Source organism: Qipengyuania algicida (genome assembly GCF_009828025.1).
GTDB lineage: Bacteria > Pseudomonadota > Alphaproteobacteria > Sphingomonadales > Sphingomonadaceae > Qipengyuania > Qipengyuania algicida.
In genome coordinates this window covers 1-162,329 of the sequence record NZ_WTYA01000009.1, presented here as the reverse complement: position 1 = coordinate 162,329, position 162,329 = coordinate 1, and the positions used below count along the sequence as shown (strand labels likewise).

The following is a 162,329-nucleotide window of genomic DNA, read 5'->3' as shown; positions in this document are numbered from 1 at the left end:
GAAATTAGCCTTCCTCATCGTCGCCTCCTGTCCTCAAATTTAGGAAAGAAGACGTCCACAAATCTAGGGGCTATTCAATCCAGCACTCACTGGCTCTGAGCTTGGCGCCTCTATTTCGGATGAATTCGCTTTGGGTTGGACTGATGCTTCGAAGACGCGGACTGGTAACGCACTCAAGCAATGGTCCAATTGGATCATCGAAGGGAGCAAGGGCAATAAGATTCCTGATCCACCGGGCCGGAAAAAGAAATCTCCCCCGATCCACGAGCCCATGGCCTAGTCCTGTGATTTTAGTTGCCCCAAGCTGCAACCAAGATCAGCCCAGCGGCCATCAGGCAAAGATATCCTTCCTAAGTCAGATGACCCCAGAAATGTAGAGGCCCATTCCCTCGAGGCGCTATATTTCCGAAAGTATTAAATAGACGGAGTGGCAGCTTTCAACGGTCCAGTGCCTCCAAGCAGACAGTCCGCAATCGACCCTATTCTGTTCAAAAAAGTCGGGGGTGCCGAATTGAAGCCTGACTCCTGGCAACAATGATTCAGAGTGAGCTCGCTGCTTGAATCATTGTTACGCAGAGCGATGCATCCAATCTATACTATTGCTGACCAAAAATGACGATGGAGTTTTCAACACAATAGGCCCAATTCCAGCCTTTCAGCTTGCCGCTAAACGCCCATCGAAGCTGAAGTGGGATTAGCGTGGGTCGCGCCAAATTTTCTACCCAAAGCGACCCAAGCGGGACCCAAAGCGCACGACCAGCCGAAAGGCCTTTCGCCCTAGAGCGCTGAACTTCCCTACTGAAAGTGGTGGTGCCGCTTACAGGACTCGAACCTGTGGCCCCATCATTACGAATGATGTGCTCTACCAACTGAGCTAAAGCGGCGCCCTGGCAGCGCATTTAGCCACCTTGCGGGTCTACCGCAATCGGCTGGCTGCGTACCAATATGGAGGCCCGAGCCGGAATCGAACCGGCGTGCAAGGATTTGCAGTCCTCTGCGTAACCACTCCGCCATCGGGCCTCACCCCACCGACGATCACGCCTGCGGGAAGCGCCCCCTAGCGAATGCCTCGCCACGGCGCAATCGGCTTCTTGCGCGTTTGCGCTCCGCGTCCGGGCTGGCGCGACGCAAAACTATCCGTATGAATGTTCGGCATGACCATCGCTTCGCTGATCGATCCCATCCCCGCTGGCAATGGCTCCGTCCACCTCACCCATGCGCAAAGCTGGATGCAGGGACGCACGCTCTATGGCGGCGCGTCCGCACTCATCGCCTACACCGCCGCGATCCGCGCCTTTGCCGACCTTCCCCCGCTACGGGCCGGGCAGATCGGCTTCGTGGCGCCTGTCGGGGAGAGTTTCGCGGTGGCGACGACAATGATTCGCCAGGGTCGCAACGTCACCCAACTGCGCAGCGAATTGCTGAGCGAGGGGCGGGTGGCGCTGACCGCCTTTTGGCTGTTCGGTGCTGGACGCGAGCCCAATGCTATCCATGCTGCCTCCCCGCCCGAGGACTGGGCCGGACCGCCCGAGGATGCCGAACCGGTAATGGCTGACAAGGGACCAGCGTTCATTCGCGAGAACTTCGAACTGCGCCGCGCGCAGGACCAGCGCGGACCGGGTGCACCCGTGGTCCGTCGTTGGGCGCGGCTAACAGACCGCAATATCCTCGATCCGGTCAGCGAGTGCATCCTTATGGGCGATGTCATGCCGCCGGGAGCGATACGCGCGATGGTGCGGCAAGGCCCGATCAGTTCGATCAACTGGTCGTTCAACCTGCTCGAGCCGCAACCGTCGACCGCGGACGGTTGGTGGATGAGCGAGAACTCCAGCACCCATGCCGATCATGGTTATTCGAGCGAGCGACTGCGGCTGTGGAATAGCGACGGAAGGCAAGTACTCGATGGCCTGCAATGCGCCGCAATCTTCGGCTGATGGCCGCCCTCAAACGTCGGTGAAGCTCGGCGAGCGGCGCTCCATCCCTGCCATGACCGCTTCCACCTGATTGGGGCGGCGGATGATGCCCGCCTGCTCCTCGCTTTCCGCCATCAGGATCGCTGCGGTATCGCCGTCGATCATCGTGTCGAACAGGCGTTTCGCACCGCGGATAGCTTCGGGATTGCGATTGGCGATGGTACGAGCAATGTCCTGCGCATGCGGCAGGGGCTTGGCCTCGCAATGGGTTGCAAAGCCGAGCGATAGCGCTTTTTCGCCGGTGAATTCGCGGTTGGTGTAGGTCAGCTCGCGCAGCACATCGTCGCGCACCAGCCCGCGCCAAAGCGCATAGCCGCCCATGTCGGGGACCAGCCCCCATTTCATTTCCATCACCGCCATGCGCGTGTCGGGCGCGACGATCCGGATATCGGCACCGCTCGCGATCTGGAGCCCGCCGCCAAAGCATACGCCGTGCACCGCAGCGATGACCGGCACCGGGCATTTGCGCCAGGTCATCGCCACTTCCTGGAACCTGTTGGCATTGCCATGGGTGCGATCGGTCAAGGGCTGTGCGCCACCTCCGGCAGCGGCGAAACTGGCGGTATCAAGTCCGGCGCAAAACGCCCGTCCCTCGCCTGCGATCACAACCGCCCGCAGCCCTTTCATCGTCCGTAGAGATTCCCCGACCTCGATCAACGCATCGAACATCGCCGGGTCTAGCGCGTTCATCTTGTCAGCACGGATCATCCTGACCTGCGCCACGCCATCGTCCTGCAATTCGACTGTTACCCGATCATTCGACATGGTTTCCGCTCACGCTGCCTGCATCTTCGCAAGCATCGTGAGCGTTTGGTTGGGCGCTGTCCAGAGCATGGTGACGGTCCTGGAACGCGAAGAAGGATTTGCTGCTGCGCTGCCCCAAGCGATAGCCGCCTTGCGGAACGGTCTCGTTCAGCCATGCCGCATGGTCTATGCCAAGCTTGGCGCGCAGGCGCGAGACGTGGACTTTGAGCGAATTGGTTTCCGGTATGTGTTCGAGACGCCAGACGTCCGACAACAGCTCACCGAAATCAACCGGCATGTCGGGCGTTTCCGCCAACCGCCAGAAAAGCGCAAACTCTCGCGGGTGGAGGCTCAACCAGCGCCCACCGATCCGCGCATCGCGATGGAACAGGTCGAGCAGCGCCGGGTCGGCGCGGCGGAAGCGCGGCATCACATCGACCTGTTCCGCCAGCCGGGTGAGTCGCAAAGCCAATTCCGACAGCGCCACCCGCGTGGACAGCACTTCGCCGAAATCGGCGGCCAGCATGGCCACCCGCTCTTCCTGCCCATCCGCGCCGAACGCGGCGATCAATTTGGCAGGGTTCATGTCCTGCCACCGGCGGGCCATCGACTGGAGGCGGCAGTCGAACAACCAGACCGGTTCGCCAGCGGTCGGCGGGGCGGCGTTGGGGATCGTCATGCGCCAGCCGAGCAGCCGCAGATCCCACCGTGCAGGTGGATCCGCCTTCAGAAACCCAGGCGAATGCTCCACTCATGGAAACAGGCAACATCTTTCCCAAGCCCTGTCTATGAGCGCGTGGGGCCGGGCTTGCTATCCGATGTTACTACCTAGATAGAGCCGGAAGATGCAAGGAAGCGTTTGATGTTGCGCGCAGCCTGTCGCAACCGCTGTTCGTTCTCGACCATGGCGATGCGCACGTAACCCTCGCCCTCCTCGCCGTAGCCGACGCCTGCAGCCACCGCGACGCCTGCATGTTCGAGCAATTGCTTCGAAAATTCCAGACTGCCGACATTGTGGAATGCCTTGGGGATCGGCGCCCAGGCGAACATGCTGGCCGGAGGAGTGGGAATGTCCCACCCAGCGCGGGAGAAGCTTTCGACCATCACGTCACGGCGACGCTGGTAACGCTGGCGGTTCTCCTCGACGATGTCCTGCTGCCCGTTGAGCGCCGCGCAGGCCGCTGCCTGAATCGGGGTGAAGGCCCCGTAGTCGAGGTAGCTCTTCACTCGTGTGAGCGCAGAAATCAGCTGCGGATTGCCGACCGCAAAGCCCATCCGCCAGCCCGCCATCGAATAGGTCTTCGACATCGAGGTGAATTCGACCGCGACATCCTTCGCCCCCGGCACTTCCAGGATCGAGCGGGTCGGCTTGCCGTCGTAATAGAGTTCGGAATAGGCCAGGTCCGAGAGCACCCAGACCTTGTTCTCGCGCGCCCACGCGACCAGCCTTTCGTAAAATTCGAGATCGACCGTCTCGGCGGTCGGATTGCTGGGATAGTTGACCACCAGCACCGTGGGCCGGGGCACGGTATATGCCATCGCATTGTCGAGCGCCTTCCAATAGTGCTCGTCCGGCGTGGTCGGGACACTGCGGATAGTAGCCCCGGCGATGATGAAGCCGAAGGTGTGGATCGGATAGGACGGGCTCGGCGCGAGCACCACGTCGCCCGGCGCGATGATCGCGGTCGCCATCGACGACAGGCCTTCCTTAGAGCCCATGGTGACGACCACTTCACGCTCGGGATCGAGATCGACGTTGAAGCGGCGGCCATAGTAATTCGCCTGCGCCTTTCGCAGCCCCGGAATACCCTTCGACTGCGAATAGCCGTGCGCATTGGGTTTCTGCGCGACCTCGCACAGCTTGTCGATCACATGCTGGGGCGGCGGATGATCGGGATTGCCCATGCCCAGATCGATGATATCCCTGCCCGCCTGACGCGCCGCATGCCTCATATTGTTCACTTCGGCGATCACATAAGGCGGCAATCGCCTGATACGGTAGAATTCGTCTGACATCGGGATCCCTGGCCCACACTTCGGTTTCATGACATTGTCCTATTCGTGCGGCAGGCGCAATTGTGCAGGCAATGCTTGACGCAAGCATTTCATGGATGGATGAAACTTGCCATTCGGCACGCCAACAGCAGGCCCTATAACGCTAAGGGAGCCAAAGATGCCCGGTGACGACGACACGCCAGACCCGTTCACCAACCTTTATGAAGGCCCGGCCAAGATGGTGCAGGCCTTCTTCGCGCCGATGGCCGCCATGCCCGGTCGCGATGCATTGGCGCCGGAAGACGTGCAGCATTGGGCCGAAGTCGGCACGCGGCTGCAAGCCATGTGGCTGGAATTCATGACCGAACAGAACAGCCAGCCGGATGCGGCGCTGTCCTATCTCGATCCGGCGCGCTGGATGGCGCTGGCGCAGGGCTGGTACAAGCAGATGCCGCTGGTCGATCCCCAGCGGCAGAAGGCATTGTGGGACGAAAGTTTTGCCCTGTGGCAGCAGGTACTCGGCGGGTTCAGTGCAGCCGGAACGAGCGACAATACGCCCGAGCTACCCTACAAGGATCGCCGCTTTGCCGACGATCGCTGGCGCAGCCATCCCGCCTTTGCCTTGATCCACCAGACCTATCTGTTCGTCGCCGAGAGGTTGAACGCGATGGTCGATGACATCCACGGCCTGCCCGAGGACCAGCGCGAGAAACTGCGCTTCACGACGAAGGCGCTGGTAGAAGCGGCCAGCCCGGCCAATTTCCCCTTTACCAACCCGGTGGTGATGGAGCGGACTTTGGAGACCCGCGGCGAAAACCTCGTCAGCGGGATGGAGCACATGCTGGCGGATATGAAGCGCGGGCAGCTCACCCACACCAAGCTCGGCGCTTTTTCGCTGGGTGAGAACATCGCCACCACACCGGGCAAGGTGGTGTTCGAGACCGAGCTGTTCCAGCTGATCCAGTACAGTCCCACGACCGAGAAAGTGCTGGAGACGCCGCTGGTGATCTTCCCGCCATGGATCAACCGGTTCTACATCCTCGACCTCAATCCGAAGAAGAGCTTCGTCGCCTGGGCGGTCGATCAGGGGATCACCGTGTTCATGGTGAGCTGGAAGTCGGCCGACGCAAGCATGAAGGACGTGGTGTGGGACGATTATATCCGCGCGCAGATCACCGCGATCGATCACATCCGCGCAAGGCTCGACGTCGATAATGTCCACGCCATCGGTTACTGCGTTGCAGGCACCACGCTGGCCGCAACGCTCGCCATCCTCGCGCGCCGGGGCGAGGCGGACAAGGTCGCCAGCGCCACCTTCTTCACTGCACAGGTCGATTTCGAGAAGGCGGGCGATTTGCTCCACTTTGTCGACGACCAGCAGCTTGCGACGATCGAGTCCTTGTCGCCCGAAGGCTATCTCGACGGGCGGTATATGGCCGCCACCTTCAACCTGCTGCGCGGAACCGACCTCATCTGGAATTACGTCGTCAGCAATTATTTGCTGGGCGAAGATTACCCGGAATTCGACCTGCTTTACTGGAACGGCGACACCACCAATCTGCCCGCCAAGTGGCATCAGGCCTATTTGCGCGAGCTTTATCGCGACAACCGGCTCGTCCAGCCCGATTCGCTCGAAGCAGACGGCACGCCTATCGACCTGACCCGGATCGAAACGCCGACCTATGTTCAGGCCGGGCGCGAGGATCATATTGCGCCAGCGGAAAGTGTCTGGCGGATTACCGACCACTTGCGTGGGCCGGTACGCTTCGTGCTCGCCGGTTCGGGCCATATCGCCGGCGTGATCAATCCGCCCGATGCTCAAAAATACCAGTATTGGATCAACGACGGCGCCCCCCGCAGTCTGGAGGAGTTCCAATCGGGGGCGACCGAGCACAAGGGCAGCTGGTGGCCCGACTGGATCGATTGGATCAAGGGACAATCGAGTGATCAAGTGCCGGCCAAGGGCAAACGCAAGCCGGGCAGCAAGAGCGACAACGTGATCGAGGACGCTCCCGGCCGCTACGTCAAATCGCGCTGACGGATCAGCTTTTCGGAGTAAATCCGGCAGAATGCTTGCGTAATCGGGCAATTATTGTGCAGTGCACAAAAAGTGCTTGACCTTACGGTGCGGATGCCTATTTTGTGCACTGCAACAAAACCCGTGAGGAATCGCATGGCCGATACCCATTCAAAGATCGATGCCGCTGCCGAAAAGGCGTTTGCCGAGGCTGCGGAGAAGAAAACGGCTCAGGCCGCCAAGGCGCCTCAGCCGGTGCCCGCCGAGCAGCCAGAGGCTGCCGCGAACACCAAGCCCGCCCCGGTCGATAAGATTGTGGCGAGCCCAAAGAAAGCGAGCGCGCCCAAGCCTGCCGCCAAGAAGGCCGTGGCACGCAAGCCAAAGACCAAGAAGGCTGCAGCAGCGAAACCCGCCGCCAAGCGCGCCCCCGCCAAACCGCTTACCGATACCCCGATCAGTCAACTCAAGGAAAAGATCATGGCTACCGCCAAGACCACTGATTTCAGCAAGACTTTCAAGGACGCTGCCGCCGAAGTGCAGACCCGCGTCAAGGCCGCTTATGAAAAGGGCACCGAAATGACCGGCGAATTCACCGAATTCCACAAGGGCAACGTCGACGCTTTCGTCGAATCCGGCAAGGTCCTCGCCAGCGGAATGCAGGACATGGGCCGCACCGCGATGGAAGAGCTCAAGACCGCTGCCGAGACCGCGACCGCCGACGTCAAGAAGATGGCCGCCGTCAAGTCGCCGACCGAGCTGTTCCAGCTTCAGGGCGAAATCGCACGTCGCAACTTCGACGCTGCCATGGCGCAGGGTTCGAAGAATGCCGAGCTGTTCATGAAGCTTGCCAATGACGTATTCGCGCCGCTTTCGAGCCGCGCCAGCGTCGCTGCCGAAAAGCTGACCAAGGCAGCTTGAGCCTTGCGGATGCCGTGAGGCGCTGATCGCGTCTGTTGCGGCAATTCGATCACGAACCAAGGGCTGGATGGCGCAAGCTGTCCGGCCCTTTTTCGTGAGTGGGTTAACCAACAAACAATACCGACCCGTCGCCAAATCCTTGCGCAGCGGCTTTGCCATACGATATTGGGGCGATGATGAAGCCAATAAGTCCCGCCTTGCCCAGCTTTGACGACGCGCCGCGATGCGCGAATGACCAGAACGGTGACAGCGATACCGACAACCGGGTGGGCGTCGCCACCAAGACACGTGCAAAGCCCAAGAAGCCAAGCCAGTACAAGGTGCTGCTACTCAACGACGATTACACGCCGATGGAATTCGTCGTGATGGTGCTCAAGCGGTTTTTCCGGATGGACCTGGAAGAAGCGACGCGGGTCATGCTCCACGTTCACCAGCGTGGTGTCGGCGTTTGCGGGATATTCCCTTATGAAGTCGCCGAAACCAAGGTGAATCAGGTGATGGATTTCGCCCGACAAAATCAGCATCCATTGCAGTGCACGCTGGAGAAAGCGTGATTGTTGCGATGCAAAATTGAGGGCATGACCGGCGGATGATTCCGCGCTAGGGCTACCCAAGGTTTCCACAATTAACCACAGGCGCCCTTGTTCCGATTGCTCCCCAGTATCGACCGCTATGTCGCCCGGCTGGTGATCTGGCCGATGCTGGGCGTGTTCGCGCTGGCCGCCAGTCTCCTGACGCTCGACAAGATGCTGCGCCTGTTCCAGTTCGTGGCGGTCCAGGGCGGCCCGATCGGCGTGACCTTCAAGATGCTGGGCACGCTCATCCCCGAATATGCCAGTCTGGCCATTCCGCTGGGGCTGATGCTCGGCGTACTGCTGGCGTTCCGGCGTATGGCCGTGAACAGCGAACTCGACGTGATGCGCGCCGTGGGCATGTCCTACGGGCGGCTGCTGCGCGTTCCCTATATCATCACCGCAGTGCTGATGATGATCAATCTGGGGATCGTCTATTACGTCCAGCCGGTCAGCCGTTACGTCTACGAACAGCTCAATTACGAATTGCAGTCCGGCGCGCTGGGCGCGTCGATCCAGGTGGGCGAATTCACGACTCTCGCCGACAAGATGGCGCTCAGGATCGACAAGAGCGAGGATCAGGGGCGCAAGCTCTACGGCATTTTCGCAAGGGTGAACGACGGCAAGGGCCAGGTGCTTTCGGTGTCCGCGCGTGAAGGCACGTTTCTGGCCACCAGCGACAATCCGAACACCATCATCCTGCGCCTGGTCGATGGCACCATCATCCAGAACACCGGCGATACGACGCCGCGCGTGCTGACCTTCGCAAGGCAGGATTTGCCGATCGACCTTCCGCAAGTGGCCGCGTTCCGCAAGCGCGGCAGTGCGGAGCGCGAATATATCCTGCCCGAATTGCTACGGATCGGGTGGAGCAGCAGCACGCCCGAGGTGAAGCGCGATGCAAGCCAGGCCAGTTTCAACTTCCGCCTTGTCGAGGTGATGATGATGGCATTGATGCCGCTGCTGGGCGTAGCGTTGGGCATCCCGCCCAAACGATCGACCAGCGCACTGGGCGTGTTCGTTTCGGTCGTCCTTGTGGTCGCCTATCACAAGGTCAATGAATACGGCGAAGGCCTCGCCGCGCTGGGGCGTTTCAATCCCTTCATTGCGCTGTGGGGGCCGTTCGTGATCTTCGGCCTGTTGATCGTGTGGATGTACTGGCGCGTGGCACACGTACCGGGCGGACAGGCGATCGGCGCGCTGGAAGTGTGGTTCGCCAAACTCGCCCGCGTCCTGAAAAAGCTTTTCCGTCGCCGCCATCGTGCCGCAACGACGACCGATCTGGCGACAGCGGAATAGGGTAACCTCGGCAATATGCAGCTCGACTTCTTTCCCTCTCGCACGCTGACGCTCTACCTCATGCGGCTGTTCGTCACCCGCATCCTTGCGGTGCTGGTGATGCTGGTGCTGGTGCTCACCATGCTCGACCTGCTCTCCGAAAGCGGGACGATCCTACAGGTGTCGGGGAACGGACAGGCGCAGCTGCTCGCCTATGCGTCATTGCGGGCGCCGCAACTTGCCAAGACTTTCCTGCCCTATTCGGTGTTGCTGGCAACGCTGATCACGCTCGTCACGCTGAACCAGAACAGCGAAGTGGTCTCGATGAAGGCCGCGGGGCTGTCAGCCCATCAGATCCTTGCCCCGCTCGTGCTCGCCGCGGTGGTGGTCGCCGGGTTCAGTTTTGCCTTCAACGAGCGCGTGGTCACGCGGGCAACGGCCACCCTCAAGGCCTGGCAATCGGTGAATTACGGCCCGATGCCGAAGGACTCTGCAATCAAGTCCAACATCTACACCAGCGACGGCACCAACATCCTGTCAGCGGCCACCGTTCTGGGCACCGGCAACGCCATGCACATGCAGAACGTGACATGGTACAAGCGCAGCCCCGATGGTATGATCCAGCAACAGATCCGGGCGCCCGGAGCGCGCTATGCGGCCCCCGGTTGGCTGTTGACCAATGCGACGAGTTTCGAGGTGCAAAGCGCCGCCACTACAGAAATACCCTCGATCGTGGTCGGCACCGATATTACGCCGCAGCAGGTCGACCTCGCCCGCATCGATCCGGACAGCGAAAGCTTCTGGCATCTCACCCAGTCGATCTCGCGTTATGAGGCGGCGGGCCGACGCACTTCCGAACTGAAGGCGGTGTGGTGGCACAAGCTGTCCGGCCCGCTCTCCTCGGTCCTCATGCCCCTGCTCGGTTCGGTCGCAGCTTTCGGGCTGGCGCGGTCAGGCCAGGTGTTCATGCGCGCATTGATCGGAATGGCGCTGGGCTTCGGCTTCTTCGTGATCGACACCGCCGCGCTGGCGATGGGCGATTTCGGGGGCTATCCGCCGTTTCTCGCCGCTTGGGGACCGTTCCTGCTGTTCCTGATGATCGGCGAGACCGTGCTCATCCGCACCGAGGAATAGGAACGGCGCGTCAAGGCTGGCGTGGCCGCATGGTGCTGCGCGCGATCCGTGCAACCAGCGTCGCCATGCCGGGATGGTTGGCGCCGAAATAGGTCGAGCCATCGCCCAGTTCACGCGCGAGCCGGCGATGCGCCTCGGGCAAGTCATGATAGGGCATACTCGGCATAAGATGATGCAGCGCATGATAGCGCAGGCCCACCGGAGCCCAAATCTCCGCCACCACACCGGGCGGCGGGACATTGACGGAATCGAGGAATTGCGCGGTGACCGTCATCGGTTCGCCCTCGTTCTCCCACAAATGCGCCACGAGTGTGCGCAGCTGGTTGAGAACGGCCGTGACCGAGACAACTGCAAGTGCGATCAGAAGCGGACGCCAGCCGATCATCTGCGTGCTTGCCAGCAGCAACCACGCCCAGATCATTCCCAGCGCCTCCTGGTAGAGCACGCGGGGCTTGAGCTCCCCTTCCGCCGGTCGGCGGCGGAAATCGGGATTGATCGAGAGCGCAGAAAAACGCGTCCATGTCAGCCGACGGACCGCCGGGATGATCGCCCCCAACGGCACGAGCACCGCGAAGCGGAACAGCAAAGCAATCGGTGCCAGCAGCGCGATCGCCACGAACAGCGGCAACGACCATGGCTTCATCAGTGCGAGCGGGAGATATTCCGGATCCTCGCGCGTGCCATAGCGCGTGCGCGCGTGATGCAGCGTGTGAACCCCTTCATACATGAAAGACGGGGTCAGCAGCGGAATGCCGACCAGCAGGTTCCATCCGAGCCGGAAGCCCGGCAGCGCGTCGCGGTGGATGTGGGAAATCTCGTGGATGAACAGCAATGCGCGATAAAGCGCCAGCGCCGCGACCAGTCCGAGCGCGACGACCAGAAGCGGCTGGTGCAGCAGTATGGCACCTGCCAGCGCCGCATATCCGATGATGGCGGATGCCAGCATATCGGTCCAGTAGATCGCGCCGCGTGCTGCGCCAAGGTCACGCGTCAGGTCGCGTGCGGCGCGCAACATCGCCTTGTCGTCGGCGATCGACGCAAGCGTAGGCTTGCCCTTGTTCTGGTCGGTCGACCCGGCGGTTATGGTCTGTTGCATCGTCATGGCAGAAGCTTCCGGTTCGAAACCTATAGCAGATTGCTGGGGTTGCAAGGAACACGAAGATCGCGCCGTGCTTGGCGCTTGACAAAATCTTGTATGGGCACGCAGGGCTGGCTCCAAACTGAATGAGGTCCCCTTCGTGACATGCGATCAAATAGTCATCCGTCCCGTTTCCGGCAAGTCTGGGCGCGGTGCATTCGTCGATCTAGGCCGTGCCTTTGCCGCGCGCGAGCCGCATTCGGTGCCGCAATTGCGCTCCGAACAGCTCGAGCTGATCGATCCGGGCAAGAACCCTTTCTTCGGCCATGCCACGGTGGACCTGCTGATCGCTTATCGGGGGGATACGCCGGTTGGGCGGATTTCCGCGCAGATCGACCATCTCGCGCTGGAGATGCCCGCCGATCAGGGGTTCGGCCCCGGAACCGGCCTGTTCGGCTATTTCGATGCGGAAGACGAGGAAGTCGCCCATGCACTGCTTGCCGAGGCTGAGCGGCGCCTGCGCGAACGCGGGATGACGCGTGTGTTGGGACCGATTTCGATGTCGGTGTGGGAAGAGCCGGGTCTGCTGGTGCGCGGGCAGAACCATGCACCGACGATCATGATGGGCCATCACCCGGCGCACTATCGCGCATGGATCGAATCCGCTGGATATACGCTCGCCAAGACGCTGCTGACCTATGAACTCGACATCACCAGAGATTTCCCGCCGCTGATCCAGCGCATCGTCGCCTCTGGCGATCGCAACAAGCGCATCACGATTCGCCCGATCGACAAGTCGCGCTGGGCCGAGGAGGTGAGGACCGTGCTCACCATCCTCAACGATGCATGGTCGGACAACTGGGGTTTCGTCCCATTCACGCCCGAAGAAATCGCTTATGCGGGCAAGAAGATGAAGCCGATCATCCATCCCGACCTCAATATGCTTGCCGAACTCGATGGGCGTCCCGTGGCTTTCATGATGACGCTGCCTGACATGAACGGGCTGCTGCGCCGCATCGATGGAAAGCTGCTGCCATTCGGCTGGGTCAAACTGCTCAGCTGGCTGCGCAAACCCAAGGGCACCGACATGCGCGTGCCGCTGATGGGCGTGCTCAAGGAATTGCACAATTCACGGCTCGCCAGCCAGCTCGCCTTCATGATGATCAGCCAGATCCGCCGCAACGCTAGCGAGCGTTACAGCAGTAAGCGCGGGGAGATCGGCTGGATTCTCGATGACAATCAGGGAATGGTCGCCATTGCCGATGCGATCCAAAGCACGGTCAACCGCGAATATGTGATATTCGAAAAACCCCTGTAATCTGCTGCCGCGTAAATTCCTATCGCGATACGGCGGCGTTACAGCGCGCGACTGGAACAGAGTGACCGGATAGGGATTGGATTTGGTGCGGGCCTGCGCCGAAGCAGCTCTCGCGCGATCGAGGGCAAGATGAACAAGGAAACGACAGCTTCGAGCAAGGCGTTTGACCTGCCGAACCATGTACTGGTTATCGAGGACGATCCGGTGCTGGTGATGGCCATAGAAGACAGTCTTCGCGACGCCGGTGTAGCCAGGATCGATTTCAGCCCGACAACCGATGGCGCTCTCGAAGCGATGAAGCGCGCACAGCCCGACGCCATCGTGCTCGACGTTCATCTGGCGGATCGGGCGGATGGCTGGGCAATCGCGGAACTTGTACAGGATCTCGGCCCGAATCGTCCGCGGATCATTTTCTCAACCGGCGCACCGGAAGATATACCGGAACACATTGCTGCGCTCGGCGATGTGCTGGAAAAGCCCTACCAGACCGACGCGCTGGTCAAGCTGTTGCGCACGCCGAAACGTCGCGGGATCGTCGGTCGACTGCGTGGCGCGCTGGGCTAAGGTCGCAAGCCGGAAAGGCTGCGCAACTCATTCGATGAGCATTGCAAACTGACGGGGCATCAAGCCGTCATCCTGCATTGGCTGCCCCACTCCAAAAGAAAAAAGGCCTCCGTTCTCTTGAACGGAGGCCCTTCGGGATCGTATCACCAGCCGCTTGGACGGGAGGGGGGGTCTCGGCGGTGACAATGGCATAATGACCGGCCAAGAAGCTGGTTCCCCAGCAGTCGAAAAAATGCAATTTTTTTTGCTCGTCGCCATTTCTGCCGCGGGAAAACAGGTCAGATAAACGGCCTGGGGGGCATCTTCGTACGCTCGAATTGGGCAAAGTCTACGGCGGCATCCAAGTTGGGCACCTGGATTTCACCTTGCCGCCAATTCACCAGCCCGTCGCGTTCGAGCGCTTTGATCGTACGATTGGTGTGGACCAGCGACAAACCAAGCATATCGGCGATCTGCGTCTGGGTGATCGGAACCTTTAGCGTGTCCTCGTGCTCGGCCATGCAGGTGCCGATCGCACGCTCCAGCAGCCATACCGCGAGATAGGCCACGCGCTCCTTGGCCGAACGCCGCCCGAGCGCCACGATGTGCTCTTCAAGCGCGGTTTCTTCCTTCGCGCCCAGCCAGGTGATGTCATAGCCCAGCCGTGGCTGATTGACGATCAGATCGAAGAACTGGTTGTGATCGAACACGCACAGGCGCGCCGGCAGCAGGGCTTCCACCGTGTGACTGGCCGGCTCGTCGAACATGCCCTGCAAACCGACGAGATCCCCAGGAAACATGAAATTGACGATCTGCCGGCGCCCATCCTCGAGCGAGCGATAGCGGATCAATATTCCCTCCAGAACAGTGTAGAGCGTCTTGCGCTCGCTGCCCTGACGCACGATGGTTTCACCCCGATCGGCGATCACCTCCCCCTTCTTGAAGGTGTCGATATATTCCAGTTCTTGCTGGCTGTGCTTGCGCAAGCCGGGGCACGCCAGCAACGGGCATGACGTGCATGGAAACGGATGACCCACGTTCAGCATGATTGCTCTCTGTTTCCCCTAACCCAGCTACAAACAGAAACAATCGAACGTCGGTTGTCAATTACATGTGCGTATCGCAAGGTGCAATGGAACTATCGCGGCAAAGCCGCGTTGAGGCTGCGCATTACCAGAAGGGGTCTTCATGTCGCTTGGTGAACAGATTGCCAAAAACCTGCCTTACTTGCGCCGCTATGCCCGCGCCCTGACCGGGTCGCAGGCAACCGGCGATGCCTTTGTCCGTGCCACGCTGGAGGCGGCGCTGGCCGACGACCAGTTGAAAGCATCGCTCGATGGCGGACGCGTTCCGCTCTATCGCGCGTTCAACAAGGTCTGGAGCAGCGCGTATCTCGAGGTGTCCGACGTCCAGAGCGGTTCTGGTGCGCATGAGGATGCGGCCAACGGTCGGTTGAAATCGATTACTCCGCTCAACCGTCAGGCGCTGCTGCTGACCACGCTGGAGGATTTCTCCATCGCCGAGACTGGCGAAATAATGGAGTTGGATGCCGAAAAGGTCGAGGCGCTCGTGCAAGAAGCCGTTTCCGAAATCGACCGCGAAACCGCGACCAGCGTGCTCATCATCGAGGACGAGCCGCTGATTTCGATGCAGTTGGAAGATCTCGTCCAGTCACTCGGCCATGAAATTTGCGGTACCGCTGCAACGCGCACGCAGGCACAGCAAGTCGTCGCCGAAAAAACACCCGGGCTTGTGCTCGCCGATATCCAGCTTGCAGACGGATCCTCCGGACTCGATGCAGTGGACGATATCCTTGCGATCGGCTCGGTCCCAGTGATCTTCATCACCGCTTACCCCGAGCGTTTGCTGACCGGCGATCGTCCCGAGCCGACCTATCTCGTGACCAAGCCGTTTCAGGAGCAGACCGTTCGCGCGGCAATCAGCCAGGCATTGTTCTTCGGATCGAGCCGTCCGCTCGACTGAAACGGCAAACGCAACCGTCAGGAAATCCGAGCCGCCGGAAGCAGTTTGTTTCCGGCGGCTTTTCCTTTGCGCGTCAGGAACGCGCCCGGATTGCAAACTGGCTGGGCTGGCGCACCGGCACCAGTAATGTGCAGCGCACGCCTTCGGGTGCGAACACCAAATTGACCGGATGGCGCAATTCATGCGCTACGATCTTTTCGATCAAGTCGGTGCCGAAGCCGCGCGAACGCTCACGCGGGACGCTTGGGCCACCGCTTTCGACCCAATCGATTCGTGCAAGCCCGTCTTCGGTTGTCTCCCAGGTGATCGAGACCTTGCCCCCCGCCTGGCTGAGCGCGCCATACTTCGACGCGTTGGTGGCGAGTTCGTGCAGTGCCAACCCCAGCGACAACGCATCGTTGGGGGCCAGCTCGACGTCCGGGCCGCTGGTCTCGAGTGTGCCGTCCATCCCCTGTGCATAGGGCGCCAGTTCGGCCCTCGCGACCGCGGCGACGGGAGTGGTGCCCCATTCGGACTGGGTCAGCAGGTCGTGGGTGGCAGACAATGCCCGTATTCGTCCGTCCAGCCCATCGGCATATTCGTCCAACGTGGTGGCCCGGCGGCGCGTCAAGGTGGCAATTGACAGCACGTTGGCTAGCGTGTTCTTGACCCGGTGGTTGAGTTCCCGGGTGAGCGAATTACGGATCGAGTTCTGCTCCGCGAACCAGTCGAGCGCGCGCTGATCCTCCAGCGCCTGCTGGGTCAGAAGGCGCGACACGATCATCAGCAGGCTGGCGACAGCAAGGCCGAACAGCAGCGTAATCATAGACAACAGCGACAGCGAACCGTCACGCGACGAGGTGATGACCAAAGTCATCGGGCGGTAAGCAATGGAAAAATGCTGGATTACTCTGGCCTCGCCTTTCCCAGGGCCGGCAATCTCGGCCAGCAAACGGCGCTTGCCACGGTTATCGTCATACAGCGCTGCTCCCATTCCGTTCAAATCGACCTGTTCAGTCGCCGACGCGAGAAACCCGGGCGCGTTATACGGGCTATATATGAAGCCCTTCAGAGTGGTTCTGCCTCCCGCGCTACTGAACACCGGCATGTACACGATGAACCCGGCATCTGTAGCTGAGCCCTCCTGAACCAATGTAATCGGCCCGCTGGCTGTCGGGCGCTGGCCTTCCTCGGCAGCGTCTATCGCCGCCCGTCGAACCGATTCGGAATACATATCGAATCCCAATGCCCGGCGATTTCGGGCAGTCTCAGGTTCCAGATAGAAAACCGGGACAATCTTTGTGCGCGATCCGGAACCCGGTGCGGGATGAAGGTTGATGTCAGTGCCGTAAAGCGCTTGCAACTGCTGATCGAAGGCTGCCGCCTGGCCGGGTTCGACAACCGGTGCCCAGCCCAGGCCCTCTGCTCCGCGATAATCGGAATCGAACCGCATTTCCGAAACGAACCGGCGGAAAATTCCGACGCTCACCCCATTCTGCATCGAAAACAACGCTGCGCCCGCCCGCAAATAGGACGAGTTGACCGAAGCGCGTCGCTCGAGCGCGGAGCTCAATGCCAGCGCGGTCCGGCCCATCATCGCCTGATCGCGCTGGCGTTCACCGCGTTCGATCGAAAACACACCCAGAATCGTAATCGCGAGCACAAGCAGGAATATGACCAGAGGCAGCGAGCGCGGATGTTTGACCAACCATCTGCGCGATACCGAATTCCTGGTAGAGCGTTCTCCCGGCAGCGTATCTTCCCCGTTTTATTTCGCGCCGCCCCTCTGACGGACAATCACGACCTGATTTCACCCGCCCCGCGCGAGAAGACTATATCTGTGCGGGAACAAAGCGCGAGCTGCATCGTTCCCAAAAACTCATCGGGACGGTATAAGATGTTTCCCCGGCTTCAAGGCCGGTGGCGGCATGAGGGACTATTGGTCACTAAATGACATCAAAAAACGAAAAGGACGGCAAATCCGTGCAGCCGGAGCAAACCACCACTGCCCCCAAGCCTGCGGAGATGCCCGGATGGGCAGCAGGGTTGCGGCGTCTGTATGATTCGGTCGTCGACGAGGATATTCCAGACAATTTCCGCGATCTGATTTCCAAGTTGGACAAAGAAGGCTGATGTCCGGCGAAACCCGAACGGCCTCGGAAAAGGCCGATTTCAAGCGCGAACTCACAGAAGTCGTGCCGCATCTGCGCGCCTTTGCGCGCGGCCTTTGCGGCCGGGCCGACATGGCCGACGATCTGGTGCAGGAAGCGTTGCTCAAGGCATGGGCGGCGCAGGAACGGTTCGAGCCGGGCACGTCGATGCGCGCATGGACCTTCGTGATCCTGCGCAATGCCTATCTCACCGATATGCGGCGCAATCGCTTCCGCGGCGAATATGACGAGAACGTCGCCGAGCGGATCCTTACCGCGCCCGCATCTCAGGAAGAGCCGATCCACCTGTCCGACCTGCATCGCGCGCTGCTGACGCTTCCGCCCGAACGGCGCGAGGCGCTGTTGCTGGTCGGCGCGGGCGGGTTCTCCTACGAGGAAGCGGCCAATATCTGCGGTTGTGCCGTGGGCACGATCAAAAGCCGGGTTGGCCGTGCGCGTGCGGCGCTCAACTCCATGCTGGCGGAAGGCGCGATTCCACAGCGTTCGCTCAACGACGATGGCGCGCATCGTGCCATCCTCGAAGAGCTCGAGGATGTGGCCGCAGGCAATGGTTCGTCTGCCAGACCCTAGGCCGGGACCATGATGGCGTCCGGCCCCACCAACGAGGAGAAGCCGGAGCTGGTCCCCCCAGCTGAGGTGACGACGCGCCATGGTTTGGCCGAGCAGGAATTGCGCCTGATCTCGGCGCTTGCGGTCATCCTCGGTCTGGGGCTGTTCTTCGCCCTGCCCTTCGTTCTGTCGATCGGGTCGGTGGTGTTCCTTCCGGTTACGGCCGCGCTGGTGCTGACCGTCATCCTGTCCCCGTTGGCGGACAAATTGGCGGGCCTTGGCTTGCCAAATGCACTGGCAAGTTTCATCGCCATCCTGATCTTGATCGCGATCATCCTGTTCGGTCTCGCGCTGATCCTGCAACCCGCGATCGCCCTGTTCGATCAGGTGCCCGAACTCATCAGCCACGTCGGGCACAGGTTCAACGAATTACAGGACAAGTTTGCGTGGCTGTCGCGGATCAATACCCAGCTCAGCGATCTTCTGAGCCATCGCAGCCATCGTGAGGTCGTGCTGGCGAGTCCCACGCCGCTCGAATCCATCGCCATCGCCACGCCAAGCGTCGTGATCGAAATCGTGCTGACGCTGCTTATGGCCTTCTTCATGGTCGAAGCGCGGGTGCGGATGCGCCAGAAGCTGCTGCTGGGTCGCTCGTCCTTCGGGTCGAGCATCAAGGCGGCCCGCGTGATCCGCGAAATTCAGGATCGCGTGGCGTCCTACATCCTGACCGTGGCGTTGATCAATATTGGCATCGGAATCATCGTCGCGACCGGTGCGTGGCTGTTCGGGCTGGAAGCACCGATCATGTGGGGCGGTCTCGCCGCCCTGCTGAATTTCATCCCCTATGTCGGACCTGCGGCGATGATCGGGGTCCTCGGCGTATTCGGCATCGGCTCGACCGAAACCCTGCTGCCCGGACTGGTCCCGGCGCTGGCCTACCTCTGCCTGCACGCGGTAGAGGCCAATTTCATCACTCCCTCGATCCTCGGCGCGCGGTTCACCGTCAATCCGCTGCTGATCCTGATCGCGCTGAGTTATTTCTCATGGATCTGGGGTGTGATCGGCGCGCTTCTCTCGGTGCCGATCCTGCTGATCCTGACGGCGCTGTTCGACCATATCGGCCACCCCAATCTGATCGGTTTTGTGTTCGGTGAGCCGCTGTTCGCCAGCAATCCATTCGATGCCGCCGACACGGGCGAGGAAACGCCCCCTCAATAGCAAACGGCCCGTCCCACATATGCGGAACGGGCCGAGATGCTTTGCCACGGCGCGACATTGCGCCGTCTGTCCCGATCAGGCGGGATATTGCCAGGTGGTGCCGCGCGCCAGGTTCTGCGATGCGAAAGCCCAGTTGAGCTTGCCGTTAATCACCGCATCGAGATATTTCGGACGCGCGTTCTGGTGATCGAGGTAATAGGCGTGTTCCCACACGTCGATGGTGAGCAGCGGATTGAAATCCTTGTCCGCGAGCGTATCGCCATCGTGCGTTTCCTCGATCGACAGCTTGCCGCCCTTTTCCGCCAGCCACACCCAGCCGCTGGCAAAGTGACCCGCACCGCGCTCGGCCAGCTTCTTCTTGAGTTCATCGGCCGATCCGAAAGCATCGTCGATCATCGCCTTGAGTTCCTCCGACGCGCTGGTTTCTTCGCCCGCCAGCGAATGCCAGTAGAAGCCGTGGTTCCAGCTCTGCGCAGCATTGTTGAACAGACCCTGGTTCGAGCCGCGCGCAGAAGCGATAATATCTTCCAGCGATTTGTCGGCCATTTCACCGCCTTCGATCGCGGAGTTGGTCTTGTCGATATAGGCCTGATGGTGTTTGCCATGATGGAAGCTCAGGGTTTCGGCAGAGATCGCCGGGGCAAGAGCGCTATCGTCGTAAGGCAGTTCGATCAGTTTGAAGGCCATGATATGGAATCCCTTTTGCTGAAGTGAAATTTGATACTCAAGACACCAACGCCCTGTCGCCGCATGAGTTGCATGGCAAGCAGCGAATGGTTTGCTGCAACGGACAAAGCGTGCCTTTCCCCCTTCCCATTTCTGCCCGCCGCAGTCAAAACGCCAGCGACAAACGAGGACAACCAAGCCATGGATCGCAAATTCTTCGGCACCGACGGTATTCGCGGTCGGACCAACACCGAAAAGCTCACCGCCGCTACCGCCATGTGTGTAGGCCAGGCTGCGGGGACTCATTTCCTGCGCGGCGCGCATCGGCACCGGGTGGTGATCGGCAAGGACACGCGCCTGTCGGGCTATATGATGGAAAGTGCGCTGGTGGCCGGCTTTACCAGCGTCGGCATGGACGTGATCATGACCGGACCGTTGCCGACACCGGCCATCGCCATGCTCACCCGCGAAATGCGCGCCGATCTGGGCGTGATGATTTCCGCCAGCCACAATCCTTACGAAGACAATGGCATCAAGCTGTTCGGGCCGGACGGTTTCAAGCTGTCGGACGAGGACGAGTTGGCGATCGAGGCCCTGATGGTGACCGATCCGAAACTGGTCGACGCCTCACGTGTGGGCCGCGCCCGCCGGATCGAGGATTCGCGCGGACGCTATATCCATGCGGTCAAGCAATCGGTCGGTAGCGATATCCGCTTCGACGGGCTGAAGGTGGTGGTGGATTGCGCAAACGGTGCGGCCTATCAGGTTGCGCCCGAGGCAATCTGGGAGCTGGGCGCGGAAGTCATCGCGATCGGGGACGAGCCCAACGGCACCAATATCAACGCCGGGGTCGGCTCGACCTCGCTCGATGCAGTCAAGGCCAAGGTTGTCGAAACCGGCGCGCATATCGGGCTCGCGCTGGATGGCGATGCCGACCGGCTGATCGTGGTCGACGAGAATGGCGAGACCGTAGACGGCGACCAGCTTATGGCGCTGATCGCCACGAGGATGCTCGAGAAGGGGCAATTGCGCGGCGGTGGCGTCGTCGCGACGGTCATGTCCAATCTCGGCCTCGAGCGCTATCTCGGCGGGATCGGGCTGTCGCTCGAGCGCACCAAGGTTGGCGATCGCTACGTGCTCGAACGGATGCGCGAGGGCGGCTTCAACGTCGGCGGCGAGCAATCGGGCCATATGATCCTGCTCGACTATGGCACCACCGGCGACGGACTGGTCGCCGCCTTGCGCGTGCTTGCCAGTCTCGTTCGTTCTAACAAGCGTGCGAGCGAGTTGCTGCACCTTTTCGACCGCGTACCGCAGGTGCTCAAGAACGTGCGCTACGAAGGCGGCAAGCCGCTCGAGGAAGCCAGCGTCAAGGCTGTCATCGCCGAAGCCGAAGCCAGCCTTGCCGGATCGGGCCGCTTGGTCCTTCGCCCATCCGGCACCGAGCCGGTAATCCGGGTCATGGCCGAAGGCGATGATGCGAAGCGGGTCGAGGCCGCCGTCGATGCGATCTGCCAGGCGGTAAAGGCGGTCGCCTGATGCTGGAGATGCGACCCGACTGCGAACGCTGCGGCGTGGACCTTCCGGCCGAAGCGCCGGGGGCATTCATCTGCAGCTTCGAATGCACGTTCTGCGCGCAATGCAGCGAGGCGCTTGACGATCTGTGCCCCAATTGCGCGGGCGAGCTGGTCGACCGTCCGACCCGCGCGGTTCACCTGCACGAGAAATCGCCGCCTTCGCGCGAAAGGCATTATAAATCATGAGCAAATCGCCACCGCGTGTTCTTTCCATCGCCGGGTCCGACAGCTCGGGCGGCGCCGGCATTCAGGCCGATATCAAGACCATCACCATGCTGTCTGGCTACGCGATGACCGCGATAACCGCAGTGACGGCGCAGAACAGCGTCGGGGTGCAGGCCATCGCCCCGCTCTCACCCGATATGGTCGCCAGCCAGATCGAGAGTTGCGTTGCCGATATCGGCGTCGATGCAATCAAGATCGGGATGCTGCACGATGCGGGGATCGTTGCCGCGGTGGCGGAAACGCTGGCGGCGCTCGATCCGGACGTGCCGATCGTGCTCGATCCGGTGATGATATCGACCAGCGGCGCGACGCTGATCGCTGCCGATGCAATCGCGGCTCTGCGCGAAAGATTGTTCGCCCGTGCGACGCTGATCACCCCCAATTTGCCCGAGCTGGAGCATCTCGTCGCACGCAAGCTGGAAAACACCGATCAGGTGCGCGAGGCGGCAGCCGAGCTGTCGCAAGCCCACGGCTGCGCAGTGCTGGCCAAGGGCGGGCACACTGCCGATGCGCGGATCATCGATATCCTCATGCCCGCGACCGGCCGCGCAGTGCAGTTCGACAATCCTCGCATCGATACGCCGCACACCCACGGCACGGGCTGCACACTGTCCTCGGCGATCGCCACGCTGATCGGACATGGCCAGCCGCTCGAACATTCGGTCGAACTGGCGGGCAATTTCGTACGCCGCGCCATTCGCGAGGCTCCCGGCTTCGGCGCGGGCAACGGCCCGATGGGGCATCAGGCCGTGCGCGGCTGAAAGAGCGTTACCCTCCTTGCGCGGTTTTCGCGATAGCCACCGCCTTGTCGAGCCGGTCGGCATAATCGTTGAGCACCGCCGCGGTCTTCGCCACATAGGTCCGCGCATCGTTCCAGCGTCGCTGCTCGATCGCCTCGCGCACGCCCGGCAGCGTCTTCGCCCCATATCCGGTCAGCGTTCCCGGCGCATAGACGAGGTTCTTGAACCAGGGCCGCCCCGGCAGCCCATCGGGATCGATCAACGACTGGTCGATCGAACGCAATTGCGCATCCACTTTCGCCCGCACCGCTGCGGGGAGCGAATCATAGCTCCCCAACATCGCATCGGCCGCACCTGCCGAACGCTCCAGTCGGTCGGCGGCATCCTGCAACGGCAGCAGATCTATCAGCGGGGTGATGCCTTTGTCCGGCGGCGCGGTGGTCGGATCGTCATGCAAGGAAGCAAGCTTGAACACACCCTCCCCGGTCAGTTCCTTGAGCTCGCGATCACGCTTGCGCTGATCGGCAGCAAGATCGCCCAATTCCCCAACATAACGCTCGACGGTTCGGGCAAAGCTCGAATAGATCGCCGGCACTCTCTCGGCATCGGCGGCGGCAAGCACCATATGCCCGACCACTTTCGATACCGCAGCGCCATATTGCATTCCCGGATCGTCGAATTCCATTACATGATGGAAGCTGTCGTACACCGAGTGATAGGACCCGCCTTGCATGTCCTCGCCACCGAATCCGGTGTCGATCGTCGCGATGCCAAGATGCTGGAAGAACGCCGAATAGTCCGACCCGGAACCCAAAGCATACAGCGGCAGGTCGCCGTCCGACTTCGCCGCTGAATACAGCCAAGGCTCGACGCTTCCCGGCGTCTCGTAATGGTCAGCCAGAATTCTCGCACGCGAGCGCTCGACCACCGACACGCCGGTCTGCGGGTCAGTCACATCGCGGGCAGCGGCATTGGCGAAATGCTGCAATTCGTGGCTACCGCCCGCATACCAGAATCCGCGCCCCGGGTTGTCGGTGTTGATGTAGAGGATGGCCTTGTCCTTAAGCTCGGCGGCGTGTTCCTCGACCCATTCGGTCGAACCGATCAGCCCCGGCTCCTCGGCATCCCAGCTGGCGTAGACGATCGTGCGCTTGGGCCGCCAACCGGATTTGTACAGCGCGCCCAATGCCTTGGCCTCGCTCATCAGCGCGACTTGCCCGGCGAGCGGATCGGCAGCGCCGAACACCCAGCCATCATGGTGGTTGCCACGAATTATCCATTGGTCGGGCCAGACGGACCCCGGCAATTTGGCGATCACGTCATACACCGGCTTCAGCGACCAGTCGGATTTCACCGCCAGATGGACCTTTACCGCATCGGTACCGCCCCAGTGATAGGCCATGCCGAGCCCACCGCGATCCTTGCCGGTCACCACCGGACCTTCCATTTTGGCAAGGATCTTCGCAGCGTCAGCATAGGAAATCGGCAGCGCCGGTATCTTCAGGATCACCTTCGATTCCGCACGCGTCAGCCGTTTCGCGTCTGCGGTCGCGCCCACACCCGGCGTCAATGGATCGCCGGGATATGTGGTCATATCTTCGACCGAGCCACGCTGCACGCCATGCTCCGGCCGAGCGCCGCCGCGCGGATAGGAATCGCCCGTGGCATAGCCATCGTTCGCAGGGTCCGAATAGATCAGGCAACCGACCGCGCCATGTTCCTGCGCCAGTTTCGGCTTGAGCCCGCGCCAGCCTCCGCCGTAACGCGCCAGCACGATCTTGCCCTTCACGTCGATCCCGCGCCGGGCCAGCGCTTCGTAATCCTCGGGCATTCCATAGTTCACGTAAACCACTGGCGCAGTGACATCGCCATCGCCCTGATAGATCAGGTAGGGAGGCAGCGCGGCTGCGGTGTTCCCGGACGTATCGTCCCCCGCGACCGAGGGCTCCTGCCCGCCCAGCGTCACACGTTCCGGCGTGACCATTTCGACTTTGGTTGAGATCGGGGTCGGATAGAGCGCCTGAAACGTCTCTATATGCGCGTTCCAGCCCCATTTCTTGAACAGGGCGAGTTGCATCTCCGCATTGGCCTTGTCGTGCGGGCTACCCACCTGATTGGGAGCGGAGGACATCTCCCTGAGCCACGCCACCTGATCGGCGGGATCGATCATCGCATCGAAGCGCGCCTCGGTCGAAGCATTGTCAGACGCACCATGAGGCGCCGCATTGAGCGGTAGCGCCGTACCTGCGGCCAAAGCCGTACTGGCGACGACCGCCGCCCACAATCCTGTCCTTTTCATCTGCCCCGAACCTTCCCTGTTACCCCTCCACTCCAACTTTAGGCGTGCTCGGAAGCAGCTGTCAAAGCGTGTCGTATCGGTCGGTACAGCTCAGGTCAGGACAGAAGACGATGCTTCAGAGATTATAGAAAGCCGCGACGTGTTCCCACGCTTCTTCGGCCGTTTCGCACCAGTGGAACAGGTCCAGGTCCTTGCGGTTGATCGTTCCTTCGTCTGCCAGCGCATCGAAATCCACGACCCGGGTCCAGAACTCCTTGCCGAACAGCAGGATCGGCATCGGTTTCATCTTGCCGGTCTGGACCAGCGTCAACAGCTCGAAGAATTCGTCGAAAGTGCCGAAACCGCCCGGGAACACCGCCACCGCCTTGGCGCGGAGGAGAAAATGCATCTTGCGCAGGGCGAAATAGTGGAACTGGAAGCTGAGATAAGGCGTCACATACGGGTTTGGCGCTTGCTCATGCGGGAGCACGATATTGAGCCCGAGGGATTCAGACCCCGCGTCGCTTGCGCCCTTGTTGGCCGCTTCCATGATCGAGGGGCCACCACCGGAGCAGATAACGAACTGGCGCTTGCCGTCCTGAACGATCGCCTTCTCGCTAGCGATCCGCGCAAGATTATAGGCTTCGGTATAATACTTCGACTTTGCGGCGAGGTTTTCGACCACGCGTCGATCTTCCTCCGGCAGCTCCTTCGCTCCAGCGAGAGCTTTATCGACCGCATCTGGCGACGGGATGCGCGCGGAACCATAGATGACCAGCGTCGATCCGACACCCGCTTCTTCCAGCAGCATTTCCGGCTTGAGCAATTCGAGCTGGAAGCGCACCGGGCGCAATTCGTCACGCAGCAGGAAGTCCGTGTCGCGATAGGCGAGCCGATAGGCCGGATGCATCGTCTGCGGGGTGTGGGGCGATTTCTTTTCGACGAAATCTGCTTCTTCGCTCGCGGGATAGAACTTTCGCGCCGCAAGCTCGCTCTTTTCTTCTTCAGTCATTCAGGCGTCGATAGGAGCGGGATTCGCAGCCTGCAAGCGGGAAACTGGCGCTTCTCGAAAGCATGAAAGAACATCACGGGAGAGACCCGCCGCAGCGCAGGCCTTTTGTATCGCCTATCATTCTGTTGTAGCGAGAAAAATTGGATGCCCCGTGAGGATTCGAACCTCAATTGACGGAGTCAGAGTCCCATTCAAACGGATATGGCATCCGTGGGAAACCGCGGAAAATCGGGCGAGATACGCCGCCTTGTCGCAGATTTGCTGCATTAAGGTATTTGTCGTGATCAGGGACGATCCTAGTCAGAATAACAATCGTCGCTATGAGGACCATTCTTGAGCACCCAATCATCGACTGAACGCATCATGTCGGCCGCACTTTCTTTCAGATCAAAGAGGTGCCCATAGAGGTCAAACGTAATTTGAATGGATGAGTGCCCAATGAGGGTCTGGACACGCTTGGCAGAGAACCCCATTTCAATCCAAATAGAAGCGGTAGTATGCCTCGTGGCATGCAAGCTCCGAAGATGCCGTAGTTTCCCCTTGACCGTTTTCGTCAGGCCAGACTCGAACATTATCGGATCATACAGCTGACTAATTTGCTGAAAGTACGACATGGGCCTCCCTTCCCTATCCGGAAATACGAGGTCGTCAGGAGCGGGTTTTACCTCCGATTTCCAAGCCGTTAAGGCTTTTACGCAGCTGGGCGTCATAGGAATGGTGCGAAAGCTCGTCTCCGATTTCGGCGGCCCGATAGTGCGCCAACGATCAGCCCGTTGTGAGATGATAACCGTTCCCTTCTCTAAGTTTACCGATTCCCAAGGCAATCCACGCCCTTCGGAGGACCGTAAGCCATGGAGCCAAAAAAGGTGCGCAAAAGCTCTGTATCTCGGGCCAAGCTTAAGTGACGCGGATAGCGCGGAATTTACTTCCTCCATCTGGAAAAACTCAGGACGGCTACGATGCCGTTTCGAGGTCTTGATTTTGACCTTCTCCGCTACATTCACAGATACTTTATCCTTATCGTCTGCTAATTTCATAATAATTTTGAAATAGGAAAAGACCCGCTCCGCGGTCCTAGGGCCCAACTCCTTTAGTAGTTGGTCTCTGAAGTTCTCTACGAATGCGCGATTAAGCTGAGAAAGCTTAACTTCACCAATTCGAGGAATGATATGGAGGCGCAAAACTCGGCGATACTCCTCGTATGTCGATCTCTCTAAACCTTCGGAGACAGCCCGCTCGATCCAAAGTTCCCCAGCTTGGGCGACTGTTATGCTTTCCGCCATACTGACGTGTGATCCACGGTCGAGTTCGGCTGAAATCTCGAGCCATCGACGCTCGGCCTCGCGTTTAGTGGAGAATGTAACCTGTGTTCGTTTTCCATTAATATTAGAATATACCAACACCCACGCTGTTTTCTGTTTTCCTCCAGAAACCCAAGTTCGTTTTCGAATACTCATGCCACCCTCCCATTTATCGAGGATTGCGAACCAGTTTTGCTAGGGCCACCCCTTTGGAACGCCCCCGCGAACGTTTGGTCGAGTTCGCTCTTCCGGAAGAAAAGTCGATGCCCGAGCCGCACGTAAGGAATCTCATCCTGCTGGCACAACCGATAAATCGTTCCCTGATCCAAGCCGGTGTAGTTTGCGGCGGCGGCGGCTCCACGAATTAGATCATTCTTTAACATTGATATACTCCAAGTTCTGCTTCGAGTCGTATCAATAATAACACAGTTTTTAAAAACTTTGAGTCCGTAAATTGCATGATAAGTTTAATATATTTATCCAGGAACTTTGTGGATCTTTCAATTCATATTTCTATTTCAGTAATAGCATATGGATTTATGCTAACAATATCCTGAATCATCCCAAATTATCCTGAAATATACTTCATCTCACGCAAACGTGAGGGTAAAGAGTTCCAGCCGGTCCCTGGAAAATTACTGGTTGAGATCTGGAAAATGAAGCGCCAAGCGTATGGCATTTTCATGTCCTGTTCCCCGGTCAGCGAGGTCAGACAAAGCGATGGCTCGAGTGTTTCATGGGCTGCGATAGACCAGCCAAAGGATTACGAAGATTGGAGCCGTTTGGTGAGAGTGTGTCTGCGAGCGGATTGATGCGCATGCATCCCGCGTCTGCCGCGGTCACGCTCTGTAGAAGGCATCATCCTCAAAGCGTCTTGGCGAATGATTACTTAGCGCCCCATTCCGGTCATTACGGCTCGCCTCGCCATTGCCTCGAAGCGGACAAGGTTATCAGCTTGGTCGAATGGCTTGGTTTGGGACATATCTGCCGTTGACCACGTGCTAGATAAATGACGGCAATTTCCAGAAGCGGTCGGTGGGCTACCGCACGACGCTCTCCCAACCACCACATCGACAATGCAATCGGGCGTCGTGATCTACGAATAGTTCATGCAGTGAACGAAGCAACGGCGGTGAGCCGGGATCTTGTTTGCCTTGCCACCGCAGGCGCATCGGGCAATTGACGCTTAATGCGCTTGTCCGACGATACTGCCGATATTCCGGATCGACTGATTGCCCTCCAAGAGAAGGGCGAGGTTGTATTCCTGTGCGGCGCTGGCATCTCGCAGCGGTACGGCCTTCCATCATTCTACGAGCTCACCACAGACATTTACGCTGACCTTGGTGAGAGCTGGGAAGGATACGCTGCCGAAGAAGATGCGATGGGCCTCGACAAAGACGGCAAGGAGAGGGGACCCGCGGCACTTGATCGCGCTCTGTTTGCTCTTTCCAAACGTCTACGGGGAACTGACACCGCCTCTCGGATCCGAGCCGAGGGGCTGCTGACGACGGCGATCGAGAAAAACTTGCAGCCGCCGCTTGGCCCCTTTCCGGCCCATCAGGACGTCTGGACCCTCTCGCGCGATCCCGAGATGCGCCAACGCATCGTCACGACCAACTTCGACACCCTTTTCGAGAGGGCGGGTCCTACGAAAGTCGCGAGCCGGGCGTGCGCCGATCTGCCTCCCCCACTTGGCACTGACTTTACCGGTGTTCTTCATCTGCATGGCCGAATTGCCGACGGCGATCTGGGCCTCTCGCGCACCTCATTGGTGCTGAACAGTGCTGAGTTCGGTGAAGCCTATCTCCGATCCGGCTGGGCAGCGCGATATGTCTATGACCTCGCACGCGCAACGACCATCGTGATTCTTGGCTACGGGGCCGACGATCCGCCGATGCGCTACATCCTTGAGGTGCTTACGGCGGACAGGGAGCGTTACCCCGACATCCGCGAAATCTTCGCGTTTGTTCCCTCGGCGCCAGACGGTCCATCCAGAAATCGTATTGCCGCGATCTGGGAAGCCAAGGGCGCGACGGCGATCACGTACGACTCTCGCGATTCCAAAGATCACGACACGCTTTACGAGACGATATCGACGTGGGCCGGGTTCGCGGCAGATCCAACCGGATGGCGCCGGGGGCACGCCAGCCGGATACTGGGGCAGGATCCAGACGAGGTCAGCGAGGGTGATTGGCAGCGACTCCGCTGGCTGCTGAGCGGCGGCGATGCAGGAGAGCTCCTTGGCGAGGTTAACCCGGATCCGAAATGGGCAGCGCCGCTCGTTAAGGCAGACGTCTTTCGAATGAACACCATCTCGCCGTACCGTTGGATCGTTGCGCGATTGAACGATCGTAACATGCCGGCTGCGACGGCCGAGAATCTTCCCCTCTCGCCAGAGACCTTGGGCGCCATCGAACGGATCTTGGGATGGCGAAATCGAAAGTCGGGCGAACTCCATCCCGTCCTCCTTCGCGCCTGGCAGCTGATCGTTCGCGTTGCGGCGCGACGCTATGCCTCCAACAGCGATGTGGGTCTCCGCTGGTTTCGAGCGAAGGCGGCCATAAACGAGGGCGATTTCTCGTTAAGCACAAAGCGCGACGTTCTGTCGTGCCTTCGACCACAGGTCAGGATTGGGCACGTCTTTCGATGGCCGGGCCTGGAGGACGATCCTACCCCAGAAACGTTGGCTCTGCGTCACGTCCTGCGGGTCGATTGGGGCCCCGGACCTCTCGACAAGATTGAGGATCTGGTTGCGCAGTGGCCCAATGATGGTCGCTCGAGCCTGATCCGTGCGCTCATGCGCGAGCTGGAAGATGCGCTCGAAGAGGCGGCAGATACCGACACCCTCTATACAACCAGCAGCGACGTCAAATCGGTTTCACGCCATTTCCAGGATCAACATCCTGACGGATTCTATTCGATCGTTCGCGCGGTGATCGACCTTTGGGATACGGAGGCCGCTGTTCGACCGATTGCAGCAAAAGCTCTGGCAATCGAGTGGCTGACATCGTCGTATCTATTGCTCCGAAGAATGGGGCTTCATGCCTTAAGACAAACATTCTTCTCAACGTCGGAAGTTGCCGAGCATCTCCTGACATTGTCGGACGAGGACTTTTGGCTCAGCGATGCCCGGCGCGAAACCATGCAGCTCTTCGTCCATCGTTGGTCCAGTGTGGTCGCTGAGGATCGGGCGAGGGTCGAGAAACGGATCTGCGTCGGCTTGCCACGCGAGCTCCTGTTATCCGACGGCGACCCCGATCAGATCGCATCAGTGCGAGACAATGCGGTGTTTATCCGCCTAGCTCGGATCGAGGGTGCGGATGTTAGCTTGTCGCCGCTTGCGGCAGACACATTGGCCCTACTCAGAGCGAGGCATCCTGCCTGGAAGTCAGACGGCGAGGAGGACGACTTCCGGGTCTGGTCTTCCGGTGTTCGCACAGTAGGTCACCAAGGAGACGTAAGTATCCTCGCCGAAACGCCGGTCGATGAGGTGCTTGGTCGGGTCGAAGAGGTCATCGGTCGCGATCCGTTTGCACAGGGCGATCTATGGCGGCTCTACTGCGACGCAGAACCTCAGCGTGCCCTGTCGGCTCTCCTCGCTGACGATCCGTCGAGCAGCAGTCGCGCTGGCGCATGGCAGTCTTTCTTCTGGTCCATCACCGCAACTGAGAAAGAAGACATCCAGCATCTCGCACTGGACGCGATCAGCCGGCCGGATTTTCAGTTCAAGCCGTACACTGCGATCGCGGATTGGTTTCTTCGGAAACGCGACACCCTGTCGATCTCGACAGCGTCTTTTTTGTCGGTCTGGGATCGACTGTTTGCGGCGGTCCTGGACCATGCCGGGCCGGTCGATGAGCAATCTCGAACGGATGTCGTCTTCAGCATGCTGAATAGCGCGGAGGGCAAAATTGGAACGCTGCTGCTCGATGAATACGAAAAGGTGCGAGGAAGCGAACGAGCCGGTGACCAGCATGCAATCCTTACGCGGCTTGAGCGCCTAGTTTCCGCCGAGGGCGAGCTGGGATTCCTTGGAACGGCCGCGGCGATGGGTGGCATGAGGGCTCTGTTCGCTGAACATCCGGCTTGGACGACGCAATGGTTGCTACCATTGACGGTCTGGACGTCGCCCTATGCGCCGGCAGCTTGGTCAGTATTGCTGCGTGGGCAGATTCCCCAGCCTGATCTTTATGCAGCCCTGAAGGCTGGTCTGCTCGAAGCCGGCAGCCATTCGGATCTCGATCGCTCGATAGGTTCCGTCGCCCAGTGGATGGTCGCACCGCTGCTATGGGCGCAGGTCGCAACAGCGCCCGTTCCCGAGATCTCCAGCGTCGAGGTCAGACGCGCGTTGGCTCGATCGACAGAAGAGGTTCGCAGCAGTGCCGCATATTGGCTCTCCGAGGCGATCGAGAAGATGGACGGTAGCGCTGCAGATCTTTGGCGGGAGCGGATTGGCCCGCTCTTCAAACAGATATGGCCGCTTGATCCCGCCAGCCGTTCGGCTGGCGCCAGTCTGCATCTTGTGAGGTTGGCGCTCCATACGGCCGGGGCTTTTCCCGAGGCTGCCGATGCCATAGCGCCGGCCTTGGCCCCCCTCGATACATGGGAGATCGAAAGCTACCTCGGTCGCGACGAAGATGCGAAGACGTTTTATGAAACCGCGCCGCGCGCCGTGCTGACCCTTCTTGACGCCGTTGTGGCCGAAGACAGAGTGCCGAGTTCGCTTCTATCCATGTTGAAGAGTCTCGCGGAGAGCGACGCGGCGTTGGAAACCGATCCGCGTTTCATGAAGTTGATGGGTTGGGCGCGCCGGCAGGCGGCCGCGTAGAGTGGGTTTCGGCCGCGCGGTGACGGAGTCCACCGCGCGGATTTGCCCGCGGGTGGCGAGCTGGTCCTGGTAATCTAGATCACGCCGGCGCACGAACCGGCCTATTGTCCTCTACGAGGAGGCCTTGTGCATATCTTCATCGATGAGTCAGGGACGTTTACTGGGGTGGGGGCCGACGCGCCGGCGGTCTCGACGCTCGGCGCGCTCATCATGCCGTCCCACCGCCTGCCCAAGCTGTTCAAGAAATATGGGCGGCTCCGCTTAAACCTGCCGACGCGAAAGGGCGAGGTGAAAGGTAGCCTGCTCGACGAGCGCCAAGTTGCCGCGGTGATCGAGCTCCTGCGTATCAATGGCGCGCTGTTCTGCGCCTCGATGATCGACCTCGCCGACCACAGCCCCGAGGACATCGCCAAGCACCGCGAGAGACGCAGCGCGGGTCTCGCTGCCAACCTTACCCATGGTCATACCCAAGAACTACGAGATAGCGTCGCTGCGCTGCAGGAGCGCATGGCTGGGTTTTCCGACCAGCTCTATGTTCAGGGCGCGGTGACGATTGACCTCCTCTACAACGTCATGCAGGACATGATCGTCTACCACTGCCAGCGCTTTCCGAAGGAACTCGGAGAATTCAACTGGGTCATCGACGCCAAGAATCCCGGTGCCGTCACCAACTGGGAGGACTGGTGGTCCAAAACGCTGGTGATCTGGCTGCAGGCGATGTCGCTGGTGAAACCCGGCGCGATGATCCCCGGCGGCGATTACCGCCATTTTCGTCGCTTCATTTTTGACGACCTTCCCGAATATCTCCGCGACGTCGCGCCGCCCGCCGATCACAGCAGGGGCGCCGGCATCGACCTGCAGAAGATGTTTGGTGAGAGCTTTCGCTTCTCGAGCGAACCGGAGCCCGGCCTCGAGTTGGTCGATATCGTGACAAACGCTCTACGCCGCGGCTTGATCGGCAATCTCGGCGAGGCCGGGTGGCTGCCGCTGCGCGGTCTCATGATCCACCGCAGCGAGGTCTATGTGAGCCCCGTTGGGCTGCTTCCGCCCGATCGCAAGCTGGCCCGCGCGCTGCTACCTACAATGAACAAATTCCGCCTGGGCGGTCGGATCATGGCGACGCCCAGCCTTGCCTGGCCCGAGGACGAACCGGCCGCCGCCAAATAAGCCGAGATCTCGCCGACCAATCGGGGTAATGTTGCCGCATGAACGGTTCCGACTCCTCCTTCTCCGATCGCTTCGGCTACCAGGCTCCAGAAGCCGAAATCACGACCCGCGAAGACGCTCCGACTTCGGTTCGTGATGGTATCCTGATGGCGGGATACGGTGCTGACCTTGGCCCCGGCGTGATGCGCGACGTTCTGTGCCAGGTCCTGCTGCGGCGGCCCGACCAGAACAACTGGTCGGCGAGCAATGTCGAGCGCGAGGTGTCGGGGCTTATCGACGAAGCGCCATGGTATCGCGTGTATGACTTTGCCGAGCGCCTCTTCACCGAAATCGGCGCGCGCGACTTCACCGGCAGGCAGCAGGCCCGTTTCGAAGCGCAGCTCAACCAGCTTTTCCGCGAGCGGGGTGTGGGCTGGGAGATGAAGCAGGGGACGTTGAACGCGCGTGGATCTGAGGCCTTCGCGCTCGCCACCGGACATGCGACCGAGGTTATGCGGCAGAACGGCGCGCCGACGGCCGCGAACGAGGTCCATGAAGCTTTGCGCGATATCTCGCGTCGCCCCCATGCCGATGTCACTGGGGCGATCCAGCACGCCATGGCGGCGCTGGAATGCGTGGCGCGCGAGGTGGGCGAGACGACTGACACGCTCGGGCCGGCCATCAGGCGACTGAACCTGCCAGCGCCGCTCGATCAGGCGGTCGAGAAGCTCTGGGGGTTCACGTCGCAGCAGGGGCGCCACATTCTCGAAGGGCGCCAACCGCAATTCGAGGAGGCCGAGCTCGTGGTTACCACTGCCAGCGCGCTCAGCGTCTATCTTCTGCGGCGGCGGGCTGGGTGATCCTGCCCTTCAGCCGACTTCGACACCGTGCCGGCGGAGCAGCGGGACAATGACCGAGGCGATCTTCTCCTCCGCCCACGCAGGGTGTTCGATTTGAACCCGGCTAATTTGGGAAAGCGCATTCCGCTTAGAATGCATCGGCATATACAATCGATGACAATGGAAAGGGCCAACCGCGATGATAGGCGTTGATGACAGGTCGCAGACGCTTGCCAGCTCGCCGAGCAACTATAAGCGCGACATTCTATTTTTCGATGGAATGCTACTGATGCATTCGACCGCAGCGATCAACGAGTGGCGGTACGGAGCGCATAATCGCGCGAAATATCAAGCTTTCGCTGACGAGATGGAATTCTTGCTAGAGAGCCCATACTTTCTCTCTTCCGATCGCTTGGCAGGTGTTCCGATATCTGGCCCGACGGTCGAAGAAATAGGACCGGCTCTGCGTGAGGTCGACGAGCGGCTTCAGGGCGCGCTGCCACCGAACTCCGGATTGACGGTGTCGATTGAAGAATTCAGTCAGTTACAGGGATTGCGAGCCAGCCTTTCAACTAGGCTCGCTGCGGCGTCTTTGACCAATCACGGCACACACGCGGTGTCGGCGCATACCATGCCGTTGATCGCGCAGGGCGCACCAGTGCAGTCACTGAGTGTGGGCAGTGTGCTCCACCTAGCGATAAAGCGTGTTCTGATCCCTGAAGAACGGACAAGCTGGGAAGACATCTTCGCCCTTAAGCAGGACAGAAACCTCCAGGAGCGAGCGCGGAAACTCCGACTCTGGGCGAGCAAAACCGCCAAGAGCGAAACGTCATTGGCTCTGGTGGAAGAGCACCTTGCGGATCTGCTATCTGATTACGAGACGTACCTTCGCGCTCATAAGCTTAAATACACAACGATGACGCTTGGTGCTGTCGTGGGACAGGGTGCCGAACTGATCGAAGACGTAGTCAAGCTGCGTCTAGGAAAGTTAGCAGGGAAGCTATTCTCAGCCACAAAGACCAAAGCTGACATGACCCTGTCCGAGATGAAGGCGCCAGGTCGCGAGCTGTCAATAGTGACACATCTCAATGAAAGACTCGGCTGAATGGCGGAATTAGGACAGTAGCCGACCGGACGGTTCGCGCGACCCGAATGGCCTGTTTCAGCAAGAGCTGACGCTTACGTCAAAAACGCTGGATGTCTTGATTTGGTCGGCAGCCGCCCTTTCTGAGGCGCTTATCGAACGGCGGCTTTCCACCTCTCAGCGCCCAGAACCAGCCATTCAGCAACCGGCCCACTTTCCCGCCTCCAATTAGAATGTGAACGAACGACCGTTTCCAGGATGTGCTCAACCCGTCGCAATGTCTACCTTTCGGTCTTACGGTGCTACGGTCGCTGCTGCGTTGCGATCGAAGTTCAGGCCAATCCGGGGCATTTTTTCAACGATCGCGCGAACAGGTACTCGCGAGACTTCGAGGCCAGGCACCAGTTGACGTGAATCAGGTCCTCAAAGCCCATGACGCCAGACCTCGTGCTGTGCAACGCCACCGTCGGCGTGAGCGGAATGATGCCATGGGCAGGCACGTCGGGTACACAGAACTCGCCGGCATTCGTTGTCACGGTTCGCCAGGTCCTTCCGTCCAAACCGTCTATGATGCGGAACATCGCGAGCCGGATGACAGGACCCATCAGGTGCCGCATCGAGATCGTTCCATCGCCACGAAAGGCCGATATTCCGGCCTTTTCCAACTTTTCCAAGTCGTCTTCGGTGTAGTCTAAGCGTGTGCCGAGCACGCCCTCGGCGGCGGGAACGCGCTGTGACGGCAGCCGCCGGCGCTCGGCTCGCGCCTGCCATAGGGCGTAGAAGTCGCTTATAGTCGCGGACTGCTTTTCGTCGAAAACGTCCAACAAACCGGCAAGCAGCTTCTCAACAAGGTCTTGGAACGCGTCTTCTATGTCCTTCATCCATCCGGCCTCAGGACCATGCCCCCACGCCCGGTCAGCACAGAACATAGGGTCATCTGGCTTGGCGCGCCTGAGCAAGTGCTGCTTTAGATCGTACAGGTCCACGCCACCGGCATCGACAAACCGATCGATGCTCGCCCGCGGGTACACGTGCTGACGAATGGTTAGCTGGTGGGGATTTCCCTTCTGCGTCCTTTCCGATCGTGTGCTCATGATCTTCAGATAGGTGAGCACCTTTACTAGCGCCATGGCCGTAAGGTGTCCGCGGAGCTGTCCCGCCCCCGAAGGGCACGACCATCGCCGCAATGGCATCGGCCGCGGCCGTCGCCTACGAGGCACCCATTTGCTATCCTCCCGAGGCGCGCGGGCTCGACGAGGGGGCAGGCGCCGAGAAGGAGCAACGGACGACACCGACATTGCTTCGGATGGGCGTTCGCCGGGACGATGGCCATGCCGGAAGAGGCGGCGACCGGTGCCGCGATTCGTGGGAGCGTAGCCGAAGACGAGGCGAATAGTTTGGTCAGCTAAATGATCGTCCGCTTCGCTCATTGACGATCTGAAAGCCGCCTGACTGCAATCGGCCCAACGAAGGACGTTACAATGGGGCCGCAAGCACTGCGTCAGCTCTCGTCTTGCTAATCGCCCAATTGTAGCTTTATTCCGGTGCCGCGGTGCTCGTTGCAGCCAGTATCACGCGAACGGTCTCGTCTGGCCGATCCCACATCGGGAAGTGTCCGCTACGTTCGAACCAGTGCAGCGTTGCTTGAGGGAAGGCTTTCATCGCGCGGTCCGCCTGCTGCGGTAAACACAGCCGATCCTTGCGTCCCCAGCCGATGACAACGGGCGCATCCGTCGCCGCAGGGCCCTCTTGCATTGCGCCATTGGCGAGGTCCTTCACAAGCGAATTGACGGTGCGCGTATTCGCCAACGACTTCAGTTCACGTGCGACGAATGCCGGATCGAGCGCCCACGGCCTTGCAGAAAGCTGGGCCATGAGTGCGGTCCGTCCTGCGACATTTCCGGTGATGGCAGAAAGCGCCGGTCGCAGTGCGCGAACCAGTGCAACCGAAGGCGTTATCGTGGTCTTGAAGAAAGTCCGCTCCCACCCCTGCCAAAAACCGCCCGGGTCCAGTGCGACAACCGCGCCCGAGTGGCCGCGCCGCGCCATTTCGAGCACCAGGCGAGCTCCCAAGGAGCTTCCAACCATGTCGATACCTGTGAGACTTTCCGCGCTAAGCCAGTCATCCAGACTGCGCGCGAGTCCTGCAAACGTGCCGCTGTCGTTCTCTTCGGGCGTCTGCCCATGACCAGGCAGATCTACGGCAATAACCTCCCTGGCTTGAGAAAGCGCAGGCGAGATCGTGTCCCACGAACGAAAGGTAGCCCCCAGCCCGTGGACAAGGAGAAGGGGTTTTCCGCGCCCCGTGCGCGTATGGTGCATGGTCATATTATAGCAACGCCTCGCACCGGCTTATGGCCCCGCGAATGTCTATTTTGCCGAAGGTGAATTCAAGAGCGGACAGCCCGCTTCCGGCCCAAAATCGGCCAGTCAGCAAAGCGCCCTAGTTTCCGTCATTTAGTGCGGCCGTCATTGCCCCCGAAAGCGGTCGTTGCCATTTAGCATGAATTACAACAGAAGTGGCGATAGCCACCTGTCCGAAGCGACACGGCAGGACGTCAACCTCTCTTTCATAGTGATTGATTGCGACAGCATGATCGGCTTGACCGCGCAACAGATTGGCTAATTTGCTGGAATAGTGGGCCTCCAAGTTCGAGCTAGCTTATTTGAAGGCGCTTTACGGTGGCGCCAAGAATCTGACTTCGATGTAGGGATCGAAGTCCCTGGTAATCTCGATCCTGCAGAACTTTGGCGGACTACACCACTGATCCGCCACGTGCAGCCTTTCGCCTGATCTAGGGACGCCACAAGCATAGCCGAGCCATCGATCACAAAAAGGGCCGCTATCCGGGAAGACATCTCATCAAGGACGCCTGCTTCCGAATCATGAACCTCCGCCGCGTCGACACTCGCTACGACAAACTCGCCATCAACTTTCTTTCAGGCCTCGCCATTGCAACCGTACTGGCCTTCTGGTTCTGATTGAGGCTCAGCCGGAGAAAGCGTCACAGAAGCGCCCGTTGAGCAATCACTCGCTTCTCAACGCGCTGGATTGCAGATCGGCTGAGATTGTACTCCTTGGCGAGCAGCTACTCGCAAGTATTCCTTCAATTGTGATTTTCCGCTGTGTTGACACAAGGCAGCTTTTGGGTCGTGTTCCACGCGGCTTCCTGCAAGGCTGTTGCCGTCTTGGGGGAAATTCCCAATTCCTCGGCTGCGCGTTCATGCGGGCCTAGAATGCGTGGATCCTTTCCTGTAAGGTCGGCGAACACCGTCAGCGCTTCGAGGTAATAGCCGAAGCGGCTGGCGTGATAATGGTCGTAGGCCCACAGATCGACTTTGCCGAAACCGATGCCGTCATAGGGATCGGGATCGGCCGCCCCCATTGCGATGGCGCAATTGAATGCCTGCCCCACAGGGTTGATCATCGTGACTTCAGGCGAGGCTGCAGCCGCCTGGTCGAGGCCGTGCCGGATATCGAGTGCCATTGCGGTGATCGGCTGCCCGAACCAGTGGCCGGTCTTCAGATAGGTCTGGTCCGGGCGCGACCAAGTAGCGGTGAGGCTGATTTGGACCTTTGGGTTGCGCGCTGCGAACAGATGCGCGAAACGGCCGACATCCGCGATCGTCTCGGTCGGATTTCCGGGCTTTTCGGGATTGAGGACGCTGTATTGTTGCATCACCACCTTGTCCCACGCGCGATCCACGACTGCGCGCTTGTTCGCCCAGTGCCATGCCAGGGTCTTGCCGCCCGATGTTTCCAGGCTGACCTGATAGTCGAGTCCGGCTTCTTGAGTGAACAGCTTGAACAGCGCCGGGACGCCGCCCACCCCATCGCCGTTCAGATCGGTGACGGTGTCGGCGCGATATTTCCAGACCGGCGAGTGCGCTCCGTAGGTAAAGCTGTTCCCAATGAACAGGACCGTCGTCGGTGCCGGTTGCGTTTGCGCAGAAACGGATGGTGCCACAAACGCGATGAGTGCGGCAGCACAGACGCCGAGGGAGCGGATTGTCATTGAAGTCTCCTGCAAATCTTCGGTTCGGACGCCGATAGTGCTCCGGCGCTATCGCCCGTTGGCACCAATGGGCGACAAAGGCCATATATGGCTGGTCAACGATGTCGCGAACGGACATCTCATTGGCGATAATCGCGTGGTTTAATACCGTATTTCGACATTTTGTCGTAAAGTGTCTTGCGCGGAATATCGAGGCGGACCTGCACATCGCCGATCCTGCCGTCGGCCTGCTTCAAGGCATCCTCGATGACTGTCTTTTCGAAGCTTGAAACCAGTTGTCGTAGGCTGCTGCTGGAGACACTCGCTGGCGTCGCAGCAAGAACGTCGGTCAATCTCAGAACGAAATTGCGAGCGAACTGGCGCAGCTCACGCACGTTTCCGGGCCAGTCGCTCTTGAGAAGATGGTACCATTCCCTGTCTCCGATGGGGCCGGCAATGGTGCGTGTTTCGCTTTCGAATTCCTGCACGAAGGCACGAAACATTTCGGGGATGTCTTCGCGTCTTTCTGCAAGCGGCGGCAGGGAAATCCCCACGCCGCTCAGCCGTTCGAAGAGCGCGCGATCGCCGACAATGGCCGATGGTGGCGCAATCGAGCCATCGGTGCCAATCGTTCCGATCACGCGCAGATCGATCGCGGTGGGGCGTTCCGCCCCGATTGCGAAAAAGCGCCGTGTGTCGAGGAGGCTTGCAAGCCGCTTGCTGAACGCTTCGGGTATCCTGTCGATGTCTTCGAGAACCAGCGTGCCGCCATTGGCGCGTTCGATCAGCCCCGAACGCGACAGGGCGACCGATGGATCGCGGCCATAAAGGATTAGTTCGGCTTCCTTGTTCAGCAGGATCGCTGCATCTATGACTACGAAAGGACGTCCCTGTCGCGCACTTGCGTCATGGATCAGTCGGCTGACGAAGCTCTTGCCCGAGCCTGTGGGCCCGGAAATAAGCAGGTCGGTATCGAACTGCGCCACACCCGAGATCGTCCGACGCAGGCGTTCGGCCTGCGCCGAGCTACCGGTAATTTCCGGTTGTCCAGTTCCCCGCAGCTCCTCACGCAGCCTGCGATTTTCGATCATCAGCGCGCGTTTTTCGGACGCATTCCTGATTGCGCGGGTGAGCCTGCCGATCGAATACGGCTTGGTGAAGAAATCCGCCGCCCCGTCCTGAAGCGCGCGCACCGCCATGTCGACGTCGCCGTGTGCGGTCGTGAAAATCACCTGAAGACCGGCATCGACCTGCTGGAGACGGTCGAAGAATTCGATCCCGTCCATCACTGGCAACCTAACGTCGCTCACGATGACTCCCGTATAATCTGGCGCAATTGTCTCCAATGCGGAAACCGCGTCGGCAAATGCGGTGACGTTGAACCCTTCGAGGGACAGCGCCTGCGCGGTGGCTTCGCGGAGCATCTCATCGTCTTCGACGAATACGATCTCGATACCGGAATTGCTCATCCGGCTCTCGGTACCGTCATGGTGAAGCAGGTACCTTGCGAGCCGGGCGCATAGGCCAGCTCGCCACCAAGATCGCGCATGATATCGCGCGAAATGACAAGACCGATACCCAGCCCGTCAGCCTTGGTGGTTGCGAAAGGCTGGAACAATTGCCCTTCGCGATCTGAAGAGATGCCTGGCCCATTGTCGCATACACTCAACAAGGCAATTGTTTCCTCGAGTTCGAGAACGAGTGCGATCTCGCCGCCATCTCCGGTCGCATCGAGGGCATTCTGGAGCAGGTTCACCAGCACCTGCTCCAACCGCACGGGCTCGGCAGTCACCCGCACTGCAAGATCGGCAGCGGGTGGCAAGCTGACCTGCACGGCGGAGGACTGAATGCGATCGCGCAGGAGCAGCAGTGCGCCATCGACCGCAGCGCCGAGTGGGATATCCATGCGCTCCCCAACCTGACGCTTGCTGAACTTGCGCAATTCCCCGGTGATCTCGCCAATACGCTCGGTCAGGCTGACGATCCGGGCGAAGTTGTCGCTCGCTTTCCCCGTTTCGCCGGTTGCGATCAGTCGCTGCCCGCTTTCCGCGAATACGCGGGCGGCGGCCACCGGCTGGCCGATTTCATGACCGACACCGGCAGATATCTGTCCGAGCGTGGCGAGGCGATTTGCCTGCGAGAGCTGTTCCCGCAAGGTTCGCGTACGTTCGGCGAGAACTATCTCGGCCTGCGCTTCCCGTCGCCGTCGCATCAGCACCGCACCAGCTGCCAGCACGATCGCAATTGTGATCAGCACGACAATGGCCAGACGTCCGTTGGCGACCGCATTGGCCACACGCGGCCCCGGATCAACAAGCAGGTGCAAGCTCCAGCCATTGGGCGAAATCGGTTGCTGTGCATCGAGCAACGGTGCCTTGACCGAACTGGTACTTTTATCCGGGCCATCGAATACCAACGGCGCGAGTTTTGCGACCCCGAATTGGCGCAAATCCGCCGTTGCATCGCGGGCAATCGCGGGAGCGGACGAGGCGACATGAAACCGCCATGCCGGATCGCTGGTGAGTAACACCACGCCCTGCGCATCGGTCACATAGACGCCATCCGTCGCGTCGTGCCAATTGGCTTCCAGCGCGTCGAATTCGATCTTGACCGCAACGACACCGAGCGGCGAGGACGCTGTGCCGACGCGCCGCGCAACATAGAGGCCGGGTTGGCGGCTGACCGTCCCGAGAGCGAACTGCGTGGTCGAGCCATCCTTGATCGCATCGCGGAAATAGCGCCGGAATGCATAGTTCGAACCGACGAAGCTGCTCGGCTGGTCGGCATTGCTCGCGGCCAGCGTCATTCCTTGCGCATCCATGACATAGATCGCTGCAGCATTCGATTGCCGGGCCAAGTCTGCCAGTCGCTGGTCGAGTGCCGATTTCAGCCGGGCGTCTCCGCCAAGCAGCGCCTGCACCTGTGCATCGTCGGACAGTACCAGCGGCATAAGGCTGAACTTGTCGAGCTCGCTGCGCAGCCCGGTCGCAAGCAATTTCGCATCGGCTTGGGCGATGCCCTGCTGCTCGCGATAGGCGCTTTCGCGCATGATCCGATCCGTGGCGAGCATTGCCAGAACCGCAAGCGCGATCAAGGCTATGCCCAACATCATGTGCCAGCGCCGCGGAAGGTGGGATGACTTCGCCATCTGAATATCTGATGTGCAGAAATCCGCACAAAATGCAATTTTTATGTGCGACATACCACACATAATTGCGCACAAAGTTGTATAAACTTCTGAAAAATAGTAGAAATAAATATGCTCTCTGAGCCTTTGCTCCCTTGCATACACTAAATAATCTCGATGGCAGCCGACCGAGAGCGGTGCGAGGGAGTGACAGGAATGACATCGAGGGAGTTGGGTGGTACGGCGAATGCGCCGGAACGGCGCGTACCGTTTTACCGCCTGCTATACGTTCAAGTGCTGGCAGCCATCGCATTGGGCGCATTGGTTGGTCATTTCTTCCCGCATATAGGAGCATCGCTCAAGCCGCTTGGCGATGGGTTCATTGCGCTGGTCAAGATGATCATAGCGCCGGTGATATTCCTAACCGTGGCCACCGGCATCGCGAGCATGAAGGACATGTCCTCGGTCGGCAAAGTGGCTGGCAAGGCGATCATCTATTTTCTCTTTTTTTCGACGCTTGCGCTCATCATCGGCCTTGCTGTCGCCAACATCGTACATCCCGGATCGGGCCTCAACATCGATCCGGCAACCCTCGATGCTTCGTCCGTCTCAAGCTATGCCACGACGGCCGAAGAACAAACCGTATCGGGCTTCCTGCTAGCGATCATCCCGACCACTTTCTTCAGTGCACTGACCCATGGCAGTATCCTGCAGGTCCTGCTCGTCGCGATCCTGACAGGCGTGGCGATCGCCGCCACACGGCCGCAAAGCGACCTTGCGCTCGACCTGCTCAACTCGGTCAACGAAGTTATCTTCAAGCTCGTCCACATGCTGATGAAGCTGGCGCCGATCGGCGCTTTCGGCGCGATCGCCTTCACCATCGGCGAGTTCGGCATCGGGTCGCTGGTCAACCTCGCCGCGCTGGTGGGCACGTTCTATGCCACCTCCCTGCTGTTTGTGCTGGTGGTGCTTGGAGCGGTAGCGCGCTTCACCGGTTTCTCCATTCTCAAGCTCATCCGCTATTTGCGCGCCGAATTGCTGCTCGTCCTGGGCACATCTTCGTCCGAGGCGGCCCTGCCGAGCCTGATGGAAAAGCTCGAAATCGCCGGTTGCCGCAAGACGGTGGTCGGGCTGGTGGTGCCGACCGGCTATTCGTTCAATCTGGACGGCACCAATATCTACATGACCCTTGCCGCGCTGTTCATCGCGCAGGCGCTGGGGATCGAGCTGTCGCTGGGGGAACAGTTCGCCCTGGTGCTGGTCGCGATGATCAGCTCGAAGGGAGCGGCGGGGGTCACCGGGGCGGGGTTCGTGATCCTCGCTGCCACGCTATCGGTGGTTCCATCGGTCCCGGTCGCGGGCATGGCGCTGATCCTTGGCATCGACCGCTTCATGAGCGAGTGCCGCGCTCTGACCAATTTCGTCGGCAATGCCGTGGCGACCATCGTCGTCGCGCGGTGGGAGAACGCTCTCGACAAGGAACGGCTGGCCGCCGCCCTTGCCGGTTATCCCATGCCCTTGCCTGAAGAGGACACCGAGCGACACGAGCGGAGCGGCCCATTTTCGGAAGCGCTGGCACAGGCGAGGGAGCCAGCGGAATGATTACGCGGCGGGGCATTGTGCTGAACGGATGTGCCGTTGGCGCGCTTGCGGGCGTTGCGCAAGCCGTGCCGCTAAAGGCGCAAACGCCGGAGGAGATTCCCCTGTGGCCCGGCAAGCCGCCTGGCGAGGGTGGACCCAGCGGCCCTGAAAAGATCGGTGGCCCCGGCAAAGGCTATGGCGCGGTATCGAACATCTCTACTCCGCGCCTCAGGGTTCACCGCCCGAACCATCCCAATGGCAAGGCTGTGATAATTTGCGGTGGCGGCGGCTACTTCCGTATCCAGCTGTGGAAGGAAAGCGCGCCCGCCGCGCGCTGGTTGCAGAACCGTGGCTACACCGCGTTCGAACTGATCTATCGCCTGCCCAATGATGGTTGGAACGTCGGTGCGCCATTTGCCGATGCGCAAAGGGCGATGAAAATCGTACGCATGCGTGCCGCCGAATTCGGTATCCAGCCCGACCGGATCGGCATCATGGGAATGTCGGCCGGGGGGCATTTGGCGGGCTATACCGCGCTCCAGCCGACCCATGCTTTCTACAGCGGCAATGATCGTTACGAGCAGGTCAGCGCGCGTCCCGATTTCGCCGCACTGCTGTTCCCGGTCGTGGTGCTGCGCAAGCCTTACGATACCACCAGAACCCGCCGCGAGCTCGTCGGGTCGCACCCGAGCCGCGCAGCGGAAAACGCCTGGTCGCTCGACAAGCTTGCACACAGGGGTGCCCCGCCGACGATCCTATTTTCAGCCTCCGACGATCCAATCGCCCCGCCGGGCCACAATCTCGCGCTGTATCAGGCGCTGCATGAAGCAGGTGCGCCTGCCGAGCTGCATATTTTCGAGAAGGGCGGCCACGGCTGGGGGCTGGGCCGACCCAATGAAATCCTGAGCCAGTGGCCGGAGATATTCGATGCCTGGATCACCAGGCGAAACTTCAAACAATAACCGAATCGATAAGCACAGGAGAGGGAACCCATGAGAACCACCAGCATCGGCAAGCTCATGCTGCTCGCCAGCGGCAGCATGCTCGCATTCGCCGGAAGCGCACAGGCGCAGGATACGGCAACTCCGGCTGACAGCGACAATAGCCAGGCGGAAGCCGCTTCATCCGATGTCGCGACCAACAATGTGATCGTCGTCACCGGTACCCAGATCAAGGGCGCGCATATCGACGATGTGCTGCCGGTCACGGTGGTGAGCCAGCAAGATATCGATGCGATCAACCCGTCATCGGGCGATGAGCTATTTCGTGCGATCCCGCAGGCGGGCGCGGTCGCCTTCAATGAACAGAACACCACCGGCGGCATCAACAGCTCGCGCGGGGATGTGGCCTCGATCAATTTGCGAGAACTCGGCACAGGCAACACCTTGCTGCTGCTTAACGGCCGCCGGATGGTCAACGATCCGGGCTTCCAGACCGAACTGCTGGTTCCGGTGGTTTCGCCCGACACCAACACTATCCCTCCCGGAAGCGTGCGCCGGATCGAAGTGCTGCGCGATGGCGCATCGGCAATCTACGGTGCGGATGCGGTTGCGGGCGTGGTCAACACGGTCCTCAAGAGCAATCTCAACGGCGGCTATGCCGATGCCAAATATCGTGTTTCCGATGGGACAGGGCTGTTCAACACCAGCCTTCGCGGAGCCTATGGCTTCGATTTCAACGGCGGGCGCAGCAATTTGACCGTCTATGGCGGCTATTTCTACGAAAACGGCGCGCCGAGCAGCATCAGGGACTATGCGCGTAGCAGCGACCGGGAATTCGATCCCAGGCTCGAAGGCACGCCGTACTATGGCGACACCAATTTCCGCAACACATCGACATATACGCCGTGGGGCCAGTTCGACATCCAAGGTTCGAAACCCAGCAGCGCAACCGATATCGGAGACGACGATTTCCAGATCCAGCCGGACAGCTTTTCGGGCTGCCGACTGGATCTCGGCAATGGGATTTGTGCAGACAATGGGACATCGGTCGATGTGCCCTTGCGCTACGACCTCGACGCTGCGCGCTCGCTCTATTCGGAAAAGAACCGCTACAATGCGATGGTCCTGTTCAATCACCAGTTCAGCGACGCAGCCGAATTCTATGTCGAGGGTTCTTTCTATCGCACCAAGTCGAGCCGCCTGGGACAACCTAGCGCGCTGCTGAGCGCCGTGCCGATCGGCATTTCGCGTGATGCCTATTACAATCCTTTCGGCGCCGAGAATTTTCCTGACGGTTCGACCAACCCGAATCGCCTGACCAGCGGGATCGACGGTGTGGACGCCGATGGGCGCGACGTGATCCTCGAACGCTATCGCGTGGTCGATGCCGGACCGCGCCAGACCATTGTGACCAAGAACGATTATCGCATCGTCGCCGGCCTGCGCGGTGACATTGGCGGGTGGGATTACGATACCGGTTTCGTATACGAGCAGGCGAACAAGACCGACCTGACGAAGAATCGCATTTCCAACACAGCCTTCCAGAACCAGATCAATCTCAGCACGCCGGATGCCTACAACCCCTTCAATGGCGGCTGCTACGATCCCAGCCGCGCCTACGCGCCTGCCAATGGCGATTGCACGCCCAGCAGCCAGGCGGCGCTCGATGCGATCCGGATCGACGTCTATCGTAAGGGCGAGACCACGCTCGCTCTGGCGGATTTCAAGGTCTCTAAATCGAATCTGCTTGCCCTGCCTGGTGGCGATCTGGGGCTCGCGGCCGGGGTCGAATGGCGGCGCGAGACATTCAGCGACGATCGCGATCCGCGGCTCGACGGAACGATCACCTTTACCGATTCCGTCACTGGGGACTTCTTCGGCAGCGACGTGATGAATTCCAGCCCATCGCCCGATACGAGCGGGCGACGGGACGTGTATTCGGCCTTCGCCGAAGCTTTCGTGCCCATCGTGTCCGAGGACATGCATGTGCCGCTGGTGAAGCGTTTCGAAGTCCAGTTTGCCGGGCGGATGGAGCATTTCACGGATATCGATGAAACCACGGTCGTCCCGCGCGTCGCCGCATCATGGACGATGCTGGACGGGCTGATGCTGCGTGGTGCCTGGTCACAGGGTTTCCGTGCGCCGAATCTTGTGCAGGTCAATGATGTCGGGACAACGCGTGTCAACACTCGCGACGATTACGTCCAGTGCTATGCGCAGATCCTTAAGGGAGAGATCTCCACTTTCGACGACTGCACGGGCACGGGTACTGTATCGCAGAGGACGGGCACCAATGTGCTCAAGCCGGAAACCACTGAGAGCATCAATCTGGGCGTCGTACTCAAGCCGTCGTTCATTCCCGGCCTCACCATTACCGCCGATTACTGGCGGGTCGAGCAGAAGGGGATCGTCGGCGTCTTCGGGGACGACAACGCGCTGGCGCTCGACCTGCTTCGCCGACTTGAAGGATCGACCAATCCCAACGTCATCCGCAATGCTCCCGACGCCGACCAGGTTGCGCTGTTCGATGGCACCGGGCTGGCCCCGGTCGGTTCGGTGGTGCAGGTGCTCGACCCGTACAAAAACCTCGATAGCCGCCGGGTGAAAGGCTGGGATTTTGCAGTCAATTACCGAGTTCCCGAGTTCGGTCTCGGCCGGTTCGATCTGTCGTTCAACGCAGCGCTGCTGGAAAGTTTCTACCAGTCGCCGGGACCGGACGGGGAAGAACTGCTGAATGCGGTGGCGGACGGCACGCTGCCCGACAGCATTGTCATTAGCGATATCGGCGAACAGCGCGGGATCAACGGACGCCCGAAATGGCGCTGGACCGCAACGATGAACTGGCGCTCAGGCCCGGTTCGCGCTTCCCTGTTCGGGCGGTACGTTGGCAGCGTTCTGGATGACAGCGTCACGCAGGATGCGACCGATTTCGATGGCAATCCCAATCCCGATCCCGGTGCACTCTATCCGGTGGACAACTGGTTCACGCTCAATGCGACCGTCAGCTACACGATCCGCAGCGACACGGCGATCGACGGGACGCGGCTGATGTTCGGGATCAACAATCTCTTCAACGAGGCACCGCCGCTTGCCGATGAGAGCTTCGGCTTTTTCAGCGCACTTGCCAACGCGCGTGGTCGGCAGTTCACGTTCGGCATTCGCAAGTCGTTCTAGGAGGGAAAGCTGCGCAAACCCTGGCGCCTTGCCGGTCTCGGACTGGCTCTGACATTGACGGCGGCGTGCGCTGGCGCGCCGCCGATCGTATCCGCGCGAGCCGAGGCGTCGCGGACCAAATCGCAAATTGGATGTTCCACCGCGGCTGCTTCGATCTCGTTCGATTTCGACGGAGCCGCTGTATCCCGTTGCGCAATCTTGGGAGAGCGCGAATTTGCTCTGGCGATCGGTCCGGAACATGCTCCGCCGATCAATCCCAGCCCGTGGTATGCTTTCCGTTATCGCACGGTGGGGGATCAAAACATTACCGTTAGGCTCGACTATATCGATGCGAAACATCGGTACCGGCCCAAGCTGAGCAAAAACGGTACGGTGAGTGTACTCGGCGCGCAGGTCAGTGAAGCCGGGCGCCATGCCCGACTGACACTGCCTGCAGGTGGTGGCATCGTCAGCGGACAGGAGATTTTCGGACAGGCGCGTTACGACAGATTGCTCGATCGGCTGGCGAAATTGCAGGGTAGCACGCGCCTGACGCTGGGCAGGTCGCTTGACGGGCGCCCGCTCAAGGCGCTCCTTTTAGGCAGCGCGAAAGCCCCCTATCTCGTCGTCCTGATCGGGCGCCAGCATCCCCCCGAAGTAACCGGGGCATTGGCGATGGAAGCCTTCTTGCACGAACTGGCCGCGCAGATTGCAGTAGGAGAAGTCGACCTTGATCGCTATCGCTTTCTTATCGTCCCCATGCTCAATCCCGACGGTGTGTATCATGGGCATTGGCGCGCCAATCGCGGCGGGCAGGACCTCAATCGCGACTGGGGCCACTTCACCCAGCCTGAAACCCAAGCGGTGCGCAACTGGCTGAATGATTTGTCGGTGGACGTCTGTCCCATCGCGATGGTGGATTTCCATTCTACCGGGCGCAACCTGTTCTACGTACAGGGCAAGGCTGAAACCGATGCAGCGCAAGAAGCCTTTCTCTCGTCATGGCTCGGCCGAGCAGGGCCGATACCCGGCTATGATTTCACGATCGAACGTCGCAATGCGAATCCCGGTTCGGGAACATCGAAGAACTGGTTTCATCAACGCTATGGCATCCCCGCCTATACCTATGAAGTCGGCGACGAAACCGACCGGACAGCCATAGCGCGATCCGCATCACTCCTTGCAAGACGCTTCATTCCAGCCCTCGTCGGGCTGCCCGGTGATACAGCATCGCGATGCAATACGACCGACTGACCCGTTCGCAATCAGAGCCGTTCATTCAAACGCAAGCAATCGGCGTGACATAGGGCGCCTGTCATATCGTTGTATTTGCAGGTCCACCCATGCGCATTCTGCTCGTCGACGATTTGCCAGAACTGGCGCAGGCGTTGAGCTTGGCGCTGCGAGATTTCGGGCTGTCGTGCGACATTGTGGGCTGTGCCCAGAATGCCGGGCTGATACTGGGCCAATCGGATTATGCGATGGTGGTGCTGGACCTTGGGCTGCCGGACGAGGTCGGTCTGACATCGCTACGGACATGGCGGGCGTGCTCCACCATGAACCCGGTCATCGTCCTGATCGCACGCACCGATGTCGACATGCTCATCATGGCGCTGCGGACCGGCGCGGAAGACTATCTGGCCAAGTCGTTCGATGTGGAAGAACTGCACGCGCGCATGGAAGCGGTGTTGCGTCGCATATCCGTCTACTTCAGGGCGATGACTCGCTATCGTCACATCCGCCGCGACGTGCGACCGCAGGCGTGGGACGCCGTCCGCGAACAGCTCGACAGATGTCGCCGTCAACTCCGCGCAATAGTTACTGCGGGCTGGCGGGTTTCCGAGGAGGGCGGCCATCCCTTGGTCAAGGAGGAAGTAGCTGCCGAGAAAGAGGCCCTGGCGCGCATGCTTCCACGCGCGCATCGTCTCTTGGTACTGCTTCATGAGCAACTTGATTTGCCGGTATTTCTAGAACAATATCTCGCCCTGTTTCGCGTGATCGAGAGTGGCCTCGGGGGCATGGAGCACGCCGAGTGGGATCCCGATCGCAGGTGAGCGAGCCCCTTAACTTTTGGTCCGTACACTTGTGGACGTCGAGGCCAGTCTCGGGCCGTTTGCAGCGTCGACGGGCATCGATGCTGTGGCTCAGATGGGCGGCATCCTCCGGTTGGCTCCAACGATCCTAGCTCGTGCCGGCATCGTTCCTACGTCGGAGAAGCATGCCGAGAAGGCGCTCTTTGAATTGATCAGGCTGGTCCACCCAAGCGCGCGCTAGCAGGTCGAGGTGTCGCAGGTGATCAAACCTTTAAAGGGGGATATCGGGATCGGTTCCTTTGGCGTGCTCATCGAGGTGAAGTTGGGCACGTCCGAAAGGGAAACTTGTTCGGAGACGCCGGGGATTTTCTAAGACATGTTCGGCTACCGGGACGATTCAGCTTGGAAACATCATTTTGCACTGAATTACTGTTCCGATCATTCCATCACGCAATGTGAACTTGAAGCGCAATTCGACCGGTCGGAATGTCCGTTCGACTGGCCGCCGGTTGTGGTGTGTGGAGCCGGCAGTCGCCGTGCGAAGACTGTCGGATCGGCCAAGGGTAGTCGTTCTCTCAAGGCTACTGGATCGGCGCGATGACGGGTCACAATTAGTCACGCCGTTATCGCGCGACTTCGCAGACGTCCGCCTTTTCGGCATTAAGTTGGCAGCGTCATCCCTTCGGACCCTTTGAGCGACTGCTTTCCGCGATTTGTTGCTGAATCCTGCCGGTCCGCTTCCGGCCCACTAGCCGCCAAGTTGCGACCGTTCTCATCATGGCCAATCAAGGCCGAGGAGAACGACAATGGGCTACTCAAGATTTGACCCCGCCATACAGGCGCGCGCGGCATGGAATGCCGGCAAGACCGTTGGCACAAAGCGACCACTGACGCAGAAGCATAGCTGGGCAATAGGCTTTCATCTCGATCGAAAGGGTTGGCTGCGAGACAAGGCGCTTTTCGATCTCGCGATCGACAGCAAGCTGCGCGGCTGTGACCTGGTCAAGATCAAGATCGGCGACGTCGTAGCCGGGGCAGACGTCCGCACCCGAGCGATCGTGATCCAGCAGAAGACAAGTCGCCCGGTCCAGTTTGAATTGACCGCAGATGTTCGTGCAACGCTGCTTTCGTGGCTGGAGCGTCGGTGCGGGTCGATCACCGACTATCTATTTCCAAGCAGGATCGATCATGCCGGTCACATGAGCACGCGCCAGTACGCACGTCTGGTAGATGAGTGGGTCACAGCGATAGGCCTGCGCAAATCCGAGTACGGCACGCACTCGCTCCGCCGGACGAAAGCCGCCATGATTTACCGGGCGACAGGCAACATTCGTGCGATCCAGATTTTGCTGGGTCACACCAAGATCGAGAATACTGTTCGCTATCTAGGGGTCGACGTTGAAGATGCCCTGCTGCTGGCGGAGCGCACCGAAATCTAATTCATCACGCGGTCGACCGGCCACTTCGGTCGACCGCTTTCGGGCTAGCACTAAGGTGCGCCGAATGACCGATTTGTTGGGGAAAGCGGACATCGCGAATCATTTTCTCATCGGCCGGAAGTGGTCGGTTGCTGACTGGCACCTGGGTGGTTCAGGTTGTCAAAAACGATCTGGCGTTCGATCTCACCGCAGCCACGAACGAACGGCAGCGCACCCACTTCACCGACCAAGCGCCTTGCGATAGGCGGCGATCGCTTCGTCAGTCCAGCCCAAATGATCGAGCGCAAACGCATCCTGAAACCAGCTCATTTCAGCATGCTCACGGTCGACGGGCATCCCCTGCTTCGCCGAGCATCGCAGTCAACGTACTAGTCGGGACGACCTGGTGCAGGATACGGGTCGTGGCCGCCAGACACCCGGGCTTGAGCCACCCCATGCTCTGCGTCGTTCCGATCTGACGCAACATGAGGTTGAGCTGAACTGGCGACTGCAGCTGGTGCACCAGATCGTCTGCACAGATGGTGTCGCCCGCCCAGAGCCGCCGCGTTGGGACACTCGCGAAGAACGGATTACTCTCGCTTCGGACGGTGTTCATCATCAGCGCTGGGCTATGGAACAGGCGCGTGAGCGCGGAGGCGTCGGTAAAATAGACGCCGTCGATCGGGTGCGGAACGCTCATCGGCAGCACGTTCAGCACGGACGGGATCAGCTCGAGTTCGCTGGCCCCTGGGCCGAACAGACCATCGAGAATGTCCGGGTGCAGCTTCAGGCCGTCGACCAGTCGAGTGACCTGCCCGACCTGGCTGTCCAGCTCCAGCGCGTCATAATAAGACGCGACCAGATTGTTGCCCGACAGGGATCGGCTCTTGCACTCGAAGAGGAAGATGCGCTCGTCCCAGCGGACCAGCAAATCATAGTCATACTCTTCCCGGCCGCGCCGGACGGTGATGGTGCGCGCATCGAGCCCTTCCCCTTCCATGAAGGCGAGCATCGCCTTTTCGAAAGCCTTGCCGCGGGCTTCCAGCGATTGTTTCAGGCAGGCGAGGCGCGAGAGCGTGGTCTGCGCCGGTATTCCCCCGACGAGCGCGGGGCCGTAAAGGAGCATTGTCGTCGACCCACAGCATAAGATGGGTGTATCAAAGAGATCGCGCGTTCCCTTGTCAAAAGAGACCAAGTTAATGAAGCTGTTGGCCTTCGCGCCGGCGAGCCCGACGCGCTGCAGACGCTTGATCAGGTCCACTCGCTCGAACTCGACGAGCAGCAGTTCGGGGCGATGGTCGCCCGCCTCATACGGTGCCGCAACCAGTTCCTGAAGCGTGGCATAGCCACGGAGCCACTCGACCAACCGGAGCCCGCGATATTGTGTCGTGTCGGTGGCGACGCTGGTGCTCAGCGCATGGTCAAGAGTATGCGCCGACTGCAGTTCCTCAATGCTGACGAACGCATCCGGGAGGAGCGGGGTCTTGTCCGAGACGCCCTTGACCAGCTTGGCGGCGTTCGAACCGAACGCCATCTGCGCTGCCTCTTGCTTGATCCGCAGGTGGAGCCGCTCGTTCGCGGCGAGGTCGATCACATGCCATCCTGCGCTTCCCGGCACATGGCGCAGAAATCGGGTTACGCCCGCGTCGTGATACTCCTGCGGAAATTCCGAAGGCGGAACATCCGTCAAGGTTCCGTCAAAATATCGGGTCTCTTCCTGGATCCATGTCCAGTGCCGCCAGGCTTGGGCCGCTATCAGTAGAGGTCGCACGGCCTCGCGCTCGTCGGTCGTGGTTTCGACGCGTTTCGGCAGAACAAGCTGATCGGACGCGTTGAACCATCCTTGCTGAAACGCCTCCATCTTGAGCGCCATCGTCAATGTCACCACATCGACGTCGATCGGGACGTCGGGCGATACGACATTGCCATGCCCATCGGCGACACCGAGCCCGATCGGGTCGATCATCCCGTCGACGGTGATCGCATCCATGGATGCCGTACGGACGCCATCGCGGCGTTGGGCGCAAAGGTCGAAAAGCGCCGAGATACGGCACTCGGGCGTGAGGCTCGCCGACGGCAGTCCCGCAAGATCCTCCAGGATGGCGCGGTAGCCGGACTCGATGAGCTTGAAGAGCGCGAGGACGGCTTTGATGTCGTCGGCGGCGCCGATCGGCGCCCTGGCCTCGATGATCGCGACGATCTGAGCGATGGCATCCTCGCGTGCCGCCTCGGCCTTCGCATTCGGATATTCAAAGAGTGGTAGGCAGCCGCGCTTCAGCAGCGACGCCAGCGTGTCGATTTCGTCGGATCCCAGTGAGATAGCTCTGAGATGCGACAGCAGTGGTTTGACGTCCTTCTTGGCAAACGCCTCGCGGACGATCTTCTCTCGCAGCTCCATCGAACGTACCTTCACTCCGCAGGGCGCAGCGCATCGCGCATCTGTGCAACCTTGTCGCCGAGCGCGGGCTGACCGACGCGCCGCAATCCGGCAGCCAGACCGTCGATAAAGTTCTTCTTCGACAGGATGTGATGGAAGAGTGCGTAGCGCTCCTTCGCGAGACGGTGCGCCGCCAGCGTTGTCTCGAGCAAACGAGGATATTCTTCCCCGAACCGCCGGTCGCGGCCCACATAGTAGATCGCCTGCAGGTCCGCGAATTCTTCGACAGTCAGCTGCTTCATCACGGCTCTGTTCAGCGCGCTCATTTTGTCGCCGTAGCGCATGACGTCGTCGAAGCTTATACTGGAGGCGTTGACCACGCGCGGCGGCGTATTGGCAGGCTTCGGCGGATTGGCGTCCAGCCACAGCGCGACGATTTCTACGATCTTCGCTTCTGACAGATGCAGCAGATCACTCTCGACCTCGATTATGTTCTTCAGCTCGCGCGACGCCTTGACGGCATCGAGCGCCTTCGAGAAGCCTTTGCTGGAAAGCCCGAATTGAGCCATAGCATCGGCCTTGCGATCCAAGAAGGCATCTTCGGTCCAGCTTTGTTTTGGGCCGACGATCCGAGCGATCGCGATGAGGTCCGATCGAGAGCATTCCGCAGTCCTCGTGCCGGAGATATGCTCTTGGGCAAGGCAGGCCACGCGCTCCATTAGCCGCTCCAGAATGTACAGTAGCTCCCGCACCGCGGCCTGAATGAGCGGGAGGTTGACAACAGCCTGCTCGCCGAGGCTTTGTTTGCCGTCGCGATTTTCGAAATATCGCAGCTCCTGTCCGTCGATATCTTGCTTCATGAAGCTCTCGACGAACGGCTTGAGCTCCGCCAGCTGCTCGCGACACGCCCGGTCGCCGATGTGCTGCTCGCTGAGATGCACCCAGTAGGCATGGAGATCATGGTCCACCGGGCCCTCCCGCGTGCGCGCCATGCCGAGCGCGCTAAACTCGCGAAGGACATATTTCAGGGCCAGTTCCAGGCCGTGTCGGGCATTGAAGAGGATTGGCATGGCAAGCGTGTCGCGGCTGCCGAACATTTCCTTTTCCAACAGCGTATCGACTAGCAGTTGCGCCGCCTGGAGATAGCCTTCGACGTAGTTGATCTCGTCGCCCTGCTTTCCGATGCAGGCATTCCAGTCGCCGTCGTACAGCACCTCGAAAAAAGGATCTGTGACACTGCCCTCCCGCAAGAGGTCGCCCATCTCCGGCATATCTCTATCGCTCCCGATCACGCGACTTGGTTCGGTAGCGATCCGGCCACGTCTCGTCTTCTGCACCCCGCTCGCGCGTTTGTACTTCGCGCACGGTAGGCTCGACAATATGATCTCGCGGGGAGCTGTCAAAGCGTCCGGCTTGAACAGCACTTGAGTGAGTTTTGCCCGATTGCGTAGTTCTCGGCAGCGTTGCATCTTAAAGAGGTCGGGTTTTGGCACAAGCTGACGTTTCTCGTTTCATTCGGGAGCGACCGCTTTGTCCCAAACTCAGTCGTCGATCTGGCGTTGAGCGTATGTCTGCTTTTGGGAGAACGGTATCCTGTCTCCAACTACCGACATTGGGGCGCAAAGCGGAATTCGGACTGATTCTTGCTCAATGTCTGGAATTGGGTCGTTTCCGGAAATTCTGCTTTGGGTTTGGAAAACTTCCGAAGCGGACATTCGAGACCGTTGTGAACCTTAATGCTTTTGGAGGGCAGCTATGGCGCTATTTCACCCTAATTCCTGCCTGTCAGAATACGACCCAGGATCTGCCGCAATTCGCCATGTGAATAAGTGTCCGGTTTCAGCGCTGTGGCGAGGCGTCGTGAACGTCATCTAATTCAGCGTCTGCTGAAATTCAATCTGGATCGCAGGAATGATCGCTTATCCCACATTGGATGATGAAAACGGATAAGCATGAGACGGCCCAAGATTAGTCGATATGTTTAACTTTCTTGAATCTTTATATGCGCCGCCCTCCATGCGAATAGGCCAACTGCCAAATATGCACCTGCAGGCACGATGAATGCGCTGGAAAGGCTGGTAGAATCTGCGATCAAACCCACGACAAGCGGAACGACGGCACCTCCTATAATCGCAAGGCACAACAGTCCTGACGTTGAAGAATTCGACGCGCCGGAACGCTCAAGTGTTAGCGAGAAGATGGTCGGGAACATGATCGAATTAAACAGACCGATTGCGAGAGCGGCATAGCCAGTCATCGGACCTGTAAGCAGGCATACAATTGCACAAAGAGCAGCTGAAATCGCCGCACAAAGCCCCAGTAGCCGAGTGGCAGGTATCTTCGTCAGCAGGATGGTGCCGATCAACCGTCCCACCAGGGCGCCGCCCCAGTAGATATTGGCCAAATAGCGGCCACCATCTTCAAATGTCATCCCGAGAGTGTCTGAGCGATGCAGGAAGACAATCATTATGCTGCCAATCGCAACTTCTGCGCCGACGTAGAGTCCTATCGCAAGTGCTCCAAACAATGCCCATTTCGATTTGAGTGCATCGAGCACCGATGCCTTCGGCTCAGGTCGTGCGGCGACAGCAATCTGGCTAATTCGCTTGCGCTGTAGCCATATGAAGAGAGCCAGAGCAGCGATCGCCAAGGCCATCACACCATATGCAGTCTCTATTGATGCAAGAGCAATGCGGCGCTCTACCAAATTGTCCAGCCGACCGCGGTTCACCAAATATATTTGTCCCCCCAGCATAGCCATAGTGCCGAAATGAACGCCGATGACCACCCCTAACGAGTTGAAAGACTGCGCGAAGTTGAGACGAAAATGACTGCTTTCATTTGGCCCCATTGCGGCTGCGAGCGGATTAGCGGCTACCTGAAGCGAAGTGATTCCAGCAGCCATGACGAACAAAGCGCAGAGGATCAGTTCATAGCTTGCAAGGCTTGCCGCCATGCGAACCAGGAGACAACCGATTGCAATCCCGGCCAAGGATACAATGATCGATGGGACCTGCCCAAACCTGTTGCCCAGCGATGCCGCTGGCAGGGAAATTAGGCCGCTCGCCAAGAAGAAAACAAGCTGGGTGCTCAACGCTTCAGTATAGTTCAAACCGAATATCGCTCGAAGAGCGACGATCAGTGGATCGTTGTTTGATGAGATAAAACCCCAAGCAAAAAACAGCACTGTCACCGAGACAAATGCGCCGGAAATCCCCAACTCGCGCACTCGGCTAATCATGTACCGACCTAACGCCCTCCCCAGACATAAGTCGCGATCTCACCTGCTGGCAGTTTAGTGCTGAAGTAGCGCGGCCCGATACTGACGGTGAAAGACTGAGGCTTCTTCGCCTGATTGTGCACTATCAAAACTATGGAGCCATCACGATTGCGGAAAGCGACATCAACAAGGTCTTTGGCTTCAGTGCTTTCGATCCGCTTTGCCCCCACGTCGACAAAGCGACTTGCCTGCCCGAGAACGTAATATTCCAGGTTGCGGGTAATGGCGCCGGATTTGCGGTTAATCGTCACCACTCCACGGCAGGTCCCGCAACCTCCGTCATGTGGTCCATTGTTCTCGTCGAGCGCGAGATTCCACAAAATGGTTCCCCTTGAACCATAGCGTGTCGCGGCAATGATCAGCTTGTCGGTCATCCACCCCAGGGTGGAGGCCCAATCCGGTGCCCAGGTCCCGCCAGAACACTCGGTAATGAACGCATCCTTTTTGGGATAGGCGCGCTTGACCGGCTCCATGGCAGAAACATTGCCCGCGTAGCAATGCCAGGCAATACCGCTGACATATTTGCGAGCAGAAGCGTCGGCGAGCACCGCAAGAGGTTCTTCGGGATGGTCCCAGTTGTGGTCCCAGTCGAGCAAGCGCGTCGATTGTCCGCGCTTGGCCAGCAGGGGCCCGAGAAATTTGCCGTCGAAAGCTGCGCGATCCTTTGCGTTCATCCACATGCCCGGATAATCCTTGGGCTCGAAATGCGGCTCATTCTGAATAGTGAGATAGGCAATCGGCACGCCGCGTTCGGCCATCGCGTCAAGATAGTTCGAAAGATAGTGAGCATAGGGCCCATATGCATCTGGGCGCAGGTGACCGGTGACGAGGCTGTCGCTCGTCTTCATCCAGGCCGGAGCCGACCAAGGGCTGGCGACCAAAGTAACTTCGGGATTTATTCGTCGTACCGCACGTAGGGCAGGGACCTGCGCTTGATCCGGGATAGCCATGGAAAAATGTGTCAGAGCGGGGTCACGTTCACCGGTAGGCACATCATCCAGGCTGTAATGACTGGTCGAGAAATCGGAAGCACCGATCGGCACGCGCAGGAACGACAACCCGATCCCTCCGTCCTTGCGACCGAAAAGTTCGCTGAACAATTGGTCCCGTGCAGGCCTCGACAATGTCTGTTCGAAGAGGATGGCCGACGCATCGGTCATTGCCGCTCCGAAGCCGACCATGCTCTGGAAGCTCTTACTGGGATCTACGACCAGTAGAGTTTGTGCCGGTTCAGCCGAAGCACCCGAGCGTTCGAGTGTGCTATCGGCACCCCTGGCGAGGCGACGAGCCCCATCAGCGCTGGTGCTCCACATGGCGACCTTATGGGACCATACACCGGATGAGTTTGGTTGAATGCTGGTGGCGGCGCAGGCCGCAACCAGCATCGAACAACATCCGGCGATCACTTTGCAAAGTTGGCGTGCGACGATCATGGTGCAGGAGCCGGACATGTTTTCGCGACGTAGTCTTCATGCGTTGGCATCACATTCACGCATTTACCAATCACCATGGCTATATCGTCGAGGTATCGCGTCACATCGTCGTCCTTCTTCATATCGACCATTGGGTCATAGCCGCGCGGGATCAGTCCCTGGCCAATGAAGACCTGGATCCAGCTTTCCTCCGCAAACAGCTCGTCATCCTCCCGGAAGATGCGCCCATTGCCCATCCAGAGATCTATCTTTCGTTGCAGCGTATCTGGCAGATCCATGGTTCGGCAGTAATTCCAGAACTCGGTATCGTTACGCTGCGTTGCGGCATAGTGAAGGACGATGAAGTCGCGGATACGTTCATATTCGAAATCGCTCTGACGATTGAATTCGGCTATGGTTGCGGGATCGAAATTGCGGTCCGGGAGCAGTTTGACCAGTCGGATGATCGCCGACTGGACCAAGTGCAGGCTGGTCGATTCAAGCGGCTCAAGAAAGCCCCCGGCCAGTCCGATAGCAATGCAATTCTTTCGCCACAGCTCTTTCCGCTTTCCAGCTTTGAACGCAATTCTACGCGGGTCGGTCCGCGGTGCGCTATCGAGGTTGGATAGCAAAAGGTTTTCAGCGTCTTCGTCTGCTATATGCCGACTGGAATAGACGAGGCCATTGCCAGTGCGGTGCTGCAATGGGATACGCCATTGCCAACCAGCGCCATGCGCTGTCGCACGCGTATAAGGTGTGAAGTTTACCGCCCTGTCGCTTGGTACGGCGATGGCCCGATCGCATGGTAGCCAGTGCGACCAATCATCGAATGGTACACTCAGGGCCTGTCCGAGAAGCAGCGAGCGAAAGCCAGAGCAATCGATAAACAGGTCAGCAGCGACGGTTTCTCCGTCCTCCAGCGTGACAGACTCGATGTATCCGTCGCTGCGCAAATTCACATCGACGATGCGACCTTCACGGCGATGCACACCGCGCTGTTGAGCAAAATTTGAGAGGAAACGCGCAAATAGCGATGCATCGAAATGGAATGCGTGGACGATGTGGCTGAGTGGGCTTTCACCCATTTGCGTTTGGGCGCGAAGGAATTTGTTCTGGAGCGCCGCCGCAGTGTTGATCGAATAATCGGCGAAATAGCGCACATGACCTGTGGCACGCGCCTTCAACCAATATTGATGGCATCCAAGCCATTCCAGATTTTGGCCAATGACACCGAACCCATGAATATAGCTTTCGCCTTTGCGCCACCAATCGACGAACTGGATACCCATCTTGAACGAGGCTTGGGTGGAGGCCATGAACGCGTTTTCATCGAGGCCCAGCAACTCGTTGTACTTCTTGATCGCGGGGATAGTGGCTTCGCCTACCCCGATCGTACCAATCGCGTCGGATTCAACTAGCACGATCTCGTAGAGGCCCTGAAACAGCTTGGACAGCAATGCGGCCGTCATCCATCCCGACGACCCTCCTCCGGCAATCAGAATGCGTTTAATTGGGACCATACTGCCTATTGCTCGTTCCGGGCGTTGCGACAATCTCTACCGGTTTAGGGGCAAGATCGAGGTACTGACAATTCTGCCAGATGATGGACAGTGCCGCCATGGTGATAGCTCAGGCCGTAGTCGCGTTTGAACAGTGTTTCGCTGGCAAGTTCACCACCTGTGGGACAGGCAGTATTAGGCCATGCAAATGAGAGTCGACCGCTGAAGTCCAGACCTTTTCTTCCGGCGAGAAGGTCAGCAAGCGCTCCGGCTTCACTGCCGGGAAGGAACCCGGCGACAAAGGCTGTAGAGCGATTGATTATATCGCTAGTGTATGTCGGGCGCCCCGAATAGAGCACAGTCACCACCGGAACTCCCTTGCCTGATACTCGCTTCAGCAGCTTGAGCTGTTCAGGATAGCTTGCGGATTCGGCAAGCGGAGCAGGCCATCGCACGTCACCCTTGTATTCAGCATGGGGTGTTTCGCCAATTACTGCGATCACGGCATCGTACTGCGCCTTTGCGAGAGCCGTGCCATCGGGTGAATAGGTAACGTTGGCAGCGCCATAGACCCGCCTCAGCCCTGCCAGCAACGTTTCACCAGTGGTGAAATCGGCATTGACGTTATCGTCACCTTGCCAGGTAAGCGACCAGCCCCCGGTCTGTTCGGCAAAGCTGTCAGCTCCGCCGCCTACGACCAGAATGCGCTTGCCAACGCGCAGAGGCAAGATCGGCGATGCGCTGGTCTTGAACGAATTGTTCTTCAGCAGAACCACGGATTTACGCGCTGCTTCGCGGGCCAAGGGGCGATCAGTCAGGGCGGCTTGATCGCCAGTGAGCGGGCTGGATGCAACCGGGTGATCGAAGAGGCCAGCACGCATTTTGACCCTCAGGATGCGGGTCACGGCATTATTTATTCGGCTCATGGGAATTCTTCCCGCGCGCACATCCGCTACGGTGTTGGCGATGAATTCCTTCCATTTCTCGGACACCATGAATACGTCGATTCCCGCATTCACGGCTTGCGGGCAATGATCCACCGTACAGCCTGGGACCTGCTCGATCGCATTCCAGTCGGACACGACTAACCCGTCAAAATGAAGCCTGTCCTTCAGCACCCCGGTGACCAGCGTTCTGTCACCGTGCATTTTGCCAAACGGAATTTTGCCACCATCGGTCCAACTCGAATAGGACACCATGACGGTCTGGACGCCCGCGTCGAGCGCGGCATAATATCCTGCCCCATCGACACGGGCGAGTGCATTCGCAGTGGCCAGGTTGTCCCCTTGGTCCTGACCTCGAGCCGTGCCGCCATCGCCGACAAAATGCTTGGCCGTTGCCAGTACGTCGTCAGGTCCGGAAATCGATCCCTGCAGTCCGCGGACGACAGCCGCACCGTCTTTTGCAACCTCAACGGGATCGCTTGAAAAACTTTCGTAAGCCCGTCCCCACCGTGCATCACGCGAGACGGCGACGGTAGGGGCGAACGCCCAGCTTGCACCGATTGCACGAACCGCCCGCGCTGTCGCCCGACCAATGCGGAACAGGAGTTCAGGATCATGCGCTGCTCCCAACCCGATATTGTGGGGATAAAGCGTCGAACCCATCACATTGTTGTTGCCGTGTACCGCATCGATTCCCCAAAGTAGCGGTATATGCGTGGGCATATCGGTTTCCATCGCCGCGGTAGCATACGATTTTGTCAGTCTGGTCCAGTCGGAGAGCGACGCATGCTTATTCATTTCAGGCCAAGACCCACCACCATTAAGCACTGAGCCGATATAATATTGGCGCACCTGATCCGGTGTAATCCAGCGAATTTCGGGTTGGGTCATCTGCCCAATCTTCTGTTCGAGGGTCATCCCGGCAACAATCTTGGCGATCCGCTCCTCGTCGGCAGTACTCAACCGACTTTTAGTCGTAGTGGTAGAGCGCGGAGGCCATGCCGCTATCACGGATCGTTGCGCTGCGGTCCACTCAGGAACCGAAGCCAGACTGGCAGGTGTAGAGCCCAATACCAGCAGCGCGAGTGGAAGAAGGGAAACACGCAGCCTTGAGTTTCGCACGACGGGCAAGTTCAGACCTTTCGCTGGATTGCGGGCAATATCTAAGACAATTTTGGGACCCGATTTGAACCGCCCGATAAGCAACGGATCGGGTCCCTTTAAGAAGAGATCAGAATTTGTAGCTCAGTCCGAGCAGCCATTCCCGTCCATACTCTTCATAGGTTTCCAGCATCTGTGTGCCATTTACTGTATAGCTGGTGCGATAAGGTGAATTGAGCACATTGCTCACTTGAAGCTGGACGCCAAGGCCTGCCAGATTTGAATTGTCCGGGAACGTGTATCCGATTTGAGCATCAAGCTGCTTGTCGGCGAGGATATAAGGATAACCCAGATTTGTGAACAAGGAGACAACTTCTCCCTTGAACCCAGAGCGATAACGATAACTAGCCCGCGCCTGAAAACCGTTCTTTTCGTAATAGCCGGTCAGGTTATAGACCCAGTCAGAAAGGCCTGGCAGGTTGCCGACCTGCGATGCAGCAGCCTTATCGAGCGACGCATCAGTATAGGCTACACTACCAGTGAAGCCAAACCCATCAAGCAGTCGGGTTAGCTTGCCGAACTCCAACGAGGCCGACATTTCGATTCCTCTGGCATAACCACCCTGTCCATTTGCAGGCGCGGTCAGTGTACCTTCCGGGCTAACGATTACGTTGGACGGGATAGATGATGCAGTTGCGGGTTCAGGAAGACCGGTAAAGTCGTAGGGCAGCGCCTGCGTATAGATGTAGTTGTCGAGCCAGACATAGAAGCTCGTGACGCTAATATAGGTCGCCTTGCCGCCATACCAATCGAGTGCGAGGTTAATTTCCTTCGCCCGCCAAGGTTGGAGGTAGGGATTGCCGCCACTCGCTGACCAGGGATGAACCTCCTGGCCTGGCGTACAACCAGGAGAGCCTGCACAGACCGAACTGTTGAAGCTGGGTAGCAGATTGGCTCGCATGTCGTCCATATTGGGGCGAGCCATGACCTTGGCAGCGGCAAAGCGCAGACGCATCGCGCTGTTGAGGTCGTAGATCAGGTTCAGGCTGGGTAAGACATCGGTGTAACGATCGCTGATTTGAACTGGCGAGATTGTTGGTGGCGACGTCGTATCGAAAATTCGCAAGCCGTCAGACGACTGATTTTCGATCACCGCCTGCACCCCGACGTTCCCATGCAGTTTGCCCGCTCTGATATTGGCCTTGGCCCTGAGCGTGACGAGATCCTCCGTAATGCCCCAGGCCTTGTCGAAATGATTGATGTCCTGGAGTTGGACTTCGTCGTAATAGTTGCTGAACGCCGCCGGCAGGTTGAAAGCCAGAACACTGCCCATACCAGCGAAGTCAAGTGATGTCGGCGACACAAGGTATTGCGGATCGATGGGAACTTGCTCGCGGTCGTTCTTCAGGAACAGGTCGAGTTCCGTCACAGTCTTGGTCTTACGGCGATGGGTGTAATTGATACCAATATCGATATCGCTGATGACGCCGCCGAATTCGCGCTTCAGCCCCAGATCGATCGCGCCGACCGATTCCTTGACATGCGGCGATTTGAGCAATCCGTCATGGCCCCACCCGCCCCAAGGCGCACGATCGCCCAGCGTCACCTGGCTGGCGTCAGCATAATCGAGCCCGAAGCCGGTGAACTGAGGAAAGCCATTCTGTGGGATCGAGAAATCATACCCGTCGGTAGTGCGCGTCTGATACGGTCCGGCGCCGTAACCCTGGTAGGTTTCGAGATAGGTCTCGTCGCGCTTGTTAGACGAATAGCTCAGATCGGCGACGAACGTCGTGCGATCGTCCATTTTGAATTCGCCGTTCCAGCCGATCGCAAATAGCTCGTCATCGCGGCGGTTGTTGTCATTGCGAATGATCGGGACGGCGTTGTCAAAATGACCCGAGACACCAAAGTCCGTCCCGCCGATAGTTTGGCTCTGGACGTTGCTGAAGGTTCCGTCATCGACATATTGGTCGGAATACCATTGCGCGCCGCGATTGATGGTGCGCTGCTTGAAACGCGAGTAATAGAGATCGAGGGTACTGTGGACCGTGTCGCTCGGCTGCCATTCCAACGTCGCCATTACGCCATCGCGGATATCGCGGTTGTTGGTCGCGAAGACTTCCTGCCCGGACAGCAGATTGGTGGTGCCGCCGTAGGTATCATAGAACCAATTCTTGGTATGGTCGGTATGGCTGGGCGCATCGAGATGGGCATAGCCGATCACCCAGCCCAGCGTGCCGTCCTTGTTCTGATCAATATAGCTGATACTGCCGCGACCGCCCCATTTTGGCATGTCGGCGTTGCGACCGCCGCCCTCGTCATACTGACCGCGAATGTTCACCGCGATCGTGCGCTTGCCATAGGCAAGCGGGCGGATGGTTCGAAGGTCGACCGTTCCGGCAAGTCCCATGCTGGAAATATCGGCATCTGGCGTTTTGTAGACCACCACCGAGGACAGAAGTTCGGACGGGTATTGATCGAATTCTACAGCCCGGTTGTAGTTGGAACTGGCTTGAACGCGTCCATTCAGCAACACGTTCGTGAACGCGGGCGGGAACCCGCGCACTGAAATAATTTCGGCCCGTCCACCAACGCGCTGCGCAGCAATGCCCGGCAGACGCGCGATAGATTCTGCGATCGAAGCGTCGGGCAGCTTGCCGATTTCTTCTGCCGTTACTGCCTCGACAATGCTGTCGTTGGAACGTTTTAGATCGATTGCGTTGGCGATTGACTGCCGGAATCCGGTCACCACAATTTCATTGCTGGGTTCGGTCGGAGCAGAGCTTTGCTCATTGCCATCAGCAGTGGTCGTTTTGGCCTTCGCAGCGATACGGGCATCGGTGGATTGGGAGTGATCGCCAGGCGACTTTGCGCTGCCGGCCTCCTGAGCGACCGCCGACGTTGGGAGAATTGCAGCGAAGGCAAAGACTGACGCTGCAGTCAGCCCGAAAGGGCAACGCCGCGCAGCCCGTTTGACGCTCAAAACAGATTTGACCTCGGTCGACATCAGATTTCCTCCCTGATCGCTGGCTTGTTTCCTGCCCGCCGGCGAACTGCCGGCGTCCACTATTGGAAGCGCTTCCAATTCCGAATGCTACAATTCAATTTGGTGGTCAAGTGACCTTGTACTGATGCATCAAGTGTGTGGCTGAATTGCCTCACTCACGCTGGATTCCCGAGCGATCAAATGATGCTCACATAGCTCTCTTGCAGGTTCGTCCAACGTCTCTTCCGTGGAGGTAGATAATCGTTCAACTGCGCGTTCGCCCATTGCGCGTAAGGGCTGGTGTATGGTGGTAAGTGGCGGCCAAACGATCTGTGATACAGGCGTGTCATCGAAACCTGTGATTGCCACATCGGACGGAATTTGAAGTCCAAGCTTGTGTGCCGCCAGCAATGCTCCGGCAGCCATATCGTCATTAGCGCAAACAAGAGCGGTTATGCCATGAGCGGCGGAAAGTAGCCGCTGCCCGCATTCTATGCCGGACCGGAAAGTAAAATTACCTCTTTCCTTGACCACCGCATCCGGGCTGATGTCGGAGCACGCAAGCGCCCGAAGAAATCCTTCATATCGGCTTTCAGCGGAAATGTGGCCTTCAAGCCCGCCGACATATCCAAATTTGCGATGCCCACGAGATACAAGGTGAAGGCCGATATCGTATCCTGCTCGCTCATCGTCTATTCCCAGTGTCATCGCCAGATCAGCAGTGTCAGGAGCCGCAGCGACGCAAAGCACGCGTCGTCCAGCGCCGGCGAGAGACCTAAGCAAGCTCTCATCGTCGGCGAAGGGGGGCGTCAAGATCACTGCGTCGCAATCATCACTGATAACCCGTGAAATAATTTGCTTGGCTGCTTCGCAATCATTTTGATTCACGACATGGATGAGCAACTGTACACCGAGACGAGCAGCCGCCCTAGTGGCACCCAGCTCTAGGGCTGAACTAAAGTAAGAATTTGGCTCGTTTTCGAAATCTGACGCATGGACCAGGCAAATTCTGATGTCATTGCGCCCTGCCAGGTTGCGCGCTTGTAGATTTACCTGAAACCCGAGCGTTTCTACCGCTTGTAGTACCTTACGTCGCATAGTTTCGCGAACATTTGGTTGATTGTTGAGCACTCGCGAGACAGTTGTCCGGGCCACGCCGGCTAAGGATGCCACATCGTCAATTGTCGGTTTTTTCACGACCGCTAACTTTCCGATCGCTCGCCGTTTTACAAGCCCAACTCTACATTTGATGAGGTTATCATCGCTAGGAGACGCATTTTTCACTGCTATTGAAGCGACGAATCTATCTTCTTCTAGTGCCAATCCAGCTTCATCGATATCCATGGATTGACAATTTGAAAGAAGTTGGACTTTAGGCGTACTCAATCGATTCTGTCGTTTGCCGGCAAGCTGGATGGTTGTCACGTTGATAGTCTGCCTTGCCCCTTTGGCACACTGAAGCGGACTGACCGTAAACGGCGCAGGAGGGGCAGTAATCTATCGCATGAACGAACGACCGGTCTTGATGACCATGCAAGGTGTCGCGAATGTCGGCTTTGTTGGCGATTGCGAATCCACCCGTTGTTTCGCCTGTATGTTGGCTTTCCCAGTATCGATAACACGCAATCAGAAGGCAGCTTGCGGCCCAGGACAGGCAATATTCCGCTGCGTGATTGAAGGGCCGGTTTCGACGGCCAAGTTGGCGTTCTTGGACGTTTGCTTTGTTGGCAACTTCGGGCCCGCCCACTATTCCCTTCGAATTTTTGCGCCCCAGTTCCGGAGCCTTGAACCAGACAGATAGAAGACGGCCTAACTATTGGCCTCGATATGGTTCGCAGCCAATGCCATCGCCGTCTCCATCTAAGCGATCGGAAAAGCCCGGTTCCGAGCTGAAAAGCGGCGCAACACCAGCAGCACGGACTTCATCGCAACCAGAGTACTTATAGCCTGGTGGTAATGCCTCAAGGATGGCATTACGCTTTTAAGCATTGTCCCAGGCATTCGCGCCGAATGCGATGGCGAGGCCTGATACGCAGGCAACAAACCCGTATCGCTTCGCAGTCTCGAAGGTCGTCTCAGTCTCCTTCGGCCGCCGTTGCCGGCTAGGGCCGGAATTGCCGAGGAGAATGACGTCGAGACATCCGGCCTATCTACCATGCAATTGTAAAGGCCCGCTTACTGCGCCTATCTTGAAGAGGATTTGGATGCACAACCAAGGTTAGGATCGGCTCCATTACCAGCGGCAGAAAACTCGAAATCGGCCCATGAAGCGCTGAAATCCGCAACCTGAACGAACGACCGGTTTTGACGATGAAACAAGCCGTCGCGAATGACGTTTGTTTAGGGAAGCGGACATCACGCTTAAGCTCACGCAGCAAGGCGATGGTGTTGGGACGTCGGCTGGCAAAGGATCTTCTCATCTGTAGCGTTCGCCCAGCAAGTACCGAGCGACATCTTCCAGATCCTTGCGATTTCCGGATGTCATTAGGGACATCGCGCACTTACCTTGAAATAGTGGTGCTCGATTAGCCGCACGCACCCAATCTCTCGATCGCTCATGGTTAAGCAGGATCACCAGCGATGCATAGATCGAGAGGGCACAGCCTATGCCTTCCAAAACGTTGTTAGAGAGCGAGACTTGATGCCCAGCTCGAGCATGATCCATCCACTCCTGCAGGACCTCTTCGTCGACTCCTAGCAGTAAGCGTTGCTCTGAAACGCTCATGTTCCAATGCGCTGCAATTCTGCCGAATGCACGTAGGCAGATGCTATCTCTGCTCGCACTTTCGGACTCAACTTTAGGCTTGCCCATCAGATGTAAACTCCAGCCTCAATATCACCAGTCATATCGATTACGAACGCAAGACCTTCATCCGACAGCGCGGCACGTTCGAGAGGTGTTTGGCCATCCAGCCAGCGATGGTATTTTTTTATAAAGAAGATGCTGACCTAAAGGTCCCCGGCCCATATGCGCATTGCTACTTCCAAGGCAGCGCGATTGGATCGTTCTCCGGCGGCCCCGACCAAATGCACTGCTTCGCACAGCGAAACTCCCACATCAGAAATCCGGCCCACATCCCTGAGGTTCAACAAGCTTGGATTGCTAGGCATCGCAAGTACGGGAGGCTTGACCTAGTTCCTCCTGACGACGAAATTAGGACCGGTTTGAGCGGCAGGACATATCGAACTGTCAATCATCTAAACCGAAGACCGTAGCCAGTCCGGTATCGTCGAGATCATCGGGTCTTTCGCGTATAGTTATCGGTTCGTACCGCACATTGGGCGGCAAGGGCTCGTAGCGTTCATCTCCAGGCTGAAGCGTAATCGTGAACGGGCGAATTTTCCCGTCCTCGTTCACAGCCTGCAGTCTTTTGGAGCCACGCCAAGGATAACAGCGGATCTCAAGGTTCGTCAGGCAGTCAACACCGTGTTGCTCGAAAAAGTCGATTATCTTTTGAAGGTCCTTCGCAATATAAGGACGCTGCGGAGAGTAGCTGTAACAAATGTGCATGACCGTTCCTCCAAATTATAATGGTGGGCGGCTAAGTTACATGCTGTAAAAGTGAGCCCTCACCGAGGCATCGCCACCTTTGAGCACAGCCTTTAGCATGCGAGTCGCCGACCCGTCCGCGAACTCTCCGGCCGAGCGAGAACAACTAAGATTAACCAGCCCGCCGTTGGGGCTCACCAGCGATGATTAGTGCATCACTGCACTAGTGAGTCTCTATACCACCAATGAATGAGATATAAAAGCCGTGGCGTATTAGCCCGTAGACGTTTCCGCGACCTGTTGTCAGCTAAGCAACGTGACTAAGCGCGCTGTTCAAATCGTTGGGGCCAAGATCCGTAGGATGCGCGAAGACGCGGGCTTCTCGCAGGAAAAGTTCGCGCAAAAAATTCAAATTGATCGATCATACTACGGGCGTATCGAGCGGGGCGCACAAAACATAAGTATTACGACCATTTGTGCGATTGCGTCAGGCCTAGGGGTCAGTCCGGCAGTCCTTCTTGCAGACTTAACGATATCGGATTGTTCAGAGGCTACGCCGCATTCGACCTGAGCGATTTTGTCGCATCCATGTCGCGCGGAAGAATCCGCATTAACGCGCAAAGTCACGAAAGCCGCGGAAATCTGCGGAAAAATTCGGTAAATGCGATTGGTGCTTAAATCCCGTGGGAATTTATTACCCAAATTCTTGCTTTTCTTAGGAAAAGCAGTGGATGCCCCGTGAGGATTCGAACCTCAATTGACGGAGTCAGAGTCCGTAGTCTTACCATTAGACGACGGGGCATCGCGACCGGCGATGGACAGCCGGGAAGGCGCGGCACTTAGTCGCGCGGTCGGGCAAGGTCAAGAGAAGCCAGTTCCGATCAGAGGCGAAACCCTTGCCCTGCACGTCACGCCGCACTAGCATCGTTGTCAGGTCTTCGCGCTGCATGTTTGTGGCGCGGCAAGGAAAACAAGAAAGTACCCCGCATGGCGGATGTTTCTCCGCCGGACATCAAAAGGGGGGCTGAACGAAAGAAGGGCGGCACGTCCGGCACTGTAGCCGATTTCCGCTACAAGCGTCCTTCCCAGCCCGAAAAGCGCAAGCAGTCCACGCTAAGGCGGTCGGGCTCGCATGGCGCGCACAATGCCAAACCTGTACGGACAGGCGAAAGGCGGCAGGCGTTCGCCGCGCTTGATCTTGGCACCAACAATTGCCGCCTGCTGATCGCCCGGCCCTCGGGCGAGAACTTCACCGTGATCGATGCCTTCAGCCGGGTCGTGCGCTTGGGCGAAGGTCTGGCCGCAAGCGGCAAACTGTCCGACGCTGCGATGGAACGCACACTTGCTGCGCTGCATGTCTGCGCGGAGAAGCTCAAGCGGCGCAACGTCCATCTGGCGCGTTCGGTCGCGACCGAAGCCTGCCGCCGGGCGACCAATGGCGCCGATTTCATCGCCCGGGTGCGCGAGGAAACCGGTATCGCGCTCGACATAATTTCCGCACAGGAGGAGGCCCGACTTGCGGTGCTCGGTTGCCATATCCTGCTCGAAGACGGTGAAGGCCCGGCGGTGGTGTTCGACATCGGTGGCGGTTCGACCGAGCTGGTATTGATCGAACCGGGCGGCCCGGTACCGCGCATCCTCGACTGGCTGAGTGTGCCATGGGGCGTTGTGTCGCTGACCGACAGCGTTGCGCCTCCCGGTGGCAGCGACGAAGACCGGCGGGCACGCTATGCTTCGATGCGCAAGCTGGTCGATGACAGCTTCGCGCCCTTCGTAGAGCGTGTGGCCCCGGTTGCCAGACAGGCCAAACATGTTCGGCTGCTCGGCACCAGCGGGACCGTCACCACGCTCGCCAGCCTGCATCTCGAACTCCCGCATTACGACCGTCAGGCCGTGGACGGATTGATCGTGCCGAGCGACAGTATGCGGGATATTTGCCGTCGGCTTGCGACGATGAGCGCCGCCGAACGCAAGACGGTGCCGTGCATCGGCGAAGATCGAGCGCGGATGGTGGTGGCGGGTTGCGCTATTCTCGAATCTATCCTCGATATCTGGCCGGCACGTGATCTGGCCGTCGCCGATCGCGGCATTCGCGAGGGTATCCTGCGCAGCCTGATCGCCGCCAATTCGCAAGGCCAGCAATCCCGGTCGGAAATCCAGAGCCAGCGAGACGACCTGTGAGTCGCGCCGGTCGCAACCCGGACAAACGCGTCAAGACGGCGCGCGGCAGGACGGCGTCTTCGGTGCGTTGGCTGGAGCGGCAGCTCAACGATCCCTACGTCAAGCAGGCGAAGGCCGATGGGCTGCGTAGCCGCGCGGCCTACAAGTTGATCGAGCTGGACGAAAAATTCGCGATCCTCAAAGGGGTCACGCGTGTCGTCGACCTCGGGATCGCTCCGGGTGGATGGAGTCAGGTTATCCGTCGGCGTCTGCCCAAGGCTGGCGTGGTCGGGATCGATCTTCTGCCGACCGAGCCGATCGAGGGCGTGACGATCTTCGAGATGGATTTCATGGCCGACGACGCGCCCGCCAGGCTTCAGGAAGCGCTCGATGGGCCACCCGACTTGGTCATGAGCGACATGGCGGCCAACACTGTCGGCCACAAACAGACCGACCACCTTCGCACAATGGGACTGGTGGAAGCTGCTTCATGGTTCGCGATCGAGACATTGGCGGAAGGCGGCACGTTCCTCGCCAAGGTTTTGGCTGGCGGGACCGATACCGAGCTTCTCGCGCTGCTCAAGAAGCACTTCCGAACCGTTAAGCACGCCAAGCCACCCGCGAGCCGCAAGGGCTCGTCGGAATGGTACGTGATTGCACAGGGGTTTAAAGGCCGCGCCGAAGACATCCCCGGCTAACGACCGTAAAGGCGCTGGAAGAAATCAGGCCTTGGGCGCTGCGTCCTTGGTCTCTGCCGCGGGCGTATCACTGGATTTCTCAGCCGGTGCTGCGCTGCCATCTGCCGCAGGCGTAGCATCGCCCTTTGCATCAGTTGCCTTGGCGTCCTTCGATGCATCCGCTGCCGGGGCGGCTGGCGGCGGATATGCCGGACCTCCGCCATTGGCCTTGAGATAAGCAATGACATCGGCGCGATCCTGCGGATTTGAAAGACCGGCAAAGCTCATCTTTGTGCCCGGCGCAAAGCTGCGCGGACTGGTCAACCAATGGTCGAGGTTCTCGTAGGTCCAGTTGCCGCCATGGCCGGAGAGTGCACTTGAGAACGCATAGCCGTTCTTGCCCTCACCCATCGGCACCCCGATCGTACCATACAAATTGGGCCCGATCCCGTTGGGGCCGCCCTGGTTGATCGTGTGGCACGAAGTGCACTTGGCGAAAACCTTCTCGCCCTTCGACACGTCGGCATTTGCCAGCACGGTGCCCAGATCGTAGGTCGGCTTGTCCGAATCGCCGCCTTCTGCGGCACCTTCAATGAAATAGCCCATCTTTTCAGGCGATTCCGGCTTGTCGGCATGGAAATAAAGCCCGCTGAAAATCGAGGCGCCCAACGCGACGATTCCAGAAAACAAGACCCAACCGGCGGCAGTGTTAAAGCGATCGTCCATGCGTGATTGCCCGCAAGAATGCGTCCCCCATTAAATTCGAGCATTCCTCTAATGGGGCTTGCGCATGGTGGCAAGAGGGGCGCTGGGTGCTTGCCCAGCTTGCGTCCTGCGGATAGCAGCGGCGTACTATGCGCAAATTTCCCAAGCCCGCCGCCGCACTGGTCGATACCATGCGTTCTGCCGCCGGAGCAGCTCCTGCGGGCGCTGTCGCTTTTGGTGGTGCACCGGGATCGAATTCGCATCAGGCAACCATGGCTCATCAGCCCGATTGCTTGCCATTGCCCTGCTACAGCTTCGACGATGCAATCGATGCGGTGCGCTCCGGCGCTGCTGGCGCGGCGATGATCCCGATCGACAATTCGCAGGCAGGTCGCGTCGCCGATATCCATTTCCTGCTGCCTGAAAGCGGGCTGTTCATCGTGGCCGAATATTTCATGCCCATCACTCACGCGCTGATGGGGTTGAGCAGGGGGCCTTTCGAAGCCGCCTACAGCCATCCGCATGCGCTCGCCCAATCACGCAAGTTCCTCGCCGAGCGAGGCCTGGTCGCGATGAGCTACGCTGATACGGCTGGTGCCGCTGCGCTGGTCGCTGATCGGGGCGACCCCAGCTTTGCAGCCATTGCACCGCCGCTAGCTGCCGAGCTCTATGGCCTCACCATCGTAGAGGACAAAGTCGAGGACACGCATGACAACACCACCCGCTTCGTGGTGCTGGCGGCTCATGCTCTCGACCCGCACACGCTGGAAGGGAAGTCAGCGATGACAAGCTTCCTGTTCGAAGTGCGCAATGTGCCGGCCGCTCTCTACAAGGCGCTGGGGTGCTTCGCGACGGCAGGGGTAAATATGACCAAGCTCGAAAGCTATCAGGTCGGCACGAGTTTTGCCGCCACACGCTTTTATGCCGAGATCGAAGGCATGCCGGGCGACCGGCGTGTGGACAGCGCGCTTGAGGAACTGACCTTCCATTGCCAGGGGGATGTCCAGATGCTTGGCAGTTACGCACAGGCCAGGAAGCGCGGCTGAGTTTCGTTCTCAACGTCAGCTTGCCCTGTGGTCGATCGGTTCCGATATTGCAGCCAACGACAAGGAGAGCGATGATGAGCGAATTCGGCTTTGAGAGCACCGCAGACGAAGTCCTGGCCGACAAGGATCTGAGCACCAGGGTGGTATTTATCACCGGCGCTTATTCCGGGCTCGGCCGCGAGACCGCGCGTGCGATGGGAGCAAAGGGCGCGCATCTGATCCTTTCCGGGCGAGATGCCGCAAAACTGGAATCGGCAGCCAGGGAAATTTCTCAAGAGACAGGTGCCGAGGTCGAGACGCTGGTGTGCGATCTCGCTTCGCTCGATTCGATCAGGACTGCAGCCAAGGATGCCACCGAACGGTTCGAACGGATCGATATTCTCATCAACAATGCCGGCGTGATGGCCGCCCCGCTCGGGCGTACGGCCGACGGGTTCGAAACCCAGTTCGGCACCAATCACCTCGGCCATTTCCTGCTCACCAACCTGCTGATGCCATTGGTCGAGAATGGCAGCGCACAGCGGATCGTCAACCTGTCGAGCCGCGGCCATCACTTCGACCAGGTCCATTTCGACGATCCGAATTTCGAACACCGGGACTATGACAAATGGCAGGCCTATGGTCAGTCCAAGACGGCCAATATCCTGTTCTCGGTCGGTCTTGAAAAGCGCCTGAAGAGCAAGGGGATCCACGCCTATGCAGTGCATCCGGGAGGCATCATGACCAATCTTGGGAGGCACATGAGCGAACAGGACATCCAGTTCATGATGGCTCGTATGCGCAAGCTGGCGGAGGAAAGCGGAAGCTCGGGCGAAGGCTTCAAGTCGATCCCACAGGGCGCGGCAACGACGTGCTGGGTCGCGACCGCTTCCGAACTGGCGGACCGCGGCGGCCTTTATGCCGAAAACTGTCACGTTGCCGAAATCGACGATGACAGCACAACAGAAGGCGTTCGTTCCTATGCGATCGAGCCGAAAAAGGCCGAGCAGCTTTGGAAATTGTCGGAAGAACTGGTGGGCGAAACTTTCGCCTACTGATCCTTCACAGCCAGCGCAGCCGCTTGAACAGCACCACCAGGCCGACCAGCACGAGACCGCAGATACCGGCCACGGTCCAGAACGCTTCCGGGTTGTCGACCCCCGGCATACCGCCGACGTTGATACCCAGCAGGCCAGTGAGAAAGGACAGTGGCAGGAACACCCCCGCGACCACGGTCAGCATATAGGTGGCGTTCTCGTTCGAGGACAGGCTGCGTGCGCGCAATTCGTCCTGCAACACCAGCGCGCTTTCCTTGCTGATGTCGACATCGTCGATGTAGCGGCGCAAGCGCGCAATCGATTCAGCGATTTCCCGGCGGTCATCGGATTCGAACCAAGATGGCGCTTCGCGGCTGATGTGCTCGAGCGCCTCATGCTGGGGTGACATGTGGCGTTTGAGCGCCAGGCAATTGCGGCGGATCGTCGAAATGCGCTTGAGCATCCCCTCGGGATCACGCTCAGGGTCTTCATCCTCAAGCTGGTCGATCACTTCGTTCATATCGACGATCGACTGGTTCATGCGGGTAATCAGAAGCTCGGCCAGCAGGCTGATGGTTGCCCCGGCATCGACTGGGCCAGATCCGCTGTCGAGCCGCGCCATCACCTCGCGCGGGGTTTGCAGGGGTGAACTGCGCAAGGTCACCAGCCGCCGACCATCGCTCCACAATTGCAGCGAGACCATATCCTCGGGCTCGGCTCCGGGATTGAAGTTGATCCCGCGCAGCGTTGCCACAAGCGCCAGCCCTTCGCGAAAAGCGCGCGGCCTCGTGCCCTGCGAGGTGAGCAGTTCCGCAGTCGGTTCGGGAATACCGAATTGCGATTCGAGCCATTGCTGAACACCGGGCGCATCGCGACGGATATGCAGCCACAGGACATCCTGCTGACCACTTGGCGTCCAACCGTGCGCCTCCTCCCATGAAATCGGCCGTCCGCCACCTTCGCCATCGAGCACACGCCCGAACAGCAATGCGTCATTTCCGGCGGCTTCATCGGTCAAATCGTCATGTTCGCGCATCGCATTCATCTGCCGCAGAATTTTAACGCTGTCACGGGCCGAGCGTGTCATTGCCCCTTCATCATCCGGGGTCTATATTGCGTGTCATGTCAGCAATACGTCCATGGCGCACGATCGAGCGCCGCAAAAGCCGCCAAATCATGGTCGGCAATGTCCCCGTCGGCGGCGACGCGCCGATCACGGTACAGACCATGACCAATACCCCGACCGAGGACGTCGGCGCGACGATCGACCAGATCCGCCGCTGCGAAGATGCAGGTGCGGACATCATCCGCGTGTCCTGCCCCACCGCCGATTCGACTGCGCATTTCGACAAGATCACACGCGCCGCCAATATCCCGATCGTTGCCGACATACATTTCCATTACAAACGCGCACTCGAAGCGGCAGACAAGGGCGCGGCCTGCCTGCGCATCAATCCGGGCAATATCGGCTCGTCGGAGCGCGTGGCCGAAGTCGTCCGCGCAGCGAAAGCCAATGGTTGCGCAATCCGCATCGGCGTGAACGCCGGGAGCCTTGAGAAAGACCTGCTCGAAAAATACGGCGAGCCCTGCCCCGAAGCCCTGATCGAAAGCGCGCTCGATCATATCAAGCTGCTACAGGACCACGATTTCCACGAGTACAAGGTGGCTGTGAAGGCGAGCGACGTTTTCCTCGCGGTGGCAGCCTATCACGGCCTTGCGGAAACGGTCGATTGCCCGCTCCATCTTGGCATTACCGAGGCAGGCGGATTGATCGGCGGCACGGTCAAGAGCTCGATCGGGATGGGTAGCCTGCTGTGGGCGGGGATCGGCGATACCATCCGGGTTTCGCTTTCTGCCGAACCGGAGCAGGAAGTGCGCGTGGGGTTCGAAATTCTCAAGTCGCTGGGCCTTCGGACGCGCGGCGTGCGCGTCGTGTCATGCCCGAGTTGCGCGCGGCAGGGCTTCGACGTCATTCGCACCGTTCAGGCGCTGGAGGAACGGCTCCAGCATATAAAGACACCGCTCTCGCTTTCGGTATTGGGCTGCGTGGTCAATGGTCCGGGCGAAGCGCGTGAAACCGATATCGGCATCACCGGCGGCGGTGCGGGCAAGCATATGGTCTATCTGTCTGGCGTCACCGATCACCACGTACAGGACGCCGATATGCTCGACCATATCGTTTCGTTGGTCGAGACACGGGCTGCCGAGATAGAGGCAGCGGCAGACGCAGAAATATCTGGCAAAGATGCGCTTGAGATAGCGGAATAGCGTCTGCATTACAGGCGATGGAATTTACGCGGTTTTAAAGCCCTTGCCCACATGATCGAGCGATGCGCAACGCACTGCTCATCGCCCTTGGAACGATCATCGCCGTCGGATGGCTCGCTTCGCCACAGAAGCCAGTAGCCGAAGCTTCTTCGAAGGAGGCAGCGCTCACGGCGAGCAAGCAGGTCACCGAAGCGGAGAAGCAGCGCAAGCTGGACAATTACTTCGCCGGTACAGCTGAATTGTCGCGCTCTGCGGACGGCCATTTTTACAGCGATGTCTCGGTCAACCGCACGAGGATTCACGCTTTGGTCGATACAGGCGCAAGCGTCGTCGCGCTTACCGGGGCGGACGCCAGCGCGATCGGACTGCGTTGGAATCAGGCGGACGTTCGCGTCGTGGGCAGCGGAGCCAGCGGCCCTGTGGAGGGTGTGCCAGTCACGCTCGACAGCGTCGAACTCGGTCGCCACGAGGCACGACAGGTTCAGGCGGTAATCATTCCCAAGGGCCTCGACGTGTCATTGTTGGGCCAATCCTATCTCACCACAGTGGATCCGGTGCGAATCGAGGGCGATCGAATGCTGCTTGGCGGGTGACCCAACCGTCCGGGCGCTTTGCACTTGGCGGCAGATAGGATGCTCTGTTACGGTGTTGCAACGATGGATAGACGCACACTCATCAAGACCGGTATTCTTGCAGGAGCCGCCTTCAGTGCCGCTCCGCGCGTCTTCGCACAGCCTGCCTCTCCCACTGCCGCTCGCGACCTTCAACTTGCTGAATTGGCACAACGCGAGATTGCGCTTGCGGGCTCGGCTCTGTGGCACCGCGATCTGGTGGCTATTGCCGATTTCGGCCTGCATTCGGCGAGCAAACGTTTTCACTTCGTCGATATGGACGGCGGACGGGTAGACAGCTTCCTCGTTACGCACGGCTATGGGTCCGACAAGGAACACGACGGCTGGCTAAAACGATATTCGAATATCGAAGAATCGCTGTGCACCTGCCGCGGCTCTTTCAGGACGCGCAGCTGGTACGACGGCAAATACGGCACGTCGATGCGTATCGATGGGATGGACCCGACCAATTCCAACGCCCTGCCCCGCGCCATCGTGATGCATCCGGCCGACTATGCAACAGAGGAACATGTTCAGCGCTGGGGCAAGCTGGGCCGGTCCGACGGATGCTTTGCCATGGACCCGGCCAAATTCCACGAAGCCCTGATCCGCCTGAGCGGCGGGCGTCTGCTGTTTGCCGGGAGCCTTGGCCTCGCGGAAGACGGCTCTGTCGTAACCCCGCCCGACCCCCAGACCGATATGCTTCCCCAGACGGCCACCGGCGGCACCATCGAACGCGATATTCAGCGCATTACCGTCTGAGGCACCGGCCCAGCGCCGGTCAGGTCTGTAGATCGTCTATGATCGGTACCACCTTCTCGCTCGTCTTGCGCGCGCGGTTGGCCTCACGCGGCTTGCTGAATGAGGCGATCACAGGGGCGTCGCGATCGTAGATATCGTCGAAGGTCCTGAGCTTGCCGTCGACGTCGGATGCCATGGTGAAATAGGTCAGATAAACCGGCCATGGATTGGTCAGCGGGTAGCGCGTGTATTTTCCGCTGGTCGAGATGTCCTGCACCTCGGCCTGGATTGTCGGAATGTCCTCTTTGCTGGTCATGTTGCCGAGCATCGCCATGGTCATGCCCAGTTCGCGCGCGTCCTGCACCCGCACGCAGCCATGTGACAGATCGCGATCCGTCTTGTTGAACAGATAACGCTGCGGCGTGTCGTGGATGAAGATCGCATGTGGGTTGGGCATGTCGAGCTTCATCAGCCCAAGTGAATTGTTCGCCCCGGGTTGCTGGACCACATAGGTGACACCATCCGCCCCCTTGGTCGCTTTGTAGCCGGCAGACTTGGCCCAGGCGGGATTGTTGAGCACTTTTGCACCCAATCCTTCACCCTGAACGATCGACTGCGGGACCGTCCAGGTCGGATTGAACACCACCGCCTCCACGCTTTCGGCGAGTTGCGGCGTCGCGGTGCGGCCCGGTTTGCCGACAATTGCCCGGTAGCTTTTGATGATGCGGTTATGGACCACAAGCCGCAGCTTATATTCAGGGATGTTGGTGAGCAGGTAATGCGTGCCGAGATCCTGCGGCAGCCACCGCCAGCGATCCATATTGGCGCGAATCAACAGGCGCTTCTGGGGATCGGTAGTCTTCGCCAGCTCTGCCTTCAACTTGGCATAGTCGGGATTGACCGGGTCGAGCCCATGCAGGGTCGCGGCAATCTTGCCCGTCTTGACCGCTTGGGCGAGCAGCTTGCCCGTCGGCATCCGGTCCGGATCGGGATCGACCACGAACCATTGCAGGCGGTCTTCCATCGGCGTGCGTCCGTCGCGCAAATCCTCGACCAGCCAGTCAAAGGTCTGGCTGGCGGCCTGATTGAGCGCATCGCCCGGTCCCTGCGCTATCGCCGCAGCCAACGCGTCCAGCTGGTAATCCTTGGGGTCCAGGCCTTCCGTGCCGATCCCTTCGGCGTATTTCACGAGTGCCTTGGCCTGCAGTACGGTCCAGTTCGCGACCATAGCATAGGTCGGCTGCACGACCTCATGCTGCTCGAACTCGGTGAAGCTTTGTTCAACGGTAGGATGGTCGGCCTGCGCCTCCGTATCCTGCCCCGTTGCGGTCATTGGCGATGCCGATGGCACCGGTGATGGCTTGGCATGTGCTGCCGGGTCGGGTGGCAGCAGATCTTGCGGCGCGTTCTGCGCCAGCACCGGATTGGCCACGATAGCTATAGCCGCCGCACCGAAAAGGAATGTCTTCGCGTTCATATCAAAACCCCAAAGCCCCTGCCGGAGCACGGCGGGACCATAGCAATATCAATGCCGTCATTCCAGCAACGCGCCTGAAGCAGGCGTGAATCGTCACCGGACAGGTGACCTGTCTGCGACGAAGCGTTACGTCACCTGCGATATGGCCCGATCATACGCAGCCTTGCCGATCCTCGCCGCACTTTTCGGCATCGCCTGCCTTTCGCTGATGGACGCCTTCATGAAGGGCGCGTCGCTCGCCATCGGCGCATACAGTGCCGCCTGGCTACGCTCGACCATGGGAGCCGCATTGGCAACGCCGCTATGGCTCCTGCGCGGCGGTCGCTGGCCACACAGGCCTGTACTGGAACTGCACGTCCAGCGAGGCGTGGTATCCACCTTCATGGCGATCACTTTTTTCTATGCCCTGACCAAGCTCGCGATTGCCGAAGCAATCGCCATCAGTTTCGTGGCTCCGATCCTCGCGCTGTACCTTGCCCACACATTGCTGGGCGAATCGATCCACCGGGCCGCCATCCTTGCCGCCATCCTTGGATTGGCCGGCACGCTGGTCATAGTCGGTGGCAAGATCTCGCGCAGCACATTCGATAACGATACGATGCTTGGGCTCGCGGCGATCCTCACCTCGGCGGCATTATACGCCTATAATTTCATCCTGATCCGCCGTCAGTCGCAGGCCGCTGGTCCGCTTGAGATCGCCGCGTTCCACTCGGGCGTTTCCGCAATGGTTCTGGGCATTGCCGCCCCATTCCTGTTCACCGCACCAGCCATCGGAAATCTATGGGGGATTGCCTGCGCGGCGGCGCTCACCGTCATCGGCGCTATCGCAATCGCTTGGGCCTATGCGCGCGAAGAGGCGCAGGCGCTGGTGCCGATGGAATATAGCGGATTTCTGTGGGCCAGTCTGTTCGGCTGGCTGTTTTTTCGCGAAAAGCTCGCGGTCACGACAATCATCGGCGCCGGATTGATCGTCCTGGGCTGCTGGATCGCGGCGCGACGCAAGCGCACGGAGCAAGCGGCGATCTAGCGGATTTGCTGAGCCTGTTCGGCAGCTGCGGGCACACCTGCAAGAGAGATGGCCACACCGAAACAGGCGGCCACCGCCAATATCGTGCCGACCACAGCAATGCGAAGCGAACGTGACCTGGCTGAAGGTTTGCCCGTACCATTATCTCGCAAAACTGCCATTTTTTACTCCCTGACTACCGTTCCTAGCCTTTGCCTTGTTTCTGCCATATTAATGACGCGCACCTTTCAGCGGTTCCCCGCGCCGTCTGCCCCTAGGCTCGCCCCTTGATTTTCTGGCCCGCACAGCGCAGGTGCGCGGCACATACAGCCGCCTTGTCCATTGATGAGGTGACGGCTCCAGAAAGAAAGGATTGGCACAGGCATGACCGAGGTCGGCAAGGACACGCTCGCAACCCGCTCGAAACTCACCGTGAACGGAAAGGATTATACCTATTATTCCTTTGCCAAAGCGGCGGCGAAGATCGGGGACGTTTCCCGGTTGCCCTTCAGCCTTAAGGTTCTGCTGGAGAACATGCTGCGGTTCGAGGACGAAGGCTTCACCGTCGGCGAAGATCATATCCGTGCAATCGCCAACTGGCAGAAGAATCCCAAGACCGGCCAGGAAATCCAGTATCGCCCTGCCCGCGTGCTGCTGCAGGATTTCACCGGCGTTCCCTGTGTCGTCGACCTGGCCGCCATGCGCGATGCCATCGGCAAGCTCGGCGGCGATACCGCCAAGATCAATCCGCAGGTTCCCGTAAACCTCGTCATCGATCACTCGGTGATGGTGGACGAGTTCGGCACGCCCAAGGCTTTTGCCCAGAACGTCGAGCTTGAATATCACCGCAATGCCGAACGCTATGACTTCCTCAAATGGGGATCAAAAAGCTTCCAGAATTTCTCCGCCGTTCCTCCGGGCACCGGCATCTGCCACCAGGTAAACCTCGAACATATCGCGCGCTGCGTATGGGCGAGCGAGAACCCCGATGGCGAATTGGTTGCCTATCCCGATACTTGTGTTGGCACTGACAGCCACACCACCATGGTCAATGGCCTGGGCGTGCTGGGCTGGGGCGTCGGCGGGATCGAGGCGGAGGCCGCGATGCTCGGCCAGCCGGTTTCGATGCTGATCCCCGAAGTGGTCGGTTTCAAGCTGACGGGCGAGATGGCCGAGGGCATTACCGCCACCGATCTCGTGCTGACCTGCGTGCAGATGCTGCGCGAAGTTGGCGTGGTCGGACGGTTCGTCGAATTCTACGGCCCGGGCGTTGCGACGCTGAGCGTGGCCGACCGTGCAACCATCGCCAATATGGCACCTGAATATGGCGCGACTTGCGGCTTTTTCGGCATCGATCAGAAGACCATCGATTATCTGCGCCTTACCGGCCGCCCGGAAGACCAGATCGCCCTCGTCGAAGCCTATTCCCGCGAACAGGGCCTGTGGTTCGAACCCGATCACGAGCCGATCTTCACCAACACGCTGGAGCTGGACATGGGCAAGGTCGTGCCCAGCCTCGCCGGTCCGAAGCGCCCGCAGGACAAGGTCGCGCTGCCGGAGGTGGACGAGCTGTTCAATGGCCAGCTCAAGAGCCTTTACAAAAAGGATGCGCCGGTGCGCGTGCCGGTCGACGAGAAAGGCCACGACATCGGCGATGGCGACGTGGTGATCGCCGCGATCACCAGCTGCACCAACACCTCCAACCCCGACGTGCTGATCGCCGCGGGCCTCGTCGCCAAGAAAGCGAATGAGAAGGGCCTGAAGCCCAAGCCGTGGGTCAAGACCAGCCTCGCGCCGGGATCGCAGGTTGTCACCGACTACCTCATCAAGGCAGGCTTGCAGGACCATCTCAACGCTATCGGCTTCGATCTGGTCGGTTACGGCTGCACCACCTGCATCGGCAATTCCGGGCCACTCGCCCCGCCGATCAGCAAAGCGATCAACGGCAACGATATCGTCGCCGCCAGCGTGCTGTCGGGCAACCGCAATTTTGAAGGCCGCGTCAGCCCCGATGTTCGCGCGAACTTCCTCGCCAGCCCGCCGCTGGTGGTTGCCTATGCGCTCAAGGGGACGGTGACCGAGGATATCACAACCACCCCGATCGGGCAGGACCAGAACGGTGACGACGTGATGCTGGCCGATATCTGGCCGAGCAACGAGGAGATCATCCGGGTGCGTTCGGGCGCGATCGATCGCAAGATGTTCGAGAGCCGCTATGCCGACGTCTACAAGGGCGACGAGCACTGGCAGGCGATCAAGGTCGAACCTTCCGATACCTATCGCTGGAAGCCGGGTTCGACCTATGTCGCCAACCCGCCGTTCTTCGACGGGATGGAGATGACTCCGGCTCCGGTGACCGACATCGTCGAAGCCCAGCCGCTCGCAATCCTCGGCGACAGCGTGACCACCGACCACATCAGCCCGGCAGGATCGATCAAGGAAGACAGCCCCGCAGGCAAGTATCTGATGGAGAACCAGGTCGCCAAGGCGGACTTCAACTCCTACGGCAGCCGCCGCGGCAATCACGAGGTGATGATGCGCGGCACCTTTGCCAATATCCGCATCCGCAACGAGATGGTTCCGGGCGTCGAGGGCGGCGTCACCACCTACAAGGGTGAGCAGATGCCGATCTATGACGCGGCGATGAAGCACAAGGCCGACGGTACACCGCTGGTCGTCGTGGCGGGCAAGGAATATGGCACCGGGTCGAGCCGCGACTGGGCGGCCAAGGGCACCGTCCTGCTCGGCGTTCGTGCCGTGATCGTCGAAAGTTTCGAGCGTATCCACCGGTCCAACCTCATCGGGATGGGCGTGCTGCCCCTCCAGTTCAAGAACGGCGACACGCGTGAGACGCTGGGCCTCAAGAGTGACGACAGCTTCACGATCCGTGGACTGGCCAACCTCACCCCGTCTCAGGACGTCGAAGTCGAAGTGACCCGTGCCGATGGCTCGACACTGTCCTTCACCGCCCAGTGCCGCATCGATACCGCCAACGAGATGGAGTATTACCGCAACGGCGGCATCCTCCAGTACGTGTTGCGTAACCTCGCAGCCTGACAATGATCGGGAGGGCTACTCGCCCTCCCCGAACAACCCCGCCTGGCCGCTCGCGGCGGGCGGGGTCATTTCCAGATGCGCCCATCCGCCATCGTTGAGGCACCGCCCGCGCGCCGTGCGCGCAATCAGGCCGAGCTGGATGAGATAGGGCTCGATCACCTCCTCCACCGTATCGCGTGGTTCGGACAGACCGGCGGCAAGCGTTTCGACCCCGACCGGACCGCCCTTGTATGTGGTCGCGATCATGGTGAGGTAACGCCGATCCATCGCATCGAGGCCGAGCGAATCGACCTCCAGCCGGGTCAGCGCATCGTCCGCCACAGCGCGGGTGATCCTCTCGGTCCCGGCGACATGGGCGAAATCGCGCACCCGGCGCAGCAATCGCCCGGCGACGCGCGGCGTTCCGCGGCTGCGTCGGGCGATCTCGCGCGCGCCGCCCTCGTCCACGCCCATGCCGAGCAAACCCGCGCCGCGCGTCACGACGCGCAGCAATTCGTCCTCGGTGTAGAAATTGAGCCGCACCGGGATGCCGAACCGATCGCGCAGCGGCGTGGTCAGCAGCCCCTGCCGCGTGGTCGCGCCGACCAGCGTGAACGGCGGCAGATCGATCCGCACGCTGCGCGCCGATGGCCCCTCGCCGATAATCAGGTCGAGCGCGCGGTCCTCCATCGCCGGATACAGAACCTCCTCGACCACCGGATTGAGCCGGTGGATCTCGTCGATGAACAGCACGTCATGCGGTTCGAGATTGGTCAGCAGCGCAGCCAGATCGCCTGCCTTGGCGATCACCGGGCCGCTGGTGGCGCGGAAACCCACGCCCAGCTCCTTGGCGACGATCTGCGCCAGCGTGGTCTTGCCGAGGCCGGGCGGGCCGAAGAATAGCACATGGTCCATCGCCTCGCCCCGCCCGCGCGCGGCCTCGATAAACACGCGCAGATTCTCGCGCGCCGCCGCCTGCCCGACGAACTCGCCGAGCGACTTGGGCCTGAGCGCAGCATCCGGATCTTCCGACTGGCGCTGGGCGGAGTGGAGGGGTTCAGTAGCGTTCAAAGTGGAACCGCGTGATCCAAAGTTGATGTAGCTTCGTGCCAGATTTTATTTCAACCATCTCTTGCCAGTCAGCGGAGGCAAAAGCTCTTCGAATTGCGCCTTCGACTCGATCTTTATGGGCGAGAGCATCTGACTTCGGCTCCTGCTCTCTTGTTCCTAGCCCATCTTCTAGAACCTCCTCGGGTAGCACGACGATGTGAGAGGGTTTGCCGTCGCGGAAACGCAAAGTGAGATTGCCGCCTTCACTTCGGAGCGTGCTCCAATCGACCGCTGGACTGTCAGGTCTCTTTAACATTGGGACTCACCTCACGGATTGACCGTATAGCCCTGCTGCTGGAGCAGCGCGAAGGCGTCCATGGCCGACAGGGCTGTCTCCACGCCAGGGATCAGCTCGCCATCCTTGACGCCGAGTGCCGCCTTGCTCTGGCCGCAGATGATGATCCGCACCCCGTGATCGAGAAGCGCCTGCACCATCGCGGCCGACGGGTTGTCGCCGCTCTTGTCATGCGCCGCCCAGCCTGCGGGGTTGAGCAGATCGAACAGCGCCTTGCCGTGAGCGACGATGGCGATGTGGATGTTGTCCTCGGGCACGCCATGCGCGACGTTCATGTTGATGAAACGCGCCGCGCTCTCGATGCCCTCGTTGCGCTTGCCGTCCTTGGCTTCGGTATCGACGTTGAAGACGACCTTGAATTCGGTCGTCGCGGGCAGCTTCTCGATCCCCTGCACCGGCGCGTGCGGGCCGAAATCGGTGAACACCGGGCCGGTCTTGAACGCGCTCATATCCTGCGCGGTGGCGGGCATGGCGAAAGCAAGCAGGGGCAACAACAGCAATCGTTTCATCGGATTGGCTCCTTTGCGCTTCGGGCGTGCGCGGTCAGTCATAATGTTCGATCCCCTCGCCCACCACAGCGACCCATGGGTGGCGGCGAACCTCGTACACCGAGTATTCGGGCGGCGGAAATTCAGGATCGGCGAAACGACCCACCGGGATCGCCATCATTTCGAGAAAAGGCCGCGCGACATACCACACCTCCGATCCGCATTCGGGGCAGAAGTGGTGCTCCGACGTGTTGCCGCTCTCGGCGGTCCGCTCCCACACCTTGTCCGTGCCCGAAACCGTCACCTGCTCCGCCGGAAACCGCGCCTGCGCCGCGAAAGGCGCACCGCTGCGCTTCTGGCAATCGAGGCAATGGCAAACCGAAACGCGGGCGGGTTCCCCATCGCACGCCAGGGAAAGCTGGCCGCATTGGCAGGTGGCGATGCGGGTCACTTCCCGCTCCCGACGCGGCCCATCACCATCAACCCGACGAGCACGATCATCGCCGCGACCCATTGCAGCGCGGGTACGACCGCGAACACCAGCGCCGATTGCGCATCGGGCGCGGCGCGATAGAGCGTATCGACAATCACCCATAATCCGCTCAGCCCAAGGACGATGGCGGCCACGCCCTTGGCCGTGCGATGCGAGCGGGTGAGGCAGAGCAGCGCCAGCGGCGCCAGCGCAAACACCATGAAAAAGGCAGCAAAACCGAACCACTCCGCGCTGTCCGGCCGTCCCGCATCGACCATCAGATAGGCGATCGCGACCGCATAAACCGCCAGCACCACAAGACGCCAATCCTTTACCATCACCCCGCCGCCTTCTTCAACGCCACGCGGATCAGGTCGCTCTCGCTCGCACCCTCGCCGAGTTCTCCCGTCGCTTCCGCCACGGCGCGCGCGGCAACGGCGGGTTTGAAGCCAAGATTTTCCAGCGCGCTCACTGCGTCGGCGCTGGCCGCGCCCGCCGGGGTGGCAGCGAAGGTTTGCCCCGCACCGCCGCCGCCGGGCAAGGCGCCTGCCTTGTCCTTCAGCTCGTTGACGATCCGCCCGGCAAGTTTCGGCCCCACGCCCTGCGCGCGCGCCACGCTGGCGGCATCGCCGCGCGAGCAGGCATCGCGCAATTCGCCGGGGCTGAGGGCGGAAAGGATCGCCAGGCCGACCTTGCTCCCCACGCCCTGCACACCCGTCAGCAGGCGGAACCAGTCACGCTCCCCCGCATCGGCAAAGCCGAGCAGGCGCATGTCGTTCTCGCTCACCTGCAAATCGGTATAGACGGTGCAGGCTTCGCCCTTTTCGCCCAGCGAGGCGAGGGTGCGGTTCGAACAATGGACCAGATAGCCAACACCCGACACATCGATCACCGCCCAATCGGTGCCGGTCTCGTCAAGCAGGCCGCGCAGTTTCGCAATCATGCTTTGTTCCTGCCCCAAACACGGCGCGTTTGCCAGTGTTGGAGCAAAGTTGTGAACCGCCCGGGTGCGTCCAACGATATGGAACACATGGAACACGGTCCTGAAGCAAAAAACACAAGTGCGTGTGGCTTTTGCTCAAGAGGCATCGTTTCAGCGGTGGAAGAAGGCGTGACCATGTCCGCCGCGATGCCAGCTTTGCGCGGGGTAGGAAAATCTTCGTATGGCCCCGCTCGACAGCGGGCACTCTTGCGCTAAGACTGCGTGCATGAGCTGGAACACATTCGGACGCGTGCTGCGCTTTACCACCTGGGGCGAAAGTCACGGGCCTGCGCTGGGCGCGGTGGTCGATGGCTGCCCTCCCGGACTGACGCTGGCCGAGCACGACATCCAGCCGTTCCTCGACGCGCGCCGTCCGGGGCAGAGCAAGTTCACCACCCAGCGGCAGGAGCCCGACGCGGTGCGCATCCTGTCGGGCGTGTTCGAAGGGCAGACGACCGGCACGCCGATCAGCCTGATGATCGAGAACACCGATCAGCGGTCCAAGGATTATTCCGAGATCGCGCAAAGCTATCGCCCCGGCCATGCCGACTATGCCTATGACGCCAAATACGGCCTGCGCGATTATCGCGGCGGCGGGCGCAGTTCGGCGCGCGAAACGGCGGCGCGCGTGGCGGCAGGCGCGGTGGCGCGGCTGGTCGTGCCCGAGGTGACGATTACCGCCTATGTCTGCGAAATCGGCGGCGATGCTATCGATCCTGCAAATTTCGATGCGGACGAGATTGCGCGCAATCCCTTCTGGTGCCCCGATGCCGGAGCGGCGGTGCGCTGGGAGAGGCTGGTGGACGAAGCGCGCAAAGCCGGATCGTCGCTCGGCGCGGTGGTCGAATGCGTGGCCGAGGGGGTTCCGGCAGGCTGGGGCGCGCCGATCTATGCCAAGCTCGACGCCGACCTTGCCGCCGCCATGATGGGGATCAACGCGGTCAAGGGGGTGGAGATCGGCGATGGCTTCGGCGCGGCCAGGCTGACCGGCGAACAGAACGCCGACCCGATGCATCCCGCCGCCGGCGGGCCGAAGTTCGATGCGAACCACGCCGGTGGGATCGCAGGCGGAATTTCCACTGGACAGCCGGTGGTGTGCCGCGTGGCGTTCAAGCCGACCAGCTCGATCCTGACACCCGTGGACAGCATCACCAGCGATGGCGAGGCGGTACAGGTCCGGACGAAGGGCCGCCATGACCCTTGCGTCGGCATTCGCGGCACGCCGGTCGTCGCGGCGATGATGGCGCTGGTGCTGGCCGATCACAAGCTGCTCAACCGCGCGCAGTGCGGGTGAGGCTGCGCCGCGATCAGGGTTCCAGAGCGTAAGCCTTCGCGCGGTCGGCGACCGAAGTATCCAGGACGACAGCATCCTTGCGGTCCTTTGCGCCCTGTGCCGCCTGCCCGAGCTTGGTCTCGGTCATCCCGCGCATATAGAGCGACCAGGCCTCTTTCGGCTGCGCGGCCAGCACCTTGTTGTAATTGTCCAGCGCGTCGTCAAACTTGCCCTGCCGATAGAGCACGAGCGCAAGGCTGTCGCGCACGGCGGGGGCATCGTTCGACAGCTTCAAGGCGCGCTTGCAATCGCGCAGCGCGTCATCGGTAGCGACATTGCCGAGCCCGCTGCTCCAGCATAGACCGTTGTAGAGCGCGCCGAGATTGTGGTCTTCGCGATGCGTGCGGATCACCGGATCGTAAAGCGGCACTGCATCGGCAGCGTGGCCGAGTTCGATATAGAGATCGGCCAACGCGGTGACTTGCAGCGATTGCGGGGCGATCAACGCCTTGGCCTTCTGTGCCGCCGACCAGGCCTGCGCCGGCTCGTCATGCGCGTGATATGCGAAGGCGAGGTCGAGCATGATGTCGGGATCGTCAGGCTTGAGCGCGGCGGCTTTCTGCAAATCGGTCAGAGCGGCTTTGTAGTCCCCCGTTCGACGCTCGGCGAGGCTCAACTGGTGGTAGTATTCGCCGTTTTCGGGTTCGAGCTTCACTGCGTGGGAATAGGCAGCCACAGCGCCTTTCGAATCATTGCGAGCAAGCAGCACCGCACCCTGACGAGCGAATTCGCCTGCATTCTTGGGCGTTGCATCGGCCCCGACCGCCTTAACCAGATGCTTTCCTTCGGGAATAGTGGACACCGCAGCGGCTGTGCTGACGCCATTCTGGTTCGGCGAGCTCAGGTCGATGAATGGCTTGCCGCCACTGTAGGTAAAATAAATGAGATGCTGATCGCGCGAGACATAAAGATGGTGCGACAGCAGATATCCGATACCGAGCAACATGTCGGGAGCATTCGGCCCATCCACGATCGGACCATCTATGACGGTGAGGCGCGGGTTGAGAATGGTTTCATCCCCGATCGAAACGCTTTTGAGCCTGACGGACCACCCCTTCTCAAAGTGTCTCCCGAAACCGGAAAGCCGCTCGATCGGTATGGCGTCCGGCCCATCGAGATCGATGCCGGCTCGCTCGGCGGCACGGCGACTGATCAGCGTGATGGCACCGCTGTCGATCTCTGCCTCAACCTCCTTACCGTTCAGCATCACCGGCAGGGCGAAATCGTTGATCTTGCCATTGCCTTCGCCGCGCAGCAACTTGACCGTGAACGGCAACTGACTCTTCGACCAATAGCCAAAATTGACATGTTTGCAGTCACCTTCGGGGCGAACGATTGATACGCTTCCATGCGCGATGTCGAATTCGGTATCGAAGTTGGCAAGCAAATTGCGCCCGATCAGACCCGACCCGGCGTCACTACCGCCGACGATGAAATCGACTCTGTGCAACACCGAACCATTGATCGCAAAGTCGCTGATCGTAGTGACCTCTGGGCGAAATGATCCGCCAATTCCCGACATCATAAGCCCTCGAGGGGCTTGATCGATGCGCAGTCCGAGTTCCTGTGCCTTGGCGTTGGACATGATGGAGAACCACGCACCGGAATCGAGCCAGAATGTCGTCTTGTGGCCATTGACGGTAACCGGGACGCTCGCGCTCAGCCCATCCATCGTTACAGGCAGCTGAAACGCCGGAAGTCGGCATTGCTCGGAATGTGCCAGCACCGGGAAGACGCTGACCGCCGAGGCAATGCCCGACGCCAGAATTCGCTATTTCGAAACACAACCCATTAATAGCCCCCGCTTTTCTGGGAAGCTGCGCTGAGAAACGTGACGGAGCAAATGAATTTTCGGTCATATTTCGGCGCTTGTTCGCTTCCGCGACACTGCCAACACAGAACCGCCAGATTGCGCGTTACGCAACAGAAAAGACGCAATTGTTGCGCTTTGCGAAAGTTCCCGCTGCGTGAACGATTATTTCGATCTTCGCAATCGCAACAAATCGCTTTTTTGCATCGCAGCAATACCTATGTTGAGAGCGACTGGTTTTCACTCAACACATCAGGAGCATCCAACAATGGGTATCATCGGCAGCACCATCAAACCATTCCAGGCAACCGCCTTTCAGGCCGGCAAGGACTTCTTCGACGTCACCGAAAAGGACATCGAGGGCAAGTGGGCGGTGTTCTTCTTCTATCCGGCGGATTTCACATTCGTGTGCCCGACCGAACTGGAAGATCTCGGCGAGAAGTACGACATGCTGCAGAGCATGGGCGTGGAAGTGTTCGGCGTTTCGACCGACACGCATTTCAGCCACAAGGCATGGCACGACACCTCCGAGAAGATCGGCAAGCTGAAGTTCGCCTTCCTCGGCGACCAGATGCACACGCTGGCCAACAATTTCGGCGTGCTGCGTGACGGCGTCGGTCTCGCCGACCGTGCGACCTTCGTGGTCGATCCCGACGGCGTGATCCAGATCATGGAGATCACCTGCGAGGGCGTGGGCCGCAACGCCAACGAGCTGACCCGCAAGATCAAGGCCGCGCAATATGTTCGCAACAACCCCGGCCAGGTCTGTCCCGCCGCATGGGAAGAAGGCAGCGACACGCTGGCCCCCTCGCTCGACCTCGTCGGCAAGCTCTAAGCGACCATTGCGGACCCGGGCGTGAAAGTCCGGGTCCGCACGAAGGCCCGGGGCCTGTCCCCCCTCCCCCCGCTCCGGGCTTTTACCTCTCCCCAATCCAACAGGACTTTATCCATGCTCGACCAGGCCATGCAGACCCAGCTCAAGACCTATCTCGCCAATCTGCGCGAGCCGATCGAGCTCGTCGCGTCGCTGGGCGAGGATGAAAAATCCGCCCAGACCCGCGAATTGCTGACCGAGATCGCCGCGCTGCACGACATGGTCAGCGCGCATTTCGACGGGACCGACCAGCGCAAGCCCAGCTTCGTCATCCGCCGCGCATCGGATGCGGAAAAGTGGGTGCGCTTTGCAGGCCTGCCGATGGGGCACGAGTTCACCTCGCTCGTCCTTGCGCTTCTGTGGGCGGGCGGCCATCCCCCCAAGGTCGACGCCGATCTGCTCGAGCAGGTGCGCGGGCTGGAGGGCGATTTCGCATTCGAGATGTATTTCTCGCTGTCTTGCCACAATTGCCCCGACGTGGTGCAGGCGCTGACGCTGATGGCACTGGAGAACCCGCGCATCACCGCTACGCTGATCGAAGGCGGCGCGTATCAGGACGAAGTCGATGCGCGAGAGGTGATGGCCGTGCCCGCGACCTTCCTCAATGGCGAACCATTCTACAACGGCAAGCTGGAGCTGGCCGAAATCCTCAGCCGACTGGACAGCAATGCCGATGCGAAGGCGGCAGAAAAGCTGGCGGCGAAAGATCCGTTCGAAGTGCTCGTCATTGGCGGCGGTCCGGCGGGCGCGACCAGCGCAATCTATACCGCGCGCAAGGGCTTTCGCACCGGCATCGCCGCAGAACGCTTCGGCGGGCAGCTGCACGACACGCTGGGGATCGAGAACCTGCCCGGCACCCCCTATACCGAAGGGCCGAAGCTGGCAGGCGATCTGGAGCGCCATGTCGGCGAATACGATATCGACCTGATGAACCTCGCGCGCGCGATCGAGCTCGTCCCCGCCAAGCAGGCGGGCGGCCTGCACGAAGTGAAGCTGGCCAATGGCGCCAGCCTCAAGGCGCGCAGCCTGATCCTGTCGACCGGCGCGCGCTGGCGCAATCTCGGCGTGCCGGGCGAGGCGGACTATCGCAACAAGGGCGTTGCCTATTGCCCGCATTGCGACGGGCCGCTGTTCAAGGGCAAGCGTATCGCGGTGATCGGCGGCGGCAATTCGGGCGTCGAGGCGGCGATCGACCTGGCCAAGATCGTCGGCCATGTCACGCTCATCGAATATGACGACAAGCTGCGCGCCGATGCGGTGTTGCAGGCCAAGCTCAACAGCATGGACAATGTCGCCATCATCACCGGCGGCCAAACGACCGAGATCACCGGCGCGGACGGCAAGGTCAATGGGTTGATCGTCAAGGATCGCAAGACCGCGGAAGAACGCAAGATCGAGCTGGAAGGCGTGTTCATCCAGATTGGCCTCGTCCCCAACACCGAATGGTTGCAGGACAGCGGGCTCGAGCTGTCGAAGCACGGCGAGATCGTGACCGATGGCGAAGGCAGGACCAACCTGCCCGGCGTGTTCGGTGCGGGCGATGTCACCACCGTGTCCTACAAGCAGATCGTTGTTGCCATGGGCGAAGGTTCACGTGCGGGCCTTTCTGCGTTCGATTATTTGATCCGGACCGAACCGGCCGAGGATATCGCGCAAGCGGCCTGATCGCATTGGCAGCATGGGAACAAGGGGCGGCGCGTCTTGCGCCGCCCTTTTTCGTATACGGCGCAGGGTCGCTTCGGCGAACGGTTGTTTTAGGCGCAAACTAAGATCGTTTTAGCCAATCAATAATACCCAGTTAATCGATTGGACGGATTACCGCCAAACAGTCATCTTCCTCTTCGATACCGACACAACCCCCCGATTCCCTTTGGAGAGGAGATTACCGATGGACGCCAAGACTGGATCAATCGAAGGCGGCTGCCCCGTGCCCCATGACGGTGGCGTGCGCAGCCTGCTCGGCCGCACCAACAAGGACTGGTGGCCGGATATGCTGGCAACCGAAATCCTCACCCCCAATGGTCCGTCGAATCCGCTGGGCGCGGACTTCGATTATGCCGAAGCCTTCAACACCATCGATTACAAGGCGCTGAAGGCCGATCTCACCGCGCTGATGACCGACAGCCAACCTTGGTGGCCGGCCGATTATGGCCACTATGGCCCGTTCTTCATCCGCATGGCATGGCACGCGGCCGGCACCTATCGCACCGCCGACGGACGCGGCGGCGCCAACAGCGGGCAACAGCGTTTTGCTCCGCTCGACAGCTGGCCGGACAATGGCAACCTCGACAAGGCGCGCCGCCTGCTGTGGCCGATCAAGCAGAAATACGGCACCGCGATCAGCTGGGCCGACCTGTTCATCCTGGCCGGCAATGTCGCGATCGAATCGATGGGCGGGCCGACCTTCGGCTTCGGCGGCGGACGGGCCGACGTGTTCGAGCCGGAACGCGACATCTACTGGGGCAGCGAGGACAAGTGGGTCAACGAAGGTGTCCAGACCCGCATCGATCCCGAGCATGGTTTCGAACAGATCGAAGGCCCGCTGGCCGCGATCCAGATGGGGCTGATCTACGTCAATCCCGAAGGTCCGCAGGGCAATCCGCACAATGACGAGGGCATGGCTCGCGACATGAAGGAAACCTTCCGCCGCATGGCGATGAACGACGAGGAAACCGTCGCGCTGACCGCCGGGGGTCACACTTTCGGCAAGGCCCATGGCAATGGCGATGCCTCGACGCTGGGCGCAGCTCCTTCTGGCGGCGACATCACCGCGATGGGATTTGGCTGGGTGTCGAACCAGGACCATGGCGGGATCGGCGAACACACGATCACCAGCGGCATCGAAGGCGCCTGGACCAACACCCCCTTCGAATGGAGCGAGAACTACTTCCGCCTGCTGCTCGACTATGACTACGAGCTGGTCCAATCGCCCGCGGGCGCCAACCAGTGGCAACCTATCGACCAGAAGGAAGAAGACATGGCGCCGGCGGCCTGGGACCCCTCGATCAAGGTCCCGACCATGATGACCACGGCGGACATGCAGCTGAAGCGCGATCCGGAATATCGCAGGATCAGCGAGAAATTCCGCAACGATCCCAAGGCTTTTGCCGACGCTTTCGCGCGTGCCTGGTTCAAGCTGACCCATCGCGACATGGGGCCGAAGACACGCTATCTCGGGCCCGAAGTGCCTGCCGAAGACCTGATCTGGCAGGATCCGGTTCCGGCTGGAACCATGCCGTCGGACGCGCTCGTCTCAGAGGTGAAGCAAAAGATCGCTGACAGTGGCCTGACCGTCGCCCAGCTGGTCAAGACGGCCTGGGCGTCGGCCTCGACCTATCGCAAGACCGACTATCGTGGCGGTGCCAATGGTGCGCGCATTGCGCTCGCCCCGCAAAAGGACTGGGAGGTCAACGAACCGGCGGAACTCAAGAAGGTGCTCGATACGCTCGATGGCCTGCGCGGCGACATGAGCCTTGCCGATGCCATCGTGCTGGGCGGCGTGGTCGGCCTCGAACAGGCAGGCGCCGGCAAAGTGCCCTTTACCGGCGGGCGCGGCGATGCGACGCAGGACCAGACCGACGTCGAAAGCTTCGACTGGCTCGAACCCGAAGCGGATGCCTTCCGCAACTATCTCGGCAAGAAAAAGCTCGCGGTGAAGACCGAGGAGATGATGCTCGACCGCGCGTCGCTGCTCGGCCTCTCGGTACCGGAGATGACCGCGCTGATCGGCGGGTTGCGTGTGCTGGGCGCCAATCACGGCGACAGCGGGCATGGCCATTTCACCGAGCAGTCGGGCAAGCTCACCAACGACTATTTCGTCAATCTGCTCGACATGACCAATGTCTGGAAGGCGACCGACGACAGCCAGCAGGATTTCGTCGCGACCGACCGCAAGGATGGCGGAGAGAAGTGGAAAGCAACCCGTGCCGACCTGATTTTCGGCTCCAATTCCGAACTGCGCGCAGTGGCCGAAGTCTATGCCCAGAAGGGCGGCGAGGAAAAGCTGAAGGCGGACTTCGTCAAGGCCTGGACCAAGGTCATGGACGCTGACCGTTTCGACCTGACCATGGCGAAATACCACAAGGGCTGAAAGCCACCCTTTCGGATCTCAAGAAACGGGGCTCCGGCAGCGATGCCGGGGCCCTTTCTCATTTGCGATGGCGTGTGGGACCGGGCTATGCGCGGGCGATGACAACTCAGAGCAGCAGGCTGGCGCGAACCAGCGCAGGGCTGATTGCCTTCATCGCCACGATTGCGCTGGCGGTGCAGGTCACAGTCGACACCACGCGCGACGGATCGGTCCTGCTGGCGGCGGTCAACATGCTGCGGTTCTTCACTATCTGGAGCAATTGCGCGGTCGCGGTGATCCTGGGGCTGATTGCCGCAAGCCGTCCGGTCGGCGCGCGTGTATTGCTGGCACTGGCCACCGCAATCGCGATCGTCGCGCTGGTCTACCATGCCTTGCTCGCGGCACTGGTCCACCCCCAAGGCATCAACTGGTGGACCGACCAGACCTTCCACAGCCTGATACCGGCACTCACGGTCGTCTGGTGGCTCGGCTTCAGTGCGACCGGTCCGGGCCAGTTTCGCAATTTGCCCTGGGTAGTGATCGCGCCGATCCTTTATTCGATCGTCATCCTGACGGCAGCTCGCTGGACGGATTTCTATCCCTATTTCTTTCTCAACGTGGACCGTTTCGGATGGCCTGCCGTAATCCTCAATATGGTGGGACTTGGCGCCGGTTTCGTGATCATGGGCGCATTGCTACTTGCAGCTCGCACGGGGGTCCGCCGACTGGCGTGATGAGAGGATACGATTTCGGGGCGAGTGCCGGTTGCGTTCGGAACTTGCAGGCCAAACGGACCGTTGACGGGATGTACCCCCAAATCGAGGAATATCCCCATGGCCGACAAGCGCAGCACCCCCGTAACGACCACCGATGCCGGCATCCCGGTGCACAGCGAGGAACATTCGCTGACTGTGGGACCGGACGGGCCGATCGTACTCAACGATCACTACCTCATCGAACAGATGGCCAATTTCAACCGTGAGCGGATTCCCGAACGCCAGCCCCACGCAAAAGGATCGGGGGCTTTCGGCTATTTCAAGGTGACGCAGGACGTCACGAAATATACCAAGGCCAAAGTCTTCCAGCCAGGTACGCGCACGTACATTGCGGCGCGCTTTTCAACCGTCGCGGGCGAGCGCGGCAGCCCCGATACCTGGCGTGACCCGCGCGGCTTTTCGGTGAAGTTCTACACCGAAGAAGGAAATTTTGACATGGTCGGCAACAACACGCCGATCTTCTTCATCCGCGACCCGATCAAGTTCCAGCAGTTCATCCGCAGCCAGAAGCGCCGTGCCGATAACGGCCTGCGCGATCACGACATGCAGTGGGATTTCTGGACGCTCAGCCCCGAAAGCGCGCATCAGGTGACCTATTTGATGGGCGATCGCGGGGTGCCAAAGAACTGGCGTGAGATGAACGGCTATTCCAGCCATACTTATATGCTGATCAACGAGGCGGGCGAGAAGTTCTGGGTCAAGTTCCACTTCCACACCGATCAGGGCGACGGCAACGCCTATCTCAGCCAGGACGAAGCCGACAAGATGGCCGGGCAGGACGGCGATTATCACCGCCGCGACCTGTTCGATCACATCGCCAAGGGCGAAGCGCCGAGCTGGACGCTCAAATGGCAGATCATGCCGTATGAAGACGCCAAGACATATCGCTATAACCCCTTCGATCTGACCAAGGTCTGGCCGCATGAGGATTATCCGCTGATCGAGGTCGGCAAGATGGTGCTCGACAAGAACCCGGTCGATTGGGACGCGCAGATCGAACAGCTGGCGTTCGAGCCCAACAATATGGTCCCCGGCATTGGCCTGTCGCCCGACAAGATGCTGCTCGCGCGCGGGTTCTCCTATGCCGATGCGCACCGCGCCCGGCTGGGGGTCAATTACAAGCAAATCCCGGTGAACCGCCCGCAGAGCGAGGTCCATTCCTATTCGCGCGCAGGCGATATGCGCATCGATCTGGCGACTGACCCGGTCTATGCACCCAACAGCTATGGCGGCCCGTCCGCACTCGGCGACCAAGCCGATAACGCGGGTGAGTGGTTCGCCGATGGCGATATGGTCCGCCAGGCCTACACCTTGCGCGAATGCGACGACGACTGGAGCCAGGCGCGCATGTTGGTCAATGATGTGATGGACGATGCCCAGCGCGATCGCTTCGTCGGCAACGTCGCCGGACATCTGGCCGATGGCGTCAGCGAAAAGGTGCTGGTGCGCGCCTTCAAATACTGGCGCAATGTCGATGAAAAGATCGGCGACCGGATCGAGAAGAAGGTCCGCGACATGATCGGCGGCAAGTCCACCACGCCGGGAATGGGCAGCGCCGAATCCATCAAAAAGGCGATGGGCAGCGATGGCGCGGACGCCAAGCAGCAGCATATGGAACCTGCCGAATAAGGCAGCAACGGGCGGACCCGACCTGCCCGCCCTCTTACCGATGGAAGCCGCGCGATTAGGTTGGTCGCGCGGCTTTTTCATGCGCGGATGGAAAGAAACGCCGCGTCATACGCTGAGTGCGCACAGGCAAGGGGGCACGCATGTTCTTCGACAACCAGATTATCAACGCCGTGGCTCAGGGGCTGATCCTTGCGGTCGCAGCACTTCTGTGGGTCATCCTGCTGGTGCGCGTCGTGGGCCTGCGATCTTTTTCCAAGATGACCAGCTTCGATTTCGTGATGACGGTTGCGATGGGCTCGCTGGTCGCCACGGCCAGCCAGGCGACGCAGTGGAGCGGCTTCATCCAGGTGCTTGCCGCGATGACCGGACTGTTCGCCATCCAATATGTGCTGGCGCGCGGACGCAAGGCCAGCGATCTGGTTGAAAGCGCCCTTGGCAACACGCCGGTGTTGCTGATGCGCGATGGCGAGGTGATCGAAAGCGCATTGGTGGATAGCCGGGTGTCGATGAACGATCTGCGCGCCAAGCTCAGGGAAGCCAATGTGCTCGATTTCAGCCAGGTTCGCGCCGCGGTGCTGGAGACCACCGGCGATGTCAGCATCCTCCACGGCGACCATCTCGACGACAGCCTGCTTGAGAACGTCAGAAGCGCCTAGCGCGGCTTTTTGAGGATCACATAGAGCGCGCCTTCGCCGCCATGACGCCGGTGCGCCTTGCGGATCGCGGCAATGGCGGAGGAATGGCGGCTGGCGGCCAGCCAGTCGAGCAGCTTGGCTCGGATCGCGCCGCGCCGTTCCGCCCGGTCGGCAGATGCCACCGGGCGTTCGCGGCCCGCGATCACCAGCACCACCCGCGCGCCCTGCTCGCGTGCGAGATCCAGCCCGCCCAACAACCTTTGATAGGCCGCGTCGAGCGAGTGCTCGTGCAGGTCGAGTGTAAAGTCGGGTGCCAGCGTACCGCTGCGCAAGCGGCGCTCCCAATGCGAATCGAGTCCCGCAGGGGCCGATGGCTGTGGTGCCGGTGGCGACGGCTGACGCACCGGCGCAGCTGGGCGGACGCGAAGCGGGGCGGATGGCATTGCCGGCGGGGCAAGCGCTGCTTTCGGTGTCGGCTGCAAAGCCTTCGCCGGTTTCGCCTTGGGCCTTGCCGGATGCAGCGGGCGTACAGTCGCGGCCAGCCGTTCCCACGCCGTCGCTTCTTCCTCGCTCAATCCGCGTGGGTGGCTCATCGCCCGGTCAGGCGTTCGACCACGCCCTTGGGCAGCAGCACCAGCGCCGTTCCACGTGCGCTCATTCCGCCTGCGATCTCGCGCGCCTGTTCGCCATTGCCCCAGAATGTATCGAAGCGATTGGCGCCCTTGATGGCACCGCCGGTGTCTTGCGCCACCCATAGTCCGTCCGCTTCGCTGCGATCGACATCGAGCCATACCGGAGCACCCAGCGGCGTGTAGGCAGGATCGGCAGCAACCGACGCGCGCCCACGCACCGGGACGCCCATCGCGCCGAGCGGGCCATCCGTGTTGAGCACGCGGAAGAAGATATAGCTGGGGTTCTGGCGCATCAGCGCCTCGCCTTCAGCGGGATGCTCATGAATATAGGCGAGGATACCCTGCATCGTCGGCGGGTACTGGCCCGGCCCATCGCCCAACAGCCCCTGTTGGCGCATGACCCGCCCGATGGCGACATAGCCATGGCCGTTCTGACCGGCATAGCCGATCCGCATCAGCGATTGATCGGGCAGGCGCAACAGGCCCGACCCCTGCACCTGAAGGAAGAAGAATTCCGCAGGATCGGCGGCCCAGGCAATCTCCAGCCCCTTGCCCGCCAGCGCTCCGTCATCGATCTGGGCGCGGGTGTAATAAGGCACGAAATTCCCGCTTGCGTCATAGCGCCCGAGCGGCGGTTTGCCGGTTTGCTGCTCTGGCGGAGTATCGGCAGGCCAGGCCCGCACCAGATCGGGCGGGAGTTTGTAGATCGGGGTCTGGTAACCGGGTGCCTCGGTCAGGCTGGCATGGATCTCGGGCTCGAAATAGCCGGTGACGAAGCTGGTGCCGTCACCCATCTTCACCGTATCGAAATAGGTCGTAAAGAAACGGCTGGCATCATTGGCTGGCCAGGTCGCTGCGGCGCTGCATACGGGGCGCCAGTCGTCCGCGGTGGTGAGGTGGCTGGCGTCGGTCTGCGCCAGCATTGCTGGACATGATTCGACAAAGGATGCGAGCACGGCACGCGCTTTCGCAGGGGTTATCGCCAGCGAGGCGACCGATGGTCCCTGGACTATTTGCGGTCGGGCGGGCGGCGGCGCGGGTTCAGTGCCGGGACCATGCCCAGCCGGAACCCCTTGAGCACATCCCGCCAGCAGCGCAACCGCCGTCAGCGCAGAAACCAGCCGTCCAAAACCCAGTTGCACGGCCTTTGCCCCCGCCGGTTGTAAATCAGCCCTCGTCGGTCTCGTCGAGCTTCCAGTCGGGGCTGGACGCATCCACATGTCGCATGAAGGTCCACACGTCGCGACTTTCGATCGCATCGACCAGCGACCCGGCGATCACCTTGTCCTCACGGTCACGGGTGACGGTGGCAATGTCGGCAACGAAAAGCAGGCTCACGCGCGCCATACGGCCGTCGAGTTCAGCCGATTTGATCGTCACGTCCTCGATCCGGATCAGGCGATTATCGAGCTTCTCGCCCGCCTTCTCGCGCGCATCGATGGCGGCGGCGAAGCTCTCGTAGACGTCCTCGTCGCACATTTCGCGCAAGGTCTGCTTGTCGCCTACCCAGAAGGCTTCGAGCACCATGCGATAGGCACCCTTGGCCCCTTCGATAAATGCCAGCACGTCGAAGTGCGGATCGGCGGCGGCAATGGCGCGCACCCCACCCTCGGTACCGGCAGGAAGGTCGCGCTTCAACAACGCCGCGCCGGGCAACGACGAGCGGCGAGTCGTGGGCTCGGCATCCGGCAACGGTTCGTCCGGGCGATCGAAATGGCGCGGGATCGGCTCCTCTTCATGCTCCGCCCTGCGTCCGAGCACCGAATAGAGCCTGAGGCCGAGAAAAACAGCCACCATGGCGAGAATGACGATTTCGACAATCACCTTTGAAATCTTCTCCTTCGACGCTGATACAGACGCGCCGCACGACTAAGCGTTCCTTGTGCACTAGATAGGGTGCAAATTCAATTGAACAACAGCATTACCGCTCGCTTGCGGGCGAACCGGACACCGCTGGTCGCATTGCGCCAACCCATTGCCCAGATGTTGCTTGCCTGCTACGCGCGCACCGCGAGGGCGGGCCATGCGGGCCTGACGCTCTTCCAAGGCAACGCAGTTTACGAAAGTTCACACCCCATGGCCGAACAAGGCGACATTCTCACCGATCTCAATCTCGATCCCGCACCCGGCGCGAATGGTGCCGACAATCAGCCGGTCGCCAGCGTGATCGCACAATATGTGAAGGATCTGTCGGTAGAAAATCCCAATGCGCCGACTTGCTTCCAGTGGACCGACCAGCCCAATGTCGACATCCAGTTCAACATCGCGGCGCAGCAGATCAATGACGAGATCCACGAGGTCGAGCTGAAGATCACCGCCACGGCGAAGATGGAACAGGGCAATCTCTACCTGATCGAGCTGTCCTATTGCGGCCTCGTCGGCGTGCGCAATCTGCCCGACGAGCACGTCCATGCCTTCCTTTACGCCGAAGCGCCCCGGCAGCTGTTCCCCTTTGCCCGCCGCGTCGTGTCCGACGCCACCCGCGATGCCGGTTTCGCGCCGCTGATGATGGACCCGATCGATTTCGGCAGCCTGTACCAGCAGCAACTTGCCGCGCGCGCGCAGGAGCAGGCTGCAGCAGGCACCGCGCCGGGCGGAGAGGCCTGAGCGACGCGCATAGGGCGGGTGCGCAGGGCGTGACCGCATGAGTTCGCTGGTCCGCAACGTCGGCACCATTGGCGGGCTGACCGCGGTCAGCCGCGTGTTCGGCTTCGTCCGCGACATGCTGCTCGCCCGCGTGCTCGGGGCCGGACTGGCGGCCGACGCCTGGCAGCTCGCCTTCACCCTGCCCAACACGTTTCGCCGCCTGTTCGCGGAAGGTGCGTTCAGCGTGGCCTTCGTGCCGATGTATACGCGGCGGCTGAATGCGGAGACGGACGGCGGCGAGGAAGCCGCCGACCGCTTCGCCAGCGATGTGCTGAGCGTGTTCGTCTGGGTCCTGCTGGGCTTTTCCGCGCTGTGCATGATCGCCATGCCGGGGATCGTCTGGCTGCTGGCGCGCGACTATCAGGCCGTGCCGGGCAAGTTCGAATTGTCGGTAACGCTGAGCCGGATCACCTTCCCCTATCTCGGCCTAGTCAGCCTCGTGGCGATGCTGTCGGGCGTGCTCAACGCGCGCAGCCGATTTGCGCCGGGGGCTTTTGTGCCGGTGCTGCTCAATATCGTGCTCATCGGCGGTATCGTGACGGGGTATGTCCTGCGCAAGAATGATGGCGGGGGCGATGCCACGGTCGCCTATGCGCAAGCGGTGGCGCTGTTCCTCGCGGGGGTCGCGCAACTTGCCTATATGTGGTGGGCGATGCGCAAGGCGGGCGTTCGTCTCGCGATCCGCGCGCCGCGCTTCACGCCGGAAGTGAAGCGGCTTGGGATGCTGATCCTGCCCGCCACTTTCGGCGCCGGGATCTACCAGATCAGTCAGCTGGTCGATACTTTCTTCGCCACCTCCCTGCCACAGGGCTCGCTGGCGCTGCTCAAATACGCCGATCGTCTGAACCAGATGCCGCTGGGGATCTTCGGCATTGCGCTGGGCACGGCCATCCTGCCGATGCTGGCGCGACATATCCAGACCGGGGACACGAAAGAGGCGCAACGCCTCCAGACAAACGCGATAGAAATCGCCATGCTGCTGTGCCTGCCCTGCGCGGTGGCTCTGGCGATCTGTTCGCAGGCCTTCACCGCCGGAATCTTCCGCGGGGGCAAGATGACCGCTGCAGACACCGCGATCATGGGCCATATCGTCACAGCGCTGGTTGCCGGGCTGCCCGCCTATGTGTTGATCAAGGTATTCCAGCCCGCCTTTTTCAGCCGCGAGGACACCAAGACGCCAACCTTCGTTGCGGCTGGCGCGCTGGCGATCAACATCGGTCTGAATTTCTACGTCGTGCCGCGCTATGGCATCGTCGGCCTTGCCGCTGCGACTGCGACCACGGCGACGCTCAATGTGCTGACACTTTACACCATCCTGCAAATACGCGGCTGGTTCCATTTCACCGCCAAGCTTGCCGGCCGGATTGCCCGGCAAATCGCCGCGACCGCATTGATGGGCTTGGCGCTTTGGTATCTGACGCCTGCGCTCGAACCATATTGGCTGGGCGGCGCATTGTCGCGAATCGTCTCGCTCGCCGCGCTGGTCCTGGTGGGCGCGTCGGTGTTCTTCGGCGCGGCCTATCTGCTGGGCGCACTCGACAAGGACCTGATCGCCCAGCTGACCCGCAAGCGCCGGGCCAAGCCGGTCGATCTTGCCGAATGACGCGCCTGTGCTAAAACGCGCAGCGATGAAACCGATGATGTTCTTCGCCAACGCTGCCCCGCGCCGCTTTGCGGTTCGCGGGCGGGCGGCCTGGCGATGGCTGGGACGAGCCTGACCCATTATTTGCGTCCGGCATCGACCGGGCGCCCCCGAGTCTTTCGTTTTCAAGCTATTTCAGGACAAGTGAATCATGCGCGTCGTTTCCGGCATCCAGCCCACCGGCAATCTCCACCTCGGCAATTATCTCGGCGCGATCCGCAACTGGGTGCGGATGCAGGACGAGATGGATGATGACAGCCAATGCCTGTTCTTCCTCGCCGATCTTCATGCCATCAGCCAACCGCACGTCCCTGCCGAACTGCGCGCAGGGACGCTGGAGATGGCCGCTGCGCTGGTCGCTTGCGGGATCGACCCGCAACGCTCGATCCTGTTCAACCAGGCGCAAGTGCCCCAGCATGCCGAACTGCAATGGCTTCTGAACGGCACCGCGCGGATGGGCTGGCTGAACCGCATGACGCAGTGGAAGGACAAGGCGGGCAAAAATCGCGAGGGCCAGTCTGTCGCACTGTTCGCTTATCCGGTGCTGCAGGCCGCCGACGTGTTGCTCTATCAGGCGACGCATGTGCCGGTAGGCGAGGATCAGAAACAGCATCTCGAGCTGGCCCGCGACATCGCGCAGAAGTTCAACAACGACTTTGCTTCGGACGATGCGCCGGTGTTCACCCTGCCCGACCCGATCGTGCCACCACAGGCCGCACGGATCATGAGCCTGCGCGACGGCAGCGCAAAGATGAGCAAGTCCGATCCATCGGAGATGAGCAGGATCAACCTCGTCGACGATGCCGATACGGTGATGAAGAAGATCAAGAAGGCGAAGACGGACCCCGAACCGCTGCCGAGCGAGGCGGCGGGGCTGGCCGAGCGACCCGAGGCGCTCAATCTGGTGACGATCTATGCCGCGCTCAGGGACATGAGCATCGATGCCGTGCTGGCCGAACATGGCGGATCGGGCTTCGGTGCATTCAAGCCTGCGCTTGGCGAAGTATTGGTTGAAATTTTGCGCCCGATTTCGGATCGCTTCACCGCGCTGCTCGAAGATCGTGAGGCGCTCGATGCGATCCTTGCACGCGGTGCGGCGCAGGCTCGGGAGATCGCGCTGCCGACTCTTGATGCCACCTACAAAGCGCTCGGCCTCGTGCGCGGCTAGGTGTTGTCGGACCCCCAGGCCGGAACCTCCTGAAATCCTGCCGTTTGACGCGTGCCATTCAAACCTTGTTCATGGGTTTGTTCTTACGGTAGAGTCACGTGCTGGTCAGCTGTCCGGACCTGGGGGAAGGGGCCGTGCAGATCGCACCGGCCCGCGAAAGGACAGATAAGATGACCGACCGTACCAAAGCCAAAGGTTGGGGGCGCAGTCTCAAACTCGCTTCCGTTCCCTTGTTGCTCGCAGGGCTCGCCGCCTGTGCGACCAATTTCAATTCTGACGTTACCCGCTTCCACACGCAGCTGCCCGCACCCCAGGGGCAGACGTTTGCGATCGTACCGGAGAACCCGGCCGATGCGGGCGGTCTCGAATTCGCGCAATATGCGGGCTATGTCGCGCAGCAGATGCAACGGCTGGGCTATACGCCGGTGGCGTCGGCCAATGACGCCAATCTGGTGGTTATGTTCGGTTACGGAGTCGGACCGGGTCGGGAGCGTATCCACTCAACCCCCGGTTTTGCCGACCCGTTCTATCGCCCGTGGTATGGCTATGGCCCGTATTACGGACCGCGCTTTGGCGGCTATTACGGCGGGCGCTGGGCTTTCGGTATGTACGATCCGTTCTTCGACGGGCCGGACATCGACAGCTACACCGTCTATACCAGCCACATCGACCTGAAGATCGACCGCGCATCCGATCACCAGCGGCTGTTCGAAGGCAAGGCGGAAGCGCTCTCGACCTCGAACCACCTGCAATATCTGGTGCCGAATCTGGTCGAGGCGATGTTCACCAACTTCCCCGGCGATTCAGGCCAGACCATGCGCATCTCGATCGCGCCGGAAAACATGGCGGTGAAGCGCCAGCCGCAGAACTGATCAGCTCAGCTGCGAAAGAAGAAGGCCCGCCATTTGCGCGGGCCTTTTTCGTATCAGGCAAGCTTGGCGTGACCCCCGGTGGAGCCGAAGCCGCCTGCGCCGCGGACGGTCTCGTCCAGTTCCTCGACCTCATCCCATGCCGCCTGCACGACCGGCGCAAGCACCAGCTGCGCAATCCGATCCCCGCGCGCAATCGCGAAGGACTCGTGACCGTGATTGATGAGGATGATCTTGAGTTCGCCGCGATAATCGGAATCGATCGTCCCGGGCGTGTTGGGCACGGTGATCGCATGTTTGAGTGCGAGGCCGGAACGTGGCCTGACCTGGATTTCATAGCCGGACGGAATCGCCAGTGCGAGCCCGGTTGCCACCGCCGCACGGGCGCCGGGGGCAAGCTCCACATCTTCCGCCGAAAGCACATCCATTCCCGCAGCGCCATCGGTGGCATAGGCGGGCAGCGCCAATCCTTCGCCATGCGGCAATCGGCGCAATTTGACCCGCACAGCTTCAGCCATGCTGTTCGGTGTCCGGATTCACCAGCGCATGGGCGGCCCGTCGTACCAGTTCGCGCGCGACATCTTCCTTGTTCATTTCGGGCAATTCCTCGACCCCGGCGGAGGTAACGATCTGTACGGTGTTGGTATCGCCGCCCATCACGCTGCCTTTGGTGCCGGATTTGATCCTGCCGTAAGAGACGTCGTTGGCAACGATCCAGTCGGCCCCCTTGCGCTTGCGCTTGGCCTTGGCGTTCTCAACCAGATCGTCGGTCTCGGCAGCAAACCCGATGAGCAATTGCGGGCGCTTGCGGGCGGCACTGGTGGTGGCGAGGATATCGGGGTTTTCGGTCAGCACCAGCGCCGGTGGAGCCGAGCCGCGCTTCTTCATTTTCTCGACCGCGACACGCTTGGATTTCCAGTCGGCCACCGCAGCGACCATGAAGGCGATGTCGGCCGGCAGCGCCTTGCGCACCGCATCGGCCATTTCGTCGGCGCTTTCGACATCGATACGATCGACGCCGAGCGGGGTCGGCAAATGCACTGGGCCTGCAACCAGAGTCACGCGTGCACCAGCGGCGGCGGCCATCGCGGCGATCGCGAAGCCTTGCTTGCCGCTCGACCGATTGGCGATATAGCGCACCGGATCGATCGGCTCCCATGTCGGTCCGGCTGTCACTAGCACATGCCTGCCGTGCAGCGGGCGGTGATCGGGATCGGGATCGAACTCGGTCTGCCCTGCCAGCGGGTCGGGCATCGGCTCCGGCTGAGCCACGGGAGCTTCGGTTCGGAGTGCTTCTTCGGCAATCGGTTGCGGGCGGGCAGCCGGGTTCTTGCGCGCAACTTCGTGGTTGAGAGCTTCGGGATCGATCGGCGGTGCCGCCGAAGCCTTGCCTTTCGATGCCAGCAGCGGGCCGCCGAGATCCGGCGCAGGTATATCGCCACCGTCGTCCAGAGGGGGCTGACCAAGGAAACCTTCGGCGTCGAAGGGATCGACTTCGGGCAAATCCTGCAGTTCGGCTTCGAGGTCTTTGTCGATCTGCTGGTGGCTGCGACGCGCGGTCGAACGCGGAATGATCGCCGAAAGCAGGCTGGTGAGCGTCCCGCGTGGCTGGACCTCGGGCTCAGGCTCGAGCGCCTCGCTGGCAAGATCGACGTCCGGCTCTTCGAGCTCGCCCTCATCGCTCGTTTCCGTTTGCGGAGCATCGACTGGCGCTTCGAGCACACGCAGCGACGGCGCGCTGGCTTCAACGATCTCCGGCAGCTCGATATCGAGATCGAGCCGGTTGGCGATTTCGGCGAGGATCGCGGCGGGCTCGGGCAGGCGACCCGGTCCATATTCGCCACAAGCCATCTCGCCCTCGTCGGGCTCCATCACCCCCACGCCTGCCTGGCGGAGCCATTCGGTGTTGCGCTGGGTGGTCGAATGCTCCCACATCCGCACATTCATCGCGGGAACGGTCAGCACCGGCTTATCGGTCGCAAGAATCAGCGTGGTGGCCAGATCGTCGGCAATGCCCGCCGCCATCTTGGCCAGCAGGTCCGCCGTCGCCGGGCATACCACCACCAGATCCGCCTCACGCGAGAGCTGGATATGGCCCATCTCGACCTCATCCTTGAGATCGAACAGCGAGGTGTAGACCTTGTTGCCGCTAAGCGCGGCCAGCGCCATCGGAGTGACGAACTGCTGCCCGCCCTCGGTCAGCACGCAGGTGACATCGCCGCCAGCCTTGCGGATCATCCGCACCAGCTCGCACGCCTTGTAGGCAGCGATACCGCCGCCCACCACCAGCAGGATGCGCGGACCCGTCACCGGTCGCCGTCCCTGACTGCCAGCCGCGTCGCTCGCGCGGATAGGAGAATATGATCCCATTGCGTCATCAAAGCGCTTGCTAGCGCCCCCCATCGCCCTTGGCCAGTAGTGTACGAGGGGCAATTGCCTGCGACCCCCGCTTTCGCCTATCCTCGGGGCAATCGAGGGAGAGGCGAGACGTGCACCTGATATTAAGCCTAATCATAGTTCTATTGGCCTTAGCCGACATGGTGTTAGGATTTGGTTTCCTGATTAACCCTGTTTCTTCGGGGGCGCAGCTCGGCGTGGCGGCACAGGGCGCAGCAGGCCTGTCGACCATGCGCGCGGACTTCACCGCCTTCTTCGTGATTTCAGCCGCCTTCATGGTTTTCGGCGCATGGCGCAGGCAAGGCAATTTGCTGGTCGCGCCTTTGGGGTTGTTCCTGGTGGCATTTACCGGGCGGTTGGTGGATGCGCTGGTGTCCGGCCCCTACCCCGGCTTCGCGCTACCGATGGCCTATGAAATGGGCCATGTCGCGGTGATGGGGCTCGCGATCAATTTGTGGCCATGGCGGGCGTCCGGCGGATCGCGCTGACGCAATCCACCAGGGCGCGCGGGAGAAAGGCCAGCCCGGCCAGATAGGCCGGGACCAGCATCGCCATCCAGTAGAAGTTTTCCTGCCGCGCGAAGATCGCGACGAAAGCGATGAAGCCGGTGTACCAAAGGCTCGCGAACAGGCCGAAGCGCCCGCCCAGCCCCCACCAGCCAAGCAGCGGCAGGACGCACAGCGGACCCGCAGCCCACGATTTGAGCATTACCAGCAAGGTCGTTTCCGAAATGCCATAGAACGGCAGACTCAGCCCCATCAGGCCCGTCCATGGCGGAGAAACCAGATCGCCCGGCATCCGCGCGGCGGCGACGGCAGCGGCATGGAAGGCGAGGCCGATGGCAATCAGGACGATTCCGCCGGTCACGGCCAGTGCCTCGCGCTTGCGCCCTTCCACCACCGCCAGCACCGCCCACAGCAACAGGAACGGCAACGCGAGCTCGCGAATGGCTACTGCGACGACCGCCAGTGCCAACCCCACAGGCCAGGCCCGGCTACGCGATAGCGCCAGAGCCAGCCCGAGGAACAGCCCGGCCAGCGTTTCATGCGAGAACACGACGGTATGAGCAAAAGCGATAACCCCGCCGTAGCCAACCAGTGCCGCGCCGCCATAGCGTTCCCACCAGCGTAGTGGCGGCTTCAGGATAGCGAACCAGACCAGCAGGTTCGCACCCCACAGGATTGCCGCTATCACGCGCCACCCCTGCTCACCAAGAAATGCGCTGACCCAGGCGACGATCGGGGTGCGCACGGTCACGAAGGGGGTAGTAGGATAATGCCGCGCGCGCTGTTCTGCGAGCGCCGCGTGGTAATAGTTTTCACCCTTCGCCACGCGCATGTTGATCGCGTGATAGAGATCCTTGTCGAGCGATTCATGCTGCGACTTGCGATGCGCGATGTCCTTTTGCTGGGCGACTTCACGATGCCCCAGCGAGCCGATGTTCCACACGGACAGCCCCAGAAACAGGGCCAGCAATGCGAGCGCGACGAACCTCGGCACAGCACGCAACGGATGCTCGGGCCAGTTGGCGAGTGGATCGGCCAAGCGGACCGCAGCGCGCTTCACCATACTCAGATCAATCCGGTAATATGCAGCGCACCGACTGCCATCGCGCCCGCCGCCACTGCCGCCGCATAGCTCAGCACTTTGAGGAAGCCGAGGCCGCCGCCTTCCCACATCAGATGGATTTCGGGCAGCGGCGGCGGCTCCGGGGCGCCGCCGCGGGGCGGGAACAGCTCCTCCAGCCGCCGGACCAGCGCAGGCACGCGCAACAATGTCTCGCCATCCTCGCGGATGCGATCGGCAAGCGCCGCTTCCGGGCCCAGCTCGTCACGAATCCAGTCGCGCACGAAGGGCGCGGACACGTCCCACATGTTGATCGCCGGGTTGAGCTGCGTGGCGATGCCTTCGACCATCACCATGGTCTTTTGCAGCAGCAGCAGGTGCGGCTGGGTCTGCATGTCGAAATCGCGGGTGATTGCGAACAACCCGTCAAGCATCTGGCCAACCGACAGCTCGCTCACCGGCTTGCCGCGCATCGGTTCGCCCACCGCGCGCAGGGCAGTCGCAAATTCATCGACCGAGTGATGCGACGGCACATACTGCGCCTCGAAATGGATCTCGGCCACGCGGCGGTAATTGCCGGTGGTCAGGCCATAGAGGATTTCCGCCAGCCATTGCCGCGCGCGCCGGTCGATCCGGCCCATGATCCCGAAATCGATCGCGACGATGGTGCCGTCGGGGCGCACGAACAGATTGCCCTGGTGCATGTCGGCATGGAAGAAACCCGCGCTGATCGCCTGCTTGAGAAACGCCAGCACCAGCCGGTTGGCGAGCGCAGGAAGATCATGCCCGGCCTCACGCAACCGATCGATTTCGGAGATCTTGACCCCGTCGACCCATTCCAGCGTCAACACGCGGCCATTGGTACGATCCCAATCGATGTCGGGAATGCGATAGCCTTCCACACCCCCCATAGCCTCGGCCAGCTCGCTTGCGGAGGCCGCTTCGCGTCGCAGGTCGAGCTCGCGATTGGTCCAGCGCTTGAAATTGGCGATCGTCAGGCGCGGACGCAGCCGGGTCGCTTCGCCCCCGAAAGCTTCGAGGTGCGCAGCCCCCCATTCATAGGTGGCGATGTCGCGTGCAAAGCGCTCGCGCACGCCCGGTCGCAGCACCTTGACCGCGACATCGCGCCCTTCGATGGTGCGCGCGCGGTGGACCTGTGCGATTGAGGCCGCGCCAACAGGTTCGGGATCGAATTCGGCAAACAGCGCCTCGAGCGGTTGCCCAAAACTCGCCTCCACGCTCTGGCGGATCTGCTCGAATGGCACCGGCGGCAAGCTGTCCTGCAACGTCAGGAGATTGCGCGCGGCATCCTCGCCGACAATATCAGGCCGTGTTGCCAAAGTCTGACCGAGCTTGATAGCTGCCGGACCGATTGCGCGGAAAGCCCCTGCATAATCGGGCTCTTTCGGCTGGCGTGTGCCGATGCGCGCGATCCGTGCCAGCCGTTTGACCTGAACCGGGGTGTTGGGATCGTTCTCGATCCCGCGCAGCGCACCGTGCCGCGCAAGAGTGCGCCCCCAGGCGAGCAGCCGCCAGATATGCTTTGCAGGACTGGTCACGTCAGATTTTCCACCCCGAATGGATGGCCACAAGTCCGCCAAGAATGGGTTCGACCTTCGTCTTGCCGAAACCGGCATCGCGGATCATCTGTTCGAAGCGCGGCATCGGCGGAAAGCGGCGGATCGATTCGACGAGGTAGCGATAGCTGTCGGCATCGCCCGCAATCGCCTCCCCCATGCGCGGCACAAGATGGTCCGAATAGGCATCATAAACGTCCTTGAATCCAGGCCATTCGACGGTGCTGAATTCGAGGCAGAAGAACCGCCCGCCGAATTTCAGTACCCTGTGCGCCTCGCTCAGGGCGCGGTCGATATAGGTGACATTCCTGATCCCGAAGGCGATCGTATAGGCATCGAAGATACGCGAGGGATAAGTCAGCTCCTCGGCGTTCTGGCACGACCAGGAAAGCCCGGTAATCCCGCGCTCCATCGCCCGCTCGATGCCCACGTCGAGCATATCCTGATTAATGTCGGCCACGGTTAATTCGGCTCCACGCGCCGCCATGCGAAAGGCAATGTCGCCGGTGCCGCCCGCCATGTCGAGGATCGCTTCGCCCTCGCGCGGCTGGACCCGGCGAACGAACCGGTCCTTCCACAGCCGGTGCATCCCGCCCGACATCGCATCGTTCATGATGTCGTACTTGCTCGCCACGCTGGAAAACACCGCGCCTACACGGCGGGTTTTCTCTTCCGGGGCGACCTCTTCATATCCGAAGGAAACTGTCTCGCTCATGGGACAAGCGCCTTAGTGGGAGATTGGGGTGGCGTCTATCCGCTCGCTTCGCTCACTGCGCCGGGCTCCGGGCGGCGGAGAGGACTGGCACCGCATCCGGCGATCTGCCATGCGCTGCTTCCGACAATTTTCCATCGCCGGAACATCGATGCCTGAACTTCCCGAAGTCGAAACGACCGTGCGCGGCCTCGCTCGCTTCCTCGACGGTGCGCGGATCGAACGCGTAGCGCTGCACCGTGAAGGTCTCCGCCGCCCCTTCCCCCCCGCACTCGTGCAAGCGTTGACCGGCGCGAGAATCGCCGGCCTCTCGCGTCGGGCAAAATACGGCCTGATCCACACCGATCGCGCGCAGACGATGGTGTTTCATCTCGGCATGAGCGGGCGTTGGCGGATCGACCCCGGCGATATCGAAAAGCACGACCACCTTGTGCTCGAAACCGCCGACCACCGCTTTGCGCTCAACGACCCGAGGCGGTTCGGCTCGGTCGATCTGGTCAACAGCGAAAATTTGGCGGAATGGCCGCAGTTCGTCGCGCTTGGCCCGGAGCCGCTCGGTGCGGCGTTGACCGCCGAGTGGCTGCGTCATGCGACGGCAGGCCGCAAGCAGGCGATCAAGCTGCTGCTGCTCGACCAGCGCGTGGTCGCCGGACTTGGCAATATCTATGTCTGCGAGGCGCTTTGGCGCGCGCGGATCGATCCCCGCAAGCCGGGTGGGCGCGTCACACGTCCGCAGCTTGCCCGGCTGGTCCCGGCGATTCGCGGAGTGCTCGAACAGTCAATCGAGGCGGGAGGCTCAAGCCTGCGCGATTTCGTCCATCCCGATGGCCAGCTCGGCTATTTCGCCCATTCCTTCGACGTCTATGGCCGGGAAGGCCAAGCTTGCCGACGCGAGGATGGCGGGACCATCCGGCGTGTGGTACAAGGCGGGCGCAGCAGTTGGTGGTGCCCGCGCTGCCAGCGATGAGTCTCAACCCCTTCCTGGGCGCTTGACGATTCGGCTGCTTGCGATTATGTGCGCCGCCTTCCGGCACACTTGCGCCGATTTTCGCGAGATTCGACTGCCTTTTGAACACTGGCCGCGCCAGCGCGGCCCTATAGACACGAGCCAGAGTTAAGGACCATCCATGGCCAATACGCCGCAAGCCAAGAAGCGCATCCGTCGCAACGCCAATCGCGCCGAGATCAACACCGCACGCATGAGCCGCATCCGCAGCTTCGTGAAGAAGATCGAAACCGCGATTGCCGCTGGTGACAAGAATGCCGCCAAGGAAGCTCTTTCGGCTGCGCAGCCGGAGCTGGCACGCGGCGTTTCGCGCGGCGTTCTCCACAAGAACACCGCCGCACGCAAGATGAGCCGGCTGACCAAGCGGGTAGCCTCGCTCTAAGCGATTTACGGAAAACCGTTTTCGGCAAAGGGGTCATTGGTTCGCGCCAATGACCCCTTTGCTTTGCCATGAAACCTTCCTGTAATGATCGCGACGAAAGCGACGTTCCAAAAGCGAGCAAATCCCGCGATTCGCATGCACCGATACGCAAAAATTCCGGTAATTCAGAAGCCTGAACGGGGCTCTGCGGGTTGCATGTGAGTCAACGACTTTATTTCAGTTTTTTTACCGCCCGCCCTCTTGCGACTCGCTCCGCGCGGGTCTTAAGAAAGGGCATCGGCCTGGGACGGGACAGCTCGGGCAAATACATTACGATGACAAACGGGGCTTTCGCGGATTCGCAGCGATTCCGGTGGGGTGTAACGCATTGCCTTACTTTGAGCTGGGCGCCTGAAACTGACGTTTCAGGCGCATCCGGTGGGGACGAATTTTGGACGGAATCAGGTCGATGGAAACTACGGGGATGAGGCGCAAGGTGCAGGACGAACTGATGGAAGAATCCGAAGCGGTAAACCTGGCGGCAGATTGGGCGGACATCAGCCAGGGACTGCGAAAGGACCTGGGCCATCAGCTGCACAGCCAGTGGATCAAGCCGATCCAGCTCGGCTCGCTGTGCCATGATTCCGGTACGCTCGATCTGTTCCTGCCGACCGAGTTCTCCGCCAATTGGGTGCGTGACCGTTTTTCGGACCGGCTGGCGCTGGCGTGGAAGATCGCCCGCTCGGAAGTGCGCAACGTGCGTATCAGCGTTCATCCCGGCCGCCGCCAGGTCGCCGACCTGCGCCTCCATTCCGATGGCCACCGCCCCGCCAATGACGGGGCCGACAAGTCGATCATGGCGATCGCCGCCGACACCATCGGCGACAGCGGCTTCACCTCCAGCGTCGGGCTCGACGCCTCGCTGACCTTTGCCGCTTTCATCACCGGCGAGGCCAATGTGCTGGCGTTCAACGCTGCGCAGCGCATGGCGGCACCCGAAAAGCCGCAGTTTGCCCCGCTCTACCTCAAGGCTGCGACCGGCCAGGGCAAGACGCACCTGCTCCACGCGATCGGCCATTCCTATCTCCTCGCCCACCCGCGTGCGCGGATCTTCTATTGCAGCGCCGAACGCTTCATGGTCGAATTCGTCCAGGCACTGAAATCGGGTCAGACGCTCGAATTCAAGGCGCGGCTGCGCAGCTTCGACCTGCTGCTGGTGGACGATATCCAGTTCATCATCGGCAAGGCCAGCGCGCAGGAAGAGCTGCTCTACACGATCGATGCGCTGCTCGCCGAAGGCAAGCGGCTGGTGTTCGCCGCCGACCGTGCACCGCAAGCATTGGACGGGGTTGAGCCGCGTCTCTTGAGCCGCCTGTCGATGGGTCTCGTTGCCGACATCCAGGCCGCAGATATCGAGCTGCGTAAGAAGATCCTCGGCTCCAAGCTCACTCGCTTCGCACCGCTGGAAGTGCCCGCGGATGTGATCGACTTCCTCGCCCGTACCATTACCCGCAACATTCGCGAGCTGGTAGGCGGCCTCAACAAGCTGATCGCCTATGCCCAGCTTACGGGACAGGAAGTCTCGCTCCAGCTGGCCGAGGAACAGCTGACCGATATCCTCTCGGCCAACCGCCGCCGGATCACCATCGACGAGATCCAGCGCACGGTGTGCCAGTTCTATCGGATCGACCGCTCAGAGATGAGCTCCAAGCGCCGCGCCCGCGCAGTCGTGCGCCCGCGCCAGGTGGCGATGTATCTCGCTAAGGTGCTGACCCCGCGTTCCTACCCCGAAATCGGGCGCAAGTTCGGTGGGCGCGACCATTCCACCGTGATCCACGCGGTGCGCTTGATCGAGGATCTGCGCCAGCGCGATGCCGATATGGATGGCGATGTGCGCAGCCTGTTGAGACAGCTCGAAAGCTGACGGGAAAACGCCCCGCAGCCCTTCGGCTCGCTCCACATACCATGAACAACCAATCGACAGGGTTTCAACAGCCCTGTCGACAGGGCGCATGGTAGCGTCCAAAGGGCCGATTATGAGCGAGTCCGGCCACCATCCTGCCCCCGTCCAGCTTCCCGCCAGTCTTGGCGCGGCGCTGCTACGCGGCTTTACCGGACGCTGCCCGCGCTGCGGCGAGGGACGGATTTTCCGCGCATGGCTGAAACCGCGCACCGCCTGCCCATGCTGCCAGCTCGATATGTCGGGCCAGCGCTCGGACGATTTTCCCGCGTATATATCGATCTTCCTGACCGGGCATATCCTTGTGCCTGCGATCATCATTCTCGTGCTCGACTACGATCTGTCGGCCTGGACGCTGGCGGCGATCCTTATGCCGCTGGCGCTGGTGATGCTGCTGGGCTGGCTGCAACCGGCCAAGGGCGCGGTGATCGCGCAGCAATGGTGGTTCGGGATGCACGGCTTCAAGCGCGAGCGCCTGCCCGAAGGGGACCAGTCGTGAGCCTTTCGCCCGAACGGCTCGACCGCTTCTCCCGCCAGATCGTGCTGCCCGAGGTCGGCGGCGCAGGCCAGATGGCGCTCGCCTCAGCGCATGTGACGATCATCGGGCTCGGCGGGATCGGCAGCCCGGTGCTGCAATATTGCGCCGGAGCGGGAATCGGGCATCTGTCGCTGATCGAGGACGGCGATGTCGAGCTGTCGAACCTGCCGCGCCAAACGCTCTATACCCAACGCGATATCGGGCACGCCAAGGCTGTCGCCGCGCGTGGCTGGCTTGCGAATTTCGACAGCGGGCTCGAGGTGTCGATCTGCGACGAGCGGATCGATGCGGGCAATGCCGCAAGGCTGATCGGCACCACCGATCTGGTGATCGACGGCACCGACAATTTCGCCACCCGCCTCGCGGTGTCGGACGCTTGCGTTGCGGCGGGCACGCCGCTGCTATCGGCCGCCGTCGGACGGTTTCAGGGACAGGTCGCCGCCTTCGCCGGGCACCTCGCCGATCAGCCATGCTACCGTTGCTATGTCGGGGATGCCTTCGATGCCGACGATTGCGACACCTGCGCCGCCGACGGCGTGCTCGGCGCGATGGTCGGCTGGTCGGGCTGCTTCGCCGCCATGCAGGCGATCCGCGTATTACTCGAAGGGGTCAGCACGTTGGGCGATCCGCAATGGGGCACGGTGCACCTGATGGACGGCCTTGCCCCCGCGATGCGGAGTTTCAGCGTGGCGAAGGATCCGGGGTGCCGGGCGTGTGGCCAGTGATGACCCACGTAAATTTGCTGATTTCGCATTATGGCTTGATCGCCATTCTCATCGGCGCGGGCATCGAGGGCGAAACCGTGGTCGCGACAGGCGGCCTCTTCGCCCATCGCGGGCTCCTGCCCCTGCCCGGCGTGATGGCGGCAGCGGCAATCGGATCATTCACCGCCGACCAGATATTCTTCCACCTCGGTCGACACTTCCGCGAAAGCCGAGTGGTAAGCCGGATGCGCCAGCGAACCACCTTTGACCGGACCATCAGGACGGTCGAGAAATATCCCGTCGGCTTCGTGTTTGCGTTTCGCTTCATGTGGGGATTGCGGACAGTAAGCCCGGTGGCATTGGGAACCACACAGATCGGTGCCGGAAGGTTTGCGGTATTGAATTTGCTGGCAGCCATTGTGTGGGCGATGGCAATCGCGAGCATCGGCTATCTCTTTTCAGGCACACTGAAAGCGTTGGGCGCGCACATGCGCACACTCGAGCATTATGCGCTGGCGATTGTTGCACTGGCGGTGTTGCTGGGTGGCGCCGCGTGGTTGATCCGACGCCAGTGGGGAGGAGCCGGATAAGGGCGCAAGGCCGTATCTAGGATTTACGCAAAACCTCGCCAACCCACTCCGGCACCAGCGCGCTTGCCGGGCCTTGGCGCGATTCGTCGAACCAGTTCGAGCCCTGACTCCGCTCCAGATTGAGTTCGAGCGTCGCGACGCCCAGTGCTTTCGCATCGCGTACGAAGCCGGCGGCGGGGTACACCGCGCCAGATGTGCCGATCGAAACGAACAGATCCGCCTCGCGCAGGGCGGCGTAGATCCGCTCCATCTCATACGGCATCTCGCCGAACCACACGACGTCGGGTCTCAGCGCGCGCGCACCGCATTCAGGGCACTCCGGTCGGTCGATCAGCGTGCCGGTCCAGCGGCTGCGTACATCGCATTGGGTGCACCAGGCGTTGAGATGGGTGCCGTGCATGTGCAGCACGTTTTCCGCTCCCGCACGCTCGTGCAGATCGTCGACGTTCTGCGTCACGATCAGCAGTCGGCGCCCCTCGCGCGCGGCCCATTCGTGCTCCAGTCGCGCCAGCGCCTCATGCGCGGGATTGGGCTGCTTGGTCTGGATCGCCTCGCGCCGCATATCGTAGAAACGCTGCACCAGATCGGGATCGCGGTCGAACGCCTCGGGCGTGGCGACGTCTTCGACCCTGTGTTGTTCCCACAGCCCTCCCCCACCGCGAAAGGTATCGATCCCGCTTTCCGCCGATATTCCGGCACCGGTGAGGATCACAATGTTGCGCAAATCAGCCATGCGGGCCATGAAGCATGGTCGGCATGGGAGTGGCAATGGCGCGGATCGGAATAGTCGGTAGCGAGGGGCGCATGGGGCGCGCGCTCATGACCCTCCTCGAATCCAGCGAACACACGCTGTCGGGGGGGATCGATCGCGGCGGCAATGTCGCAGCGCTTGCCGATTCGAGCGATGTGCTGGTGGATTTTTCTTCGCCTGCCGCACTCGACGGCAATCTCCATGCGGCGATCGGCGCGGGCATCCCGATCGTTATCGGCACGACCGGACTGTGCCAGCACCATCATGAGGCGATCCACCGCGCGGCCCATGCGGTGGCCGTGCTCCAGACAGGCAACACATCGCTCGGCGTCACCCTGCTCGCCCATCTGGTGCACGAGGCGGCGGCGCGGCTCGGGCCGGACTGGGATATCGAAATCCTCGAAATGCACCACCGCATGAAAGTCGATGCACCCAGCGGCACCGCTCTGCTGCTCGGCGAAGCGGCAGCCGACGGGCGCGGGATCGCGCTCGACGAGCACAGCGAACGCGGGCGTGACGGCCATACCGGACAGCGCGAGGAAGGCGCGATCGGCTTCGCCAGCCTGCGCGGCGGCACTGTCGCGGGCGAACACAGCGTGATCTATGCCAGCGAGGAAGAACGGCTGACGCTCACCCATGTGGCGGAGAACCGCTCGATATTCGCGCGCGGGGCGATCCGGGCGGCGGAATGGCTGATCGGTCGCCCGGCCGGGCGCTACGGAATGCCGCAGGTGCTAGGGCTGTAATGCGATGACGGCGCGCCCGGAAAAGCTGCGCCAGAAGGTCCATCACCAGCTGTTCGTCGGGGCAGAGCCCGATGGCGCGCTGACGATCACCAACAAGCTGCTGATCCTCGTCATAATACTCGCCGTGATCGGCGCCGCGCTGCACACCGAACCCGACCTCCCCGCCCGCTGGCAACATATCCTTAGGGTTAGCGAATGGGTATTCGGTGCAATCTTCCTCATCGAATATTGCGCGCGCGTCTATTCGGCGGCGGACAATGATGGGCCGGGCAGCGTATGGGCGAAGCGCTGGCGCTTCATCCGCTCGCCGCTGGGGCTGATCGACCTGCTGGTGGTGGTTTCCACGCTCGTTCCCGTGCTCACTGCCGATGCCTCCATGCTCCGGGTCATGCGCCTGCTGCGGGTCCTGGCGGTAATGAAATTCGGCCGCTTCAACTATGCCCTTCGCGAAATCCGAGCGGCAGTGGGCGAGCGGCTGGACGATCTGATCGTCACCTTCGCCTTTTCCGGCATCATCCTGCTGCTCGGCGCGACCGCGCTCTATATGACCGAAGGTGCGCTGCAGCCCGAACAGTTCGGTTCGATTCCACGCGCGCTTTATTGGTCCGCAATGACGCTGACCTCGGTCGGCTATGGCGATGCTGTGCCGATTACCCCGCTGGGCAAGTTCTTCGCCACCGTGGTCGCGCTGTCGGGAATTGCCGTGATCGCCATGCCCACCGGTATCCTCGCCGCCGCCTTTTCCGACGCCATGCAGCGCCGCCGCGACCACCGGATCGAGGATATCCGCAATCATATGGAAGAGCTGTCGATCGAGGATGATCGGCTGGAGGCGAAACTCGCCGCTCTTGAGCGCGCGGCCAAACATCACCATCACGACTGACGCATGACCAAGGACCAGATTTTCGAATTCTTCCGCCGACTGGCCGAGGACGATCCCGCGCCCGAGACCGAGCTGGAATACGGCAATTGCTACCAGTTGGTGGTGGCGGTCGCACTCTCCGCGCAGGCAACCGATGTCGGGGTGAACAAGGCCACCCGCCGCCTGTTCGCGGAAATAGAAACGCCCCAGCAAATGCTGGCGCTGGGCGAGGACGGTCTCAAGGAGCACATCAAGACCATCGGCCTGTTCAATTCCAAGGCAAAGAACGTCATTGCGCTGAGCCAGTTGCTGGTCGACGAATTCGGCGGGGAGGTTCCCGCCACCCGCGACGAGCTCGTGCGCCTGCCCGGGGTGGGTCGAAAAACCGCCAATGTCGTGCTCAATTGCTGGTTCGGGCAGGAGACCTTCGCGGTCGACACGCATATCTTTCGCGTCGGCAACCGCACCGGGCTGGCCAAGGGCAAGACACCCGAACAGGTCGAAGCCAAGCTGGACAAGCGCGTGCCCCAGCCATTTCGCCTGCACGCGCACCACTGGCTGATCCTGCATGGCCGCTATGTCTGCAAGGCGCGCACACCCGAATGCTGGCGCTGCAAGCTGGTCGATCTTTGCAGTTTCAACAAGAAGGTGCTGGAAAAGCCGAAAGGCAGAGGCTGACGAAACTGTCGCCCGAACTACAGTTTCGTTCAGAACCGGTAGTTCGCGCGCAGGCCTATCATGTCGATGCCGGGGTTCTGCCGCGGGTTGAACAGTGTTGCCCCGCTGATGTGAACCCAGCTCGCCTCGATCGATACGCGCGGGCTGAGCTGGAAACCTGCGGCAAGCTCCGGCTCGAACAGCACGCGACTGCCGAGGTCGGTGCGATACATGGTCGTCTCGTCCACCCGGAAGGATGGCCCGTCATTGATCGACAGGCCCACGCCGGGTCGCACGTAAAGTGGGCCAGCGACCTTGACCTTCCAGGCAAGGCCCGCGGCAATAAAATCGGTGTAACCTTGCGAATTGACCGACACCATCACATAGGGCTGCGGCTTGCCTATCACGGAAAGCGCCTCGATCGGCGCCCCGCGTACGCCGAGCTGGAAATCGGTGCCGTGTTCGTCGGTGTTGAGCGTGAATGGCGTGTCGACGGCATGGGCATACACGCCCCCGTAAACCTCTCCCGCCTGCGCTGGCGCTGCGCTGGCCACCGCGAGCAACGCCGCCAGGGACAGGGGTAAGGATATTGACGCGTTCTTCATCGAGCAAACCTCGTCCCTTGCATGGGTGCCGGGGCCCTTGCGGCAAATTACCTAGAATTTGAAGCGTCGGCTCGTCGTTATGTGCCAAAATGATGCAAAGCTGTGGCTTGCACGCGCCACCGATCCATTAAATTCGCGCGTCTACTATTCCCTGTTTGAGCCAGTTGCGGCCTTGCCCTAACCGGGCCGGCTGCATGACGCACGAGCATCATCTCGAACCGCTCCCGCTGGAGAGCGCTGGCTGGCGAAGCGAGATCTCCGCGACCTTCGCGCTCGCCTGGCCGCTGGCGCTGGCCAATCTGCTGCAGATGCTGGTCTACGCGATAGACGTCGTGTTCGTCGCGCGACTGGGGGAGATCGAGCTGGCGGCATCCTCGCTCGGCGTGTCGATCTTCGGCCTGACGATGTGGGCGCTTGGTGGTCTTACCGGGATCGTCGCCGCGTTGATCGCAGAGGAGCTTGGCTGTCGGCGCCATGCCGTGCGCGAAGTGCGCCGCTCGGTACGTATGGCGTTATGGCTATCGGTCGGCACCGGACTTGCAGGAATGGCGATCTGCTGGTTCGGCCAGCCGCTCTTGCTGGCCAGCGGACAGGAACCCGAGATTGCACAACGCTCTGGCGCTTTTCTGCAGATCCTCATGTGGGCGATGATCCCCAATGTCGCGGCAAATGTGCTGCGCAATTTCGTCTCCGCGCTCGGTCGCCCGATCTTCGCCACTGCAATCACCGGCGTTGCTATCGTCGCCAATTTCATCGGCAATTACGCATTTGTTTTCGGCAACCTCGGAGCGCCCGCGCTCGGGCTGGAAGGGTCGGCGATCGCAAGCGTCACCACGTCGCTGGTCATGCTCGCCTGCTATGTGATCGCGATCCTGCGCGACCGGAGATTGCGGCGCTACCGCATCTTCGGCAATTGGTGGCGGCCCGAATGGAGCCGGCTGACCGAGCTGATCCGTGTCGGCAGCCCGGTCATGGTCATCATCCTTGCCGAAGCCGGATTGTTCAGTGGCGCGGCGCTGCTGATGGGCCGGATCGGCCCCGCCGAACTCGCCGGACATACCATCGCGCTCAACATCGCCGCGCTGGCATTTCAGGTGCCTTTCGGGATCGGTCAGGCGGCGACGATCCGTGTCGGCTATTTTTACGGCGCAGGAGACCGCGAGGGCATGGGCCGTGCGGGCTGGGCCAGCATAATCATGGGCGGTGCCTTTATGACGCTGACCGCGATGTTGATGCTGTTCGCACCGTTCCTGTTGCTGGGTATCTATGTCGATACCTCGCTTGCCGCCAATGCCGCAATGATCGGTTTCGCGGTCCGCTACATGAAAGTCGCCGCTGCTTTTCAGCTGTTCGACGGCGTGCAGACGGTTGCTGCCGGTGCCTTGCGCGGGCTGCAGGACACGCGTGTGCCGATGCTGATCGCAATCTTTAGCTATTGGGTACCGGGTTTCGGCATCGCCATCATGCTCGCTTTCTATACAAGATTGCAGGGCACCGGCATCTGGATCGGCCTCGCGACAGGCCTCGTCTTCGCCGCGTTACTGCTGACGGTGCGATGGACTCGCCGAGGGCGTTTCCAAAGACCGGCCAAGCCCGTCGCACCCGCGCCACATCCGGCCTGAAAAAATCTTGCATCCCGGTGCTTGACGCCCAGCTCCGCGCTACACATATGCGGCCCGCTGGCACTCTCGGTGTGGGAGTGCCAAGATTTATCCGAGCCTTTAAGAGAGAGGTACTATCATGGCATTTCGTCCGCTGCACGACCGTGTACTGGTCCGTCGCATCGAAGCCGAAGAAAAGACCGCCGGCGGGATCATCATTCCCGACAGCGCGAAGGAAAAGCCCAGCGAGGGCGAAATCGTCGCGGTCGGCACCGGCACCAAGGCCGAAGACGGCACCATCACCCCGCTCGACGTCAAAGCGGGCGACCGCGTGCTGTTCGGCAAGTGGTCGGGCACCGAGGTCAAGCTCGACGGCGAAGACCTGATCATCATGAAGGAAAGCGACATCATGGGGATCATTTCCTGATCCGCTGATCGCATTCGCATCCTTCTATCCAAACTCATTTTCCAGGAGAAACCATCATGGCTGCCAAGGACGTAAAGTTCGGCCGTAACGCGCGCGAACGTATTCTCGCCGGCGTCGACACCCTCGCCAATGCCGTCAAGGTCACGCTCGGCCCCAAGGGCCGCAATGTCGTGATCGACAAGAGCTTCGGCGCACCGCGCATCACCAAGGACGGCGTTTCTGTCGCCAAGGAGATCGAGCTCAAGGACAAGTTCGAGAACATGGGCGCACAGATGCTGCGCGAAGTGGCCTCGAAGACCAACGATAACGCCGGTGACGGCACCACCACCGCCACCGTTCTGGCCCAGTCGATCGTGACCGAGGGCATGAAGTCGGTTGCCGCCGGGATGAACCCGATGGACCTCAAGCGCGGCATCGACCTCGCCGTCCACAAGGTCGTCGAAAACCTCCAGAGCCGCTCGAAGGAAGTTTCGGGATCGTCAGAAATCGCGCAGGTCGGCGTGATCTCGGCCAATGGTGATCGCGAAGTCGGCGAGAAGATCGCCGAGGCGATGGAAAAGGTCGGCAAGGAAGGCGTCATCACCGTCGAGGAAGCCAAGGGCCTCGAATTCGAGCTCGACGTGGTCGAAGGCATGCAGTTCGACCGTGGCTACCTCAGCCCCTATTTTATCACCAACCCCGAAAAGATGACCGTGGAGCTGGATAACCCCTATATCCTGATCCACGAGAAGAAGCTGTCGAACCTGCAGGCGATGCTGCCGGTGCTCGAAGCGGCGGTCCAGAGCGGTCGCCCGCTGCTGATCATCGCGGAAGACATCGAAGGCGAAGCGCTGGCGACCCTCGTGGTCAACAAGCTGCGTGGCGGCCTGAAGGTTGCAGCGGTCAAGGCTCCCGGCTTCGGCGATCGCCGCAAGGCGATGCTGCAGGACATCGCGATCCTGACCAAGGGCGAGATGATTTCCGAAGACCTCGGCATCAAGCTCGAAAACGTCACCCTCGGAATGCTCGGCCAAGCCAAGCGCGTCACCATCGACAAGGACAACACCACCATCGTCGATGGCGCCGGTGACGAGGGCGACATCAAGGCTCGCGTCGGTGAAATCCGCACCCAGATCGACAACACCACCAGCGATTACGACCGCGAGAAGCTGCAAGAGCGTCTCGCCAAGCTCGCCGGCGGCGTTGCCGTGATCAAGGTCGGCGGTGCGTCCGAAGTCGAAGTGAAGGAGCGCAAGGATCGCGTCGACGACGCCCTCCACGCTACCCGCGCTGCGGTTGAGGAAGGCATCGTCCCCGGCGGCGGTACCGCCCTGCTCTACGCCACCAGCGCGCTCGAAGGCGTCGATGGCGAGAACGAAGACCAGACCCGCGGTATCGACATCGTGCGTCGGTCGCTGACCTCGCTCGTGCGTCAGATCGCCGAGAACGCTGGGCACGACGGTGCGGTGGTTTCGGGCAAGCTGCTCGACCAGAAGGACACCTCGTTCGGCTTCAACGCGGCGACCGACACCTATGAAGATCTGGTCAAGGCCGGCGTCATCGACCCGACCAAGGTCGTGCGCACCGCGCTGCAGAATGCAGCTTCGGTCGCTGGCCTGCTGATCACCACCGAAGCGGCTATTTCGGAAATTCCGGAAGACAAGTCCGCTGCCCCGATGCCCGACATGGGCGGCATGGGTGGTATGGGCGGCATGGGCTTTTAAGCCCCGCGCTCAAGCGTTCGGTTTACCGACGAATCAGGCCCGGCGGAGCGATCCGCCGGGCCTTTTGCTGCCAGCATTTGCGCAAGAACCGCATCATCACTTGCGCGCTTCGCAATTTCGCACCTGCAAAAAGAGCATACAAACGCCGGTCCCGCGAATCATTGCGGGTGCAGACAGTGGGGTGCAATCGTGGCAACAGCCGCAGCCAGCCTTCCCGAGATTCATGCAAATCACGCTGAAAGTCCGAAAGGCAAGGTTCTCGCCGGTCTCACCATCGGCGCGACCGGCGTCGTTTTCGGCGATATCGGCACCAGCCCGCTTTACGCCTTCCGCGAGGCTTTGAGCCAGGCGGCCTCCGATGGTCTCTATCGCGAGGAAATCGTCGGCGTCGTCAGCCTGATGTTGTGGGCGCTGATCCTGATCGTGACGCTCAAATACATGATCATTCTGATGCGCGCGGACAATGACGGCGAAGGCGGAGTGCTCGCCTTACTGGCATTGGCGCGGGCGAAGGTGAAGCGCGGCAGGATGGCGCTGCTCGCGCTGGGCGCCATTGGCGCGGCGCTGTTCTACGGCGATGCGATTATCACCCCTGCGCTGTCGGTGCTGAGCGCCGTCGAAGGGCTCAAATCGCTACCCGGCATCGGCGGCGCGATGAGCCAGCCGCATATCATTATGATCACGCTGGCGATCCTGTTCGCGGTGTTCATGGTGCAGGCGCACGGAACGAAGGCGGTGGCGCGGCTGTTCGGACCGGTCTGCATTATCTGGTTCATCGCGATTGGCGCGATCGGCCTGCACTACGTCGTCCAGGATCCGGCAATCCTGTCCGCATTCGTGCCGATCCACGCGGTGCGCTTCATGCTGACCCATGGCGTGCTCGGCCTGTTCGTACTTGGGGCAGTATTCCTGACCGTCACGGGGGCCGAGGCGCTGACCGCCGACATGGGGCATTTCGGACGCCTGCCGATCCGCATCGCATGGCTGGCGCTGGTGTTTCCCGCACTCGCGCTCAATTATCTGGGGCAGGGCGCCTTCGCACGCCATGCTTTCAACATCGCGCCCCACGCCAATTTCATCGATCAGGACTGGTTCTTTGCCATGGTGCCGGAATCGCTGCGTCTGGCGATGATCGTGCTGGCGACGGCGGCGACGATCATCGCAAGCCAGGCGGTGATTACCGGCGCCTTTTCGCTCACCCAGCAGGCCATGCAGCTGCACCTGCTGCCCCGGCTCAAGATCCGCCAGACTTCGGCGGGGCACGCGGGTCAGATATATATCGCCGCGGTCAACTGGGCGTTGCTGTTCGGCGTCGTTGCGCTGGTGCTCGCCTTCCGTAGCTCCAGTGCGATGGCGGCAGCCTATGGCATTGCGGTGACCGGCACGATGGTGGTCACCAGCCTGCTGGCGATCGTGGTCATCCGCAGGCGGTGGAGATGGAGCCGTTTCACCACGCTGGCCCTGATGATCCCCTTCCTCGCGCTCGATTGCCTGTTCCTCGGCGCCAACCTCCTGCGCGTGACCGAGGGCGGCTGGGTGCCGCTGACCATCGCGGCGGGACTATTTCTGCTGATCTGGACATGGGTAACCGGGCGCAAACTGCTCGCCGCGATCGAAAACGACGGGGCGGTCAAGCTTGAGGATTTCGCCCGCTCGCTCCGTAAACGTCCCGTAGCGGAAGTTCCCGGAGTGGCGGTGTTCTTGACCTCGCGCAATGAGCTGACGCCCCATGCACTGCTCCACAACCTCAAGCACAACCACGTGCTCCACGCGCACAATTACATCACTCGCGTAAAAACCCGCCCGGTGCCTTTCGTCTCGCGCAACAACCGCATCGCGCGAGAGGAAATCGACGGGCAATTCACCCGGGTCGTGCTCAATTACGGCTTCATGGAGAGCCCATGCGTGCATGACGACATGGTTGCGGCCGGGATCGCCGATCCGATGCGCACCAGCTATTTCATCGGGCGCAGCCGCCTCGCCCCATCGAAGGGACACGGGATGCCGTTGTGGCAGGATCTGCTGTTCATTTTCCTCTATCGCAACGCCACCGACCCGACCGACTATTTCAACATCCCGCACAATCGGGTGATCGAGTTGGGCGCGCAATACGCGATTTGAGGCGGGTAAGGCAGTCCGCGCCGCGCTTGCGCGACTATGACGAAGACTCAAACCTCCCCTTGCGCGGGCCGAGATAGCCGAACAAATACGCCGCGACCTTGCGCATCTGGATCTCCTCAGCCCCTTCGGTAATGCGATAGCGGCGGTGGTGGCGATAGATGTGTTCAAACGGCTTGTGGCGAGAATAGCCGATTCCGCCATGCACCTGCATCGCGCGGTCTGCCGCTTCGCAGACCAGCCGGTTCGCCCAGTAGTTGCACATGGATACCTTGTCGGAGAGCTGCTTTTCGATCTCCCTGTGCGGCAGGCGGTCTATTTCCCACGCGGTCTTGTAGATCAGCAGCCGCAGCATCTCGCATTGCGTCGCGAGTTCGACCAGCGGGAACTGGATCGCCTGGTTCTTCGCCAGCTCCTCGCCGAAAGGCTTGCGCTGGCGGGCGTATTTGACGCTTTCCTCTACGCAGAATTGCGCTGCACCAAGCGATGAGGCAGCCTGGCGAATGCGGTTCTGGTGAACGAAGCTCTGCGCCAGCGCGAGGCCGCGGCCTTCCTCACCCAGCATCGCATCCTCCGGCACCCAAACGTTCGTCAGGCTGAGCCGCGGATGATCGGTGGGCATGTTGAAGGTCCACATCCACTCCTCGATCTCCAACCCCGGCGTGGGGTTCGGCACCAAAAGGCAGGTGATCCCGCGCGCATCGCCATCCTCTCCGCTAGTGCGCGCGAACACCGCGCAATGGGTCGCGACATGCATCCCGGTGATCCACATCTTCTCACCGTCGATCCGCCATCCGGGAACGCCATCGCGGGTTTCGCGCAATGCACGCGTGCCCATCCATGTCGCGTCGGAGCCGTGCTCGGCCTCGGTCAGTCCGAAAGCAACGCGGCGCTTGCGTTCAAACCCGCCGGTAATGAATTCCTGCTTCTGCACTTCGGTCCCGAAGGTTTCGAACATCGCAACGAAAGGGAAATTGCCGACGATCGAGTGCTCGTTCTGGAGGTCGTTGTGGAGGCCCAGTCCGCGCTGTGCGAAGCGGTCACGGATCACCGCCATCCACAAATTGGACCCATCCTTGCCGCCGTATTTTTTAGGCGTGGAGAACCGCCAGTGCCCCGCCGCATCGGCTCGCGTCGTCGCCTCGCGCAGCAGTTCCTCCCATGCATGATTGGGCAGGCCACCGCGATCCCAATCTGTGCGCGCATCCTCGCGCCGGTGGTCGAAGAAGCGGACATTGTCGTCCTTGGCCACCAACGGCTCGATCTCGGCTTCGATGAAGCGCTCAAGCTCGGTGTAATAATTTTCCAGCTCAACAGGTATGGTGAAATCCATCAGGCCTCTCCGATCCATTGGTGTCGCGCTTCTGCGAGCGCAGGATATTTGGGCATGTCTTTGGAGAGCTTGTCGAGCGCGATCCGGCGCAGCCTTGCCAGCAGGCCGGGCTCCGCCAGTGTCATGTCGCCCGACAGCAACGCCTCTGCCAGCACGCGATCTTCGACCGGCGCACCGCCACCTGAAGACCGCGCGATAATACCCAGCGCATTGCGCGCGACCGCCAACTGGAAACGGTCATGCCCTTCCATCCGGTGCTTCACCGTCGCCAGCCACTCGGAGATGGCGGTGGCGAGATCCCCGCTTGTCGCCTCACCGCGCGGCTCGGCATCCGATGCTGGTGCAGGTAATGCACGCTTCCGCTCAGCCTCAGGCGCTTCGCCCTCCAGCAACATCAGCAGGTCGAGTTCCTGTTCGCTGGTCCGGCGCGAGATGATCGCCCGCTCGAGTGTGCGGTCCGCACCGGATCGCCATGTTGCCCCCATCCGCAGGCATCCCAGCGCCCACCAGCACGTGCGGTAAACCAGCCAGAAGTCGAAACGCGCACGTTCGACAGGCGCGCCACCCGCCATCTCGTAGGCGTCAAAGAACGCCTCCAGTGTCCCCAGACCCATCGCCGGGCGGTCGATCCGGGCGAAGCGCCAGACGGTCATGCAGGCATAGGCCAGGTCCTCATGCGGATCGCCGAGATGGGCCAGTTCCCAATCGAGCACGCCGGTCAGCTGGCTACCATCGACCAGCAGATTGCCGATCCGGTAGTCGCCATGGACAAGGCGCGGCGGGACGGGTTCGGGCAGATGTTCGCTCAGCCACCGCAGCGCCAGCGCGATGATCGGGCGATCGCCACCTGCCTCTTCGAATTGTTTGTAGAGGCCCGTGAGCGCTTCACGATAATCCATGCCGGGGATCGACGCAGGGAGTGCATCCGCCGAAAGCCGATGAATGCTCGCCAGCTCACTGGCGCATTGCCTGAGCAGCAAAGCCGGCTCCTCGCAGGCCAGAATGCGTGCCGGATCGGGTGTTCCGGGCAGGGCGCGCATCACGAAACCGGTGCCGATCGCATCTTCCGGCTCCAGTTCGACCACGATTTGCGGAGCAACCACACCCTCGCCGCGCACGGCGCGAGTGATAGCCGCCTCAGCCGGGTGGTCGAGCGCACGATGCGCCATCAGTTCGGGCGATGACGCCCGGCGCAGCACGAACGCCTCGCCATCTGCCCAAAAGCGCCAGCTTTCCATCGTGGCGCCGCCGGTCAGGCGGGTGAGATCGGCAGGTGCGGACAGCCCTGCACGAGCCAGGGCTCGGGCGAGGCCGCGCTCCAGCGATTGGCCATCCTGATCCTCATCCATCGTTCTTTTCTGGACGCATGCCTTTGCAAAGAGCAAGCATCTTTATTGGCAGGTCATTTTTGCAACCGACGCAAGGAATTGTCGGCTCATCGCTCAAACCTTTCCATACGTCTCAAGTTGTGATTGTTAAGGGAACACAAACCATATTCGGGATACACGGGGTCGCATGATTGTAAGATCGCTTGCGGGAGCTTTGGTCGCGGTACTGCTCGGTGCCGCATCTCCATCACAACTGGGTGCGCAACAGCATCCGGCAAGTTTCGAAACTCAGTTCGACAATGCGCTGGGAACCGAACAGCGCGTTCCGCCATCACTCAAGGCAGTTTACACCACCGATCTCGAACGTCGCGTCGCTTCCGTTGCCGATGGTTCGAACGGTCGCATCGGGGTGGCCGCCGTCGATCTTTCGACCGGACAAATGGTTAGCGTTCTGGGCGACCAGCGGTTCCCGATGGCCAGCACCAGCAAGATCGCTATCGCCGCGACCTTCATGCAAGGTGTCGAGGATGGGCGCTGGTCGCTGAATGACAGCTTCCCGATGCTCTATCCGGTGCGCTCCAAGCCTTTTTCGTCGAAGGTCGCGCCGGTGCGCGAGGGTGAGAGGCTTCCCGCCACCCGCCTGATCGAATTGATGATTACCCGTTCGAACAATTACGCCGCCGATGCGCTGCTGCGGGTGGTTGGCGGCCCGGAAGCGGTCGACAAATGGGTGCATCGCGCCGGGATCAGCAATTTCAACATGACGCGCGACATCCTCACACTGGTGCGTGACGATGGCGAATTCGATCCAGCCAACCATATCGACAATCGGGACAGCGCCACGCCCAAGGCGATGGTGACACTGCTCGCAGGCCTTTATCAGGGGCGCTGGCTGTCGGCTGACAGCCGCAAGGTGATCCTCGGCGCGATGAGCCGCACGGTCACCGGCCGCAACCGGATGAAATATCTTATCCCTACCGATGCCAAGGTACTCCATAAGACCGGTTCGCTGCACGACACCTGTAGCGATGTCGGCCTGATCGAGACGCCCGATGGACGCACTCTGGCAGTTGCGGTCTATGTCACGGGACAACGCTCGCGCGGTGCGCGCGAACAGAAGATCGCGATGATCTCGCGCGCGATTTACGATGGTTACGCCGAAGTCGCTCCCGAGCGCCATTACGCCAGCGCGGATTACGGCGGCAAATAGCTTTCCATTGAATGGTGCCGGGCTTCAATCTTCCGGCAAAGAGAAGGGGCGGCGCCGCAAGGCACCGCCCCTTCTCTTTTCCTCAGAGCGACTGACCTCAGTTGGGCTCGTTCGCTTCCTTGTGCACTTCTGTCGCCGCGTTGTCAGCAGCAACCGCTGCACCATGCGCTGCGTCGTTGGCGGCATCGCCCATGGCGGTGCCCGCATCGTGTGCAGCGTCGCCAACGGCGGTGCCGGCAGCTTCCATGTTTGCCTGGGTGTCGTTCGCAGCCGAGGTCGCGGTGGTTTCAGCGGCGTCCTGGGTCTTTTCCGAGCAGGCAGCCAGCGAAAGGGCAGCACCGGCGGTCAGAGCGATAAGAGCGATCTTGCGCATAGTCTTGAGTCCTCATCCTGTTAATTAAGCGGATCGGATATACGGTCCGCGTAAGTCCCCCATCCGGGTCTCACGGCTTGGGCAATAATGGCCAGATTGTGGCAAGGCAAGAACGCGCTTCCCCGCAAATGTTTCCCGCGACTGCAACATTCTCTCTCTGACCCCCAATTTTACTCCCGTTCCGTGCCGGTCGCTGCTAAGCCTCCCCCCCATGACGGCGAGGAACCACCTCTATCTGGTCGATGGATCGGCCTACATCTTCCGTGCCTATCACCGGCTGCCCCCACTCACCGATCCGGAAGGCACGCCGGTGGGCGCGGTCTATGGTTACACCACCATGCTGTGGAAGCTGGCAGAGGATCTCGACAAGGCCGACGGCCCAACGCATCTGGCGGTGATTCTGGACAAGGGTTCGACCAGTTTCCGCAACGATATCTATCCCGAATACAAGGCCAACCGGCCCGAACCTCCGGAGGATCTGCGCCCGCAGTTCCCGCTGATCCGCGACGCCACGCGCGCCTTCAGCCTGCCCTGTATCGAGGAAGAGGGGCTGGAGGCCGACGACCTCATTGCCTCCTATGCGCGCGCCGCCGCGCGCAAGGGCTGGGACGTCACCATCGTCTCGTCCGACAAGGATCTGATGCAGCTGATCGGCAAGTGCGAAGAGCCGGACGAAGGCGTGGCCGAAGGCGGCGCGATCGACATGCTCGACACGATGAAGAACGCGCGCATCGGGCGCGAGGAAGTGATCGAGAAATTCGGCGTTCCTCCCGAACTGGTGGGCGATGTTCTGGCGCTGATGGGGGACAGCGTCGACAACATTCCGGGTATCTATGGCATCGGGCCCAAGACCGCGTCCAAGCTGATTGCCGACCATGGCGATCTGGCCGGTGCGCTCGATTCCGCGCCCGAAATGAAGAAATCCAAGCTCAAGGAGCGCCTGCTCGAAGGGCGCGACATGGCAGAGCTCAGCCGGGTGCTGGTGCAGCTCAAGGAAGATTGCGCGCTTCCGATTGCCATCGACGACATGAAGCTGGACGGCGTGCCGCCCGAACCGCTGGCCGCATTTCTGGAAAAGCACGGCTTCACCAGCCTGCTGAAGCGGCTCGAAACCGGCACCGGTAGTCCTTCGCGTACCACCGATCTCAACCCGGCCAAGCAAACCACCGCAGCCGCGCCCGCTAGCGGTGACGGCAATCGCCAGCCGCCGCCCGAAATGCCCGCTGTCGATCACGACGCCTACGAATGCGTCCAGACGATGGAACGGCTTGAACACTGGATTACGCAGAGTTTTGCGGCGCGCATCGTAGCGGTCGACACCGAAACCAGCGCACTCGACGCGATGCAGGCGGACCTCACCGGCATCAGCCTTGCAACCGGGCCGAACGCAGCGTGCTACATCCCGCTTGCTCATGGCGGCAGCGATATGTTCTCCGAAAAGCCCGAACAGATCGAGACAAAGGCCGCGCTGGCTGCGCTCAAGCCGCTGCTGGAAAGCGATGCGGTGCTCAAGATCGGGCAAAACATCAAATATGATCTCAACGTGCTGGCGCGGCACGGCATCGCAGTGGCACCGATCGACGACACGATGATCGTCAGCTTCGCGCTCGATGCCGGGCGCAGCCTTGATGGCATCGGCGGCGGTCACGGGATGGACGAATTGTCCGAACGGCACCTCGGCCACACCCCCATCCCCTTCAAAGAGGTCTGCGGCACCGGCAAGAAGGCGATTCCCTTCGGCGAAGTTCAACTCGACAAGGCAACACGCTATGCCGCGGAAGATGCCGATGTCACCTGGCGGCTGCACCGCCTGCTCAAACCGCGCCTCGCCGAAGAAGGAGGCACGCGCATCTATGAACGGGTCGATCGCCCGCTGATCCCGGTCGTCGCCGGGATGGAACGGCTCGGCATCAAGGTCGACCGCGCAGGTCTCGCCAAGCTCAGCGAGGAATTCGCTGCCGAGATCGCGCGCATCGAGAGCGAGATTTTCGCCGCGACGGGTGAGGAATTCACCATCGGCAGCCCCAAGCAATTGGGCGAAGTCCTGTTTGACAAGCTCGGCTACAAGGGCGGACGCAAGGGCAAGAGCGGGCAATATTCAACCGATCAGACGGTGCTCGAACGGCTTGCGGGCGAAGGCGCGGAAGTGGCGACCAAAGTGCTCGAATGGCGTCAGCTGGCCAAGCTCAAGAGCACCTATACCGATGCGCTGCAAGCGGCGATCAATCCCGCCACGGGCCGGGTCCACACCAGCTATTCGCTGGTCGGGGCGCAGACGGGGCGGCTCTCCTCGACGGATCCGAACCTCCAGAATATCCCCATCCGCACCGAAATCGGGCGACAGATCCGCGAAGCATTCGTGGCGGAAAAGGGCAATGTGCTGCTGGCCGCGGACTATTCGCAGATCGAGTTACGGCTCGCCGCGCATATGGCCGACGTTCCGCAGCTCAGGGAAGCCTTTGCGGCGGGCGAGGACATTCACGCGCGCACCGCACAGGAAATGTTCGGCACGGTCGACCGTGACACCCGCGCTCGGGCAAAGACGGTCAATTTCGCCATTCTCTACGGTATCAGCCGCTGGGGCCTTGCCGGACGGCTCGGCGTCGAACCGGACGAGGCACAGGCGATCATCGACACCTATTTCCAACGCTTCCCCGGCATCCAGAACTACATCCACGCGACTCTCGAAAGCGTTCGGGCGCGCGGTTATTCGGAGACATTGTTCGGGCGCAAGACGTGGTTTCCCCGGATCAATTCGAAGAACCAGGCCGAGCGGCAGGGAAGCGAACGCGCCGCCATCAACGCGCCGATCCAGGGCACCAGCGCCGACATCATCAAGCGCGCGATGGTGCGTATGATGCCTACGCTGGAGAATGCGAAACTGGGCCATGTGCAGATGTTGCTGCAAGTGCATGACGAACTGGTTTTCGAACTGCCCGAAGGCGACGTAGAAGCGGCCAGCAAGGTGATCGAGGACGTCATGGCGAGCGCAGCGGAGCCGGCGGTGAAACTGACTGTGCCGCTGGGCGTTGATATTGGGTCCGGGCGTAGCTGGGGAGCCGCACATTGAAGGCGTTCTGGCACCGTCAGACGCTCCAAGCCCGCCTGCTGTGGCTCAATGTCGCCTTGCTCGCGATCGCGGCCCTGGCAATGTTCGCGGTGATCTTTCTGGTCCTGCGCACGATCTCGGCCGAGCGCACCGAGCGTGAACAGATGCAGCAGACCGCCAATGTCATCACCGAGCTGCGCGGGGTCAATCGGGCCGCGCTCAATGGGGAGACTGGCCAGCGCGGCTATATCATCACGCTCGACCGGCGCTACCTCGGCCCGTATTTTGCCGGAAGCGAGCAAATCGAGCCAACCCTCGCGCGGCTACGTCGACTCGTCGAACCCGAAGCCACGGACAGGCAAAGAGAGCTGCTGGACGAAATCGGTGTCCTGTCGCGCGCGAAGTTTTCCGAGCTTCGCCGCAGCATCGATCTGGTCGAACAGGGCAAGGTGCTCGACGCGCGGCGCCTGATCCTGAGCGACGAGGGGCAGGAGGCGATGGAACGCCTGCGCCGCGCGATCGCCGAAATGGAAGCGATCGAGGTACGCGTACTCGGACAAGCCAGCGCCCAGACGGCGCGTGCCGAGGCCCGCGTGCTGCCGCTCTTGGGCGGTTTGCTGGTACTGTTGGTGATCGTGTTGCTGACGGTAATCCGGCTGGTCGCACGCACCGCGCAGGCAGAGGCCGAAGCCGCACAGGCCAAGGCGCTGGGCGAAGCGCGCGACCGGGCTGACTTGCTCGCGCGCGAGCTCAACCACCGGGTGAAAAACCTGTTCGCTGTGATCCTTGCCATCGTCCAGCTGAGCGCGCGCGACCGGCCCGAGGCCAAGGATGTCACAGAAGCCATTGCGAGGCGGATCAGGGCGCTGCTGACCGCCCATGAAGTCTCGCAAGGGGAGCTGGATCGACCGGTCGCCTCGCTCACCGATCTGGTCGAAACCTCGCTCGCTCCCTATCGCTCTGACGAGCTCGATGCCTCGCTGGAGGGGCCGCGCGTGATCCTCCCCGCCCGCGCCGTCACCCCGCTGGGGCTTGTGCTGCATGAGCTGACCACGAATGCTGTCAAATACGGCGCCTGGGCCCATGGCGGTAAGATCGCGATTACATGGCGCGAAGAGGACGGCATGATCGTGCTCGAATGGATCGAAACCGGCGCAACCATCGATACGCAGCCCGAACGAAGAGGCTTCGGCAGCCTTCTTATGACCAGCGCCGCGCGCCAGCTGGGCGGTTCGATCGAGCGGGATTTCGCCGAGGATGGGGCCAGGATCACGATCACTTTTCCCAGCTCGGAAAACGTCGCGTAAACCCGATGGTTGTTTCGGGCCGCGGGCGCAGCTAGGCCATCGACCGCATGCTGGAACGTTACGATCCTCGCAACTGGGGCATTTCCCCGATCGCCCTTGCCGATGTCGCGATTACCCTGGTGATCGCGACGGTGCTGGCGATGCTCGTCCACTGGATCGTCTTTGCCGTGCTGCGGCGGATCGCGCGATTGTCCGCCAACCGTGTCGACGATGTGGTGCTGGACGAGGTGCGCAAGCCCGCGCGCTGGGCGATGATCGGGATTGCCGTTGCCATCGCTGCCCATACGGACGCGCTGATCGGCGACGGGTGGGATGTCGCCACCAACTATCTCACACCCGCCCTGATCGGCTGGGTGGCCTATGCGCTGGTCGAGGGGATCACCAACGGCCTCAACCTCGACATCGACAATTCCAGCGATCCGGTGTCCCTGCGAGCGAGGCGAACCCGCGTTGCGATCCTTGGCCGCACGATCAAGGTTGCAATCATCATCATCACCGTATCGCTGCTGATGCTGAACGTCCCCGGCGTTCGCGAAATCGGGGTGACGCTGATGGCCTCGGCAGGCCTTGCCGCATTGGCAGTGGGCGCCGCCGCACAGCCTGCGCTCAAATCGCTCATCGCCGGAATCCAGATGGCGCTGACCCAACCGCTCCGCATCGGCGACATGGTCAAGGTCGACGGTCAGGCAGGCCGCGTGGAGGAAATCCGCATGAGTTTCGTCACCGTGCGCACCTGGGACGAACGGGTGCTGGTGGTGCCGACCAGCCGCTTCCTCGACCAGAGTTTCGAGAACTGGTCGCGAGTCAGTGAAAAGCTGACCGGGCCGGTGTTCCTGCGGCTCGATCCGGCGACGGAGATTGATCCGCTACGGGATGAATTCGAACGCTTCGTCAAATCGCGCGACGAATGGGACGGACGCACCGCCAGCCTGCTGATGACCGAAGCCTATCCCGAAAGCATCGAGATCCGCATGTCGGTCAGCGCCGACACCATCGGCGACCTGTGGACGTTGCGCTGCGCCTTGCGCGAACACATGCTGGCATGGCTGCGCAAGGAAATGCCCAAGGCGCTGATCCGGCGAAGGCTGGAAGTGGAATCCGCCAACGCACGCGGGATGCCGCCTCAAACTTAGGGTTCGCGGTTCGCGAACCTATGCTCCTTGCTTCCCGCCCCACACCGCAGGATCGCTTGCATTTTCAGCACACGGCGCTATGTGCGCGCCTTTCCGAGTCACCGAATTTGGAAAAACCCACGCGGGAGACGTGCCCCTGGCGCGCCGCCTGACCGCTTACCATGAGCCTCACGATCGAAAGATCCGGGCGACAGTGAGAAAAGGAGTGGCCACATGGCCAAGAAAATCGAAGGCTATATCAAGTTGCAGGTGCCGGCCGGCACTGCAAACCCGTCGCCTCCAATCGGCCCCGCACTGGGCCAGCGCGGCGTCAACATCATGGAATTCTGCAAGGCGTTCAACGCCGCGACCGACAGCCTTGAAAAGGGCATGCCGATCCCGACGATCATCACCGTCTATGCCGACCGTTCGTTCACGTTCGTCACCAAGACGCCCCCGGCCAGCTTCCTGATCAAGAAGGCCGCCAAGCTGAAGTCGGGTTCGAAGGAGCCGGGCAAGGTCTCCGCCGGGACCATCAAGCGTTCCGCACTGGCCGAGATCGCCGAAACCAAGATGGCCGATCTCAACGCCAACAATATCGAACAGGCAACCAAGATCATCGAGGGCTCCGCACGCTCGATGGGCCTCGACGTGGTGGAGGGCTGAGACGATGGCAAAGCAGACGAAGAAGCAGAAGGTCCTCGCGAACATTGATCGCGAGAAACTCTACACCGTCGACGAGGCGCTGAGCACACTGCGTGAGCACAAGGGTAAGTTCGACGAGACGATTGAAGTCGCGATGAACCTCGGCGTCGATCCGCGCCACGCCGACCAGATGGTCCGCGGGATGGTCTCGCTGCCCTCGGGCACCGGCAAGGACGTCCGCGTCGCGGTGTTCGCGCGTGGCGACAATGCCGACAAGGCGCTCGCCGCCGGTGCGGACAAGGTTGGCGCCGAAGACCTGATGGAAGACATGCAGAACGGCAACCTCGACTATGACCGCGTGATCGCCACGCCGGACATGATGGGTGTTGTCGGCCGTCTGGGTAAGGTGCTCGGTCCCAAGGGCCTGATGCCGAACCCCAAGCTCGGCACGGTTACGCCGAACGTGGAACAGGCCGTGAAGGACGCCAAGGGCGGCCAGGTCGAATTCCGCGTCGAAAAGCAGGGCATCATCCACTCGGGCATCGGCAAGATGTCGTTCACCGACGATGCGCTGAAGGCGAACTTCAAGGCGCTGACCGAAGCGGTGGTCAAGTCCAAGCCGAGCGGCGCCAAGGGCAAGTACGTCCGCAAGGTCACGCTGACCAGCTCGATGGGTCCGGGCCTCAAGCTCGATCTCGCCGAGGTCGAAGGCGCGTAATCGCTCGGGCCGCATAGGCCCTTGTATTACGACACAAAACGCAAGGGGCCGGTAGAGCGATCCGCCGGCCCCTTTCGCGTCTGGTGAATGACCGCAATATTAAGCTTGCGTTAGATTCGCACCCGCCTCTTTCCGCCTTCCATCCTTGTTGGCACTACCCGCAGCTTGAGGGCATGCACCGGATCGGATGATCCGCCCAAACGGGAGGCAAGACCATGAAAATTTCTAATCGCAAATCAATCTCCACCCTGGCGCTGGGCTGCGCCGCGCTCGCATTGTGTGCCACAGGCGCGCAGGCGAAAGACAGCGGCCAAGCATCCAGCGACCAGTCGGCCAAGACCGCCGACAACAGCAATGACAGCGGCCCCGACGTGCTGTTCCATCCGACCAGTTCGACCACCACCGGTACGGTCAATGTCGAAGGCAAGCAGATTTCATACAAGGCCGTGGCCGGAACGCTGGTCGTTCATCCGGCTGGCTGGAACGATACCAATTGGCGGGTGAAGGATGCCGAGCATGACAATGGCAAGGGTGAGCCCAGTGCCGAGGCGAGCATGTTCTATGTCGCCTATTTCAAGAACGGCGCCCCGTCGAAAGATCGCCCGATCACCTTCCTCTACAATGGCGGACCCGGCTCATCTTCGGTCTGGCTCCACATGGGTGCATTCGGCCCTCGCCGCGTTGTCACCAATGACGACACCCACACGCCTGCCGCGCCTTACAAGCTGGTCGACAATGCCTATAGCCTGCTCGACAGCACCGACCTCGTCTTCATTGACGCACCGGGCACCGGCTTTTCGCGCATTGCGGGCAAGGACGCAGACAAGGCATTCTACGGCGTCGATGCCGACGGCCACGCTTTCTCCAGCTTCATCAAGGCATTCCTGAGCAAGTACAACCGCTGGAACAGCCCCAAATATCTGTTCGGCGAAAGCTACGGCACGCCGCGTTCGGCCGTGGTGGTCAACGATCTGGAAACCGGCAGCGATATCGACTTCAACGGTGTGATACTGCTCTCGCAGATCCTCAACTTCGACCTGTCGATCGACACGCCCACGCTCAATCCCGGCACCGAAGAACCCTATGTCGTCGCCCTGCCGACCTATGCCGCGACCGCGTGGTATCACAACAAGCTGCCAGGCACCCGCCCGGCCGATCTGCCTGCCTTCCTCAAGCAGGTCGAACATTTCGCCACCACCACCTATACCGAGGCGCTGGCGCAGGGATCGGAGCTCGACCCGGCGACCAAGCAGAAGGTGGCCCAGCAGCTTGCGCAATACACCGGGCTTCCCGTCGGCTATATCATGAAGGCCAATCTGCGGGTCGATGGCGGGCAATTCGCGCATGAACTTCAGATCGACAGTGACCTGGCCACCGGCCGTCTCGATAGCCGGTTCTCCGGCCCCGCGATGGACCCGCTGGGCGAAAGCACGCAATACGATCCACAATCCGCCGCGATCAGCTCAGCCTATGTTTCCAGCTTCAACAATTATGTCCGCAAGGACCTGAACTACGGACAGGGCCTGACCTACAAGCCGGAGATCAACGTCTTCCAGCAGTGGGATTTCAACCATCAGCAGCCCGGCATGCCATTCCCGATCCGCGGGGCGACCAATGTGATGCCCGATCTGGCGCAGGCGATGAAATACAATCCCGACCTCAAGGTGATGGTCAACGGCGGTTATTTCGATCTCGCGACGCCGTTCTACGAAGGCTGGTACGAGATGCACCATTTGCCGATCCCCGACAGCCTGCAGAACAACATCGAGTATAAGTATTACCAGTCAGGCCATATGGTCTATGCCCATGTGCCCGCTCTCAAGAAGCTGCATGACAATGTCGCGGCCTTCATCCAGCGGACCGACAACGTCGGCAGCTAAACCACAAAAGGCCAACCCCCGCCCGGCACGCTGTTCGGGCGGGAATTGGCGCATCGAAAGGCCGCTATCGGGCGGTCAGATGCCGCCGGGGGTGAAGTCCATGCCTTCCTCACCCAGCGCGGCGCATAGCGCATCGACACAGGCAGCCAACTGATCCGCTTCGGTCGAGCGGACCACGAAATTGGCCCCTACCCGGCCCTTGCGGAAGAAGGGATAGCTGCCGATCTGGCATTCGGGATGTGCCTTTTCCACCTCGCGCAACAGATCGGCCACTTCGCTTTCGGCAGTCCAGCAGCCAATTGTCTCGCTGAGCAAAGGTGCGCCGCCTTCGAGCGTCCCCGTCAATGCTTCAAGCATTCCCGCTGTGATATGCGGGACACCGGCCATGATGAACAGTTTGCCGACCTTGATCCCCGGCGCGCCGGACATGCGATTGGGGATCAGCTCGCCCCCTTGCGGAACGCGCGCCATGCGCAGCCGCGCGTCGGTCAGCCCGCCCGGCTTGTCGGCATAATAGCGTTCGAGAATGGCGCGCGCATCGGGATGGATGACCACCGGTACGCCCAGCGCAGCGGCAATCGCGTCGACGGTGATATCGTCATGCGTCGGGCCGATTCCGCCGGTCGTGAAGAGATAGTCGTTGGCCGCGCGCAAGGCGTTGACCGCCTCGACGATCCGGCCTTCTACATCGGGCACCACGCGCACTTCGGCAAGGCGAATACCCTGCACCTGCAACCAGCTCGCGATCTGGGCGATGTTCTTGTCATGCGTGCGCCCGGACAGGATTTCGTCACCGATGACGACCAACCCGGCAGTGTAGATCTTGCCAGCCATCCCCCCTGCTTAGGAGCGATGGCGAGCAAGGCAAGGCACAATCCGTGACGCGAGCGCGATCAGGCGACCAATGTGGAGTCGGGAGCCACCGCAGCCGGTGCCGCGCTCTGAGCCTTGCGCAACGCCAGGATACCATCCTCGACCGGATCAGACTGCATCCGCTTGCGATCGATCACATATTCCTGGTTGAGCCGCCACGGATAGCCGACCGCGTTCTTCGGCATCAGATGCTTGCCACGCTGGATATAGCCGCTGGAGAAATCGAAGATGTCGTCCTCTTCCAGCCCATGATCGTCGGCGAGCAACGGCACGGCGATGTCCACTCCCTTGGTGCGCATCAGCTTGAGCACGCGGCACACGTAGTCGGAATTGATGTCCGCCCGCAGGGTCCAGCTCGCGTTGAGATAGCCGAACACCACCGACAGGTTCGGCACATTGGAGAACATGCAGCCCTTGTAATAGAAATGTTCGGCGAAATCGATCGGCGCCCCATCGACGCTAACCGCGATCTTGCCCGCTACGGCAAGTTTCAGCCCGGTCGCAGTGACGACGATATCAGCGGGCAGCTCGTCGCCCGATTTCAGCGTCACGCCGCCTTTGTCGAATGCGGCGATCTGGCCAGTGACGATATCCGCCTTGCCGCCACGCAGCGCCTCGAACAAATCATCGTCCGGCACAAGGCACAGCCGCTGGTCCCACGGATTGTAGGGCGGTGTGAACGGGGTCAGATCGAAATCCTTCCCCATGATCTTGCGAATCCGCTTGTGCAGGAATTCGCCGACCTTTTCCGGCTTTTCCCGTGCGCGTTTGAAGCCCTTGTCCTGCAGGGTGATGTTCTTCCACCGGGTGATCCGGTAGGCGAGCTTTTCGGGCAGGATCTTGCGCAGGAAATTGGCGATTCCGTCCTTGGCGGGCCGCGAGAACATCCAGGTCGGCGTGCGCTGGAGCATGGTGACATGGGCGGCCTTTTTGGCAACCGACGGCACGATCGTGACTGCGGTCGCGCCGCTGCCGATCACCACCACGCGCTTGCCCGCATAGTTGAGATCCTCGGGCCAGAACTGCGGATGGACCACCTTGCCTTCGAATTCGCCGAAATCGAATCCGGGATCGAAGGGTTCGTCGTAATCGTAATAGCCCGATGCAAGATACAGCCAGTTGGCGGTCAGATGCTTGCGCTCGCCCTCGGCAACTTCGATGGTGACATGCCAACGCGCCTGGGCGGAATGAAAGTCTGCCGCAATGACCTTGTGGCCGAAACGGATATGCTGGCGAATGCCGCGCTCGTCGGCGATCTGGTCGAGATATTCGAGGATCGAAGGGCCATCGGCGATCGACTTCTCGTGCCGCCAGGGCTCGAAATCGAAGCCCAGCGTGTGCATGTCGCTGTCCGAACGAATTCCGGGATAGCGGAACAGGTCCCAGGTACCGCCGAGGTTCTCTCGCCTTTCGAGGATCGCGTAGCTCATCCCCGGCACTTTCTCGGTCATGTGCGCCGCCATGCCGATACCGGAAATGCCCGCGCCCACGATCAGGACGTCGAAGTCGGTTGCCGTTTCTGTCATATCTGTCTCTCCCAGATCGGAAGAGACTATCGCACTATGCCGCGAGGCGCCAGCCCCGTTGCAAGGTGCAACCTTTACACGCTCAGGCCCACACCTAACCGTGGGCGCCGAACTGGTTGGCCACCGCCGTCGATATCCTCAAGCTCAGCAGATAGGCGCGCTCGATCGGGTCGATGTATTCATCCCTGATCGTCGCATAGCCCTGCCGCCCGGGAGCGGGATAGTCAGCGGGTTCGGACATGGAGAAATCGTCGAGCACCGGGAAGCTGGTCGGGAAGGCGCGGCGCAATTGCTTGAGCGCGTCATCGGTCCGCAAGGAAAAGATCATCTCGAGCACGTCGTGACGGCTGATATCATTGGCGCGGCTGAATGCGGGGATCGAGACCGCCTTTACCAGCATGTGCATGAACAAGGTCAGCCGCAGTGCTTGCAACACCCCGATGATCCGCCTTGTGTGCTCGCGGTCTGACGGCGGCGTCTCGTCGGGAACAAGGGCCAGCAGGCGATGGAGTTTGAGAGCATCGACCCGGAGCCGCGAGGCAAGACGGCGGAATGTGCCCGCACGATCATCCCCGATGAGATAGTCGGCCAGCGTCTCGCAGGCACCGGCGATGTGGTCTTCGGTGCCGCGATAGGGGCGGCTTGCCCAATAGGCCGAATTGAACAGCTCGCCGAAAGCGGCGACCGTCTTGATACTGGCGAGTTCGTTGGAAGCGCGCACCAGCCGCACGATCTGGCGTCCACGCGGGCTCTCGGCCAGCAGTCCTGCCATATCCTCGAACTGACCGGCAGTTGCGCTGCCCATCCCGGCGATAATGTTCACCGGATAGCCGAGCTGCTGGAGGATCGCGTTATGCGGGATCGCGCGGATCTGTCGCAAATGCATATCGCGGTCCGAAGCAATATCGGACTGACGGCGCGACTTGCGGCTGCCGGTGGTGTTGAGCAGGCCGAGACCGAAGGCTGTCACCGCGCGGGCATAAGTCCGGCTCTCGAAATAATCCTGCTGGTGATCCTTGATCGCGCGGTAGAAATCGAGGCTGAGATCGGTGCGCTGGTAGAAAGGGTCCTTCTCGGTGACAGGTGCGCGCCGCGCTTCCGCCGCGATCCGCGACAGTGTGCGAAATGCAATCTCGGGCGTGTCGAACCAGACGTAACCATCGCCACCCTGAAAGCTCGCTTCGGGTTCCAGCCGGATACCCGCACCGGAAAAGCGGCGCCGGGCCCATGGGCTGAGCGGCCATTCAAGCCGGTCGCCGAACCCGCCGGGATGGGCTCCGCGCCCCATACCCTCGCCATGCGTATCGAAGATAAGGGCTGCGACATCACCGAGACCATTGGCCGCCATCGCTTCTGCGAGCCGCCCCTGAAGCCGCTCGATCGCAAGGCTTGCGGGAATCTGTCCGAGGAAACGCCCGGCGTCGGAAAAACCGGTCTGGATCGCGACCCGTCCGCGCTTGCGGGCGTAGCTGCGATAGACGTCTTCCGCGAGCAGCGAATCGAGCAGCCGCCCACCATGTTCGAGCGCCTCATCGGTTTCGAACAGGGGCGAGATATCGACCCGCTCCTCGATCCCGAACAGGCGCGAGAAGTACAGCGCTGCGAGCACGGTGGCAGGCTGTTCGCATTCGGCGATCAACATTCGGATCGGGCTGTCGCCATCGATGTGCTTGAGGATTTGCGCCATAGCGAGGAACTGGCGCACCGCGGTCGAGCTTTCGATCGCCAGCGCGGCGAAATTGGCGTGGCGCGGCTCGACCTCCTCGACCATGCGGGCCAGTGTCGCGAGCGCACTCTTGCTGGCGATATCGAAGCTTTCGCTTTCACCCAGATGCTGGCGCAGCGCATTGTGCAATTGCTTGGCGTTGACGCGGAAATGGACCCAGCCCATCCCCAACCCGTCGGCACGCATGGCGGCGGCGAGCGTCTTGAGCGCAATTGCCCGCCCTCCATCCGTCTCACCGGCTTCCTGTTCGAGCGCCGCGATAAGCGGGGCCAGCGACAGCAGCTTGGCCGGATCGTCAGCGGTCAGGCGGTTGGCAGCAGCCGACAGTGCCGCCGGTTCGCTGAGGTCTTCGGCGAAGTCGTCCGCACGCGCCTGCGCATATTTGGCAGCCGGGCGCAGCGTGTCGAGCAAGGGATGTGCCTCGTCGATCGCTTCGAGTTGTTCGACATAACTTGCCAGCCGCATCGCCTTTTCGGTCAGGCGAAAACCGATCGAAGTGTGCCACTTGATGTCGGTACGGCCGTCCATGTCGTAACCGACCCAGGTCGCAAAACGGAACGGTAGCGGGGCAAAATCCGCCCATTCCTCCGGCCATTTCTCACGCGCTTCCCCGCACAGGCCGGACACGATGCGATCGCGCGCATGTTGTGCATTGGCGATAGCTGCCATCGCGCGGCCATGCTCGAACGGCAGGGTGATCTCCGGGCTTTCCGGCCGGGCGGAGCCATCTTGTGTCTCGCCCAGCGCCTTTTCGGCGATATGACGATATTCCGCCGGGCTCAGCAGGAAGGTGGGATGCGCGGTGAACACTGCGTGCAGGACCGGGTTTTCCCAGCGCCCGCGAAACATCGCGAAGTCCTCCGGCGGGACCGCGTCGGGCGCGGGCTCGGCCAGCAGCCGTCGGATCCGCGCCGCCCGCGCGCCCAGGCTTTCGTCGTACAACTCACCGACCCATGCCTCGATATCGTCGAGCGCGATTTCGCCGCGTTCCAGCTCGCGCGACAGCTCATGGCTAAGCTGGAAGACGGGATTGTACAGCGGCGTTTGGGCGGTGTGCTGCGCCAGCTCGCGCAATCGTTCGAGCAGGGGGGCGACGGCCATATGAGGCTCCTTGTCCAGTTTGCCGGGGTCGGATGTCCCGGATGCGTCTCACGCGCGCAATGCCGGGTCAAGCGCATGACCCGGCGAATTTTGTGCGCTGCAGTATAGAATAGCTACTAGCGAGGCGCGCCCGCGGTTCCCGGTGCCCCGCCCATGATCCGCGGTCCACTTTCTTCGCCATTGCCCGAGAGCAGGCGATAGCCCCACGCCGGGAGGCTGACTGTGCTGCCCGACGCCAGAACCACTTCCTTGCCAGTGCCGAATTCACTGTAGCGACCAGCCCCATGGGCATCGGTCAGATGCGCGGTCACCGGCTTGGGCGACAAATTGAACAGGCCGACCACCGTGTTGCCGTCGACATGGCGAATCCACGAGAACAATTGCGATGGCTGGTCATTGTCGAGCTTGCCCATCCGTCCGCCCCACGGGTTGTTGGCGAGCGCAGGGTTGGCCTTGCGGAAGGCGATCAGGTCGGTGAAGAGCGCGCCGAGCTTGCAGTCCTTGCCCTGACTCCAGTCGATCGGATCCTTTTCGAAGAATTCGAGCCGCTTGTGGTTGCATGCCTCCTGCCCGTTGTAGATCATCGGCAAGCCTTCGCCGGTGAAGGACAGCGCGATCACCGCCGGCAACGCATCGCCGAAATTCTCGTACTGCGTGCCTTCCCAGGCGTTGGAATCGTGATTGGCGACATAGGTCAGCCGCATCGCCGCGCGCGGCCAGGCACTTTCGGCTTCTGCATAATAGCCATCGAGCGCGCTGGCGTCGGCGCGCCCTTGCGCGATGTCCTTCATCGTGTTGTGCCATTCCCAGGCATAGACCGCGTCGAAAGCGTTGCGGGTCATTTCGGGCGTCTTCCATTCGGCGAGCATGAAGACCGGTTTGATCGCTTCCAGGCGCTTGCGCTCCTTGTCCCAGAAATCGAGCGGGACATAGCCCGCGACATCGGCGCGGAAGCCATCCACGCCATAGTCGCGCACCCACATTTCCATCGATTCCCCGATATATTTGCGCACGCCGGGCTTCGACCAGTCGAGGTCGATGATGTCACTCCAGTCGAGCCAGGGGGTCGGGGTGAACCCGCCCTTCCAGTTCTTCTCGTACCAGTCGGGATGTTCGCTCGCGAGCTTGTTGTCCCAAGCGGTGTGGTTGGCGACCCAGTCGAGGATGACATGGAAACCCATGGCATGGGCGGTGTCGACGAAGTGCTTGAAATCCTCCTTCGTGCCGAGCCGGGGATTGACCGCGCGATAATCCTGTACCGAATAGGGGCTGCCCAGCGTGCCCTTGCGGTTCTTTTCCCCGATGGGATGGATCGGCATCAGCCAAAGGATGTTGACGCCCAGTTTCTTGAGCCGGGGCAACTGCTTTTCCGCCGCGCGAAAAGTGCCCTCCGGCGTGAACTGGCGGGTGTTGATCTGGTAAAGCACGCCCTCTTTCGACCATGCGGGATGGTGGATGGTCGATTCCGGGCTCGGCTGCCACACGCTGTCCGGCTCCACGGCGGGGGCATGACCGAAGGCGCAGGCGCTGGTGGCGAGTGCCAACGCGGCGGCGGCATAGCGTAGGGTGTTACGGTTCATTGGATCGGGTCCTCGTTACGGGCAAGCGGCCAGGCAGCACGGTCGCGCAGACGCGCCCCGCCCCGACCGACTATCGAGCCCTCGGTAAAATCACTGGTGGGAAAGAATATCTCGGTCATCACCGTCGCGCCGTCATCGGCGAACAATTCGATCGAAGTGCGATCGATCAACAGGCGCACTTTGGTCACACGCGTGTCGCGCCGCCGCGGCGCGCGGTGGATGGCGGCAAACCCATCGTGGAAATCGGAGCGCCCGGCATTCCTGCGGTCGATATACCAGCCTTGCGCGTCGAGCCCGGCCACCAGCCTTTCACCTTCCTTGTTGCGCAGCTCGAGTGCAAAGCTGCTACCCGGCGGGGTGGCGAAGGTGAGTTCGATGTCGGCCGAGGGCAGCAGTCCGTGCGGCAGTCGTCCGCCATCACCGGACAGCGTGATGGGCAGGCGCGGACCGCGCAGCGACGCAATCTCGCGCGAGGGCGTTTGCCTCAGTTCGATACCGCTCAACGTCAGATCGCGTGGGGCGGTCATGGCGCTGCGCCAGCGCTTCGTCGGCACCTCTTGCGCGTAAAGCCAGTTCGACATCCAGCCCATGAACACCCGGCGGCCGTCCGGCGCGCCATTCCAGGTTACGCCGGCGTAATCGTCCGGCCCGGCGTCGAGCCAGGCGGGTCCGTCATGCGCGATCCGCTGCGCGAATTCGGGGTCCAGCGTGAAGCGGGTGCCGTCCCAATCCCCGACGAAATATTGCGTACCGGACCCGCCCTGCGGGCCACCGGGGTTGAGGTTCTGGATCAGCACCCAGCGATCGCGTCCCGTTTGCACGTCACGGATCGGGAAAAGATTGGGGCATTCCCAGACCCCGCCATGCGCGCCGACACCTGCACCGAAAGCCGAGAGGAAACGCCAGTGCTTCAAATCGTGCGAGGCATAGAATTCGGCGTGATCGCCCACCGAAAGCGCCATGACCCATTGCCCACGCGCCTCGTCGCGAAACACCGATGGGTCGCGGAAATCCTGCCGCCCGCCGGGGTTGGGCAGCACCGGATTGCCAGCGTATTTCGTAAAGGTCATCCCGCCATCGAGACTGTAGGCAAGTCCCTGGCTTTCATGGTCGCGCGTTTCGGCCTTGGCGCGGACGGGATCGTGGATGGTGTAAATCGCCACCAGCGCGCCCTTGCCGAAACCGGCGGTGTCATTGCGGTCGATCACGGCACTGCCGGAAAAGATATAGCCTTCCGGCCCCGGAGCGAGCGCGACCGGGCGGGTCGTCCAGCGGACGAGATCGGTACTGGTCGCATGACCCCAATGCATCGGGCCCCAGACGGTGTCCTGCGGATAATACTGATAGAACAGCTGCCAGGTATCGCCCTGCTTCACCATCCCATTGGGGTCATTCATCCAGCCGCTGGGCGGGGTGTAATGCCACAGCGGCCGCAGCGGGTCGGACGGCGGCACGGTTGCAGGCGGCGGCGTAACCGCGCAAGCGCCCAGTGCGGCGCTGGCGAGAAGCCCGGTGACGAAGGCTGCCAGGCGGGTCATGCGCGGACCATCCCGGCTGCGACATCCTCCAGCGACCGGCCGCGCGTCTCCACCATGGCGAAGCGCACCCAGATCAGCTGCAGCACCATCATCCCGGCGAAGAAGGCGAACACCGCGACCGGTGCCAGCCGCGCCAGAAGCACCGGCATGACCATGGTCAGCGCAGCCGCGCACACCCAATGCGTGCCAGAGCCAAGGCTTTGCCCCTTGGCCCGCGCGGCGCTGGGGAATATCTCGGAGATATAGACCCAGATCACCGCGCCCTGCCCGATGGCATGGGCAGCGATGAAGGCAAGGATGAACGGCAGCACCAGCGCGAATTGTCCGCTGGCAAAGCCCCACGCGGTCATTCCCAGCGAGACGATATAGCCGATGCTGCCGACATACATCAGCGCCTTGCGCCCGGCGCGGTCGATCAACAGCAGGCCGATCAGCGTGAACACAAGGTTGATCGCCCCGATCCCGACCGTCGCCAGCAGCGCGACCGAAGTGCCCGCGCCCGAAAGCTCGAAGATCCGCGGGGCGAAATAAATGATCGCATTGATACCCGACAGTTGGTTGAAGAACGCGATCAGCATCGCCAGCATGATCGGTCGGCGCAGATCACCGGCGAAGAACCGGCCCCAGCTCATGCTGCGCGCATCCTGTGCTGCCTCGGCCTCGATCGCGCACAGAGTAACATCGACCGTGTCCGGGTTGATCACCGCCAGAATCCGTCGAGCCTCCTCCTCGCGTTGTTCGTGCACCACCAGCCAGCGCGGGCTTTCAGGAATGGAGAGCGTCGCGCCGAGATAGGCAAGCGCCGGAAGCGCTTCGGCCCCCAGCATCCAGCGCCAGGCGTCTTGGCCCACGCCGCCGAGAAGATAGTTCGACCCGAATGCGACCAATATGCCGGTGACGATCATGGTCTGGAACAAAGCCACCAGCCGGCCGCGCTGCTCGCGAGGGGCGATCTCGGCGATATAGGCGGGCGCCGCGATCGAGCTGGCCCCGACGCCAAGCCCGCCGATGAAGCGGAAGGCCATGAAGCTGGCCGGGTCCCACGCCAGTGCCGAACCCAAGGCGGAAACTGCATAAAGCACACCGATCCAGAACAGCGTGCGCTTGCGGCCCCAGCGATCGGTCGGCCAGCCACCGCCGAGCGCGCCGACCACGGTCCCCCACAAGGCCGCCGAAATGGCGAGGCCGTGCAAGGCATCCGACATCTGCCAGGTGCGCTGCACTGCCTGTTCAGCGCCCGAGATGACCGCCGTGTCGAACCCGAAGAGAAACCCCGAAAGCGCGGCAACCAGTGCCCAGCTCCATGTCCTGCCCATCACTACCCCCCTGTGAGTTTGCACCGCCCCAGCTCGATCGCGCCGATGATCCCGGCGTCATGGCCCAGCTCAGGCGCGACGATACGTTCGGACAGATCGGCATCCCATTCAGGCAGATATCCCGCGACGATCGCACGGGTCTGCTGGCGCAGGCTATCAAGCACACCTGCCGCCTGCATGACACCGCCGCCGAAAATCAGTCGGTCGGGCCGGTGCAAGGAGATCAGCGCGACCGAGAGATGCGCCAGATAGCCGGCGATCAGCGCGATCTGCTGTTCGCTTGCCCCGGACAAATCGTGCCCCCAGCGCGCCATGATCGCCGGACCGCTGGCCAGCCCTTCGCAGCAATTGCCGTGATAGGTGCAGACGCCCGCGAACGGATCGATGGCGGGATCTTGCGGCACATGGATATGCCCCGTTTCGTAATGGCTGATCCCGCCCATGATCGCCCCGCGATTGACCACGCCGGACCCAATTCCCGTGCCCACGGTGGTATAGGCGACGACCTGATGGCCGCGCCCCGCGCCGTGCAGTGTCTCGGCCAATGCCGCGCCGTTGACATCGCTCTGCACGGCCATTGGTGCTGCAAACGGGGCCAGTGCTTCGGCAAGGCTGGTGCGGTGCCAGCCGGGCTTCACGGTGGAGAGATAGACGCCATAGTCCGCGCTGTCCGGATTGATCCCGATCGGCCCGAAGCTGGCGATGCCGAACGCACCGATCGATCCGTGCCGCTCAGCCGCGGCGGCGAACCAATCGCGCGCTTCGGCCAGCGTTTCATGCCCCGAACGGGTCGCGATCCGTCCGCGCTCGATCAGCGTGCCGTCTGCATCGGACAGTGCGAGGACGAATTTGGTTCCCCCCGCCTCGATCGCACCGATCAAGGCGCCAGTCACAGCGCCGCCCTGACCCGCAGCATCGCCAGCGCAGCGATGATCCATGACCCGGCGGCGAACAGCATCGTCCAGATCGGCTGGGTCGGGAAGAACGCCTCCATGATCGACCCCATCACCGTCGCCACAAGCAACTGCGGCACGACGATGAAGATGTTGAACAGCCCCATGTAAACGCCAAGCTTGGCCTGCGGCAGATTGCTGGCCAGGATCGCATAGGGCATGGCCAGGATACTGGCCCAGGCGATGCCCTTCAGGATCTCGCAAACGATCAGCAGGTTCGGATCGCGCAGGGCGAAATAGCCGAGGAAGCCAGCCGCTCCGCACAGCAGCGCCACCATATGCGTGCCGACCTGTCCGATCTTGCGCGACAGCCACGGCAGCACGGCCAGCGCCGCGACGGCGGCAACCGCGTTCTCGATCGTGTAGATCAGGCTCCACCAATTGGCCCCGTCATTATAGGCCTGGCTGGCGGTATCGGTGCTACCGAAGAAATATTGCGACACGATCGGCCCGGAATAGATCCACATGATGAACAGCGAAGACCAGCTGAAGAACTGCACCAGCGCGAGCCGCTTCATTACCGGCGGCATCCCGGAAAAATCGCCGACGATGCTGGAGAGCATGTTCGCGCCACGCCCCTGCCGCGCCATGAAGATCGCGATCGCGCTGAGCGCGCCGTATACGATCAGCATTGCACCAAGGAATTCGATCTCGATCTTGAGCTGAAACGGCTCCACCAGCAGGACGACAATGATGCCCGCGGCGATCCACAGGATGCTCGACAGATAGGATTTGGATGCCAGCGGGGCGGCCTGATGTTCGGCCTGCGGGGTAGCGACTGCGCTCTGCGCGAAAGCGGCTTGCTGTTCGGGACTGTATTCGCGCGTGGTCAGCACCGTCCACAGCACCGCGACGAGCAAGGCAGCCCCGCCCGCCCAGAAGCTGTAGCGAACAGTATCGGGGATCCCGCCGCCTGATGCGACGTTAGCGACGCCATATTGGTCGAGCAGCCAGGGGAAAATCGATCCCACCACCGCGCCTGCGCCGATGAAAGCGGTCTGCACCGCATAGCCCGCCGCGTGCTGATCGGTGCGCAGCATATCGCCGACAAAGGCACGGAACGGCTCCATCGAGATATTGAGCGAGGCATCGAGCAGCCACAGCATTGCTGCGGCGAACAGCAGCGGCGCGCCGAAGCCGGGTGCCTCGGGGATCAGGAACAGCGCGGTTGCGGCCAATATTGCGCCGGTCAGGAAATACGGTCGCCGCCGCCCCAGTCGCCCCCAGGTGCGGTCGGACAGATGCCCGATGATCGGCTGCACGATCAGCCCGGTGAGCGGCGCGGCGATCCACAACACCGGCAAGGTGTCCAGGCTCGCGCCGAGCGTCTGGAACACGCGGCTCATGTTCGAATTCTGCAGCGCGAAGCCGATCTGGATGCCGAAGAAGCCAAAGCTCATGTTGAACAGCGCCCAAAAGCCGAGACGCGGCTTTTCGCCATGCGCCACTGCGCCATTCGCCCTGCCGGTGTACGCCTGCTCCATGCATTTCCTCTCGCTTGCGGGCCGGTCGTAGCGCCGGTTTCGCATCAGGGCGCTACGCTTGCACGGCCCCCTGCCCGCCGCAAGCTGCATACGAATGTGAACACGCTACTGCGTGCTGGCGCGCAGGATCAGCTTGGTCGGCAAGCGCGAGGGCGGTGGCTCGCGCCCCTCGATCTGTGCCAGCAGCGTTTCGACCAGCCGCTCTCCGGCGCCGGACAGATCCTGCTGGATGGTGGTCAGCGGCGGGTTCGTCAGGCTGGCAGAGGGGATATTGTCGAAGCCAACCACCGCGACATCTCCCGGCACGCTGCGCCCGGCATCGGCCAGAGCGCGCAAGGCACCGATGGCAATCAGGTCGCTGGCGGCGAAGACCGCATCGAACGGCCGCCTGCTGGCGATCAGCGCGCTGGCCGCGCGATAGCCAGCCTCCTCGCTGGTCAAAGCATCGTATTGCAGCGCGCGATCGGGTTCGACGCCAGCCTCGCGCAGCGCATCGCACATGCCGTCATAGCGATGGGCGAATTCGGGATAGCTCTCGTCGGCATGGCCGAGAAAGGCGATCTTGCGGCGTCCGATGGCCAGCAGATGTTCGCCCACGAGCCGCCCGGCGCCCAGATTGTCCGAGCCCACGGTCTGGCCGCTCGTATCGCTGCTGACCGATCCCCAGCGCGCGAAATGCGTGCCTTGTTCGAGCAATTGTTCGATCCGCTTGGCATAGAGCGCGTAGTCGCCATATCCCAGCAGGATCAGCCCGTCGGCGCGCTTGGAATCCTGGTAACGAACGTGCCAGTTGTCCTCCAGCCGCTGGAACGAGATCAGCAGGTCGAGGCCATGATTGGCACAGGCCCGCGTGATCGAACCCAGCATCGCGAGGAAGAAGGGATTGATGAGGTTGTCGTCGGCCCCATCCTCGAAGAACAGCAAGGCGATGGTATCGGTGCGCTGCGAACGGAGCGAAGAGGCGTTGCGGTCCACGATGTAGTTGAGTTCGCGCGCGATCGCCTCGATCTTCTCGCGAGTCGCCTGACTGACCGAGCGATCCCCGCGCAGCGCGCGGCTGACGGTGGGCTGGGACACCCCGGCCCGATAGGCGATATCGAAACTCGTCGGTCTTCCGCTCGGCGCGCGACCCATGACTTACTCCCCAATGATCCACTGGCTACGACGCTCGCGGCCCGGCGCAAAGAGGCGCAAATCCGTACTTCGCACTATCCCCGATAATGATGCAAATTCGCCACAGTCAGTGATGCTGCATTGCACAAACATACGTATGCCAGCTTTCGCGAAGCACAACATCGGTCGATGAGGGCCGCGATCGGGGGCCCTTTCCTTCTACTTGCGGAGCCCCCGAACCGGCAATTGCGGCTGAACGATGCAGCCGATTTGGGGAGAATACTGATGGCACTTCGCAACGGACTGACGTCCGGTACCAGCCTTGGCACACTGGCAATCGCACTCGGCGCACTCACGCTGCCGCTTGCCGCACATGCACAGGACACGGCCACCGCTTCGCCCGATCAGGCTACCGAAGCTACTCCGACCGCCGATGTCGATACTCAGACCAGCACAGACACCGTTACGGCACCGTCAAATGAGATCGTTGTCACCGGCTTTCGTGCATCGCTCGCGAAATCGGCTGCGATCAAGCGCAATTCGACTCTGATCGTCGACTCGGTCACTGCCGAGGATATCGGCAAGCTGCCGGACGTATCGATCGCCGATTCGCTCGCGCGCCTTCCCGGTGTGACGGCACAGCGGCTCGAAGGTCGCGACCAGCGCCTGTCGATCCGCGGCCTCGGCCCGGACTTTTCGACCACGCTCCTCAACGGCCGCGAACAGGTCACCGTGGGTGACAATCGCGGCGTGGAATACGACCAGTATCCTTCCGAGTTCTTCCAGACCGTCAATGTCTATAAATCCGCCGACGCTTCGCTGATTTCCTCGGGCATCGCCGGGACGGTCGATCTGCGGATGCTGCGACCGCTGGCGGTGAACAAGCGCGTGTTCTCGATCGGCGCACGCGCCGAAATGAACGGCATCGACAAGCTGACCCCCGACGGCACCCGCTACGGCTATCGCGGCAGCGCGACCTACGTCGATCAGTTTGCCAACGACACACTGGGCATCGCGCTTGGCGTTTCGGCATCCTCCATCCCCTCGCAGGACGAGCGCTACAACGCCTGGGGCTATTCCACCGCCACCAATGGGGCGCTGGAACTGGGCGGCGCCAAGCCATACGTCCAGTCGAACCTGCTCAACCGCATCGGCGGTGTGGCAACGATCGAGTGGCAACCCAGCGACCGGTTCCATTCGACGCTCGATATCCTCTATTCGCACTTCAACGAGAAGCAGCGGTTCAAGGGGATCGAGTTCCCGCTGGGATATGGCGGCGTTGTCAACGATCCGACCGATCCGGGCTATGCGACCGGCGTTCACACCGGCGGCTTCACCGTCGTCGATGGCTTCAACGTCCAGGAGACATTCTCCAACGTCCACGCCGTGCAGCGCAACGATTATAACGAGCGCAAGGCAGACAACTGGTCGATCGGCTGGAACAACGTCCTGAAGCTCAACGACAAGCTGAACCTGACGGTCGATGCCAGCTGGTCGCGTGCAACCCGTACCGACTTCCTGCTCGAAACCTACACCGGCGCCGGGTATGCCAAATCCGGCCCGGGTGATACCGTCAATGTCACGCAACAGCCGGACGGCACGTTCAGGATCGTTCCGACGCTCGATTATACCGATACCAGTATCTTCAAGATCACCGATCCGCAGGGCTGGGGCTACAACGGCACAACGCCGGTCGTGCAGTCGGGCTTCCTCAATACTCCCGATTTCACCGACGACCTCAAGGCCCTGCGTGCGGACTTGAATGGCGAGCTCGACAACGCAGGCATTTTCAGCGGCTGGGCCATCGGTGCGAACTATTCGCAGCGCAAGAAGGTCAGCGCTTTCCGTTCCGAATTCCTGTGCCCTCCGGGTGGCGGGACCGGCTGCACCGTTAACAGCGGAACTCCGACCGAGGCAGCCATTCCCGATGGCGCGCTACTCGGCAGCAACGTGCCGCTCGATTATCTCGGCGTGCCAGGAGTGCTCGGGCTCAATCCGCTCTATCTTTACGATAACTTCTTCAACTCCGTTTACGACAACCGCCCGGTCTCCTTGGTCCGCGACAATTCCGTCACGGAAAAGGTCTGGACCGGTTACGCTCAGCTGAAGATCGATGGCGAAGCCGGTGGCAAGGCGATCAAGGGGTCGATCGGTTTCCAGGTCGTTCATACCGACCAGAGCTCGATCGGCAGCACCTCGAGTTTCAACGTCATCGACGGCAATCCCGTTGTCACCATCAATCCGGCATCAGGCGGCATCAGCTATACAAACTTCCTGCCCAGCGCGACCTTCTCGGTCGAGCTCGAGCCGGGCTTCTACGTCAAACTGGGTGCCTCGCAGACGATGGTCCGTCCGCGTCTTGATCAGGAGCGCGTGAACCAGGAGGTGGATGTCGACAACTCCAAGGTTGGCATCAGCAACCCGACGCAGGACCCGCAGTTCAGCCCGTTCAGCATCTCGGGCGGCAATGCTGAGCTCAAGCCTTATCAATCGACGAATATCGACGTCTCGGTCGAGAAATACTTCTCGCGCGGCGGCTACATTTCACTCGCAGGTTACTTCAAGCACCTGACCGATTATGTCGATGCACAGGCCAGCTATGCCTATGATTTCTCGAACTTTGTTAGCCTGCTGTCACCCGCCAATCAGGCATTGGTAGGCAACAATACCATCGGTCTGGTCAAGGCTCCGGCGAATGACGGCCAGGGCTACCTGCTGGGTTTCGAGGCCACGGCATCGCTTCCGTTCGAAACCATTACTCCGGCTCTCAGCGGCTTCGGAATCTTCGCCAGTGGTTCCTACACCGATAGCGCGATCAAACTGGGTAGCAATCCGACGCAAGTCATCACCCTGCCGGGGCTTTCCGACTGGGTCGCCAATGCCCAGCTCTATTACGAAAAGCACGGCTTCCAGGCTCGCGTGAGCTATCGCTATCGTTCGGGTTTCCTGGGTGAGGTTGCTGGTCTTTCGGCCAATCCCACCTATCGGCAGGCCAAGGCAGAAGCCATCCTCGATGCACAGATTGGATATGAGTTCCAGAGCGGGCCGCTTCAGGGGCTGTCGATCCTGCTTGAAGGCAAGAACCTGACCGACCGGCCATTCGTCACCTACCAGAACGATGATCCACGGCAGGTCATCGACTACCAGCGTTATGGCCGCGATTACTTCATCGGCCTGAGCTACAAGTTCTGATCCTCCCTGGCAGGGTGGCGGCGGCTATCCGTCCGCTACCCTGCCTTTTTGGAGCCTGCCGCCACTTGCTTTGGCGGCGGGGAATGTGTCTTCTTGCGCTCAGGGGAAGAGGGGAAGCGGTATGACAGGCTCCACTCCGATCAGCGTCGTCATTGCCGGCGGCGGGACTGCGGGATGGATGGCCGCAGCAAGCTTCGCGCGCTTTCTCGGCAGCGGATTTTCCATTGCCCTGATCGAATCCGATGCCATCGGTACCGTCGGCGTCGGCGAAGCGACGATCCCGCAAATTCGCCTTTTCAACGATGCCTTGGGCCTCGATGAAGACGAATTCCTGCGCACCACCGGGGGCACTTTCAAGCTGGGGATCGAGTTCGTTGACTGGGTGAAGCCGGGCACCAGATACATGCACGCCTTCGGCGATATCGGGCGCGATGCAGGTCTGTTGCCGTTCCATCAGTACTGGCTGCGCGCAATGGCCGAGGGCAAGGCCGACGGCGAACTCGTACGCTACTCGCTGAACAATATGGCGGCGCTGGCCGGACGGATGCAGCGGGGCCGGCCGCGTACCGCCAAGACGCTGCCGGACATGCCCTATGCGTTTCATTTCGATGCGGCGCTCTATGCGGCCCATTTGCGGCGCTACGCCGAAGCGCGCGGGGTCGAGCGTATCGAAGGGCGGATTGCCCATGTCCACCGCGACGCCGGGAGCGGCGATATCGCGACGCTGACCCTCGATGGCGGACACGAGGTTTCGGGCGATTTCTTCATCGACTGCACCGGGTTTGGCGGGCTGCTGATTTCAAAAACACTCGGCGTCGGTTTCGACGACTGGTCGCGCTGGCTTCCCTGCGACAGCGCCCAGGCCGTGGCGTCGATGCGAGCGGCCGATTTCACCCCCTATACCCGTGCGAGCGCGCATCAGGCGGGCTGGCAATGGCGCATTCCGCTCCAGCATCGCACCGGCAATGGTATCGTCTATTCCAGCGCGCATCTCGACGATGATGCGGCAGCTTCGCAACTGCTGGCCAATATCGAAGGCGAACCGCAAGGCGACCCGCGTCTGATCCGCTTCCGGACCGGCAAGCGGCAGCAGGCGTGGTCGCACAACGTCATTGCGATGGGGTTGGCGGCGGGGTTCATGGAGCCGCTTGAATCGACCAGCATCCATATGATCCAGTCGGCCATTGCTCGGTTGCTCAAGCTCATCCCCGGACGTCGGGTGGAGCCGGCAGATCGCGACGAATTCAATCGCCAGAGTGATTTCGAATGGGAGCGCATTCGCGATTTCCTGATCCTGCACTACCACGCCAACCGGCGCGAAGAACCATTCTGGCAAGCCTTCCGCGCGATGGAACTGCCCGATACACTGGCTTCCAAAATCGCCCTGTGGTGTGGCAACGGCCATATTACGCGCGAGCATGAGGAACTGTTCACCGAAGTCGGCTGGCTTCAGGTGCTGGTAGGCCAGGGATTGATGCCGCGCGGTCACCATCCGATCGCCGATGCAATCTCGTCATCCGAACTTGCCGAATACATGTCGGTCATCGAGCAACTGATCGCCCGCGAGGTCGCCCAGATGCCGGATCATGCGCAATTCGTTTCCCACCACTGCGATGCACACCAGGAGTTGTCCGCATGATCGCCATACGTCACCTCGCGTCGCTTTCATCGGCCGTCGCGCTGCTCGTCGCCGCTCAAACCGTCGATGCTGCTCCCAAAGCGGTCGGTAAATCAGCCGCGGAGGCATCTGCCTCACTCGCTGCCCTCCGCCAGCGCGCACCGTCGCAGGAGGTAATCTATTTCGTCCTGCCCGACCGCTTCGCCAATGGCGAAACGTCGAACGATACCGGCGGTTACACCGGCGGCAGGCTTTCGACGGGGTTCGATCCCAGCGACAAGGGTTTCTACCACGGAGGCGACCTCAAAGGCCTGACCGAGAAGCTGCCCTATCTCCAACAGCTGGGTATCACCGCGATCTGGTTCGCGCCGATCTTCAAGAACAAGCCCGTTCAAGGTCCGAAGGGTCATGAGAGCGCCGGCTATCACGGCTACTGGATTACCGACTTCACCCAGCCCGATCCGCACTTTGGGACCAAGGCGGAATTCAAGACCTTCGTCGACAAGGCACACGCCATGGGAATGAAGGTCTACATGGACATCATCACCAACCATACGGCGGACGTCATTCGTTATCGCGAGGGCGATGCGAACGATTACAAATATCGCAGCCGCGGCGACTATCCTTATTCGCGCAAGCTCGGTCTGAAGGGCCAACCGATCAATCCCGGTTTCATGGGCGACACGGTTTCGACGCCCGAAAATTTCGCGAAACTGACCGATCCCGATTACGCTTATACCCCCTACATTCCCAAGGGCGAGGAACACATCAAGAAGCCGGACTGGCTCAACAATGTGATCTACTACCACAACCGCGGCAATTCGACCTTCACCGGCGAAGACAGCCGGTTTGGCGACTTTTCCGGGCTCGACGACCTTTTCACCGAGAACCCGCGCGTTCGCAGGGGGATGATCGACATCTACGCCAAATGGATCGAGGATTACGGGATCGACGGCTTCCGCATCGATACCGCGCGCCATGTCGATCCGGGTTTCTGGCGCGTGTTCGTGCCGGCGATCATGAAGGTCGCGCACGCGAAGGGCATCCCCAATTTCACCATGTTCGGCGAAGTCTTCAGGCAAGACGCCAACAACGGCTACATCGCCCAATACACCCGCCGCGATCATTTGCCCGCGGTGCTCGATTTCGCTTTCCAGCAGGCGGTGCGCGAAGTGGTGGGGCAGGACAAGGGCACTGTCGTTCTGGCTGATCTGTTCGCCGGCGACGTGCTTTACCAGGGCGGCGAGAAAGCCGCGCTGAACCTGCCGACCTTCCTCGGCAATCACGACATGGGACGCTTCGCCAGCCTCGTCAAAGAGGATATGCCGAATATTTCGCAAGCCGAGCTGCTTCAGCGGGTCGAGTTGGCCCATGCCATGCTGTTGACGCTGCGCGGTGCGCCGGTGATCTATTACGGCGACGAGCAGGGCTTTCCAGGCTCGGGCGGCGACCAGCTGGCGCGCGAGGATATGATGCCGAGCAAGGTCGCGGTCTATAACAAGGAACACCTGCTGGGGTCCGACAAGACCACCGCCGATGCCAATTTCGATACCGACGGGCCGCTGTTCCGCCTGATCGCAGAGCTGTCGCGCATCCGCGAGCATAATCCGGCGCTCACCCTTGGGCGGCAGGTGGTGCGCCATTATGAGCAAGGTCCGGGAATTTTCGCCGTCAGCCGCTTCGATCCCAAGACGGGCGATGAATATCTGATCGCATTCAACACCGCCGATGAAGATCGCAGCGCCAATGTGGTCGTAGGCTATGGCGCGCGTACATTCGAGGCACTTTCGGGCCAATGCCCCACCGCCGTCAGCGCCCCCGGCAGCGCACCCATCGCTCTGCCCGCTTTCGGCTGGGCGGTGTGCCGCGTCAAAGAGCAAACGCAATGAACCAAGCTCTCAGTCCACACACGATGCACGCCAGCAGCACTGACGCGCTGCCCTGGTGGAAAGGCGCGGCGATCTACCAGATCTATCCGCGCAGTTTCATGGATGCCAACGGCGATGGAATCGGCGATCTGCCCGGGATCACCAGCCGACTCGACCATGTCGCCGAGCTTGGCGTCGATGCCATCTGGCTGAGCCCGTTCTTCCGCTCGCCGATGAAAGACTTCGGCTATGATGTGGCCGATTACCGCGATGTTGACCCGATCTTCGGGACATTGGCGGATTTCGATGCGCTGGTGGTGCGCGCGCATGAGCTGGACCTCAAGGTTCTGATCGATCAGGTCTATTCACACAGTTCGGACCAGCACGACTGGTTCATCGCAAGCCGCGCAGACAGAGCCGGTCCGAAAAGCGACTGGTATGTCTGGGCAGATGCCAAGCCCGACGGGTCGCCACCGTCGAACTGGCAGTCCGTGTTCGGGGGTCCCGCGTGGACGTGGGACGCCCGGCGCGGGCAATATTACCTGCACAATTTCCTCAGCAGCCAGCCGCAACTCAACCTGCACAATCCGCAAGTGCAGGATGCGGTGCTCGATGTCATGCGCTTCTGGCTCGACCGCGGGGTCGATGGATTCCGCATCGACGCGCTCAATTTTGCGATGCACGACCTGCAATTGCGCGACAATCCGCCCGCGCCCGCCACTGGCAAGCCGCGCACGCGCCCGTTCGATTTCCAGCGCAAAATCTACAATCAAAGCCATCCTGACATACCCTCCTTTATCGAGCGAATCCGGGCGCTGACCGACAGCTACGAGGCGATTTTTACGGTTGCCGAAGTTGGCGGGGACGACGCCGAACGCGAGATGAAGGCGTTCACACAGGGCGAAACCCATCTCAATTCGGCCTATGGGTTCAATTTCCTGTATGCCGACAAATTGAAGCCGGAAACGCTGTGCAGCGCACTGGCCGAATGGCCGGATGAGCCAGGTGTTGGCTGGCCAAGCTGGGCATTCGAAAACCACGATGCGCCGCGTGCGCTGTCACGCTGGTGCGAGGCCGGGGATCAGGCTGCCTATGCGCGGCTTAAGCTGTTGCTGCTTGCCTGCCTGCGCGGCAACATCATCCTCTATCAGGGTGAGGAACTGGGCCTGACTCAGGTCGATATTCCTTTCGAACAGCTCCACGACCCCGAAGCGATCGCCAATTGGCCGCTGACGCTTAGCCGCGACGGTGCGCGCACGCCGATGCCGTGGCAGGCGGAGGCTGGCGATGCCGGTTTCGGCTCCAGCGAGCCATGGCTGCCCGTGGGTGAGGAGAATCGCGTTCGCGCGGTCGACGTGCAACAGCGTGATGACGGATCGCTACTGCAACATACCCGCGCCATGCTCGCACTGCGGCGCGCGCATCCTGCCTTGCACCATGGCCGGGTCACGGCCTGCCGAGCCGAAGGCAATTTGCTATGGCTTGAGCGCGAGGCGGAAGGCGAAACCGTGCGATTGCTGGCAAATCTGGGGGGATCGACGCTCGCCCTCGCCGAAAACGCAGGCCGCGGCACGATCATCGCCTCGGTCAATGACGCTGACAGTTTTGCTCTTCCCCCCTTCTCCGCAATTGTGATCTCACTATGAAACTTCCCATTCGGCTGCTGGCCTTTGTCGCCCTGCTTGTGACAGCAGTTCCTGTGCAGGCAGCAACCGTCTCCTCGCCCGATGGACGTATCGTGGTGACACTCGACGTGACCGGCGAGGGCGTGCCGTATTATTCGGTAATGCGCGATGGCAAGCCAGTCATCGATCAGTCGGACCTGGGCTTCAACTTCACCGACAGCCCGCCGATGCGGCGCGATTTCAAGATCATTGGCGAGACCACCGCCACTGCCGATACGCGCTGGGAGCAGCCGTGGGGCGAAAAGCGCTTCATCCGCAACAACCACAAAGAGCTGGCGATAGCCCTGCAGCAGAGCGATCCCGGCGCACGGCGGATGACCGTGCGTGTGCGGGTGTTCGACGATGGCGTCGGTTTCCGTTATGAATTTCCCGATCAGGCGAGCCTCAAGACCGCCAATATCGCCGAAGAACTGACCGAGTTTGCGATTGCGGGTGACGGCACGGCCTGGTCGATCCCGGCGGGCGACTGGAACCGCTACGAATATATCTATTCCAAGTCGCCGATCTCTGCGCTGTCGACGGTGAACACGCCTGTGACCATGCATCTGGCGGACGGGCCGTATCTCTCGTTTCATGAGGCGGCACTGGTCGATTATTCGAGCATGTGGCTGCGGCGAATGCGGGGCACCACGCTGCGGGCCGAGCTTGCCCCATCCTCGCGCGGTGCGAAGGTCGTACGGCATGGCGCGTTCAACACGCCCTGGCGCACGATCCTGATCACCGACAGTCCCAAGGGCCTGTTCGAAAGCGCGATGGAGCTCAACCTCAACGAACCCAACAAGCTGGGCGATGTGAGCTGGGTGCACCCACAGAAGTTTATCGGGATATGGTGGGACTTGCACCTCAACCATTGGACTTGGGCGAGCGGTCCCGACCATGGCGCTACCACTGCGCATACAAAGAAATACATCGATTTCGCAGCCAAGCATGGCTTTGGCGGCGTGTTGGTCGAAGGCTGGAACAAGGGCTGGGACGGGACCTGGTTCGGCAATGGTCGCGATTTCAGTTTCACCGAGGCTTATCCCGATTACGACCTGAAAGCCGTCACCGATTATGCCCGCAAGAAGGGCGTGGACATCATCGGTCACGATGAAACCGGCGGAAACATCGCGAATTTCGAGAAGCAGATGGATGCCGCTTTCGCGATGGACCAAAAGCTCGGCATCGAGGCGGTCAAGACCGGCTATGTTGCCGATGCAGGCGGGCTGATCAGCTGCAACGCTGACATCTATGATCCGTGCAAGGGCGAGGTTTACGAATGGCATGACGGCCAGCGCTCTGTGCAGCATCACCTCGCAGTCGCACTTGCTGCGGCAAAATATCATGTCGCTATCGACGCGCATGAGCCGGTGAAGGACACGGGGCTGCGGCGTACCTATCCCAACCTCGTCGCTCGCGAAGGCGCGCGCGGGGCGGAATATGATGCCTGGGGCGTGCCCAAGAACCCGCCCAGCCATGTGCCGACGCTGGTGTTCACTCGCCTGCTGTCGGGTCCGATGGATTACACGCCCGGCGTGCTCTCTCTGGCCGGGCGTGGCAACACGCCGATCCCCTCCACCATCGCGCGCCAGCTGGCCTATTACGTGGTGATCTATTCGCCGCTGCAAATGGCCGCCGACACGATCGAGAACCTTGCCAAATATCCGCAGGAACTGAAATTCATCGAGCAGGTCCCCGTCGATTGGTCGGATTCGATCATGCTCGACGGCGCAATCGGCGAACACGCTGTAATCGCGCGCAAGGATCGCCATTCCGATGCGTGGTATGTCGGCGGGGTGACCGACGACAAGGCGCGCACTGCCAATCTGACGCTCGATTTCCTGGATCCGAACCGCAGCTATACCGCCACAATCTATCGCGACGGGGACGGCGCGGACGGGCTCGGCGATCAGGCGGCCAAGCACCGCATCGCCATCGGCACCAGGACCGTGAGGAAAGGCGAGAAACTGGCGGTCCCGATGGCTCGGGCCGGGGGTTTTGCCATTTCGCTGGCACCAACGAAGCGCTGACGATCGAGCAGCGCTCCGGACAAGCGCAATCGTATTCAGCTCAGGCTTGAGGGTATAATGGCTCAGCCATGTCTGGCCCAAGCTGGATTATTCGGATAGTCGAGCGTTAGAAAAGGCAGCCCTGCGGCCGGTCGAGAGAACGGATCGCCAAATCGGTTGAGAGGAAAAGCGCATGGCTTTGAGCCCGGATGTTGCCAGCAGCAGCGATGTGCGTCCTGAAGATGGCGAAGGTCAG

The 162,329-nt window shown here is 61.1% G+C and carries 132 protein-coding genes and 3 tRNA genes; 73 read left to right on the top strand and 62 right to left on the bottom strand.

Annotated features, from left to right (window positions below):
- Positions 1-808: 808 nt before the first annotated feature.
- Positions 809-884: transfer RNA gene (locus GRI58_RS12275), tRNA-Thr, on the bottom strand.
- A gap of 62 nt (positions 885-946) precedes the next feature.
- Positions 947-1,020: transfer RNA gene (locus GRI58_RS12270), tRNA-Cys, on the bottom strand.
- A gap of 134 nt (positions 1,021-1,154) precedes the next feature.
- Here GRI58_RS12270 and GRI58_RS12265 point away from each other — a divergent pair.
- Positions 1,155-1,934, top strand: coding sequence for an acyl-CoA thioesterase (locus tag GRI58_RS12265; protein WP_160753890.1), 780 nt, complete (start codon positions 1,155-1,157; stop codon positions 1,932-1,934).
- A 9-nt stretch (positions 1,935-1,943) separates the two neighbouring features.
- Here GRI58_RS12265 and GRI58_RS12260 read toward each other — a convergent pair whose 3' ends face one another.
- The 3 genes from GRI58_RS12260 to GRI58_RS12250 all read right to left on the bottom strand — a co-directional run bounded on the left by GRI58_RS12260 (position 1,944) and on the right by GRI58_RS12250 (position 4,733).
- Positions 1,944-2,738: a crotonase/enoyl-CoA hydratase family protein gene (locus GRI58_RS12260; protein WP_160753889.1), complete on the bottom strand. Its 795-nt coding sequence runs from the start codon at positions 2,736-2,738 to the stop codon at positions 1,944-1,946.
- Complete coding sequence (locus GRI58_RS15870) at positions 2,728-3,468, bottom strand: winged helix-turn-helix domain-containing protein (protein ID WP_337190974.1); 741 nt, start codon at positions 3,466-3,468, stop codon at positions 2,728-2,730. Before GRI58_RS15870 ends, GRI58_RS12260 begins: the two co-directional genes overlap by 11 nt.
- Before the next feature lie 77 nt (positions 3,469-3,545).
- Positions 3,546-4,733, bottom strand: a complete 1,188-nt coding sequence (locus GRI58_RS12250; protein WP_160753888.1) for an LL-diaminopimelate aminotransferase — start codon at positions 4,731-4,733, stop codon at positions 3,546-3,548.
- A gap of 157 nt (positions 4,734-4,890) precedes the next feature.
- Here GRI58_RS12250 and GRI58_RS12245 point away from each other — a divergent pair, with 157 nt between their 5' ends.
- The 5 genes from GRI58_RS12245 (at position 4,891) to lptG (ending at position 10,631) form a co-directional block, all read left to right on the top strand.
- On the top strand, positions 4,891-6,750 hold the full coding sequence (locus GRI58_RS12245; protein WP_160753887.1) for a PHA/PHB synthase family protein: 1,860 nt from the start codon (positions 4,891-4,893) through the stop codon (positions 6,748-6,750).
- Between the two features lie 135 nt (positions 6,751-6,885).
- On the top strand, positions 6,886-7,647 hold the full coding sequence (locus tag GRI58_RS12240) for a phasin family protein (protein ID WP_160753886.1): 762 nt from the start codon (positions 6,886-6,888) through the stop codon (positions 7,645-7,647).
- Between the two features lie 173 nt (positions 7,648-7,820).
- Positions 7,821-8,201 carry an ATP-dependent Clp protease adapter ClpS gene (gene clpS / locus GRI58_RS12235; RefSeq protein ID WP_419957047.1) on the top strand — a complete coding sequence of 127 codons (381 nt, stop codon included), beginning with the start codon at positions 7,821-7,823 and terminating at the stop codon, positions 8,199-8,201.
- A gap of 87 nt (positions 8,202-8,288) precedes the next feature.
- On the top strand, positions 8,289-9,518 hold the full coding sequence (locus GRI58_RS12230; protein ID WP_160753885.1) for an LptF/LptG family permease: 1,230 nt from the start codon (positions 8,289-8,291) through the stop codon (positions 9,516-9,518).
- Between the two features lie 15 nt (positions 9,519-9,533).
- Complete coding sequence (lptG, locus tag GRI58_RS12225; protein WP_160753884.1) at positions 9,534-10,631, top strand: LPS export ABC transporter permease LptG; 1,098 nt, start codon at positions 9,534-9,536, stop codon at positions 10,629-10,631.
- Between the two features lie 10 nt (positions 10,632-10,641).
- On the opposite strand, the gene GRI58_RS12220 is transcribed toward lptG, so the two are convergent.
- Positions 10,642-11,727 (bottom strand): fatty acid desaturase family protein, encoded by a 1,086-nt coding sequence (locus GRI58_RS12220; RefSeq protein WP_202386956.1) that lies wholly within the window; start codon positions 11,725-11,727, stop codon positions 10,642-10,644.
- A gap of 142 nt (positions 11,728-11,869) precedes the next feature.
- Here GRI58_RS12220 and GRI58_RS12215 point away from each other — a divergent pair, with 142 nt between their 5' ends.
- Together GRI58_RS12215 and GRI58_RS12210 are read left to right on the top strand one after the other, a co-directional pair.
- A complete protein-coding gene (locus GRI58_RS12215) occupies positions 11,870-13,027 on the top strand; it encodes an N-acetyltransferase (protein ID WP_160753882.1) in 1,158 nt (385 codons plus the stop codon).
- A 129-nt stretch (positions 13,028-13,156) separates the two neighbouring features.
- Complete coding sequence (locus tag GRI58_RS12210) at positions 13,157-13,591, top strand: response regulator (protein WP_160753881.1); 435 nt, start codon at positions 13,157-13,159, stop codon at positions 13,589-13,591.
- Positions 13,592-13,869: 278 nt separating this feature from the next.
- Here the strand turns inward: GRI58_RS12210 and GRI58_RS12205 are convergent, their stop codons facing one another.
- Entirely contained in the window at positions 13,870-14,556 is a 687-nt protein-coding gene (locus tag GRI58_RS12205; RefSeq protein ID WP_160753880.1) for a Crp/Fnr family transcriptional regulator, read from the bottom strand.
- Between the two features lie 202 nt (positions 14,557-14,758).
- Between GRI58_RS12205 and GRI58_RS12200 the strand changes: the two genes are divergently transcribed.
- Positions 14,759-15,553, top strand: a complete 795-nt coding sequence (locus tag GRI58_RS12200; protein ID WP_160753879.1) for a response regulator — start codon at positions 14,759-14,761, stop codon at positions 15,551-15,553.
- A gap of 73 nt (positions 15,554-15,626) precedes the next feature.
- On the opposite strand, the gene GRI58_RS12195 is transcribed toward GRI58_RS12200, so the two are convergent.
- Positions 15,627-17,240, bottom strand: coding sequence for a CHASE domain-containing protein (locus GRI58_RS12195; protein ID WP_237452284.1), 1,614 nt, complete (start codon positions 17,238-17,240; stop codon positions 15,627-15,629).
- Between the two features lie 242 nt (positions 17,241-17,482).
- Here GRI58_RS12195 and GRI58_RS12190 point away from each other — a divergent pair, with 242 nt between their 5' ends.
- The 3 genes from GRI58_RS12190 to GRI58_RS12180 are packed head-to-tail and all read left to right on the top strand — an operon-like array spanning position 17,483 to position 19,470.
- Positions 17,483-17,665, top strand: coding sequence for a NepR family anti-sigma factor (locus tag GRI58_RS12190; RefSeq protein ID WP_160753878.1), 183 nt, complete (start codon positions 17,483-17,485; stop codon positions 17,663-17,665).
- The gene (locus tag GRI58_RS12185; protein WP_160753877.1) at positions 17,665-18,273 is read left to right on the top strand and encodes a sigma-70 family RNA polymerase sigma factor; all 609 of its coding nucleotides are present in this window, start codon (positions 17,665-17,667) and stop codon (positions 18,271-18,273) included. The genes GRI58_RS12190 and GRI58_RS12185 overlap by 1 nt, the downstream gene beginning before the upstream one ends.
- A gap of 9 nt (positions 18,274-18,282) precedes the next feature.
- On the top strand, positions 18,283-19,470 hold the full coding sequence (locus tag GRI58_RS12180) for an AI-2E family transporter (protein WP_237452283.1): 1,188 nt from the start codon (positions 18,283-18,285) through the stop codon (positions 19,468-19,470).
- 75 nt (positions 19,471-19,545) lie between these two features.
- Here the strand turns inward: GRI58_RS12180 and GRI58_RS12175 are convergent, their stop codons facing one another.
- On the bottom strand, positions 19,546-20,157 hold the full coding sequence (locus GRI58_RS12175) for a superoxide dismutase (RefSeq protein ID WP_160753876.1): 612 nt from the start codon (positions 20,155-20,157) through the stop codon (positions 19,546-19,548).
- 180 nt (positions 20,158-20,337) lie between these two features.
- Here GRI58_RS12175 and glmM point away from each other — a divergent pair, with 180 nt between their 5' ends.
- Genes glmM through thiD form a run of 3 tightly spaced genes read left to right on the top strand, consistent with a single transcriptional unit; the run spans position 20,338 to position 22,699 of the window.
- Positions 20,338-21,675, top strand: a complete 1,338-nt coding sequence (gene glmM / locus GRI58_RS12170) for a phosphoglucosamine mutase (protein WP_160753875.1) — start codon at positions 20,338-20,340, stop codon at positions 21,673-21,675.
- A complete protein-coding gene (locus tag GRI58_RS12165) occupies positions 21,675-21,899 on the top strand; it encodes a DUF1272 domain-containing protein (RefSeq protein WP_160753874.1) in 225 nt (74 codons plus the stop codon). Before glmM ends, GRI58_RS12165 begins: the two co-directional genes overlap by 1 nt.
- The gene (thiD, locus tag GRI58_RS12160) at positions 21,896-22,699 is read left to right on the top strand and encodes a bifunctional hydroxymethylpyrimidine kinase/phosphomethylpyrimidine kinase (protein WP_160753873.1); all 804 of its coding nucleotides are present in this window, start codon (positions 21,896-21,898) and stop codon (positions 22,697-22,699) included. Before GRI58_RS12165 ends, thiD begins: the two co-directional genes overlap by 4 nt.
- Positions 22,700-22,706: 7 nt before the next feature.
- Here the strand turns inward: thiD and GRI58_RS12155 are convergent, their stop codons facing one another.
- The 4 genes from GRI58_RS12155 to GRI58_RS12140 form a co-directional block, all read right to left on the bottom strand.
- Positions 22,707-24,977, bottom strand: a complete 2,271-nt coding sequence (locus tag GRI58_RS12155; RefSeq protein ID WP_160753872.1) for a transferrin receptor-like dimerization domain-containing protein — start codon at positions 24,975-24,977, stop codon at positions 22,707-22,709.
- A gap of 115 nt (positions 24,978-25,092) precedes the next feature.
- Positions 25,093-25,968 (bottom strand): LOG family protein, encoded by an 876-nt coding sequence (locus GRI58_RS12150; RefSeq protein WP_160753871.1) that lies wholly within the window; start codon positions 25,966-25,968, stop codon positions 25,093-25,095.
- 296 nt (positions 25,969-26,264) lie between these two features.
- Positions 26,265-27,425, bottom strand: a complete 1,161-nt coding sequence (locus GRI58_RS12145; RefSeq protein WP_160753870.1) for a tyrosine-type recombinase/integrase — start codon at positions 27,423-27,425, stop codon at positions 26,265-26,267.
- A complete protein-coding gene (locus GRI58_RS12140; protein ID WP_160753869.1) occupies positions 27,422-27,652 on the bottom strand; it encodes a helix-turn-helix domain-containing protein in 231 nt (76 codons plus the stop codon). Before GRI58_RS12140 ends, GRI58_RS12145 begins: the two co-directional genes overlap by 4 nt.
- 806 nt (positions 27,653-28,458) lie before the next feature.
- Here GRI58_RS12140 and GRI58_RS12135 point away from each other — a divergent pair.
- From GRI58_RS12135 to GRI58_RS12120, 4 genes are all read left to right on the top strand, one after another.
- Positions 28,459-32,097 (top strand): SIR2 family protein, encoded by a 3,639-nt coding sequence (locus GRI58_RS12135; RefSeq protein ID WP_160753868.1) that lies wholly within the window; start codon positions 28,459-28,461, stop codon positions 32,095-32,097.
- 126 nt (positions 32,098-32,223) lie between these two features.
- Positions 32,224-33,264, top strand: a complete 1,041-nt coding sequence (locus tag GRI58_RS12130) for a hypothetical protein (protein WP_160753867.1) — start codon at positions 32,224-32,226, stop codon at positions 33,262-33,264.
- A 38-nt stretch (positions 33,265-33,302) separates the two neighbouring features.
- A complete protein-coding gene (locus GRI58_RS12125) occupies positions 33,303-34,103 on the top strand; it encodes an AbiJ-NTD4 domain-containing protein (RefSeq protein WP_160753866.1) in 801 nt (266 codons plus the stop codon).
- Between the two features lie 178 nt (positions 34,104-34,281).
- Entirely contained in the window at positions 34,282-35,187 is a 906-nt protein-coding gene (locus tag GRI58_RS12120; RefSeq protein ID WP_160753865.1) for a hypothetical protein, read from the top strand.
- A gap of 311 nt (positions 35,188-35,498) precedes the next feature.
- Here the strand turns inward: GRI58_RS12120 and GRI58_RS12115 are convergent, their stop codons facing one another.
- Positions 35,499-36,296, bottom strand: coding sequence for a hypothetical protein (locus GRI58_RS12115; RefSeq protein ID WP_160753864.1), 798 nt, complete (start codon positions 36,294-36,296; stop codon positions 35,499-35,501).
- A 406-nt stretch (positions 36,297-36,702) separates the two neighbouring features.
- Positions 36,703-37,494, bottom strand: a complete 792-nt coding sequence (locus GRI58_RS12110; protein WP_160753863.1) for an alpha/beta fold hydrolase — start codon at positions 37,492-37,494, stop codon at positions 36,703-36,705.
- 175 nt (positions 37,495-37,669) lie between these two features.
- Here GRI58_RS12110 and GRI58_RS15790 point away from each other — a divergent pair, with 175 nt between their 5' ends.
- Complete coding sequence (locus GRI58_RS15790; RefSeq protein WP_272916347.1) at positions 37,670-37,792, top strand: hypothetical protein; 123 nt, start codon at positions 37,670-37,672, stop codon at positions 37,790-37,792.
- Positions 37,793-38,273: 481 nt separating this feature from the next.
- Here the strand turns inward: GRI58_RS15790 and GRI58_RS12105 are convergent, their stop codons facing one another.
- The 3 genes from GRI58_RS12105 to GRI58_RS12095 form a co-directional block, all read right to left on the bottom strand.
- On the bottom strand, positions 38,274-39,182 hold the full coding sequence (locus GRI58_RS12105) for a DUF4886 domain-containing protein (RefSeq protein WP_202386955.1): 909 nt from the start codon (positions 39,180-39,182) through the stop codon (positions 38,274-38,276).
- Between the two features lie 119 nt (positions 39,183-39,301).
- The gene (locus GRI58_RS12100; protein WP_160753862.1) at positions 39,302-40,630 is read right to left on the bottom strand and encodes a sigma-54-dependent transcriptional regulator; all 1,329 of its coding nucleotides are present in this window, start codon (positions 40,628-40,630) and stop codon (positions 39,302-39,304) included.
- Positions 40,627-42,309 carry a sensor histidine kinase gene (locus tag GRI58_RS12095; protein ID WP_160753861.1) on the bottom strand — a complete coding sequence of 561 codons (1,683 nt, stop codon included), beginning with the start codon at positions 42,307-42,309 and terminating at the stop codon, positions 40,627-40,629. Before GRI58_RS12095 ends, GRI58_RS12100 begins: the two co-directional genes overlap by 4 nt.
- A 195-nt stretch (positions 42,310-42,504) precedes the next feature.
- Here GRI58_RS12095 and GRI58_RS12090 point away from each other — a divergent pair, with 195 nt between their 5' ends.
- From GRI58_RS12090 to GRI58_RS12065, 6 genes are all read left to right on the top strand, one after another.
- Positions 42,505-43,890: a dicarboxylate/amino acid:cation symporter gene (locus GRI58_RS12090; RefSeq protein WP_160753860.1), complete on the top strand. Its 1,386-nt coding sequence runs from the start codon at positions 42,505-42,507 to the stop codon at positions 43,888-43,890.
- Positions 43,887-44,831 carry an alpha/beta hydrolase gene (locus GRI58_RS12085; RefSeq protein WP_160753859.1) on the top strand — a complete coding sequence of 315 codons (945 nt, stop codon included), beginning with the start codon at positions 43,887-43,889 and terminating at the stop codon, positions 44,829-44,831. Before GRI58_RS12090 ends, GRI58_RS12085 begins: the two co-directional genes overlap by 4 nt.
- A 30-nt stretch (positions 44,832-44,861) precedes the next feature.
- Positions 44,862-47,984, top strand: a complete 3,123-nt coding sequence (locus GRI58_RS12080) for a TonB-dependent receptor domain-containing protein (RefSeq protein ID WP_160753858.1) — start codon at positions 44,862-44,864, stop codon at positions 47,982-47,984.
- Between the two features lie 198 nt (positions 47,985-48,182).
- A complete protein-coding gene (locus GRI58_RS12075) occupies positions 48,183-49,217 on the top strand; it encodes a M14 family metallopeptidase (RefSeq protein WP_160753857.1) in 1,035 nt (344 codons plus the stop codon).
- Positions 49,218-49,306: 89 nt separating this feature from the next.
- The gene (locus GRI58_RS12070) at positions 49,307-50,017 is read left to right on the top strand and encodes a response regulator (protein WP_160753856.1); all 711 of its coding nucleotides are present in this window, start codon (positions 49,307-49,309) and stop codon (positions 50,015-50,017) included.
- Between the two features lie 785 nt (positions 50,018-50,802).
- A complete protein-coding gene (locus GRI58_RS12065; RefSeq protein WP_160753855.1) occupies positions 50,803-51,435 on the top strand; it encodes a tyrosine-type recombinase/integrase in 633 nt (210 codons plus the stop codon).
- A 319-nt stretch (positions 51,436-51,754) separates the two neighbouring features.
- Here the strand turns inward: GRI58_RS12065 and GRI58_RS12060 are convergent, their stop codons facing one another.
- The 11 genes from GRI58_RS12060 to GRI58_RS12010 form a co-directional block, all read right to left on the bottom strand.
- Positions 51,755-53,827, bottom strand: coding sequence for a hypothetical protein (locus GRI58_RS12060; RefSeq protein WP_160753854.1), 2,073 nt, complete (start codon positions 53,825-53,827; stop codon positions 51,755-51,757).
- Positions 53,824-55,062: an SAM domain-containing protein gene (locus GRI58_RS12055; protein ID WP_160753853.1), complete on the bottom strand. Its 1,239-nt coding sequence runs from the start codon at positions 55,060-55,062 to the stop codon at positions 53,824-53,826. The genes GRI58_RS12060 and GRI58_RS12055 overlap by 4 nt, the downstream gene beginning before the upstream one ends.
- A 710-nt stretch (positions 55,063-55,772) precedes the next feature.
- The gene (locus tag GRI58_RS12050) at positions 55,773-57,020 is read right to left on the bottom strand and encodes an MFS transporter (protein WP_337190973.1); all 1,248 of its coding nucleotides are present in this window, start codon (positions 57,018-57,020) and stop codon (positions 55,773-55,775) included.
- A gap of 20 nt (positions 57,021-57,040) precedes the next feature.
- On the bottom strand, positions 57,041-58,384 hold the full coding sequence (locus tag GRI58_RS12045; protein ID WP_202386954.1) for a glycoside hydrolase family 30 protein: 1,344 nt from the start codon (positions 58,382-58,384) through the stop codon (positions 57,041-57,043).
- A 116-nt stretch (positions 58,385-58,500) separates the two neighbouring features.
- Positions 58,501-60,003, bottom strand: a complete 1,503-nt coding sequence (locus tag GRI58_RS12040; RefSeq protein ID WP_160753851.1) for a tryptophan halogenase family protein — start codon at positions 60,001-60,003, stop codon at positions 58,501-58,503.
- A gap of 44 nt (positions 60,004-60,047) precedes the next feature.
- Complete coding sequence (locus GRI58_RS12035; RefSeq protein WP_202386953.1) at positions 60,048-61,889, bottom strand: glycoside hydrolase family 3 protein; 1,842 nt, start codon at positions 61,887-61,889, stop codon at positions 60,048-60,050.
- A gap of 268 nt (positions 61,890-62,157) precedes the next feature.
- The gene (locus GRI58_RS12030; protein ID WP_160753850.1) at positions 62,158-65,034 is read right to left on the bottom strand and encodes a TonB-dependent receptor; all 2,877 of its coding nucleotides are present in this window, start codon (positions 65,032-65,034) and stop codon (positions 62,158-62,160) included.
- 129 nt (positions 65,035-65,163) lie between these two features.
- Positions 65,164-66,357, bottom strand: a complete 1,194-nt coding sequence (locus GRI58_RS12025) for a LacI family DNA-binding transcriptional regulator (RefSeq protein WP_160753849.1) — start codon at positions 66,355-66,357, stop codon at positions 65,164-65,166.
- 469 nt (positions 66,358-66,826) lie between these two features.
- Positions 66,827-66,982, bottom strand: a complete 156-nt coding sequence (locus GRI58_RS15690; protein ID WP_160753899.1) for an excalibur calcium-binding domain-containing protein — start codon at positions 66,980-66,982, stop codon at positions 66,827-66,829.
- Between the two features lie 447 nt (positions 66,983-67,429).
- Positions 67,430-67,738 carry an antitoxin Xre/MbcA/ParS toxin-binding domain-containing protein gene (locus GRI58_RS12015; protein WP_160753848.1) on the bottom strand — a complete coding sequence of 103 codons (309 nt, stop codon included), beginning with the start codon at positions 67,736-67,738 and terminating at the stop codon, positions 67,430-67,432.
- A gap of 465 nt (positions 67,739-68,203) precedes the next feature.
- Positions 68,204-68,371 (bottom strand): hypothetical protein, encoded by a 168-nt coding sequence (locus GRI58_RS12010; RefSeq protein ID WP_160753847.1) that lies wholly within the window; start codon positions 68,369-68,371, stop codon positions 68,204-68,206.
- 448 nt (positions 68,372-68,819) lie between these two features.
- Here GRI58_RS12010 and GRI58_RS12005 point away from each other — a divergent pair, with 448 nt between their 5' ends.
- On the top strand, positions 68,820-69,074 hold the full coding sequence (locus tag GRI58_RS12005; protein ID WP_337190972.1) for a helix-turn-helix domain-containing protein: 255 nt from the start codon (positions 68,820-68,822) through the stop codon (positions 69,072-69,074).
- A gap of 157 nt (positions 69,075-69,231) precedes the next feature.
- Here GRI58_RS12005 and GRI58_RS12000 read toward each other — a convergent pair.
- Positions 69,232-69,305: transfer RNA gene (locus GRI58_RS12000), tRNA-Gln, on the bottom strand.
- A 185-nt stretch (positions 69,306-69,490) separates the two neighbouring features.
- On the opposite strand from GRI58_RS12000, the gene GRI58_RS11995 reads away from it, so the two are divergent.
- Positions 69,491-70,684: a Ppx/GppA phosphatase family protein gene (locus GRI58_RS11995; protein WP_160753845.1), complete on the top strand. Its 1,194-nt coding sequence runs from the start codon at positions 69,491-69,493 to the stop codon at positions 70,682-70,684.
- On the top strand, positions 70,681-71,361 hold the full coding sequence (locus tag GRI58_RS11990; protein ID WP_160753844.1) for an SAM-dependent methyltransferase: 681 nt from the start codon (positions 70,681-70,683) through the stop codon (positions 71,359-71,361). Before GRI58_RS11995 ends, GRI58_RS11990 begins: the two co-directional genes overlap by 4 nt.
- A gap of 24 nt (positions 71,362-71,385) precedes the next feature.
- On the opposite strand, the gene GRI58_RS11985 is transcribed toward GRI58_RS11990, so the two are convergent.
- The gene (locus GRI58_RS11985) at positions 71,386-72,066 is read right to left on the bottom strand and encodes a c-type cytochrome (protein WP_160753843.1); all 681 of its coding nucleotides are present in this window, start codon (positions 72,064-72,066) and stop codon (positions 71,386-71,388) included.
- A gap of 128 nt (positions 72,067-72,194) precedes the next feature.
- On the opposite strand from GRI58_RS11985, the gene GRI58_RS11980 reads away from it, so the two are divergent.
- The gene (locus tag GRI58_RS11980) at positions 72,195-73,091 is read left to right on the top strand and encodes a prephenate dehydratase (RefSeq protein WP_160753842.1); all 897 of its coding nucleotides are present in this window, start codon (positions 72,195-72,197) and stop codon (positions 73,089-73,091) included.
- Positions 73,092-73,165: 74 nt separating this feature from the next.
- A complete protein-coding gene (locus GRI58_RS11975; protein ID WP_202386959.1) occupies positions 73,166-74,128 on the top strand; it encodes an SDR family NAD(P)-dependent oxidoreductase in 963 nt (320 codons plus the stop codon).
- 4 nt (positions 74,129-74,132) lie between these two features.
- Here GRI58_RS11975 and GRI58_RS11970 read toward each other — a convergent pair whose 3' ends face one another.
- Complete coding sequence (locus GRI58_RS11970) at positions 74,133-75,143, bottom strand: zinc transporter ZntB (protein ID WP_160753898.1); 1,011 nt, start codon at positions 75,141-75,143, stop codon at positions 74,133-74,135.
- A gap of 86 nt (positions 75,144-75,229) precedes the next feature.
- Between GRI58_RS11970 and ispG the strand changes: the two genes are divergently transcribed.
- The 3 genes from ispG to GRI58_RS11955 all read left to right on the top strand — a co-directional run bounded on the left by ispG (position 75,230) and on the right by GRI58_RS11955 (position 77,748).
- On the top strand, positions 75,230-76,375 hold the full coding sequence (gene ispG / locus GRI58_RS11965) for a flavodoxin-dependent (E)-4-hydroxy-3-methylbut-2-enyl-diphosphate synthase (protein ID WP_160753840.1): 1,146 nt from the start codon (positions 75,230-75,232) through the stop codon (positions 76,373-76,375).
- Between the two features lie 62 nt (positions 76,376-76,437).
- Positions 76,438-76,968, top strand: coding sequence for a retropepsin-like aspartic protease family protein (locus tag GRI58_RS11960; RefSeq protein WP_160753839.1), 531 nt, complete (start codon positions 76,438-76,440; stop codon positions 76,966-76,968).
- Between the two features lie 63 nt (positions 76,969-77,031).
- Positions 77,032-77,748, top strand: a complete 717-nt coding sequence (locus tag GRI58_RS11955) for a murein L,D-transpeptidase catalytic domain-containing protein (RefSeq protein WP_160753838.1) — start codon at positions 77,032-77,034, stop codon at positions 77,746-77,748.
- Between the two features lie 19 nt (positions 77,749-77,767).
- Here the strand turns inward: GRI58_RS11955 and GRI58_RS11950 are convergent, their stop codons facing one another.
- Positions 77,768-79,204: a L,D-transpeptidase family protein gene (locus GRI58_RS11950; RefSeq protein ID WP_160753837.1), complete on the bottom strand. Its 1,437-nt coding sequence runs from the start codon at positions 79,202-79,204 to the stop codon at positions 77,768-77,770.
- An 85-nt stretch (positions 79,205-79,289) separates the two neighbouring features.
- Here GRI58_RS11950 and GRI58_RS11945 point away from each other — a divergent pair, with 85 nt between their 5' ends.
- Positions 79,290-80,231, top strand: a complete 942-nt coding sequence (locus GRI58_RS11945) for a DMT family transporter (protein WP_337190971.1) — start codon at positions 79,290-79,292, stop codon at positions 80,229-80,231.
- Here GRI58_RS11945 and GRI58_RS11940 read toward each other — a convergent pair.
- The gene (locus tag GRI58_RS11940) at positions 80,228-80,392 is read right to left on the bottom strand and encodes a hypothetical protein (RefSeq protein ID WP_160753836.1); all 165 of its coding nucleotides are present in this window, start codon (positions 80,390-80,392) and stop codon (positions 80,228-80,230) included. The genes GRI58_RS11945 and GRI58_RS11940 overlap by 4 nt on opposite strands.
- 202 nt (positions 80,393-80,594) lie before the next feature.
- On the opposite strand from GRI58_RS11940, the gene acnA reads away from it, so the two are divergent.
- On the top strand, positions 80,595-83,267 hold the full coding sequence (gene acnA / locus GRI58_RS11935) for an aconitate hydratase AcnA (RefSeq protein ID WP_160753835.1): 2,673 nt from the start codon (positions 80,595-80,597) through the stop codon (positions 83,265-83,267).
- A 15-nt stretch (positions 83,268-83,282) separates the two neighbouring features.
- On the opposite strand, the gene ruvB is transcribed toward acnA, so the two are convergent.
- The 5 genes from ruvB to ruvA form a co-directional block, all read right to left on the bottom strand.
- Positions 83,283-84,317, bottom strand: coding sequence for a Holliday junction branch migration DNA helicase RuvB (ruvB, locus tag GRI58_RS11930; protein WP_160753834.1), 1,035 nt, complete (start codon positions 84,315-84,317; stop codon positions 83,283-83,285).
- A 306-nt stretch (positions 84,318-84,623) separates the two neighbouring features.
- A complete protein-coding gene (locus GRI58_RS11925) occupies positions 84,624-85,160 on the bottom strand; it encodes a DsrE family protein (protein ID WP_160753833.1) in 537 nt (178 codons plus the stop codon).
- A 34-nt stretch (positions 85,161-85,194) separates the two neighbouring features.
- Positions 85,195-85,590 carry a GFA family protein gene (locus GRI58_RS11920; RefSeq protein ID WP_337190970.1) on the bottom strand — a complete coding sequence of 132 codons (396 nt, stop codon included), beginning with the start codon at positions 85,588-85,590 and terminating at the stop codon, positions 85,195-85,197.
- Positions 85,587-85,952: a hypothetical protein gene (locus GRI58_RS11915; RefSeq protein WP_160753831.1), complete on the bottom strand. Its 366-nt coding sequence runs from the start codon at positions 85,950-85,952 to the stop codon at positions 85,587-85,589. The genes GRI58_RS11920 and GRI58_RS11915 overlap by 4 nt, the downstream gene beginning before the upstream one ends.
- A complete protein-coding gene (gene ruvA, locus GRI58_RS11910; protein WP_160753830.1) occupies positions 85,949-86,554 on the bottom strand; it encodes a Holliday junction branch migration protein RuvA in 606 nt (201 codons plus the stop codon). The genes GRI58_RS11915 and ruvA overlap by 4 nt, the downstream gene beginning before the upstream one ends.
- Before the next feature lie 265 nt (positions 86,555-86,819).
- Between ruvA and aroC the strand changes: the two genes are divergently transcribed.
- Positions 86,820-87,887 carry a chorismate synthase gene (aroC, locus tag GRI58_RS11905; RefSeq protein WP_160753829.1) on the top strand — a complete coding sequence of 356 codons (1,068 nt, stop codon included), beginning with the start codon at positions 86,820-86,822 and terminating at the stop codon, positions 87,885-87,887.
- Between the two features lie 13 nt (positions 87,888-87,900).
- Here aroC and GRI58_RS11900 read toward each other — a convergent pair whose 3' ends face one another.
- Positions 87,901-89,598 carry a retropepsin-like aspartic protease gene (locus GRI58_RS11900; protein WP_160753828.1) on the bottom strand — a complete coding sequence of 566 codons (1,698 nt, stop codon included), beginning with the start codon at positions 89,596-89,598 and terminating at the stop codon, positions 87,901-87,903.
- Between the two features lie 406 nt (positions 89,599-90,004).
- Between GRI58_RS11900 and ahpC the strand changes: the two genes are divergently transcribed.
- The 6 genes from ahpC (at position 90,005) to GRI58_RS11870 (ending at position 97,740) form a co-directional block, all read left to right on the top strand.
- Positions 90,005-90,571, top strand: coding sequence for an alkyl hydroperoxide reductase subunit C (ahpC, locus tag GRI58_RS11895; RefSeq protein ID WP_160753827.1), 567 nt, complete (start codon positions 90,005-90,007; stop codon positions 90,569-90,571).
- Between the two features lie 114 nt (positions 90,572-90,685).
- Complete coding sequence (gene ahpF, locus GRI58_RS11890; protein WP_160753826.1) at positions 90,686-92,275, top strand: alkyl hydroperoxide reductase subunit F; 1,590 nt, start codon at positions 90,686-90,688, stop codon at positions 92,273-92,275.
- A gap of 223 nt (positions 92,276-92,498) precedes the next feature.
- Positions 92,499-94,700 carry a catalase/peroxidase HPI gene (gene katG, locus GRI58_RS11885; protein WP_160753825.1) on the top strand — a complete coding sequence of 734 codons (2,202 nt, stop codon included), beginning with the start codon at positions 92,499-92,501 and terminating at the stop codon, positions 94,698-94,700.
- Positions 94,701-94,798: 98 nt separating this feature from the next.
- The gene (locus GRI58_RS11880; RefSeq protein WP_160753824.1) at positions 94,799-95,413 is read left to right on the top strand and encodes a Pr6Pr family membrane protein; all 615 of its coding nucleotides are present in this window, start codon (positions 94,799-94,801) and stop codon (positions 95,411-95,413) included.
- A 99-nt stretch (positions 95,414-95,512) separates the two neighbouring features.
- Positions 95,513-97,084 carry a catalase gene (locus GRI58_RS11875; RefSeq protein WP_160753823.1) on the top strand — a complete coding sequence of 524 codons (1,572 nt, stop codon included), beginning with the start codon at positions 95,513-95,515 and terminating at the stop codon, positions 97,082-97,084.
- A gap of 140 nt (positions 97,085-97,224) precedes the next feature.
- Positions 97,225-97,740: a DUF421 domain-containing protein gene (locus GRI58_RS11870; RefSeq protein WP_160753822.1), complete on the top strand. Its 516-nt coding sequence runs from the start codon at positions 97,225-97,227 to the stop codon at positions 97,738-97,740.
- Here GRI58_RS11870 and GRI58_RS11865 read toward each other — a convergent pair.
- From GRI58_RS11865 to GRI58_RS11855, 3 genes are read right to left on the bottom strand one after another with little or no spacing between them, the layout of a single operon-like run.
- Positions 97,737-98,312, bottom strand: coding sequence for a Smr/MutS family protein (locus GRI58_RS11865; protein ID WP_160753821.1), 576 nt, complete (start codon positions 98,310-98,312; stop codon positions 97,737-97,739). The two genes, GRI58_RS11870 and GRI58_RS11865, sit on opposite strands and share 4 nt — an antisense overlap.
- Positions 98,309-99,493 carry a murein transglycosylase A gene (gene mltA / locus GRI58_RS11860; protein WP_419957046.1) on the bottom strand — a complete coding sequence of 395 codons (1,185 nt, stop codon included), beginning with the start codon at positions 99,491-99,493 and terminating at the stop codon, positions 98,309-98,311. The genes GRI58_RS11865 and mltA overlap by 4 nt, the downstream gene beginning before the upstream one ends.
- 25 nt (positions 99,494-99,518) lie before the next feature.
- Positions 99,519-100,175, bottom strand: coding sequence for a Tim44/TimA family putative adaptor protein (locus GRI58_RS11855; protein ID WP_337190969.1), 657 nt, complete (start codon positions 100,173-100,175; stop codon positions 99,519-99,521).
- A gap of 252 nt (positions 100,176-100,427) precedes the next feature.
- Here GRI58_RS11855 and secB point away from each other — a divergent pair, with 252 nt between their 5' ends.
- The 4 genes from secB to GRI58_RS11835 all read left to right on the top strand — a co-directional run bounded on the left by secB (position 100,428) and on the right by GRI58_RS11835 (position 104,679).
- A complete protein-coding gene (secB, locus tag GRI58_RS11850; protein WP_160753894.1) occupies positions 100,428-100,958 on the top strand; it encodes a protein-export chaperone SecB in 531 nt (176 codons plus the stop codon).
- Positions 100,959-100,995: 37 nt separating this feature from the next.
- Entirely contained in the window at positions 100,996-102,600 is a 1,605-nt protein-coding gene (murJ, locus tag GRI58_RS11845; protein ID WP_160753820.1) for a murein biosynthesis integral membrane protein MurJ, read from the top strand.
- Between the two features lie 190 nt (positions 102,601-102,790).
- Entirely contained in the window at positions 102,791-103,807 is a 1,017-nt protein-coding gene (gene trpS / locus GRI58_RS11840; protein WP_160753819.1) for a tryptophan--tRNA ligase, read from the top strand.
- A 170-nt stretch (positions 103,808-103,977) separates the two neighbouring features.
- Complete coding sequence (locus GRI58_RS11835; protein ID WP_160753818.1) at positions 103,978-104,679, top strand: DUF4136 domain-containing protein; 702 nt, start codon at positions 103,978-103,980, stop codon at positions 104,677-104,679.
- A 53-nt stretch (positions 104,680-104,732) separates the two neighbouring features.
- Here the strand turns inward: GRI58_RS11835 and dut are convergent, their stop codons facing one another.
- Positions 104,733-105,194 carry a dUTP diphosphatase gene (gene dut / locus GRI58_RS11830; protein ID WP_160753817.1) on the bottom strand — a complete coding sequence of 154 codons (462 nt, stop codon included), beginning with the start codon at positions 105,192-105,194 and terminating at the stop codon, positions 104,733-104,735.
- Complete coding sequence (locus GRI58_RS11825) at positions 105,187-107,046, bottom strand: bifunctional phosphopantothenoylcysteine decarboxylase/phosphopantothenate synthase (RefSeq protein WP_160753816.1); 1,860 nt, start codon at positions 107,044-107,046, stop codon at positions 105,187-105,189. Before GRI58_RS11825 ends, dut begins: the two co-directional genes overlap by 8 nt.
- A gap of 167 nt (positions 107,047-107,213) precedes the next feature.
- On the opposite strand from GRI58_RS11825, the gene GRI58_RS11820 reads away from it, so the two are divergent.
- On the top strand, positions 107,214-107,561 hold the full coding sequence (locus GRI58_RS11820) for a hypothetical protein (RefSeq protein ID WP_160753815.1): 348 nt from the start codon (positions 107,214-107,216) through the stop codon (positions 107,559-107,561).
- On the opposite strand, the gene GRI58_RS11815 is transcribed toward GRI58_RS11820, so the two are convergent.
- From GRI58_RS11815 to GRI58_RS11805, 3 genes are read right to left on the bottom strand one after another with little or no spacing between them, the layout of a single operon-like run.
- On the bottom strand, positions 107,521-108,618 hold the full coding sequence (locus GRI58_RS11815) for a hypothetical protein (RefSeq protein WP_160753814.1): 1,098 nt from the start codon (positions 108,616-108,618) through the stop codon (positions 107,521-107,523). The two genes, GRI58_RS11820 and GRI58_RS11815, sit on opposite strands and share 41 nt — an antisense overlap.
- A 26-nt stretch (positions 108,619-108,644) precedes the next feature.
- Complete coding sequence (ubiB, locus tag GRI58_RS11810) at positions 108,645-110,198, bottom strand: 2-polyprenylphenol 6-hydroxylase (RefSeq protein ID WP_337190968.1); 1,554 nt, start codon at positions 110,196-110,198, stop codon at positions 108,645-108,647.
- 1 nt (position 110,199) lies between these two features.
- Positions 110,200-110,931 carry a class I SAM-dependent methyltransferase gene (locus GRI58_RS11805; protein WP_160753812.1) on the bottom strand — a complete coding sequence of 244 codons (732 nt, stop codon included), beginning with the start codon at positions 110,929-110,931 and terminating at the stop codon, positions 110,200-110,202.
- A gap of 148 nt (positions 110,932-111,079) precedes the next feature.
- Here GRI58_RS11805 and mutM point away from each other — a divergent pair, with 148 nt between their 5' ends.
- The 6 genes from mutM to GRI58_RS11775 all read left to right on the top strand — a co-directional run bounded on the left by mutM (position 111,080) and on the right by GRI58_RS11775 (position 116,087).
- Positions 111,080-111,895 carry a bifunctional DNA-formamidopyrimidine glycosylase/DNA-(apurinic or apyrimidinic site) lyase gene (gene mutM / locus GRI58_RS11800; protein ID WP_160753811.1) on the top strand — a complete coding sequence of 272 codons (816 nt, stop codon included), beginning with the start codon at positions 111,080-111,082 and terminating at the stop codon, positions 111,893-111,895.
- A gap of 160 nt (positions 111,896-112,055) precedes the next feature.
- A complete protein-coding gene (gene rpsT, locus GRI58_RS11795; RefSeq protein WP_160753810.1) occupies positions 112,056-112,316 on the top strand; it encodes a 30S ribosomal protein S20 in 261 nt (86 codons plus the stop codon).
- A gap of 463 nt (positions 112,317-112,779) precedes the next feature.
- The gene (dnaA, locus tag GRI58_RS11790) at positions 112,780-114,219 is read left to right on the top strand and encodes a chromosomal replication initiator protein DnaA (protein WP_237452281.1); all 1,440 of its coding nucleotides are present in this window, start codon (positions 112,780-112,782) and stop codon (positions 114,217-114,219) included.
- Positions 114,220-114,331: 112 nt separating this feature from the next.
- Complete coding sequence (locus GRI58_RS11785; protein WP_160753808.1) at positions 114,332-114,754, top strand: DUF983 domain-containing protein; 423 nt, start codon at positions 114,332-114,334, stop codon at positions 114,752-114,754.
- Positions 114,751-115,518 (top strand): HesA/MoeB/ThiF family protein, encoded by a 768-nt coding sequence (locus GRI58_RS11780; protein WP_337190967.1) that lies wholly within the window; start codon positions 114,751-114,753, stop codon positions 115,516-115,518. The genes GRI58_RS11785 and GRI58_RS11780 overlap by 4 nt, the downstream gene beginning before the upstream one ends.
- Positions 115,518-116,087, top strand: a complete 570-nt coding sequence (locus tag GRI58_RS11775) for a DedA family protein (protein ID WP_160753806.1) — start codon at positions 115,518-115,520, stop codon at positions 116,085-116,087. Before GRI58_RS11780 ends, GRI58_RS11775 begins: the two co-directional genes overlap by 1 nt.
- A 16-nt stretch (positions 116,088-116,103) precedes the next feature.
- Here GRI58_RS11775 and GRI58_RS11770 read toward each other — a convergent pair whose 3' ends face one another.
- Positions 116,104-116,820 carry an NAD-dependent deacylase gene (locus GRI58_RS11770; protein ID WP_160753805.1) on the bottom strand — a complete coding sequence of 239 codons (717 nt, stop codon included), beginning with the start codon at positions 116,818-116,820 and terminating at the stop codon, positions 116,104-116,106.
- Between the two features lie 86 nt (positions 116,821-116,906).
- Here GRI58_RS11770 and dapB point away from each other — a divergent pair, with 86 nt between their 5' ends.
- Genes dapB through nth form a run of 3 tightly spaced genes read left to right on the top strand, consistent with a single transcriptional unit; the run spans position 116,907 to position 119,124 of the window.
- The gene (gene dapB, locus GRI58_RS11765; protein WP_237452280.1) at positions 116,907-117,584 is read left to right on the top strand and encodes a 4-hydroxy-tetrahydrodipicolinate reductase; all 678 of its coding nucleotides are present in this window, start codon (positions 116,907-116,909) and stop codon (positions 117,582-117,584) included.
- Positions 117,585-117,588: 4 nt separating this feature from the next.
- Positions 117,589-118,467, top strand: a complete 879-nt coding sequence (locus tag GRI58_RS11760; RefSeq protein ID WP_160753804.1) for an ion transporter — start codon at positions 117,589-117,591, stop codon at positions 118,465-118,467.
- Positions 118,468-118,470: 3 nt separating this feature from the next.
- Positions 118,471-119,124 carry an endonuclease III gene (gene nth, locus GRI58_RS11755; RefSeq protein ID WP_160753803.1) on the top strand — a complete coding sequence of 218 codons (654 nt, stop codon included), beginning with the start codon at positions 118,471-118,473 and terminating at the stop codon, positions 119,122-119,124.
- Between the two features lie 29 nt (positions 119,125-119,153).
- On the opposite strand, the gene GRI58_RS11750 is transcribed toward nth, so the two are convergent.
- Positions 119,154-119,708, bottom strand: coding sequence for an acyloxyacyl hydrolase (locus GRI58_RS11750; protein WP_160753802.1), 555 nt, complete (start codon positions 119,706-119,708; stop codon positions 119,154-119,156).
- A gap of 194 nt (positions 119,709-119,902) precedes the next feature.
- Here GRI58_RS11750 and GRI58_RS11745 point away from each other — a divergent pair, with 194 nt between their 5' ends.
- From GRI58_RS11745 to GRI58_RS11730, 4 genes are all read left to right on the top strand, one after another.
- The gene (locus GRI58_RS11745) at positions 119,903-121,330 is read left to right on the top strand and encodes an MATE family efflux transporter (protein WP_160753801.1); all 1,428 of its coding nucleotides are present in this window, start codon (positions 119,903-119,905) and stop codon (positions 121,328-121,330) included.
- Between the two features lie 118 nt (positions 121,331-121,448).
- Entirely contained in the window at positions 121,449-121,736 is a 288-nt protein-coding gene (gene groES / locus GRI58_RS11740; RefSeq protein ID WP_160753800.1) for a co-chaperone GroES, read from the top strand.
- A 56-nt stretch (positions 121,737-121,792) separates the two neighbouring features.
- On the top strand, positions 121,793-123,439 hold the full coding sequence (gene groL, locus GRI58_RS11735; protein WP_160753799.1) for a chaperonin GroEL: 1,647 nt from the start codon (positions 121,793-121,795) through the stop codon (positions 123,437-123,439).
- A 189-nt stretch (positions 123,440-123,628) separates the two neighbouring features.
- A complete protein-coding gene (locus GRI58_RS11730) occupies positions 123,629-125,560 on the top strand; it encodes a potassium transporter Kup (RefSeq protein WP_419957045.1) in 1,932 nt (643 codons plus the stop codon).
- A gap of 34 nt (positions 125,561-125,594) precedes the next feature.
- Here GRI58_RS11730 and GRI58_RS11725 read toward each other — a convergent pair whose 3' ends face one another.
- Positions 125,595-126,890, bottom strand: coding sequence for an acyl-CoA dehydrogenase family protein (locus GRI58_RS11725; RefSeq protein WP_160753798.1), 1,296 nt, complete (start codon positions 126,888-126,890; stop codon positions 125,595-125,597).
- Positions 126,890-128,239: a phosphotransferase gene (locus GRI58_RS11720; protein ID WP_160753797.1), complete on the bottom strand. Its 1,350-nt coding sequence runs from the start codon at positions 128,237-128,239 to the stop codon at positions 126,890-126,892. The genes GRI58_RS11725 and GRI58_RS11720 overlap by 1 nt, the downstream gene beginning before the upstream one ends.
- A 166-nt stretch (positions 128,240-128,405) precedes the next feature.
- Between GRI58_RS11720 and GRI58_RS11715 the strand changes: the two genes are divergently transcribed.
- Positions 128,406-129,428: a serine hydrolase gene (locus GRI58_RS11715; protein ID WP_160753796.1), complete on the top strand. Its 1,023-nt coding sequence runs from the start codon at positions 128,406-128,408 to the stop codon at positions 129,426-129,428.
- A 97-nt stretch (positions 129,429-129,525) separates the two neighbouring features.
- Here the strand turns inward: GRI58_RS11715 and GRI58_RS11710 are convergent, their stop codons facing one another.
- Positions 129,526-129,801 (bottom strand): hypothetical protein, encoded by a 276-nt coding sequence (locus tag GRI58_RS11710; protein WP_160753795.1) that lies wholly within the window; start codon positions 129,799-129,801, stop codon positions 129,526-129,528.
- 211 nt (positions 129,802-130,012) lie between these two features.
- Here GRI58_RS11710 and polA point away from each other — a divergent pair, with 211 nt between their 5' ends.
- The 6 genes from polA to GRI58_RS11680 all read left to right on the top strand — a co-directional run bounded on the left by polA (position 130,013) and on the right by GRI58_RS11680 (position 138,512).
- Positions 130,013-132,871, top strand: coding sequence for a DNA polymerase I (polA, locus tag GRI58_RS11705; RefSeq protein WP_160753794.1), 2,859 nt, complete (start codon positions 130,013-130,015; stop codon positions 132,869-132,871).
- Entirely contained in the window at positions 132,868-134,157 is a 1,290-nt protein-coding gene (locus GRI58_RS11700) for a CHASE3 domain-containing protein (RefSeq protein WP_160753793.1), read from the top strand. The genes polA and GRI58_RS11700 overlap by 4 nt, the downstream gene beginning before the upstream one ends.
- 47 nt (positions 134,158-134,204) lie before the next feature.
- Positions 134,205-135,290, top strand: coding sequence for a mechanosensitive ion channel family protein (locus GRI58_RS11695; protein WP_160753792.1), 1,086 nt, complete (start codon positions 134,205-134,207; stop codon positions 135,288-135,290).
- A gap of 213 nt (positions 135,291-135,503) precedes the next feature.
- Positions 135,504-135,935 (top strand): 50S ribosomal protein L11, encoded by a 432-nt coding sequence (gene rplK, locus GRI58_RS11690; protein WP_160753791.1) that lies wholly within the window; start codon positions 135,504-135,506, stop codon positions 135,933-135,935.
- 4 nt (positions 135,936-135,939) lie between these two features.
- Entirely contained in the window at positions 135,940-136,632 is a 693-nt protein-coding gene (gene rplA / locus GRI58_RS11685; protein WP_160753790.1) for a 50S ribosomal protein L1, read from the top strand.
- 215 nt (positions 136,633-136,847) lie between these two features.
- Positions 136,848-138,512 carry a S10 family peptidase gene (locus GRI58_RS11680; protein WP_160753789.1) on the top strand — a complete coding sequence of 555 codons (1,665 nt, stop codon included), beginning with the start codon at positions 136,848-136,850 and terminating at the stop codon, positions 138,510-138,512.
- Between the two features lie 75 nt (positions 138,513-138,587).
- Here the strand turns inward: GRI58_RS11680 and GRI58_RS11675 are convergent, their stop codons facing one another.
- From GRI58_RS11675 to GRI58_RS11635, 9 genes are all read right to left on the bottom strand, one after another.
- Positions 138,588-139,346 (bottom strand): competence/damage-inducible protein A, encoded by a 759-nt coding sequence (locus tag GRI58_RS11675; RefSeq protein ID WP_160753788.1) that lies wholly within the window; start codon positions 139,344-139,346, stop codon positions 138,588-138,590.
- Positions 139,347-139,405: 59 nt separating this feature from the next.
- Positions 139,406-140,911, bottom strand: coding sequence for a flavin-containing monooxygenase (locus tag GRI58_RS11670; protein WP_160753787.1), 1,506 nt, complete (start codon positions 140,909-140,911; stop codon positions 139,406-139,408).
- Between the two features lie 94 nt (positions 140,912-141,005).
- The gene (locus GRI58_RS11665; protein ID WP_160753786.1) at positions 141,006-143,738 is read right to left on the bottom strand and encodes a phosphoenolpyruvate carboxylase; all 2,733 of its coding nucleotides are present in this window, start codon (positions 143,736-143,738) and stop codon (positions 141,006-141,008) included.
- Positions 143,739-143,854: 116 nt separating this feature from the next.
- Positions 143,855-145,318, bottom strand: coding sequence for an alpha-amylase family glycosyl hydrolase (locus GRI58_RS11660; RefSeq protein ID WP_160753785.1), 1,464 nt, complete (start codon positions 145,316-145,318; stop codon positions 143,855-143,857).
- Positions 145,315-146,856, bottom strand: a complete 1,542-nt coding sequence (locus tag GRI58_RS11655) for a glycoside hydrolase family 32 protein (RefSeq protein WP_160753784.1) — start codon at positions 146,854-146,856, stop codon at positions 145,315-145,317. Before GRI58_RS11655 ends, GRI58_RS11660 begins: the two co-directional genes overlap by 4 nt.
- Entirely contained in the window at positions 146,853-148,172 is a 1,320-nt protein-coding gene (locus GRI58_RS11650) for a sugar porter family MFS transporter (RefSeq protein ID WP_202386952.1), read from the bottom strand. Before GRI58_RS11650 ends, GRI58_RS11655 begins: the two co-directional genes overlap by 4 nt.
- Before the next feature lie 2 nt (positions 148,173-148,174).
- Positions 148,175-149,110, bottom strand: coding sequence for an ROK family protein (locus tag GRI58_RS11645; protein ID WP_160753782.1), 936 nt, complete (start codon positions 149,108-149,110; stop codon positions 148,175-148,177).
- Complete coding sequence (locus GRI58_RS11640) at positions 149,062-150,609, bottom strand: MFS transporter (protein WP_160753781.1); 1,548 nt, start codon at positions 150,607-150,609, stop codon at positions 149,062-149,064. Before GRI58_RS11640 ends, GRI58_RS11645 begins: the two co-directional genes overlap by 49 nt.
- A 105-nt stretch (positions 150,610-150,714) precedes the next feature.
- Positions 150,715-151,743, bottom strand: a complete 1,029-nt coding sequence (locus GRI58_RS11635) for a LacI family DNA-binding transcriptional regulator (RefSeq protein WP_160753780.1) — start codon at positions 151,741-151,743, stop codon at positions 150,715-150,717.
- 264 nt (positions 151,744-152,007) lie between these two features.
- On the opposite strand from GRI58_RS11635, the gene GRI58_RS11630 reads away from it, so the two are divergent.
- The 5 genes from GRI58_RS11630 (at position 152,008) to GRI58_RS11610 (ending at position 162,094) form a co-directional block, all read left to right on the top strand.
- Entirely contained in the window at positions 152,008-154,914 is a 2,907-nt protein-coding gene (locus GRI58_RS11630) for a TonB-dependent receptor (RefSeq protein ID WP_160753779.1), read from the top strand.
- Positions 154,915-155,035: 121 nt separating this feature from the next.
- Positions 155,036-156,553 (top strand): tryptophan halogenase family protein, encoded by a 1,518-nt coding sequence (locus tag GRI58_RS11625; protein WP_160753778.1) that lies wholly within the window; start codon positions 155,036-155,038, stop codon positions 156,551-156,553.
- Positions 156,550-158,421 carry an alpha-amylase family glycosyl hydrolase gene (locus GRI58_RS11620; RefSeq protein ID WP_160753777.1) on the top strand — a complete coding sequence of 624 codons (1,872 nt, stop codon included), beginning with the start codon at positions 156,550-156,552 and terminating at the stop codon, positions 158,419-158,421. The genes GRI58_RS11625 and GRI58_RS11620 overlap by 4 nt, the downstream gene beginning before the upstream one ends.
- Before the next feature lie 23 nt (positions 158,422-158,444).
- Entirely contained in the window at positions 158,445-160,046 is a 1,602-nt protein-coding gene (locus GRI58_RS11615) for an alpha-amylase family glycosyl hydrolase (protein WP_160753891.1), read from the top strand.
- Positions 160,043-162,094, top strand: coding sequence for a glycoside hydrolase family 97 protein (locus GRI58_RS11610; RefSeq protein WP_160753776.1), 2,052 nt, complete (start codon positions 160,043-160,045; stop codon positions 162,092-162,094). The genes GRI58_RS11615 and GRI58_RS11610 overlap by 4 nt, the downstream gene beginning before the upstream one ends.
- Positions 162,095-162,329 lie beyond the last annotated feature (235 nt).

Excerpts from the sequence above, each read along its gene's own strand:
- dut (WP_160753817.1), bottom strand. The coding sequence starts at position 105,194 with ATGGCTGAAGCTGTGCGGGTCAAATTGCGCCGATTGCCGCATGGCGAA.
- GRI58_RS11970 (WP_160753898.1), bottom strand. The coding sequence starts at position 75,143 with ATGCGCGAACATGACGATTTGACCGATGAAGCCGCCGGAAATGACGCA.
- GRI58_RS11760 (WP_160753804.1), top strand. The coding sequence starts at position 117,589 with ATGACGGCGCGCCCGGAAAAGCTGCGCCAGAAGGTCCATCACCAGCTG.
- GRI58_RS12190 (WP_160753878.1), top strand. The coding sequence starts at position 17,483 with ATGACATCAAAAAACGAAAAGGACGGCAAATCCGTGCAGCCGGAGCAA.
- GRI58_RS11635 (WP_160753780.1), bottom strand. The coding sequence starts at position 151,743 with ATGGGTCGCGCGCCGAGCGGAAGACCGACGAGTTTCGATATCGCCTAT.
- GRI58_RS11770 (WP_160753805.1), bottom strand. The coding sequence starts at position 116,820 with ATGGCTGATTTGCGCAACATTGTGATCCTCACCGGTGCCGGAATATCG.
- rplK (WP_160753791.1), top strand. The coding sequence starts at position 135,504 with ATGGCCAAGAAAATCGAAGGCTATATCAAGTTGCAGGTGCCGGCCGGC.
- GRI58_RS11925 (WP_160753833.1), bottom strand. The coding sequence starts at position 85,160 with ATGAAACGATTGCTGTTGTTGCCCCTGCTTGCTTTCGCCATGCCCGCC.
- GRI58_RS11610 (WP_160753776.1), top strand. The coding sequence starts at position 160,043 with ATGAAACTTCCCATTCGGCTGCTGGCCTTTGTCGCCCTGCTTGTGACA.
- GRI58_RS12030 (WP_160753850.1), bottom strand. The coding sequence starts at position 65,034 with ATGTCGACCGAGGTCAAATCTGTTTTGAGCGTCAAACGGGCTGCGCGG.
- murJ (WP_160753820.1), top strand. The coding sequence starts at position 100,996 with ATGAGTTCGCTGGTCCGCAACGTCGGCACCATTGGCGGGCTGACCGCG.
- GRI58_RS11995 (WP_160753845.1), top strand. The coding sequence starts at position 69,491 with ATGGCGGATGTTTCTCCGCCGGACATCAAAAGGGGGGCTGAACGAAAG.
- GRI58_RS12120 (WP_160753865.1), top strand. The coding sequence starts at position 34,282 with ATGATAGGCGTTGATGACAGGTCGCAGACGCTTGCCAGCTCGCCGAGC.
- GRI58_RS12140 (WP_160753869.1), bottom strand. The coding sequence starts at position 27,652 with ATGTTAAAGAATGATCTAATTCGTGGAGCCGCCGCCGCCGCAAACTAC.
- GRI58_RS11720 (WP_160753797.1), bottom strand. The coding sequence starts at position 128,239 with ATGGATGAGGATCAGGATGGCCAATCGCTGGAGCGCGGCCTCGCCCGA.
- GRI58_RS15790 (WP_272916347.1), top strand. The coding sequence starts at position 37,670 with ATGAATTACAACAGAAGTGGCGATAGCCACCTGTCCGAAGCGACACGG.
- groL (WP_160753799.1), top strand. The coding sequence starts at position 121,793 with ATGGCTGCCAAGGACGTAAAGTTCGGCCGTAACGCGCGCGAACGTATT.
- GRI58_RS11785 (WP_160753808.1), top strand. The coding sequence starts at position 114,332 with ATGAGCGAGTCCGGCCACCATCCTGCCCCCGTCCAGCTTCCCGCCAGT.
- mutM (WP_160753811.1), top strand. The coding sequence starts at position 111,080 with ATGCCTGAACTTCCCGAAGTCGAAACGACCGTGCGCGGCCTCGCTCGC.
- GRI58_RS12180 (WP_237452283.1), top strand. The coding sequence starts at position 18,283 with ATGATGGCGTCCGGCCCCACCAACGAGGAGAAGCCGGAGCTGGTCCCC.
- GRI58_RS11725 (WP_160753798.1), bottom strand. The coding sequence starts at position 126,890 with ATGGATTTCACCATACCTGTTGAGCTGGAAAATTATTACACCGAGCTT.
- GRI58_RS11750 (WP_160753802.1), bottom strand. The coding sequence starts at position 119,708 with ATGAAGAACGCGTCAATATCCTTACCCCTGTCCCTGGCGGCGTTGCTC.
- GRI58_RS11650 (WP_202386952.1), bottom strand. The coding sequence starts at position 148,172 with ATGGGCAGGACATGGAGCTGGGCACTGGTTGCCGCGCTTTCGGGGTTT.
- GRI58_RS11870 (WP_160753822.1), top strand. The coding sequence starts at position 97,225 with ATGTTCTTCGACAACCAGATTATCAACGCCGTGGCTCAGGGGCTGATC.
- GRI58_RS11745 (WP_160753801.1), top strand. The coding sequence starts at position 119,903 with ATGACGCACGAGCATCATCTCGAACCGCTCCCGCTGGAGAGCGCTGGC.
- GRI58_RS11950 (WP_160753837.1), bottom strand. The coding sequence starts at position 79,204 with ATGAACGCGAAGACATTCCTTTTCGGTGCGGCGGCTATAGCTATCGTG.
- lptG (WP_160753884.1), top strand. The coding sequence starts at position 9,534 with ATGCAGCTCGACTTCTTTCCCTCTCGCACGCTGACGCTCTACCTCATG.
- GRI58_RS12155 (WP_160753872.1), bottom strand. The coding sequence starts at position 24,977 with ATGAAAAGGACAGGATTGTGGGCGGCGGTCGTCGCCAGTACGGCTTTG.
- GRI58_RS11710 (WP_160753795.1), bottom strand. The coding sequence starts at position 129,801 with ATGCGCAAGATCGCTCTTATCGCTCTGACCGCCGGTGCTGCCCTTTCG.
- GRI58_RS11695 (WP_160753792.1), top strand. The coding sequence starts at position 134,205 with ATGCTGGAACGTTACGATCCTCGCAACTGGGGCATTTCCCCGATCGCC.
- GRI58_RS11670 (WP_160753787.1), bottom strand. The coding sequence starts at position 140,911 with ATGACAGAAACGGCAACCGACTTCGACGTCCTGATCGTGGGCGCGGGC.
- GRI58_RS12080 (WP_160753858.1), top strand. The coding sequence starts at position 44,862 with ATGAGAACCACCAGCATCGGCAAGCTCATGCTGCTCGCCAGCGGCAGC.
- GRI58_RS12055 (WP_160753853.1), bottom strand. The coding sequence starts at position 55,062 with ATGCCGGAGATGGGCGACCTCTTGCGGGAGGGCAGTGTCACAGATCCT.
- GRI58_RS11835 (WP_160753818.1), top strand. The coding sequence starts at position 103,978 with ATGACCGACCGTACCAAAGCCAAAGGTTGGGGGCGCAGTCTCAAACTC.
- GRI58_RS12085 (WP_160753859.1), top strand. The coding sequence starts at position 43,887 with ATGATTACGCGGCGGGGCATTGTGCTGAACGGATGTGCCGTTGGCGCG.
- GRI58_RS12175 (WP_160753876.1), bottom strand. The coding sequence starts at position 20,157 with ATGGCCTTCAAACTGATCGAACTGCCTTACGACGATAGCGCTCTTGCC.
- GRI58_RS12145 (WP_160753870.1), bottom strand. The coding sequence starts at position 27,425 with ATGAGTATTCGAAAACGAACTTGGGTTTCTGGAGGAAAACAGAAAACA.
- GRI58_RS11615 (WP_160753891.1), top strand. The coding sequence starts at position 158,445 with ATGCACGCCAGCAGCACTGACGCGCTGCCCTGGTGGAAAGGCGCGGCG.
- GRI58_RS11960 (WP_160753839.1), top strand. The coding sequence starts at position 76,438 with ATGCGCAACGCACTGCTCATCGCCCTTGGAACGATCATCGCCGTCGGA.
- GRI58_RS12220 (WP_202386956.1), bottom strand. The coding sequence starts at position 11,727 with ATGCAACAGACCATAACCGCCGGGTCGACCGACCAGAACAAGGGCAAG.
- polA (WP_160753794.1), top strand. The coding sequence starts at position 130,013 with ATGACGGCGAGGAACCACCTCTATCTGGTCGATGGATCGGCCTACATC.
- GRI58_RS11675 (WP_160753788.1), bottom strand. The coding sequence starts at position 139,346 with ATGGCTGGCAAGATCTACACTGCCGGGTTGGTCGTCATCGGTGACGAA.
- GRI58_RS11825 (WP_160753816.1), bottom strand. The coding sequence starts at position 107,046 with ATGGGATCATATTCTCCTATCCGCGCGAGCGACGCGGCTGGCAGTCAG.
- GRI58_RS12185 (WP_160753877.1), top strand. The coding sequence starts at position 17,665 with ATGTCCGGCGAAACCCGAACGGCCTCGGAAAAGGCCGATTTCAAGCGC.
- GRI58_RS11940 (WP_160753836.1), bottom strand. The coding sequence starts at position 80,392 with ATGGCAGTTTTGCGAGATAATGGTACGGGCAAACCTTCAGCCAGGTCA.
- GRI58_RS12015 (WP_160753848.1), bottom strand. The coding sequence starts at position 67,738 with ATGAGCGTTTCAGAGCAACGCTTACTGCTAGGAGTCGACGAAGAGGTC.
- GRI58_RS11985 (WP_160753843.1), bottom strand. The coding sequence starts at position 72,066 with ATGGACGATCGCTTTAACACTGCCGCCGGTTGGGTCTTGTTTTCTGGA.
- groES (WP_160753800.1), top strand. The coding sequence starts at position 121,449 with ATGGCATTTCGTCCGCTGCACGACCGTGTACTGGTCCGTCGCATCGAA.
- GRI58_RS12265 (WP_160753890.1), top strand. The coding sequence starts at position 1,155 with ATGACCATCGCTTCGCTGATCGATCCCATCCCCGCTGGCAATGGCTCC.
- GRI58_RS11875 (WP_160753823.1), top strand. The coding sequence starts at position 95,513 with ATGGCCGACAAGCGCAGCACCCCCGTAACGACCACCGATGCCGGCATC.
- GRI58_RS11680 (WP_160753789.1), top strand. The coding sequence starts at position 136,848 with ATGAAAATTTCTAATCGCAAATCAATCTCCACCCTGGCGCTGGGCTGC.
- GRI58_RS12070 (WP_160753856.1), top strand. The coding sequence starts at position 49,307 with ATGCGCATTCTGCTCGTCGACGATTTGCCAGAACTGGCGCAGGCGTTG.
- GRI58_RS11625 (WP_160753778.1), top strand. The coding sequence starts at position 155,036 with ATGACAGGCTCCACTCCGATCAGCGTCGTCATTGCCGGCGGCGGGACT.
- GRI58_RS12040 (WP_160753851.1), bottom strand. The coding sequence starts at position 60,003 with ATGGTCCCAATTAAACGCATTCTGATTGCCGGAGGAGGGTCGTCGGGA.
- rpsT (WP_160753810.1), top strand. The coding sequence starts at position 112,056 with ATGGCCAATACGCCGCAAGCCAAGAAGCGCATCCGTCGCAACGCCAAT.
- GRI58_RS11880 (WP_160753824.1), top strand. The coding sequence starts at position 94,799 with ATGACAACTCAGAGCAGCAGGCTGGCGCGAACCAGCGCAGGGCTGATT.
- GRI58_RS12135 (WP_160753868.1), top strand. The coding sequence starts at position 28,459 with ATGCGCTTGTCCGACGATACTGCCGATATTCCGGATCGACTGATTGCC.
- GRI58_RS11620 (WP_160753777.1), top strand. The coding sequence starts at position 156,550 with ATGATCGCCATACGTCACCTCGCGTCGCTTTCATCGGCCGTCGCGCTG.
- GRI58_RS12245 (WP_160753887.1), top strand. The coding sequence starts at position 4,891 with ATGCCCGGTGACGACGACACGCCAGACCCGTTCACCAACCTTTATGAA.
- GRI58_RS11645 (WP_160753782.1), bottom strand. The coding sequence starts at position 149,110 with ATGGATCATCGCTGCGCTGGCGATGCTGCGGGTCAGGGCGGCGCTGTG.
- GRI58_RS11655 (WP_160753784.1), bottom strand. The coding sequence starts at position 146,856 with ATGACCCGCCTGGCAGCCTTCGTCACCGGGCTTCTCGCCAGCGCCGCA.
- GRI58_RS12210 (WP_160753881.1), top strand. The coding sequence starts at position 13,157 with ATGAACAAGGAAACGACAGCTTCGAGCAAGGCGTTTGACCTGCCGAAC.
- aroC (WP_160753829.1), top strand. The coding sequence starts at position 86,820 with ATGAGCTGGAACACATTCGGACGCGTGCTGCGCTTTACCACCTGGGGC.
- ahpC (WP_160753827.1), top strand. The coding sequence starts at position 90,005 with ATGGGTATCATCGGCAGCACCATCAAACCATTCCAGGCAACCGCCTTT.
- trpS (WP_160753819.1), top strand. The coding sequence starts at position 102,791 with ATGCGCGTCGTTTCCGGCATCCAGCCCACCGGCAATCTCCACCTCGGC.
- GRI58_RS11665 (WP_160753786.1), bottom strand. The coding sequence starts at position 143,738 with ATGGCCGTCGCCCCCCTGCTCGAACGATTGCGCGAGCTGGCGCAGCAC.
- GRI58_RS12250 (WP_160753888.1), bottom strand. The coding sequence starts at position 4,733 with ATGTCAGACGAATTCTACCGTATCAGGCGATTGCCGCCTTATGTGATC.
- GRI58_RS12045 (WP_202386954.1), bottom strand. The coding sequence starts at position 58,384 with ATGTGGAGCACCAGCGCTGATGGGGCTCGTCGCCTCGCCAGGGGTGCC.
- thiD (WP_160753873.1), top strand. The coding sequence starts at position 21,896 with ATGAGCAAATCGCCACCGCGTGTTCTTTCCATCGCCGGGTCCGACAGC.
- GRI58_RS12165 (WP_160753874.1), top strand. The coding sequence starts at position 21,675 with ATGCTGGAGATGCGACCCGACTGCGAACGCTGCGGCGTGGACCTTCCG.
- GRI58_RS12260 (WP_160753889.1), bottom strand. The coding sequence starts at position 2,738 with ATGTCGAATGATCGGGTAACAGTCGAATTGCAGGACGATGGCGTGGCG.
- GRI58_RS11805 (WP_160753812.1), bottom strand. The coding sequence starts at position 110,931 with ATGAGCGAGACAGTTTCCTTCGGATATGAAGAGGTCGCCCCGGAAGAG.
- GRI58_RS11775 (WP_160753806.1), top strand. The coding sequence starts at position 115,518 with ATGACCCACGTAAATTTGCTGATTTCGCATTATGGCTTGATCGCCATT.
- GRI58_RS12090 (WP_160753860.1), top strand. The coding sequence starts at position 42,505 with ATGACATCGAGGGAGTTGGGTGGTACGGCGAATGCGCCGGAACGGCGC.
- rplA (WP_160753790.1), top strand. The coding sequence starts at position 135,940 with ATGGCAAAGCAGACGAAGAAGCAGAAGGTCCTCGCGAACATTGATCGC.
- GRI58_RS12115 (WP_160753864.1), bottom strand. The coding sequence starts at position 36,296 with ATGGCGCTAGTAAAGGTGCTCACCTATCTGAAGATCATGAGCACACGA.
- secB (WP_160753894.1), top strand. The coding sequence starts at position 100,428 with ATGGCCGAACAAGGCGACATTCTCACCGATCTCAATCTCGATCCCGCA.
- GRI58_RS12125 (WP_160753866.1), top strand. The coding sequence starts at position 33,303 with ATGAACGGTTCCGACTCCTCCTTCTCCGATCGCTTCGGCTACCAGGCT.
- GRI58_RS12095 (WP_160753861.1), bottom strand. The coding sequence starts at position 42,309 with ATGGCGAAGTCATCCCACCTTCCGCGGCGCTGGCACATGATGTTGGGC.
- GRI58_RS11715 (WP_160753796.1), top strand. The coding sequence starts at position 128,406 with ATGATTGTAAGATCGCTTGCGGGAGCTTTGGTCGCGGTACTGCTCGGT.
- GRI58_RS11660 (WP_160753785.1), bottom strand. The coding sequence starts at position 145,318 with ATGAACCGTAACACCCTACGCTATGCCGCCGCCGCGTTGGCACTCGCC.
- GRI58_RS11640 (WP_160753781.1), bottom strand. The coding sequence starts at position 150,609 with ATGGAGCAGGCGTACACCGGCAGGGCGAATGGCGCAGTGGCGCATGGC.
- nth (WP_160753803.1), top strand. The coding sequence starts at position 118,471 with ATGACCAAGGACCAGATTTTCGAATTCTTCCGCCGACTGGCCGAGGAC.
- dnaA (WP_237452281.1), top strand. The coding sequence starts at position 112,780 with ATGAGGCGCAAGGTGCAGGACGAACTGATGGAAGAATCCGAAGCGGTA.
- GRI58_RS12150 (WP_160753871.1), bottom strand. The coding sequence starts at position 25,968 with ATGACTGAAGAAGAAAAGAGCGAGCTTGCGGCGCGAAAGTTCTATCCC.
- GRI58_RS11980 (WP_160753842.1), top strand. The coding sequence starts at position 72,195 with ATGCGCAAATTTCCCAAGCCCGCCGCCGCACTGGTCGATACCATGCGT.
- ahpF (WP_160753826.1), top strand. The coding sequence starts at position 90,686 with ATGCTCGACCAGGCCATGCAGACCCAGCTCAAGACCTATCTCGCCAAT.
- GRI58_RS12025 (WP_160753849.1), bottom strand. The coding sequence starts at position 66,357 with ATGGATATCGATGAAGCTGGATTGGCACTAGAAGAAGATAGATTCGTC.
- GRI58_RS12100 (WP_160753862.1), bottom strand. The coding sequence starts at position 40,630 with ATGAGCAATTCCGGTATCGAGATCGTATTCGTCGAAGACGATGAGATG.
- GRI58_RS12105 (WP_202386955.1), bottom strand. The coding sequence starts at position 39,182 with ATGACAATCCGCTCCCTCGGCGTCTGTGCTGCCGCACTCATCGCGTTT.
- GRI58_RS11900 (WP_160753828.1), bottom strand. The coding sequence starts at position 89,598 with ATGGATGGGCTGAGCGCGAGCGTCCCGGTTACCGTCAATGGCCACAAG.
- GRI58_RS11630 (WP_160753779.1), top strand. The coding sequence starts at position 152,008 with ATGGCACTTCGCAACGGACTGACGTCCGGTACCAGCCTTGGCACACTG.
- GRI58_RS12110 (WP_160753863.1), bottom strand. The coding sequence starts at position 37,494 with ATGACCATGCACCATACGCGCACGGGGCGCGGAAAACCCCTTCTCCTT.
- GRI58_RS11865 (WP_160753821.1), bottom strand. The coding sequence starts at position 98,312 with ATGAGCCACCCACGCGGATTGAGCGAGGAAGAAGCGACGGCGTGGGAA.
- GRI58_RS12200 (WP_160753879.1), top strand. The coding sequence starts at position 14,759 with ATGTCGCTTGGTGAACAGATTGCCAAAAACCTGCCTTACTTGCGCCGC.
- acnA (WP_160753835.1), top strand. The coding sequence starts at position 80,595 with ATGACCGAGGTCGGCAAGGACACGCTCGCAACCCGCTCGAAACTCACC.
- GRI58_RS11820 (WP_160753815.1), top strand. The coding sequence starts at position 107,214 with ATGGTGTTAGGATTTGGTTTCCTGATTAACCCTGTTTCTTCGGGGGCG.
- GRI58_RS12240 (WP_160753886.1), top strand. The coding sequence starts at position 6,886 with ATGGCCGATACCCATTCAAAGATCGATGCCGCTGCCGAAAAGGCGTTT.
- GRI58_RS11975 (WP_202386959.1), top strand. The coding sequence starts at position 73,166 with ATGAGCGAATTCGGCTTTGAGAGCACCGCAGACGAAGTCCTGGCCGAC.
- ispG (WP_160753840.1), top strand. The coding sequence starts at position 75,230 with ATGTCAGCAATACGTCCATGGCGCACGATCGAGCGCCGCAAAAGCCGC.
- ruvA (WP_160753830.1), bottom strand. The coding sequence starts at position 86,554 with ATGATTGCGAAACTGCGCGGCCTGCTTGACGAGACCGGCACCGATTGG.
- GRI58_RS12065 (WP_160753855.1), top strand. The coding sequence starts at position 50,803 with ATGGGCTACTCAAGATTTGACCCCGCCATACAGGCGCGCGCGGCATGG.
- katG (WP_160753825.1), top strand. The coding sequence starts at position 92,499 with ATGGACGCCAAGACTGGATCAATCGAAGGCGGCTGCCCCGTGCCCCAT.
- clpS (WP_419957047.1), top strand. The coding sequence starts at position 7,821 with ATGATGAAGCCAATAAGTCCCGCCTTGCCCAGCTTTGACGACGCGCCG.
- glmM (WP_160753875.1), top strand. The coding sequence starts at position 20,338 with ATGGATCGCAAATTCTTCGGCACCGACGGTATTCGCGGTCGGACCAAC.
- dapB (WP_237452280.1), top strand. The coding sequence starts at position 116,907 with ATGACCCTCCTCGAATCCAGCGAACACACGCTGTCGGGGGGGATCGAT.
- GRI58_RS11955 (WP_160753838.1), top strand. The coding sequence starts at position 77,032 with ATGGATAGACGCACACTCATCAAGACCGGTATTCTTGCAGGAGCCGCC.